This is a genomic window from Psychrobacter sp. LV10R520-6 (assembly GCF_900182925.1).
Classification (GTDB): domain Bacteria; phylum Pseudomonadota; class Gammaproteobacteria; order Pseudomonadales; family Moraxellaceae; genus Psychrobacter.
Genome location: NZ_LT900024.1, coordinates 2,478,705 through 2,709,390 on the forward strand (window position 1 = coordinate 2,478,705; position 230,686 = coordinate 2,709,390).

Here is a 230,686-nt window from a genome sequence, read left to right on the forward strand (position 1 = left end):
TTCCATATCGACGTACTGCGATAATAGGCGCTCATCAATACCTTCGTAACGACCACATAACAAAATCATGCCGTCATACTCAGCCATGCTGACCACGCTACTTTCACTCAGCGTCTGCCCTTGGGGTGACATATAAATCACCGGACAGTGCGCTTTGTCTATACGGCAACCGTGTTGGCTTGCACGCAGGCGGGCGTCCTCAATAGCTTGTGACAATGGCTCGGCCATCATCACCATGCCAGGGCCCCCACCATACGGACGTTCATCAATACGGCGATAGTTGTCGGTAGTGTAATCACGCGGGTTAATACATTCAATCGTGACTTGCTCCTGAGTGACTGCGCGCCCCGTGATACCAAACTCACGAATCGACGCAAACATCTCAGGGAAAATACTAATCACGGCAAAATACATCTGAATCCCACATAAACACGTCTACATAACAACTATTACGTTAATTTAATGCTGTTAACAGTAAATTAATAAGCGCTAAATCAATAGTCGCTCGGCCAAGCTACAAGTACTGTTTTACTGGTCATATCGACCTGCATCACAGTTTGCTTGTGCCACGGTATCAAGCGTTCTTCAGCGTCTAAACTGTCCGAGTTTGCCGCTACCCGCATAAGGTCATGGGCACCGGTCTCAAACATCTCAGTAATATCGCCAAGATATTCGTCTTGCTCATTCATCACCCGAAGACCAACCAAATCCGACCAGTAATATTCGTCTTCAGCGGTTTCTGGCAGTATGTCTTGAGCAACCCAAAGGGTCACACCATTCATAGTCTCAGCGACGTTTCGGTCAGGAACTTGCTCAAACTGAGCCACAAGCCCTGTACCTTGCTGACGCCAAGACTTTACGGTCAATGGCTTCATACCAGTAGCCGTTTTCATCCACCACGATTTAATATCAAATATCGCCGCGTGGTCATCGGTATCGCTAAACACCCACAGCCAGCCTTTAATGCCATAAGGCTTTTTGAGTTGACCAATTTTCATAAGGGTATTGGCGTCTGGTACTGATGACATAACGGCTAACCTAACAGGATATAAATAGCAGTAGATAAATAGCGATTATCAAGACTTTAATTAACAAAGCGTCAATTAAAACCGTAACAATCAATTGAAACAGCGATAAACAGTTAATCGCGTACACTGGTTAAACCAGCTACGCTATGTTTTCTAAAGCCGAGCAATCAATGCTCAACGACTAGACTTAACAACTAGCAATTAAGCAGTTGCTTCAGTGCTGGCCGCAGCTTTATTGTAAGCTTTTGCTAATGAAGCAACGCGGTCTGAAGGTTGTGCGCCTTTTGCGATCCACGCGTTATACGTGTCCATATTTAAGCGTACAGCTTCTTCTGACTCTTTAGCGAGCGGGTTAAAAAAGCCAATGTTTTCAATGTAGCGACCGTCACGCGCGCGGCGTTGATCAGCAACAACTACTTGATAAAATGGGCGTTTCTTGGCACCGCCCCGTGCTAAACGAATAACAACCATGTGAATTCTCTCTTTCGCAGGTATACCAAAAAGGGCATAATTATAGCACAGTCTTATTTTATTGAAAACATAAACTGTGCATATTTAATTATTTTATAACAATAACTTAAATGTTGGTGAGTGTACAATAATATCGATAGTAACCGCTAATTATCAGCGGTTATTATAGCTAAACCAACCCTCATCTAGGCCGTTATCCTTTATTGAGTTATCCGTGACAACCCTAGCAGAGCTATTATTTAGTTATGCTATGCTATAGCAAATTGCGGCTGTGTCATAAAAGCTTGATGCTACTGATTTTAAGTTTATAAGAAGTAAAATGGCTTTCAACTATAAGCAGTACAACCTGTTATTAACTGCTCAATTCGCTGACTGCCTAATTGTTGCTAATCATCTGTTTTACCTTATTCAATAACTACAAAAACATTGGATCCTTATGACCACCCCCACTCCACAATCACACCGTAAAGGCTGGCTTGCACGTTACTATCCCAATAGCTGGTCTAACAGCTGGTTGACCACCTTGATGGTGATTTTTATTGTGATTATCAGTGTTAGTTTATCAATTTGGTTTTTTTGGCGCAGTCTGTATTTACCAGAACTGAAAAACCATGCTCGTTACTTAACCAGTGAGCTGCGTCTGATGAATAGTGCCAAAAAAGACTGGCAGGACAATCCAGAGGTGCGCCAATGGATTTATCGGCATTCGCATGTGGTAGTGGTTGACAACCCCAGTGATTTTCCACAGATTTCAGACAAAGCCTTTGTAGGGGTTTTTACCGATGTACTACAACAGGAAATTAGCGCTCAGCTAGGTCGACCTGTGGAGGTTTATTTTAAGTTTAAGCCTACCCCACAACTATGGGTACAAGACAGTCGTGATGACAGTTTTTGGATTCGCGAACCGGTGGTTTATTACTCGCAATATAGTCCGACATTGTTAATATTGTTCTTAATCGGGCTACCGTTATTAACGCTGCTGACTATTATCTTATTGGCGCGGCAATTAAACCGTCCGTTGCGCTATCTACAGCGCGCTGCCACCAATTACATTCGCCTCGGTCACGCCACAACTTTGCCCACGCGTGCAGGTCCTACTGAAATCCGTCAAGTGAATATGGCCTTTAATCGTCTGTTTACGACACTTAATCAAGCACAAAAAGAGCGGACAATTATGCTCGCAGGTATCTCTCATGACTTGCGCACGCCCCTTACCCGCATGCGCTTAACCGCTGAGATGCTACCGGATGATTTTTTCCGTGAAGGTCTCATCTATGATATCGAGGATATGGACGCTATTTTAGAGCAGTTCATCTCATATATGAAAGATGGCTCCGATGAGCCGGTACGCCTAACCAATCTAGATGTTATCTTTAATGAGATTATGGTGCAATTTGCACCCATGAAGTTTGTTTATCAGTCAGAATGTGATAAAGCCGTGCCGGTACGCCCGCTATCGATTAAGCGCTTGGTTATTAACTTAGTCAATAACGCCAATCGTTATGGCAAACCACCGATTTATTTGTCCGCGACTGTGGTACCCACGTTTATAGAAACAGCCGTGGTAGAAGATCCTGACGTGGTTACTGAAAGTGAGGTCAATAAAGAAGCACAAGAGCAATTAATGATTTGCGTACGTGACTGTGGTAGCGGGGTGGCAGAAGATCAGTTAGAGCGTATCATGCAGCCATTTGAGCGCGGCGAGACTGCTCGTACCACCCAAGGTAGCGGGCTGGGTCTGGCTATCGTTAGCCGTATTGCAGGGTTGCACCATGGCACAGTTGAGGCCATTAATCATCCGGATGGCGGATTACAAGTTTGTGTAAGAATCCCTTTAATTTCTAAAGTCGCTGGAGATGACACATTAGCAGCTCAGGCGAAAGACTTACCTGTCCCTAATAATAGGGTAAATGGTGAAGACTATTAGAAAGAAGCTATTATAAAAATCCATTGAAAAAAAGCCGTAAAGACGTTGCTATCAAAAGGCTTATGATATCAAAAAGAGGACTCTATTAAAAAGATGCGGGCTAACACACGACTATAGATAAGTCAGTATCAGTCTTTACTGCCGATAGGTGGCGGAAGAAGCTTTGCGCTATTGGTAAAAGGTAGCGGGCGGGTTATTTCAGCTTGCGCGATCTGTAAGCTCTGAGTGATGGTCGGCTGCTGAGCAAATAGATAGTAACCAAGCGTTATAGCATTCAATAGTACCAAACCGCCAAATAAATACGGCATCCTCTGTTCTCCTATACTTTTTAAATTACAATAAAAGTTAATCGCTCTAGTTTGTTATTGTTTAATCAGTTGCTTTTGGCCAATTAATATCTAATCCGTTGTTATTTATAGCCATTATTATAGAAAGAGCTCAACCTGAGTAATTAGTGTGTTTTGAACCTATGACCATAGCTCTGACAAAGACTACTTGTGAATACTTAACAAGCCCTAGTAATGATTATGGATAATGTTACCCACACAAGTATTTAAGTCTGTCTTATTGAGCATCAAAATCACGGTCACTTTTTTCTTGTGTTAGCTCATCGGCAACGATAGTTTGAGTCAAAGGTTTAATGGGCCAAGTCATCACAAATCGCGCGCCGCCAAGTTCTTGGCTTTCATCTACTTTCATACTACCATTAAACCAGAATGCAATACGTGACACGATAGACAAGCCCAGCCCATAGCCACCTGATGCGCGCGTACGGCTGTCATCTAGACGTGAAAATGGAATAAAGACCTTTTCACGATCAGCCTCTGCAATACCCTGTCCATCGTCCTCAACACTAACGAAGGCATTGCCTTTTTTGACCCCAGCGCTAATAATAATAGTGGTCTCTGCATAACGCAAAGCATTACCGGCAAGGTTTTGAATAACGCGATGTAAGTAACGTCTATCCGCTACCGCCGTTACTTTAGCATTTGGCGGATTACCGACAATTTTAATAGGCTTGCCTAAGGCATTGGTCTCACGCTCAATCTGCTCAACCAGCTCTTTAAGATTTACTGGCTCTAAGTCTAATTTCGGCGAGCCCTCTTCAAGCTTAGCATAAGTTAACATCTCATCAATTAGCCCGTTAAGCGACTCAATATCCTCATCAATATAATCGCGCTGCGTGAAGCGTGAGTCTTCATCGTCCGTGTCTGCTAACATATCTACCGCAAAGCGAATACGCGCAACGGGCGTACGCAGCTCATGTGAAACCGCGCGAGTCAGTTCGCGCTGTGACTCCATTAACCGTTTAATATGAGCTGTCATCGCATTGAAAGTGGCCGACAGACGGGAAATCTCATCTTGACCGATAACCTGTACTTGACTGTCTAGATTGCCTTTACTGACTTCATCAACCCCTACTTGGATCAGCTGTAATTTACGCTCCAGCGGAAAAATCAGTGCATAGACACCCAGACTGATCAAAAACATGCTGATAAGTACCATGCTGATAATCAAATTAAGTGGAAACCAGTTAAATAATGGCACAGGACCCATTAAGATCGCCATATCATTAATCTCGGATGGCACAATAATTTTGATAGATGAGCTACCCTGACTGGTGTTGGTATTCTCTAATAAGATAACCACCTCGTCACGGCGCAAGCGTGCCATTTGATCATTATCTAAATTTAGTGTGTTCACTCCTTTAAAGCTTAAAGGAAAAGAAAACTTTTTTTCTAGCTCTGCTAAACGATCGCGCTTGGCGGATAGCGTCGTATAATAAGACAAGTCGTCTAACAAAAACACGGCCATCGCACGCACTTGTTGTTCTGAGACTTGCGATATTCTCGCTGTTAAGACATTGTTGCCATCTGGTAGGCGATGATAAACATCGGCATATGTAGGCTGGGTGACATAACGTACTACCGTGCCATCGTTATCAAACCGGCGTAACTCACTGGCGTTAAAGTCGACCTCATTGATAGGCACGATACGAAAATTCGAACCAAATAAACTACTGGCATCAGACAACCAGTATTCACGCTGGGTTTTGTCATCTTGGTTAGAAATTCCTTCACTGACCAAATAAAAAGCGCCAGTTGCCATATTTTCGCGATAGGACTGCACACGCTCTTTATTGATAGTATCCATTAATAGCTGCGCAAATAATGCCACACATAAGCAGACGATTAATAATCCAGCATAAATACGAACAAAAATACTGTGTTTTAAAGAAGAGACTAATGACATACGTGCTGTGACCAACCTATTGAATAATTTGTTGACTAATTATGACTACCTGAGCATAAAATTAGAGCGTGGATTCTAACGCTTAATTAAACCACATAATGTGCTATTTAAGTTTAAAAGATTAACTTTCATCCGTAAAAAAAACCAGCACAATGCTGGTTCTTTATCTTACTATAACTGGTTATAAATTTATCAAGGCTGGCTTAATAAAACTAGTTGCCTTCTTTTACGAATAAGTAGCCTTTGCTACGTACGGTTTTAATACGTTTTGGATTCTCTGGATCATCGCCAATCTTAGGGCGAATACGTGAGATACGCACGTCAATAGAACGATCTTGACCATCATATTCGATGCCGCGTAGACGCTCAAAGATGTCTTCACGTGATAAGATACGACCCGCATTAGAGGCAAGTAACCACAATAAATCATACTCAGCACTGGTGAAGTCGATTAATTCATCATTTAAGGTCACTGAACGCCCGCCATTATCAATGACTAAGTCACCAAACTCTAAGCGCTGTGGTACATCTTCTGATGGGGCATTTTCCGAGCGGCGTAGTAAGGCACGAATACGCGCTAACAGTACACGTGGCTGAGCAGGCTTAGCGACATAATCATCTGCCCCCATCTCAAGGCCGAGTACCTGATCCATATCTTCGGTACGTGCGGTGAGCATCAAAATAGGGTTTTGATAATGCGGGCGAACTTCACGGCACACCGTCAAACCATCGCTACCAGGAAGCATAACATCGAGCACTACTAAATCCGGCTGTTCATTAACGATACGGCGAATAGCACGATTACCGTCAGTTTCAATCGCTACTTCCAAGCCATTTTTGACCAAATAGTCTTGGGTCAACATAGCCAGACGCTCATCATCCTCAACAATCAAAATTCGGGGAGTGTTGTCTTCTTCAGTCATTGACATTGTTATATCCTCTAATGTAGAAAAATTAATAGCAGGGAAGTTAATAGCACAATAAAGTGGAACAATTCATGTCCGTATAGATGGTACAAACTTGGTAGCACAGTATACTATCAAACGCACAGCTTCCTATACTATAGCCTATTGTCGTTAACAAAACCTATAAACAACTTATAATAAAACTTTAGTTGTCATCCAAAATCCATCTGTTTTACACCGTTCAAACGACAAATGATAGTACTGTTTAGTTATTGACTATAAAGCTAGCAAAAAAACATTCAGACATTTACTAAAACATTACTGTTGCCCTAATATAACTAAATATTATAACTACCGCTAGTGACTTCAATAATGACTGATATATTGACCGGCCATTATCACTTTAATATTAGAAACACCTAGATATTTTACTAACCATTGTTTTGCTAGCCACGGTTTTTTAGCGGCTAGTTTGCTACTCTCTATTTTGCGAGACTTAGTAAAAAACAACAATAAAAAAACAGCCCATAATGGACTGTTTTTTTATTGTGCTAATACATATCGTTCAAAAAATCTGAAGCAGATATTGTTAGGCACGGTTTTGGTACTTACGAATGGTCTGTAGCTGAGCCACCGATTCTGCCAATGAAGCTAAGGCAGCGTTAGTTTGTACGGTATCAGACTGGTTGACCAGCATTTGCTCGGCTTTTCTGCGGGCTTCAACGATTTTACTTTCGTCGAGGTTATGCGCGCGCATTGCGGTATCTGCTAGTACAGTCACCATCTTCGGTTGTACTTCTAGCACTCCGCCTGAGACATAGATAACGACTTCTTCGCCATCCGGTTTCTGCAACCGCATTGCGCCAGGTTTTAGCAAAGTAATAAGCGGAGTGTGGCCTAGTAGCACACCAACTTCGCCCTCGCTACCCGTAGCGATCAACATGCTGATTTCGCCTGAGTATAACTCTTCACGGGCACTTACGACACGACATTGAAACGTTGCCATCCCTCTCTCCTTACTATGATAACTGCTATAAAAACTGCTGGGCGCTACGCTGCTGTTAGCAAATAGACTGTTTCTAGCCTATTTGCCAATCAACTTGGAGGTATGAATACCTTACTTTGAAGCAGATTTCATTTTTTCAGCTTTAGCGACCACTTCGTCAATTCCGCCAGCCATATAGAATGCTTGTTCTGGTAGATCATCGTACTCACCGGCGATGATTGCTTTAAAGCCAGCAATAGTGTCGCGTAGTGCCACGTATTTACCAGGGGCGCCAGTAAAGACTTCGGCCACATGGAAAGGCTGTGATAAGAAGCGCTGGATTTTACGCGCACGATAAACGGTTAGTTTGTCTTCTTCTGATAGCTCATCCATGCCCAAAATAGCAATGATATCTTTTAGTTCTTTATAGCTCTGCAATACTTCTTGCACGCCGCGAGCCACATTATAATGCTCTTCGCTAATAATTTGTGGATCTAGCTGACGTGATGTTGAATCGAGTGGATCAACCGCAGGATAGATACCTTGTGAGGCAATATCACGGTTCAGTACGACCGTAGCATCCAAGTGAGCAAAGGTAGTCGCAGGTGATGGATCCGTCAAGTCATCCGCTGGTACATATACGGCTTGTATTGAAGTAATTGAACCTGATTGCGTTGAAGTAATACGCTCTTGTAGCATGCCCATCTCTTCAGCAAGTGTTGGCTGATAACCAACCGCTGATGGCATACGGCCTAGCAGAGCGGATACTTCAGTACCGGCAAGCGTATAACGATAGATGTTATCAACAAAGAATAAGACGTCACGACCTTTACCCGTTTCAGGATCTTTGGTGTCACGGAAATACTCGGCCATGGTGAGACCAGACAGCGCAACACGTAGACGGTTACCCGGTGGCTCATTCATCTGACCATAAATCATCGCCACTTTAGACTTAGTGAAGTCTTCGGTATTTACAACGCCCGCTTCTTGCATTTCGTGATAGAAGTCATTCCCTTCACGCGTACGTTCACCAACACCCGCAAACACTGACAAGCCTTCGTGTTTAAGAGCGATGTTGTTGATCAATTCCATTATGTTGACGGTTTTACCAACACCAGCACCACCAAACAGACCCACTTTACCACCTTTCGCAAACGGGCAAAGTAGATCGATTACTTTAATGCCGGTCTCTAATAGCTCAGTACTGTTTGATTGGTCCGCATAGCTTGGCGCTTCACGGTGGATCGACCATTTAGTGTCAGCGATTACGGGACCTTCTTCATCGATAGGACGACCAAGAACATCCATGATACGACCAAGCGTACCCACGCCTACCGGTACAGAAATAGGGGCACCAGTATTCGTGACGGTTAGGTTACGCTTTAGGCCTTCAGTTGAGCCCATCGCAATAGTACGTACAATACCATCCCCTATTTGTTGCTGTACTTCTAAGGTAGTTTCGGTACCATCTACTTGCAAAGCATGATAAATTTGAGGTACTTCGTCATGGCTGAACTCAACGTCAAGAACCGCGCCAATAATCTGTACAATACGACCGCTACTCATTGCGTTCTCCTTGAACTTCTATATATAGGTGGTGTCAATTATGAAACAGCAGCAGCGCCGCCAACGATTTCCGAGATTTCTCGGGTAATCGCTGCTTGACGCAGCTTGTTGTAAATCAACTGTAAATCGTTAATTAGGTCGCCAGCATTATCTGTTGCCGCTTTCATAGCGACCATACGTGACGACTGCTCAGAGGCAATGTTTTCCATTACTGCTTGATAGACAATCGACTCAATATAGCGCCCTAGCAGACTATCTATCAAAGTCTCGATATCAGGCTCATAGATATAATCCCAGCTTAGTTCAGTCTGCATGCCACTGTCTTCATCAGCAAACGATTCCTCTGGTAAAGGTACCAGCTGAGTGACGGTTGGCTTTTGGGTCATCGCATTAACGAACTGGTTATACACCACATAGATACGGTCTATTTTACCGTTCTCATAATCGTCAAGCATGGCTTGAACCGGTGCGTTTAGCTGCTCAAACGTCGGTTTATCACCATAGTTAGTCACGGCTGAGGTGACTTTACCACCAAAACTCTTGAAGAAACTAACACCTTTTGCGCCAATAACAGCAAACTCAGCTTGTACAGACTGGTCTTGATAGTTTTTAATACTTTTGCTTAGAGCTTTGAATAAATTAATATTCAAACCACCCGCCAAACCACGGTCGGACGTGATGACAATATAGCCTACTTTATTGACCGGACGCGATACCATATACGGATGTTTATAGTCTGATGAAGCATGCACCAAATGTGAAATAACCCGGCGCATACTATCAGCATACGGGCGACCCACAACCATGCGCTCTTGGGCACGGCGCATCTTACTCGCGGCCACCATTTGCATGGCACGGGTAATTTTCTGGGTGCTTTTAATACTGGTGACTTTGGCACGTATTTCTTTTAAGCTTGCCATAATGATTCCAATATAAGAGGGTTAAAAAAGCATTGGCGAATGCAACAATATTTAATATAAAGTACTGTACTAATTTCTTGTAGCACTACGCGGTCACATGCCGTTGGTTGCGTGCAAAGCGGCACGACTGTCATTCTGCTTGAAGACACCGCGCCGCTTTACAAGCTTTAAATTACAAAGCCTCTGAACTAAACAAACTTTAAATTAACAGCTCTTTAGTTATAACACTACAGCTACAACCAACCAAACCGGCTTAACCCGTTAAATTAATAACTGTGGTTTTGTTTAAAAGTCTCAACCGCTGACTTTAAACGACCTGCAATATCATCATTATAATTTGCAGTGTCATCAATCTCTTTCATCAAGTCGGCTTGCTCATCATGCATATAACGTAAGTAGCTTTCTTCAAAAGAACCGATTTTATTAATAGGAACGTCTGATAAGAAACCTTCGTTTGACGCGTAAATCACTGCCGCTTGCTCAGAGATAGACATCGGCTGATACTGTTTCTGCTTCATCAGTTCAGTCACGCGCTCACCATGATCAAGCTGTGCACGAGTGGCATCATCAAGGTCAGATGCAAACTGAGCAAATGCGGCCAATTCACGATATTGTGCTAAAGCGGTACGGATACCACCCGCCAGTTTCTTAATAATCTTAGTCTGCGCCGCACCACCTACACGAGATACCGAAATACCCGCGTTCACAGCCGGACGGATACCTGAGTTAAATAGGCTTGATTCTAAGAAAATCTGACCATCAGTGATTGAAATCACGTTGGTTGGTACGAATGCTGATACGTCACCCGCTTGGGTTTCGATAATCGGTAGCCCAGTTAAAGAACCGGTTTTACCAACCACTTCACCATTGGTGAATTTTTCTACATATTCAGCGTTGACGCGTGATGCACGCTCAAGCAGACGTGAATGGAGATAGAATACATCACCAGGATAAGCTTCACGACCTGGCGGACGACGTAATAGTAGTGAGATTTGACGATAAGCAACCGCTTGTTTTGATAAGTCATCAAATACAATCAATGCATCTTCGCCGCGGTCACGAAAGTATTCGCCCATCGTACAACCTGAGTACGGTGCAATATACTGAAGTGCTGCTGGCTCTGAAGCTGAAGCAACCACTACTGTGGTGTATTCAAGCGCGCCGGTTTGTTCGAGCTTACGCACAACGTTAGCAATAGTAGAGCGTTTTTGACCGATGGCCACATACACACACTTAATGCCAGACGTTTTTTGCGCGATGATGGTATCGATAGCCATTGCTGTTTTACCAGTCTGACGGTCACCAATGATAAGCTCACGCTGACCACGGCCAATCGGAATCATGGTATCAACGGCTTTATAACCGGTCATTACTGGCTGATCTACTGACTGACGTTCAATAACGCCTGGGGCGATTTTTTCGACTTTGTCAGTCATTTTAGCATTGATAGGACCTTTGCCATCAATAGGATTACCTAAGGCATCAACAACACGGCCTAGCAGCTCAGGGCCTACGGGTACTTCAAGAATACGACCAGTACAATAGGCTTTTTGGCCTTCTTGTAGTTTTAGATAATCGCCTAGTACGACCGCACCGACAGAATCACGCTCTAAGTTAAGCGCCATTCCATAGATTTCGCCTTCAAACTCAATCATTTCGCCATACATGGCATCTTCAAGACCATGAATCTGCACGATACCGTCAGATACTTTGACAATCGTGCCTTCATTCTTTGCAGTTGCACCCGCATCAAGGTCTTGAATACGCTGCTTAATCAGGTTACTGATTTCCGCTGGATTCAATTGTTGCATTGCCTGGTTTCCTTTAATTTATGATAACCCGCCCACTGACTTAAATGCTCTACTTATTACTCAAACTATTGTCACGCCGACCTGACTTAACTGGTAAACGTTGATGAGTAGATAAATAACATTAGGCCGTTAGCTGTGTTTTTAACTGTTGTAACTTGCCGCGCATAGAATCATCGATAATTTTGTCACCGATTTTGATAGTAGCGCCTGCCAAAAGACTAGGATCAACCGTTTCGTGAATTACCACACTAGCATTTAGTGAGGCGGCAAGACGCGTTTCGAATAGCTCACGCTGCGCGTCGGTCAATGGATAGGCAGAAGTCACATAAGCGTTAAGCTGTTTTAAGCTTAGAGCCTTGTGACGACGATAATGCTCATAAACTTCAGGAAGCAGTGCCAGACGCTCTTGCGCTGACAGCTGATGAACGAAGTTGCTAAGCGCTGTTGATACTTTCGGGTAGCTGGCAGTGCTGTCGTGACGATGCCCTTGGGTATTATTCAATAACACCCTAAAGGCAGACTCATTAGCGCCGGCTACTTGTGTATCATACAGATCGACCAAAGCGGCTGACTTATGCTCAGCAGAAACGGCTGGATTGTCTAGCCATGTGTGGAACGACTTATCATTGACAATCGTACTGGCAATAAACAAGAAGTTTTCCCACTCATTTACTACCCCGTTCTCATTGGCATAGTCAAACGCGGCTTTAGCGTAGGGTCGTGCTAAGGTTGATAAGTCAGCCATTATATCCTCACTATTACAGCTTCGCCGCCAGTTGGTCTAACATGCTGGCATGTTTTTGCATATCGACTTTCTCTTGCAAAATCTTCTCAGCACCAAGTACCGCAAGCTCTGCGACTTGGGCACGTAATGACTCACGTGCCTGATTGATCTCTTGATCGATAGACGCTTGTGCTTGTTGACGGATACGTTCGCCTTCCACTTGGGCTTGCGATTTGGCATCTTCAACGAGCTGGTTGGCACTCTTGTTCGCTTGCTCAATTAAAGCAGCAGCTTTGGTCTTAGCGATGTCAAGCTCCTGCTGTACATCTTGCTCCGCGGTGGCCAAATCTGCTTTTGCTTTTTCCGCCGCATCTAGACCGTCAGCAATTTTACGCTGACGCTCATTAATTGCGCCGATAAGTGGTGGCCACACGAATTTCATGCAAAAAACCACAAATATTGCAAAAGCAATGGCTTGACCGATGAGGGTAGAATTGATATTCACGTGATCACCTCTTTGTTAATGAAAAGTCAGTTTCATTGACCATGTTTGACAGTCAAACATTTACAACTGAGATTTCAGACTAAGCGCCTAGAGGGTTTGCAAATAACAATAGCATAGCAATACCAACACCAATCATCGGTACGGCATCAAGTAGGCCGGCCACGATGAACATACGAGTTTGCAACTGTGAGCCAAGCTCTGGCTGACGGGCAACACCTTCTAAGAATTTGCCACCTAAAATAGCGAAACCAATACCGGTACCAAGTGCGCCTAAACCGATAAGCAACGCTACTGCGATAACTGTGTAACCATCTAAGGTTGCTTGCGCTAATATTACTGGATCCATTGATGTATCCTCATTTACCTATTGAATGTCTAATTAATGTTCAGTTGATGATGCAAGCGACATATAAACTATCGTCAACATCATAAATACGAACGCTTGAAGTGTAATAATCAAAATGTGGAAAATAGCCCACGGTACTGATAACGCCCACTGAATCCAAAACGGCATTAGGGCAATCAATACAAAAATCAGCTCCCCAGCATACATGTTACCGAATAGACGCAAACCTAATGAGATAGGCTTAGCAATCAAGGTAACAAATTCTAAGATAAAGTTGATGGGGATTAAAACCGCTTGTACGATAGGATTTTTGGCGCTAAACGGATGTAGCGTTAATTCGCCAACAAAACCACCAAGGCCCTTTTCTTTAATGCTATAAAAGATAATCAGCGCAAAGACAGAGAATGACATGCCCAGCGTGACGTTAGGATCAGTGGTTGGAACGATCTTGAAGAACACATTATGTGGGTCATATCCCATCGCCGCACCGATTTGTCCAGCAATGCTTGGGATGAAGTCAACGGGTATCAAATCCATCAAGTTCATTAAGAAGATCCACACAAAGATGGTCAGCGCTAAAGGCGCAATCAACTTTGAGGTACCACTATACGAATCACGAACGTTGTTATCAACAAACTCAACGATCATCTCAACGGCGGTTTGTAGCTTACCCGGCACGCCTGTAGTGACTTTTTTGGCAACCCTCCAAAAGACGGCACAAAATAAAATGCCCAGACCAATTGACCACAGCATAGAGTCAAGGTGAATGGCATTAAAGCCCATCTGCCCCGCTTCTTCAGCAGTATGCGCGACCTTCCAGCCTTCGCCCGGCAGATAGCCATACGTCCAATTCGTTAAGTGGTGAGAGATATATTCTGATGATGTTTGTTGCTCGGCTGCCATAATTTAAGCTTCTTATTAATCAACGATTTAATCAACTACCAAAAAAAACGGTTGTCATCTGATGAGTAGGTTAGCGTTTCTATCCACACGGTGTTAAATAACCACTTCTTTGAGCACTCATCGCCTAAGTTGTGCTTTATCTATCGTGTGCAAATTGTATGACGCTAAAACTATCATGTAACCAACAACATCCAACCCATAAATCTAATGTAAGTGCCTGTTTTGCTAGTAGTTATTCACTAGCGATTGATAAATTTTGGCTATCAAAAAAGGGCTTGTGATTATTCATTACCAGCCCTTGGCACTTGCACCTAAAATTATCATGTTTGTGTCTGCTTATATCCTTCTATTGCGATAGGCGCTCAAGACAGCGCACATAAGCAGAATAATTAGCCGTCTATCTTAATGCAGCGTTGTATTCGTGTAAAGTCAATTATGTGTTTTTTACCCGCTGTACAAGTCGGGCATCGCTATTAGCGTTTATTAATATAGGTTTGCGTCATTAATTAAATTGTAAGACTTTGTTTATAAGCGACTATTAATATCCAAACTATGTCTTACCTGTCATGATACTTTTATGTTTTATGCCGATTTTGATGACTCATACTACTGTTTTTACAGTCATTATACGGCTAGCGTATGTACGATAACATTAAACTGTGGCTAAGCTGCATTACTATGAAACCGACGAACAGCGCAGGTGCTGACAAAGGTTGTACCATAATAAAAATCAGTGCGAAGCCAAGCACCGTCAGTAGCCATTTGACCATTTGACCCCGATATAACTGGCTGACAATATGTCGGCGCGCGCGATATCCGGTACGCCAAAAAATAAATCCAGCAAAAACGGCTTGAGTGGCAAAGCTCAATAGTGCACCTATAGCGCTACTCTTTGCTACGACTAGCTCACTGTGCAGCCAAAAAATATCTAACATCGAAGCAATGACAATCAGGATGAATAGTACCCATACTTGGCGCTTGAGATAGAGGCTAATTTTATCTTTTTGCGTGCGTTTGGCAGGCTTGGTCATTAGCTATCCTATAGCATTGGTATAATAACCACCGCGTTGGGATAAGGTAGCATATTTACGACAAGTTTATCGGTAAGCGACTCACTATGCTCATGTCATTTCAGCAATGTCACTTTAGAGATGCCACTTTAAAGATGTCGCTTTTTTGCCAACATAAAACGCCACTTATTATAGTGAGCGCTCGACCTTTAAGCAAGTAAAATGTAACGTTTGTCAACCATTTAGTTCAAAAGACGCCAGTGATTTATTTGTCAGTAAAACCATGACACGCTCAACGCTAATGATGAGTCCCTTAGATAGAAGAGTGTAAGCGAGCCACTTTATAATTTTTTCATTAGATGCGAAGTATTTACGAAATACAACGACGAATCTGCTGCGCCATAATGCTCCAGCCGGCCACAAAGTCTTTACTCATACTCATATCTTCTACTTGTACAGTTGTATTGACAGGTTGCAACTTTGCAATCAAACCTTTAGCAGGCTCACTTTGAGCGACCAAACACATCTGTTTAGCTGGACGCTGCTCATTAAGCCAACGTAACTGACTGGCCTTAGGGGATAGATGTTCATCAGCAGTCAAACTACCAGCGTATTGCAACTGCATGGGTTTTTCCATATATTGATAAGAATCATGATAAGCCCAATAAGGTCGTTTTTTTTGTGAGATGTTCTGTGCCGCTACTGCCTTGTCCATGCGCTGGGCAAATTTTTGTACATTTTCCTGATAAAGCTTTTTGTATTCCGGATTGGCATGGCTATGAATGACTGCCAGTGCGCGGGTAATGGCTTTAGCATTGTCAGGATCTAGCCAAATATGCGGATCTAACGTGCCAGCAATAGGAACTCCTTTTACATCACGTAGCGGATGACGATCAAAGGCATTAAAATTAAATAACGCAATGCCATTGGGCGCGGTATTCAAACTTGACGCTAGACTATTCTCTAGAGACTCGCCAAACCACACGACAAACTTACTGTCTTGAATGGCCTTAATATCACCCGGACTAATGCTGCCATGATGTCCAATATCCCCTGCTTGTAATAGTCGATTTGCTGATGGCGCGCCTTCAGTCACAGCCTCACTTAATAAAAATAGCGGGTAATTACTGACGCTCACTGTAGCGGCTTGTGCACTCATCGCTAATGAACTTAATATCATAAGTGCCGCGGTCAGCAGACGTTGCGGCTGTATCATTGAGTGCCAAAATTTATTGAAAGATGAAGTGGTAAAAAAGGACTTAGGGTCTAGAAAATTATTTATAACATTATCGTTATTTTGACGATGAAAAGTCATGCGTAAGTAGTCCTGTTAAATAGATAGGAATAATAAGAGTTATGTTTTTCTAATCTCCATTATGTTATACTATAACAATTAAAATTGCTAACTTATTTTTCGGAGCCTGAATAGTGTCCATTACTTCATCTGCCTGTGAGTCATCTGCCAATGACCACGTAGACGATAGTCACGCACATGACAGTCATGTGCACGATGTGCAAGACTTTACGCAACATGATGTGGCCGAGCGGCTGGTAGCAGCCAAAGAACAGTGTCGTACACGTGGCGTGCGCTTTACGCCCTTACGTCAGCAGATATATGCGCTGGTGTTACAAGCCAATAAGCCTGTTGGCGCTTATGATCTCATCACTCAATTACAGCAAGCACGTTTATTAGACAGTGATAATGAGACTGATACCGCAAAAAATGTAGCGCCACCGACGGTTTATCGCAGTTTAGAGTTCTTGTTAAGCGAGGGTCTGATTCATCAGCTGACCTCAATTAATGCTTATGTTCCTTGCTGTCACCCGCGTGCCCAGCATACGGCTGCGTTCTTAATATGTGATCAGTGCCAACGCGTGCAAGAATGTAGTAGCTTGCCAGTACAAGAAATGATGAGCTTCACTGAGCAAGATATTGGCTTTACTGTTGCCCGTAGTGTCATTGAGCTGAGTGGTCGCTGCCAAGGGTGTCAATAAGGCCATGCAAAATATTCTTCTATTCATTTTTAAACTATTAGCTGCCAACTCATGAAGCATTCTGTATCGCCATCTAAACAACCGTTATCTAAGCAGACGCCTGTGTTTACCGCAGAGCATGGAAAGCCATTACTTACTTTGAGTGATGTCAGTTACCATATTGGGCCACAACGTTTGGTATCGCATATTAGTATTGACATGGCGATTAATGAAACTATGAGTCTCGTTGGCCCTAATGGTGCTGGCAAGTCAACGTTGGTGAAGCTTATATTAGGTCTAATTACACCTACTAAGGGTCAAATTATTGCGCATGAGCCGCTGCAACTGGGCTATGTGCCACAACGCTTTGCGGTACCGCCTATCTTACCCCTACGGGTACAAGATTTATTGGCACAAGCGGATAAGCGACGTTTAAATGACGAGCAGCGGCAGTTTATTTTTGATAACTTGTCTTTAAATCATTTATTACCGCGGCAAATGTTGCACTTGTCCGGCGGCGAGACCCAGCGCGTATTACTAGCACGCGCCTTATTGGATAAACCCAATTTATTAATTTTGGATGAACCCATGCAAGGGCTTGACCCTGATACGGAGGTTTGGCTCTATCAGTTTATTGATGAGTTGCCAGAGTTTTTACGCTGTGCCATGTTAGTAGTGTCCCATGATTTGCATTGGGTGATGAAAGGAAGCCGACGGGTAATTTGTCTTAACAAGCATATTTGTTGCGAAGGTCAGCCCAGTGAACTTGCTATCAGCACTGAGTTTCAAAAGCTGTTTGGTCATCATTATGAGCAACCCTACGTACATCAGCCGCACGCCTGTGAGCACCAAGCACCAAGTGAGTTGTCGTAATCAAACCCATATAAATTTACCAGCTGGTAAACTATTTCCCATTGCCTTACTTATTTTTTATTAGGTTCTCTATTAAAATTTTTATTAAGCTCTTTATTAACGAAGTCTAACGGACCTTTTTATGACCGCTTGGTTAGCTATCATTGCCCCTGCTTGGATTGCCGGCAGTATTTTGGCCCTGCTATCCGCGCCCCTTGGTTGTCTCGTACTGTGGCGGCGCATGGCATTTTTTGCAGATGCTTTAGCACATGGAACGCTACTTGGCGTCGCGTTAGCGGTCTGGTGGCAACTGCCGATGGGCATTGGTATCGCTATGGTTAGCGTCATGGTGGTATTGGGACTGGTGCTAATTGATGATGAGCGGCTTCCCGCTGATGCGGTATTGGCTGTAGTCGCGGTATCCTTACTGTGTTTGGGACTATTGGCATTGACTCAGCTTACCAATCAGCAAGCCAATGTATTAGGCTTCTTATTTGGTAACTTACTTGAGCTTGATTGGGCGGATTTACCGTTACTGGCCGGCAGTGTACTGGTTGGTTTAGGGTTACTCACTTATATTTGGCCGGCGCAAATCAAACTGGCGACTCATGAAGCTTTAGCCCGTATTCAAGGGATTAACCCGACACGGCAACGACTGTTCTTTATGGGCGTATTGGCAGGATTCTGTGCCATTGCCTTGCAAGCGGTTGGTAGCTTATTGATTAGTGGCTTGCTGGTATTACCAGCATTAACAGCGCGCCTATATTCAACGTCGCCAAAACAAATGGTGATTGTAGCGCTGATTGTTGCTCAACTCGGTGTTACTCTAGGGGTTTGGGGCAGTATCTGGCTGGATATACAGACCGGATTGACTATTGTATTGGTATTAGCGATTTTGTTTTTCGCCGCGCTAATGATTTCTAAATTAGCAACCTCAAAATTAATGCCTTCAAAATTTTGGTCGGCACGTCGTTAAATAAACCGCTATCCTTCCTAGCTGAACGCTTATCACTTTGTTTTATCGAACTTTTTTTATAAATATCGCTAGAGATTTCATTAGTTTTATGTTATAAATTTGCCTGAATTTTATCAGCAAAACCTTATAACAACTGCTGTATAAAACAGTTAAATATGTTGGTGGTATGAGTTACTAGGTTATATAAGTTATTAAATAGAGACCTCAATGGGTTAGGATTGGATGGAATGGATAACATCAAAAATGAGAAGTAAAAATCAAAGTCTTGCTTATCTATACCCGCTCTTTGACAGCATCCGCTGTTTTAGTTTGATAAAGGACTGACCATGCTAGGCTATCCTGCCCGTAAGATCAGCACGCCAGATGAGCACGTAAACATCTTGCAGATTACTGATTTACATTTAGCTTCCTACTATCCTATCAGTGGCAATCCTATTGCTGACAGTATTATTGCTGACAACGATGGCCCAACTGACTCTATTTGTCAGAATAATTTTGAAGCGGCCCTCAAGCAAGCGTTAAGCGAAGATATTCGCTGTGATTTAATCTTGGTCACCGGCGACTTAGTGAATCAAGTACAATCGGCTATCTATGATCATATTTTTGAGATATTAGAGGCAACCAATATTCCTTTTGCCTGTATTGCTGGCAACCATGACGTGACCGATGAAATGGTTACTGAACAGCCATTTTTTCAACGAGAACTGATCGCTCAATCTGCTGATAGTCGTCTACTCAGTCGCCATGTAATTGATACTGACTACTGGCAATTGCTATTACTGGACTCTGCTATTCCCGGCAAAGTCACTGGCGAGGTTACCAATACTGATATTGACTGGTTATGTGATCAGCTGAAAGCTTGCGATAAGCCAGCCTTGATTGCGATACATCATCACGTGATACCGATGAGATCCGATTGGATAGATGCCCACATTGCGGAGAATACAGAGAATTTTTGGCAACGTATGATGCCCTTTGAGCATCTACGGGTCATTATCAGCGGTCATACTCATCAAGAACAAGTCCGCTATCGCCAAGGTGTTACCGTCTACAGCACACCATCCACATGCTACCAATTTAAACCTTATGAAGATGATTTTACGGTTGATAAAAATGCGCGGCCCGGTTACCGCTGGTTGCAATTGGCCAACAAGGGACAGGTTGCAAGCTGGGTCAAAAGATTGGATACTTGACGGCCAGTTTTATTGGCCTAAATAAGATATTAAACTGAATAACCTGTTAGCCTAAATAATAGTGACATTATATATGGCTGATAATGCTTGACTCATATAAGATTAGAAGTACCATGCATTACTATACTAGTAACTATTAAGTAGCTGCCAAAGTTAAGAATCGCTTCATTATTAATAAGAAAGACGATGACGTTACTAAAATAGAATAAAAACCTTATCGTCTAACCCTTCAGTATCGCCCAAGGCTGGATGCTAGGCAAGATTATAATAGCAATTATAACCACTAAGAGGGCTACATTGACCACCCGCTAAGTATTCGCAATCAGTAATTTGTAGCATTATTTTAGCAGTACTATTTAAATAAAAATGTGCATAACAATATACATGACAACTTTAGTAGTGATATAGGCATACCGATATAAACGTATCATTATAAATGTACTATAAAATTAGCCGTGTTACTTGCGTTACCAAGTGGTGAAACGTTCTATAAAAGGACAGTTTATAACGTTTGGAAAATTTACAACGTCTTGTCTTTTAAAATGTCGTTTTGTTGAATTAATTTGTAAAATTAGGATACCCATATGAGCACCCTGACCACGAATCCGAGTGATGTTAAATTTACCCCTTATGTGCCTGCCAAAGACGAAGAGTATATGTCTGATGCGCAGTTAGAGCATTTTAAGGCTATTTTATTGGATTGGAAGCATCAGCTGATTGGCGAAGCTGACCGCACGAAGACTTATATCCAAGATGAGTCAAGCGCTATGCCAGACATTAATGACCGCGCTACTCAAGAAGAAGAATTTGCGTTAACGCTACGTACACGTGACCGCGAACGTAAGCTCATTCGCAAAATTGACAAGTCCATGGCAGAAATTGAAAATGACGACTATGGATTTTGTGAAACTTGCGGGGTAGAAATTGGCCTACGTCGTTTAGAAGCCCGTCCGACCGCGACCCAATGTATTGATTGTAAGACTTTATCTGAAATTAAAGAGCGCCAGAACCAAGGTGCTTAAATTAGGTGTAGTCAGTTCACAATAAAAGAGAGTCGTGTATAGCAGCGTGCTACTGGTATAAATTTTTCTGGCGTGCTGTTCGCAAGCGGGACAGAGGCTGCAAAACGTTTGTTACAGTAGCATCCCAGTAGCACTGTATCGTTTTTAAATTGAATCGACTATATAACTAAAGTACGTATAACAACGAGCGACCCTATCATTGGTCGCTCGTTGCGTTTTATGAAATAGTTCTATGCTTGTTAAGTAGCTACTATCATTAAGTGCCCCCTAACAAATTAACTGCTTGCTAACAAAATAAGAGCACTTAATAAATATCTTTTTATAGCCACCTTCTTTATCCTATCCAAATCCTTCTACTTTCGACAGTTGCTTACTTTGACACTCATAAATAATCATATTCATACTCATGTCCAAACCCCAACGCCAGCAGCACAAGTGCAGCCTATTGGACGCTTTGCGCCTTCTCCGACTGGTGAGCTACACCTTGGCTCATTAACCACGGCACTTGCCAGTTATTGCCACATTAAATCAATAGGTGGAAAATGGCTGCTGCGTATGGAAGATACTGACACCGCACGCTGTGACAACCAGTTTACCGAACAAATACTGATAGACTTAGAAGTGTTAGGGCTGCATTGGGATGGCGATGTTATCTATCAATCTGAGCGTATTGATATCTACAATAATTACTTATCGACAGTGCTACATCCGCTAACCTATGGCTGTCAATGCTCACGTAAAAGTCTGGCACAGTTTTGGGAACAACAGTGTTGGGAGCAACAAGAGTTAGAACAACAGAATGGCCAACAAGATAACACGGTAAATAGCACAGACCCCAAAAGCGTGAAGGATGCATTGATTCGTAAACAATGTTATCCGCGTTGCTGTATAGACACCAATCTTGATCGCCAGCAGCATAAGCTACGTATACAACTGCCTGATTATACCATTGGTTTTATGGATGGCATTCAAGGGATGCAATGGAGCAATCCACAGCAAACTTTAGGGGATATGGTAGTACGACGTCAAAATGGCATGATTAATTATATTTTGGCAGCCAGTATTGATGACGGCCTACAACAGGTCACCCATATCATGCGCGGCTTAGATATTTTACCGCTAACCACTGCGCAAATTAGCATCATGCAGTCGGCAAATCTGCCCAGCATCGACCATTGGTATCATCTGCCTTTAATATGCAACGCTGAAGGACAAAAGCTCTCCAAGCAAAATCTTGCCCAGCCTATCGATACTGGTAATCCAAGTGAGCTGATCGCAACTGCCTTACAAATGTTACAACAACCCCCTGTTGATATGGACACGCCAGCACACATGCTCGAGCAAGCGGTTACTCAATGGGATAACACCCCTCTGCAAAGCCAAACTCATTTAAATATACCCACGCTCTAAAAAGCAAAAAGCGCCGCTGCTTGCGACGCTTTATCCATACTCTTACCTATTATATTCAGTGTCTTTTTCGGCGATAACACAGCAGCTCATAAGCCATATTCGGTTCAAAATTGATCGTACTAACCGTGAATGAGAAGCACCTGACCATGAACTATAAACCATGTTTTAATAATAACGGCCCTGACTTTTTTCTATCTCAGGGCTCTCTTTATAAATTTTTAGCAATAGCGCTACCATTACTAAGCTTATTAGCATTGATGAGCCACCATAACTAAAGAATGGCATGGTGAGACCTTTGGTTGGTATCGCGCCCATATTCATCGCTGCATTAATGATAGTCTGCGCAATAAAGACAATGCCAATACCGAAAGCCGTATAACTCATACGCATCTGCCGACGTTTTAGCGCATTGTAGCTGATACGCATAGCGCTACCGATGATTAGTGCTTCAAGCAGTAACACCATAGTTACTCCCACAAAGCCCAGCTCTTCACCCGTAATCGCTAATAAAAAATCTGTATGAGCCTCTGGCAGGTGCGATAGCTTTTGGACACTTTCGCCATAACCAACACCCGTAAACTCCCCGCGACCAAAAGCAATTAAGCTGCGAGCCAGCTGATAATCCGTATCCTGAACGTCATCAAAGGGATCTAAAAATGACAACACACGTATCAATCGATACTGTACCAGCGTCACTGCTAGCACCGCTAGACCAACAACCAGCACGCCCAATGCTAAAAACTGCTTATAAGGCGCGCCAGCTATATAGAACATAGCAAATACTGTCCCTACAATTACCACCAACGAGCCAAAGTCGGGCTGTAACAACAAGAACATCGTTATCATACCAACGACTAAAAAGATCCGTAAAAAACCGTCCCAACCATTACGTACCTCAAAAGAGCGACGTACGACAAAGTCAGCAACGAATACAATCATGACCAATTTGGCCAGCTCCGCCACCTGAAAATTAAGAAACCCTAACTCTAGCCAGCGTTTAGAGCCGTTAATGGGGGTACCAAGTAGGGTCAAAAACAGCAACCCGCCGGTAATTGCTAACAGTATAAACTGCGTTTCGGTTTTATATAAGGTTCGTAGGGGTAGCAAATAATAAGGAATGGCCGCCATACAGATGCCAAAAACCATATACATCAGCTGATGTTCAAAAAAGTACAGCTCTGTCATCCCGCGACTGAGCGCAAAAGGAATAGAAGCCGAAGCAACCATCAATAAACTAAGCACCAGCATACAGCCAACACTAGATAATAAGATGGCGCGTGCTGATGGCATGGAGAGAACACCATCTGAGCCAGTAGCTGGCTGCGACTTCTGAGAAGAACGAGAAAGAAAGGAGAGCGCCATAATTTTATATACACTGACAAACAAAAAACACGGCGTCTATTAAACGCCACCGTTTAAAAAAATATAAAGTAGATCGTACAAGATAGATAATAACAGACAGTAAGTTCGAGACAAATAGTGCGCGATAAATAAATCTACATGCCATAACCCAACCCAACATTAAACTAAGCGGCTTAATAAACTATTAACAATCAGCAACTTAATAAAAGGTTCATGAGCACCGCAAATAACATCTTGTTAAGCACATGCCATTGCTTAGCAGCCCTGTCAACACGTAAGCACATCAGCAAGCTGGTTATGTGGCCGACTGGTTGCTTGTCTATTTATTGACAGTAGCAGTAATTTATAAGCAAAACAATCATTTATCAAGCAAACCTAATTTATCGAGCAAAAACTGCCATTTATTAAATGCTGTCACCTACTCGTTAACTCATGCCAATATTTAGCCGACCGGAGCCGTATCTAATTGTGCTACTAACTGACTAAAATGTTCGCCGCGGGCCGCATAACCGTCAAACTGATCGAAGCTGGCACACGCTGGCGATAACAATACCGCTTGTACTTGTGACAAGCTACTTGCTGTCACTTGGTGGATGGTCGCAAAAGCGCCTTCCAGTGTCTTACATTGATGTAATGTCACATCATCACTTAATGAAGCGGCGCGTAGATGCTGCTCAATTTGCTGACTGTCCTCGCCAATACAAAGTACCTGACTGACATACTGATTAATAAAAGGAATTAGTTCACCAAATTTCTGGCCTTTGCCTTGTCCCCCTAAAATCAATAACAGCTTGCCATCTTTGGGAGCATATACCGCGCCTAGCCCTTCGATAGCTGCCATAGTTGAGCCGATATTAGTGCCCTTGGAATCATTAAAATAGTCAATACCAGCTGCCGTTGCCATATACTGGCAACGATGCTCAAGTCCGGTGAATTGCTGTAGCGTAGTAAGCATGCTATCGAGCGGTAGACCAGCGAGCTCACCAAGCGCAAGAGCAGCTTGGGCATTGAGCAAATTATGCCGACCTTTGATTAGTAGTTTATCCGCTGATAATAGCCGATCAGTCCCGCGAGCCAGATGTATCTGCCCGTTAGGATCTGTAATTAAACCATAGTGACCTTTATCAGGAGCATGAATACCCACACTCAGCCTTGGCAAATTGTCCGCCACTAATGGTCGGGTCAGTGCATCTTCACGGTTAATGACCATGGACTTTGCACCTTGAAAGATACGATGCTTGGCTTGGTGGTAACCAAGCATATCGCCATGACGATCTAAATGATCAGGCGACATATTAAGCACAGTGGCGACCTGCGCCCCTAAATTAGTGACTGTCTCCAACTGGAAGCTGGACAGCTCAAGTACTGCCAACTGCATGTTGGTATTAGCAAGGAGGTTGAGCGCTGGCACGCCAATATTACCACCAACACCGACATCTACCCCTGCATCAGCAGCCATTTGTCCAACCAAGGTGGTCACGGTACTTTTCGCATTAGAGCCAGTGATAGCAACTATTGGCACCTCACAGGCGTCACAAAACAGCTGAATATCGCTGACCACAAGGATGTTTGCTTCCCGTGCGGCCGCGACTGCTTCAATATCAAGAGAGATACCTGGGCTGATAATAATACGGGCTGCCTGTTGTAATAAATCAGCATCAATGGCGCCGAACTGCCTGATATCAACCGCTTTAGGTAATTTATCGGCTAGTGCCGGAGCTGACTGTGTGTCCGTGACTGCTACACGGTAGCCTTGTGCGGCTAGATAGCGCGCTACTGATAGCCCTGATTGTCCTAAGCCGACCACCACTTGTAGGCCACTGCCTTTATGGAGTAAGGTTTCTGTTGCGGCGAGGTTGGTCATATCTCTTCCTTATGTTGAACGAACAAAGCTACATCAAGCAAACGCGCGTTACGAGCAGAGTTAATTACTATGATGGAGAGCATCATAACGGTATCGTGCATGTTTCGATACTGCTTGTTTATCACTTTGTGCTATTATGCGCATGTTTTTGTGTTACATCGCTAATGCTACAACTTGTGCTTTGACAAGTATTTTTATTGGGTCTTCTCACTTGAGATTTTAGTTTAGCATGTTGTGACCTTTATCACGCTATTGTCACGCCTCTTCAGCGACTATTTCCGTCATTACAGTATGGCAAGCATGGGCTTAATCGTGTTTTCGCTCCTATTATTTGACACTTATACCCTATCTTAGATTTTTTCATCAAATTTTACTATTGGCGATACTGCAAGCAGTGCCTTTACTACCCAGTTTTTGAGTAGCTTTGACACTAAAGAAGCGCTGGACGGCGTTCCTATTGACGTCAGCCAAGCCCACTTTTGGGATATCAGTGCGGTTGATACTCTAGACAAGTTAGTCATGCGCTTGCAACGTGAAGGGATTGATGTCAAAGTAGATGGACTAGATAATGCCAGTCGTACGTTGATTGACCGCTTTTCTATCCATGATCGACGCGATATTGGCTTGTTGGATTAAATGGAACGGGCCGTTTACGTTATTGAATGAGCGTAGGCGTGCCTGCTGCCTTTCTCTTGCCCAAGCTTATCTTTTGCCCAAGTTTAACTATATTTTCATTATTGACATGATGTGGTTGCCTTATGAGTAACTTAAAACCAGATAGTGTGATTGCTTGTCTAGACTGCCCTGACCATGTGCAGGCGGTATTGAATGCCAGTATGTGGGCATCGGTGCGTCTACAAGTCCCTATCGGCCTGCTGCATTCGGTACCGAGCGTACAGCAAAAAGCAGCAGTCAACTATTCAGGTTGCCTAAACATCGATGATGAAAGCGCCTTACTAGATCAATTTACCAGTAAAGAGCATTTGAGTAACTGTGAGCTAAAAGCCCAAGGTAAGCTTCTACTTCATCAAGCCGCCACTTACTGTGAGCAACATCGGCATAAGCGCAAAACATACACCTTACATCGACACGAAAATCTTAGCGAAAGTATTGATTATGTCGATGATAAGGCGCAACTCATCGTCATTGGTCATCATGTCACTTGTAAAGCCAGTTTAGGCCAACTGATACGCTTAAGTCACTGCCCCATCTTGGTGACTCATGCACCATTTTTGCCCCCAACTACGGCTTTATTTGCTTTTGATAACGGTCCTACCTCACATAAATTACTCAATTGGCTCTGTAAAACGCCGCTCATTCGGACGTTAACTATCCATATCGTCATGATCGGTAAAGACAACTCTGAAAATTGCGATGCACTCCGCGAAGCTTATGCTCGCCTTAAGCAAGCCGGTATTAAGGCTAAAAAGGCGTTACTAGACTGTCGCGATGTCAGTGTGGCCTTAAACTACTATCAAAGTGAGCATGATATCGGTCTGTTAATGACCGGTGCGTTTGGGCAATCACGTCTTCGTGAGCTGCTCCAAGGTAGCGACACTAAAAAGCTACTCGGTAGTACCAAGACCCCCTACCTACTCTTTCCTAAAGCTTAAGCTCAAAGCAAGCTTACACTAAGTGCTAAGTAGCAATCGCTACCTACCTACACCTCCTACCCTCTATCTCCATAATATTTTATCCAATCATCACCGTATAGCCTCCCCAAGAACTCTAAAAGTTGGTTATAATAAAGTTCTCTTTGCTCTAACGCCAAAGGTTGATGCATCTAACTTATATTGATAATATCTCATATTTATTATGACAATATAAGTACTCTATTTCGTCGTTACGGTGGTTATTTACGAGCGCATAAGTCCAATCTTACTTGCCCCCTTGAGTAATTTTGGCACAGTTCTTGAATGACTTACTGTAAGCATAGTAGCGATACGATGCAGCAAGATGCACGTATCAACCTGCGGCATCACTCATATAAGGAAATTTTTTATGAAGCTAATCACTGCGATTTTAAAACCGTTCAAGCTCGATGATGTGCGCGAAGCGCTTTCTGACATTGGTGTCAAAGGTGTCACCGTCACGGAAGTAAAAGGTTTCGGTCGCCAAAAAGGCCATACCGAGCTGTATCGCGGCGCAGAATATGTGGTGGATTTTCTACCTAAAGTAAAAGTCGAGGTAGCCGTTATTGATGAGATGGTTGAGCCTGCTATCGAGGCTATCACCCGCATTGCCAGCACTGGCAAAATTGGTGACGGTAAAATATTTGTTACCGCTCTTGAGCAAGTCATTCGTATTCGTACGGGTGAAACGGGTCCTGACGCCATCTAATGGTGCAGACAGCCTTGATCACTTGTTGATCATTTAAAGTACGCCTAACGATCGGTCATACCGATATCTGCATTGTCAATTCAAGGGGGAATTAAAATGCAAAGCCAAATTTTTGAGCTCCAGTACGCACTCGATACGTTTTATTTTTTGATATGTGGGGCGCTGGTCATGTGGATGGCAGCCGGCTTCACTATGCTAGAGGCCGGATTGGTTCGATCAAAAAATACGGTCGAAATCTTGACTAAAAATATCTCACTGTTTGCAACCGCTAGTATCATGTACATGGTATGCGGCTATGCCATTATGTATGGTGGCGATCTGTTTTTGAGCGGGATTGCAGGCGGTGAGACACTAGTAGATGATGCCTTAGCAGCCTCGGCTGAAAATGGCTTCGGTGGTGATTCCGTTTACTCTGCAGCGTCCGACTTTTTCTTCCAAGTAGTCTTTGTGGCAACCTGTATGTCAATCGTCTCAGGTGCCGTAGCTGAACGTATGAAACTGTGGTCTTTTTTACTATTTACAGTGGTTATGACCGGCGTCATCTATCCACTAGAGGGTAGTTGGACTTGGGGCGGCAACGATGTTTTTGGGTTATTTAACTTAGGTGACATGGGCTTCTCTGATTTTGCTGGCTCTGGTATCGTGCATATGGCAGGTGCCGCTGCTGCATTAGCAGGCGTATTGCTGCTAGGAGCGCGTAAAGGTAAGTATGGTCCTAATGGTGAGATATGGGCGATTCCTGGTGCTAATCTGCCACTGGCAGCGCTTGGTACGCTAATCTTATGGATGGGTTGGTTCGGCTTTAATGGGGGATCAGTTCTTAAACTGGGTGACATTGCCAGTGCCAACGCCGTTGCCATAGTGTTTTTGAATACCAATGCAGCAGCAGCAGGCGGTGCCATTGGGGCCTTATTACTCGCGCGTCTCATCTTCGGAAAAGCTGACTTAACGATGCTCTTAAATGGTGCATTAGCAGGTCTAGTTGCGATTACCGCAGAACCCTCAACCCCCTCTGCTCTACAAGCTACTATTTTCGGTATGATAGCGGGCGTGATTGTAGTGTTATCAATCCTCGCCTTAGATAAGATGAAAATTGATGATCCAGTTGGTGCGATTTCGGTTCATGGCGTGGTTGGTCTGTTTGGTCTACTGATTGTCCCGATTACCAATCCGGCATCTACCTTTATCGGTCAGATTGCTGGTGCTGCCACAATTTTTGCTTGGGTATTTATTGCCAGTTTAATGGTGTGGTCAATTATTAAAGTAGTCATTGGTCTGCGCATTTCTGAAGAAGATGAATACGAAGGCGGAGATATAGCAGAATGTGGTATGGAAGCTTACCCTGAGTTTACAAGATAGCTTATTTGAGCCATTTAATGAATCTACAATGTAAAAAGTCCCGCAAAACCTTTCGGTAATGCGGGATTTTTTTGCCATTTTCTATCCAGAAAATTTCTCGATAAAAAATGTCTGTTATAACAATAACGTTAGCTTATCTTTTTTTCCAGGTCTGACTGCGCGAGAATGGACCGATATAACCTTTTAGGTCTAAAGTATTGCCGCTCAAGTTCGCAGTCATACGATAGGTCTTATCTTTTGCAGGATCAGTAATGGTGCCACCACTATATTTGCCACCACCGTCAGACTTTAGATTAGCAATAATAGTTCTACCAACATGTTTCTGACCTTTCGGTGAAACAGTGCTGATAAGCTTACCAGTTAATACACCATTGTACTCTGTGATTTTGACCACGCCTTTTGGCTGGCCATCATCAAAAGTCTGCCAAGTAGTATTGGCTAATGGATCAGCAGCAAATGCTAGACTTGCTAAGCTGATACCGGCAACTGCTAACGTAGTTTTTGCGAATAATTTCATAAATCGATTCCCTTCGTACAATGATTATTAAAAACGCTATGTCCCTAAACTTATCCTTTGCTATAGGTTATGCAGTACTAAATTGATAACTTAAGCAACATAAGTAATGTCTTAACCCATTATAAGCAAATTTAGGGGTTTGACTAGTAATTTTTTTATAGTTTATTATTTCTATAAAAACAGAACTATATCAAATAGTTATAAGAACGGATTGTCTATGTTTTTGTCTGATCGGTCACTATTATCTTTTGACTCAAGCACTTTTTTACTATACTGACCATCGCTTTCAAAAGCTTGCAAAATTTTTCCTGTAAGTTCATGCAATTGCTGCGCTTGCTTATATCCTAAAGCATCAAAATGTAAATCAATATCACCATAGATGATGATCTTGTCTTTTTGATTTTCAACCACTAACTCACCAATTTGCATACTTTGATGATTATTAGCAAAGGGTTCAATCATTGAGCTCTCCTGTTTATTAACAGTGTGGTGCTTTATTTTCTGATGCCCTATCAATTTTTAGTTGATAATGGATCAATATGAGGGTAGTTATGGGTTTAGCTAATAGCTATTAAGCTTGTAACTGTACCCTTAACCAATCAATAATAGCCCATAAAAACAGCATCCAAGTCGGCTCTTCATTAGGCGTTGCTGGTTGTTCTATATCATCGCCTGCTTGTAACGGTAATGCCATTGCCTGCGCTTTGGTCTGACGGTCAAGTATCGGCAGCACATCAATCCCCGTCTGTTCCGCTAGCTCATCCACACTGATGACGTCTATGCGCTCCGACTCGTCGTTGGGGGCATAATACACGCCAGCTTGATTAATGGCAGGAATATAGACTGCCTTAAAAAAATGGCTAGGAACCAATACTTGACCGGCAAGCTGTGTGGTTTTTTTATTGGTAAACGCCACCCCAGTGACGGTATAGACCTCGCCATATTGCTGGGTTAAATAGCGAGTAGCGGACTCAATATTACGCCAAATATAACGGTTATTACGCGGTGACTGTGGCGCTATATTAGCCAGACTAAAGCTGTCGTATTGTTGGCTGCGATTGGCCATATCAGCATTGGGTGCTAGATGCCCACGGTCATAACCAGAGCCTGAATAATCAGATAATTTAGCTCGATCTGAATCTGGCAGTCGACTTTCTTCATGAAAACTGTCTTCGCGGTCGATTTCTCTGGCCTGTTGCAAGCGCTGGCGCGTCAAATACTCTGCTGACCATAGTGGTGTACGCGAAACAGCAGAATACATGACTGCAAAGCCGTCAAAGCACAACGACTGGGTATCTTTACTAAGCTTAATATTAGTAAATTCAGGATACACGCCACCATAAAATGACTCGCTACACTGAGTCAAATCATCAGCTTGTGCGGGTACTATACCTAGCATAATCATGATAGCTATGACTAACGTTATCATACTACTTTTAAGACTATCACAACCCATCACTCTACGTTTAATAATCATCTAATCATTTATGCCTGCTCATAACAATACGCTATCCTAGCAGGCGTCCGCAAATAAAGGAAGATAAGCCATCACGCTACTGAAAAATTTGAGCAAGACAAAGGGTTTTTACCAGTGACATTTTAAATCTTATCCGCTATACTAGGCCGTCTAAAATAATCAGGCAGCCGATTAGCATCTTCTGATGATATCGTATACAACTGTCTGCTGAACGTCAAAAACGGTGAAGTGGGTGAGTGGCTGAAACCGCACGCCTGGAAAGTGTGTATACGTTCATAGCGTATCGAGGGTTCGAATCCCTCCTTCATCGCCAATTTTATCAGTTCTAGTTGAACTCTGGTTTTCTCATTCCGTTTTATCCTTTCCCCAAAACCCCTTATATATTACGCTTACCGCTTATTTTATTTGTCCTGAATCATCCTATCTAAACCAAACAGCCCTTTTCCCATCATAATCAAAGCCAGTTTACTCTATTAAAATAGAGACTCTTATAGTTTTTATCTTTTTGACCTTTATTTTTGATAGTTAATAAATATTCTTAAAAAACCTATCTATGCGATCCTACCTTCCATTGAGAACCTAAGAAAAAATAAAGAGTCTGCTTCTCAATGGAACAACAAAGCTTTTCATCAAGTCGCTTAGTCACGCTTGGGCGGTACGGAATAGGTGCCAACAACATGTGCGACCAAGTCGCTAGAGCCTTCTGAGTACAAAGAAACCTCACCTACGATTAGCTTGCGCCCTACTTTCATCAAGGTGCAGTCAGCAATAATACGTGCTTCTGCTGATGGTTTACGCAAGAAGTTGATGGTAAGGCTCGTCGTCACTGTCAACGGTACAATGCCAATTGTACCAAGTATTGCTACATAGATTGCTACATCAGCAATGCTCATCAATACAGGGCCAGAGACCGTTCCACCAGGACGCAGCTCGTCTATACCAATATCATGCGACAAGGTCGAACTCTTATCACTTACTGCCTCAACCCTACATTTGGTTTGTGGAAACTCTAATGCCATAAAGGCAACAATCTCTTCTTTACTTGCAGACATATATACTCCTGGGGTCTAATTATACTTATTGTTAACTACTCACTATTCTCATTGAGGCACATTGAGTTGTTTGAGCGTTGCGGACGCAGTAACAGAGAGAGCCCTATCGCTATTATGGCTCCAATGCTAGAAGCCATATAACTGGTACTAAAATCTCCAGTAATCTCTGCAATATAACCTGCGGCGATTGGTCCTAAAGCCTGTCCACTTGAAAACGCGAAAGTCAACGCGGCAAGCGCACTCGCTGCAGCAGCTGGCCCAAAATAATCTCCTGCAGCAGCAGACATGATGACGGGAACACTCCAAACAACGGCACCAAATAAAGCGATTGAAAGATAGAGCCCTAACACCCAATCGCTCAGACTAACCAAAAAATAAGCAATGGCAAGAACAAAAAAGGCCAGTGCTAATCCAAGACGCCTGCCAATTCGATCTGAAATCCATCCAAATAGCACACCCGAAAAAGCACTAAGTAGCCCTATCCACGCCCAAAGTCTGCCCGCAATAGTCTCGCTTAATTGATATGGTCCTACCATGCTAGTCACAATAAAAGTGACATACGTCATGTACGTTGCACCATAGATTGCAAAAATGACACCTAAATGTACCAGCAACTTGATGTTGTCACGTTCTAGCTTTGTCTTGCGCTTTATAGGTGAATTTGGGGCATATCCAAAAGGTGTTGAGCTAATATCGTCTGGATGATTACGAATCAACGCAAAGCTTATGCCCGCAATAATGAAACTCAAAAATGCAAAAATCAGCCAGCCTGTTTGCCAAGATAGTAAATCAAAAACCGGCAATAGCTTGGGTACGATGAAGCCTGAGAAAATAATGCCAATACCAGGACCGGCCATCACTAAACCTAGCGCCAAACCGCGATGAGAGGGAAAAAACCAATGCGACATAACGCTCATCATAGGCAATACCACACCGCCACTACCGATACCCGTCAATGTATAGAACAAACATAGTAATGGAAAGCTTGTGGTAAACGCCATACCAAGCATAGAGGTCGTAATAAGGAGCAGACTTACCGTTGTGGTAACCCGTGTACCAAGCCTAGGCAAGATGATAGGGCTCAAAACCACAGCGATTAAATAGCCTATCAAATTAGCAAACCCTAATAAACCACTTTGGCTGTAATTTAGCTCAAGAGATGCCGATATTGACGGTAATAACATGCCAAAAGCGAAACGTCCCAAACCCAGTCCACAGAACATGGCAGCCGCACCAGTGATCGCAACAATCCAAGCATAATGTATCTTGCTAGCCTTTTGGACGCGTCGATTAGGCATCACAAGTCACTGTTAATTTGGTTGTCAGATGGTTCAAGAAGATTAACAAAGGCCGGCACGCTAAGTTTCGATAGAAATGTATGATAAAAAGCAGCTTCCATGTGATTATTCCTTCTTATGCTAATCTTTTTAGCATTTCCTTTGACCGTTATGGCAATAGCCTTACAATAGCTTTTGTTCTCGATTGAGTCAATTTATATGTGCTGCCACTTCTTAATAGATGCTTGCATACTGCTGATCATAACCTGTCCCCTTAGTCTCACTCATTCAAATAAAACTCTGCCATACCATCCAGCTTGGCTTTTACTGCTTTCCAATTCGGCATGACTTGAGTTAATAACCGCCAAAAGCGCTCACTGTGATTGTGTTCCACAATATGACATAGCTCGTGTAGGATGACGTAATCGATGCATTCTTTTGGTGCTTTGATTAGATGCGGATTCAGTATAAGGCTGCCTTTGGTTGAGCAACTGCCCCACTGCTTTTTCATGGCCAGTATCTTAAATGTAGGCACATCATGTGCCCAGGTGGCTTTTGGCAAAACCGCCACCAGTCGTTCTGCAAAGATACCTTTTGCTTTATCCTGATACCATTGATCGATAAGCGCTTTTACTTTGCTAGCTTGTTTATCAGTATCGACAGCATCGGTATCTAAAGCGTCACTAGCTAAAGTCACATTGAGCTTACCGCGACTGAGCTTTATGCTAGATTGAGAATCGCTAAGCACCTTTAAAACATAACGCCGACCGAGATAAAACTGAGTTTCACCGCTGACATAACGCTTAGGTAAAACGTGGTCTTTTTGTCTGGCGAATGCTTGCAGGTTTTGCCAAATCCAGCGCGCGCGTTTAAGCATCGCGTCATGAATTATCTCAGCGGTAGCATCGTCAGGTGCGGTTGCTACCACACGCTGATCAGGATGAACTTTAATGAGTACTTTACGAGGCTGAGTCTTATTAACTTGGGCTTTGCTGCTTACGGGTTTGCGGATTATTTCGTAGTGGATCACATCCGTACCGTAAGAAAACATCCCGCGCTCAGCTATTGAGGTGCAAGGCTTATTGTTCACAGATAGATTACTCATTACCGATTACCCTTTTGTGCTGCTTGTGTCTCTTGAAAGACCAAGACGGGTGATCTTCAGCACTTCTTCTATGAGCTTTTGCGCATTATCGAGACCCAAATCAGTGAACAGCATCGGCAGTAATTGTACACTGATATCATTTTCTATTTCCGCTGGGTTGATTGAGTATTCAGCTACTGCGTTGTTCACTGCCTTATCAATAGCAAAGGCGTACTGCACGAGCTGCTCATCATCTAACGAGTTATCTAATGACTTATCCGCTAAGTCGTCCTGACCGAATAGATGCTTAAACAAACCAAAATAAGCTTGAGCATGTTTATTTAACTTGCCAGCAGTATTGATAAACTCGTTCGGCACACCAGCAACCTTACGATCTTTTACCTCTTGCTCGAAATCAGCAAACATAATGTATTGCTTTACAGGGGCATCAAACATGGCTTTGGCATCTTCAATCGCTTGTTTTAGCAGCTTTGAGAAGTACTCTTGCGCATAGGGGTCATCCGCCAAATCTTGCTCAATCATTTTGGTCACACGCCCTGTGATTTTGTCGGTTTGGTTACGAGCCTCATCATCGCTTATGTCTTGCGATTGGACATTCTTGCCCTCTTTACCTAAGTTACCGACTAGGTAAACGCCTTTCGGTTCTCTAACTTCAATACCTGCAATATGCTTATCCAGTAAGCTGCGAATATCTTCTTCGTACTCACCATAATCAATAGTCTCATTGGCATCTTCACGCACCAGTTTGCGTAAGTTAACGAAGGCTTTTAGATCTCGTTTATACAGCTCACGCTTGTTGTCGAATGACTTGTCCTCAAAAAATGAGGCAGATTGTAAAGCGACCTTCATGGTATTAACAAACGTAGTCAACGCCTCGTAAAAGTCATCACGGTTTTTGAGTTTGGTATCCACCAGCTTACCATCGACTTCCTGCACTTTAGGCGCAAGCGTTTGTCTTAGTGCCGCGACATCTTGTTTATTGTTAACCCCTTTGAAGATTGCCCACAGCTCACTATGCAGCATCGGTAGCTTTTTATACTCGGTATCCATACGGTTATATAAGCCTTTGAGATCGTCAACATCAAAGCCACCTTGCGTACGTTCAGCCAAGTCTTGGTATTTCTCAATAGTGATATCCAGCTCTTTTAAGATGCCACGATAATCAATCAGGTAACCAAATTGCTTGTTTTTATGCAAGCGGTTAACCCGGGCAATAGCTTGGATAAGGCTATGCTCTTTTAAAGGCTTGTCGATATACAGGACGGTATTCTTCGGCTCATCAAAGCCAGTTAACAGCTTATCGACCACGATCATGATGTCAGGGGCGTTGTCATTAACATCGTCATTAACATTGTCCTGACTGAAGGCTTCTATAATGGCTTTGGTATAGGCTTTTTCATCGCCGCCGTAGGTTGGTGCTACATTGGCTTGCCACCAGTTCTGCACGATGTCTTTGCTGTCTTGATCGACAGCATCATGGCCTTCACGGGTGTCGGGTGGTGACATGGCTACCACGGATGACACTTTGCCTATCTTATCTAAAGCGATTTTATAACGGATTGCTGAGGCTTTTGAATCACAGGCCAATTGACCTTTTAGATGTTGCTGCTTAAAGTTTTGGAAGTGGTCCGAGATATCATGAGCAATGAGTTCAATACGGCCTTCGGTCTGATAGATCTGACCTTTTTGCGAAAACTTACGCTTTAAGTCGTTCTTTTGCTCGTCCGTCAGCTTTTGGGTAATACGGTCAAACCAGCTATCAATCGCGGCATCATTGGTATTCAGCTCAGGGACGCGCTCTTCGTATAGCAAGGGGGTGACGGTCTTATCTGCAACTGCTTGCTGCATGGTGTAGGAGTGGATGATGCTACCAAATTTACCTTCGGTCTTATCGTCTTTTAATAGTGGCGTTCCGGTAAAGGCAATGAATGCCGCTTTTGGCAATGCTTGTGCCATTCTAATATTGTTCTCACCGTTTTGACTGCGGTGACCTTCATCGACCATGACAATGATGTTTGGGCTGTCGTTATAACATTCATCGTACTTAACCGCTGAACCAAACTTATTAATGATGGAAAAGATAACCCGCTCATTGCCGTGACCGATTTGTTCTGCTAGACGTCTGCCAGAGGTTGCCATGGCGTCCGACTTGTCTCTATCGCTGAGTACGCCACCAGAAGCAAAAGTTTGGCTGAGCTGAGTCTCTAGATCAACCCGGTCAGTGACGATAATAACCCGGCATTGCGCCAGCTCTTCTAACCAAATAAGGGCCTTGGAGAAGAACACCATCGTAAAAGATTTACCACTACCAGTAGTGTGCCAAATCACGCCACCTTCGCGAGCGCCTTTATCGTCAAAGCTACTGATACGTTCAACCAGTGCTTTAATACCAAAGACTTGCTGATAACGGGCAACAATTTTACCCGCCTTTTTATCAAACAAGGTAAACAGGCGGGTCATCTCAAGCAAACGCTCAGGCTGTAAAAGACTTACGATTAAGCGGTCTTGATCGGTGACCACTAAATCACCAGCATTAATCAGCGATAAGTATTCTTTTTTAGCAGAGGCAGGGCGATGATCAAATAGACTATTAAGCTGCTCATCACTGAGCTTTTGGTTTTTTAGACGCTTAAATTCAGGCTCTTGAATCTCTTCTTCGACCCATTTTGCCCAAAACTTTTCAGGCGTTTTGCAAGTTCCGTATAAGCCATTATGGCCATTCACAGCTAGCAATAACTGACTATAGGCAAATAGATGCGGAATTTGTTTTTGACCTTGGTTACGGATGTGCTGAGAGACGGCTTGCGCATTGGTCGACTGTCCTTCTCTACTCGAGTCAGGGCGTTTGGCTTCGATGACGGCTAACGGCAGACCATTCACAAAGCAGACGATATCAGGAATGACGTTACCTGTACCTTCCGCATTCTGTACCACTAACTCTTCGGTAAAGTGAAAGCTATTATTATCGATATTATCCCAGTCTATCAAATGAATAGTCGGTGAGGCTTTCTTACCATCGATAAACTCGGTGACACTCACGCCATAGATCATAGCGTCATAAAGCTTTTCATTGGCGATCTTTAAGCCTAGATTCATCGCAGGGTTTAACTCGTGCATGACATTATCTATCGCAGAGTCGGATAAATGATGCTCTGCGCCTGCAAACGGAAAGGTTTGTTTGGCTAAAAATTCACGCATGACCGGCAATAAGACCACTTGGGCAGTGGTTTTTTTATCAGTGCTATTTTTATCGCCTATCAATTGATTGCTACGCATGGCGCTGCACTGATTGGGCGGAATAAACTGATAGCCGAGTGTTGTGAGCAAGGTTAAGGCGGGGATTTTTGAGCTGAACTCTTCTTGGAAGTTGGGCGTTTTTATTATTTCAGACATTAAGCTATCCATTGGCTCAGGACGTTTATAGCAATTGGAGCAAAGGCTTCGAGTTTACCGTTTTTCGGTTTAGATAGATCATCAATAACCATTTTTATTAGGTCGCTGTCATCTACTACATCGTCGGGGTCGATGCCATCACCCAACAGTAATGCTTGGACGAATTGTCTTCTTTGCTCTACTAAGGATTTATTATCATTACCTAAATTCAACACCCGAATAGTTTCTTGAGCTTCGCTAGTCATACCTTTAACTCTACCACTTAACTTAAATTCTAAGTCTGTTTCACATTCAGTATCGAAAGGCGTGAGCGGTAATGGCTGTGAACCATGTGCACTATCACATTGATTAGGCGTTATACAGCTTGCTACTATATTATCGAAATCGAGGCTTTTATTAGGAGCTATATCTCTAGCAACAACATGCTCATTCATACAATCTTTAATTGTTCCAGAGATTGGCTTACAACAATAAGCACATAAATAAAACTGTTCTATTGCACAAGCAGAGCGGATATCATCTTTTTCAGTGCTAGTTAAACCAAGATAATCCTTGCCTTTATTATTTATTCTCTTTTTCCAACTCGTCAAACTTTGTGGCTCAAAGCCTATTTTTTTAGTTATTTTTCGCAATTTGCAGCTCCTTCTTACGAAGTAGCAATCTTGCTTTGGCAAGCTCCATATTACCTGATGGTAGCTCTACTTCTAACGTTTCTAAAAGCGTTTTAGCAGCACTTATGTCAGCGTCATGAATTGCATCTAACAAGTCACTTAGTTGATCATTAATATCATGATCACGAATGTCGGTATCCATCACTTCTAGCAATACCGTGTTCACGTCTTCACCGTATAAAGGTGGTAATGCGTCAATCTCACCATTACTTAACAGATAGACTAAAATATCTTTTTGATCGCTAATAACTAAAGGAGAATGGGTGCTTAGAATAATTTGGCAATTGGGGAAAGTATCGGTGAACCGCTGTACCAGATTGCGTTGCCAGCTTGGGTGCAAGTGCATATCGACTTCATCTATTAAGATGATACCATCGCCATGTAAAGGGTTATCTAACGCAGGGTTCATCATAGCTAAGCGACGAGCGATATCGCCCACTAACGCCATCATTGACTTCTCACCTTGCGACAATTGCATGACATTTAGCGATTTGCCACCTTTATCGACTGCCATATGTAATCGGGGTTTGCGCTGTACTCGAATATTACTTAAATCTGGCATAAAGGTGCTGATGGCAGTTCTTACAGCGTTTAACTGCTTATCTTTATATTCATTTTCTAAATTTTTTCTAATAAAAGATATTGATTTTTGTATATCTCCTAGCTCTTTTTTTGCAGTATCTGAATCTCTCAAATCTAAGTTTTTAAGTCTTTTCTCATAATCACTCATTAAAGCATCTATATCTGAAAACTCATTCTCAACAAACGATTCGTACCTTCTACTCTCTTCTTCATTCTCAATATCTTCACGTTCTCTGAACCATTCAAAAAAGCGTCGAAAGTCAACGCCTTGATTCAAGGAACTCTCGTAGCCTTCTATTTGAGTAAAGCTATGTTTGCCCATAATTTTTAAAGGAATATCTAATACTGAGCGTTCAACGGGGTAGTAAGCAATCAGGGGCAGACTAGCATTTGCATCATCTGTTAGTAATTGACGATAGTTGTCAGCAAGCTTAGTCAATTCACTAAGAGTACTAGGCTTGTCGCTTTTACGCCCCTTACGTGCTTTGACTAGCGTCCATTGGTAATAAGACAACTCTATATCTCGATTACCATCAATACGGACATCATCATATAATTGCAACGTGATACTTGCCGCAGGTGCATCATTAATAATTACCAATTCGTTTATGGCAGTACCGCTGCCCTTCTCACTGCGCATACGAGCAACAAACCAACTTAGTGAAGTGGCTAACGCTTCTAATATTGAAGTTTTACCTGCGCCATTATTGCCAATAAACACGGTGACGTTTGAGCGGTTATCTTCAGTCGGGGCAAAGTCCACTTCAAGGTTCTCAAATCGCCCTAGGTTATTTAGCGTTAGTTTTTTTATTTCCATTTTTATGTCCAAGATTTACGCTTTGCATCTGTAGGATTTATCGATAAAGGGTTAAGCATTATTGAGTCAGTATAGCAGTCAGTTGTCAACAATCGCTATAGGTAGCTGTATTTTGCCTAGCACTGTCATATAAAAGGCAAAGAAAAACCGCCAAGGTTACGCGTTACCCAAAGGGCACTAAGCGTGGCGGTTATGTTGAATCCAGTGTACGAGGTGTTGGCTCTTGTGTCAATATCTACGATTTTTGTCAAATAAATCTCGTCCATGATGATATCTTTTAATAAAGTGGAAAATTAGCTCAAAGGTGGCTTAAAGATAGTTTCTTAAGTGGTTAAAGTTGATAGCTTCTATTCCATGACCTGCTGCAAAGCCATACAAATCAAGATCAGCGGTTAATAATACACATTTATCCAAATGGCATATATCAAATAAGGCGGCATCGGACAAGCCCAGTTTAATAAAGGCAGGACTTATTATAATTTGCTTGGCGGGAAGATATTTTTCACCTGTTTGAACGATAAAACGACTTAAATAGCCAAACAGTAGCTGTCGCTTTGCACCGCTAACCCAGTCGAGCAAGTTAGCGGTTTCGGTCAATACTTGCGGGGTGGTAATAATAGATTTAAACCCCAGCAGGGTCTTATCCAATATCTTAGCATCAGCTGTTGTATATTCCTGTGTACGCTTATAACTCTCAACTTCACCATCACCCAGTTGGGCAACCAGATACATAGTCAATAGATTGGCATCAAGCAAGACGTGTTTGGATTTATCAATAGAATGATGAGTCACTGTTAGCCCACATCACGTATTAACATACCTTTAAAAATGGCATCTTCAGCACCAATGCGAAACGTTTTATATTCGCGTAAGGTTTCTTTTTCTATGTTGCTAGGCGCGAATGCACTGATTGCTGAATAAGGATTTGGCGCTGTTTCTGTGGTTTTTACTCGATAGGAGTCATAGCCTAAAGTGATTCGCCACTCTTTACTATCATCGTCAAACACAACCTCTTCCAAGCCTAAGTTTTTAATATCTTCGTCTTGATAGAAATCATTAGCCAGTTTACGTGCAAGTTTTACCGCTTCGGTCACTTCAATCATGTCATTTAATCCTTTTAGCCATTTGATTTATTCTAAACCATTTGAATAAATAATTTGTATCAATCAATCTTCAACCAAGACCCTTCGCTTACCCGTCAATAACTGCTGCATCAGCGCCTTTTTCACTTATTAAAAATCTTTTTGTTTTAGGCTTAAAAAAATACAGCACTCTTACAATCAGGTTAAATACTGTATCGCTATTCACAAACGATCAAAAATAGACCCTTTATTAGGCGTGAAGAATTTCTCATAAAATTTAGTAGCATAATCATCTGTCATACCAGCGATAAAATCACAAATAACTCTCATTTGTGCAGATTCTTGAGCTTTTTCTACAACGTTCTTTCCTTCTTGCTCAAATTTCTCTCTAGTAGACTGTGCTAAATATTTCTCTGGATATTTTAAAGCATCATCTTTAGCCTCTGCCCAAATTTTCTTAGTAGGTTTTGGTAAAAACCGCTTCGGGTCTTCTGATAATACTTGAAATAGCTCTATTATTAACTTTTGACCTTTGAACTCAAGCTGCTGAACATTCTCATCTTTTATAACAATATTAAATACAATGTTAAAAATATGCTCTCTTAGCTGTTCAACTCTATTTTTTAATTTAACTTCATAACGTAATAATGGATTTCTACATCCTGAACCATTATCTTCAATAATCACATTAGTAATCATCAAGTGAACTAAACAGCCAATTGCGTTTTTTCTTTCATGACTAGCATTACTAAAAAGTCTCTTAGTAATGTTGTCAAATTTTAACTCATTATTACCTAGCTCATTTGCTAGGTTATTAAACAAGTTAGTTTTAGACTTAAAATGTTTTTCCCACTGCGCCTGATTAATCATACCCAATGATAGTGCGTCTTCCAAATCGTGTAAGCTATAAGAGATATTATCTGCTAGGTTCATGATTGAACAGTCAAGCGACTTAAAACAAGTTTTATTATGCTTCTTTTCTTCTGGTTTAGACTTAATGAATCTTTTCACGTCCTTAGAACTAAACCCTTCAAAAATAAAGTCCACAATATTTTTATCAGAATCATAATAACATTTAGGTGGCTTCTGTGAATTTGCTTCGAACAACCAATAGGGTGTATTAGTATCCTGCTTAGATTCGTAAAAACGATTATTTACTAAGCAGCCATATGAAGCTGGATACTTCAAAACGCCTAACAACATTCGTCTTGTAGGATTTAAGCCATGTTCAGCAGTATATTTATCCAACTTACCAAGAATTCTTAATGTTTGCCCATTACCTTCAAATCCACCATAGTCTCTCATACAGTAATTGAGAGCTACTTCTCCGCCATGACCAAAAGGAGGATGCCCAATATCATGCGCTAAACAAATTGCTGTAATTAAAGATATATCAGGCAAGTAATCCTTGTACTCTTTGAATTTTTTCTTCTTATTAAGATATTGAACAATACCTCGACCAATTTGTGCTACTTCCATAGAGTGTGTCAATCGAGTACGGTAAAAGTCGCTTTCACCCAAACCTAAGACTTGAGTTTTGGACTGTAGCCGCCGAAAGGCAGCTGAATGTATTAGCCTTGCTTCATCTCTATCATACTCACTGCGAACATCACCACGACGGTGGTCTGTAGGCTCTCTTCGCTCTTTCATTTTTTTCTTGTCAATACCATCAATCATCTATATTTCTCCCTTTAATTAAATTCAGCTTAAGTATATTCATATCAGCTACATAAAGGAACTTTTGTTTATATTAAACAACTACCCGCCTCTTACCCGTCAACAACTGCTGCATCAGTGCCTTTTTCTCTTGCTGAAAATCAGCCAATTGCTGCTCAAGCAACTCAATTTCTTTATCAGCATTGGTTAACACGGTGGCGATTTTTTGTTGTTCAGCAATAATTGGCACTCTAAATTTCATACTTTCAAATGAAGTTTTTGAAAGCTCTAAAAAGGTTGAGCCACTAGCTTGGCTAAATAATTTATGTTTGTAATACGTCAAAAGATAATATACGAATTCAATATTAGTTTTTTTGTTAGGAATAATGTTCTTGAAACCTTGGTTCGTACACATTTCATGAGAAGTAATTGTCATCTCTCCAATGGTCGCACGTGTACATACTAATAAAGAGCCTTTTGGTACTAACTTAGCCGAACTATTTTTAAGCCCTTCTTGTGTTATTTTTCTTAAACTAGAATTTATATAAAGACTACTCTGCTTAGTAATATCAGTAGGCGTAACCCAATCTATATCTCCATCCCAATACTTTTTATTTGATGTACTGGGTGTACCACCCGAATATATTTTACCTAGGCTTCCAATGGTTACTTCTTCCCACTCACCCTCAAACCTTTTCCCTGACTCATCAATTAAACGTTTTTTACCAGTAAGCAACTGCTGCATCAAGGCTTTTTTCTGCTGCGTACTATTGTCAATTAAACGTTCAGTAGTGCTAATCGCTTTATCCCAAGTGGATAGGATTTCGGCAATTTTTTGTTGCTCTTGGAAAGGAGGCACAGGTACTTTCAATGCCCTTAATACAGTTAGATTAAGAGCTGATTGAGAACTTCCAGAGGAAGAAGTACCAAACCTATTTTTAGCTATATCTGAATCTAGGTAATGAACAAGGAACTCGAAACTCTTTGTACGTATACGACCTAAATTTCTATGTATATTAGCGTTATTTAATTGTTCTGGAACAATTCCAATCCGACCCACAGTACCGACTAACGATATTAAAATATCGTTAGTTTTTATTTTTGAACGCTTATATTGTTCATCTAGTTCAGGTGAAATACGATGAAGGTATTGCGGTTCACTCAAATCCGATAACAAATCTTTTATTTGAAGAAGAGGTACGCCATCGGCGAAGTAATCTCCAGGTTTCAAAACTCCATACGTTATAGGAGCATTAGGCTCACACAACGATTCTAAAGTTGAATACTCCCAACCATTAGGCACCATAACCTAACTCCTTTAAAAACCCTGCCATCTCAGCTTCTAGCGCATCTAATTCAGCTTTTAACTCAAGACGCTCAGAGCGCACAGCAACCAAATCAATCTCAGCCTCTTCCTCAAAGGTATCGACATAACGGGGAATATTAAGGTTAAAGTCGTTTTCTTTTATTTCATCAAAGCTGGCTAGATAAGCATATTTATCAACATTTACGCGAGCTTTATAAGTCTCGATGATTTTTTGGATATTCTCAGGCGTTAACTGGTTTTGGTTTTTACCAGATTTAAACTCACGACTGGCATCGATAAATAAAACGGTGCTATCAGTCCTATTCTTTTTAAATAGTAAAATTGCGGCTGGAATACCCGTGCCAAAGAATAAGCTGGCTGGTAAACCTATCACCGTATCAAGTAAGTTTTCTTCGATGAGTTGCTGACGGATTTTACCCTCACTAGAGGCACGGAACAGCACGCCATGCGGCACGACCACACCCATGCGTCCAGTGCTCGGCTTTAAGGTTTCAATCATATGACTGATAAAGGCATAGTCGCCTTTAGTCTTCGGCGGTACACCGCGATGGAAGCGACCATACGGATCGCTACTGGCATCCTCATGACCCCATTTATCCAGCGAGAACGGAGGGTTGGCAGTCACCACATCAAACTGTAATAAATGCTCACCGTCTTTATCTAATAGCAGCGGATTACGAATGGTATCGCCCCACTCAATACGGTGGTTGTCTTCACCGTGTAGGAACATATTCATCTTTGCCAATGCCCACGTCGAGCCAATAGCTTCCTGACCAAATAGCGCATACTTTTTAGAGCCAGAGTTTTTGCGTACCATCGCCCCGCATTTAATGAGCAGAGAACCTGAACCACAAGCAGGATCACAGATTTGATCGCCTTCAACAGGCTCTAAAATAGTGGCTAGTAAATCGGACACTTCTGGTGGCGTATAGAATTCACCAGCGGTAGCACCACTACCCGCAGCGAAGTGTTTGATTAAAAACTCATAAGCATTGCCAATCACATCTAAGCTGCCGACGCGCTCAGTGCTTAGGTTTAGAATGTCTTTGCCAAAGTCTTCTAATAAGTGACGAAGCAGATCGTTCTTTTGTTTTTCTTGCCCCAGCTTATCGGTGTTAAAGCTAATATCTTGGAAGACGTTTTTAAGCTTGGTACCATTGGCTTCTTCTAACGCGTGTAAGGCTTGGTCAATACGTTGGCCGTTACCGGCTTGATGACGCTGCTCGTATAAATCCCAGAAGCTTGCGCCTTCAGGTAACACAAAGCGCTGCTTTGCCATCATGGCATGGATAAGCTCAGGGTTCTCGTTGCCAGAGCCGCCATATTGCTCAACCAGCTTGTTATATTCGTCTTTATAGACATCAGAGATATACTTTAAAAACAGCATGGTCAAGATAAAGTCTTTATAGGTATCGGCACTGATTACCCCGCGGAAGGTGTCACAGGCATTCCATACGGCTTTATTAATATCGTCTTGATTGATTTGGCTGGTGGGCATTCTTTATCCTTCAAAGCTCTGGAAATCGTTAATTGTTATATTGACGTAATGATAGCAGGGTCTAGGATACTTGGCAGATGTCATTGCTTAAAAATTCGATTATAGTAGACGTTTATATAAGCTATTTAATTAAACTATTTAAACCAGATATCTAATTAAACTTATTAATTAAAACAGAGGGACAAATAATGAAAAAACTAGGATTATATATCGCAGTAGGACTGAGCTTAAGCGCTTGCGCTAGTATGAATAATGGTACAGCGACAGGTAATACTGGCAACGTAGTAACCGAGTATCCCGTTGAGGCTGCGATGCTCAACATCTATACCAAAGAGCGCAGCCAAAAGTTAATGGCGGTGGTCGACAACCAAAATGTATCAGCAGAAATCAAAGTCACGCCCAAAGGCAGTATGGTGTTCAACAATAAACCCGTACAAGGTGCCGAAATAAACACGATCAATAAGCTGAACAATCAAATCACCAATCAATCAGTCGCTATCAACTACTTTACTCTGAATCCATTAGTGTTCCACGGCTTTACTGACAGCTCAGGTGAGTATTCGCTATCGACTCAAACGACCACTATTCCCAAGATGGCTACAGTTGGCGACTCTAGTAAACTGATCACTGAAAACGTGTATGCCGATAACAGTATGCGCAAAAGAATAGGCACGTATAGCCAAGACTGGTCTTTGACGCAAGATAGTAATAACACGGCATGGTTCTGTATAGAGACTTCAGAGAATCTACTACTCAGTTATGACCCTGATGGCGCCTCGTCAGAATGCTATAAAATCAATGCCCGAGGCGATATTTTAGATAGCAAGGTGACTATTCGCCAGCCTACTAAGTATGGTAATAAAACGATAGTTTTTACCAGTAAGTAATAAGTCTAAGGTTATTAGAAGCTTAATTGGTTTGCAATTGTCACTTAAGCTTTTGATGACCCCTAGCCTTTCCCCATAGTCATCGCACCTTGCAAGGATACCGTTTTTAATTAAATGTGAGGACGTCACAGCTCAGTGGCTCAATAAAAAGCATGGAAAGAATAACTACTAGCAAGCAGCGGTGTTTATTGCCAGTGAAGTCATAAAAGCCAATCAATCGTGGCAGATGAGCTTTGACATGCTATACCACCAATATTAATCAACTCCCAAAAGTGGACTAAATAACCGTCAAAATAATCGGTAAGCTTACAGACGAAGGCGAGACGGTATTGCTGTCTTTATATAGTAATAAAGTAAAAGCTGGCTTTCCAAGTCCAGCGACTGACTATGTGCAAAACCGTATTGATCTAAACACTCTGCTCATACGCCATCCAGCATCGACTTATCTGGTCGAAGTGGAAGGTGACAGCATGATCGATCTTGGTATCTATCCCAATGATATTTTAATCGTTGATCGCTCTTTGACAGCCTGTAATAAAGACATTGTGATTGCGCTAATAGATGACGGCTTTACTGCCAAACAATTGATATTAGGTGAGAACATTATATTGCGTGCGCATAACGAGAATTATGCGGATATCACGGTCCAAGGCTCGTTAGAGTTATTTGGGGTGGTGGCGAGTAGTATTAGACGGTTTAAGCGGTGAGGTAGAAAAAGAAAACCATCAGTCATGCGCCGCTTGCCATGCCCCCATTGAACCTAAATATATATCAAGATTTTCAAACCCCTGACTTGCGAGCCATCCTGCTGCTACTGTAGCTCGGGCACCGCTGGCACACATTAACGTATAGTGTCGACTCTGATCGAGTTCACGCCAACGTTCATTAAGATGCCCAACATAGATGTGCTGTGATCCCTCAATCGCAGTGGCATTTCGTTCATCAATATCGCGAACGTCAAGCAATGTCCAGCATTCAGCGTTATTAAGACGATCTTCAACCTCAGACGTGCCGATCATAGGGGTTTGTTGCATCTCCTCACCCTTGGCAGCAGCAGGCACAACGCCAACATAGCCACCCACTACATTGTCGAGGGCGATTCGCACCAGATGTTCCATGGCAGTGGCAAGCTGTTCTTCATTGGATGCAATCAGTGCGATGCTTTGTTCTTCTTGAACAAACCATCCGGCAAAAGCAGGAAGCATGTTCACAGGTAGGCTCATTGATCTGGGCAGGTGACCTGAGGCATAAGCCATCGGCTCGCGAATATCGATGAGATGATCAGCGCCACAGCTATTAAGTTGCTGGAGCGAAAGACTACGCGGCCGAATAACGGATGGAGGCGCATCGGCACCTTCCATATTAAGTCGTGCCATTAGTCGAAAATATGGGGGTTGGTAATGATTTTCGTTAACCTTAAAGTCAATGAAAGCATCACGGTCAGTAATCTGTAAACGCGGGTTATTCAATCTTTCATGGCCGACGGTGGAAAACTCGCGCTCTGCCATGCTTGATCCGCAGACTGACCCAGCACCGTGGGCAGGGTAAATAATGGCTTGATCACCTAGCGCTAGAATAGCTTGTAATGAGTCATAAAGCAGGCCTGAAACTTCTTTACGGCGATCAGGGTAGAAGTCAGTACGACCGACATCACCAACAAACAGAGCATCACCAGTAAAAACGCCCACAGCCTTTTCTGGATAGGCCTTGTCAAACAGCGCATAAGCAAGGTGGTCATCAGTATGGCCGGGTGTTTCTAGTACGTGAATTTCAAGTTGACCGACAGTGAAGTAGTCACCGTCATGTGCTGTCTGAGCATAGGCAATCGGTCTTTCTGGATTGGGGCCATGCAATACAGTTGCACCCGTAATTTCTGCTAAGATCGGCGCGCCAGAAACCAAGTCTTCATTACGATGCGTCTCGAAGATATGAGTGATTTCAAGTCCTGCTGCTCGGGCCTTCTCTACATATATCGCACAATCACGACGTGGGTCGATCACCGCGGCCTGACCGCCTGATCCCACTAGATAAGATAGGTGCGAAAGACCGGGTGTCTTGATCTTTTCTAATAGCATAGCTTTATCCTTATTATAATAATTTCAACCAAACGACTACTCTTGACAGATAAATACTATCAGCTAACTAGACCGTCGCTGGGCCATGAGAATTTATTAAATCTAGCATAAATCATCAACAGGCATCAATATACAATAACATATATTAACCTAATTTTTTTATATTGCTTTATAGCTACAAACCCACGTTTATAGTAATCGCATTTGTAACTATTGTTGTGCAAAAGCTAATAATGCTACTGTCATTTGTTTCATATCTATCAAGCTAAGCGGTATAATCTATTCCAGTTATCGTCGAATGAGACAATTTTGCAGAATGTGTCATATAAAAGTAGTTTTTTAGCTATACTATATATTTAGATAAAATTTCAATTATTCGTAATTTACATTTAGTTACATTAAAATTATCTTATAGTGATTTACAATCAATACTTAACCACTGCTGGTCTAATTGCTGGTCTGAACCGTATTAAAAATAAAATAATTCATTAAAAATCAATATCTTACACCAATAGTTTGACTTCCTCCTTCACCGCCAATATTCTTAATTCTAATTAAGTTTCCTGTTTTCCTATCTTGTCCCACCCTCTCCCAAACACGCTTCAAACCCAAAACCTATGGCTTATGTTGTCCTGTCTTCGCTTTTCAAAACTGTCCTATAGCATCCTATTTAAACCAATTATTACGTTGGTATAAAATTGAAAAGTAGCATTTATATCAATAGTTTTCTAGTTTTATATTCAGTTATACCTATGCTTACTTCAAATATCTGTTCAGTAAAGGCTTACGTTAATTTCTATAAGAAATACGAGCCACGCTTACTAATGTCAAAATTTTCAATTTTAGCCGTAGTGATTGATTATAAATCGGCCACTCGACATGGCTTATTTTTTAATAGGCATAGCTATAGACAGCTGAACTGGCACGACAAAAAGAGTGAGCGACAACCTGGCAATGAAAGAGAGGTACAACGCTAATATAGAGGTATGGTATTAACGGATGTTTACTCGATATTCTTAGCTATTATTAATAGGACTTAAAATTACTTTATAAACGACGACAATACAGCCAAATAAATATCCACTTTTTTATTACCTAATAAGCTGATATATTACCTATTCCGAATATATATAAAGTTAAGAGCTGCTTGTTAGGAATAGGTTTTACCCTGAATCTAGAAACTGAAGTAGCGCTATGATATTTCAAACCTTTTGATAGCTATTCATCAAAAAAGTGAAGGAGGAAAATATGATGAGGACTGGTGATAAACTGATATGTACGGGTGGTAACGTTTGTTATATACAAGGAGAAACCTACACGGTAGGCAAACTTGTGAACGAAAAATATTTTGAATTGATGACAGGCTCTACTGATGAGCACTGGTATGTAACCAAAGATGATGAAGGTATATACGTCCGCTTTAGTTCTATGAAAGATGAATATAGCGATGCTTGGTTTATTCAGGTAGGCAGCAGAAGTTATTGTGCTTGAACTAAGATTTTTAATGCTGGTATTACTATAAATCTGCTAACCTAAAGCCTTGCCATGGTCTTTATTTCACACAACTCTAAACCCATTTTAGTAATATCGACCCTACTAACTTCCGGGTTTCTAATATCGTTTACCCTTAAGAGCTGCCAACCCAAGCCGTTGTCGTTTTACTACTCCTGTGTAGCCTCATTCAGAAAGAATACGAGCATTTAAATAGCCTGAATCATGTCTATTAATCGTTATCATCTAATGTTTAGCATAAGTGTTGTCCACTACGCCACAAAATAGATTAACGGAGTAAATTGATAAATAAGTAGAGGATCAAATCTATGGTCATCAATGCACAACTGGCGTTCCTTCAGTACTAAACGCAAAGGCTTTGTTGCTAAAGTTACCGACCATGACCGCTTCAATGACTGGCGTAACCGTATCATCTATGCCTTCCACTTCAATAATGAAGTTTGCGCCTGAGCCGCCCTTATCTTCTTCCTTCTCCACAATATAATTTAGGGTACCCATTGCGGGTAGCTCAATAGTATTTTTTAAATATGATTTTACAAAATTGCCAGCAGTATCATAATAGTCGATTTTATTGATATAGAGTGATTTTTTTAGCGTGGTATTACGTACGCTTAAGGTCGCTGATAATAGGACTTTGCGATTGTCTCTATCAGTATAGATATCTGAATAGATCGGTACATAGAAAGTTTGTTTATAGCGAAATTGGCTACGATCAACCACTGATTTCATCTCAAGCTCTTTGATCGGGTCTTGATGCTTCTCTGAAAACATGGTGTTTGGATCTTGTATCGATTGATCACAGCCTGACAATAGTGCCAAAACTGCTATACATAGGACGGATAGGCGGCGCTTATTCATAATATTCCCCTTCATCATTTCATGTATATACTATTTCAAATAGCGGTCAGTTAATTTTTCAACCCGCTAATGTACTTTAACCCCAACACTACGTAAGAACTGATTGATATGTTTGTTAGCGCCATAGACTACCAGCACATCTTTATCTTGTAGCACTTGTTCAAGGGAGGCTAAGCCTTGAATGTTGGGCTTACTTTGAGCGCGTCCAAAGCTGTCTTCATAATGCTCATAACGCATAGTGCTCAGTAGTTTGATACTAAATTTTTCTTCCAGCTGTAAGGCAGCCACTGTTTTGCCAATCAAAGCGTCTGGAATACTAATCTCAACAATACTAAAGCTATCAGTCAAGGAAAAGGAGTCGACGAAATAACGTAGCGATAGCCGTTTTGCCCAGCGCTTTGCCGATTCTTTTTCGGGATGAAAAATGTCATCGACCCCAATCGCTTGTAGCACTTTTTCGTGCAGCGGGTTGATACTGCGGCTGATTAAACGCTTTGCTTTTAAGGTCTTAAATAATGCCGTCGCCATGACATTAGCGCCTTGGTCTTCACCAATTGCCACCACCACAATATCCGTATCGATAATCGGTAGCCCATTGACCGTATACTCATCGGTTGCATCCATACAAATAGTGTGCGAGATAACTTCTTTATAAGTTTCAACTTTTCGCATACTACTGTCAATAGCAATCACTTCATGGCCTTGGCTGGTGAGCGCTATCCCTAGTGATGAGCCAAAACTTCCTAAACCTGCAATGATGTATTTCATAACCTTCCTTCGACAATCGAATAATAAATTCAGCAGGCTTTAGTTAATAGTAATCTCTTCAGTCGGATAACGATAGTTACGTTGACGCATATTTTTGAGTAACGCAATAAAGAGGGTCAACATACCTACCCGCCCAACGAACATAATGACTGAGACCACAAGCTTGCTAAAATCTGACAGCTCAGTCGTTAGATTCAAGCTTAATCCCACTGTGCTATAGGCAGAAAAACACTCAAAAACCACTTTAATCAAATCAAGCTCAGGTTGATCGTAGCTAATTAGTGTCACCCCCAATCCAATGACCAATAACGATAACCACATGATCGAAAATGCTCGGCGAATGGAAATGTCCGCAATTTCACGTTTGAATACTTCAACCTTAGTCTGGCCTCGTGCGAGGCTTAAAGTATTTAATACCGCAATGGCAAAAGTGCTGGTCTTGATACCGCCACCCGTTGAATTAGGAGACGCACCAATCCACATCAAAAATATCGTCAGCATAATAGTCGGAAATGCCAGCGCATCCATATCAACAATATTAAACCCTGCAGTTCGAGGGGTAGCTGCCGTGAATAATCCCGCTATTAATTTGCCATACCAGCTACTATGCTCAGCAAGGATACCGTGGTATTCAAACATCATAACCCCAATTAGCCCGATTAATAATAAAGCGCCAGAGGTAATTAGAGTGATACGACTGTTAATATTGAGCAGCCACGGCTGATAGGTATAGCGCGGATCATTATGGTAAAGCACCCTTTGGGTACGGTGACGCAAATAGCGCAGCAGATTGACCACAATCACAAAGCCCATGCCGCCAAATAAGAAGGTGGCACCAATAATCAGTTGTAATGGATAATTAAAACGTAGCGCCTCATCGTATAAACCGACACTAAAGGTAGAAAACCCCGCATTACAAAATGCAGATACGGCATGAAAGGCCGAAAAGAATAGCCGCTCAGAGAGATTCATCCCCGGTAAATCATAAATGCTGATATAAATCAAAATAGCAGCTAGCGCCTCGACACCAAAAGTCACGTATAAGATAGATTTAAGGGTAGTAACCATATCGCCCATACGCGGCGAGTAAGTCATCTCACTGATACTCAATTGGGTTTCATAGCTGACGCCGCCTTTAAAGAAGTAGCTAAAATAAGTCACAAAGGTCAGGATACCTAAGCCACCAATTTGGATAAGACCTATAATAATCATTTGCCCAAAGGTGGTAAAACGGGTCGCAGTATCCACCACAATAAGTCCAGTCACACAAACAGCACTGGTAGCAGTAAATAGCGCATCAATAAAAGAGATGGGCTGAGTGGTCGCATTGGGCATCATCAATAGCAACGCCCCAACCAACACCACTGATAAGAAACTCAAGATAAAAAACTGTGCTGGATTTAAAAAGGCGTGGTTAAGGCTGAAATTATTATCAGATATTTCACGAATAAAGGTGACAAATACGGCAACCTTAATCGCAATAAAACCATCTACCGGCATCGATAGCCCTGATTGCCATAAGGCCGTGAAATGGACCACCAGCAGCATGACAATCGCCATACCAGTCAGCAAATCAAAAATTGCTACCTTATTCACGACCAGTGGTAATTTTCGACGAATATAACGCCCTACCGTGGCAACAAACCCCAATAAAATGATCGCCAAATAGAAAATATGAAAAAGGTGCTTTAGCCACGTTGATAGTGTAAAACCACTATCGACTAAAGCGACTCCCACCCCAATAATGCTGACGACAATAGTAAATTTATTCAACAACCGATACGGTAGAGCTGGGTGCATAGCCTGAATCCATTAAAGGGATAATTAATTCCAACCATATTTTTGCGATAGTATGAGTTTTCGAATAGAACGATTAGAGTCGTTCTGCCTACGTCAATTACACTGCCACTTATACTCCTTTTTTTAACCATCTACTAAGACTGATTTTAGAGAATCGTAACCAATTATGAGGCGATTCATGACGAGATTTTGCGAGCGAATGTGAGTGTTATTTTTGAGCTATATGCTCAAATGAAGCGTACCGCGACGGCTCAAGCACACAATATGGCAGAGTACGTTATAATCAATAAGTAAGTCTAGTAATGACCTCATATAATCTTACCGTCGTAAGTGACTTTGTATAAAAACAATAACAATAGGCTGCCCTTATGGCGATGAATATCCTGCTAACCATTCATTTTATATTCCTGCTACTCATCTCTTTACGAGTGTTAGCGCGCCACGATTTGACCTCATCGGCACGGCTAGCATGGCTGGTGGTGCTATTTGTGCTGCCTTATATGGGCGTGCTGGTCTATTGGATGTTCGGTGAGATACATTTGGGCCGTCATTTTGCACGTAAGCATCACGAGATTATTAATAAATTGCATACGCACAATCCTGAAGTGCTCGGCAGTGACGCGGCGTTGACGGATAATATTCAACCAGAATACCAAGCGGCTTTTGCCTATTCGGCTGCGGTTACTGGCTTTCAGACCACAGTAGGCAATCAAGCTGAGCTGATGGCGGATGCTGCTGAAACTCAGGCGCGGATGATTGCAGATTTTGATGCGGCGACCGACCATATTCATGTGCTGTATTATATTTGGCTGATCGATGGAATGGGTATTGATACCGCGCAGGCGCTAATACGTGCCGCCAAACGTGGTGTCATTTGCCGAGCGATGGTTGATGGTATGGGCTCGCGTAAAATGGTGGGTTCTAAAATATGGCAGGAGATGAAAGATGCTGGTGTGCAAGTCAGTGTGACATTGCCGATTCGCAACCTTATAAAGGTGTTATTGTTTAGTCGTATTGATCTGCGCAATCACCGCAAAATTACGGTTATCGATGGTAAGATTGGCTATTGCGGCAGTCGCAATTGCGCCGATCCTGAGTTTCGCGTCAAGCCGAAGTACGCGCCGTGGGTAGATATTATGCTGCGAGTTGAAGGACCAGTAGTCGCACAAAACCAAATGCTATTTGCTAGCGACTGGCTGACTGAGAACCCTGACACGCCTAAAGAAAGCTTTTATTACGATACCGAAGAAAAGCCTGATGGCTTTGCTGCGCAAGTATTTTCTGACGGCCCAACCCAACGCAGCGGTGCAACCCCGCAGTTCTTAAGCACGCTTATCAGTCAGGCTCAGCATACTCTAATTATCTCAACTCCGTATTTTGTCCCTGACTATACTTTGGTAAATACATTATGTGCGACTGCTTATCGCGGCGTTAAGGTCACGATGATTTTCCCTAAAAATAACGACTCTTTGATAGTGGCGGCCACCAGTCACAGTTATTATTGGCAACTGCTTGAATCTGGAGTCAAAATTTATGAGTATAAGCCAGGCTTGCTACATGCTAAGACTTTGACCATTGATGGTGAAATCAGTTTAATCGGCTCGACCAACTTAGACTTGCGTAGCTTTGATTTGAACTATGAAAATAATGTAGTGATGAGCGATAAAGCCTTAACCGCTGATATTATTGAGCGGCAATATCAATATATCGCAGACTCCGATGAAGTGCAGCGTGAGCAGGTCGAAAACTGGTCGCTACCCTATAAAATCTGGAACAATATCATCGCCACTATGGGGCCCGTCCTATAGTCAGAACCATACGCTATTTATCAGCCGTTTTTTGCAAAACATAAACTACGAATTTTGCCTCAGTCACAAACGGCTCAGTCTCAGCACTTGCTAGCAGTGCTTGCCGACTCTCAGCACGAGCGCGATAAGCATAAGGCGTCATAGTTAATAAATCAGCTAACGCCTCGGCTGACAAGCTCAACTGGGAGCTAATATGATACGTGTCTATTAGCGTAAAATACGGCGCTAAAGTAGGTAAAAATTTCTCAGAATCATGCTCACGCACGCTATCAAATAACGCCTCGCGTACAGTTGTTAAATGTCCCATGTCCGGCTTAGCAATGACTAAATAGCCACCCTCTTGTAAGACATTAGCAAATGCTTCCGGCAAAATTGGACTAAAAATACTGCTGATACCGATCATGCTATGCGCGCGTAGTGGTAAATGCGCTGCACTGGTCACCAGCGGGTAAATGGCAGCCGTCTTAATTGAGTCTTTTACTTCCTCAACGTCTTGCTGATACCACAAACGATTTACAGCCTTGCTAGCTTTAGCCAGCTCAATCAGCGCCGGCTTACTAATATCAGCAGCTATTAATTCATCAATGCCCACGCTTACTTCTGTGCCAATTTGCGCCATTGCTTGGGTGTAATACCCTTCTCCGCAACCAATATCTAGCCAGCGTATTTCGGGCCTATCGTTTTTATCATGTTCATCATCATTAGTTGCTGTTTTATCTTGCGCCAATAATTGCTCCATTTGCTGACAAATAAGCGTTTGCAACGGTTGATAATATCCCCCCGCCAAAAACCGTTGCCGCGCTGCGATAGAGTCCTGACTGTCGCCGGGGTTTTTAGATTTCTTTTGTTGTACGGGCAATAGATTGACATAGCCTTGCCGCGCCACATCAAACGGATGGCAGGTTTGCTTAGGGTGCAAGCTACCATCACAGTGCCAAGTATCCGCTGCTGGCTGTAGTGGCGACTGACAAATAGGACAAATAAATAAGGACACAAGCATCTCAAAGTCATACAAATATGGATAACATTTTAGCAAAATTTGCGTTCAGCAAGTGACAAAAGAAACGCTAAAAAGAGCGACAAAAAAGCCACCTCAGTACTGACCGAGATGGCTTTTTTAATAATAAATATTTTAATAACAAATATAATGAACGGAGTTTGGTCTTAACGCAGTTTTAGCGTCATCAGCCCCAGTATCACCAGTATGATGGCAATAATCCAAAATCTCACGACCACTTGGGTTTCTTTCCAACCAATCTCTTCAAAATGATGATGTAGCGGTGCCATACGAAAGACGCGTTTTTTACGTAGCTTATACGAGCCTACTTGTAGCATGACCGATACCGCTTCAGCGACAAACAGCCCACCCATAATGGCAAAAGCAATCTCTTGGCGGGTCATTACCGCAATAGTACCGAGCATCGCGCCTAGTGCCAATGCCCCGACATCGCCCATAAATACTTGGGCGGGATGAGCATTAAACCATAAGAACCCGAGACCGGCGCCAACCATAGCGCCGCAAACAATAATCACCTCAGAATTATAAGCAATATAAGGCACATGCAAATATTCAGCAAATCTTACGTCACCCGACACATAAGCCATTGCGCCCAAACCTGCCGCTACCAAGACCACAGGTAAAATAGCCAAGCCATCTAAACCATCGGTTAAGTTGACCGCATTGGAGGCGCCATTAATCACAAAATAGGTAAAGATAATAAAACCGATACCAAAAGGGACTGCCGAGAATGGAATCATCCAGTCTTTAAAGATGGGCAGTAATAAATCCTGCATCTCGCGGGTAGTATTGATATCAGGCTGTAGGGTGGCGATATAATATAAAGATATCCCTACGAATAATGCACCCATTGATAGCCAAAAGTACTTTTTTCGGGCGATTAATCCTTTAGGATCTTTGTATTTAATCTTTAGCCAATCATCTGCCCAACCTACTGCACCAAAGATAATCATCACAATGAGCAGAATCCAAACGTAGGGATTACCAAGCCGTGCCCACAGTAAGGTCGATACCCCGATAGCGCTTAGAATTAACACCCCGCCCATAGTAGGCGTGCCCGTTTTGACAAGATGCGATTGTGGGCCATCACTGCGAATAGCCTGTCCGTATCTAAGCGCGCGCAAATGTCGAATGACCCGCCCGCCTAAAAACATACTAAAAACAAGCGCAGTAATGACCGCCAGTAACGCCCGTAACGTCAACGAAGAAACCGCAGAAAACGGCGTATAGTACTGACCCAACCATTCAAACAACCAAACTAACACCGCCTACTCCTTTACTAACGCATCAATAAGTGTTTCCATTTCCATGGAACGAGAGCCTTTGAACAACACGGTACAAGGCTGTGCTTGCTGCGCCTGCAAATACGACTGTAAATACTGTAATAAACTGTCTTTATCCTCAAAAGCATGGGCCGTGATACCACCAATCTCATTCGCGCCCGCCACACTATAGGTGGCATGCTCGCCAACACAAAGCAGTGCATCAATGCCAGTACCAGCAATAGTGCGGCCTAAACTTTGGTGTTCGCTCACAGCGGCATCGCCTAACTCCGCAATGTCACCCAATACCATCACTTGAATACCCGTTTGCGCCGCCAATACTTTGGCTGCTGCCCGTACCGAGTGTGGATTGGCATTATAAGTGTCATCGATAAGACGATGTAACCCCAGCATTTGGCTGTTTAAACGGCCTTTCGCCGGACGCGCATTTTCAAGTCCAATGACAATATCTTCAATATTAATATCCAATGCATAAGCACAAGCAGCAGCAGCAAGGGCGTTATTCACATTGTGCTCGCCTGCCAGCGGTAAATTAATATTATGGACATCGGTGCCAATATGTAGTTTAAACTCACTGCGCTCAGGCTCAACGTCAAGGTGGCTGGCACTCACCTCGGTGTTACCAAACCCAATCACGTGCGGCGTGTGGGTTTCAGCAATCCGGCGCAACTGATTGGTAAAATCATCTTTATCAGGAACAATCGCAAATTGGGTATCATTTAAGGTATGGTAAATTTCCGCCTTAGTCTGACAAATACCCTCGCGGCTACCAAACTCTCCTAAATGTGCCGTACCGATATTTAGAATACAGGCCACATCAGGGCGGACAATCTCAGTGGTATAGGCAATCTCGCCGATATGGTTGGCCCCCAGCTCTAATATGGCATAACGATGATGGTCGGACAGCTCAAGGAGCATCATCGGCACGCCTAAATCATTATTTAGGTTGCCCCGAGTGATGAGCGTTGGTGCTAAACGCCCAAAGATACTGCCAAGCATTTCTTTACAAGTGGTCTTACCACTAGAACCAGTGATAGCAATAACGGTCAAATCTTTATGCTGCTTACGACGATAAGCGGCCAGTTGTCCTAATGCCAAGCGGGTATCACTAACGACTAATTGCGGGATTTGGTTGCCAATAGCCGTCGAAATCGGACGTGATACGATAGCCGCTATTGCGCCTTGGGCAGCAGCGATATTGATATAATCGTGTCCATCGAAGTTATCTCCACTCAATGCCAAAAAGATATCGCCCGTTTTGACAGTGCGGGTATCGGTAGCGATACGATTGCTAGTAACGCCGTTATCTTTATCTGTCTGTCCTTCGGGTAGCTGCCAATGTCCATCTAGTGCCGCAGTCGCCGCCAGCAAATTATCAGCTTGCCAGACGTAAAGTCCTTGCGACTGAATGGTGTTATTGTTGTCAGCTGTCATAATAATTACCTTTTATGGTGGCTATTTTATATTTTCTTATTTAACTAAATGCTGACTGTTAAATTGAGCCGCTAGCGATTAGACAAGTAAATTATTTATAGGGCTACAGCTCGTTATAGAGCCTGCTGCAAGGCTTGTTGTAGCGCCTGTTTCAAGATAACGCTGTCATCAAAGTCATGACGCACGCCATTAATTTCTTGGTAGGTTTCGTGCCCCTTGCCAGCGATAACCACAATATCATCAGGATTGGCATGAGCAACCGCATATTCAATCGCCTTTTGGCGAGCCGGCTCAATATGGGTACGCTGATATTGCTCAGCGCTCATGCCCGCTTGCATGTCTTTTAAAATGATACTCGGATCTTCGGTGCGCGGATTGTCCGCCGTTAATATGACTTGATCCGCACCTGATAATCCTGCCTGCGCCATTAATGGCCGCTTTCCTGCATCGCGATCTCCGCCGCAACCAAACACTGCCCATAGCTTGCCGTGACAATGCGTTCTAAGACTGTCAAGTACTTGCACCAAAGCATCAGGAGTATGAGCATAATCAACGATAAAACAACCCTCTGTTGACGGTACTCGCTGCATACGCCCGTTGGCACCTTGTAGCTGCGGCACCACTGCTGCAATGCGCTCAAGACTTATCCCTAACGCCACCGTTGCCGCAATCGCTGCCAATAGATTTGCCACATTAAAACGACCAAGTAGCGGGCTGACAATATTAATATCGCTACGCTTCTTATCATCAAGCTCAGTATCAAAGGTACTACGTAGATCAATCTCCACGCCTTGTAAGCTGGGCTCAATAGTGGACGCTATAAAAGTCGCGTCTGACATCGCATCTAAACTATACGTCCATACGATTAAGCCGCTGGCGTGCGCGGTATCGAGCATTATTTGCGCATGCTCATCATCACTGTTAATAATAGCGTGAGTCAAAGTTGGAAAGTATTTTTTGTCAAATAGCTTGGCTTTGGCGGCAACATATTCTGCCATATCGGCATGATAATCCAGGTGATCACGGCTCAGATTGGTATAAACAGCGACGGTGACTGGCATGCCTTGCAAGCGCTGCTGATCCAGTCCGTGCGAGCTGGCTTCAAGCGCCAGTAAATCTGCGCCTTCTTCACCCATTTGATATAAAAACTGCTGTACCGCTAACGCATCACCAGTAGTATGGCTGGCCTGAATCAGCGCACCCAATTTACCATTGCCCGCCGTCCCCATAATCGCGCTGCTCATCCCTACTAATTGCACTAATTGTGCTACCAGTTGGCTGATGGTCGTTTTTCCGTTAGTGCCCGTAACTGCCACCACTGTTGGTAAAGTAGCCGGCTGCTTATATTGCAAATACGCTTGGATTAAGTCACCTAAAAAGTCCCGGATATTGGCCACGTATAATACCGGACAAGGCAGAGATGCGAGTTGCTGCTGCGCTGAAGACTGGTTGTTAGTGGCAAGCCGATCATCGTTAATTTGAGTATCGCTAAGCTGAATGTTAGCATTTGGCGGAACGTTAGCTGGGGTAAGCAGCGCTATAGGATCGATTTCTGACAAGATAAAAGCGGCTTTTTCAGTGGCCTGTAATAAATAATCGCGACTTTTTTGACAGTTTGGTGTCTGACTTTTTAACAATATAAATACATCATTAGCAGCGACTTGGCGACTGTCTAAATGAAATTGCTGAAAGGGGATACTTTCGACCGAATTTGGATTGCCTACTGCCTGTATCATCGCTACCAATGGCTGCTGTAGCCTAGGGTTACTGGCGTTGGCTTCAATAAGCTGCTGCAAGGTAACAGTAACGCTGCTTGGCGATGAGGCGGGCGTGGTCATGGGCAAGTCCTAGACATATAAAAATGAACGATGGTTTGAAAGTTAAACAGTAGGAAGCTAAAGTGAATCCAATAGAGTGAACTAACGCCATACTGTTTAACGTCTACTCTTCTTCGGTCTGTAATGGCTTATCTAAAGGCACGTTATATAAACGTAACGCCTCTTTCATAACATTATGAAATACGGGTGCTGCGGTCAGCCCCGCATAAATCTGTCCGCGTGGATCTTCAATTAAGATGACACCCACTAATTTTGGGTTGGACGCTGGCGCCATACCAACAAAGATGTTGCGATACTGATCGGTATGATAGCCACCGTCGGGGTTAATCCGGCGTGACGTCCCAGTTTTACCAGCCACGCGATAACCATCAATAGCCGCCGCTTTAGCCGTTCCACCTTGCTCGGTGACTGCCTCTAACATTTGTACGATCGACATCGCTTGTTCCTGTGCCATAATCCGCTTACTTGGCAATACTTTGTCGTTCTTGATCAAGCTTAATGGGTGCATTATCCCGCCGGCTGCCAGTGCCGAATAAGCCTGTGCCACCTGTGCAAGCGTCACTTGTATACCATAACCATAACTGACAGTCGCCCGCCGTGCGGTCTCTTTTTCTTTAGGAGTAACCACTAAGCCACTGCCCTCACCCGGGAACTGTAGTGGGGTTTTTGTCCCAAAGCCAAATTGCTTTTGCATATTGGTAATCGCATCAGGCGGTAAGGATAGTGCAATTTTAGTAGCGGCGACGTTACTTGATTTTTGCAGTAGCGTTGCAAGATTAATTATCCCTAGATTATCATGGTCGCGGATAGTGTAGCCTCTGACGCGAATAGAGCCAGGATTGGTATCAATCAAAGATGTCGAGGTGTATTTACCTGATTCTAAGGCAGCGGCAACGGTAAAGGGCTTCATTACCGAACCGGGCTCAAAGACATCAAGTACTGCGCGATTACGCTGGTTTTCACCCGTCATCTCATTGAGATTATTAGAGTTAAAAGACGGCCATGTGGATAACGCCAGCACCTCGCCCGTTTGCACATCCACTACCATCCCCGTGGCCCAGCGTGCTTGTTGCAGACGCCCTGCTTTTTCCAACTCTTTATAGAGTAAATACTGTAAGCGTGAGTCAATAGTTAGCGCCACGTCTTGTCCGGCTATTTCCGGCTCAAGCTGTTTGATTTCTTTTAAGCTGTTTTGCTTGGCATCTTTTAATACCAAAACTTTACCATCGTCACCGGCCAGCGCTTTTTCATATTGGCGCTCAATACCGGCACGCCCTTCGTAGCCGCCCTCAGGATCATTAGCATTTTGTCCCATAAAACCCAACAACTGCGAGTTAGGCTGCGGCTGCGGATAGTAGCGTTGAAAGAAGTTCTTTTCATATACGCCTGGGAAGTCCAGCGAGCTGACACTTTGAGCAATCTCAGGGGTAACTTTATTAAGTAGCGGTAGATAATGGGAACCTGCACCCGATGGCAACGCCGCTTTTACCGCTTCTTCATCGGTGACATCGATACTGTCATCGAGAGCGGTGGCTTTTTGTAATTCAGTCACCGCTATATTGGCTGCTGCCGCGAGCGTGATCAAATCCATATTATTAAGGCGCTTTTGCATGCGCGCTTGCAGCTGCGGGCTTTCAGGATTGGTGAGCTTGACCCGTTTAAGTTCATAATATTCACGCGCATAATCATGCGGGCTAAAAGACACGGTTGCTAACGGTGCACTGACCGCTAGTGGCAGCTTATTGCGATCGGTAATCATACCGCGATAAGACTTTTGCGTACGCACGCTGGTGATCAGCTCGTCACCCTTATCCTGATAGAACTGAGCATTGGCCACTTGTACATAATAAGCGCGCGATATCAGGAGCGCCAACATAATGATGGCAACGCCCCAAACGGTACGGAAACGGTTTTTATCATTTTCAAAGCCGCCGCGCGATGAGGCACCAGAAGCTCTATTAAAAGCGATTTTTTTACGGTTTTTGACACTGGTATACGCGCCTTGTTTCTCGCTCTTTTTTAGGCGACCAAACAGCGTAGTAGAGCGTTTTTTTGGACTGTTTTTTGAAGAATCAGCTTTTGAGGAATTAGATTTTGTATTTTTAGCAGTAGCAGACTGACTATCTGCTTGAGCAGACTTAGCAGTGCTAGCGCGGCGTAAAGGTTTAATTACCTTACCACTGGCTGGTTTTTTGTTAGTGTTTTTTGCTGAGCTTTTGTCGTTAGTTGAGCTGGGCTTTTTATCACTCATCGTCCGGCCTCCATTACTGCGGAGTCAGTTGCAGAAGTCTCAGTTGCCGAGCTATTAGTTGAAAAGGCCTCAGGTTCAGCTATGGCCACACCCGGCTGAATAATTAGCTTATCTTTAAGAGTGGGCGTATACATACTTAGCTCAGCGACCGCGCGGCTGGCTATCTGCGGGGTGGCACTAAAGGTTTGCTGCTCAATCAAAAGACGTTGGTGCTCAACTTGCAGCTTGCGTTCTTGTTTTTTCATATCTTGTAAGGTTTTATAGTCCTGATGATATTGTTGAACGCCTTCGGCAGTTTTGACTCCGCTCCACACAATGGCGGCTGCTAGTAGTAATAACACCACCACATAAATACTCACCACCCCAAAACGCCGGGCGAATAATTCTCCGACATCGGTAGTATTGGTCGATCCACTGTTGCGACGGTTTGCAGCTTGGTCAGATATTGCCATGACGATCTCAGAAAAATAAACTTAAATATAAAAGAGGGATTAGGGTTACAGTTTTTAAACGACCTACTTCCCACCAAAACCATCAATAAAAAACACTCACTATAGTCAGAACTAAATAAAACGGATACACATATGGTTTTGGATAACTGGCAAAAATTTTTCTAGCTTGCTGTGTGACTGCGTCACTCCAGAGGCTTCGAAAATTTCTTCCAGCTATCCTGTATCTGTTTTAAAGCAGCTTAGCTATAGTGCATAACAGCCGCAAAGGCTTGCTATTAATGCAAGCACCAAAAATTCAAACAAAAATGCAACTGCTGAGCCTAGCAGACAATATTTACAGCTTTTTAACAGTTGCGTAGTCATTACTACATTAACATCAATTCAGTATGCAAAATGCCTGCTAATAACGGTTGATATTTGCGCCGTACTGACTGTTCACGATGAAGCAGACGTTTTCAGCTATCTATCATTTTCAACTAGGTGATTTTTTCAACTAGCTGCTGTTGTTAATGAGAGGCTGGTTGATACTCTGTATCCGTACGAGTTGCGGTCCGTAACCACGCACTACGCGAGCGCGGGTTGCCCGCTACTTCCGCTTTACTGGGGCCAATGCGTTTGGGCTTACTAAAGTAACGCGGACGGTTCGGTGGCATCGGTGATTGCTCATCTTCAGGATATTGACCTTTACTATGGCGTTGCAGAAATTGCTTAATACGCCGATCCTCTAACGAATGAAAGCTAATCACGGCCAGCTGCCCGCCAGCTTTAATAATAGGAAGGCTTTGCTCTAAAAAGCTATCAACATCACCAAGCTCATTATTAATAAAAATACGCATGGCTTGGAAACTTTGAGTGGCAGGGTGCTTGCCTCTTTGCCAATTAGGATGCGCAACCTTAATAACTTCTGCCAGCTCTAAGGTAGAAGTATAACGGCTCATCTCTTTAATCGCCCGCGCAATCCGGCGACTGTGACGCTCCTCACCAAATTCGTATAATACATTGGCTAAGGTTTCATCATCGACCTGCTCAAGCCATTCAGCAACGGATTGACCGCGAGTGGTATCCATGCGCATGTCTATCGCGCCATCACGCATAAAGCTAAAACCGCGACTGCCATCGTCAATCTGCGGCGAGGAAACGCCCAAATCCGCCATTAGCCCATCCACTTGCGTGATACCCATCGCCGCTAAGCTGTCGGTTAAATTGGCAAAGCTATCATGAATAACATGCACGCGGCTGTCTTTGCTTGCCAACTCGTGGGCAACGGTAATGGCCGTTGGGTCTTTATCGATAACGATAAGCTGTGCATCATCAGCCAACTGTGATAATAACAATCGGCTATGACCGCCGCGCCCAAAGGTTGCATCGACATAGACACCGCTAGCTTGCAGGCTATTTTGACCATCTGGGTCATTTTCTGGTAACGATTTGACGCCTAGCACTGCGGCAATCGCTTCTGGTAATAATACCGCATCATGCACGAAGCTTAATTCGTCGGGCGTGGTAGGGTCTTGAATAGATGAATTATCCATAGTAGAAGATTCATCCGGCATAGCGGAAGGATCTGCGACAGATGAAGAACTGGCTTTCGAATTTGGCTTAGTCTTCGACTTAGAATTTGGTTTAAACTTTGATAGCGACACAAACAACTCAATAAATGACGACCAATGAGGCCATTAATAGTAAAAAATTAGATAAAAATAAACAAGTTAGGACTTACCTAACATTATTATCGCAAGGATACATCTGTAGTCAAGCACCATCTGGCCTTTTCAGCAAAAATATTACTTATCCCTGTTATAATAGCGCTATATTTTACGCTATATGGCACTATAACGGCTCCTTTTCCTTATATTTTTTATCTGACGCTTTTTAATTAACAATAATTATTTTGAGACCATTATGACTCCAACCACAGCTTCTGCTAATAATAGTACCCACAATACCCGTCCTGTACGTACTCGAATTGCCCCCTCGCCTACTGGTTTCCCTCATGTGGGCACTGCTTATATCGCGCTATTTAATTTAGCTTTTGCCAAAGCGCATGGCGGCGAATTTATTTTACGCATCGAAGACACCGACCAAGTCCGATCTACTGAGCAATCTGAACAAATGATTTTGGATGCACTACGCTGGGTAGGCCTTGATTGGGCGGAAGGTCCTGACGTCGGTGGCCCACATGCCCCGTATCGTCAAAGTGAACGCGCTGATATTTATAAAAATCATGCACAGCAGCTATTAGATAGCGATCATGCGTTTCGCTGTTTTTGTACCAGCGAGGAGCTAGACGCCATGCGCGCTGAGCAAATGGCCAATGGCGAAAGCCCTCGTTATGATGGCCGCTATGCTAATTTGTCACGTGAAGAATCCGATAAAATGGTCGCCGATGGCATGCCGTATGTGATTCGTATGCGCGTACCCTCTGAAGGCGTTTGCCGTGTTGAAGACATGCTACGCGGAACAGTTGAGATTCCTTGGGCGCAAGTTGATATGCAAGTATTGCTCAAAACTGATGGCTTGCCGACTTATCACCTTGCCAACGTCGTCGATGACCATTTAATGAAAATCAGCCACGTATTGCGCGGTGAAGAATGGCTCAACTCTGCACCCAAACATCAATTGCTCTATGAATATTTTGGCTGGGAAATGCCAGTGCTGTGCCACATGCCCCTACTACGTAACCCTGATAAATCCAAACTGTCTAAACGTAAAAATCCTACCTCTATCACTTACTACCGTGATGCTGGCGTGTTACCTGAAGCCTTACTCAACTATTTAGGTCGTATGGGTTATTCTATGCCTGATGAGGCCGAACAGTTTACTTTAGAAGAAATGATCGCCAGTTTTGATATTCAGCGGGTCTCCCTAGGCGGCCCTATCTTTGATATTGAAAAGCTGAACTGGCTGAATGCGGAATGGTTACGTGCTTTGACGCCAGAAGAGCTGAAAAATAAAATTCTTGCATGGGCAAATGATAGCGATAAATTGACCGCTATGGCTGCAGCCATTCAACCACGTATTGAGCTACTCTCCGATGCAGTTAATTGGGGAGCCTTTTATTTCCAAAACCTACCCAATGTCACGGCTGAAAGCTTTACTCATAAATCGCTGACTCCTGAACAAATTATGGAAATGTTGCAACTGACTATTTGGCAGCTTGAAGCGCTACCCACTTGGTCTGAAGAAAACATCTATGCGACTATAAAAGGTCTCTCTGCTGAACTCGATATCAAAATGCGCGACTTTATTGCGCCCTTCTTTATCGCTATTGCAGGTAGCACGTCATCGACGCCAGTGATGAACTCTATGGCTATTATTGGTGCGGATATGACGCTTATACGTCTGCGTCATGGTGTTAACGTGCTTGGCGGCTTGGGTAAAAAGAAGCTTAAAAAATTAGAGAAACAAGCGGCTGACTTGCCAGACTTTTTAGCTGCTGATGATGATGAGAACCGTTAAAAATTTTGTTCTTGAAAAAGCCACTTTAATTTTAGGTTCGCAAGAGAAATTCTTTAAGTAGGATTTCCCACAGAATTTATTAAAAAAAATCAGGTCAGGCTATCCTTGACCTGTCTTACGTTAAAAATGATATTTTACTGAACTTATCGATTGGAAATGAATATGGCAGCTAAGACCGTCACTATAGAAAATAAAGACTATATTTTTTCAACTCAAAAGGAGGCGCAGCAATATTATAATAGGATAGTAAAAGAACTTTATGATACTGAGCTCACTCTTGCAAATGGACAGGATTTTGAAGATTTAAAGTGGATATATACCGCTTACTGTGGTTATATCCACTACCAGTTAGATCGATTAGAAAATACTGACATTATTGGTTTTAAAGGGGTAAAAACTGTACGGCAAAATAGTGGCCAATACATTCCCACTGAGTGTTGTGCCGTCGTTTTTTCTGATGGGACTGAAGAAGAGTTTTTTATAGATAAAGCCATTAAAGAAATTGCCATTAAGCAAAACCCACGATAGTTCGTACTAGTGATTCAAGTGAAACCGCTTTAAACGCCTCTTTTAGAAAATTTATTGCGTATTTACTAAAATAGCGGTTGACAACCCTTCTCTACTTACCTAAAATACGCACACTCTTAGCGAGGGGCTATAGCTCAGTTGGTAGAGCACTTGCATGGCATGCAAGGGGTCAACGGTTCGACTCCGTTTAGCTCCACCACGCTATTTATGGTAAAGTGCAGCACTACTAAGCTTTATTATAAGTACCTTGCTAATAGTACAGCATCACCTAGGCACCGCTTATTTTTAAGCAATCTGATGTTGTTGATTACCGTTATAGCACTATGAACTATAGTATCTATAACAACTCTATGCGTCCCCATCGTCTAGAGGCCTAGGACACCGCCCTTTCACGGCGGTAACGGGGGTTCGAACCCCCCTGGGGACGCCACTATTCGGCGTCACTTATTAGCACTTTTGCGAAGTTGCATAAGATTAGACTGATAAGCGTAGCATCAAAAAGCCCAATCATCGCGATTGGGCTTTTTTCCGTCTGTCTTTTATGATAGCTGGCTTGTAATGGCTTTTTACAATAGATGTCTAAGACGTTTCGTTGACTATAAAAATTTTCTCTAGTAAGAATATCTCCTATTAGACTAACGAAAAAATTACGTGAACTTACATTAACCCGTTTCATTGACATAGTGTAACGCCTTTATACACAATGTTAGCGTTTTCCTACTTAAAAGTATTATTAATTCATCGCTTTATTTCTTATCATGTTGTTGTATTTATTGAACTTATAAGTAGTCTTACAGAAATTATTTATAAGATCTGAATTAAACAGCTTATATCATACTGAGAAAAAGCTATCAAAATAATTTACTATTAAGGAATGTCTATGTCACCTACCTATTCGCTTCAACGTCGTCCATCGTGGCGCGGTGTGCTAGCAGGTCTCGTCATGGGACTGATAGTTGTCATGGCGATGATTGCCCTTGCTCTGGTTCTCAGCTCATTTTTACCTTTCGATCTAAAAGGTACTAGTATTGCCGCTGGTATTTATGCAGCAATTACTGCAATAGTCAGTGCTTTTGTGGCAGGCTATTTTGCGATTAAGTTTTCAGCGCCTGAAGCATTATTCGGCGATGGTACAGATATTGATCCAAAAGATGCCAGCTTAACTGGTATGTTAACTGCTGCATTGATCGTGTTACTGACTACATTTTTTGCTATGAGCAGTGCCACTAGTATTTTAGCAACCGCAGGTAATGCTGTTGGTGGTACGGTTAGTACTGTAGCTAAAACCACAGCAGCTACAGCGTCAGCAGTAGGCACAGCAGCGGCATCTGTGCCAGAAGGCACTGTACAACAAGTGCAACAACAAGCGCAGGAAGTTTACCAAAAAGTATCTGGTGAAATTAGCCAAGAAGACGTACGCGAAATGATTGCTAAGAACACGCAGAATTTAAATGAACAACAGCTTGAAGCCAGTGGTAATGTGCTTTATGAGATGGTAAATAGCACGCAAAACGAAGTTGCCGATATGGACTTTACCAGCATCGATACATGGCGCAACATTGATGACTATGCTAAACAGCGCATGGCATCTATCGAACAAACCTTACAAGGTCCTGAGCTTATTACTCGCTTAGAATCAGAAGGCCTAACTGAAGCACAAGCTATCGAAGTTCGTAGTGAAGTTACTCAGTCATTTAATGAATACAAAATGCAAACTGAGCAATATATCGCTCAAGCTCAACAAACCGTTGATCAAAGTCTAGACCAAGCTGAAGATGTTGCTCGTAAAGCAGCTTTATATACTGGTTTATTCTGGTTAATCAGTGCATTGCTAACCTTTATCGCTAGTACCTTTGGTGCTAAAAGTGCAGCAGCGAACTATCGTTTAGATAAGCCTATCGTAACTCTAGGCGACAACGTTAAATAAGCAGCAATATTGAATAAAAAATGATGTTAAACATATCTCTAAAACAGAAAGCCCAATCGTAAAGATTGGGCTTTTTTGTGCTTGTTTCTATTGGCACAAGCTGTTTATTTAACGAGGCAAATCGATACCACTTGGGAATGGTGTCACCACTTAGCAAAAGGATCAACGGTGTTAAATTTTTTATGGGCAAGTCATTTGATAAACGAGCTTAATTAATGGACCAGTTTTTTTAAAGATAAATTTAAAGATAAGTACGTGCCAACCAATATCACCACTGAGCCAATGATTGCCCCTATATCCAATGCTTCACCAAGTAACACATAACCGAAGAATATCGCAAAAATAGGAATGACTAAGGTAATGCTGGTCGCCCGCATAGCGCCAATATTTTTAATAAGTCGGTTCATAAAAATTAATGCGATAGCCGTCGAAAACACCCCAATACAAATCACAGATAACCAAGCTTTAAGACTAATACTTTTGCCATACGGAAATTCATACACGGCAATGGGTAGCATGACCAAGCTGGCAATGATTAGCGAGCCCGCTGTGATCGCAATCGGCGAAAGGTCTTCTAAATAGTTTCTGGTGATATTGGCCCCTGTCGCATAACCAACACAGGCCAATAAGGCGTAACCCATTGGCAGCAACCCTGTACCTAGATCTAAAATTTGTCCTTGCTCGTCAAATAAGCGCTCACTCATTAAAATACCGACCCCAACCACGCCAATGATCAACCCTAAGGTTTGTTTCTTAGCCAGTTTATCGTTGAAAAACTTACTGGCGATAAACCCACTCATCATGGGGACGGAGGCATTAATCACCGCCAATACACCCGCATTCACTGACTGTGCTGAGAAAGAAAATAGCACAAATGGAATGGCAGCGGAGAATAAACCGACTACTGCCAGCACTTTGAAATTTTCACGAATACCTTCTCGACTTTTTGGATATAGCACCACAAAAATAAGCATGGTTAGCCCAGCAAATACCACACGCAAGCTTGCAAAGGCCAACGAGCCAAACTCAGGCACACCCACTCGGTAAAATATAAAAGATAGCGACCACATAAAGGACAGCGTAAAAAAGATGATAAGGTCGCGTCTGGTCATTTGTTAACTCGATTTTGATGTTTAGACTGCTTTAGCTAAGTCGTTAAAAATATCGTGATGATAACTTTTTAATGGCTTTAGGGGTGGGGTTTTTATGTGTTTATAGGCAACCACACTATAAACATTCAATCACCCAATAAAAAACCCCAACATGACGTTGAGGTTTTATTTAATTAAAGATTTTAGAAATTAAGCAGCGTCTTTACTTTCACTGGCAAGCTGGCGCAGTACATAGTGCAATACACCGCCATGACGGACGTATTCGCGCTCTTTTGGCGTCTGTAGCACTACATTGACCTCAAAAGTCTCTGTTGAGCCATCAGCGCGTGTGGCAGTAACGGTAGCCATCTCACTCTCGCCATTGTTAAGCCCTGTGATACTCAACACTTCTGAGCCATCAAGGTTATGAGATTGCGCACTCTCGCCATCTTTAAAGGTTAAGGGCAGTACACCCATTCCCACAAGATTAGAGCGGTGAATACGCTCAAACGAACCGGTAAGTACCGCTTTTACACCCAGTAGAATCGTACCTTTGGCAGCCCAGTCACGGCTAGAGCCAGAACCATATTCTTCACCGCCGAGAACGACCAGCGTACGACCTTCTTCTTTATACTTCATCGCCGCATCATAAATAGGCAACTGCTCGCCATCTTTGAGGGTCGCTTTGTCCCCTTTGAGGTAATAAGTATAACCACCCTCTTTACCATCCATCATCAAGTTTTTGATACGGATGTTGGCAAAGGTACCTCGGGTCATGACCGCATCATTACCACGGCGTGAGCCATAGCTGTTAAAGTCAGCTTCCATCACTCCGCGACCTTTTAAGTACTTACCAGCCGGTGAATCTGCATCAATGTTGCCCGCAGGTGAGATATGATCGGTAGTGATAGAATCACCGAACAAGCCCAATATGCGTGCATTCTCAATGTCAGGGATACCTTGTGGTTCCATGGTCATATCATCAAAGAACGGTGGGTTCTTAATGTAAGTTGATTCCTCACTCCATGGATATAGCTGGCTGTCTGAAGACGAAATAGAATTCCACTCATCACTACCGTCGAACACTTCACCGTAGTTTTTATGGAACATCTCAGCGTTAATATTATTAGCGATGAGCTCTTCAATTTCTTGCGACGTCGGCCAGATGTCTTTTAAGAAGACATCATTGCCCTCTTGGTCTTGTCCAAGCGGATGGGATGTCATATCAATATCAACGGTACCTGCCAGCGCATATGCCACTACTAATGGCGGCGAGGCCAAATAGTTGGCTTTTACATGCGAGTGAATACGACCTTCGAAGTTACGATTACCTGATAGTACAGCGGCGGCGACCAAATCATTGTCTTCAATGCCTTTTTCTATGCTCTCAAGCAGGGGTCCTGAGTTGCCGATACAAGTAGTACAGCCATAACCGACCAGATAGAAGCCAATCTTTTCCAGCTCGGTCATCAGCTTGGTTTTTTCAAGATAATCGGTCACTACCTTCGAGCCGGGCGCCAGTGAAGTCTTGACCCATGGCTTAGCTTTGAGTCCTTTAGCCGCTGCATTTCTAGCAACCAGTCCTGCCCCGATCATTACTGCTGGATTGGAGGTATTGGTACAAGAGGTAATCGCCGCAATCACTACAGCCCCGTCACGCAACTTGTACTGTTCATCGTTGATATCGACGATAGTACAGAAATTACCCTCATCAGCACAGAAAGCATCAGGCTTAGCCGCTAATGTTTTGGCCTGCACCTGCTCACCGCCTTCTTCATCAAAGCGATCTTTAGCTTTGACTTCAGCTTTACGATCTTTAGTCATGGTCTCTAAAGTTTTGCCAAAGCTCTTGTGCATATCAGACAAAGCAATACGTTGATGCGGTAGCTTAGGTCCAGCAAGTGATGGTTCAACGGTGGTTAAGTCAAGATGCAATTTGCTCGAATAAGTCGCATGCGGCGTATCCGCATCGTGCCATAAACCTTGCGCTTTGGCGTATTTTTCGACCAGCTCAATTTGGACTTCATCGCGACCTGATAAGCGCAAATAATCAATCGATATTTGGTCAATAGGGAAAATACCACAAGTAGCGCCATATTCTGGCGACATATTGGCAATAGTCGCCCGATCAGCAAGCGGCATGTTGTGCAGACCTTCACCGTAGAATTCAACGAACTTACCGACTACGCCGTGAGCACGCAGCATCTCAACCACACGCAACACCAAGTCAGTTGCAGTAACGCCTTCAGTGAGCTTGCCGGTCATCTCAAAACCAACCACTTGTGGAATGAGCATTGATGACGGTTGCCCTAGCATCGCCGCTTCCGCTTCAATACCGCCAACACCCCAACCGAGTACACCGATACCATTAATCATGGTGGTGTGACTGTCGGTACCAAAAACCGTATCAGGATAAGCGGTCAGCTCAGTGCCATTTTCGCCCTCAACTTCAGCGGCCATCACCACCCGTGCTAAATATTCTAAGTTGACTTGATGGACGATACCAGTGGCAGGTGGTACCACCACAAAATTTTCAAAAGCCTGTCTACCCCAATGCAGGAATTCATAACGCTCGTTATTACGCTCAAATTCAATCTTTTTATTCAAATCAAGCGCATCTTCGCGACCATAAACATCAACTTGTACCGAGTGATCAACGACCAATTCACTAGGGATAAACGGGTTAATTTGCTCCGCTTTACCGCCGAGCTTGACCACCGCATCCCGCATAGCGGCCAAATCTACTACTGAGGGTACCCCGGTAAAATCTTGTAGCACCACACGAGCCGGCATAAAGGCAATCTCTTGTGATGGCGCAGCAGCAGCGTCCCAGTTAGCAACGGCTTCAATATGGTTTTTGCCTACCGATTGGCCACCATCTTCTTTGCGCAGCAAGTTTTCAAGCACAATTTTCATGCAAAACGGCAGAGTATTAATATTGTCATAGGTTTTGGTCAGTTCAGGCAAACTATAGTAGGCATAATCCTTGCCATCGACCGAGAGGGTGTCTTTTACGTTGAAAATATCACTCATGGTAGCTTCCTTATCTATATTCTAGGGGGTTGTGGATTTATTGTTATTACAGGTGGCTAAGAAGGTTAAAAAAAATTAAATGACTTATTCATAGCTTTATTAACAAATAATTATAAGTATAAGTATAAACATACTAATTAACAGTAACGCCCCTTTACCATAACAAATAACCCTACACTTTAATTAACAGTAACGCCCCTTTACCATAACAAATAACCCTACACTTGTTAATGCTAAGTAGTTAAAGAATCGTGGCATAATCGTAACCGCAACAATAGCCTAGCAGTATAGTAAAAAAGCGTTTGCTCATACTTGCTGGCGACGGCCATTACGAAACACATAACTGTCCTCATAAAATTCAGGATTGGCATTGTCAGCCCAAAAATGAGGTACACCTAGTATCGGCAATGGTGAAAGGTTGCGCGGGGTAATATCATCCTGCGATAATAGCTGATGCATATGTTCAGCCAGCTTGTTATCGATAGACGCCAAACGGTCTGGTAATGACAAGGTAAAAAAATCAGGCGCAACCTTGATTACCACGCTATGCGCACATAATGGTTTACGCGGTTGTATCAGCTGCTCAAGTAATGCATGGCCAAAAATATAAACCGCCGCCTGTGTATCCTCATTTGGCTGGCGCGGGTTTTCCCAGTTGTCGCGCGGTGACACTAAGCTTGCTTGCCAATCAAACTTAATTAACGCCTTACCAATGTGAGGCTCAGAGGTTACCAATATCGCTCCATTTTCATCAAACACCGTAACCGTATCGCGTACACGCCCGCGACTCTCACTAATTCCTTGCTCAGCAATTTGGCACATATGATGATAGTTCAACAGTGCCTTAGTCTTAGGAAAAGTCAGCCAAATACTGCCATTAAATAAATCATGCAAGTTATCACGGGTAGGAATATTGCCCGTTGACGCGATAAAGCTTTCATAAGCCTCGCCATCTGGCAATGCGTCTTGGGAGACAAATATTAGAGCGTGAGCTTGATTATTTTGGGTCGGTTTGGTTTGAGATGGCGATTTTTTATTCTGCTGAGTTATAGCTGTATTTAACAGCTCAGCGATGATAGCGGTGCTATGATTAAAATTATCTTTAAAATTAGCGTCTTCCCCATCTGAACGTTGCGCCTGACTACTTAAATTCTCTACCGTTTGACTGAGATAATCTAATTGGCTGAGATGACACAGCCACGGTGCTTGCCAGTTAATAGCGGCAAAGCTTGAATCCAATGAATCGGTAGCAGAGGGTGATATTTTAGGCAATAGAGCGTGAGCAGTCATGATGAGAATCTCTATGGTACGTGTGGCTTATATTATGCGAAACGCGATGAGTTTGGCGTGGTAGCTCATGGTATCATAGGGCGCTTTTTTACCGCTAGGGCGACCCTTCTATGGCGAATTTTAATACCCACTTAAATGGCGCATTTTCGGTAAGTGGCATGATGGGCTTAACCGTTTATAAAGCCGGTCTGTTGAATGACTCAGGGTTTTTAATATGCGTGGCGCTCGGTACGATAGGCGGACTGCTGCCTGATCTAGACTCTGATAACTCGACCCCGATTAAATTGGGCTTTAATATTGCGTCCTTTATTTTTGCCTTTGGACTGGTGATGCATTGGCGCAGTGAGCTAAGCTTACTGGCCTTAATAGCGCTCTGGCTGGCGGGCTATGGTTTTATGCGTTATGTGGTCTTTCAGATATTTACCAGCATGACTGTGCATCGCGGCGTTATTCACTCGGTCCCCTACATGGCGATATTGGGGCTTGGACTGACGTATTTAAGCTATTATGTAGTGCACAATCCGCTAACGGCCAGCTGGTTTTACGGTCTATTTTTATTTGGTGGCGCGATGGTACATTTGCTATTAGATGAGATGTACAGCGTGAATCTATCAGGGATGACCATGAAGCGCTCGTCCGGTACGGCGATGAAGTTTTATCAACATAAAGACCGCTGGTGGTATCTAATATTGTATGCGCTGCTGGCTTTACTGGTATTCTCCGCCCCACCTTTTGCACCGTTTTGGGAACAGCTGCGCGATCCTGCCCCTTGGGCAAAGCTCAAAGTCGGCATGCTGCCTACCTTTATAAAAAATTTGTTATCTTGAAAGTATTATTGATTAATCATTAGAGTACCCTATGCCACTTTCTATAAAAAATTGCCCTTGCCAAATTAATCCATCATTAGCCACAATAAGCACACCATTAGCTTATAAAGACTGCTGTCAGCCTTATCATAACGATATTGATAAAGTTGAAGGCGTTCAAGCTGAGAGCGCTGAACGTTTGATGCGCACTCGTTATAGCGCGTTTGTATTGGTAAAGGCGGATTATATCGTCAAGACCACTGTGCCCGCGCAGCAGGCTTTGCTTGATATCAATGCTATTGAAACATGGGCAAAGGAAACGGATTGGGCAGGGTTAGAGATCGTGCAACACACGCCAAAACTTGGTAAGCGTCATGCTCAAGTTGAGTTTAAGGCTTATTACGTGACATCAGAGGGAACGCAGTCACACCATGAGCTGTCTACCTTTGTAAAGATAACGGACAAGTCTGCTTCTGAAAACAAAGAACGCTGGTACTTCCTTGACCCAACGGTATCGATGTCGGTGAGCCAAAAACAGCCATGTATCTGTGGGTCTGGGGAGAAGTTTAAACGCTGTTGTGGGGTTTTTTTGGCTTAGTTTCTCTCATATATTAGCGTTTCTCTCTCAAATTATGAGCTTGCTTATAATCTTATATTAAAAAAATATATTTTAATATCATATAGTTATAAAAAATAAGATTATCTTTCTCTCTCAAACTATTCATTTTTCTCTCTCTTTTCTCTCACTTCTTTCTCATTTTTTAACCCACTTAGAGTTTCGCCCTGCCCCGATATTTTCTATTCTATCTACTTTCCGGAGCTTAGTTAATAAATGTCCTACTTTAGTGACTTTCTGCTTGTCATTGAGTATTTCACTAAGTTTAGGAAGCAGCAAATTATCAATCTCTGGTCTAGTAGCGTGGCTGTATCTATCTATGTAGTCCAGAATAAGTTGCATATAAAAAGTATCATCTTGAGTGCGGTTGCGTATATATTTCGCTTTTTTATTAGTTGCTTCCGCAACTGAAGAGGAGACATAATAATTAGGTCGTCGTCCTTCTATCAAGCTCTTACGTTTTAGCTCTTCCGCCATATTCTTAGAAATACTTTGTCTTTTTTGAACTCTATCTAAAGCTATAATTTCTATTAATGACAAGTCTGTTTTTTTTATTAAAAGCTTACTATAGGCAGGGTCAACGATATCACCATAGATTGTCAAATTTACGGCTGATGCAGTTAGATCATAATCAGGAAGTGGCAAATAGCGCTTTGCCTGTTTTTCATACATTTCATGAATGCCATAACCCATCGTGTCAATCATATTTAGCTCTACCATCGCTTGTGCTAATTTTAGATTACGATACTTTTTTGGACGTTTATCATAAGTTATATAATCTGTAGGCTTACCCTCGAAAAAACTGCCTTCACTTTCAAAAATCAATCTATCTATTTTTTTGGATACAATAATTCTAGAATGCTTAGTGTAGTCTTGATGAGCAATACAGTTATGCAACGCTTCTAACACAACGCGCTGATTATATTTATCGATTTCAATAGGGATTAGTTGGTCATCAGGTAAAATCCGTATTTGAAAATTACGTATTTTTTGATAAAGTTGCGTCGATGTCAGTAGAAAAGGTGGATGAAAATGTTCATAAGCTCGCGCTCTCGCCTCTAAGCTCCATACCATAGATGCCGGATGAGGTGAAAGGAGATAAGCCGACTCTGCTTTGCCAAGTAATAAAAGTATGGCTCTAGTAACTTTACCATTTTCAGTTAATCTGGCTTTATTTAAAAAGTCTATATCATTTAATTTAAGTATGGTTTCACTATCAAAGCTTTGTACTCTTTTTTCCATTTTTCTAGCAAAATTCTGCTTTGCTTTTTCTACTGCTTCTGAGTCCAAGTCACTAATAGTGGCTTCCGGTATAATTTTAGTGGCTTCCGGTATAATTTGTGCTGACCAATCTACCTATTTCTCTTGCTGATTTATTTCATTCAGCTTATCTAAACCTAATGCGACTAAACTTTCACCTGCTCTAGCATAATAATGCCCATTATAAGATACTGGCGAACCTTTAGGAGCTGCCGGTATTTGGAACATAACAACCTTACCCGTAGGGTGAGACGCTTCAAATATATTCCGAAATGTAATTTTAGGCTGTGTCATTTGAATAACTTAATAACTTACTCCTTGTATTTTTTCAGATACTCCAGACTTATAGTCTGTACCAATGACTTTGCGACTTTTATCATCAATGCCAAATACTAGCCAGCCGAATTCATGCGCGCGTAGATTAGCCTCATTGGCTATCGCAGAAAAATACTTACCAATGTCCGATAATGAGAACTCTTTTTTGCCGCGTTTAAATTCAACAACTTCGTTTTCCCAATCATCAATAAGGCTGTCTAGTAACTCCAAAAGCTCGTCATGACTCATATCCACTCCTAAATACTCGCCCCAACTGCCCGCGCAATCGCAACCCCTTCATCAATAGTCAAAAACTTCCGCTGGCTTGGACTGTCTTTATACAGCACCTCACCATCTTGGAATATTAGACACTCATTGACGGCCAGCTGTTGCCACTTTTCATTGTCAGTCAACGGAACCGTTACCAATATCGTGACTTTGTCTGTATCTGTGGTCACATCGCCAAAGTTAATCGCTAGGTCATTATCTGCTAATTTTGCTTCACCAAACGGCGCTTGGCGAGTGAGATAAAACAGTAAACTACCCGCATAGGCCAATTGCCATCTGCCATTCGATATCAGACAATTAAAGAGACCATTCGCGGACAGATAACGACATTGAGTGGTCAAAAAGTTAAACAACGTTTGGTCATCAGGGCGAGACTTAAAGCTACTTTTGAGTCGATTAACTAAGTAACAAAACGCCATCTCAGAGTCCGTTGAGCCAACTGGCTGGCAGTGCGAGGCATTACCGTTGTCTTGCAAGCGCTGACAGCGTTTAATAAACTCGCTATTCATCTGGCCGTTATGGGCAAACACCCACTGCTCGCCCCACACTTCACGGACAAAGGGATGGGTATTTGCTAAGCAGTTCTGACCTTGAGTCGCTTTACGAATATGGGCGATGACATTTATCGCTTTGATAGGATAATTATTTACTAAGTCGGCAACTGGGGACAGATGACTGGGGCGATTGTCATGAAACAAGCGCAGACCGGTTGCAGCATTGTTGTCCGTATTGTTTTTACCAGTGCAGTCACTACGCTCAAAAAATGCAATGCCAAAACCATCTTCGTGACTGTCCGTCATACCGCCGCGCCGACGAAATCCGGCAAAGCTAAAACCGATATCCGTTGGGGTATTACAGTTCATTCCTAAGAGTTGACACATCTATGTTTTACCGCCTTTATTAATAGTACCGCCGTTATTGTTGCTTTTGGCTTGGTTTGTCTGAGCATCAGAAATGCTATCGAAGTCTGCATCGGTCATCTCATCTAGCAATGCTGCGCCATCGGTAGTAAGACTATCGGTGTCAATGCTATTCAAAATAAGCTTTGCTTGTGCTAAATCTGTGTCTTGTACCCATAGGACTGCCCCTGAGTTCATTCCAGGGAGACCGCTCAGAGCTTGTATCGACACGGTAATGTTGTTGTTTCTAAGTAGATTGGCATGCAGCTCACCTTGCATGTTGGTATCGTAGCGTACTAATTTGTGCCAGTTATCGACTTGGTTGGTCATGAGGTCCCCTTTAGGAATTAAAGAATAAATAGTTTAGCAATAGAAAGAATGCTTATGACAGTTGATCTAGGGTGTATTTTTTGATTTCAAATTTACTGTCATCATTTAAATGCTCTTGAGCTTGCGTCGCACTGCTAAAAACACCTTTTATTTGGCTGTCTGCCTTATCAGTATCTAGCAATACGAAGACCACATTTTGCGCTTTTTCGACATGCGACCAATGGTAAGCGGCCAATCGTTTCATCAGGTCAGGATTTTTGACCATGATATTATCGCCAGTACGTCCTTCAGTACGGTTATAGTGAATAACGTTGAGACGTAGTAGCCAGAATATCACAGCAGCTTTTGCCAGCATCACTGGCAATGCTTTCTTTTCATCTTCTCTAAGCGCTCTTTTTGACTCATAACCTTGCAAAAATACTGCCATTTTACTGCGGTCAAAATCGACCGATTCGCCTTGTTCAGCGTCGCCCCACGTGGTACAAAAATCATTAATAGTAATCGCTATGTCCATCAAATAATGATCGACACTGACTTCAGTAAAGTCTAACAGACCCGTAAGACGCTCGTTGCCTTTTTGGCTGTTATTTAATGGTAAGTCCCACAAAGTATTGTCCGCAAACATATCTAAATGACACAGTCCTTTTGGCAGTGTTGCCAGTGGCAAGTCAGTATAAGACTGCCAAATATCGCTCATCAGCTTGGCTTCATCGCTTGGCATAAACTGCATTTCGCGATCACGTACTTCCGCCCACGGATACAGTGGTACGCCATACTTTTCGGCAGGTTGCAGTTCTTGTAATGTTGCATGCAATACCGCCAGCGACGCGCCTATCTCATGACACATGCTTTGGGTGGTTTGCTCAGGATGTGTGCCTGCCAGACACGGCACTACCGTAATCGCTTTGTCTTCATAGTGAATGACATAGCGTTTATCATCACTCAAATTATTGTCGTTATCAGCACGTGACTCAATACCTGAATCAAGCAGTGCCAGCGGTGCCGCAACCGGTAATTTGCCATTTAACTTATTTAAAATGACCGCCATTTTTCCAATATCAGCAGGGGGACGCTCTTCAAATAAAGTAAATACATAAGAGTGCTCGCCATCGCTATCATCAGTCGTTTGAATAAACCAGTTAGAGTTTTTGATCCCTTGGGTAATAGGAATGGCACGGGAAAATTGGACACCAAAACTTTGACAAAATGCGGCAAACTGATCATCGGTTAACTGGGTATAGACGGACATGACAACTCACTTATGACGATTAAATAAAAAATTAAATAAAGTTAGATTGGGACAAATTTAAACGGTGATAGCAACAATCACATCACTAATGAAAGAACTTTGATAAAAAGCGTATTAATCTTGCGAAAATATGCCTGATATGGCGGTGATTTTGCTAGACTAGCGCTTACGAAAGAATTGATTATAAGGTGAAAGTCCCTATGTTAGCAAAGCGTATCATTCCTTGCTTGGACGTTGATAATGGTCGCGTGGTTAAAGGCGTGCAATTTGTCGATATTAAAGATGCTGGCGATCCAGTTGAAGTGGCAAGACGCTACAACGAACAAGGTGCCGATGAGATTACCTTTTTGGACATTACGGCCACCAATGATGATCGCGATACCACTTATCATACCGTTGAACGTATGGCAGAGACGGTATTCGTGCCGCTAACGGTCGGCGGCGGCGTGCGTAAAATAGCTGATATTCGTAACCTGCTCAATGCGGGTGCGGACAAAGTCGCTATTAATTCAGCAGCCGTATTTACGCCTGAATTTGTTGGCGAAGCGGCACAGAAATTTGGCAATCAATGTATTGTCGTGGCCATTGATGCCAAGCGCGTGGTTGATATTAACGTTGATGGCATCATAGTGCCACGTTGGGAGATTTTCACCCACGGTGGACGCAAACCAACCGGCATTGATGCGGTCGCTTGGGCGATCAAAATGGCCGAGCTGGGTGCTGGTGAGCTATTGGTCACCTCGATGGATGGTGATGGCACCAAAAAAGGCTACGATTTAGCCTTGATGCGACAGATTACCAGTCAAGTGAATGTGCCCGTCATTGCCTCTGGTGGCGTGGGCAACCTACAACATTTAGTCGATGGCGTACTTGAAGGTGGCGTGGATGCGGTGCTTGCAGCTAGTATTTTTCACTTTGGTGAGCATACCGTTCTTGAGGCAAAGCAATACATGGCAGCGCAAGGAATACAAATGCGTCTGTAAAAAAATGCTATTATAGTACTAACTATTTATATTCATTTGTCTGATTTTAGTATATCAATAAAACCTATTATTCAACTCAATTAAAAATCTAATTATTCACAGGATACTCCAATGTCAAATTTACAACAGCAGCGCAATGACGTCACCCATATCGATGGCAATCTACATCAAAATGAAGACGCCCGCATCGGTATCGTGGTCGGTCGTTTTAATGGTTTTGTAGTCGAGTCCTTAGTTGATGGTGCTATTGATGCCCTACTTCGTCACGGCGTACTAGGTAGTAATATTACCGTTATCCGCGTCCCTGGTGCGTTTGAGTTGCCACTCGTTGCCCAACGTGCTGCTGAGGCCGATCGTTTTGACGCCATTATTGCCTTAGGTGCCATTATCCGTGGTAGCACGCCGCACTTTGATTTTGTCGCAAGCGAATCAGCAAAAGGCTTAAGCAGTGTCGCCATTGATTATAATATTCCCGTTGCTAATGGCGTCTTGACGACTGACAGCATTGAGCAAGCTATTGAACGCGCAGGTACCAAGGCGGGTAATAAAGGCTCTGAAGCCGCGATGGTCGTGCTCGAGATGATTGCGGTTTTATCGCAATTAGATATTGACGATAGTAGTGACAGTGTTTAAATGGGCTTAATTTAACTTTGCTTAATTTATATAAGCTATTTAGTTTAAGATTTTATCCAGCGCTGTAGCTCATGCTTGCAGCGCTTAAGCATTACTAAGCGGCTGTCAAAATTCATCAGCCGTTTATAGTTTAACTTTTTCGTCGCATTTTTTACGAACTCTTTTTAAAACACTATTTTAAAATTCAGGTATTGACCCTCTATGACTGACCAACTCAAGCGCGCCATTAGCGCTGCGAAAACCGCAGAAAGCAATTCTGAACAAGCTGAATCTATCGGTACAGCAAGCAGCAGTGCGGGTGACCAACACTTCGATATGAGTGAGTCTTCTTATAAGACCAGTCACACCGCTATCCGTAAGGCGCGACGATTTGCCATGCAAGGCTTGTATGAATGGCTCGTCACTGACCACCGCTTCGATACCAGTGGTAAGCTCGGTTGGAAAGCCAATGCTCCGCATGATATCACAGCACGTACGCGCGCAACTAACGCTATGCATACGGTACATATTGGCTACTACCATGAAATGATGCATGACATTCCAGAGCAGATTGAAACGCTGAATGCGCTTATCAGCCAGCATCTGGACCGTGAAATCGATAAACTGGATACGGTTGAGCACGCCATCTTGCTTATCGGTACTTATGAGCTGCAAAACCGCTTAGAAATTCCTTATAAAGTGGTGCTTGATGAAGCGATGAAACTGAATAATCACTTTGGCGCAACGGATGCTCATAAATTGATTAATGCGGTATTAGACAGAATAGCAGTTGAGCTACGCGACGTTGAAGTACAAGCCGATACCAAAGCCAACCTACGTACCTCGCAAAAAACGGCTACCAAGCAGGCAAATGTAAAAAATGATGTGACTCAAGTGGACACTAGTGAAAATGTAGCTGAAACTGACGACACGGCAACCGCTTCAACAAAACCCCGTATCAGTGCTAATAATGCTAGCGTCAAACGTAACCGTCCTAATAAAGCCAATGCTGGAATGAGCATTAAAGCAGCCGTTGAAAACAGCAAAGCTAAAGAAGAAAGCGCTAAATCAATTGCTTCTGATAAGGCAGATGGTGTTGTTGATGCCACTGTGGATGATATAAGTACTGATGACGTTGCCGTTGATAATGAAGCTGTTAATAACGACTCTGTTAACGAGAATGCGGTTGTCGATAACGACACTACGGCTACTGATGCTACGGTCAGTACTTATGTAAATACTGATACTGACAACGTTGAAGCTTCGCCAGAATCAGAAAGCAGTATTGTTGAAAATGAGGTGTCAAATACCAGCGCTACAGCTAGTGTTGAAACAAGTGATTCAGATTCAGCCAGTGTCGAAACTAATAGCTCTGAAATAACTGATATTGAAGTAGCTGACCCTGAAACAGACAGCTCTCAAATAGAAGATAGCGCTACAGACAGCACGGTTTCAGATACTACTGATGCAAAAAGCAAAGACTAGCCATGACTGAGTTCGAGCTGATTGAGAAAATATTCTGCCAGTTGCAAGCGGATAATTCGTTAGCCGCTAGTAGCAAAAAAGGTAGCAAAAAAGGTATCGAAAAAGGTATCGGTGATGATGCGGCAGTGATGGCCCTGCCAGCTGGGTCACGCTTGGTTAGCTGTATTGATACCTTAGTGCAAGGTCGGCACTTTAGCGCTGATTGGGTGCAAGTACAGCATCTGGCGTTTACGATTGGTTATAAAGCAGTGGCGGTCAACGTCTCAGACCTTGCTGCTATGGGCGCCACGCCACACAGTATCTTGCTAGCATTAGCATTACCTGAGCGTCTGGCGAACAAATCATGGTTGACTGAATTTGCTAAAGGTTTATTCCACGCCTGCCAGTTATTTGGTGTGACCCTTATCGGTGGCGATACTACCCGTAATGACAGCCTGATACTAAGTGTCAGCGCCCAAGGATTCCTTGCCGTAGACACGCCAGCGGTATACCGCTCCGGGGCACAGGTTGGTGATAAAATCTATGTGTCAGGGTCGCTTGGTGATGCCGCTTACGCTTTGCAGCATCCTGATAATGATGTTGGTGTGGAGCTGGCGCATCGATTGCATATGCCGACGCCACGTGTCCAGCTAGGTATCGCATTAGCACAAATTGGTGCGACCGCAATGATTGATATCTCTGATGGTCTTTATCAAGATTTGGGTCATATTTGTCAGCAAAGTAATGTCAGTATGCGTCTTAACCTTGAGCTGTTGCCAAGTAGTGTACCCTTATCAAGGGTCGATTTGTCTGAACGGTTACTGTGCCAATTAACGGGTGGTGACGATTATGAACTGGCATTTACGTTACCTGCCAATATCACCGCGCCCACCAGTAATACTTCGATAAGTTGTATTGGTGAAGTTATTGCAGTAGCAAATGTGATTCATTCTACTGAAGCTGTTTCTACAGATACTGACTTTAATAAGACTATAGCATCGCCGCGTCCTGAACTGTTTTATCAAGATCAAGCAGTAACACCAAGCCAACCCTCGCCTTTTACCACGTGGCCGACTCTGACGGGTTACCAACATTTTGCAGGTTAACCCATGACTGAAGACTTATCTAAGCCTGATATTAGCAAAGCTAATGACTGCCCGCCCTTGCCTGCGCATGCCAGTGCGCTTGACCGTATTATTTATTGGTTGGGTATTGGATTGGGTAGCGGATTACCGCGCCGAGCGCCGGGAACTTGGGGTACGGTTGGCGGTTTAATAGTCGCCATACCACTGATGAGCTTAGGCTTCGTGCCGTTTTTAATCATTACTCTCCTGTCTTGTGTGATTGGTATTTGGATATGCGGTCGTACCTCTGATCTAATGCAAGGTCACGATGATCCGCATATCGTTTGGGATGAATGGGCTGGCATATGGATCACTCTACTGCCCTTTTCTTATATGGGCGTTTCTTCAGCAAACTACTGGCAAGATGTATCGCAGACTCTATCACTCATTGCGATCGTTATCGCCTTTATGTTGTTCCGCTTTTTTGACATTATCAAGCCACCACCCATTAGCTGGGCAGATAAAAAAGTCGCTGGCGGTCTAGGTATTATGCTTGATGATATCATCGCCGGTATTATGGCAGCAGCAGTTTGGATTGTAGTTATATTAGGCATGCTGTTGTAAGCGACAACGAAGTGTATGGCTAATAGTTAGTAATAAGCTAGAGTTACAAAGCTCACACTGCTTACCATTTTTATTCAACAAACATTTGCGCTATAATTAAAGATTGTATTTTGTTACATTTATAGAATTATCTTTTAGGAATGCTATGACCTCTTCTCTTTCTGTGATTATTCTGGCGGCCGGTAAAGGCACGCGTATGCAATCGGCTAAGCCAAAAGTGCTACAGACACTAGCTGGCAAGTCTTTACTTGGTCACGTATTAGACACCTGTCATCAGCTTACTGTAGATGAAACTATTGTAGTGCACGGTTTTGGCGGAGAGCAAGTCCAGACGGTGATTACTAATCAGTATGCGCATCTCTCAATTACTTGGGTGGCTCAAACTGAGCAATTAGGTACGGGGCATGCGGTAAAAGTTGCCCTCGCCCAATTGCCAAAGGACGGTCAAAGTCTAATTTTATACGGTGATGTGCCGCTAGTTAGCTCTTGTACTTTGACTAAATTGCAGACTGCCAATAATGAGGGTATGTCGATGTTAACCTTAACGGTAGATAATCCTTTTGGACTGGGACGCATTAAACGTGATCGAGCCGGCAATATCGAAGCCATCGTTGAGCAAAAAGATGCCAGCAGTGATGAGCAAAAAATCCAAGAGATTAATAGTGGTATTTACTGCGTTGATAACGCACTACTCCATAAATATTTGCCAAAACTGTCTAATGACAATGCTCAGCAAGAATATTATCTAACCGATATTGTCAAAATGGCAGTGGCTGACGGTATTAATATTGCGGCTATTGAGCCTGAGCATACGTTTGAGATTGAAGGTGTGAATAACCGCCAACAGCTTGCGAGCTTAGAGCGGTCATGGCAAGGTAAATTGGTACAGGATTTACAAGTAGCCGGCGTACAGTTTGCTGATCCTACCCGCGTTGACATTCGCGGTACTTTGACTGCTGGGCAGGACGTATTTGTCGATGTCGGTGTGGTGTTCGAAGGCGACTGTACATTGGGCGATAACGTCTATATCGAAGCAGGCTGTATTATTAAAAACGCTCAAATCGGTAATGCTTGTCATCTAAAACCTTATTGCGTTGTCGATCAAGCCCAAATCGGTGCTGGTGTTGATATTGGTCCTTTTGCCCATTTGCGTCCTGGCACAGTTTTGGCGGACAGCAGTCGTGTTGGTAACTTTGTCGAGATTAAGAAATCAACGATTGGTCACGGCAGCAAGGTCAACCATTTGAGTTATATAGGTGATGCCACCATTGGCACGAACGTAAATGTTGGTGCAGGCGTGATCACTTGTAATTATGACGGCGTGAATAAATCGCAAACTGTCATTAACGATAACGCCTTTGTGGGCTCAAATGTCAGTCTAGTGGCACCAGTGACGATTGGTAGTACAGCAACAGTCGCTGCCGGCTCGGTAATTACCGATGATGTTGATGCTGATGCCTTAGCTCTTGGGCGCGCACGGCAAGTACAAAAGACCAACTTTCAACGTCCGACTAAAAAGTCTAAATAATAAAGTAAAGTTAAAAACAAAGTCAAAAGCTTTTAAATAACCTTAAGCAGCGCGGCAATAACTTTGTGGTGCTGCTTAATAGTATCTTGGGTAGCCGTTACTTTACTCACTCATTTCATAAAAACATTATTTGATAACAGTTTTTACGCGACTCTCAACTTAATATGGGCTATCGTAGGCTGGCGCTTTTAGCCCAGTCAATCGTAACAATTTGCCAAAAACGCTGGGCTAAAGCCACAGCCTACGCCAAAAATTATGATAGTTGAGAGTGGGGTAGTTTTTATAACAATATAGTTAATTTAAGGAATCACTATGTGCGGAATTGTAGGCGCAGTTGCTGAGCGTAATATCGCTAATATCTTACTTGAAGGCTTAAAGCGCTTGGAATATCGAGGCTATGATTCCGCTGGTCTGACCATCATCCGTGATGGTGAGTTGCATCGTGAACGCCAAGTAGGCAAAGTAAAAGAATTGGTTGATGCGGTAGCCGTAAACCCAGAATTTTTTGACGGTCATATTGGTATTGCCCATACGCGCTGGGCGACTCATGGCGAGCCAGCACAGCGTAATGCCCACCCACACGTTTCAGGCAAGATTGCCGTGGTACACAACGGTATTGTCGAAAACTACGCTGAACTTAAAGAAGAATTAATGGCAAAGGGTTATGAATTTACCTCAGAGACCGACACTGAGGTAGTTGCGCATCTGATTAATGACCTTTATCAACAAACGCCAGACTTATTAGAAGCCGTTCGCGCTGTTATTCCACTTTTACATGGCGCGTTTGCACTAGGCATTGTCCATGTGGATAGTCCAGAAGAGCTGATCACGTTACGTCTAGGCTCGCCATTAGTAATCGGCGTGGGCATCGGCGAGAACTTTATTGCTTCAGATCAATTGGCGCTATTACCAGTGACCAACCGTTTCATGTATCTAGAAGAAGGCGATATTGCTAAGATCACTCGCAATAGCATCACGGTCTACGCTGATGGTATAGAAGTTAGCCGACAAATCCACGAGATTGATGCCAAACAGCACAACGCTGACAAGGGCGAGTATAAGCATTATATGCTCAAAGAAATCTACGAGCAGCCCGACGCAGTCGCACGAACGCTTGAGATGGCCATTGATAGTGCTGATACTTCTACGCTTCGTAAAGACTTTTTAGAGCGTCATGAAGCGCAGTTAGCAGGTATTCGCCATGTACAAATAATTGCTTGTGGTACCAGTTATCATGCCGGCATGGTCGCTAAATACTGGTTTGAGAATCTTACACGCATGCCTTGCTCTGTTGAGGTGGCCAGTGAGTTCCGCTATCGCAACCCTGTGGTGGTCGATAACTCATTAGTGATTTGCATTTCTCAATCTGGTGAAACGGCCGATACTTTATCGGCGCTACGTGACACCCAAAAACATACCCCAGCAGGCCTAGTAAGCTTGGCACTATGTAATGTACCAACCTCATCATTGGTACGCGAAACCGATATTTTCTTACCTACGCTTGCGGGTCCTGAGATTGGTGTGGCTTCAACCAAAGCCTTTACCACTCAGCTTGCGGCTCTCATGCTATTGATACTAAAAGTTGGCGTTGTTCAGCAGCGTATGACTGGTGAACGCTTAACCACATTGCTTGGCGAGCTACAACAGCTGCCCGGCCAGCTCTACGCCAGCTTAAACCTTGATACACGTATTAAAGAGATGAGCGAGCATTTTGAAGATAAAAAAAGCTGCCTGTTCTTAGGTCGTGGTCTACAATTCCCGATTGCCTTAGAAGGCGCGTTAAAGCTTAAAGAAATCTCTTATATTCATGCTGAAGGTTACGCTGCTGGCGAGCTTAAGCATGGCCCATTAGCTTTGGTTGATAAGGACATGCCTATCGTGGTGCTGGCACCTAAAGACAGTATGTTTGACAAGCTAAAAGCCAATATGCAAGAGGTACACGCGCGCCATGGTGAGCTATTTATCTTTGCTAGTGAGTCCAGCAAGATGCTCGCTGAGGAGCGTATGCATGTGGTTTATGTGCCTGATGTTTGTGAGACCCTAGCGCCTATCGTTTATAGTGTGCCGGTACAACTATTGTCTTATCATGTTGCCGTCATGCGCGGTACTGATGTTGATCAGCCTCGTAACTTGGCCAAGAGTGTCACCGTCGAATAATTTATTATTTAAATAAGCTGACACGTGTAGGCGAGTAATTACCCATCATACTAAGTCATTACTTATCATACTCACTGCTGGATACCTTGCTAATAAAGGATATGAGAAACCCCAGTCTGATATAAGCTTGCTTTAGTATGATAGGTAATTTTAATTAGGTGGAATACCACCTAATTAAATCAATCACTTACGAAGCAGTGAGTATGACTGCTAATTACTCTCGTACAATAGCCGTAGGGCCTATGATCATGGGACTTAAAACCACTTTCATCAAGATAGATAATAGGACGGTTTTGCTTCTCAAACTGAGCTAATGAGTCGTTGAACTGTTGCCGTTTGTCCTCATCAGCTTTCGGGTGTTTGAGTGATGTTGATACGCTTGAGCGCTTTACCTATACCTCTTGCTGTGCAGTTAAAACGCTGTGCTCTCTCATACTGATAAGCATCTGGATAGGTAGCCACGTCTTGCTTCAATGCCTCATCATCAATCTTGGTGGGCTTACGGTAGTAAGGCTTCTTTGGGACATCCTTTTTCCAGTCTTGGGCAACACGACGTACCGTTTGCCCTGCTGCAATCTTGCTTAATACGAGTTGTCGAAAATCAGTTGAGTATGTCATCTAGGTATTGTAATTCTTTTTTGGTTTATTGACTATAATATTCGAGATTTTAAAAAGCCACCTGATCAGATGGCTTTTTTTGTTCAAAAATCCACACTAACAATCACTTAAATCCGACTCAAATTTCACTTAACATAAAATATCTTATAGGAACAATTAGCGATTTTTGGGATCTAACCACAATTTGTGATTGTATGATTCTCACCTACGGGTAAAAAGACTTGCGTTAAAACACCCCAATGCTACTCAACAATTACTTGCTGGTAATTGATGCGCAAATTTGGCACCAATTTTTGCCGTAATAAAACTAGCAATCGAAATACACAAAAAACCAGTAAAATGTACAAAGCCTATTGCCCCGTAAGGTAAGTTTTCTACATTTTTTCCAAACCATGCAAAACCTAGAGCGCCAGCCAGTGCAATCGGTAGACCACATACCGCTGCTGTACCTACTGACTGTTTCATTGGTAGCCCCGCCCAATTCAAAAATGGTACGGTCAAACTACCACCGCCAATACCAAAAATAGATGAGGCCAAACCTATGCTGGTACCAGCACCAAATTGAGTACTGGCAGACGGTGGTGGTTTACTGACTTGTTCTTTATTAGAAATAAATAACATTTTAGCTGCAACTAACAATGCACCAACGCCGATAATGGCTTGCAATACCTTGCCATCAATCGATTCAGCAACGCCCGCCCCAATTAGACTACCGATTATCAGACCAGGAGCCATACTACGCCAAACGCCCCAACGTACGCCGCCACGCTTATTATGTGCAGTAAGTGAACTGATTGAGGTTACGATAATTGTCGCTAAAGAAGTGCCAATAGCTAAATGTGTTATTACGTCAGGAGAGAAATCATAGGCGGTAAAGACCCACACTAAGATTGGTACAATAATCAGGCCTCCACCGACACCAAATAAGCCTGCAAATACTCCCGCGAATGCACCCGCAATAACAAACCACACATATAACATCGTTGGATTCACCTTTTATTATGCTTTCAACTAAAATTTTAGCTATTTTTTAGTATCCACTCTAGTAAACCATCTGAATTTCGGAAGTCATCCCAACTCCGACAAGGCAGATGAGGCATTAAATTATTTATCATCTTAGATAAGGCATTGCCTGGACCTATTTCAATAATCATACTTGGTTGATATTCTTTAATATTTTCCATACACGCATACCAGTCTAGTGAATGATCAATTTGACTTGAGAGAATATGCAAACCTTGATTGGTATTATTATATTTTATGCCGTCAGTCGCACTGATAATAGGAATTTGCATCGCCGGTAACGTTATTGAATCGGTGTATTCACGAAATTTTTCTGCCGCTTTTTGCATCATTTTAGTATGTGAGGGGACGGACACTTTGAGCAGTTGAGTATTTCGCGCCCCTAGTGATTGTGCTAATTTATCAGCCTGACTCAAGTTATCTGTATGTCCCCCTATAATAAATTGGTCTTCATTGATTTTAATGGATAAATAAGTATCAGTTTCTAGGAGTAGATTTTTCAGTTCCCTATTATGCAGTCCTTGTATGGCTAATAACCCACTAGATTCTGAGACTTCCTCTTCCATGAATTTAGCTCTATGATTAATTAGCGTTAATCCCGCTTCAAAATCTAATTGACTGCTATAGCAAAAAGCATTTATCTCTCCTAAAGAATATCCAGCAAAAGCGATTGGTTTTTCAATCAATTTACGAAGTTGTTGCCACCGATAATACTGCAAGGTATAAATAAAGGGTTGCGCGACTTTATTGTTGAATAACGTCTCGTTGTCAAAAGCATTGTCAAAATCGTTCGCGAATAGCTCCGGCAGCACAGTTTTTAGCAGTGACTGTTCATGTTCGCTGGTAACCTTCAATACTTCATCTATATGCCGTTGACTTTGTAAACCTTGTCCACTAAACAGGATTATTAAATTCATTTTCAACCTTATAAAAGAAAATCGTAACCGCCAGCAAATCCGCACTACCACCAGGGCTGAGATTACGGTGAATGAAATATTGATTAACCATACTTACTGCTTGACGCCAATTTGGTTGATGGACGCCCCCTGCCTGTAAAAACTGTTTTGCCACCATTTGGGCATCCGTTAAATCTGTCATACCGCCGCGCCAAACAAGGTTAGTGTCTGATAATGCAGATATCAAAGTCATTAAAGTTTGCATGGCTGCTTTTTCAAAATCTTGGGTACGATAAAAAGTATCATAAAAACAAGGCAAGGCTATGTTCTGAATGATTTGGAAACCATTAGAAACCATTTCAATTGCCCCAGTTACGCCATATTTTTTATACATTTGCTGCCCATGACTGTCTGCTTTGCGTTCAAGACTATGCGTTAAGTCATACTGCCAGCTATGGACGATTTGTGCACAAATATTTTGAGTAGTTAATGGCTCATTATTTTGTAAACATTTACCGATCGCCGCACTTGCAAAACCTAAGTTAAATATAGCCCCTTTATGAGTATTAATATTATTAGTGGCTTTACGCATTTTTACTTCTTGGTAAATGCCCTTATTTTTTAAATCATCGAACGGTCTATTTTCGTAGCCGAATTCGCTTAGCGTGGCAAAATACTCTCTCAAAGAAGTGATACTCGCCATAAAAGTATCGTAATTCATATCTGAGTGGCTACCGTTGCCTGAAGGACAAACCAGTCCCGGTTTATTCTCAAGATTTAATTCATCATATAAAGCATCAAGTGCGAAATCATCGATTTGCTGCCAAATAGCTTGTTTAGAAGATAAGGTTTCATTGGTAGGTTCTAAGAAAGTATTCACACTCATAGGTATTCCATCCTAGTAATACATCTATTGTTTGCAGCTCAACCTCATAAATCGTTTTGACTACCACGGTCGGTATATCAGATATCAAGGCGTGGATTAGCTCATTAAACGACACATCGTTATGGCTATTTAATCTGACTTCCCCATCAATTCTTAAATCGACTTTAGACTTGGCAAACTGCTTAAAAGCCTCAATCTCTACCAATATCTTTGCTAGCATATTCATATTATTGACTACTATTAGAATATCTAAGTCTGAAGTAGGATTTACAAAAGGCAAATTGGTAAAATACTGATTAGCAAAGGAGCCATAGGCATAGACGTCAGCACTTAAATCATGGCATTGATTGACAAAGTATTGAGTCTGTTGTTGAATATCCTTCGGTAGTCTGGGGACTAAACGCTCAAGTGCTAAAGGCAAAGTGATAACCTTCGGAGGAGTAGATAACTGTAGTGCCAGCCTATATTTACAGTTATTTTCGATATGACTCGTCGCTACTTTTGATAAGTGCTGAGTACTTTGTCGGCAGACTGTGAAGGGCTGTTGAGCCACAATCATGTTATCAACAGCTTGAATAACAAATAAGGGTAGAGAAGCATTTAACATCGTAAATGCTTCTTCTGGTTGTAAGTAGACTAAATCATGACGATGCATGCAAATCACCTATCTGTCTATATTAGTAACAGATCTATCAATAAAAGATCTATCAATATTAATAAAAAACCTCTCAATAAAAAGCTAGATTTAAGTGCTTAGAACCGCCTCTACAATCTCATTGCATAGCAAACGACCGTCTCTTTTTTTAGCAACATCGCGACGATTATCTGTCAAAAAATCATCAAGATGGCTTTGTTGTGACTCAATCGCATTTGCTACCAGATGTTCGTCAAGCTCTACCCATATGTCATCAACCGCACCCATTTTATAAAAATTCTTGACACCGGGGGCAAAAATTGATGACGTCTGTGATAAAGATTGCAGCTTCTCTAGCGGTATCTTAGTGACCCTTGACATGGCATTTAAATCCATGACTTTGACTTGGCTGGATTGGAGCGCAAATATCTGATTGGCCATAAGGCCGTAAGATAAGAATCCACCACTCACCGCTTCACCCAAAATAATAGCCAAATTAGGGTGCTCGCTACGTCTCAGTAAATCGACACAAGCGGCCAAATGAGCAAAGGTTCTATTCAAACATAACAGCTCATCGGCTCGAGACGAATCCTGTCCTTGGGTATCCACTATAAAAACAATCGGAGTTTTTTTACCTTGGGCGATGACCTTTAAGACTTCATTGGCGAGGGTCATTGCAATAGCATGATTAATGGCAGCGGAATCGACCGTGCCTATAATTTCGACCCTACCCATTTTCGTTTCTGCACTGCCTCGTATGACCCAGTTATCAATATGATACTCAAGTTGATTGGGAAATAATTCTGCTAAAATAGTTTGTGTTTGCATGATATTATCCTTTTTTAATCGCTTTAACCTGTTCAGCGCTAAGCATAGAAATAGAATCAGGATCTTTTATGTTCATGGCTTGCCAAATTGATAAGCTGTCTTTTTCGCCAAACCATTGATCATACTGTTGTTGCAAGCCGTCTTGCTGTTGCTGTAAATAATTCAAATCTAAATTATCGACTGGTAGCTGCAATGCAGCAACGATTTCTTGAGTAATGTCATCAACATCATCTTCGACTAACACTTGAACATGACCGAGCAAATAGCGAGTTTTACCACCTGTCACTCGCCAGACTAACGCTCTATCTTTAGAATCAAACTCTTCAACGCCTTTGAGTGTTTCAATAACTTCGGGGCCTGAAAGCGCCAAACGACCTTCTTCTGTCATAATAATATGTGTGCTCAAACAAGCACTGATACCCATGCCACCAAATGCCCCATTTGTACCACCAATAACGGTAATAATCGGTATGCCGGCATTACGTACTTTTAGCATCGCCCGCATAATTTCAGAAATGGTAATTAAACCGGCATTGGCTTCATGCAAACGTACGCCACCTGAATCCACAAAAAACACAATGGCTTTCGGTTTTTCTTCTATGGCTTTGAGTAAAATACCAACGATTTTTGCGCCATGCATTTCACCCACAGCGCCACCCATAAACCGACCTTCTTGAGCGATAATGTAGACAAAATCATCCTTAATGGTTGCCTTACCAATAATCACTCCATCATCAAAACTGCCTGTAATGTCTAACGAGGCCAGGTTCGGGCTAGTGGGAATACTGCCCGGTTTAAGAATTTCCACAAAGCTATTCTTGTCCACAATACTGGCTATTCGATTGCGAGCAGTCTTTTCATAAAAACTCTTTTGAATGTATGAATTATTCATGTGCTTCACCTTCTAAGATGTCGATCGCTTGGCTTAGGCGCAAACTCACTACGGCAGGTGTGGCACCCATATCGTTAATATCAAACTGTAGGCCACCTACTGCATAACGATCAACAAATTCTTGTATAACCGCTTCCCAAATGTGATCAAAGCCAGTCACTGACGTATTGATAACAAATTTGCTATGTTCGCTATCGGTTAGAGAAGAGACCAATATCTCTAGATTGCCCGAACCGACCACGCCACAAATGACTTCTTTCATCGTCACATCGACTGGTTGTGAAGTAAATTTAAAATTAAGTATGTTCATGGTTATATCCTTAGCAGTATTTTTACCAGTTTCTAAAACGACTTGGGGGAGCATAAGTGCCGTTCGACCATCTGACTAAATCTTTAACAGATTTTGCCGCCAATAAGTCTCTGTTGGCTTTTGAGATGTCTATGCCAAGATCCTCTGGCCGCTGGATAATCTTGCGTTGACGCAACTCTTTGACCTTTTCATGATCGCGCTGCATACCAATAGATGTGTAGCCTGCTACGCCGCGAATGGCTTGCTCTCTTTCTTCTGGAGTGCGGCATAACAATAAATTAGCGATACCCTCTTCGGTGACAATGTGCGTCACATCTTCGCCATATATCATAATAGGGGGAAAATCACTACCCATTTTTTCTTGTAGTTGCCACGCATCAAGCTCTTCAACGAAGACAGAGTTCATATTTTCGCGAAAGGTTTCTACCAACTGCACTACTAACTTACGACCTTTAATGACTCGCCCATCTGTCGCTTCTTTACCTGCTTTTAGATAGCCGTAGCTCGAATGTCGACGTCCATGGGGGTCTGAACCCATATTTGGCGCACCACCAAATCCAGCAATGCGATCTACAGTCGCGGTTGAGCTATTACCTTGCAAGTCAATTTGCAAGGTTGAACCAATGAATAAATCACAGGCGTACAATCCTGCCGTTTGACTAAACGCCCGATTAGAGCGCATATTGCCATCACTGCCCGTAAAGAATACATCAGGGCGCTCTTTAATATAGTCATCCATCCCCACTTCTGAACCAAAGCTATGGATACTTTCAACGAAGCCACTTTCGATAGCCGGTATCATAGTAGGATGAGGATTAAGTGCCCAGTTCGTACATATCTTACCTTTCAGGTTTAATTCTTCTCCATAGGTTGGTAATAACAGTTCAATTGCGGCGGTATTAAAGCCAATACCATGATTCAGACGCTTAATTTGATAGGGCGCATAAATACCTTTAATAACCATCATAGCCATCAATATTTGTACGTCAGTAATCTGAGCGGGGTCACGAGTGAACAGAGGCTCAATATAATTGGGCTTAGGCGCAACAATAAAAAAGTCTACCCAATCTGCAGGAATATCTACTCGAGGAACGTTATCTACTAACTCATTCACTTGCGCGATGACAATACCGCTTTTAAATGCCGTCGCTTCTACAATAGCTGGCGTATCTTCTGTGTTTGGTCCTGTATATAGATTGCCATTAGCATCTGCAGAATGTGCGGTAATTAAACAGACATTTGGCGTTAAATCAATAAAATATCTACCATATAACTCTAGGTAAGTATGAATTGAGCCAATATGAATTTTTTGTTGTTGAACCAGATTAGCTAATCTTAAAGCTTGAGGGCCAGAAAAGGAAAAGTCCACTTTACTGGCAATACCTTTTTCAAATATATCAATATGGCTGGGCAGCGCTAATACTGATTGCAGAATATGCAGATCATTCAGTACTTCAGGATTGCACTGAGATAGACATTCAGATAAAAAATCAGCTTGTTTTTGATTGTTACCTTCTATGCAGACTTTATCCTCACAGACAATTACTGTTTCAAGTAACTCAATCGCTCTATCATTTGGGACTAATTTATCTAACCCTTTAGCTTTTGCGGCATTCAGTTTTGTAAGCCGTCTAGTTTTCTGTGTATTCCATACTTTTTTGCCAGTATTCGCTTTCATAAGATTTCCTTTATCTGCTTATCAAAAAAAGACATTTAGAGTCAAGAAAAATATAGATGGCGCTAATAAAGCTCCTAACCCTGTATAGAAAGTGGCTACCAATGCTCCATATGGAACCAGTCTTACATCGGTACCTGCCAATCCAGCTGCTACGCCACTAGTCGTACCCACTAGACCACCAAAAATCATGGCTGAACGTGGACTTCTAAGATGCATAAATTTGGCAAGTAGAGGTGTGGAAACCATGAAAAACACTGATTTAATCAAACCTATTGCAATTGATAAAGCAATTACCTCAGAGCTTGCCCCAACGGCAGTACCTGTAATAGGCCCCACAATATAGGTCATTGCCCCTGCACCAATGGTGGTCATAGAGACAGCATCTTTATAGCCTAATGTCCATGCAACACCCGCCCCTACCACAAATGGTATGAAGCAACCCAGTAACAAGGCAATAATACCAATTTTCCCAGCACGTTTTATTTCTTTAACGTCTACCTCAAAGGCAGTCGATGAAATTGCAAGATCCCGAAGCATTGATCCGCCTAAAAGAGTAAATCCCGAAAATAGTTCTATATCAGAAATACCCTCGCTGCCATTTGTATATAGACCTGCAAAATAGGCAGCAATCAAACCAAGTGTGATAGCAATTGCGGATGATTGTAGTTTGTTATTAGTTAGATACTTGGATAGTATTTGAGAGAAAAGCATCACAAGACCTGTTACTGCAATGGCAGTCACAAAGGCATTTTTAGTGAGCGTCTGTATAATTAAGTCCATTTAATTACTCCATTTCGCGATTGAATTAGTGGTGTCGGTTCTCATATATCATTAATAATATTGATGAAACACTCATAATTGGTCACGAGGCTCTTCAGTATCATCCCAGGTAAAAGTATCGTAATCATTATCCATACTGTTGAGCCAACGTACGACAAAGACAGTTGCAGTAAGCGCAATAACAGAGACAACAGCTGCTACCATTCCACCAGATAGTGCAGCGACTACGTTTTGTCCTGCAGCCATAGCAACAACGATAGGGATATACATACCTGCCCAGTATAGAACACCAAACTGGGTAGACTTAGGGAGATAGCCTTTTTTAGCAAGCAGTTCTTTACCAACAATTAGTAGAATCATTGCGATAGCTACACCACCGATATTGGCTTCAACACCTAATATTTTTCCTAACAGTCCACCGAGGAAAACCCCGAGCAAATAACTAACTGCTAATAAAGCAGTACCATATATGATCATAATAACCTTCCTTGATTATAGTTAAATTCCCTTTAATGACGCCTGATTTAGCAAGGAAACTCAGTGTTATTTATCTTTTTTAATACCTCAGTACTACATCGCCTATAATAGAAATCCTGTCTTTTAGAGCGATGCTATTACCTAGTTATTTGATATAATATAAATCAATTGTTTGTAAAGCGCAATACAATTGTATTTATTAAACATGTATTTTGTATACAAAAGGCCTATTTATGAGTTTAATCGATGATCTACCCTTATCTTTGCAGATTAGCAAAAAAATAGAAGATGATATTATTTATGGTCGACTACGGCCTGGTACAAAACTTGATGAAGTAACACTTTGTGAAAAATATGGAGTATCAAGGACACCGATCCGAGAAGCGCTAAAGCTTTTATCGTCTGAAGGTTTGGTAGAAATTCGACCTCGTAGGGGCGCAATAATACCTACTTTAAATATTGTAAAGCTGTGTGAGATGTTTGAGGTGATGGCAGAACTTGAGGGAATGTGCGGTAGATTAGCTGCTAGAAGAATCAATAAGGAGGAAAAAGTTGAGTTGTTATTTTTACATAATGAATGTAAAAAACACCTCTCTGAAGATAATCCAGAAAATTATTATGAAGCTAATAGGAAATTTCATTTTTTCCTCTATCAACTCAGCCACAATAGTTTTTTGATAGAGCAATCAATCAATTTACATAATCGATTACATCCGTATAGACGCCTTCAGCTACGAGTAAGTAGTAGGATGCAACATTCTTTTGAAGAACATCAAGCCATCGTTGATGCAATTACGAATGCTGATGAATGTTTGGCTGAGAGTTTATTGAAAGGACATGTATCAGTACAAGGACAAAAGTTCACAGACTTGATTGCAACAATGAATCCTGATGATAATATACAAGACTAGTAGAATAGATTGCCCTAAAACAAGTATTTTTGGTTACTCTCATAATCTATTAGAAACCTTAGAGTAAATATTTAAAAAGTCATGCGTTTAGTGCTGTTCAGAAAGCACTTTTCATTTAATCAGCTTATATTAAGTCAGTAACTGAGTTATCAAAATGTGTTCGGTGCGCTATACAGTGATGTATGCTTAAAAAACCGTTGACTTCAATTTGGTAAACTAAGGATACAAACAAACGTTTGCCATAACCAAAAAAGGAAAGCCTATAGTGCAGACCTCAAAGCGGAAGCAATCAAAAATATTGCAGAGAATAATGACAGTATCAGCACCACAGGATTAATAACGTAGGTCACGTTTTCTAAAGTAAAAATATAACTATTACACAGGTGAAAGATGAATTCCATGAAATCAAACGTTTCAACCGACCGACTATCTATTGCAGACCTGAATCTAGGTGACCGTACCGAGCTGGGCAAATACACGATTAGCACGGACGATATAGTGACCTTCGCCCGTCAATGGGACCCTCAGTTCTTCCACATCGACGAGGAGCGCGCAGTCACCGACGGATACTTCGGCGGTATTATCGCCAGCGGTATCCAGACACTGGCTATCTTTCAGCGCCTATCAGTTAAAAGTTTCATCCAAAACTTGAACGTGATCGGCGGGGCGGGGATCGATGGATTGCAGTTTCGCAGACCAGTACGTCCCGGTGACACGCTCACCGGATCCATTGTTATCAAAGACATCCAAATCCAGTCCGACCGAGGTCGTGCGCTAGTCGCCTATACTGGAGAGTTAATCAACCAGAACGCTGAACCCGTACTTGTCCTGACCATATCTGCCTATGTGCAGATGCGCACCACATAAGCGTTTTAATATGAATAATGGTTACTAGCCGCTCTCCTCGCCCTATTGCTTCAGTAGATTCAATACTCCATCCGTAAACCTCTCTCTATGGCATTTTGGGCTCTCAGCTTCGTCCAATAGCGCCACTGCGGTAACTGCCATAAGTAGTTCCGAGTTGCCGTCAGAATCGACCAATATCTTTTCGCCTACCAGTTGCGAAACTAGAGCGATGACGACCAGCTCGTATGATTCGGAATTACCGCAGGAAATGAATATTCGAAAGTGGATGGCTCTTTGAGGGGATAATGATTGTTAAGCTTGAATGTGGGTATTTTAGGATTGCTCTTTGGGTGTTGCCATTTTTATTCCACCCCATGTGACTAAGGCAACACCAAGCGCGATTAGGGACGCACCCAAAACAAGCCCGTCAGGTGGGGTCTCACCTTGTAAAAAAACGGCTACAGGTACGCCGACCACCGCACCGACTGAGCCTAGTAGGCTCAACAGAACTGGACCACCGGTCTTCTGAAGCAGGAACAACAGTAGGAACTGGCCCGCAAAGATAAAAGCCTGCACGGTGATCAAACCAAGCGGCATAACCTCTCCCAGCGGAACAGTAAGCGAGAGGTTCGGCAGAAGGCCGAGCACACCCAGCATAATTACAGCCGCAATTAGCATGCCTGGTGCGAGTGCATCGGGAGACGCATTAGCCGGCCAGCGTAATGTACGATAAAGGTTACCGATTGCCAGCAAAACGGGGCCACAGAGCACTAGCATGATCCAAAACACACTGGCATCTGGCGCGGAAAACTTACGCGCTGCCAAAACACCCGCACCGACAAGTGCTGCCGCCACACCAAAAGCGCGGAAAGGCTGAAACCGCTCCATCCGCAGTGCCAGCGCACCAAGATACGTGAGCAGCGGTGGCAAAGCAATGATCAGAGCGACAAAACCTGCGCCAACATGAGGGATAGCGGAAAAAAAGATTAGGTTGGAGCCCGCGACGCTAACCAGCGCGGCGACAAAGTAATATTCGAAGCTGCGCGCACTAAGAGGCGGAGGTTTGTGACGTAGCAACGCGACAGCCAACAGGATGATTGCGGCCCCAGTGATTGACCAGAAGAGAAAGGCTAGCGGGCCCAAACCGATCTTGCCCGCATATTTCGCTAGATTGGTAGATATGCCGATCAGGGCGCCTCCGGCCAGCAGACAAATAAAGGGGATCAACCATGTATTCTTGCGGCGAGATTCATACGGCTTTGTAAATTCATCCATAAGATATCCTGAGGATTAAAAACGTATCTTGATATCAGATTCTAGCTACTTAAAAAGCCTCTAGGTAAAGACAGCTCATAAAACGATTGAATTATAATTTTAATAATGTTTTTCAGTTATTGGTAGAGTAATCATAGGCTTTCGGCTAGCAACTCTTGAGATGATACGGTATTACTCGCTATCCTCTATAACAAACCAAAAAGACCAAAACTCATCATGATCAGTCTTGGTCTTTGTTATTGTCACTTATAACTACTTTTAACTAACCCTAGCTACTGCTTCGCCGCTTCAATCTGAATATTTAAAGTCACTTTTTCAGTAATACCAAGTAGAGTGTATTTGCTCATATCCCACTTAGTCCGATCAATCGTGGCTGTAAAATCGCCACCGCATACCGGCTTTTTGGCTATAAAGCTAAAGTAACAATTAAACTTGGTAGCCGTTAAGGTAATGGGATTGGTTATACCATACATAGTCAAATTTCCATCAACCTTTGCAACATCTGATCCTGCCGTACCACTAGCACTGTCATCGGCAAAATACCACTTCGTCGACTCAAAAGAAGCCAATGGAAACTTCTCAACATCAAAAAAGTCAGGCCCAGTGAGTGTTAAGTCAAAAGCTTTATTACCCGTATTTAAAGAATTTATCGGAATGACTAGGGAAATACGGCCGGTTTTTGCATGCGGATCATAGTCTAGCTGTCCGGTCAGATTGTAAAATCCACCGGTATTGGTAGAGGTGTTAAAATGATCAATGGCGAAGCGCACATTGGAATTGTTGGGCTCAAGCAGATAAGTGGCAGCGTGGCTACTACTAGCACCGCTGCCAATAACAGCACCCGCCAAAAGTAATAGCACTCCTAGAGGCTGACGATAACGTAATTTTATTTGGCTAAATAGAACTTGACTCATAATGGCATTCCTTTGTAGCGTTATTTGACATCTAGATCACTTCCTTTGTGATCACCCTGTTTGGCTATATCATATCAGCCTATTAATTCTATAACTCGTCAGTAGTTAAATGCTCTTTAGCTTGGCCTTTATCATGGTCTTTACCGTGTGGCATGAGCCATTTAGCGAACCATGTCGAGACATCATCCATTAGCGTATATACCACTGGAATGACTACCAAACTTAATAAAGTAGAAGTTACTAGCCCGCCTAACACCGCTGCTGCCATCGGACGGCGGAAGGTAGGATCTGCGTCTCCCCAACCGAACACTAGTGGTAACATGCCAGCACCCATCGCAATGGTAGTCATGATGATAGGTCGAGCGCGCTTATGACACGAATCAACAATAGCCTCAAAACGCGGTAGGCCGCGACGCTGAGCAATTAGCGCATAATCGACTAGCAAAATTGAGTTCTTAGTGGCGATACCCATTAGCATAATAAAACCGATCATCGAGGGCATGGATAAGCTGCTATCAGTAATGACCAATCCAACAAAAGCACCGCCTATCGATAAGGGCAATGCCATCAGAATGGTAAAGGGCTGCAATAGACGCCCAAACAGCAAGATAAGAACGCCAAGAATACAGACAATACCGACTGACATAGCGATGATAAAGCCACTAAATAGCTCTGCCATATTCTCTGCTTGGCCTTGTTCAATTAGGGTAATCGATGCTGGTAGATTCTGCATAGTCGGGGTGTTCTTAACCGCTTGGACTAATTCTCCAAGCTCACCATTCGCCGGTTGCACAGTAATACTGATAGCCCTTTCGCGATCTAATCGGCTAATCTGTGCAGGTCCCGTTCCAAAGTCTAATGTTGCCACCTCGCCTACACGTACGCCTTGTCCTGCTGGACGCGCACTGGGAACATATAAGCCCTCTAACTGACTAACGCTTTGTTTGGCCATATCGGGCAGACGCACCACAATCGGTATCTGCCGAGTGTCAAGGTTGAGCTTAGACAAGCGCTGCTCATAGTCGCCTACTGTGGCAATACGTAAAGTAGTTGCGATATCTTGAGTGGTGACTCCTTTATCCGCCATCGCCAATCTATTAGGGGTAACCGTTAGTTCTTGGCGCGGTAGACTACGATCACTGGTAACCGCACCGGCGCTAGGTAGCGCGCGGATGTCGGCCATAATTTGTTGAACGGTCTGCTCCAGTACTTCTGGGCTGGTACTGGTCAAAGAAAAGTTGTATCCGGTCTCGCCGCCACTCGATAAGCCCACCGTAAAGCGCGCACTGGGTACTTCTGCCAATATAACGCTTATTTTTTGTTCAATTTCTTTTTTGATAGCCCGATCCGCTCTTGGCGCAAGTACTATATCGAGACTGGCGATATTCTTTGCTGTACCACCTCCGGAGCTGGCATTAGGGCCCATGGACGTTTGCGCTTGCCCAACGGCCGTAAAAATATGGGTGACCTCAGGCAAGGCTAAAATACGCTCACTTGCCAGCGCCGCTACCCGCTCAGTATCTGCTAACTCAACATCAGGTGTTAGCTCAATCGCTACTCGTGTTTGGTCAATATCATTATCGGGAATAAAAGCGGTCGGTAGCAGTTTGACCAGTGCCAGTGAAGCGACAAACAGCACCAAAGTGGCACCCATAGTCAGCCAGCGATGGTGCAGCGTCCAAGTGACTACTTTCAAATACCAAGTCATCAGTGCGCTTTGCTTTTCAACGTGCTTTTTTTCTGGACGAAGAATATAGGCTGCCATCATGGGGGTAATTAAACGCGCTACCATTAGAGAGGCAAAAATGGCTAACGCCGCGGTCCAGCCAAATTGTCGAAAGAACTGCCCAACGATACCGCCCATAAAAGCAGTAGGTAAAAATACCGCGATTAAGGTAAAAGTGGTCGCAACAACGGCAAGCCCAATCTCATCTGCCGCTTCCATCGCTGCTTGATAAGGCGTTTTACCCATACGCAAATGGCGCATGATGTTTTCCACCTCGACAATCGCATCATCGACCAGTACCCCAATCACCAAGGATAAGGCCAATAGTGAAATAATATTAAGGCTGAAATCGAACAGATACATCCCTAAAAAGGTAGGGATAATCGATAAGGGCAAGGCCACAGCGGTAACAATAGTCGCGCGAATATTGCGTAGGAATAGAAACACCACAATCACGGCCAAAATACCGCCTTCAATCAGCATCCGCAGTGACGCTTCATAATCCTCTGCTACTGGTGTTGCGCGATCATAAACTTTATCAACGGTGATATTGCTCATGTCCGCGCTCAATTGTGCCAGTGTTTCATCAACGCGTGCCATCACCTCAACCTCGCTGGCTCCGCGCGAACGAATGACGTTAAATGCCACCACTGTTTTTCCATCCAGTTTGGCGATAGAATTGGGGTCAGCAGCACCATCAGTTACCTGTGCCATACGTCCAAGCGCTTGCGTGCCGCCAGTCGGAACGGTAACTTGCAAATCATTCAGCTCACGGGCACGCTCAACCGCCCCTAACACCCTAATAGTCTGGGTCGATTTGCCAACTTCAGCCTCACCACCTGAGCTGTCTTGTTGGATACCGGCAATCTGTTGCGATAGCTGTGCAATAGAAAACTGTAAGCCGCTCAGCGCGATAGGATCAGCAGCGATGGTAATCTGACGCTCAAGCCCGCCAATACGGCTGATCGTCCCTACCCCTTGGATATCTGATAAGCGCTTGGTAATCGTATCATCGACGAACCATGATAGATCCTCAACGCTCATATTGTCCGCAGTGACCGAGTAAGTAACGACTGGAAAGCCTGAGGTTGAGACTTGAGTAATGATAGGGTCATTAGCAGCAGCAGGCAGGTCTCCACGCACCTCTCCAACCGCTGAGCGCACATCATCGACTGCTTCTTGAATGTCTTTATCCAATACAAACTCGGTGACGATGGTCGCAGCGCCGGTTTGTAGTGAGCTACGAATATGCTTGATACCAGTGATACTGGTTAGCCTGTTTTCAATCTTTTTGGCCACATCATTTTCGAGCTGAGAAGGCGCAGCTCCAGGTAAAGTGACGGTTACCACTACTGCCGGTAAATCGATATCAGGAAATTGCTGGACTTTCATTTGTTGAAAGCCAAACAGTCCACCCATTGTTAACAGTACAAATAGTAAAATGGCGACCAGTGGATTTTTAATCGAGTAGGAAGATACGTTTAAACTCATGAACGTGCCTGCGTGACAGTATCAGCTGTTGCGCTGTCTTTATTGACCGTATCAACAACGCGTACCAAATCGCCATCATTTAAGAAACTGCCGCCTTGCTTGACCAGTCTACTGTCAGCCGGTATCGGTTCTGTGACCGCCACGTTGTCGCCGAAGCGATCGCCAAGGGTGACGCGTTGCCGCTGAATGCGACCAACGGTTTTACCCTTCTCTGTTTTGATATCTGCCACCAGCATCACATAATCATAGCCGTCATTACTGACAATGGCACTACTTGGCACAGTTTGCATGCTGGCACTGCCCAATAGGAATTCGCCCGTTTGATACATGCCTGCACGCGCTGCTGAATTGGCTGCTAAGCTGGCATAAATAGTAATTTGGCGATTATTATCCGCCGTGGGGGCAATTCGTCTTACCTCTCCCATGACCGACTGACTTTTCGGTAAGTTGACTTTGACAGGCGTACCAACTTGTACTTCGCCGACCAGCTTAGGATCAATATCTGCTCGCCACTCTAAAATACCACCTTTAATGATGGTAAATAATGGCTCACCACCTGCGACCATGCCAACCTCAGCCATTTTTTCACTGATAACCCCGCTTACTGGTGCGACCACTTTGGCGTTATCAACGCTCAAGCGCTGAGTACTAAGGCGGGCTCTTGATGCTTGTAAGGCAGCCTCAGCACGTAATGCTGAAGTACGATAGCGGTCGGCTTCTTGCTTACTAATCGCATCAATATCGATTAGCGGCAGCACGCGTGCCGCATCAGCTTTGGCATTCGCAAGGGTCGCCTCAGCTTCTGCCACATCTGCTTGCGCTTGCAAGACTTGCTGCTGCATAGCATCAGTATCAAATATCACTAATATTTGTCCGGCTTCAACGCGCTGACCTTCCTCGACTAATATACGCTCAATCGCGACACCACTAACCTTAGCGCTGACATTAGCAATATCTTTAGCATTAATCGTACCGTCAGCGGTCAAAGTGTTACCGATATTATCTTGGCTAGGTTGTACCGTTTCGACTGACAATACCGCCTGTTCAGCAGTCGCCCCTGCGCTAGCATTGCTAACATTGTTACCTTGCGCACTATTGGCACTATTTGTCGCTGACGACTCATCAATTACGGCCTCCTGATTACCACCCCAATATTTACCCAATAGTACGCCTACCACCAGCACTACTACCATGACAGGGATAAGCCACAGAGGGTATTTTGGCGACGACTTATTTACTGATGCGTCAGGCTTACGATATGGTGGCAGCTCAGACTCAGGCGACAAGTTAACATTGGGCTCTTGCTTAATATCAGGCTCTGGCTTGGCATTAGGCTCTTGCTGAGTATTAGGGTCTTGAAAGTCACTCATAGTCGGTCTCTATAGATAAGCGCAATAATAAAAACTGAAGCAGTAAAAGATCAAACAATTACGATTTAGATAGGTTGAAACGGACAGTGTAAGGAGAGATATTTTTTGACCATGGTTACTAATGGCTGTTAGCATTGTAGAGCATAACGCCAGCGCGTCAATTATCAACACGTGTCTATAGCGTCTATTTTCCAAGCATTATTACCTATTACAATTTAGAACTTAGAATTGAGAATAATAATAAGGTTAATAAACAGAGTTAAGCATTGCTATAACGACTGGCCTCAGGCATCCAGCGGTGGATGAGTTGACTCACATCCGCCTTGCGCGCAGGGTCTTGAATCAAGTGTTTGGCAAGCCGCTGAGCAATCGCAAATAACTGCTCATCACGTATTAGATCTGCTAAATAATAGCCGACATTACCGGTTTGCCGTTTGCCCAGCAACTCACCAGGACCACGCAGTTGCAAGTCTTTTTGGGCAATCACAAAGCCATCAGTACTTTCTCGCAGTACGCCTAAACGCTCAGTACCGGTTTCAGACAACGGTGTTTGGTACAGCAGCACACAATAGCTCTTGGTTGAACCGCGCCCTACCCGCCCGCGTAATTGATGCAATTGCGATAGGCCCAAACGTTCTGCATTCTCGATAACCATTAGTGAGGCATTAGGCACATCAACACCGACTTCGATTACCGTAGTAGCAATCAATAAATCTAAATTGCCCGCCTTAAAATCTTGCATCACCGCTTGCTTATCAGCAGATTTCATTTTGCCATGTACCAGTCCAATACGAATATCTAAGCGCTCATTTAAATCCTCATAAGTGGCTTCAGCAGCTTGGGCATCAAGTACGCTAGATTCTTCAACTAGCGAGCAAACCCAATACGCTTGCCGTCCTGCTTCGCAATTAAACGCGATACGTTCAATTACCTCATCGCGACGATTGCGGTCAATAGTTACCGTCGTAATCGGCGTGCGACCTGGTGGCAGCTCATCAATGATGGAGTTGTCCATATCGCCATAGACACTCATCGCCAGCGTGCGCGGAATCGGAGTTGCGGTCATCACCAGTTGATGCGGCGTGCTACCCGCCACGCCTTTATTGGTCAACGCCATACGCTGCTCAACCCCAAAGCGATGTTGCTCGTCGATAATGACCAATCCCAATTTGGCGAACTGTACTTGCTCCTGAAACAGCGCATGCGTACCAACCACCACTTGCACCGTATTTTCTGCGACCGCCTCTAACGCTTCACGGCGCTGCTTGGCAGTTTGCTTACCTGCCAGCCAGCCAACGCCAATTCCTAGGGGCTCGAACCATTGTTTAAAATTTAGTAAATGTTGTTCCGCTAAAATCTCAGTCGGTGCCATGATCGCTACCTGCCAGCCACTATCGAGCGCACAACCGGCAGCGCCAGCGGCAACCAAAGTCTTGCCCGCGCCCACATCCCCTTGCACGAGTCTGAGCATGGGAATCGAGGTGGCCATATCAGCGGTGATATCTTTGATGACTCTTATCTGAGCCTTGGTCAAATTAAACGGCAAAGCGGCAAACAGCCTATCAGCCAGCGGACTTTGCATGCCGCATTTTGGCGCTTTATGCTGATGCAACTGCTGCCGCCGATATAATAAACTAAGCTGATGCGCAGTCAGCTCTTCAATAATCAAACGCTGACAGGCAGCATGGGTGCGCTCGCTCAATTGGGTCAATAATTTATATTGTTGACCAGCATCGGTATAAGTGGGCGGCGTATGCAATAACACCAACGCCTCAAATATCGTTAAATTATAGACATTATTAGCAACGCTAGTTGCTACTGTATTAACCGCTGTCTCATCGTCTATATAGTCAGAATTTGGATACTCATAAGTAGAGGGGTTGGCTTTATGAACTCCGCTCTTTGACGTACTGTTATCTGGCACACTACGAGCGAGCATCGAAAAAATATCTTCAGACTCAGCTGTATCTACTACTGACAATTTTGATGGCACAAAGGGCGTTAATGGCAAATCAACAACGGTGGCAAAATCGTCTGTGGTGAACAGAGTCATCGGTAGTCCCTGACTGCGAACGGTCTGTAACGCCAGTTTAATCAAGGTACGTAGCTTATTTTGATGCAAGCCTTTTACAGAGGGATAAATCGGTTGCAGACCCATATTGGTAACCGCTGCGCTATCAGTGACAATTTGATATTCAGGATGATGTATCTGTTTGCCGTAACGACTAACTTTGGTCTCGCCAAACAGTTGTAGCTGTGTACCCAAGCTCATAGTTTGCGCTAAACCGGGATACACTTTAAAAAACCGTAATGAAACCGTACCGCTATTGTCATCGATGATAACCGTCATACCACTACGCTTATTATCGACATGGACGACGCGACCGGTAATCAAAGCCGCTTGTCCATGAGCAAGCTCTCCTATTGAGACCAAACGGCTACGATCCTCATAATCACGCGGCAAATGTAACAGCAAATCAAAAATACGCACAATGCCCAATTGCGTCAGTTGTTCTGCTACTTTTGGCCCCACACCCGCCAGCGCCGTCACCGGCATATCAAGCGCCGAGAGTGGAGGTTCAGCTGGCGGATGGGCAGATAAATTCCTGTTAGATATTGGCATTAATAATTCCCGATCACATTACTCTTAAATTGCCTGTTTTTATTATAATAAGACTACAGGAAAATGCGTAACCACATAATAATCAATGGCTTATAAAATAAATCTAATCCTCTCATTATAACTGACAAAAGACTTGATTATGCTAAGCGATTTGGTAATGATGCGTCTACGTATTTAACGCTTAAATTTAAAGGCTAAACTTAAAAGTCAAAAGGTCTCGTTATATCCGCTCACCCGATTAAAAGCCCTCTCCACACACTGACAACTTTGTCCTTGCTACGTCGTGCGAGTTTGCTTGGCGCATTAGCTCTGCTGGGAAGTGCTTGCAGTAGCATGACGCCAAACGCCACTACCGCGCAAGTACAATCTATTCTGAATGCACCCAGTGTTGCTCTAGTTCTAGGTGGCGGCGGAGCCAAAGGCTTTGCTCATGTTGGGGTAATTAAAGCTTTAGAGGAGAGCGGCATTACCCCAACGCTGGTGGTTGGCACTAGTGTCGGTAGTTTAGTAGGTAGTCTATATGCCAGCGGCTATACACCGGCGCAGTTAGAACAGTTGGCGCTAACCACGCCTGATAGCGCATTGACCGACTTTACCTTATCCAATCAAGGCTTTATTGAAGGTATTAAACTTAAAAACTTTATTAACACTCATGTTGGCGGTCGACCGATAGAAGCTTTTCCCATCGCCTTTGCGGCTATCGCTACTGAAAAGCACAGTTTAAAAAAGTAGTCTTTACGCAAGGTAATGCAGGGCTGGCAGTGCAAGCATCCTGTAGCGTGCCTAATATTTTTATTGCCCCGCGTATTCCTGAAATGATAGGTAAAAAATATGTTGATGGCGGCGTGATCAGCTTAGTACCCGTCGATAGCGCTCGTGATTTGGGCGCTGACATTGTTATCGCCGTTGACGTGACTGAGCCTAATGCCTCTTCCGCAGCTCGTAATAAACTACCAACGATCACTTCATTCAGTAGTTTTTGGGGTTTACTTGAAACTAATTGGACTGCCAATACCAACAGTAATGCGACTAGCAGCAACTCATCAATACGCAACGAACGACTGCGAGCTGATATTCTCATTACCCCGAACGTCAGTCACATCAGCTCATTGGATACCAGCAAGCGCCGTGCCCTTATCAAGGGCTGGGGCGCAGGCCACTACTCTACAGATTAGCGCCATTAAGCAACTCATTAGAGATAAGACGAAGAGCAAATACACTGTTCTTTAGCCTATATATAATTGAGCCGCTTTAAAACATATACGGGATAGCTGGGAGAAATTTTCGAAGCCTCTGGAGTGACGCAGTCACACAGCAAGCTAGAAAAATTTCTGCCAGTTATACAAAACCATATGTGTATCTACTTTATTTGGTACTGACTATACTATTCTTTTAGCATATATCGTCAGTCTGATTTAAAACACCTACAGTCTGGTTAGTAAGGTTTTTGCAGCCTTTAAAATGGTAAGGTCGCACAGCAGATAAGGAAATTTTTGTTAATAATAGATGACTATAAAAAAAGCACCACAATCATGAATTGCGATGCTTTTTTATATGCTAAAAATTTTTGCAATTGGCTCTATTTGACCCGTGCACGATATTTAACCATTACCGTATCATTAAGGCCAACACCTTCGATATCCCAACGCACCGCTTGATAATACTTTAAAGGAATCTCTTGCAGTTGATTGTCGATCTTGCCACGCAACGGCATACGAGCAAAGGTATTACCATCAGCGCTACCATATGGAAATTCCGGAGCGACGCCACCAAGCAATTCAACTTGCTCAGGGATACTCATAGTAACCGTCATTTTACGAACCCGATCGGTATTGGTATTGGTAAAATACCCTTGATATTCTAAGACATTACCGGCCTGCAAGCGTGTATTGCCATCGACCGGTACTAACAGCTCTTGACCGCTCGTATCAACACTAATAAGCGAAGCTGTAATTTTACTATTAACGGCTTGCGCACTAGCGCGACTATTATTACCTGCCACTTGCAAAGCAACTGGGCTATCAAGCGCAGGCTCTGGAATGGGCAACATGGCGGAAGCTTGCGTGACTGCCATCGCACCAACCAAGGTGCCGGCAACGACGTGAAACAAGCGATGACCGGTCCAAGCAGCAAACGGATTGGCAAAATGGTTGCTTTTTTTCATGATTTTTATTATTCCTAGTTAATATATCGATAAAACGGTGCTGACGGAGGGTTGTGGTGTCTAAAACATATAAAAAACAATAGCACTTAGCATAGCAAAAAGCGTTTAAGGGTACACTAACCCCGTGTTGAGGTTGTGTACATCAAACATGCCCTATTCAATCTACTATAAATCCGCATTAATTTGGCTAAAATAAAAAGATAGCTCATAACAGTGTTTTTTGCTATGGTAAATCTTTAGCGTTCGATAATATTTTGTCACGCCCCTTTCCTTATTCCGACTACTATTGTTCCTATTATGACTACTAGCGCTATGCCACAGATTAATCCTGAATACGTTCATTGGTTCCGTAACTCTGCCCCCTATATTAATACCCATCGCGGCAAGACGTTCGTGATTATGTTTGGTGGCGAGGCGGTCAAGCATCCTAACTTCAGTACGCTTATCCATGATTTTGCTTTATTGCACAGCTTGGGTATCAAACTGGTACTGGTACACGGTGCGCGTCCGCAAATTGAGAAAAACCTCAAAGAAGCAGGGATAACCTCGCCACTACACCAAGACATTAGAGTAACCCCGCGCGAAGCCATGCCCTCTATCTTACAGGCGGTCGGCGCCATTCGTTTACAGCTCGAAGCCCAGCTATCAATGGGCTTGGCCAACTCGCCAATGTATGGTTCACGTATTGATGCGGTCTCAGGTAATTTTGTCACTGCCCGCCCTTATGGTATCCGTGATGGCGTTGATTATCAGATGACCGGTGAAGTACGCTCAATAGATGTCGATGCTATTAAAAATAACTTACTGCATAATCATATCGTTATCCTAGGCTCAATGGGCTATTCAGCGACTGGTGAAGTCTTTAATTTATTGGCTGAAGACGTGGCGCTTAGCGCGGCAGTTGCCCTTGGTGCTGATAAGCTGATATTTTTAGGCGAGGAAGCTGGCATTAATGAGGATGATCGTTTGTTACGTGAAATGATCCCTAATGAAGTCGATCGTTTCTTACGGGGACGTGATTTAAATTGTGAAATTAATTACTTCTTGCACTGTGCCAGTAATGCTTGCCGTCAAGGTGTGCATCGTACACATATTATCTCTTATGCTAAAGACGGCGCGCTATTAGAAGAGCTATTCACTCGTGACGGTTCCGGGACACTGATCAGCCATGACCCATACGAAGAGATTCGCCGCGCTAATATCGATGATGTGGTTGGTCTTATTGAACTGTTATCGCCATTGGAGGAACAAGGCATCTTAGTTAGTCGTTCGCAAGAACGACTAGAGCAAGAGATTGATAACTATAGTGTGATTGAGCGTGACGGTATGATTTTAGGCTGTGCGGCATTATATCCATTAAATGCTGATTCAGCAGAAGTGGCTTGTGTGGCGGTACATCCTGAATATCGTAGCGGTAGCCGCGGCACAGATTTACTGGCATTTTTAGAGCAGCAAGCCCGTAGTCATGGTCTGCATAAGTTGTTTGTATTAACCACCCGTACTGCGCATTGGTTTGTTGAGCAAGGCTTTGCTGAGGTTGATGCCAGCGTGCTACCTGAAGATCGGCAGCAAAGATACCATAATGGTCGCAACTCTAAAGTCTTCCAAAAAACGCTTTAATTATTACTCCTAGCTTTATATCCATACCTAACACTTAATACTAAAAAAGCCCTCATAATAAATATATGAGGGCTTTTTTTATTGCGTATCATTAAGCGTTTGTCATCTCTTAATACCGTATTATTTTGCTTTTACTTTTAACAGCTCAACCGTAAAGATTAAAGTACTGTTAGGCTCGATACCTGAGTTACCCGCCTCGCCATAAGCAATATCTGATGGGATATAGAATTCGTATTTTCCGCCTTCTTTCATCAACTGTAGACCTTCAGTCCAGCCAGCGATAACTTGATTCAATGGGAACTCAATAGGCTCACCGCGCTCATAAGAGCTATCAAATACCGTACCGTCGATCAGTTTGCCTTCATAGTTAACTTCAACCACATCAGTCGGTTTTGGTGATTTGCCTGTACCTGCTGTCAGCATTTTATACTGTAGGCCAGTAGCCGTTGTTTTTACGCCGTCTTTCTCCGCATTTTCTGCTAAGAAGGCTGCACCTTTGGTTTTATTCTCTTCTGCTTTGCTTTGCATGTCTTTCACGAATTTCTCTTCTTGCTCTTTTTGATAGGTCGTCAACACTTCTTGCATTTGCTCTTGAGTTAAGGCTGAATCATTACCTTCGTAACCATCGCGGAAGCCTTGCTCAAAAGTATCCAAATCTAAGTCTTTAACCGCATCTTTATTGCCTTCTGCCATCATAAAGCCCAAGCTATAACCGACTTTTTCAGTCGCTGGACTTTGCTCAGTGATTGAAACGCTTGGAGTGGCTGTTTCTTGATTGCCATTGTTAGTGCTACAACCTGTCGCTAATAACATAGCGCCAGCTAGTGCACTGACAGTCAAGGTAGTGATTTTTTTCATAGAATACTCTCGGGTGGTAAGAATAGTGGTGAAATGTCACCTGCTTGCCATCATAGCAAATCTTGGTTTTATGGGCTACATTTACGATGAAATTATCGGGCTAATGTACAATCTTTGTTAATATCTGCTATAAAAATAACAACTTATCACACAACTATGGTGAGAAGTTAATGTTTCTATCTTTATCCGCATCATCTTATCAGCTAAGCTAAGTTAGCTCAGGTGATAAGCAACCAAGCGTAATTTTTTATATAAATTTCTATCATGGTTTCTGTCACTTAAGTTTCGGTTATGGAAGGCCAGATAAACGGCAATAGAGTAAATGGTTCGTAAGTTTTCAATTTTCATTCAACTTATTGGCAAACTACCCTGTTCTGCTGTTACATATATGAATAATTCTAATTAAAAAACTATTTATAACTATCACTCTGTCAGATAAATGAGCAAGCAGTCTTAAAATAGACAACCAGTCTTAAGTCTGGCAGATGATAATTACAGGAGGACAGGATGAATCCAATGTTTAACTCGTTTAATGGCTATCTTGGTGGGCCCATTGGCTCTATCATCGGTGCTATCTTGATTTTTATTATCGGTTGGCTAATTGCCCTTGGTATTGCTGCTCTTGTGCGCAATGTATTGGCTAAAGTTAATCTTAACCAACGTATGAATTCATCAACCGGCAAAACCTACGATTTAGAAGGTATTATCTCGAAGATTGTTTTCTGGTTTATCTTTATCATTGCTATTTCAGGCGCACTTAGCCAATTGAATTTAAACTCAATATCTGCACCTTTTGCAAATATGGTCAACCAAGTATTGGCATTCATCCCTAATCTTATTGGCGCTATCGCCGTTGGTGTGATTGGTTGGGTTGTTGCTACTGTTGCTCGTACCGCAATCAATACTGGCCTATCTAAAACCACAATGGATGAGCGTTTAAGCGCCCAAGCTGGCGTCAAGCCTATGAGCAGCACTATTGCTGATATGGTCTATTGGTTCATTTTATTGGTTGTTTTGACCATGGTACTAGGTCAATTAGAGCTTGATGGTTTATTTGCACCATTAACTAACATGGTCGATAAAATCTTCAGCTTTATTCCTAATATTCTTATTGCTGGTGTGGTCTTTGTGGTGGGTTATGTCATTGCCAAAGTCGTACGCGGCATTGTCACCAATCTTGTTTCTACTTTTAATGTACAAGAGCTTGCTTCTAAAGCTGGCTTAAGTGAACAGAATAGCTTACCTAACATTGCGGGTTCTTTAGCATTCCTAGTAGTCATTATCCCAACGATTATTGCTGCTTTAAATGCATTGAAAATCGATGTTATCGCACGTCCTGCGACTAATATGCTTAACAAAATCATGGAAGCTTTGCCTAACATCTTCATGGCAGTAGCTATCTTGGTTGTGACTTACTATGTTGTACGTATGGTAGCTAACATTATCAAAGGCTTGCTTGAAAATACTCAAGTCAACCAGTTACCTGCTAAAGTCGGTCTTCAAGAGACTATGGGTGATAAGAAAATCTCTGACTTAGTTGGTTATGCGATTATCTTCTTTGCAATGTTGTTTGCATCGATTGCAGCCGCTGACTTACTTGGCTTTGAACCTATCTCAGCCATCATAACCATGTTTATCGCCTTTGGTGCCAACATTATCCTTGGTGCGATCATTCTATTCATCGGTTTTTGGCTTGCAAATATCATTGCTGGTGTCGTTGAGCGCTCTGAAAAAGGATCACAGTTCTTAGCTAATATCGTACGTGTATTGATCATGGGCTTAGTACTTGCCATGGGTCTAAAAGCGATGGGGATTGCTGATTCTATTGTTAACCTAGCATTTGGTCTAACATTAGGTGCGGTTGCGGTTGCTTTCGCCCTATCTTTCGGTCTTGGTGGCCAAGAAGCAGCGTCACGTTTCTTACGCAAGATGCAGGATAAGATGGACGAAGAAAAGACAGGCTTAAAAGTGAACACTACCCATCATACCAAAACAAATTCTGATACTACCGATAAAGTTGCTGATGCCGTTCATGATGCGACGCCTAGCGCTGCAACAACTACAACCGGCAGCACAGTAACAGGTACGACTACTAGTACACCTAGTACAAGCGCCTCTACTCACTTGGGTTCAGATACGGTTGATATTAATCATTTTGATACCGATGATAACAATACGGATAGCACTACCGATTTATCTTCTGGTCCTAATTTTACCGATAGCTCTAATACCGGTAACACTGACAATGATGACTTAAAATAAATCATCATTACTACTTTATTCTAAATATAAAAAAGACAGCTTAGGCTGTCTTTTTTTATGGCAAATATTTAGAGTTTTATTTAAATGCTCTAAGATAAACCGTTTAAGTTTTACACAGGATTTTTATAAACTTTTAAGTTATGGCTTATCATTGCGAGCTGGAACAGAAAGATTTAAATGAATGCGTGGTAGTTCATTAGACCGCTTATCTTGCTTAAGCTTTTGCTTTGAACCAGTTATTTGAGTTGATGAGGTTCCTTGTGAGACTGATTGAAAGTCTTGCTGGTTACTTTGCCGCTCGCCAGTTTTTTGGTGCTTTAAGCGCTGTAATTGCTTGTAAGCTGGCGTTCTTTTTGAGTCATTGCGCTGATAGGCTGAATCCATAAATCGATATCCATAAAGGTATCTGTCGTATCAGCTATGAATTCTATTCCCAGTACAATGACATGATGCAATTCTGCTATCGGTAAGCGTGTAGCAACATCTTGCGCGATCTGTTGTAAATTTGGTTGGATAGCGGCTTTACTCTGCTTCCCATTCGCTGCTTGTCCATAAAATATCAGCACATAATGCCGACCTAAACTCTCATAAGAGTGTTGATGTACCACATAGCCACTTTGTTGCAATTCCGCTGCTTGTTTGGGATGCTTATATAAGGTTCTTACTAATTCAATTCATGCCGTGAAAATAGCGACTCATCTCTTAATTGCTGCTGCCAGTGAGAATATTGCGATGCTGTTGATTGTTCTTCGTCACTAGTTGTGAATTTTTCACCAACCAAATCGATCATTTGGGTGCTGAGCTGCGACCATAGTGTCGATGCTTGCTGCATATGCTGATGATATATTTGAACGGCAGTGCTGTTATTTTTTTGCGCCAGTTTCATAGTCACTAGCGCTGAGTTGGGCTTATCTTGCATGCCATATTTTATCAAGGCATTATCAACCATAATCGCTTGGGTAAATAAAAAATCACTATCCATAAACTGAGTTAGTAGCGCTTGCTCAGAGTTAAAATCTGATGGATGACTGATTATTGAATGTTCTAGCTGCTGTGGTTTTAGATGCTTTAACTGATAACCTAAAAATCGCCATAGCTCACAGGGCGTTTGTACCGTTGTCAGTATCGAGTGCCAATCCTGCCAGCTAAATATTTGTAGTTGCTGCACACTGTCACTGGCATCTAGTAGTACTAAGTTTTCTTTAAAGTAACGTGCACTAAAATGATGGGATAAGCGCTGCGATACAACACCTTGATGACTGCTATTATCAACGTTATTGGCATTAACATCAATATCGTCACTATTGAGCTGGATATCAAGTATTAGAGCGTAATAACAGTCTGTTTGATCATCCTCATTTTGAGACAAACAGCTTTTTTGCCACACTAGCGCCGATGTAATAGCAGCTGTACGCACTGCTTCAATATCAGCTGGGCTGATAGACGACGGCAAATGTAGTATGACCTCTAACAGTCGTAGCTGACCTAATGGCAGCAGGCAGTTATACTGCTGAGCGCAGTATTGCGCGGCAGGGTTAGCCTCGATAGTATCCATTGCAGGCAAGAGCAAGACAATCTCTAGCGCCTCTTTTTGTAGGTAACAAGCTAGCTCGTTGGTAAGATCCGTCCAACCAGATGTCATGGTAGTCGATTTAGGCACAGCTTAGATTCTAGTTGCAAGTGCAACACTGTTAATATGGTTCGCGGGTTTATGAGTGGTTTTTTATAAAGCTACCCGAGGCCTGGCATAGTTTTTACTCTGACCCCGAACTTACGGACTGGACCGCCGCTTGCACTTCATCGATGCGTGCATCATTGGGCTCGCCTTCGACGCGAGCAACGATATTGCCTTGCGAATCCAGAACGATCAAGAATGCCTTGTGGCTGTCGACGGGAATGCCCAGCGCCTTCTCCAGGTCCGCCTCTGCGAACAACCAAGTTTGGTCGTAGTAGCGAGCCGGGATCTTTGCCTTAGCACGGCCAATTGCATCACTCTCACTGATGAAAAACGGAAGGTCTATAGCAAGCACGTCGCGAATACGAACCTTATTCTGGTCGATGTTCTTACGCAACGCCTTAGCCCACATGCGTGTATCTTCGGCGGCGTCTTTACTTGGGGTGACGATGAGAATCGTCGGTTGTCCGATCAGCTTGGCGGACGCTACTTTTTCGCCGTTTAGGGCCGTAGCGGTGAAGCTCGGAATAGGACTGCCCGTGGTCTGTGCAAGGACGTTGGCGGCGCCAAGCAATGCAATCAGACTTACCGCCATTCGTTTCATCATCAGTCTCTTGAAGCAACCAGTAGCTGCTATAGCATAATTTTTTTTCATATATTTCTCCATCAAAGCGAGTTCGGGGTCAGAGCAAAAACTCTGTTAAACCTACCAGTCCTCGCGGATCATATTAACAGTGTTGCACTTGTAACTTGAATCTAAGCTTCTCCCTCTTTAAACTTATTCATCAAATTTTGATATTGTGTCTTCAATAAATTTTAGGCCTGTGATGGCTTATCTGTCACCTTGTTTAACAAAAACTATGCGAACAGTTTGAGTACGGTTGCGAGGCCGGTATAGAGTATCAGCAGGGTGGTTGTTTGTAGATTGATTGCCCGTCAGATTCCAGCCGATTATCGTTAGTATAAAGACGCGCTTAACCTTATTCTACCCCCCGTGCTTTAGTGTGAGATAGTCCACGACCTGCCAAAGACCTGACAATCTGTGTTAGAGTAGGTCTCCTGGTATACGAGTGACTAAATATTTTTATTCTGTTTGATCAGTTCGAGAGCCCCTCAGTGGCGTTTCTCGAGATCTCTCGTTTCATCGGTGGCTTGTCCACCTAGGCCTTCTGTTTCTCCCAACAAATGCTGCCTTTATCATTATTGTGCCATCGGTTAACCCCGAATTTGGTGAATATCACTGCGGGACTTTATCGCTGGACCGTTTTTGGTTCAAACTGAGCTTTTCCCGCTTTTAGTCTTCGCTTGGGCCGCTCTCGCCTGGCGAACGATACAATCCCTGTAAACAGGAGTTTTTATGAGTTTTAGAGTTGCCATTTTAGGCGCTGGCCCGAGCGGCTTGGCCCAATTACGTGCTTTTGAAGCAGCCCGCGACGCCGGTGCTGATATTCCCGAGATCGTGTGCTACGAAAAGCAGAGCGACTTGGGCGGCATGTGGAACTACACGTGGCGCACAGGCCTAGATGCCTACGGCGAACCTGTCCACGGCAGTATGTATCGTTATTTATGGTCAAACGGCCCCAAGGAATGCTTGGAGTTTGCGGATTATAGCTTCGAAGAACACTTCGGTCGTCCTATCCCGTCCTACCCTCCGCGCGCCGTGTTACGCGATTACATTATGGGACGCGTCGCCAAGAGTAATATGCGCGAGCACATCCGTTTTAATACCGCGGTGCATTGGGTTGATCATGACGAAGCCACCAATAAGTTCTCTGTCACGGTTCGAGATCTCAAAAAAGACGAGATGAGCACCGAAGAATTCGATCATGTTATCGTCGCCACTGGGCACTTTTCGACCCCCAATACGCCTTATTTTGAAGGTCTTGAACAGTTTCCCGGTCGCGTATTGCACGCCCATGATTTCCGCGACGCTTGTGAGTTCACGGGCAAGGATTTGCTGCTGATTGGCAGTAGCTATTCGGCGGAAGATATTGGCACCCAGTGCCACAAATACGGCGCCAAATCGGTCACCTTCAGTTATCGATCCGGCCCTATGGGTTTTGATTGGCCGGAGTCCTTCAGCGAAGTACCCTTACTCACAGAAGTTATCGGCAAGACGGCCCACTTCAAAGACGGCACCAGCAAAGACGTCGACGCGATCATCCTGTGCACTGGATATCAGCATTATTTCCCGTTCTTACCCAACGAACTGACGCTGACGACACACAACCGCATGTACCCAGAAAATCTGTACAAGGGTATCGTTTCCTTGGCTAATCCGAAGCTGATATTCCTTGGCATGCAGGATCAGTACTACACCTTTAATATGTTCGACGCACAGGCCTGGTATGCCCGTGATGTCATGCTTGGCCGCATTACATTACCCGCAAACGAAGTGATGGCGGCTGATAGCCGTGAATGGGTCGCTCGCGAACTGAAGCTCTTAGACGCCACTGATGAGATCGACTTTCAGGCGGCTTACATACTCGATTTGATTGAGCCTACCGACTACCCTGATTTTGATGTGACCCGCGTCGCCGAAATTTTCAAAGAGTGGGAGCACGACAAGGAAGCAGACATCTTGGGCTATCGTAACAAGAGCTATCGCTCAACACTGACCGGCACCCTGGCGCCTGTGCACCATACGCGCTGGATGGATGCGATGGATGATTCTCTGGAAACCTTCCTCGAGCAAGAACAACCCGAGCCAGCAAAGGAGTCTGTATGAGTCAGTCTAGTACGAATCCAACTCTGATCGAGGCGCGGTCGCGTTTCACCGCCAGTAGTATACGTTGGGGCTTTATGTGGGCCTTGTGGGCCGCCGTGCTCTGGGGCGCCTGGTATGTGCCAGGATCCGCAGTCTGGTTTGAAGCACCCTATGTTAACTTGAGTTTCGATACCAATGCCCAGTTCTTGTTGGCAGCAGCCGTGCTAACCACCTTCAACGCTATTGCTGTGTTGTTCTTTTTGTTTGTCTGGAATGGGGTTTTGGGTAAATTAGGCGAATACGTCCGCACTATTAAACAGATGCGTCATATATCCAAGTGGTTCTTTATCGGTGCAATATTTGGCGGCCCAATGGCCATCTTTGGCTCGTATCTGGCGATAGGCTATATCGGTGGGGCCTTCGCGGCCATTTCAGCGCTGATGTATCCCATTATCGGCGCTACCTTGGCCAGATACTGGTATCAGGAAAAGATTACTCAGCGCGCAGCGGTGGGTATTTTCATTATTCTGGCCGGTGGTGTGACGGTATATGCACCCGGTATTATCGCTGAAATCAACGGCACCGGCGACGCAGGCTGGCTTGGCTATCTTGGCGGCGCAATGGCGGCGATTGGCTGGGGTGTAGAGGGCGCAATCGCGGGCCGCGGGCTAGATGTGGCTGATCCGGATGTGGGTATTACGGTGAGATTCTCAGCCGAAGTCCTTTATTGGGTTCTGCTAATTTTGCCAGCGATCTACTTTTTTACCGATCAACCGGTCGTGGAATTGGTTATGGCTACCTTCAACTGGGCGGCCATCGGCTGGCTGACGCTGGCGGGGGTAACCTTTGCCTTCTGCTATGTCTCTTGGTACAAGTCATTCCCCTTGATAGGCGTTGGGCGAGGACAAGCGATTGCTGCATTATACGGGCTTTTTGCGGTTATTTTCCTCGCCGCGTTCACTCTCAAATTTCCTGAGTGGAACTTCCTCGCAGGTTTGGCTCTTTTTGTCTTCGGTGGGTTTGTCATGTTCACGGAAAGTAACGAAGTGCTCGAGGTCGTCCGTGCTGTATCGACCGACACTAAAACGGCGACTGACACTACGGACAAATCGTAATCATTGGAGCAACCCATGAATAAACTACATATGAAAGGCCGCATTCTACAGCTAATCGATGATCGCCAGCATGTCGGCATCTGGGATTGGCAAATTAGCGATGCGGTGATGCTTGAATACGGCCTTAGCGGTGCCTATTGGCGCGGTAATACCCGGGTCACACTGACGGATTTGTTTTCCAGCGGCATCATCGAGAGTGTTGAAGAGCAGCTCGATGACCAAGCGTATTTTGGCGCAGGCCGGGTGTCGTTTAAGTTCAGACTTACCGATTTCGGCCGCCAACGTATGCGCGATACCGCAATGGCCTGATAGCCGGTGCCATTTTCTACTTTAACTAAGGATTTATTATGTCTGATTTCTGGGGTTTTCCGGGGGCTGATCTGCTCGCCGTCGCCGTCATTATTGTGCTCTGTAGCTTTGTCTTGTACCAGGCTCGCACCTTTGTAACCAAGCTTTAAACGCCAACCACTGCCCTGATCTAGCCTCGTATAACTTCGAGGTCAGGTCAGGTCTGTGTCTGTGGGTGGTTTTCAATATCCTTTCAAATTATTGCAGTACAACTCTGGTAAAAACCACTTTAAATTAACGCTTTTAAGGCGCTAGTCGTTTAATTTGCCATTCGTTTTCAGGCGACATTATTTTATATTGAATTCGGTCATGTAACCGATTATCGCCGCCTTGCCAGAATTCTATTTTACTGGGCACCACACGATAGCCACCCCAGAAATCTGGGAAGGGGACTTCTTAGAATCAACTTGCAAGTGCAACACATTCAAGCAGAATGTATACATGAGCAACTATTATCATTTAAGTCCTGAGGAACGAGCGGTCATTATGATTCAGCTCAGTAAAGGACATTCAATTAGATCAATCGGTCGATTTTTAAGCCGTTCTGCTTCAACGATTAGTCGGGAGCTTAATAGGAATAAAGAAAAAAGTGGTGATAAGTACTGCGCAAGCAATGCAGGTTATCAATACTCTCGTCGTCGCAAGGCTTCTGTAAAATAGATTAAACTAATTCCACACACCATTTTGTATGAGAAAGTTAAGTCATGGCTTATAAAGAAACAGTGGTCTCCAGTACAAATTTCTGCCACACTCAAGCGATACTATCCAAAGCAAAGTGATATGCACGTGAGCCACGAAACCATCTATTCTTGCATCTATGCACACCCAAAAGGTGAGCTTAAAAAAATGATGGTTAAGTCACTACGTAGATCAAAGTCTAAACGTGGCCCCAGAGGCTCTGCAACCAGTAATTACTGTAGCATTAAGCTTACTGAAGATCAGAAAATAGAAAACCGTCCAATTGAAATTAATGACCGTCTTCTAGAGGGCCATTGGGAAGGTGATTTAATTGTAGGATCAAAAAACCAGTCTTGTGTTGGCACTTTAGTTGAACGTAAAACGGGCTTCTTAGTTTTATGCAAGATGGAAAGTAAAAGTGCTTTGAACGTACGCATGGGCTTTGAACTACAGATGAAAAAGCTACCTGATTTTTTGCGGTTATCCATGACCTATGATCGTGGCTCAGAAATGGCACAACATCCCATTATGTCAAAGAATCTAGATATGAAGGTCTATTTTGCAGATCCACATTCTCCTTGGCAGAGGGGGTCAAATGAAAATATTAATGGACTAATACGGCAGTATTTACCAAAAGGTACCGATTTAAAACAACATAGCCAAGAGTACTTAGATAAAATTGCTTGGTTATTAAATACACGCCCAAGAAAACGATATAACTTTAGAACTCCGCAAGAGCTTATGGAACCAGTCCTCGCGGATCATATTAACAGTGTTGCACTTGCAAGTTGATTCTAAGCAGTACCCGTCTCTTGTTATCAGATGAATATAAAATGTTGCACTCTTAGGTTAAGAGAATAATGCTAAGTCAGTTTACATAAGGGCAATGATACACAGTCGCCATCATATCAATGACTTGCTATTATGGCCAAAAGCCATGTTTCCCAGTATTTTTCTTAGGGTTTGTTAACGGTTCTACAAATAATTTGTTATTTATAGAGTTTGCTTATTAAGCTAGACTCATACCATTACTTTATTGGTAGAATCCCTTTACTCATAAAGCCATTTTATTTACACATTTACCCTCTTATGATAACAAGGACTGAAGATCATGAAACGATTTAGAGAAAAAACCGTTATTGTTACTGGTGCCGGCTCCGGTATCGGTCGTGCCACCGCTATTCGCTTCGCTAATGAAGGTGCCAGTGTCGTTTTAGTAGGGCGTACGGCTGAAACTTTAAAGGAGACTGCAAAAGAGTTTCCAGAAGACCGTACATGGATTCACAATGATAATTACTTAACGGTGATCTGCGATATTAGCGACCAAAGTCAAGTACAAGAAATGGTAAGAAGGGTGGTAGAAAAGTTTGATCAGATTGATGTACTCGTAAACAATGCCGGTAAGGCAACACAAGGTAAGATCACGGAGCTGTCTGCTGAAGATTGGAAGTCTTCGATTGATGTGAATCTAAACGGTACCTTCTATGTTTGCCAAGCTGCCATGCCGCATCTAATTGCGACTAAGGGTAATATTGTCAATGTCTCATCGCTCTCAGGGGTTGGTGGTGATTGGAATATGGCAGCTTATAATGCGGCTAAAGCAGGCGTAAGCAATCTAACCCGTACCTTAGCATTAGATCATGGTCCCGATGGCGTACGCGTCAACGCCGTTAACCCTAGCATCACCGAAACCAACATGACTAGCGCTATTCAAGACAGCGAAACCAAGACCAATAATTTTTTAGACCGTTGTCCATTAGGGCGCCTTGCGACTCCCGATGATATTGCAGCGGCCATTACTTTTTTGGCCAGCGATGATGCGTCAATGATTACCGGTGTTAACTTACCAGTAGACGGCGGCGTTAGTGCTTCTAACGGTCAGCCGCAATTTTAGTTGACCAATCGAATTTAGATAGAAACAGGTACTTAAGCATCTAATTCATTAATACCTAGCTCTCACTGCCACCTAAGTCATTAACATCCTGTAGCGGTTGCGATAAGCGCTCAGGATGACGTGGTACTACACCGCGATATTGAGCATAAACCTTTGGCAGGTCTGTTTCAATGTCTCCGGTAGGATATACCGGTGATAAGAAACGCACTTCTTTAGCTTTATAATCTAATGCAACAGGCAAAATCGGCACGTTTGCGCTCAGTGCTAAATAATAGAAGCCTGTTTTCCAAGTCTCCGTATATTTACGGGTACCTTCTGGCGACAATCCTAAAAATAATGGCTCACCTGACTTAAATCTATCTATGCTGGTTTGTAATACCGAGCCTTTATTACCGCGATCAATAGGAATAATGCCTATCCAACGCAGCAACTGTGCCAATACCGGCACTTTAAAAAGCGTGTGTTTGCCCATAATATTAATTTTTACATCTAGCGAAAATAGTGCAGGAATAGCATAAACACCATCGATATTCGAGGTATGTGGTAGTGCCAATACCACCGCTTGAGATATATTGGGAATGTCCCCAACCGTATGCCAGCCCGCAGTTTTTAGCAACCAAGAGCCTACTACTGGTGCAAATCGACTACCACGTTTGGGGACTAAGTTGCCCAAATCTTTTTTGCTAAGTGTAGGCAGCACTGTAGAGCGCGCTTTAGAGTGTTCATCATTAGAAAAAACAGATTTAGAACGACTAAAAAATTTGGATGTCATGACGGCACCACGTAATAAAAGATAACGACATAATAACATTAACCTAGGGCCGCTAAATTGACTTTTATAAGCTTTTACCAAGGCATAACGTACTAGGTTATAAGTATAAATAGTAATAAAAGATTATAAATCGCTGATTAAAACGCTACTTTATAACGGCATATCAGCTAAGTTACCTTTATTCTCAAGCCAAGTTTTGCGATCAGACGAGCGTTTTTTTGCCAGTAGCATATCCATTACGCTATTGGTCAATATCATATCGTCCATATCTAACTGAACTAAGCGGCGAGTATCGCGATTCATCGTGGTTTCGCGCAACTGCTCAGCACTCATCTCACCCAATCCTTTAAAGCGAGTAATTTGCGCTTTTTTATTGCCAGGGACATTGGCTAGAATATGCTCAAGTTCAGACTCATCTAAAGCATAATGTACTTCTTTACCCACATCCACCCGATATAAAGGCGGCATCGCCACAAATAGATGGCCAGCATCAACTAGCGCAGGGAAATGCTTTACGAACAAGGCGCAGATCAGCGTTGCGATATGCAGACCATCGGAGTCAGCATCCGCTAAGATGCATACTTTGTCGTAACGCAGCTCAGATAAATCATCCGAAGCCGGATCGACACCGATCGCAATAGCAATATCATGAATCTCTTGGCTCGATAGCACGGTATCAGAGGACACTTCCCAAGTGTTCAGAATCTTACCACGCAGCGGCAGTATCGCTTGATAATGCCGGTCACGAGCTTGTTTGGCACTACCTCCTGCCGAATCCCCTTCTACCAAAAACAATTCAGCACCATCGCGCAAATCGCCACGACAATCAGCAAGTTTACCGGGTAAAGCCGGGCCTTGAGTGATTTTTTTCCGGGCTACTTTTTTGGCAGATTTAAGCCGCCGACCCGCTTTGTTAATCGCTAGCTCTGCGATTTGAGTACCCAAATCTGCATGTTGATTGAGCCATAAACTAAAAGCATCTTTTGCTAAAACTTGTACCGCTCCAGCAGCTTCACGGCTAGATAAACGCTCTTTAGTTTGCCCTGAAAACTGCGGCTCAGAAAATTTAAGCGATAAAATATAATTTATCCCATCCCAAACATCTTCTGCTGTTAGCTTGACACTGCGGGGCAATAAGTTATGAATATCACAAAACTCACGTAATGCTTCCAAAATACCCGTTCGCAAACCATTAACATGCGTACCGCCTTGCGCAGTAGGAATAAGGTTGACATAACTTTCTTGAATGGGCGTGCCACCTTCAGGCAACCAAGACAGTGCCAAAGTAATACCCGCGCGAGCACCGTTTTTAGCCTCTTGATGATAATAAAACGGAGCTTCAGGTAGCGTCTCAAGTCCATCTAGCTGCTCAGTTAAATACTCAATCACGCCATCAGTAAATTGCCAAACAACTTTCTCATTATTAATGTCGTCAATAAACTCAATAGTCAGACCCGCAGCCAATACTGCTTTAGCTTTTAAATTATGCTTAAGCTGCTTAATATTAAATTTAGGGCTATCAAAAAAACTACCATCTGCCCAAAAACGCACTCTAGTTCCACGTTTACGTTTGTTAGAGCTAACCGACTCGGTCAACAATGTGACTGGTGCCCCATTTTCGAGTGCCATATCAAACTGTGTCGCTTCACGCCATACAGTTACTTCAATTCGTGTTGATAAGGCATTTACAACCGAAATACCAACGCCGTGCAACCCGCCTGATACTTGATAATTCGAGGTAGAAAATTTACCACCTGCATGCAAACGCGTCAAAATCAGCTCAATACCCGATTGGCCATACTCAGGATGAATGTCGGTTGGCATACCACGGCCATCGTCTTCTACCGATAGCGAGCCATCCTCATGCAGCTGAACTTTAATTGTTTTGGCATAGCCGGCCAGTGCCTCATCGACCGCATTGTCAATTACCTCTTGCGCCAGATGATTGGGGCGAGTGGTATCGGTATACATGCCAGGACGACGACGTACGGGCTCCAGTCCTTCTAAAACTTCTAACGATTGCGCATTATATTCACTCACAAATGCTTCCTTAAATATTCACAAACAATTGATTCTATCAAACCATTATAACGAAAAACAGCATCATTAGCGTTAATAGTCAGCAGCGCACGTCATATAATGTCGTCTATTTTGACCAAACCAATTTCCCTAATTTCTTAGCCAGTAGACTGTGTTCTAGTTTATTTTAGCTGCTGTAAGGTTCTTATTACCACAGGCAACCGCCTAGCGAAATTGCTAAACCTATGATCACCACCTGTTTGTAGCGTGACCGCTGCGCCTTGCTGCTGATAGAACTCTGCCGACACCTGAGGGTTCAGTAGTTCATCACCTTTTTTAATCCAAACTGCTGTTTTCTGAGGGTAATTTACCGATAATAACGGATGGTCAGCAAACCACTGTAAATCTGCTCCCGTAATTGCCCAGCCCCCTGCTGTCATATGCATAACTTGACTGCTTAACCTTTTATTTTCAGCAATATCATCTAATATAGGTTGCTCGGAAAAACGTTGTAAAGTTATATGTGGCTGCGTACTAGGGTTTAATAGCAATACTGGACAACCAGTATGATTACTTACCAGCGCCGAGAAGTATCCTCCTAAAGAGCTGCCTACTGATACTGTTTTTGATATATCACCTAAATTCGTTATCAAGTCTAATAATTAATCGAATACTTGCGCAGGACTTTTATTCAAATCTGGTCGCAATACGGTAATATCAGGACAATGCTCTTTACAGTAACGCTCTAGTAGCAGGCCTTTCGTGGAATTAGCATCACTGTCTAAGCCATGAGTATAAACAATGTTCACGTGTGATCTCGCTTATTGATTTTTTTATGATTACTTTATATAGACTATAAAAGCTAAGCATAGCAGTAGGTCACCAAAAATAGTAACAATAAAGCGGCACATTATTATTCATTATTTGCGACATAATAGTGTTGTCACAATAATTTTGCACAAGTCAAAGGAATGACGATAATAGCTATGGAGCAGCCATGAATCAGCAGTTTGAACTGTTCGAAATTGCCAATCCATGCATTGGTGTTTGCCAAAGCAATAAAAAAGGCTATTGTTTTGGCTGCCTACGCAGTCGCCCTGAACGTCAATTATGGCACAGTATGACGACTGAGCAGCGCCGCGATGTGCTCAGATTGATAGTTGGCCGTAAGCTACGTATAGAACAACTGAGGCAACGTAAAAATAAGCAGTTAGGGTTTGATTTTGATAAGTCTCCTGAATTAGGAGATTTATTTTAAAATTTTAACTTTTCCTACTCTTACTTATCCAACTTTCCATCAGGCATAAAAAAGCCCCCTCATACTAATGTATAAGGGGGCTTTTAGGAATAGAGAGCTGACGATGACCTACTCTCACATGGGCGAACCCACACTACCATTGGCGCGATGATGTTTCACTTCTGAGTTCGGGAAGGGATCAGGTGGTGCCATCATGCTATTGTCGTCAGCAAAGGGGGTTAGATATGAGTCTGTTTTTAGTTTTACTTAAAGATTTTAAGTATCACTTAACCTAACTGAATCAAGGTTTAAGGTGATATCGAAATATATTTCTATGTTATAGCATGAAGCTATACAAGATAGATTAATTAGACTTGTCTCTTATTGAGAGCTACAAACCACTTGGGTGTTGTATGGTCAAGCCAAACGAGCAATTAGTACAGGTTAGCTACACACATCGCTGTGCTTCCACACCCTGCCTATCAACGTCCTAGTCTTGAACGGCTCTTTAGGGAAATCTTATCTTGAGGTGGGCTTCCCGCTTAGATGCTTTCAGCGGTTATCCCATCCGAACGTAGCTACCGGGCAATGCCACTGGCGTGACAACCCGAACACCAGAGGTTCGTCCACTCTGGTCCTCTCGTACTAGGAGCAGATCCTCTCAAATTTCCAACGCCCACGGTAGATAGGGACCGAACTGTCTCACGACGTTCTAAACCCAGCTCGCGTACCTCTTTAAATGGCGAACAGCCATACCCTTAGGACCTGCTTCAGCCCTAGGATGAGATGAGCCGACATCGAGGTGCCAAACACCGCCGTCGATATGAACTCTTGGGCGGTATCAGCCTGTTATCCCCAGAGTACCTTTTATCCGTTGAGCGATGGCCCTTCCATACAGAACCACCGGATCACTAAGACCTACTTTCGTACCTGCTCGACTTGTGGGTCTCGCAGTTAAGCGCGCTTTTGCCTTTATACTCTATGAACGATTTCCGACCGTTCTGAGCGCACCTTCGTACTCCTCCGTTACTCTTTAGGAGGAGACCGCCCCAGTCAAACTACCCACCATACATTGTCCTCGGTATTGTTATACCTGAGTTAGAACCCCGACATGACCAGGGTGGTATTTCAAGATTGGCTCCACAAACACTAGCGTGTTTGCTTCAAAGCCTCCCACCTATCCTGCACAAGTCAGGTCAAAGTTCAATGTAAAGCTGTAGTAAAGGTTCACGGGGTCTTTCCGTCTAGCCGCGGGTACACAGCATCTTCACTGCGATTTCGATTTCACTGAGCCTCTGCTGGAGACAGCGCTGCCGTCATTATGCCATTCGTGCAGGTCGGAACTTACCCGACAAGGAATTTCGCTACCTTAGGACCGTTATAGTTACGGCCGCCGTTTACTGGGGCTTCGATCAAGAGCTTCGCTTACGCTAACCCCATCAATTAACCTTCCAGCACCGGGCAGGCATCACACCCTATACGTCCACTTTCGTGTTTGCAGAGTGCTGTGTTTTTAATAAACAGTTGCAGCAGCCTGGTATCTGCGACTGCCGATAGCTTACGGAGCAAGTCCTTCACCATCAGCAGCGTACCTTCTCCCGAAGTTACGGTACCATTTTGCCTAGTTCCTTCAGCAGAGTTCTCTCAAGCGCCTTGGTATTCTCTACCTGATCACCTGTGTCGGTTTAGGGTACGATTCGTTTATAACTATTGCTTAGAAGCTTTTCCTGGAAGCATGGTATTTGCCACTTCGCTGTACAAGTACAGCTTGCTATCAGATCTCGGTATGAAACAGTCCGGATTTGCCTAAACTGTAAACCTACATCCTTTCACCTGGACAACCATCGCCAGGCTGGCATAACCTTCTCCGTCCCTCCATCGCATTATAAACAAGTATCAGAATATTAACTGATTTCCCATCGACTACGCCTTTCGGCCTCGCCTTAGGGGTCGACTCACCCAGCCCCGATTAACGTTGGACTGGAACCCTTGATCTTCCGGCGTGCGAGCTTTTCACTCGCATTATCGTTACTCACGTCAGCATTCGCTCTTGTGATACCTCCAGCATGCCTTACGACACACCTTCACAGGCTTACACAACGCTCCCCTACCACTTGAAAACAAATTCAAATCCGCAGCTTCGGCTCCTAGTTTGAGCCCCGTTACATCTTCCGCGCGGGCCGACTCGACTAGTGAGCTATTACGCTTTCTTTAAAGGATGGCTGCTTCTAAGCCAACCTCCTAGCTGTCTATGCCTTCCCACCTCGTTTCCCACTTAACTAGGAATTTGGGGCCTTAGCTGGCGGTCTGGGTTGTTTCCCTCTCCACAATGGACGTTAGCACCCACTGTGTGTCTCCCGGATATCACTCATCGGTATTCGGAGTTTGCATCGGTTTGGTAAGTCGGTATGACCCCCTAGCCGAAACAGTGCTCTACCCCCAATGGTGTTCGTCCGAGGCGCTACCTAAATAGCTTTCGGGGAGAACCAGCTATCACCGAGTTTGATTAGCCTTTCACCCCTATCCACAAGTCATCCCCTAGCTTTTCAACGATAGTGGGTTCGGTCCTCCGGTGCCTGTTACGGCACTTTCAACCTGCTCATGGATAGATCACTCGGTTTCGGGTCTATGCCCTGCAACTAGTCGCCCTATTAAGACTCGGTTTCCCTACGGCTCCCCTAAATGGTTAACCTCGCTACAGAACATAAGTCGCTGACCCATTATACAAAAGGTACGCGGTCACCCTAATAAATTAAGGCTCCCACTGCTTGTACGCACACGGTTTCAGGTTCTATTTCACTCCCCTCACAGGGGTTCTTTTCGCCTTTCCCTCACGGTACTGGTTCACTATCGGTCAGTCAGGAGTATTTAGCCTTGGAGGATGGTCCCCCCATCTTCAAACAGGATTTCTCGTGTCCCGCTCTACTTAATATGTTAACTCTAGAATTTAAAATACAGGACTATCACCTACTACGGTCAGCTTTCCCACGCTGTTCTTCTATTCTAGAATTAATCGGCTTCTCCCCGTTCGCTCGCCGCTACTTGGGGAATCTCATTTGATGTCTATTCCTAAGGGTACTGAGATGTTTCACTTCCCCTCGTTCGCTTCTTGTACAAGTACAAGATACCTACCTTATGATAGGTGGGTTTCCCCATTCAGAAATCTCCGGATCACAGGATATTGCCGCCTCCCCGAAGCTTATCGCAGGCTGTCACGTCTTTCATCGCCTCTGACTGCCAAGGCATCCACCATGTGCGCTTCATTACTTGACCATACAACCCCAAGTAGTCTTTTAACTATCTAGTGTTGTATCAGTCTAATTATGATAACGATATCACCTATGTTTATACGCTTGATTCAGTTCTCTTTACTTTTTAATAACCAACCCCTGGGATAACAACTGATGTCGTTAAGAGGTCGGTTATTAAGGTTAGGAGCTACACGTGAACATGTAACTCCTAACCCAGACTCATATCTATGTTTTTAAATAGTTTCTATCTTCTCGTCGAAGAATAGATTCTGTATAAAACAGAAAGAAGTAATCTTGTGATATAGTTCATATATCTGAATCACTTTTTTCTATGTTATTCGCACACTAAGCTATTTATCATTTATTATGGTGGAGCCAAACGGAGTCGAACCGTTGACCTCCTGCGTGCAAGGCAGGCGCTCTACCAGCTGAGCTATGGCCCCTGAGCGAGGATACAATCGAAGCGCTACTTCGATCCGAGCGCAAGAGTAAATCCCTTAAAGGGGATTTGCTAAGGGCTACTTCACCTATGTGGATAAATGGTGGGTCTGATAAGACTTGAACTTATGACCCCCGCGTTATCAACACGGTGCTCTAACCAGCTGAGCTACAGACCCTGAGAAGCGTGTAAAAAAAGCACCGCTTTTTTAGCTTCGCAAGGAAAATCCTTTAAATAGGATTTTCTATAGCTTGACTACTAGCGCAGTTTTTATCTGCTAAAGCTAATAAATAATAGCTTAAACTAAAGAACAACTTGTTGTGAATTCTTGCTGACCGAATGCGTCTATAAGGAGGTGATCCAGCCGCAGGTTCCCCTACGGCTACCTTGTTACGACTTCACCCCAGTCGCCAACCACACCGTGGTGAACGCCATCCCTAAGGTTAGGCTATCCACTTCTGGTGCAATCAACTCCCGTGGTGTGACGGGCGGTGTGTACAAGGCCCGGGAACGTATTCACCGCGGCATTCTGATCCGCGATTACTAGCGATTCCTACTTCATGGAGTCGAGTTGCAGACTCCAATCTGGACTACGATAGGCTTTTTGAGATTCGCATCACATCGCTGTGTAGCTGCCCTCTGTACCTACCATTGTAGCACGTGTGTAGCCCTGGTCGTAAGGGCCATGATGACTTGACGTCGTCCCCGCCTTCCTCCAGTTTGTCACTGGCAGTATCCTTAGAGTTCCCGGCTTAACCCGCTGGTAACTAAGGACAAGGGTTGCGCTCGTTGCGGGACTTAACCCAACATCTCACGACACGAGCTGACGACAGCCATGCAGCACCTGTATTCTAATTCCCGAAGGCACTCCCGCATCTCTGCAGGATTCTAGATATGTCAAGACCAGGTAAGGTTCTTCGCGTTGCATCGAATTAAACCACATGCTCCACCGCTTGTGCGGGCCCCCGTCAATTCATTTGAGTTTTAGCCTTGCGGCCGTACTCCCCAGGCGGTCTACTTATTGCGTTAGCTGCGTCACTAAGTCCTCAAGGGACCCAACGACTAGTAGACATCGTTTACGGCGTGGACTACCAGGGTATCTAATCCTGTTTGCTACCCACGCTTTCGAGCCTCAGTGTCAGTATGATGCCAGAAGGCTGCCTTCGCCATCGGTATTCCTCCAGATCTCTACGCATTTCACCGCTACACCTGGAATTCTACCTTCCTCTCACCTACTCTAGCCTAACAGTTTCAGATGCAGTTCCCAGGTTAAGCCCGGGGATTTCACATCTGACTTATCAAGCCACCTACGCTCGCTTTACGCCCAGTAATTCCGATTAACGCTTGCACCCTCTGTATTACCGCGGCTGCTGGCACAGAGTTAGCCGGTGCTTATTCTGCAGCTAATGTCATCGTCCATGGGTATTAACCATGGAGTCTTCTTCACTGCTTAAAGTGCTTTACAACCAAAAGGCCTTCTTCACACACGCGGCATGGCTGGATCAGGCTTTCGCCCATTGTCCAATATTCCCCACTGCTGCCTCCCATAGGAGTCCGGGCCGTGTCTCAGTCCCGGTGTGGCTGATCATCCTCTCAGACCAGCTACAGATCGTCGCCATGGTAGGCCTTTACCCCACCATCTAGCTAATCCGACTTAGGCTCATCTAATAGCGAGAGCAGTAAACTGCCCCCTTTCTCCCGTAGGTCGTATGCGGTATTAATTCGAGTTTCCCCGAGCTATCCCCCACTACTAGGTAGATTCCTAAGTGTTACTCACCCGTCCGCCGCTCGACGCCTGGTAGCAAGCTACCATCGTTTCCGCTCGACTTGCATGTGTTAAGCCTGCCGCCAGCGTTCAATCTGAGCCATGATCAAACTCTTCAGTTTAATCTTGCTATGTAACCCTTTAAAGAGGTTACTAAACTTGGCTCATTTAATCTGGCAATTATACGCTCGTAATTATGTTCGTAATGAATTAACTTTGAGTTTTCTTGCTGTCTTAAATGATAATTTTTATAGTTAGCATTCCCTCGAAAAGAGGGTCAACCAACTTTATTTTTTAGCATTCTGAATCAGCAAAAATCCACACAAGTTGTTCTTTAGTTATGCTTTTAAATAGTGTTTATTCACTGTCGTCCAGTAAATAATTATTCAGCTAATTGATCCAAGCAATTTGCTTATCTCGTTTAGCGAGCTGACTAGTATATCATCGTTTGATACCCTGTCAACCCTTTGTTCTAATTCGTTTCAGTAAGTGAGTCAGGTTATAAGTAGGTTACTTATGTCGCTGGCTTCCTTTGCTGAGGGGCGTATTATAGACGCTTTTAATGCGGTGTCAAGAACTTATTTTTAATTGGTTTTAAAGTTTAGTTTCAAACTCTACTTCCAATCTAGCTGGCTTCTTAATTACATAGAGGTTATCTATATTATTCAAAGCAGCTTCGTTCCGATAGGGGCGTATTATACGCAGTTCTGATTGAGCGTCAAGGGGGTTTTAGAATTAATCTGATAATTAACTCGGCTGCTTGTTGAATACTGCTCAAAAGTAGGGCTCCTAGCTCAAAATTACGTACTTAACTAATTAGTCCTACCTCAGTAGCGATAAAACGGTACTTCGACCTTGTATGCCATAAATACTTTGTGCCTGCTTGTAAGTCATGTCGCCTTTTTCTACGCTACTCACTACTACTAATTTAAAGCCTAAGGGGTAATCCTTTTGACTGCGCTTTCCTCTTTTACTCTCTGTGTTTGACATAATGTCGTCCTAAATGTGTCAAATCATTTTATGACACTTATAAATTACATCGTATCTCAATACTAAATTAAGCACGACACTAAAAAACTTTCCATCAGGCATAAAAAAGCCCCCTCATACTAATGTATGAGGGGGCTTTCAGGAATAGAGAGCTGACGATGACCTACTCTCACATGGGCGAACCCACACTACCATTGGCGCGATGATGTTTCACTTCTGAGTTCGGGAAGGGATCAGGTGGTTCCATCATGCTATTGTCGTCAGCAAAGGGGGTTAGATATGAGTCTGTTTTTAGTTTTACTTAAAGATTTTAAGTATCACTTAACCTAACTGAATCAAGGTTTAAGGTGATATCGAAATATATTTCTATGTTATAGCGTGAAGCTATACAAGATAGATTAATTAGACTTGTCTCTTATTCAGAGCTACAAACCACTTGGGTGTTGTATGGTCAAGCCAAACGAGCAATTAGTACAGGTTAGCTACACACATCGCTGTGCTTCCACACCCTGCCTATCAACGTCCTAGTCTTGAACGGCTCTTTAGGGAAATCTTATCTTGAGGTGGGCTTCCCGCTTAGATGCTTTCAGCGGTTATCCCATCCGAACGTAGCTACCGGGCAATGCCACTGGCGTGACAACCCGAACACCAGAGGTTCGTCCACTCTGGTCCTCTCGTACTAGGAGCAGATCCTCTCAAATTTCCAACGCCCACGGTAGATAGGGACCGAACTGTCTCACGACGTTCTAAACCCAGCTCGCGTACCTCTTTAAATGGCGAACAGCCATACCCTTAGGACCTGCTTCAGCCCTAGGATGAGATGAGCCGACATCGAGGTGCCAAACACCGCCGTCGATATGAACTCTTGGGCGGTATCAGCCTGTTATCCCCAGAGTACCTTTTATCCGTTGAGCGATGGCCCTTCCATACAGAACCACCGGATCACTAAGACCTACTTTCGTACCTGCTCGACTTGTGGGTCTCGCAGTTAAGCGCGCTTTTGCCTTTATACTCTATGAACGATTTCCGACCGTTCTGAGCGCACCTTCGTACTCCTCCGTTACTCTTTAGGAGGAGACCGCCCCAGTCAAACTACCCACCATACATTGTCCTCGGTATTGTTATACCTGAGTTAGAACCCCGACATGACCAGGGTGGTATTTCAAGATTGGCTCCACAAACACTAGCGTGTTTGCTTCAAAGCCTCCCACCTATCCTGCACAAGTCAGGTCAAAGTTCAATGTAAAGCTGTAGTAAAGGTTCACGGGGTCTTTCCGTCTAGCCGCGGGTACACAGCATCTTCACTGCGATTTCGATTTCACTGAGCCTCTGCTGGAGACAGCGCTGCCGTCATTATGCCATTCGTGCAGGTCGGAACTTACCCGACAAGGAATTTCGCTACCTTAGGACCGTTATAGTTACGGCCGCCGTTTACTGGGGCTTCGATCAAGAGCTTCGCTTACGCTAACCCCATCAATTAACCTTCCAGCACCGGGCAGGCATCACACCCTATACGTCCACTTTCGTGTTTGCAGAGTGCTGTGTTTTTAATAAACAGTTGCAGCAGCCTGGTATCTGCGACTGCCGATAGCTTACGGAGCAAGTCCTTCACCATCAGCAGCGTACCTTCTCCCGAAGTTACGGTACCATTTTGCCTAGTTCCTTCAGCAGAGTTCTCTCAAGCGCCTTGGTATTCTCTACCTGATCACCTGTGTCGGTTTAGGGTACGATTCGTTTATAACTATTGCTTAGAAGCTTTTCCTGGAAGCATGGTATTTGCCACTTCGCTGTACAAGTACAGCTTGCTATCAGATCTCGGTATGAAACAGTCCGGATTTGCCTAAACTGTAAACCTACATCCTTTCACCTGGACAACCATCGCCAGGCTGGCATAACCTTCTCCGTCCCTCCATCGCATTATAAACAAGTATCAGAATATTAACTGATTTCCCATCGACTACGCCTTTCGGCCTCGCCTTAGGGGTCGACTCACCCAGCCCCGATTAACGTTGGACTGGAACCCTTGATCTTCCGGCGTGCGAGCTTTTCACTCGCATTATCGTTACTCACGTCAGCATTCGCTCTTGTGATACCTCCAGCATGCCTTACGACACACCTTCACAGGCTTACACAACGCTCCCCTACCACTTGAAAACAAATTCAAATCCGCAGCTTCGGCTCCTAGTTTGAGCCCCGTTACATCTTCCGCGCGGGCCGACTCGACTAGTGAGCTATTACGCTTTCTTTAAAGGATGGCTGCTTCTAAGCCAACCTCCTAGCTGTCTATGCCTTCCCACCTCGTTTCCCACTTAACTAGGAATTTGGGGCCTTAGCTGGCGGTCTGGGTTGTTTCCCTCTCCACAATGGACGTTAGCACCCACTGTGTGTCTCCCGGATATCACTCATCGGTATTCGGAGTTTGCATCGGTTTGGTAAGTCGGTATGACCCCCTAGCCGAAACAGTGCTCTACCCCCAATGGTGTTCGTCCGAGGCGCTACCTAAATAGCTTTCGGGGAGAACCAGCTATCACCGAGTTTGATTAGCCTTTCACCCCTATCCACAAGTCATCCCCTAGCTTTTCAACGATAGTGGGTTCGGTCCTCCGGTGCCTGTTACGGCACTTTCAACCTGCTCATGGATAGATCACTCGGTTTCGGGTCTATGCCCTGCAACTAGTCGCCCTATTAAGACTCGGTTTCCCTACGGCTCCCCTAAATGGTTAACCTCGCTACAGAACATAAGTCGCTGACCCATTATACAAAAGGTACGCGGTCACCCTAATAAATTAAGGCTCCCACTGCTTGTACGCACACGGTTTCAGGTTCTATTTCACTCCCCTCACAGGGGTTCTTTTCGCCTTTCCCTCACGGTACTGGTTCACTATCGGTCAGTCAGGAGTATTTAGCCTTGGAGGATGGTCCCCCCATCTTCAAACAGGATTTCTCGTGTCCCGCTCTACTTAATATGTTAACTCTAGAATTTAAAATACAGGACTATCACCTACTACGGTCAGCTTTCCCACGCTGTTCTTCTATTCTAGAATTAATCGGCTTCTCCCCGTTCGCTCGCCGCTACTTGGGGAATCTCATTTGATGTCTATTCCTAAGGGTACTGAGATGTTTCACTTCCCCTCGTTCGCTTCTTGTACAAGTACAAGATACCTACCTTATGATAGGTGGGTTTCCCCATTCAGAAATCTCCGGATCACAGGATATTGCCGCCTCCCCGAAGCTTATCGCAGGCTGTCACGTCTTTCATCGCCTCTGACTGCCAAGGCATCCACCATGTGCGCTTCATTACTTGACCATACAACCCCAAGTAGTCTTTTAACTATCTAGTGTTGTATCAGTCTAATTATGATAACGATATCACCTATGTTTATACGCTTGATTCAGTTCTCTTTACTTTTTAATAACCAACCCCTGGGATAACAACTGATGTCGTTAAGAGGTCGGTTATTAAGGTTAGGAGCTACACGTGAACATGTAACTCCTAACCCAGACTCATATCTATGTTTTTAAATAGTTTCTATCTTCTCGTCGAAGAATAGATTCTGTATAAAACAGAAAGAAGTAATCTTGTGATATAGTTCATATATCTGAATCACTTTTTTCTATGTTATTCGCACACTAAGCTATTTATCATTTATTATGGTGGAGCCAAACGGAGTCGAACCGTTGACCTCCTGCGTGCAAGGCAGGCGCTCTACCAGCTGAGCTATGGCCCCTGAGCGAGGATACAATCGAAGCGCTACTTCGATCCGAGCGCAAGAGTAAATCCCTTAAAGGGGATTTGCTAAGGGCTACTTCACCTATGTGGATAAATGGTGGGTCTGATAAGACTTGAACTTATGACCCCCGCGTTATCAACACGGTGCTCTAACCAGCTGAGCTACAGACCCTGAGAAGCGTGTAAAAAAAGCACCGCTTTTTTAGCTTCGCAAGGAAAATCCTTTAAATAGGATTTTCTATAGCTTGACTACTAGCGCAGTTTTTATCTGCTAAAGCTAATAAATAATAGCTTAAACTAAAGAACAACTTGTTGTGAATTCTTGCTGACCGAATGCGTCTATAAGGAGGTGATCCAGCCGCAGGTTCCCCTACGGCTACCTTGTTACGACTTCACCCCAGTCGCCAACCACACCGTGGTGAACGCCATCCCTAAGGTTAGGCTATCCACTTCTGGTGCAATCAACTCCCGTGGTGTGACGGGCGGTGTGTACAAGGCCCGGGAACGTATTCACCGCGGCATTCTGATCCGCGATTACTAGCGATTCCTACTTCATGGAGTCGAGTTGCAGACTCCAATCTGGACTACGATAGGCTTTTTGAGATTCGCATCACATCGCTGTGTAGCTGCCCTCTGTACCTACCATTGTAGCACGTGTGTAGCCCTGGTCGTAAGGGCCATGATGACTTGACGTCGTCCCCGCCTTCCTCCAGTTTGTCACTGGCAGTATCCTTAGAGTTCCCGGCTTAACCCGCTGGTAACTAAGGACAAGGGTTGCGCTCGTTGCGGGACTTAACCCAACATCTCACGACACGAGCTGACGACAGCCATGCAGCACCTGTATTCTAATTCCCGAAGGCACTCCCGCATCTCTGCAGGATTCTAGATATGTCAAGACCAGGTAAGGTTCTTCGCGTTGCATCGAATTAAACCACATGCTCCACCGCTTGTGCGGGCCCCCGTCAATTCATTTGAGTTTTAGCCTTGCGGCCGTACTCCCCAGGCGGTCTACTTATTGCGTTAGCTGCGTCACTAAGTCCTCAAGGGACCCAACGACTAGTAGACATCGTTTACGGCGTGGACTACCAGGGTATCTAATCCTGTTTGCTACCCACGCTTTCGAGCCTCAGTGTCAGTATGATGCCAGAAGGCTGCCTTCGCCATCGGTATTCCTCCAGATCTCTACGCATTTCACCGCTACACCTGGAATTCTACCTTCCTCTCACCTACTCTAGCCTAACAGTTTCAGATGCAGTTCCCAGGTTAAGCCCGGGGATTTCACATCTGACTTATCAAGCCACCTACGCTCGCTTTACGCCCAGTAATTCCGATTAACGCTTGCACCCTCTGTATTACCGCGGCTGCTGGCACAGAGTTAGCCGGTGCTTATTCTGCAGCTAATGTCATCGTCCATGGGTATTAACCATGGAGTCTTCTTCACTGCTTAAAGTGCTTTACAACCAAAAGGCCTTCTTCACACACGCGGCATGGCTGGATCAGGCTGTCGCCCATTGTCCAATATTCCCCACTGCTGCCTCCCATAGGAGTCCGGGCCGTGTCTCAGTCCCGGTGTGGCTGATCATCCTCTCAGACCAGCTACAGATCGTCGCCATGGTAGGCCTTTACCCCACCATCTAGCTAATCCGACTTAGGCTCATCTAATAGCGAGAGCAGTAAACTGCCCCCTTTCTCCCGTAGGTCGTATGCGGTATTAATTCGAGTTTCCCCGAGCTATCCCCCACTACTAGGTAGATTCCTAAGTGTTACTCACCCGTCCGCCGCTCGACGCCTGGTAGCAAGCTACCATCGTTTCCGCTCGACTTGCATGTGTTAAGCCTGCCGCCAGCGTTCAATCTGAGCCATGATCAAACTCTTCAGTTTAATCTTGCTATGTAACCCTTTAAAGAGGTTACTAAACTTGGCTCATTTAATCTGGCAATTATACGCTCGTAATTATGTTCGTAATGAATTAACTTTGAGTTTTCTTGCTGTCTTAAATGATAATTTTTATAGTTAGCATTCCCTCGAAAAGAGGGTCAACCAACTTTATTTTTTAGCATTCTGAATCAGCAAAAATCCACACAAGTTGTTCTTTAGTTATGCTTTTAAATAGTGTTTATCCACTGTCGTCCAGTAAATAATTATTCAGCTAATTGATCCAAGCAATTTGCTTGTCTCGTTTAGCGAGCTGACTAGTATATCATCGTTTGATAGTCTGTCAACCCTTTGTTCTAATTCGTTTCAGTAAGTGAGTCAGGTTATAAGTAGGTTACTTATGTCGCTGGCTTCCTTTGCTGAGGGGCGTATTATATAGAATCTGTTGCTGGTGTCAAGAGTTTTTTTAAGATATTTGCATTTAGTTGCTAATGACCTTATATAAGGTAACTTAGACGCCTTTATGATCCCTTTATTATAGAGGTAGCCATCGAAGCCTGTTTGTCAGCTTCAGCTAATCTGTTGTTTATCTCACATGCTCTACTTTATTTAATGATGTAGCTCTCTATAGATATATAGTGTACATGACATAACCATAATATACATTACCTGGTCACCTATATAGTCGGTATCTATTACAGACCTTCTTATATGTGATTTATATGATGGCACGGTTGACTCACCTATCATATGATTATTACCTTATTAATAGTACGTTTTGACTTTTACTATTTAGATTCTACAGTTTGGGGAATGCTTATCCCTTACTGTCTAGTGTTTATAGACAGTTTTTGCTATAATAGCCGCTTTTATAGCATGACTCAACGCCACTGTCAGTTAACTGTATTTAAAGGGTGGGTCGCTGTGTTTGATACTTTGGTAATTGTTCATAATTAAGACGAGTAACTATCTATAGTATCCCTTAAGCACATTTAAGTCATGCTATTGGCTCACAACATACCGCGATGAGTGGTTATAATTTATGCGGTCTTACGGTCATATGATTGATGGTTGCAATCATCACTGCCAACAGACTCAAAATAGGTGAATAGATTATGGTAGCGATTACTTTACCCGATGGCAGCGTAAAAGAATTCGAAGGCAACACTACGGTCATAGAAGTGGCGCAAAGTATTGGAGCAGGACTTGCTAAAGCAACAGTCGCTGGTCGCGTAGATGGACATTTAGTGGATGCTTGCGATCCTATCATTGCCGATGCTAAGGTTGAAATCGTTACTGCAAAAGACGATGATGGGGTTGATATTATTCGTCACTCCTGTGCGCACCTACTCGGTCATGCGGTTAAGCAGTTGTATCCTGAAGTAAAAATGGTCATCGGTCCGGTAATTGATGATGGTTTTTACTATGACATTTATAGTGAAACCCCATTTACGCCTGAACACATGGAAAAAATTGAAAAGCGCATGATGGAGCTGATCAAACAAGACTATGATGTCGTTAAGAAAATAACCCCACGTGATGAGGTTATTGAGATATTCAAAGCACGCGGCGAAGATTATAAGCTCAAGCTGATTAATGATATGCCAGGCGAAGATGCTTTTGGGTTATATCATCATCAAGAATATGTCGATATGTGCCGTGGCCCACACGTACCGAATACTCGGTTTTTGAAAGTCTTTAAACTGACCAAAATGTCAGGTGCTTATTGGCGCGGTGATGCTAAAAATGAACAATTACAGCGCATTTATGGCACAGCTTGGGCAGATAAGAAACAACTGAAAGCTTACATCCAGCGTATCGAAGAAGCAGAAAAACGTGATCACCGTAAAATTGGTAAAGCGTTAAATCTATTTCATATGCAAGAGCAAGCGCCAGGTATGGTGTTTTGGCATCCAAACGGTTGGACGATTTATCAAGTACTTGAGCAATATATGCGCAAAGTACAAAATGATAACGGCTATGAAGAAATTAAAACGCCACAAATCGTTGATCGTAGCTTGTGGGAGCGTTCTGGTCATTGGGGCAACTATGCGACCAATATGTTTACCACTTCTAGTGAAAGCCGTGATTATGCGGTGAAGCCAATGAACTGCCCTTGTCACGTGCAAGTATTTAATCAAGGTTTAAAATCTTATCGTGATCTACCACTACGGATGGCTGAATTTGGCTCGTGTCACCGTAACGAACCGTCAGGCTCATTGCATGGTTTAATGCGTGTACGTGGTTTTACTCAAGACGATGCCCATATCTTTTGTACTCAAGCGCAAATTCAACAAGAAGTGGCCGACTTTATTAAGCTAACGCTTGATGTCTATGACGATTTTGGTTTTAAAGACATTATTATGAAATTGTCTACCCGTCCTGAAAAACGTGTGGGTAGTGAAGAAGCTTGGGACTTTGCCGAAAAAGCCCTTGCTGATGCTTTAGACAATTCAGGACTAGATTGGGAATATCTGCCAGGCGAAGGCGCCTTTTATGGTCCTAAGATTGAATTTAGTCTTAAAGACTGCTTAGGTCGAGTATGGCAGTGCGGTACGATTCAGGTCGATCCTAATATGCCTGAGCGCCTTGATGCCGAGTTCGTTAATGAGCATGGCGAGCGTGAAGTACCTATTATGTTGCACCGTGCTATTTTAGGATCGTTTGAGCGCTTTATTGGTATGCTCATCGAACACTATGCCGGCTGGATGCCAGTATGGCTGGCACCGCAACAAGTAGTGGTGATGAATATCACTGATAAACAAGCCGAAAGCTGTGAAAATGTTGTTAGTGAGTTAAAAAAAGCAGGTTTACGGGCCATTAGTGACTTGCGTAACGAAAAGATTGGATTTAAGATACGAGAGAAAACATTAGAACGTATTCCCTATATGCTAGTATTAGGGGATAAAGAAGTCGAATCAGGCAGCGTCAACGTCCGAACCCGCGAAGGTGAAAACCTGGGCGTAATGAGCGTTGCTGAATTTATCACATTAGTAGAGACAGCCGTCACCGAAAAAGGCCGACACAATCAAAAAACAGCTCAGGAGTAATACCTATTAAACAGTCAAACCGTTTGAACATCAACGAAGATATTAGCGTCAAAGAAGTCCGTCTGGTTAAAGAAGATGGCGAACAAATGGGCGTGGTCGATATCGATACCGCGATGAAAGCGGCCCGTGAAGACAATCTAGATTTGGTCGAGTTAGTCCCTGATGCCAAGCCACCAGTATGCAAAATCATGGATTATAAACATTTCCTCTATGATCAAAAGCAAAAGGCTAAAGAAGCTAAAAAGAACCAAAAGCAAACTCAGCTCAAAGAGATGAAACTGCGTCCTAGTACTGAAGAAGCCGATTATCAGGTCAAACTGAAAAAGATCGTCAGTTTCTTAGTAGACCAGGACAAAGTTAAAATTAGCATCCGCTTCCGTGGTCGTGAGATGGCACATCAAGATATCGGTCGTAAGCAGCTCGATCGCATCATTGAAGACACCGCTGATATCTCAAACGTCGAACAATACCCAAAAATGGAAGGTCGACAAATGGGTATGCTACTAGGACCTACGAAGAAAAAATAGGCAGACGGTAAATTTTAGTCACAACAACAACCTATTTGTATTTTTTGACCATCAATATGCCGCGGGATATTGATGGTTTTTTGCCATATGGCTTGTACTAAGCGTTTTTAATTCTTGTATAACCTTTATCTGGTATTACTTTTATCCAGCATTGCTTTACAAAACCAACCTTCATTAGCATCTAAGAACACGATAATCTTAATCATTGCTTAGTATTCATCTACTACTATTAAACTGACGGTCACTGTATTCCGTTTTAGTCGTTCAGTTTAAATCAATAGTTTGCTTAGATTAATACCACATACTAAATCAATAATCCTTTGCTCTCAGTATAAGAGTACCTTCAATAAAAACAAACACAATAAGCATTCGTAAAATCAAAAAAAACAGCCAAAATTTCAATAACTATAGGAAAGTTTATGCAAGAGCTGACCCCACCAGAAAACGCTAATGTCCCAAGCATTTCGCTAACACCACCCGCAGCAGTAAAAGAAGTACAAAAAAGTGAGGCGGATCAGATGGTCACGCTAGACGAAAGCCAAATTCCAGAGCTCGATGCCAAAGTTGATGCTTTTGTAGATCATGTCCTTACTAGCTCTGTTCACAGTCCTGAATTTAAAGAAAACGTGCAATCTATCCATAATTTAGGTAGTAAAGAGATACGTGAATCCGCGCAAATCTCCAATCGGATGTTAGAGCTACCGGCTAAAAGCCTTAATGATAGCTTGTTTGATAACTCGCCAATTGCAAAGTCGCTGACTGAGCTGCGTGGTATCGTCGAGGACTTAGACCCCAGCAAAAAAGAGTTGACCAGCTCACGCAAATTGTTTGGTTTGATTCCTTATGGCAATAAAGTACAGGATTACTTTCGCCAGTATGAATCAGCACAATCACACATCAATGCGGTAGTGACCAGCTTATATAACGGTAAAGATGAGCTACTTAAAGACAATGCGATGATTGAGCAAGAAAAAGTCAATATGTGGGACTTGATGCAGTCTATTCGTCAATATGTCTACGTTGGCAAAAAAATTGATGAGCAGCTTGAACAAAAAATTTATGCGATTGAAGACACTGATCCTGAAAAAGCGCGTATCATTAAAGAAGAAATGCTGTTTTATGTCCGCCAAAAAAACACAGATTTTTTGACCCAATTAGCAGTCAATGTGCAGGGCTATCTAGCCCTTGATACTATTCGTAGAAATAACTTAGAGCTAATTAAAGGGGTGGACCGAGCCACCACTACCACCGTCTCAGCTTTACGTACAGCGGTGATCGTGGCTCAAGCAATGACCAACCAAAAGCTGGTGCTTGATCAAATTACAGCGTTAAATAAAACCACCAGCAGCTTGATTGAGTCTACTTCTGCGATGCTCAAGCGTCAGTCGGGTGAGATTCATGAGCAAGCAACTAGCAGTACGATTGAGCTTGATAAATTACAAAATGCCTTCAATAACGTCTATGACACTATGGATATGATTAGTAACTATAAGATTGAAGCGCTAGAAAATATGAAGCAAACCGTCAATACTTTGACCACAGAAGTGGATAAAGCGCAAAAATATTTAGATAAATCGAACCAGACTACGGTGCTTGAAGTCTCGAAAGAATTGGACAGTAAAAAGGTAACGGATAAGTCCAATTCTGGTAATATTGATATTTAAAGTGCTTTTATAGTAGTTATTGAGCGAACGACATAATATATATCAACGGATGCCTATAAGTCCTTTGACGCAAGATATTGCTGCGGCATTCGTGTCAAATTACGTTGTTCGTGTTAAGATAGTCCCTATTAATAATTTTAAAAAACAGATACGGTATTTTATGAGTTGGAATGATCCAAACGCCTCGGCTGAAGCACAAAAATATGACAACCCTGTTCCCAGTCGCGAGCTGATATTAAGTACGATTAACGAACAGGGTGAACTCACACATCAACAGCTGGCAAAAGCTTTTAACATCGATGATCCTGATCAGTTCGATGCTCTAGGCAATCGTCTAAAAGCAATGGCTCGTGATGGCCAAGTTAATCACGACGGCCGTCCTTATCGCTATCGCACAGTGACGCAACAGGATGTCGTCAGCGGCACAGTGTCTGCCCATGCCAAAGGCTTTGGCTTTGTACTGTTAAGTGATATGCCTGACTTATTCTTGCATGAAAAGCAAATGCGCTGGGTATTCAATGGTGATAAGGTCAATGCTATTGGCACGTCGACCGATAACCGCGGACGTACCGAAGGGCGTATCGTTGAGGTTACTGAGCGTCACCAAAACCAGTTTATCGGTACGCTTGCTCAAGACGAAGACGGTTATTGCGTCGAGCTGGGTAGCCCCAACAATCATCAGCCGATTACGGTTACTAATGACAGTGTGCAAGCATTGGGAGCCAAGCTTGGTAATCCAGTTAAAGTCGATGTGATCGATTGGCCCAATCAGCACGAGTTTGCCACCGGCAAAATCACTGAACTGCTTAATGATGACAATGACCGTGAATTAATTATTGAGACTACTCTACTCAACTACGATATTCCTTCTGAGTTTAGCGAAGCGGTACTTAAGCAAGCCAATGACTATCAAGAGCCAACCGAAAAAGACTTAAAAGGTCGTACTGATTTACGTGAATTACCGCTAGTTACTATTGATGGTGCAGATGCACGTGACTTTGATGATGCGGTATTCGCTGAAAAACGCAGTGGTGGTAACTATCGCGTATTAGTTGCTATTGCTGATGTTAGTTATTATGTGACGCCAAAATCTGCGCTCGATCAAGAAGCTTATGAGCGTGGTACGTCAGTATACTTCCCGCATCGCGTAATCCCGATGCTACCTGAAGTATTGTCAAATGGTCTGTGTTCATTGAACCCTGACGTTGATCGTTTGTGCATGGTTGCGGATATTAAAGTATCACGCGCTGGTAAAGTCACTGGTTATGAGTTTTATCCAGCGGTTATGAATTCACAAGCGCGTCTAACTTATGACCAAGTGAACGATTATTTTACCAATCCAAAAGATGACAGCATTCCTAAGTCGTTGACTGATAATAAAGCGGTCAAGAAATCTGTCGATACTTTGCATCAACTATATGACCTTCTCCTCAAAAAACGCGAAGAACGTCATGCGATGGAATTTGAGACCGTTGAAACTTATATCAAATTCGATGAAAAAGGGGGTATCGCGGCTATCTTACCGCGTACTCGTGGTGATGCACATAAGCTTATTGAAGAGTGCATGCTGCTTGCCAATACTTGTGCGGCAAACTTTGCGCTCAAACATGAGCTACCCGTCCTATATCGTAACCATGATAAACCTGACGGCGAAAAGTCAATGCGTATTCATGAATTCGCGAAGAACTTTGGCCTAAGCTTTCCTGAAGAGAACCCAACGCAAGCGGATTATCAGCACATTATTGAAGCCACCAAAGACCGTCCTGATGCCATCAGCGTCCATAGCATGCTACTGCGTTCTATGATGCAGGCAAAGTATGCACCTGATAATATCGGTCATTTTGGCTTAGCATATGATGAGTACAGTCACTTTACCTCACCGATTCGCCGCTATCCTGACTTAATGTTACACCGTGCTCTTAAAGCCAAAGTGACTAATAGTAAGCAGCCGGACATGGAGTTCTCTCTTGAAGGTGCTGGCACGCAAACGTCAGATACCGAGCGACGCGCTGAAAAAGCTTCACGCTATGTAGAATCATGGCTCAAATGTCATTACATGAAAGACCATGTTGGCGAGGAGTTCGATGGTGTGGTCACAACTGTGACTAACTTTGGTCTATTTGTAACATTAAAAGACCTCTATATTGATGGTCTAGTGCATATCTCTAACGTTGGCGATGACTTCTTTGTTTATGACGAAAGGCAACAACAGCTGGTCGGTAAAGACAAAGGCACATTATTTGGGCTTGGTGACTCTGTACGAGTTAAAGTCGCTGGTGTTAATATGGACCTGCTACAGATTGACTTTGATTTGAAGGCTAAGCTGCAATCTAGTGAGATGAACCAAACCGAAGCTAGCCCAGCTAAGAAAAAACGTCGCCGTAGTGGTAGTAACAGCAACGGTAATAGCAAAAAAGACTAACGCAATTTGAATACTAAAATGTAATAAGAAAGGCTAACGATATCGTTAGCCTTTCTTTTTGCGTCTGATTATATGTGTTTGGTTTTGTGCGTCTAACTTTATATAAACTGGAGTTACTACTGCGCGCTGTCCATTTGCTCAAGGCGTTCTTTATCAACTTGCTGGGCTCGATCTATCTGAGTAGTTGCATTGTCAATTATGGCTTTAGGTTGCTCACCTAAAGGCTTGCTGGCCACATCTACCGACTGATTTGAGCTGATATCAGGCTCATTTACAGCAGCATCGGTAGACTGTACTGGCAGGTCATTATTAACCGCAACCGCTCTATTTTGCTCATGACGGCTGCCATTAATCATATTAAAACCTAGTAACAAGACTATGCCCGCCAACGCGAAGACAATCAGATGTTTTGCTTGCATAGTGACTCTCTCTAATGTTTGAGACATCATTTCCAAGATTATTCTTGAATATTGAATGCTATGCTAAGTTCGTTGCATTTTTCATGCCTACTCTTGCGGACTATTTTTATCCAATAAATCAGTCTCATCAGAATTTTCGGCAATCTCTTGTTCAACTTTCTCCATCAGCTTTTCATCGGGACGCGCATCAAGTACGTCATCGGCATCACGCCCTTGTAAGATATGTTTCGCGCGCGCTTTGGCCTGCTTTTTATCGTTATCATCCACTGTGTTCTCATTATGTGCCTCATCCACCTGTGCAGGTGTAGCCGATGTAACAGTGATTTCAGGACTGGCCTTACCCGTACTATTAATATTTTGCATATGCTCAAAGGCTTTTTCTAACTTGTGATTAAAACGTAGTCGGTAAATAGGTTCAGGTAAGCTGAAGCCTTCATTCTCTAAAGCGTGCTTAGTTTCACGAATGGCAATACTGCGTGCTTTCAAAAAGTCGGTCTCTGATTGGTCGACCCACACTTGAAACTCAAGAACAATGTTGGAGTCGCCAACCTCAGTGATAATTGCAATGGCCTTGGGCTTCGCTAAGACAAAATCTAACGTGCATATTGCATCAAGGCCAACTTTGATAGCTGCAAGTGGATCATCATTAGCATCCACGCCCAACTCGAAAGTAAAGCGGCGTTCAGGGTTTTTGGTATAATTTAATATCGTACTTTTAAAAACTTCAGCGTTAGGTATACGCAGCTGATTACCATCTAAGGTCATTAAAATCGTTGCCCTTGAAGTCAAGCGTACCACAATACCTTCTTGCCCATTAATCACAATTTGATCACGCGCGCGAAATGGCTGACGGATACTGAGCATCAAGGAGGCAATGTAGTTTTCAATAGTATCTTTTACCGCAAAACCGACGGCGATACCAATGACACCAGCACCACCAAGTAGTGTTCCCAAAATGGTTTCTGCGCCAATCAAACTTAAAGCTAAAATTAAACCGACAATAATAAATATTACTTTGACCGTTTGTGACAACAGTTCAGCCACGAATGGATTGGGTGTCAGGTGCTGCCACATTTTCTTTCGGTTGGACAACCAACTGCCGAACCAGGTAACCATACCGAAAATGATGATGCCGACAAAAAGCAACGGCAAGGCTTTGATTAGCGTTTTGCCCTGATTTTTTAAACCTTGATATACAGTGGTAACGTTGTCTTGTACATCTAGAGTACGATCGATTTTGTCATCTACGGTAACGACGTCAGTCAAACGATTCGTAAGATTGATAGCCTGTTGAGCTTTTTCCTCGTTTGGTGTCTCGCCGGTTAAAGTCACCACGCCTTGAGTGACGCTGACATTAACAGTTTTTAAACCTTCAATTTCAGAAAAAATACCACTGATACGTTGACGAATGTCATCGTCTTTTTGCAGCGTGGGTGTGGTTTCAATCTGGGCGTTATTGGTGCTCTCACCACTTATGCTAGGCGGCGGCGTAGTTGGCGCAGGCGATGTAGGTAATGCGCTGCTATTTGAAACATTATTAGTAGGGTCTCCACTAGAAGAGCTGTTAGCCGAATCGTTAGAAACACTAGGTGGCGTGGTTGGCTCAGCAGTTAATTGGGTACTTTCTATCTCCAATACGTTTACTACGCCTGCCAGTTCCTCACCCGCTGCGTAAACTGGCAGTCCATAAAAGAAGCTTATAAGCAATAAACATTGACCCCACGCAAGCAATTGCCTGCGTATAGAGTGGTGGTCAAAATAAGCGGTCATAAGCATCCTTTATTAAGCGCTATTGAAATGATAAGCTGGGTCAACTTACCTGTCTATTTGTTACTGTCCAAATAGCTTTGTGCCTCACCGAGATCTAACGTGCCCTCATAAATGGCACGACCAGTGATAATACCTTCGATACAGTCGCCATAAGGCTTAAGTAATTTGATATCTTGCATATCAGTGACGCCACCTGAAGCAATGACGGGTAGACCACCTTCACGCGCTAGAGTAACCGTTTGCTCAACATTGACGCCTTGCATCATGCCATCACGAGCAATATCAGTATAGACGATTGAAGATACACCAACATCAGCAAAGCGCTTGGCAAGTTCTGTTGCCTTAGTATCGGTGACATTTGCCCAACCATGAGTGGCCACCATGCCATCTTTAGCATCGATACCAACGATAATATGTCCGGCAAATTCGCGGCAAGCCTCAGCAACGAACGCAGGATCTTCGACCGCCTTAGTACCGATGATAATATAGGTCAAACCAGCGGTGATATACTGCTCAATGGTATGCATATTACGGACACCGCCTCCAAGCTGGATAGGCAGCTTAGGAAAAGCTTTGGCAATATCATGAACCACGCTTTTATGAACCGGTACACCATCAAATGCACCATTTAAATCAACCAAATGTAGCCGCCGTGCGCCTTCTTTTACCCAGCGCGCTGCTATCGCTACTGGGTCATCAGAAAAAACCGTATCATCTTCCATACGGCCTTGTTTTAATCGCACACACTTACCATCTTTTAGATCAATAGCTGGAATAATGACAGGCACAGCACACATATAGCACTCCTTATAAAACGAAACATTAAAAACAGTTGTAACAATAAGTTTGACAATAAAACAATGATTGAAAATACCACTTAAAAAGTAATTTAACCTATAAAAGCGGTCAAAAATTAGAGAGAAACTTTGGCTAGTACATTTGATCGATACATAACGCCAATAGTCTTAAAATCAGACACTCATAACTATAAGTTTTAACGTCTAGGATTGTCACTAATATTAGGTAAATTCAGTTACTAACTGGCAATTTTAGGTTAATTTAGCGTATAATCCTAGGTAAATTTGTATTTGTTTCTATGTAATAACACCCGACCGTTTTGTATCTACAGATGGTTTGACGATGTTTTGCGGTTAGAATATGGTAAATAATGGGGCTGCATTGATCGTCATGTTACCTATATGTTTGATAAATGGATGACCTCACATGTGAGGTGTTTATAGATGCTATCATAGGTCACTAAACTACGCTTAGATACCTTTTCATAAGGCATCAACAAGCCATTCACCACTCACTTAATTAGTTTGTCGTTTTACTAATTTATTACCTATTTAGACGGGTAATTACTTGGTTATATCAACATTTAACCCCATATCAATTTTACTGAATAGCTCTAATTAAATCACACTGGTATTACAATTCTTGTATTTGTTATAGAAGGTATGATGGGACTGACTTCTACTATAGTTAATAGCTTTTGATTTTGACTACAGTTAGAGAGTTTTATCATGCATCCTGGTAGCCAGTCGCCACTTTGGTAATTCGAATAAGACATTAACGTGTTGTTAAGGAGTCTAAGGTCAGCGTTAATACTCTTATTAGCAGTCATAATCAAGCGGTGTTTTTAAAAACCTTTACCTTTGTCCTGCTATAGGGAATAGAGGGTTAAGTGCTTTTAATGACGCTGAGGTTCATGCTGCCGATATACCAAACAGGACGTCTGGTATCGTTTTAGACTATGGACTAAGTTTTCGCTTATGATTACCATCAAAAAAGGTTTGGATTTGCCTATCACTGGCGAGCCCTCCCGCGAGATAACTGAGCACAGACCCGCACATGTGGCACTCGTTGGCTGCGATTACGTGGGAATGAAGCCCACGATGAACGTCAAAGAAGGTGACATCGTAGCCAAAGGTCAGCCCGTTTTTGAAGACAAAAAACGAGTGGGTGTTATCTCTACTGCTCCTGCTGCTGGCAAAATCGTTGCTATCAAACGTGGCGAACGTCGTGTGTTCGAAAGTCTGGTGATTCAGGTTGATCCAAACGGTGAAGAAATAGATTTTCAGCGCTATGACTCACAGCAACTTGCTGACTTAGACTCTGAAATCGTTGAAACCCAACTGCTTGCCTCTGGTGAGTGGACCGCATTTCGCACGCGTCCCTTTAGCCGCTCCCCTGATATCGGTGCCCGTCCGCACGCTATCTTTGTCACTGCTATGGATACCAATCCATTAGCGTTTGACCCTATACTGCTAATCAATGAGCAGATAGAAGCGTTCAATGACGGCTTAGCCGTACTATCAACCTTAAGTCCAAAGACCTTTGTTTGCCACCATGGTGATGCCCAGCTGACGCCAGTACCGAAGACGGCTACTAATAATGTCACTGAATATCATAGCTTTTCTGGTAAGCATCCGGCAGGTCTTGCGGGCACGCATATTCACTTTTTGCATCCCCTTAATCGCGGCGTGACCGTATGGACAATTGGTTATCAGGATATAATTGCTATTGGTAAATTGTTTACCACGGGTCATTTATATACGCGCCGCCTACTAAGTTTGGCAGGCCCTGCGGTCAAGAACCCACATCTGATTGCCACTGAGCGCGGTGCTGACATTACAGCTTTGACCAAAGGTCAGTTACTCGAAGGCGAGAACCGTATCATTTCAGGTTCGGTACTGTCGGGCCGTCAAGTATTTGACAACAGCTCCTATCTTGGCCGTTTTCATGATCAAATCAGTGTGTTGTCTGAAGGACATGAACGTCCCTCATTTCATTTCTTAAGAGCCGGTAAAAACCGTTTCTCTAAACTGCCTATTTATATCTCCCATTTCTTTAGTAATAAAAAGTATGACTTTACTACGACTACTAATGGCTCACCGCGCGCTATGGTACCGATTGGGGTTTATGAAAAGATTATGCCGCAAGATTATCTACCAACGCAGCTTTTGCGTGCACTAATTATCGAAGACATTATCACCGCGGTTGACTTAGGTGTCCTTGAACTGGACGAAGAAGATTTAGCCTTGTGTACCTTCGTTTCTCCTGGCAAATATGAATACAGTGATATTTTGCGTGATAACTTAACGCGTATCGAACTGGAGGGCTAACCACGATGAAATTTTTACACAACATGTTCGATCGTATGGAGCCGTCCTTTACTAAGGGTGGCAAACACGAAAAATACTATGCTCTCTTTGAGATGTTTGATACCTTTTTACGTCAACCAGACTCAACGACTTTTACTTCATCACACGTGCGTGACGGTATCGACCTTAAGCGTATTATGATCACCGTATGGATGTGTACCTTCCCAGCCATGTTTTGGGGTATGTACAACGTCGGTCATCAAGCATTGACTGCCATAGCAGAACTGGGTCTACAAGCTGATGGTTGGCGTACTGTCGTCACCAGTATGGCAGGCTATAATCCAGATAGTATCTGGGCTTGCTTTGTCTATGGGGCCATGCAGTTTTTACCGATTTATATCGTCACTTTTGCAGTAGGTATTTCCTGTGAAATTATCTTTGCCGTAGTTCGCGGTCATGAAGTGAACGAAGGCTTCTTTGTGACCTCAGTACTATATGCGTTGATTATGCCGCCAGATATTCCATTGTGGCAAGTCGCCTTGGGGATTATCTTTGGGGTAGTCGTGGCCAAAGAGGTATTTGGCGGTACCGGTAAAAACTTCCTGAACCCTGCCCTATCGGGTCGTGCGTTTCTATATTTTGCCTATCCTGCCTATATGTCAGGTGACTCAGTATGGACCGCCGTTGATGGCTTCTCAGGAGCCACACCACTTGGCTTAGCGGCTCTTGGGGTGACACCAGACAAATTCGTTGATATTTATGGTCAGGCGATTACTTGGAGCGATGCCTTTTTTGGCAATATCCAAGGGAGTATTGGTGAAGTATCGACCTTTGCTATTTTATTTGGTGCCGCTGTTCTACTGTGGACGCGCATTGCCTCATGGCGCATCATGTCAGGTTGTGTCATTGGTCTGATTGCTACTTCACTTATCTTTAATATGATTGGTTCTGAAGACAACCTTATGATGAATTTGCCGTTCTATTGGCACTTAGTCATTGGAGGTTTTGCGTTTGGTGCGGTGTTTATGGCAACCGACCCTGTGTCAGCTGCCCATACCAATAAAGGCCGCTGGGCTTATGGTATCTTAATCGGCTTTATGACCGTATTAATTCGGGTAGTCAACCCAGCATTCCCAGAAGGCATCATGCTCGCTATTCTTTTTGCCAACTTATTTGCCCCATTGTTTGACTATTTTGTCACCCAAGCAAATATCAAACGCCAAACAGCACGGAGGGTTCGCTATGTCCAAGCCCAAAAGTAATAATATGAAAACCATCAGGGTGGCATTGACGCTATGCTTGGTGTGTTCCGTATTGGTTTCAGCAGCAGCCGTCGGTCTCAAGCCGGCGCAAATCGAAAACGCTCGTTTGGACCGTAATAAAAACATCTTGGTAGCGGCAGGTATGTTTGACCCAGATTCTGATACCAATGAAGATGTCGCTGAGCGTTTTAAAAACTTCGATGTTGAAATCGTGAACTTAAATAAAGGCAATTACTTAGATGATGACGCGCTAAAGGCAGTCGGTATTGCAGATCGTAATACTTATGATGTCAATCAGGCGACTAAAAATCAGGCACTGAGCGTAGATTTAGGGGATAACGATCCGGCGAGTATTGGTCGTAAGCCTAAATACGCTAAAGTCTACGTAAAAAATGACGATGCTGGTCAACCTGAAATGGTGGTACTGCCAATTCAAGGCTATGGCCTATGGGGCACTATCTATGGTTTCTTGACCCTTGAAGGCGATATGAATACTATCAAAGGTATTAGCTTTTATGAGCATAAAGAAACCCCGGGCTTAGGGGCTCGTATTGAAGAGCCAAAATGGCGCGCGATGTGGCAAGGTATCCACTCTTATGATGAGAGCGGTGCTGTTGCAACGGGTGTTGCTACTTCAGGTTCAAAAGAAAATTGGGTCGATGGTATCAGTGGTGCAACTCTGACCAGTCGTGGCGTCAGTAACATGATTCAGTTTTGGTTGGGTGAGCAAGGGTACAAGCCTTATTTAGATCATGTGCGTGAAGAAACCGGTCAGACGATTGACAATACTGACGTACAAGCAAAGCAAGTCTCATATAAAAATCTAGGTCAAAGCTCATATCAAAACTCACATCAAAACTCACGTCAAAACCTAGCTCAACAACAGACGCATCCCGTAACCGAGCTGGCATCTATAGCACCAGCAGCAAACGGAAAGGAGGCTTAACGTGGCTGATACAAAAAGTATTTTAGTTTCACCTATTTTTGATAACAACCCTATTGGCTTGCAAATATTAGGTATTTGTTCGGCATTGGCGGTGACCACTACCGTAGTTAATGCGTTGGTCATGAGTGTGGCGTTGACCTTGGTAACCGCATTTTCGAGCTTCTTTATCTCGATTATTCGTAAACAAATTCCATCAAGCATCCGTATTATTGTGCAGATGACTATTATTGCCTCTTTGGTTATCTTAGTCGACCAGGTATTAAAAGCGGTGGCTTATGATGTGAGTAAAGGACTGTCAGTATTCATAGGTCTGATCATCACTAACTGTATCGTGATGGGCCGTGCAGAAGCCTTTGCTATGAGCAATCCACCAGTACCCAGCTTTTTAGATGGTATTGGTAACGGTCTTGGCTACTCTGCAGTCCTATTATTTGTGGCCACTATTCGCGAAATATTAGGCTCAGGCAGCTGGTTTGGTATCACCCTATTACAACCAGCTACTGATGGTGGCTGGTATGTACCAAATGGTCTATTACTGTTGCCACCTTCAGCGTTCTTTATTATTGCGATGTTTATTGTCATCGTGCGCATTTGGAAACCAGAACAGGTTGAAGAGGCTGAATTTGTAATGAAGCCGCAGTCTAAAGGCATGGCACATGGAGGGGGTCACTAATGGGACATTATGTTAGTTTATTTATAACCTCAGTCTTTATCGAAAATATGGCACTGGCCTATTTCTTAGGCATGTGTACCTTTTTAGCGGTATCGAAAAAAGTTTCAACGGCTATTGGTCTTGGGGTCGCAGTGATCTTTGTTATGGCACTCACTGTACCATTGAACAATTTGTTATTTCAGTTCATTCTAAAAGATGGCGCGCTAGCATGGGCAGGTTTTCCTGATATCGATCTCAGCTTTTTAGGCTTGCTCAGTTATATCGGTCTTATTGCTGCTGTGGTGCAGATTTTAGAGATGTTCCTAGATAAGTTTGTCCCAAGTTTGTATAACGCGCTTGGCGTATTCTTACCACTAATAACCGTTAACTGTGCCATCTTAGGTGGTGTACTATTTATGGTTGAGCGTGACTATAACTTTGGTGAGTCTGTGGTATATGGCTTTGGCGCAGGCTTTGGTTGGGCACTTGCCATCACGGTATTGGCCGGTATCCGTGAAAAGCTCAAATACTCAGACATCCCAGCCCCGCTACGTGGTTTGGGTATTACCTTTATTACGGTTGGTCTCATGTCACTTGGCTTTATGTCGTTCGGTGGTATGTCAATTTAGGCCGCTTTGCTCAAAACCATACTCAGTTATTTGACCTAATTAATTCATTTATTCGGTAGAGGTTCGGAACCATTTATATTGACCCGCACCCCTACCCCATAGATTAAGGATACATATCATGGATTATGCTACAGCGATTGGTGGCGTTGCTATGTTTACCTTGATCATCATGGGCCTCGTCGCTATTATTTTGGCGGCGCGCTCAAGACTGGTCAGTTCAGGCGATGTTACCATTCATATCAATGATAACCCCGACAATGACGTGGTGACGCCAGCAGGCGGTAAACTACTACAAACCCTTGCTAGTGAAGGTATATTTTTATCTTCAGCCTGTGGTGGTGGTGGTACGTGTGCCCAGTGTCGCTGCCGTGTTATTGAAGGTGGGGGTTCTATTTTACCCACCGAAGAAGGCTATTTTACCCAAGGTGAAATTCGCAATCATATGCGCCTTGCGTGTCAGGTCTCTGTCAAGCAGGACATGGAAATTGAGATTGAACCTGAATTCTTTGATGTACAAAAATGGGAATGTGAGGTTATCTCTAATGATAACGTCGCCACCTTTATTAAAGAATTGGTACTCAAAATTCCAGATGGTGAAGAAGTCAACTTCCGCGCGGGTGGTTACGTACAGCTGGAAGCGCCACCACATGAAGTGCATTATAAAGACTTTGATATTGATGAAGAATACCGAGAAGATTGGGAAAAGTTTGGCATTTTTGATTATGTCTCAAAAGTTGATGAGGAGGTCATACGTGCCTACTCAATGGCCAACTATCCAGAAGAAAAAGGCTTAATTAAGTTTAATATTCGTATTGCTTCTCCGCCGCCACGTGGCCCTGACGGTATTCCACCGGGTAAAATGTCTTCGTGGACCTTTAGCTTAAAGCCAGGCGATAAAGTCACCGTATCTGGCCCTTATGGTGAGTTCTTCGCCAAAGAAACCGAAGCTGAAATGATCTTTGTCGGTGGTGGTGCTGGTATGGCACCGATGCGCTCACATATCTTTGATCAGCTTAAACGCTTAAACACGGATCGTAAAATCAGCTTTTGGTATGGTGCCCGTTCTATTCGCGAGATGTTCTATGTTGAGGACTATGACCAACTGCAAGAAAACTTTTCTAACTTCCAGTGGCATGTGGCCTTGTCAGATCCATTACCAGAAGACAATTGGGATGGCTATACGGGCTTTATCCATAATGTCTTGTTAGAAGAGTATCTTAAAGACCATCCAAACCCAGAAGACTGTGAATATTACATGTGCGGACCCCCAATGATGAACGCGGCGGTAATCGGTATGTTACACAGCTTAGGCGTGGAAGACGAAAATATCGCGCTTGATGACTTTGGTGGTTAAGCTAGTTTTTTAATACATTTTTATTATTTTATTTAAATTGGCATCGATAAGATGTCCATTTTTTTTGGAACTTTACATCACCTTGAACTTATTGTTAACATCCCATATTGCTTAAAATGATTAATTTTTAAAATTTTTCCATATAATCATTTTGGCTATTTTGGATGTTTGCTTTCAATTGCGGATTATAGTATGAAACTTAGTATGTTTACAGGAGCTATGGCTTCTATATTGGCCGTTTCTGGGTGCACAACTGATCCTATGTATCAGCGTACATTGCAAGTACAACAGCCTACATGGCAAAAAGCAGGTATTTCTAAGGGTGATACAAACAACGCCATACAAAAATGCCGCTATGACATTGGTATGGCAAACATAAGCGCTGAGAGAGAAAATACTTTGCTAACTGCCTGTTTGGAGTCAAAAGGCTACCGCTACACAGATAGAAGAGTTGCTGGAAGCCAGTACCTATAATATATATTTCTATAAAGTTATCCTTATAAAAAATTGAGGTATCAAATAAGATGCCTCAATTTTTTATTGCCTTTAGGTTGACTACAGTATGCTGTTTAGACCATAGTTTGAAATAGTATAAATATTTTGAACTTGCAATAAACCAGCTAAAATATATACCAACTTCTAATTAGATAGGAAAGGACTCTTATGAAAGCAAAATTTAAAGACCTAACCATTTGGATAACCGGTGCCTCCAGCGGTATTGGTGAAGCTCTGTCCGTTGAGTTTGCCAAACGAGGTGCCAGAATTATTTTGAGTGGCCGTAATAGTGAAAAACTAGAAGCGGTTAAAAATCAGTGCAAACAATCAAACAAACATATAGTTGTGCCTTTTGATATTAGTGATGCCGACCAAGCAAAAGAGGCTTATCGCTCTGTGAAAACGCAAACAGGAAAAATCGATTGGCTCATTAATAATGCTGGCGTCAGTCAACGCTCGTTAATCATGGAAACCACCGAGGAAGTTGAGCGCCAATTAATGGAGATCGATTACTTTGCGCAAACTCGTCTGACAAGGTTGGTATTGCCAGATATGATTGCTCAAGGACAGGGCAAAGTGGTGATGGTATCCAGTATAGCCGGCATGATCGGTACCCAATACCGTGGAGGATATGGGGCAGCCAAAGCCGCTATCCACATGTGGGTAGACAGTTTACGTGCTGAATTACACGATCAAGGGATAGAGGTGGCAAATATATTCCCAGGGTTTATCCAAACCAATGTATCCATCAATGCCTTAACGGGAGATGGTACGGCACAAGGCACTATGGATGACGCTACCAATAAAGGCTTAACCGCTAAGACCTTTGCTAAGCAAGTCAGCAAAGCATTAATTAAAGGTGAAGAATATATTATTGTCGCGGGTAGAAAAGAAAAGCTAGCTATGAGAATTAATCGAGTTTCGCCGCCAAAGCTTTATAAACTGATTCGCCGCTCTCAAGTCAAATAATTAAGTTGAATAGCCAAGTTAAATAATTGAAATAATCAATCTGCGACGAGCTTATTGTGATTAGGGCGTGTAAAATAAGCAGAATACATTTGCAATAACACTCCTTATTTTATACCTCCTACTTTGTATCAATAGTACTTATGACAAATTTAACGAAGTTCTCGCACGATAATACGCTTAGTAGCACAACCAATCACACAAGCAGTAATAAAACCATTTTTGCTGCTATTGGTGCTGCTTGTCTTTTGAGCCTTAGCGCTTGCCAGCAGCCTCCTGATTACAATTACCTGAGTGGCGAGACTATGGGCACCAGCTACCATATTAGTTATCAGTTGCCAGAAGACGCTGACGAGGCCGCTATCCAAGTAGCGATAGATGAGCGCTTACAACAAATTAATGACAGTATGTCGACTTATCAGGCTGATTCGACCATCTCGAAATTTAATCAGTTAGGAAAAGATACGCCGATCACTATTGATGCTGACTTTAGTCACGTACTGAGTGTCTCTCGGCAAGTTTATGAGCAATCAGATGGTGCATTTGATCCAACTGTTATGCCCTTGGTTGATACTTGGGGCTTTGGTAGCACCATGACGGTTGAACGTTTACAAAGTCCGCCAAGCACTGCTGAAATAGCTCAAGCGCTTGCCTTAGTAGATTTTGAAGGCGTGGTACAAAACGATAAACTCATCCATAAAACCAAAGACGGCATCGGGCTTGATTTTTCGGCAGTCGCCAAAGGTTATGGCGTAGATGTCATTGCAAATGTGCTCAAAGATCGCTACCAGATTCGTAATTATATGGTGGAGATTGGTGGTGAGGTAGCAACATCAGGGGTTAGCGGTCAGCAACAGCCTTGGCAAATAGCCATTGATGCTCCCATTGAGGGCAGTACCGTTAGCGCGCGCCAAACGATCGCCGCTATTCGTCAACCTATGAATAATGGCAATCAGATGCATCTGGCAACCTCTGGCAACTATCGCAACTCTGTTGTGTTCGCAGGTAAGCATTATAGCCATACTATTGATCCTACTACTGGCAAGCCCATCATCGGCGGTGCTCCCTCGGTAACGGTTGCGGCAGATTCAGTGGCAGTCGCTGATGCTTGGGCAACGGCATTGACCGCCATGCCTTATGCCAAAGCTTTAGCGACCGCTAAACAGCAAAAACTGGCGGCGCTGTTTGTCATATTGGCTGATGATGTCAAGCTAGATGCACCTGCTGACGATTTAGAGGACTGGATAATCATCCAGACCCCTGCGATGCAAGACCTACGGGCGGATAAGAAGCCTTCAGTGTAGATAATAGGCTACTGATAACAAACCGTTTGAACAAACGGGCAGGTCAAAATTTTGTTATACTATGAGAGAGTCATTGTTATTAGTGACTGTCTCATTTTTTTTAAACGAGGTCGCTCCATGTTTAGCCAATTACTTCCCATGCTTGCCATTACCTTTACCGTATTCGTGCTATTTTTTATCTTTATGGGTATTGGTTATATGTTCAAAAAACAACCGCTTAGAGGCTCTTGCGGTGGTGTTGCCAAACTAATGGGCAACGAAAAATGCTCTTATTGTGGCGATGACCCCAACAAGTGTGAGTCTACAGTTGCTGATCAGCAGATAGATGCTATTAAAGCAGCTCAATTGGGCAAACCTGCACTATAGTTTTTTGTTGTTCAGTAGTTGCTAACTTATAAGTCCAATCAAATTACTTTCAAAGGTGCTTTTTTATACTTACTAGCGTCTTTGAAGGTTCTATAGCTTGTCATAATGGCCGTTGGTTACCATACGCTGGTAGTACTCGTCTGCTGTTTGCTTTTATAATAGTGTTAGTTGTTATTCAATCCCTATTTAGACTAGATAAACCTTAGTTGCTTTCTGCGCCAGTTATCTTTCTAAAATTCTTTTATAAATATAAATATCGAATAAATTTATTCAAAAATTTTATTCAGTCTTTTATTATCCGCTTTCTACAAGCTCCACACGTTTTTTCTAATTCTGACTAAACTGTCAGTCACATTATGGGTGAAATTTTATTGGTGTTATTTTATGAGTGGCGGTTCTCCGGCGCTCTCTAATGATGTGTCCTTTTTCTTATTTTAATAGTCGTGCTGCTATGTCCACCCCTTCTGATTTGCATTCCAAGCAACGCTCGGATGCGCCGCAACCGTTTAATCTTCCTTCCTCTAAGTTCATTTTTTGGCTGGTACTAAGTGCCATGATTTTGCTGGCCACCAATATGCGCGCGCCCATTGTCGCGCTCGGCTCTATTGCGCCAGTAGTTCAAGAGGCGCTCAACATCTCTGAGACCCAAATCGGTTGGCTGGGTGCAGTGCCAATGCTGACCTTTGCGGTTGGTGCGCTCATTGCCCCAACGATTGGTAAGCGTTTTGGTCTTGAGAATACTTTAATTGCGATGATTGCACTCCTAACCTTTGGTATGGTTATCCGTACGGTCATTCCGACTTGGATTGGGTTTTTGAGTGGTACGGTGCTGTTGACCTTAGCCATCGGTTTTGCCAATACCTTAGCTGCGCCAGTGATTAAGCAGCGTACGCCTAATCAAATTCCGCTAATTACAGGTCTGTTCAGTCTGACCATGACGGTGAGCGCAGGTATAGTAGCCGGTGTGGTATTACCGCTATCTAAATATGTCGGCTGGCAATGGGCACTTGGCGGTTGGTCATTCTTAGGTATTTTTGCGATCATTATTTGGGTGTTTTTACGCCTGCGTTTGGGTTCGTCCAATCATCAGGCCGTCATCCCTATTCCGTCAGGATCTTCAAATATTTCAATGTGGCGGACGCCATTTGCTTGGCAGATTGCTATTTTCATGGGCTTGCAGTCGTTGTTATTCTATACCGTAGCCAGTTTTTTACCGTCTATTTGGCTGAGTAAAGGCCTATCTGCGGTTACCGCTGGGCAAATGGCTTCGGTGTTTCAATTTATGGCGCCAGTAGCCATTTTAAGCTTAACTTGGTTGGTCAATCGTGGTCGTCCTATTCAAGCATTGGCCGTATTTGCGGCTGTTTTAAACGTTGTTGGCGTATTGGGCATTACCTATCTGTCTGCTGATTTGGCATGGTTATGGTCAGGAATCATGGGCATTGGTTGTTCTGCGATTTTTACTTTGAGTATGATGCTATTTTCACTACGCACTTATACGGCCAATCAGGCCAGCGAGTTATCGGGTATGGCGCAAGCAGTCGGTTACATTATTGCGTTTTTTGGCCCACTCGGCACCGGTTGGCTACATGAAGCAACGGGCACTTGGGATTTACCGCTATTAATCATGTTAGTTTTGATGATTGGTAACGTTGCTATTGCATGGATGGTTAGTCGTCCGGTTATGGTCGATGGTAAGCGGATATAGGATATGTAGGGTTGTGACACATACGCTTATGTTAGTTGCAACAGACTAACTATTTACCTGTACTATCGGTCATCAATATTCGCTAAGATTGGGCTTTGATTGAACAGCGCATTATTTATTACCCTAAAGCTTGTTGAATAAGGCACGTTAAACATTCACAAACAGACTTCGTTGAATGCTTAACGTGCCTTAATATTTGCTACACTGGACTGCTTGTATATAGGACAAAATACCCATGATGAACCTCTTCCCTAGTTCAGCTAAGCGCTCGGCTATACAACGCTCTTATCATTATGCAGCGGTTGCGTTTCTGATGATAACGATGACACTGAGTGGTTGCCAAAAACAATCTGAATCAACTAACGCGACTGACAACCAAACTACCAATACTCAAGTTACGGTCAATCAACCGACGACTGAGACCTCGACTCAAACTGGCCAGCAAGAAAGCAGTGAGTCGCTGACCATATTGGCATTAGGAGATTCACTTACCGAAGGTCTTGGGGTGGCGAAAGAGGGTAACTATCCTGCTCAGCTACAAGCGCGTTTGCAAGAGTTGGGCTATAAGAATATTGAGGTTATCAATTCAGGCCTAAGTGGTGAGACCAGTACTGGTTTGGTTAATCGTTTGGACTGGGTATTACAGACTAAGCCTGATATTACCATCTTAACAATCGGCGCTAATGATGGCATTCGTGGTATTGATGTGGCAACTGTCGAAGCTAATATTCGCACCGCCGTTAAGCGTTTACAAAACAATGGCAGTCAGGTGATTTTAGGTGGTATGCAGATTTATGACAATTTAGGTAATGATTACGTCAAATCATTCGCGGCAATGTATCCGAGAATAGCAGAGGATATGAACGTAACGCTCATTCCATTTGTACTAGAAGGCGTGGCCGCTGATCCAAATCTCAATCAAGCCGATGCTATTCATCCGACTGCCGAGGGCTACACCATTATCGTTAATGATAATATATTGCCGATATTAAAACCCGAGCTTGAGAAAATAAAAGCGAATCAACAAGATTTATCAGTGCCAGAAAATACGTCAGCAAATACAAGAACAGCCACGCCAACTGAGACTCCGCAATGACCTCATTAGACTCAACCACTGCATCAGAAGCAGAATTAAACTCAGCATCAACTGGCAATGAAGCTCTACTTACCGCCTCACAATTAAATAAAACCGTGCATGTTGGTGAGCAAACGCTGTCCATTATCAAAGATGTAGATATTCATGTGAATGCTGGCGAGTTCGTGGTCATTATGGGTAAGTCGGGCTCGGGGAAATCTACTTTGCTAGGATTGCTAGCAGCTTTAGATTATCCCGATAGCGGGACAGTGATGTTAGCCGATCAAGCATTGAACACCTTAGACGAAGATGCCTTGGCCGTTATCCGCCAGCGTGATATGGGTTTTGTCTTTCAGTCGTTTCATTTATTGCCCACATTAACGGTAGCTGAAAACATTGCTTTCCCGCTTGATATTGCCCGCCGTCCTGATAAATTACGAGTGACTGAATTGATTGAAGCGGTTGGACTGGGTGATAGGCGTAACAGCTTGCCCAGCCAATTATCAGGTGGTGAACAGCAACGTACCGCAGTAGCGCGAGCACTAGTATCACGTCCAAAGATTGTATTTGCTGATGAGCCTACCGGTAATTTAGATGAACAAAATGCCAATCAGGTCATGAAATTATTATTAGATTTGAGGGAACAAGTTGGCTCCGCACTGGTAGTAGTGACTCATGATGCGACACTGGCTAAAATGGCCGATCGCGTGATTACCATGCACGATGGACGGATTCTAACCTAATGAATAATGAATCAATGGACAGTCGTTCACAAAAGCAGTTATCAAGACCGTCATCAGAGCCGTCAGAAAATAATAGTAGCGTTATTAACCGAGTATTTGGTCGCACCTTAGGATCGCAGGCGCTAAGCCGCAGTTGGTGGCGACGTTGGGTCTATCCAGTACTGTTCTTAATCACCCTAACGCTATCGCTGGCCACTTATCTAACCCTCGACTCCATCCAACAGTCGGTGAATACTTATATCAACGACAATCAGCGCGCGCTAGTTGGCGGTGATTTGATATTGTCTAGTAATCAAGACTGGCCAGCAGAAGTATTAACGCAAGTACAAACGGTCGCTGATACCCAAGCGGTCTACGACTATCAGTTTAATGCGATGATAGTGACTGATGAGCAGACCTTACTTGCGCGCGTTAAGGCCGTATCAGTTGCTTATCCATTATATGGAGAGGTAGAGCTGGCTTCCGGTCAACCGTTATGGCAAAAGCTGACTAAAGACAGCGTGGTGGTAGCCCCTGAAGTTCTTAGCAGTTTAAACGTAAGCGTCGGAGATCGTATCACCATCGGTGAAGCGCAATTTACTATTAGCGACGTGCTCACCAAAGAGCCGGACCGTCCGTTGACCGCCTTTGGATTTGGCGGGCGCGTGCTGATGCAACAAGATGCGCTTGCCGCCACCAAGCTATTAGGTCAGCGTAGCCGTATTAGCTATCGTATTGAACTGGCAGGTGACCCTGAGCTGATGGCGACCCAGCGTGATCAGTTGACACAGATAATCACTAACTATCCCGATATTGAGCTTTCCGATGCCGAGTCAGCGGATACCTCGGTCTCACGCATCTCCGACAATGTATTGATGTTTTTAAAGCTGTTGGTCATTGCTGTATTGCTGTTATCTGCTGTCGCTATGTATGGTGTGATTACTGCCTTTGTCACCAAGCAACAGTCTAATAACGCGATTCGCTTAGCTTTAGGTGAGCCTATTGGGTCACTCAAACGTAGCTATTATCGCCTGTTAATGGCAACGTCAGTCATTGCCTGCATCGTAGCAGTCATACTTAGTCTCGTTCTGCTTAAGGTCGGTCAGCCCTATCTGGCTGCTATTTTACCGGCAGATATTGGCTTGGCAATTAAACCTATCAGCGCGATTAAAACCATTGTAATCGCCTTAGTACTCACTTTATTAATTACTCAGCGCGGCCTTAGCGCGCTTAATGATACCAAACCTGCGACCTTGCTCAATCAAGGAGTCAGTCAACAATCACGCGAGCGGGCATGGTATCGACGCCTACCCTTATTGTGGTATGGGCTGATGTTAACAGGACTGTATGCATTTTTTGCCTACGAAGTTGGCTCGTGGACATTGGGCGCACAGCTGCTTATCGGCTTAGTCGGCTTCATTGCCATATTTTGGGCATTGGCACGCGGTTGGTTATGGCTACTTTCGCGCGTTGCAACGGCCTCAAAAATAAGCTGGATGCAGCGTATTGCTATCCATAATCTTGCCCGCAAAGGCAATCAATCTGCCTTATTCTTCGTTACTTTATCGCTATCGGTAGCGGTATTAACCCTAATCACTACCCTTAATCATAGTATTAATGCGCAGTTTGTGAACGCCTATCCTGAGGATTCGCCCAATTTATTCTTATTAGATATCCAGCGCGATCAACATAACGATATTGATACCTTAATTGGCGCACCGGTCAGCTATTATCCCGTTATTCGCGCGCGCGTGGTGACTGCTAATAACGTTCCTGCACAGGATATTGAGCCTGCTGAAGGCTTTGATGATCCTACGCGAGTATTTAACTTAAGCTATGCAGATACGGTAATGGATACTGAGTTTATTACTTCTGCGGTACAGGACAACTCGCTTTATGCGCCTGTTAAGAATCAACCTCTAAAAAATCAGCAACAAGACCAGCAAAAAAATCAACAACAAAGTCAGCAACAAGTACAGCCTCTATCCATCTTAGATACGGCAGCCAGTATGCTCAACGTGGAGATGGGCGATCAAGTGCGCTTTAATATTCAAGGTATTGAGATTGTCGGGCAAATTACCAGTATCCGCTCGCGCTATGAGCGTGGCCCAAATCCTTATTTTTATTTCTTATTTGAACCGTCAGTGTTGTCTAGTGCTCCGCAAATTCAATTTGCTACTACTCACGTGCCAGCAGATAGTATTCCAGAGCTGCAAGGCAAGCTGGTACGTCAATTCCCTGCAATCACCACTATTGATGGCACTGCCATTGCGGAACAAATCCAAGGGTTGGTCACACAAATGAGTCGTTTGGTTTATGTCTTTACCTTGTTGGCATTATTAACTGGCATTATGGTATTGATCAGCTCATTGTTATCTACTTCGCAAGATCGGATGCAAGAGAGCGCGTCGTTCCGGCTGTTAGGCATGCAAAAGCGAGACTTATATATGCTCAATATTCTAGAAATTGGACTATTAGGGGTTAGTGCTGCAGTGTTCGCCATCACAATCGCCAGCCTTGGCGCGTGGGCAGTGATTACCTACTGGTTTAATCTACAGTTTAGTATGCCGTGGGCGAGTATAGGTATTGGTTCGCTAGTGTTACTTGCCTTATTATTTAGCATCTCGATTGTTTACGTACGCTTAGTCATTGGGCGCGGGATTATGGCACGGGTGCGGGCGATGATTTAGGGTATGTAGCTAATCCTGCTATCCGTTATTGTCTGCTAGGCGAGGCGGTGGCTACGGTTTGGTGCGTCTCTTTCCCACGTAGCCACACCAAAACCTAGCCACCGCAACTCGCCTAGCCCGTCAGGATAACCGCTGCTATCAGGGCTAAACCGCGCCTCCAGTCGGCGTTGGGTTTGGAAAGAAGTAGATTTTAGGTTCGAGAATGTTGAGTTATTTCTTTCAGATTAAAAAGAAAGCATAGTCTACCTCTAACTACTGAAAATCACTTAAAGCAATCATCAAACTTTCTAAGTAGTTCGAATGTATTTATATACTTCACGCCTAATTCGCGACATAGATTTGGAATGATTATTTTCTTAGCTTGATCCGCATACTTTTCTTCAGTAACAATAGTAGAGCCATCTGTCATGGCTCTAGCGATTAGCCAAGGGTCTGCTGAATCTAGAAATTTCATATTTTTTTGATGATTTAGATCATACTGTGATTGGCATAAATTTACGATATGATCAAAGTTTTTTTGACATTCTTCATCACTTTCAGAATAGAAATAATCACTATGTTGTCTAACCCAAGTTGCTAGTTCGTCGCCATAATCTTTGAGTTCGTCATACACTGAGCGGATACTATATAGACTTCCTTTCCTCTCATGCTCGCGTAGCCAATTCCAAAACATTGGGCAGAAATCTAAACCATAATAGCGTTTGTTTGCTTCAAGAAATACATTCGTATCTAAAACGTATTTCATAATTGCATTCCCACTTTCTTAGCAAATAATTCAAGATTACTAGGCTTAATGCCCAATATATAGCCAGCATCTCTGTACAGCATCTTCCCTGAAAGAGACTGCGAAACAACCGCCTGTGATAGCTGTGAGCTTAGTTTGGAGTTTTTAACGACATAGTAACTAGGCCCACTATCACTCTTCTTTTTACTAGCTAAATAATCTTCACGAATTCTATAAATATAACTTTCATACTGTTGTTTATCTATATAACTTAAGGTGAGTGCTCTTCTAGCAATAACATGACGACTTACGTGAAAAGACTTTGCTAGAGTAGCAAATGCAACATCAAGACTAGTCTTACTAATACTAGTCCACTGTTTTACAAACTCCTTCTTAGACACTAAAAACTCTCCAGCAACCGCATTACAAAATTGCTCAGTAGGGTCTACTGAGGAAACGCTATTGTCAGAAACGCCTGACTCTCCTTTCAGAATATGAGCTAATTCATGAATCAAAGTAAATAGTTGAGCATTTAAGCTATCCGCAGTATTTATAAATATCAATGGCGCGACATCATCAGCTATAGCAAACCCGCGGAATTCTTCTATATTCAACGGTTTAGTATGATGACCTAAGTTACTGTCCTGTATTACCATTACTCCTAAGTTTTCAATGGACTTAACCAATTGCCGATAGTAGTCCTTAGCATCCTTAGGTTTATTAATCTTTAATTTTTCACTTAAGAAAGCAATCATTTCATTAAGACTTGCTTTGGATAAAGAACCTACATAAGCATTCTTTTCGACACTCTGCTCACTCAGATAGCTTCTATACCATTCTACTCTCTCTTGATTTAAGCGAACTATCTCTTTTAAGGCGTGGCTAGGCTCGCTTAATTCTTTACTATCTATGGTTCGTAAATCTGGAAGTGCAAGGTTATCTTCTCTTGGCACTTCATTTAAGAATAAGAAACCGAAAGGAATATTAGTAATTTTAGCAAACTGTTTAGCTTTACCAAAAGCTATATTAGCCTTACCTTGCTCAACTTCAGCCAGCTTTTCTTCTTTTATAGAAAGTTTTTTAGATATATCAGACATACTTAAGCCTGAGCGTTTGATAGCCCAGCTGACAATATCAGGATTTATTAGAGCATACGCCATGATAAACTCAATATAACTTAATATAACTTAGTGTAGTTACATTCTATCACCTTTTTAATTAAACTCGTTCTAAAAATATACCTGACAGTTATGATTTACTTATCTCAACCTTAAGTAAGCATAGGTTGAGTTATCAATAGTCGCCTTGAGAAGCGGTTTAGCCTCTAAAGTAACGGATATACTTATGTGACTGCTATCGCGATTAGCTGCATAAAATTTTAAGCCACAAAGAAACACCCTCTATTCATTTAGCAGACGTTCCTTTGTCATTCACCCTCAGATATAAAATTGAGCAATACTTCAATACGTTTAAACCAAGCTTGTAAGTGCGGATAATGTCCTAAGTTTAAACTGCCCTTACTCGACGTATGCTTATAGGCATATAAACGGATATCAGCCATGCGGTTTGCTTATTTTACAGTAACCATTTGCTATACTAGCGCCACTTTATCAATTAAATAACAACTTAAAACTTCACGGTAACTCTATGAAATTCTCAAAATTTGGCCAAAAATTTACTCAGCCGACTGGCATTTCTCAGCTTATGGATGATTTAGGCGATGCGCTAAAAAGCGATCAGTCGGTCAATATGCTGGGCGGTGGCAATCCTGCCCGTATTGATGCGGTCAATAAATTATTTCTACAGACCTATCAAGCGCTTGGTAATGACGGCATCGTAGATGAATCAAGCTCTGATAGCGCAAACAGTACCGCTATCAATAGCATGAGTAACTACTCTAATCCGCAAGGCGATGCTGATTTTATCGATGCGTTAGTTGGCTTCTTCAATCGTCATTATGATTGGAATCTGACGGCAGAAAATATCGCTCTGACCAATGGCTCACAGAATGCTTTTTTCTATCTGTTTAATCTATTTGGCGGCGCTTTTATAGATGAGCAAAACCAATCAGTAGATAAATCAATCCTACTGCCGTTAGCGCCTGAATATATTGGCTATAGTGATGTGCATGTCGATGGTCAACATTTTGCTGCGGTATTACCGCATATTGATGAAGTTTCTCATGATGGCGAGGAAGGATTCTTTAAATATCGAGTCGACTTTGAAGCGCTTGAGCAATTGCCCGCGCTCGTTGAAGGTCGTATCGGAGCGATTTGCTGCTCACGTCCGACCAATCCAACCGGCAACGTGCTGACCGATGAGGAAATGGCGCATTTAGCCGAGATTGCCAAACGTTACGACATACCCCTTATCATCGATAATGCCTACGGTATGCCCTTCCCTAACATCATCTATTCTGATGCGCACCTTAATTGGGATAACAATACGATTCTTTGCTTTAGCCTGTCTAAAATTGGCCTGCCCGGTATGCGTACGGGTATTGTCGTTGCAGACGCTAAAGTTATCGAAGCGGTCAGCGCGATGAATGCGGTGGTTAATCTAGCACCGACGCGCTTTGGCGCTGCGATTGCCACGCCATTAGTAGAAAACGATCGCATCAAGCAGTTGTCTGACGATGTCATCAAACCGTTTTATCAGCAACAAGCCACGCTAGCTGTGAAACTTTTGAAAGAGGCCTTGGGTGATTATCCATTGATGATTCACAAGCCTGAAGGGGCGATATTCTTATGGCTATGGTTTAAAGACTTGCCTATCACTACCACTAAGCTGTATGAGATTCTAAAGGAAAAAGGCACGTTGATTGTCCCTAGCGAATACTTCTTCCCCGGTGTCGATGTTGATAACTATAAACATGCGCATGAGTGTATTCGGATGAGCATCGCTGCTGATGAACAAACACTGATTGATGGTATTAAGGTCATTGGAGAAGTAGTTCGGGAGTTGTATCATGAGAGATAGGTTTTACTGTTTTTAGAATATACGTAAGGTAGAATAAGATCAAAGAGAAGAAGCTTTAGCTTTCTTGCTCACTGAATAGTACGCTTTACCAAAACCAGGAAATCTATGATGAATTATGACATACATATTGAAAACTTAGGTGCTATCGAAGAAGCTGATATTACTATTACGCCTTTGACTATTCTTGCTGGTGAGAATGGTACAGGTAAAAGCTTTGTGACTAAGTTTTTTTATTCAGTGTTCAATTCACTCGTCAGAAATGTTTATATTATGGGAGTTAGTAGTATTGGTGTCAAAATTCACAATACTATTAATAGTTTGCTTCAAAAGGAAAGATTCCTTGATGATGAAGAGTTATTTCTTGAAGTCTTTAAAGAATCTATTACTGAAACTTTTCCTCTTAGTAGCCAAGCGAGTTTTGGAATTAGCTCTTATGCCCCAGACGAGCTTATCAAACAAATATCTGATCACTTAGACTACTTCAAAAAAAATATTCTAACAAAGCTAAAAGAAAATGACGAGTCCAATACAGATCATGATGGACAACACTTTCTTTTCAATTTTTATAGTTTCTATGAAAGTATTATTACAGAAACAGAACTTCTCCTTTATTACTTAGAGAATCCTAAAGAAAGCTATACTAAACTTCTCAAAGATGAAGTAATAAACCAACTAAAAGAGAACTTTCAAATTTCTGAGCTAAAAAACCTCATTAAATTTAACTCTAATTTTTGTTTATTTAGTATTAAAAATACTTTGTCTGTAAAGATATTAAAAGACAACAAAATTGAAATAAACTTATTGTCTTTTCCATCATTCGCTAATCTCATATTCTTTGAGTCTCCAGTATATTGGAAGCTATTATCTGTCATTCCTGATGAAAAATTTGGATTAGACTTCAAAATGTATAGAGGAGTATCTAGTGAAACTCTTACAGGTGTGCCTAGGCATTTCCTAGATTTAAAGGATTTGTTGTTTACTAACTTTAAAGATGGTGAACGCCCTGACTTTATAATCAAATGTGCTGATGATCTAGAAAAACAGTTGCAAGGTAAATTTAAAGCAGCTAATAGCGACTTAATATTTGAGAACAATAAAGGTCAAAGTATTTCAAAAAGCTTGGTTTCTTTTGGTATGACTAACCTTGGCATTTTCCAAGCGGTATTAAGTAAGAATATTATCAATAAAGGTTCTTTTGTATTCATTGATGAGCCAGAGTCTAATTTACACCCCGAATGGCAAGCTATTTTAGCTAATGTGTTAGTAGAACTCGCTAAAAATGGTGTTTACATTATCGTTACTACTCATAGTAGTGACATGCTAAAAGCTTTCGAGATTAGTACCCAAGAGCAAAAAGTTAGTGAGGAATTATCTACTTATTATTTTCAACCCGATGGTAAATTGCTAGAGATGGACGATAAAATTCTATCCCCTATTGAGCAAGCGCGAAAGAAGCTTTTAGAAACTTATGAAAACTTAATGATTCGAGGCTATCTACTGTGAGTGAGGGCATAGATTTAGAGCCATTTAAACAGCTCATGCAACATAGTGATGGCGAATGTTGTAAGTTTTTCGGTTATAAGATAGATGAAGGTAACGGTTTAAGAGCACACCTTAGTTTCAATGAAGGTCAGATGAGCCAAGCAGACTACTTCTTGATTGATAAAGACTCTAATAAAGTACAGATTATAGAGTTGACTGATTTAACTGAAGATATTAGAGATTGTATTATCGCTGAATCAATACTCTCAGAAGACAATGCAAGCTTTGCAAAAATATTAGAAACAAGTCCAAAAAAAGCTAGAAAAATTATACAGCGTAGGATATGGGCAGAAGTGATTGCCGAGTTTAAAAACAAATGGATGGGTTCAATTGCTATTTTAGAACGATATTGTCGGAAAGATAATTATACTAACGACTTAAATTATCAAATGCTAATTATTCTAAAGTCCAATACTGACCCTAAAGAAATAGAGGTATTACGAAATAAATTAATAGGCATGATTGGTAGAGTGCCTATTTGTAATACTGATAACGTCGAGCTTTTGCTTCTTACTAAGTTATCTAAAAAATAGTGAAAAAATCAGGTCCAGTATTTATTGACTCCCTCTGATGCTTAAACTCATCTCAAAACAGACTAAACCAGTCTAGGGTCGTTGTTTCAGTAATCTGGTTGGTTTAATAACTGATTGAAAAATCTTTGTCCACATTGTGAGCGCATAGAGCACGTAAGAGAGCAGACAAGTATTGATAAGATCATGGATGCTGGCCTTTAGCTCTACGCTTCGTATCCCAGAGATACCTAACTCTGCAATAGTATGGCGGTTATCCAAATACTCGCCTAATAAGGCGATACAGGTCACCATGATTAAAGCGATAAATGACCTGATACTATACTTTCTGAAAATTGGACGAAGTAGGATTAAACTCAATAGATAAACGCTGATGCCCACATACATATGTAGGGCATCTTTTTCTAGTCCTGTGGCATTCATGATGCCTATCTTAAAGATATAAAAATCCACTGTGTTTTCCACATATAAGGGAATAGGGAATAGGGAATAGGGAATAACTAAGAATAAAAAAGAGTTTGCGACAATGCAAACTCTCTTGCGCGAGGGCAAAGCAGTGCTTTACTCCTTCCTCGCTCAGGTTACGCATTTGCTAACCCACCCTAATCCTGAAACCAAATGTTTATTCCCCGTTTATCTAAAGATCCCAATCTACGAAGTTCTTTAATAATTGCAGCCCTGCGGTATGGCTTTTTTCGGGATGGAACTGGGTGGCAAATAAGTTATCTTGCAAAATACTAGCACAAAACGGCTGCCCATAATCACAAATAGCGGCTACTTGTGAGCTGTCTGCTGGCTCGCAATAATAGCTGTGCACAAAGTAAAAATGCGAGTTGTCTTCAATGCCATGCCACAGTGGATGATCAAAATCCATACCATTAATGGTATTCCAGCCCATATGCGGTATTTTAATATGTGCACCTTGTTCATCTTTCCATGCTGGATTGAAAGCAGGCACGTCTCCGTCCAGAATACCAAGACAAGGGGTACCTCCATTTTCGGCAGACTGCTCAAATAACGCCTGCATACCCACACAGATGGCCATCACTGGCTTGTTAAACACCGCATGACGTATTACCTCATCAATACCAGCGTCATGCATGCCAGCGATACAATCACGCATGGCACCGACACCGGGAAACACTATTTTATCTGCGGCAGCAACGACTTTGGGGTCATTGGTAATGGAAACTTCCGCACCAACTGCTGATAGTGCTTTACTAGCAGAGTGCAAATTTCCCATACCATAATCTAGTAACGCAATTTTGGTTACTTTGCTCATCTAGAATGCCTCTTTAGTCGATGGCAAGGTATTTAACGCCCGCTCATCATACTCGCATGCCATACGTAGCGCCCGTGCAAAGGCTTTAAAGGTACTCTCGATTTGGTGATGGCTATTTTTACCTTTTAGGTTGTCCAAATGCACCGTCATCCAGCTATGGTTCACAAAACCATAGAAAAATTCGCTGAATAAATCCACATCAAACCTGCCCACATGCGAGCGGGTAAATGGAACGTCCATATGTAGGCCAGGACGACCGGAAAGATCGACGACCGCACGGCTTAAGGCTTCGTCTAATGGCGCATAAAAGTGTCCATAACGACGAATACCTTTTTTGTCGCCTAGCGCTTTAGCAAAGGCTTGGCCAAGAGTAATACCCGTATCTTCAACACTATGGTGATCGTCAAGGAAAGTATCGCCGGTGCACTTAATCTCCAAATCAAAAAGACCATGGCGCTTAATTTGATCGATCATATGGTCTAAGAACGGCACACCGGTATCTACAGTACCTTGACCCGTACCATCAAGATTGACCGTGCAGGTTACTTGGGTCTCGGCAGTGATGCGCTCAACGGTTGCAGTACGTGCGGCACGACCATGTAGGTTGTGGCCTGATGACGAAGCGGTACTTTGATCTTGATCTTGAGCTTGTGAAGTAGAATTGGCTGTCATGGCTATCCTCTGTTAAGTATAAAAACATTCAATAGAGATGGGGCTAAGAGTAAGCCCTTAATATAAAAATAATAAATAGTAATTAGTGAAAACGGGTTAAAATCGTTCTATCCTATCTAAGAATATCGGAATTGAGATTAAGATAGGCTGGTCATTATCTATCTTCATCATAGCAAACCCTAGGATTTACTGCCACGACCAAGCAGTAAACTGCACGCAAATTTGCACCATTCTGCTAAAATAATGTATTGAGTATTATTAATCATTACCTCACACTTATTATCTTTCGTTATGCCGTACCAAATGACCAGAGAATAGGAACCGACTATGCCTTTAGAAGCGATCGCGATCAACGACTTAGATGCGCCACTCATCAAAAAACCTGCCCGCGAACATGAATTATCAGAGCGCTTGCACGCACTATATGATGCCGATGATAGCCAACCTGATGGCGCAGAAGTGTTGAGCATCATTGAACAAGGTTTTAAACGGGGACAATACTTGTATGTCGGTATGTTCAATGACAAACCTATCGCAGCCGTATGCTGTTTTGATGATGGGCAAACGGATGCCAAGCGCTTGCAATACTTAACAGTACATCCAGAAAACCGCAATCGCGCGATTGATGCGAAGTTTATCAAGCTGGTTTATGATGCTGAAATCAAAAAAGGGGTACGTGAGTTCGTGCCTGTTGATCCTGATATTCATCATATTATGACTGAATACGAGCTATTGCGGGTTAAAGACTAATAGCGCTTGTTTTAAATAACAGATAAGACTGTTTTAAACTATAATTCTATGACAGGCTATTTCTTGTCTTTTATACAAATAAAGCAAAAATAACTTGACAGTAGCGCCTATATTTAGTTTAATAGCGTCCTCAACGAAGACGGCTCGATAGCTCAGTCGGTAGAGCAACGGATTGAAAATCCGTGTGTCGGCAGTTCGAACCTGCCTCGAGCCACCATTTCGTTATTAGAATTCTAAAAACCCCGAACAGTAATGTTTGGGGTTTTTTTATGTCTGTGGATTATGACTTTAACAACTATTAATAGCGCCCTACTCTCACCAATCGATAACACTCTTATGCTGTTTTTTACGTCGATGTATTGATTATACTCAAAGTAGAGACAATCAGAAGATATAGAATTCATTAGGTAAAAACTATGAGAGAATTTGATTATGATTTAGATTATAAAAATTTGGATCTGCGGGCACAGCCCGAATTATATCGTGTTGGTCGCGGTGAGCAGGGTGTATTATTGGTTGAACCGTATAAATCTGAGATATTGCCGCATTGGCGCTTTGTCACACCTGATATCGCAACCGAAAGCAGCGAGACGATTTATCAAATGTTTTTAGATTATCTGGCTGCTGATGACTTTGTCGGTGCTGATATGGCGCGAAAATTTATCCAAATGGGCTATACCCGCGCACGACGCTATGCCAATCATAAAGGTGGTAAGAAATATAAAGGCCCTGTCCCTGACGATAAAAAAGGCCAAAGCGGTGCTCATGGTCGTGAAGAGCTACCGCGCCAAATTGAGGACCCAATAAAAGCAGAATCGGCGCGAATCTTTAAGGAGACTTGGGATAAATGTCGTGAAAACGAAAATTATTTAAAGATGAAAGCTGAGCATCGTAAGCGCTATAAAGAGGTTGAATAGTGGCGTCAAAATTAAAATTGATAGCTGGCTGTGTTAAGGTATGAACAACAAAAATTCTAACGATTGGGCAAAAAATAATGAGCGAACGACTTAATAACAAGCACCTTTTAATTTTTGATTTTGATGGTACTTTGATCGATAGCGTACCAGATTTGGCTGATGCAACTAACGCGATGCTAACCACGCTTGGCAAAGACACTTACTCTCTCGACATCATACGTAATTGGGTCGGCAACGGCTCAAGAATGCTGGTCGAGCGGGCATTGGTGGGTAAGGTAGACGTGTTAGAAGGTGAATTAACCCAAGAAGAAGCTGATCATGCCGAACAAGTGTTTTTTGATGCTTATAAGAATCTTAGTGGTAGCAAAACCGTCGCCTACCCAGATGTGGATAGCGGACTAAAAAAGCTACAAGCGGCCGGCTACACATTGGCCTTAGTCACAAATAAACCCATTCGTTTTGTACCGAAAATATTGCAATCTTTTGGCTGGCAAGATTTATTTAGTGAAGTGCTAGGTGGTGACAGCCTGCCCCTTAAAAAACCAGATCCCGCACCGCTATTGCATGTCTGTGAGGCGTTGAATATTATGCCAAAACAAGCGGTTATGATTGGTGACTCACGAAATGACATCTTAGCCGGACAAAACGCCAATATGGATACGCTTGGGCTGTCTTATGGTTATAATTATGGGCAAGATATCCGTGAGCTCAACCCTACTGAAGCGTTTGATAATTTTGCGGCATTGGTTGAATACCTTTTAAAAGATTAAAGCGTATTTGGAATAGTTAAAAAAATAAGAAGACAACCTTTTACCTTACACACTTGCAGACTGTGACTAGCCTTTACTTAAGATTAAACAAGCCAATAAACAGTTACGCTATTGGAGCAAGAAAATGATTAAAAAAGACAATACCAACAGAAAGTACTCCGCTATTTTGGTCGATGGCATTCAAAAAGCACCAGCGCGTTCTATGCTGCGTGCGGTCGGTTTTACCGATGAAGATTTTAAGCGCCCGCAAGTGGGGATTGCCTCTACTTGGAGCCAAGTAACGCCCTGTAATATCCACATTAACGGCTTAGCTGAGGAAGTGGCTAAAGGCGTTTATTTTGCCTATGGCAAACCCATTATTTTTAACACCATTACCATCTCTGACGGTATCGCTAATGGCTACCAAGGCATGAAGTATTCATTGGTATCGCGTGAAGTGATTGCAGATTCTATTGAAACTGTATCAGGCTGCCAAGGTCACGACGCGCTCATTGCTATTGGTGGCTGCGATAAAAACATGCCGGGTTGCCTTATGGCCATGGCTCGCTTAAACCGTCCTTCGCTGTTTATTTATGGCGGTACTATTCAACCAGGTAAAAACCATACTGACATCGTTTCTGTATTCGAAGCCGTCGGTGCCAATGCCCGTGGCGATATGACCGAAGAAGAAGTATTAGAAATTGAAAGAACGGCCATTCCTGGTCCAGGTTCTTGTGGTGGCATGTATACCGCTAACACCATGGCATCAGCCATTGAAGCGTTGGGCATGAGCTTACCGGGTAGCTCTGCTCAAGAAGCTATTTCTCCTGAAAAACGTGAAGACTGCCGACAAGCAGGTCAAGCGATCCAGTGGTTAATCGACAACGACATTAAGCCTAGCGACATTATGACGCGCAAGGCCTTTGAAAACGCTATTACCATCGTTATTGCTTTAGGTGGCTCTACCAACGCTGTATTGCACTTACTGGCCATGGCCGATGCGATCGACGTAGAACTAAACATTGATGACTTCACCGAAATAGGTAAACGCGTGCCTGTGGTGGCTGACTTACGCCCATCAGGTAAATACTTAATGTCTGAACTTATCAAAATTGGTGGTATTGCGCCATTAATGAAGCGTTTACTGGCACAAGGCTTACTGCACGGCGATTGCTTAACCGTTAACGGAAAAACCATTGCTGAAAATTTAGCAGGTGTAGAAGACTACCCAGCAGGCCAAGACATTATCATGCCTTTTGATAAACCCCTTAAAGCCGACAGCCACTTGCGTATATTACGTGGCAACATTGCACCAACTGGTTCGGTGGCAAAAATCAGTGGCCAAGAAGGTACTCTGTTTACGGGTAAAGCGCGCGTATTTAACTCCGAAGAAGACTCCATGACCGCTATTTTAGATGGCACTGTTGTGGCTGGTGACGTGATTGTTATTCGTTACGAAGGCCCTAAAGGTGGCCCAGGCATGCGTGAAATGCTGTCACCCACATCTGCTATTATGGGTCGTGGTTTGGGTAATGACGTTGCCTTAATTACCGATGGTCGCTTCTCTGGTGGTAGTCATGGCTTTGTCGTAGGGCACATCACGCCTGAAGCCATGGTTGGCGGCCCAATTGCCATTGTTGAAGACGGCGACACTATTACCATTGATGCCGACAACAATGAAATAAACTTAAGCATCAGCGGAGAAGAAATTCAGCAGCGTTTAAGTGAATGGAAAGCACCAGAGCCAAACGTAAAGCGTGGTGTACTGGCTAAATACGCTAAAACCGTTGGCAGTGCATCGGAAGGTGCCATTACCGATAAGTTTTAATCGCTATCGAAAACACCTTAGGCAAAGGAATGCCTGAGGTGATTTTCTTCTATTGAATTCCCCACCTAAAATCTCTCTCATAGTATTAATAATTGACATCCATTTATAAAATCGAACATAATCAATCAAAGTAGTCCTTAAAGCAGTCCTTTTAATGTACTTTGCTATTGATACATATTAGCTGTAAAGGCATGTGGATGCTGACAATGATCTAAACTTTACACTTAGCAAAGAAGAATTCGATTTTAGCAACTTTGAGTTTCTTTGTCTTATTACGAATTAGAGCGCCATACTACCTACTTATACCAATCAATCTGGCAGAGTAAACCTAATATCCTTTACAACACTGGCTTTTTATAAATCAGTTATAGATCACTTACTTCGATAGCTAAGGGCCTCAGACACATGAGCACTGGTGATATCAAGACTTTCTGCCAAATCAGCAATGGTACGCGCTACTCGCAAGACGCGATGATATCCTCGCGCCGATAGATTAAGACGCTGTTGTGCTAATTGTAGTAGCTGCTGTTCGCCCTCGCCTAACTGAACGTATTCATCAATTTCACTGGGGCTAAGCTCGTTATTCACTTTTTGTTGCCGCTTTAGTTGCCGTTTATGAGCAGCTGAAACCCTACTCCTTACTTTCTCCGAGGTTTCACCGGCCACGCTATTTTGTAGATCTGCAATCGGTAATGCTGGCACGGTAATATGCAGGTCAATGCGATCGAGCAGCGGGCCTGATAGCTTATCCTGATAGCGCTTAATCTGCTCAGGACGGCAACGACAACGTCCTGATGCGTCACCATCATAGCCACACGGGCAAGGGTTCATAGCGGCGACCAATTGAAAGTTTGCAGGAAAGGTCATTTGGGAATTAGCACGGCTGATCGTAATCTGCTTCGCCTCTAATGGCTGACGCAGCACCTCTAACACGCTTCGATCAAACTCCGGAAGCTCATCTAAGAACAGCACGCCTTTATTAGCCAAAGTAATCTCGCCAGGTTTTGGACGTGAGCCACCGCCAACTAAGGCAACTGCCGATATCGTGTGATGAACTTGTCTAAACGGCCTTGTGCCATAATCATAATCGCTATCGGCTACTGAATAAGTGCTGGCGACTTCTAACGCATCCTCAGCGCTCAGATCTGGCAAGATAGTTGGCAGCCGTGATGCCATTAATGTCTTACCCGAACCTGGAGGCCCTGTGAATAATAACGAATGCCCGCCTGCTGCCGCAATCTCTAACGCACGCCTAGCATGATGTTGACCCTTAACATCGGCTAAGTCTACTTGATAGCTGGCATTTTGCGGTGCTGGGCTTGGCGGTACGATATCCAAGCGTCCATCCGTCGCATTAGGCTCTGCTAGCGATTGTAGATGGTCGCAAACTGCTTTTAGGCTTTGAGCGGCTAATATGGTCACGCCTTCAACGCGGCTGGCCTCTGCGCCATTATCAGCCGGTACTATTAATTGCCGCGACTCTGGTCCAGATTTTAATGCTAGCGCCTCAGCCTTTATCGCTCGTGCTACCGCTAAGCTACCTGTTACTTGCCTAAGCTCCCCATTTAGCGCCAACTCCCCAATAAACTCAAATGCCGATAGCACCTCTGGTTCCAGCTGATCACTGGCTGCCAAAATACCAATCGCGATAGGCAAATCAAGGCGTGCGCCATCTTTAGGTAAATCAGCTGGGGCTAAATTGATGGTCAGGCGCCGATTGGGAAACTGAAAACCGGAATTAAGAATGGCGGAGCGTACCCGATCTTTACTCTCTCGTACTGCCGCTTCGGGTAAGCCTACGATAGTCAGTGCGGGCAAGCCTTGGGACAGATGTACCTCGATAATAACCTGCGGCGCGTGCAAGCCAACGACTGAGCGGGTGTAGACTTGAGCAAACGACATAAGGACTTCCTAGTAGAGGGGCTTATTGATAGTAGAGCATTAGTTAGCTGCACGCAAATGTTGTCTACTCTACGTTAAGACTTAAGTATTGTTTTTAATTGTGTAGTCTACTCTTTTAAGAATAGTTACGATAATACTGAGAGTACCTTGAATCACATTAATGACTTTAGAATTACTGGGTAAACTATTATTTATTCTATTAATGCTAGATTAACACACCAAGTGCAACGCTAGACTCTATTATAGAACACCTGGTTAGGCGTTTTGAACGCCAATCGTTTTCTTGGTCTGTCGTTCAACGAGACTTTCCTAAAAACTGTGTAACTGCTTATAATCCACTAACCGGAGAATAAGCAATGACTAACCAAACCGACATTAAAACACTGGCCGAGCAAATGGCTAGCAGCATGAACAGCTTTGATGACATCAAAGACTTTCAGAAGCAACTCATGCAGTCCTTTATCGACACTGCTTTAGAGGCTGAGATGGAAGACCATCTAGGCTACCCAAAGCATGAAAAAGCGGGTAAGCCAAACAAGCGCAACGGTCATACTAAAAAGAGAGTTCGCAGTGATAGCGGCGCGCTTGAGATATCCACCCCAAGAGACCGCGGTGGCAGCTTTGAGCCCGTACTCGTCAGTAAGCATCAAACCCGTATCTCAGGTCTTGACGATAAAATCATATTCTTTTACGCCAAAGGCCAAACGACCACTGAGATCGTTGATACCATCAAAGAGCTTTACGATGTCGATATATCCAGCAGCTTAGTTTCAAGAGTCACTGACAATATCTTAGAGGACATCACCGCTTGGCAGAACAGGCCGCTGAGCAGTGTTTATCCTATTGTCTACCTAGACTGCATTGTCGTCAAAGTACGCCAAGATAAGCAGATTATCAACAAGGCTATCTACCTGGCACTAGGCGTGGGACTTGATGGTAAAAAAGAGCTACTTGGTATGTGGCTATCAGAAAACGAGGGCGCTAAGTTCTGGCTAGGCGTTCTCACTGAATTGCAAAACTGCGGGGTACAAGACATCTTAATCGCTTGTGTGGATGGTCTAAAAGGCTTCCCCGATGCCATCAACACCGTCTACCCTAAAGCACAGGTTCAGCTGTGTATCGTACACATGGTGCGATACTCAATGAAGTTCGTGCCTTGGACAGATAAAAAGGCAGTAGCGGCTGATTTAAAGGCTATCTACGGCGCTGATACCCTCGAGATAGCAAAGGCCAATCTTGAGCATTTCGATGAGACTTGGGGCCGTGAGTACCCGCATGTCGTCAAGTCTTGGCGTAGCAACTGGGAGGGCTTAACAGTGTTCTTCGAGTATCCTAAAGACATCAGAAAAGCCATTTATACCACCAATGCTATAGAATCATTAAATAGTGTGATTCGTACTGCGGTGAATAAGCGTAAGGTGTTCCCGTCTGATCAGGCAGCATTCAAAGTAGTGTACTTAGCAATCCAGCAGGCGTCAAAGAAGTGGTCGATGCCGAGTCAACACTGGACGTCTGCTCTTAATCGCTTTATGATTATGTTTGATGACCGTGTAAACAAGCATTTAATCTAAACGGCAGTTACACAGAATATGGAATGGTCTCGGATTTGATTCAAACCTTTCATAATCTTGTTAATACTGCTGCCGCTAACCGTCTTTATCTGAAGCAGAATACTTAGTATTCTTAGTTAGCTATATCTACCATAGTCAAATCTTCATTTGAATTTATGTAGAGTAAGGCCCTAGAAACCTCACTCCGTTAAAGTGAATAAGGTGAGAAGGTGCGTCCGCTACCCATACCTCTGTTTCCCATGCAATTTCACCAAGGTAGCGTCCCATGAGAGTTCTATTTGGAAAAGCAGTCACATAGACCAATCCAGCAGTTGACTCTGAGAATAGCTTAGAAAGCTCTTCATATCTTTTTCCGTCAACAGGTCCATGGCTAGTGACAGACTCAACTAATAACAGCCAGTTTTTGTCAGTGTAGTGCAATACTACGTCAGGCATTTTGCCATGTGAACCTACATCGATATTTAGCCCCTTGAGCCGTTCTTCATCGAAATATCCCCACTTCTTTTCCGTATCACCTGCATAGATTAATATGCTGTTTGGTGCAAAACGTGACGCAAAATCTTCAATAATATTTTTGATAAGCTCACTATGGACGCCAGGACTCAAAGTAATCTCTTTAACCTCTGTAACCCTTACAGGAATACGGTTCTGCTCTCGCTCTTTAGCATAACGTTCAACGAGCGATGTACGAGTCGCCAAATAACGCTCTAGATTATTTGGCCATGATGTAGTTCCAAAAGTACGTAATAGAGTTAATGCGTGAGACTCAATTTGGTAAGCAGCCTTAGGGCTATTTACTGCGCGAGCTGGATCATCTGGATTGTAGAGAGCTACTCCTGCATCGCAGAACTGGTGCATTGTTTGGCGGCGAAAAGTTTCCCTAGAATTAGGTGCATAATGCTTTTCATACTGATCGTATACCCAACTCATCATTGGCGTAATGCCTATGAGGGGATTCTCTGCTTGTGCCCATGCTTTTTCTGGCGTCAGGTTCAAAAGAGCTAATAAACATAAAGCGGAGCGCTCATTCTGCTGCTGCGAAGGGAAACCTAAGGCAGCTATTATTTCCTGAGCATCTTCAAGGTGAGTATTTTTATTATTCATTAAATTAAGTCTCCAAATTGAGCGTCAATATTCTCTTGCGTAATATTTTTTTGTTTCAAAGCCCATTCGCCAAGCTGTATTAAAGCTTTACGACTTGGATATTTCATTTGCTTGAGATCTGTTGCATTGACCTGAGTATGGCCACTAAACCGTCTAAAATGCTCATCTACTGCTGTTGTGTTCAGATACACCGTAAGTCCACTTGCTAATGCCTCAGGCAAGCCGTTTTTATTATCGTGAAATACGTTTAAATGGTTCTCGAACCCTAGCATTGGATAGTCCTCAAAGTGATTAGGATCAACCAAGCTTGCAACAACACGGCGTTTTTCTTCCTTTGATGAAAATCGCTTAACTACACAATAAAAACCCTTTGGGTAAAGCCATTTTTCCGTATCAGAATTTTGCATTATCGCGTTAGATTTTTTAGAATTAGTTATAGGCCAATTGGTTTTACCAGTCTTTAAATGGCTAGGATAAATTAATGGTGCCGACCCTTCTTCAGGCATATCACGCAAATGCTCTTTCAATCGGAAATCAACTACTGGACCAGTTGATAGCTTCACGTCAATATCAGTCATTGAGTGACGTACTGCAGATGACAATTCGATAGCACTTTTATCAGTTGTCGTCTGTACATGAATAAATCGTTCTGAATCATCTGGGAATACTATGCGCTCAAAAGGAATAGCACAATTGGCTAGGTCAGAAAAACTATCATCGGTAGAGGTTGAGATAGTAACAGGGCCCTGCTCTCCATCACGCTCTAGACAAATAATTATATTTTCTTGTAAAACTTGGTCATCCTTAAAGGCTTTGTTGCGTGATTCAAACAAGTGTATTTGACGGATCGATGCCCGTTTGAGAATAAAGTCACGAAAAGGGCGGTAATAAGGACCATTACAGAAACTGCGTGGAATAATGGCCACAATTTGCCCACCTGACGCCATTTGTGCCAATGCTAGTGCTATAAAAGCGGAGTATAGATTTACTGTCTCAATGCCAACTTTACTTAAAGCTAATCGGTGCTCTGATTTACTATTAATTTTTTTATAAGGTGGATTGAGAATTGCGTGAGTGTAGCCTTGATCCTGCAGACCTTTGTCTGTTGCAAGTTTTATGTAATCACCAGAGATAATATTAGTTTTCACATTATCGTATACGTTTAGATGCTGACTGAGATAGGTTTGCAGCTCCTTATCAACTTCGTAAGCAGTTACTTCAACAGAATTAAAACCAAATCCGTTTGCTGCCCAATGATCAAGAAAAGCACAGGTTAGAGCGCCTACGCCTGCGCCTGCATCCAATAGATGACAGGTTTTAAGATTACTAGGTGGAAATAAGGATGCCATAAAGCGAGCCACATTAGAAGGCGTCATGAATTGCCCGAACTCAGCTTTATATTTTGAAGTAGTACGAAGTGCTAATTTATGGCGCACATTGTCTGCAGTGTCTAACTGTTGAAGCATATTAGATCCATTTACTGATTATCAGTTGATACGCGGGGACAACATTGCGTTACTCTTATTCTTTGCCAGGGGGTGTTGGTCTAGGTCTAATAGTGGGTTCACTCCCTGCACTAGTAGGAGTATAACTAGCGCCAGGTTTAGACACAGGTGTAGGCTGGTAGCTCTTTTCTGTACTTTTAGGAGTATAACTATCACCGACTGAAACTTTGATTGTTGATTTTTTCTTATCACTCATATTCATACACCCTTAATTCTATATGTGAAATTTCATCAGATAAAATGATAACTCCTGCAGTTCCTTTCTTCTTCCTCAAGAATTCGCCATTTGCGCCGATAAACCAGGTTTCTTGAAGATATATTTGTTCTGCCTCTGGGCTACTGGAAGCATTTGACTGTTCTGCATATAACCCTCCTATAATAGTACCATTTTTTAAGATAACCTTTGCCCAATAACATTTCCGTTGAGAGAAAAGATAATCCCACGATCTTTTAGTTGGGTGAGGAGCATTACTTAAAAACAAATTCCTAGTTCTTAAAAACCTCCAAATTATCACCCAGCCTATAGGAGCGACAAGTAGAACTACTAAGTAAAACAGGTAGTAAAGAGTAAAATTGCTCTCTTTTAGTCCGATTGTTTCGATTAACCATATTGGAAGAATAAAAAAAGCGTAATTGATACAGCTATACGCTATTGCATCAATTAATTGTTCCGAAGTCGGGTGTTCTATCCCTGGAAAAATCAATTGATAAGTTTTAATACTTATGAAACCAGGTATCACAAATGCGATAAATAATACTAGCTTATCAACTTCCAATATATCCATAGTTAACCCTATAATAAATTATCTGTATACAGCAGGGAGATATCCCGATTAATGCACCTTTAAAACCATTTACCATAAGGTCCGAATCATAAATAGATTTGATAGCTATCTCTTTATATATCTTCCATTCTATTATCAATTTCAGCATCTAGCACTTGTTGCTGATGCAAATTCAATTGAATCATTGTTCTAAGAAAGTTAGCTCCGCCATTAGTTAGGGACTTAAATTCTTTTGCAGTTATAGCTCTAAAGCCGGTCTTGAAATCACTTAGCTTCTTAGAATATTTGGCTTCAGGAGTTCCTTCATACTCACTTGTTATCAGTTTTCCAGTTACAACGCCTGAAGCGACAAATCCAACTCCACTTTGATATAGATATACCGTATCACCCTCTTTCAGATGAGAGATATTTTCTTTCCACCCCGTGTAAAAAGCAGCTGCTTCATGGTTTTCTAGCATACTCATATGGGCTGATTTGTTGTTGTTATAGTTAGTGTTGAGCATAAAGTATCTTTGACCAAAAAGTGATTTTGCACCTTTAGGCTCGTCAGCCTCTAAGTTTTTTGCAGCCTCCTCTAGAATAGAAGTAGTTTCTTTAATGCCAGCTTTAACAAATTCAAGTAGTAAGAAGCTTGAAACTCCCAGTAGTGTACTTTACAGTGTACTTATTGAGTTGATTTCATCGTGAATATCGCTATTTTCGAGCAACCGAGCTGATTTGGGAAATGGAATGTTTAGTTGATCTAAATTTTTTCATCAATGTTTCCTATACATGTCACACCCCTTTTGATTACCATTATCACAAGCTTGTCCAAATAACTCTTTAGCCTGTGGTTTATTCTGACGAACTCCTTCTCCATAGTAATAACCCTGCGCAGTATTAAATAATCCTAATCCGTTAACTTGATCAGCAGCTTTTTTGTACTACTTAAACGCTTGAAAAAGATCTTTATCTACACCAACCCCTTGTTCGTACATAGCACCAAGACTAAACTGTGAGTTTACATAACCTTGATTAGCTAAATCCTCAGTTTTTGCGAAATCTGTTGCTGCAGCTGATAGGGTCAGTCCAAATAATAATCCTAAGGCTATCAACGCATTAGTAAATATACTTTTCAGTGATTGCATGGTCTATATTTTCCAAAAATTTGAGTGTGGGCGGCACTGTAGGAATTAAACAGACCTCTGCAAGCCTTTATGGTAATGATTTGCATTTTTATAATTTGGTCAATACCGAGAACAATACCAACAATCGGTTTTCAAAATTACTAAATCAGTGGCCTTGCTCATTTAAGATTCGATAATTATCACAACCTTCTTGATCACCATTATCGCAAGACTTACCAAACCATTCTTTTGCAGTGCTTATGTTTTTACGCACTCCTTGACCATTACCGTACATCGCTCCAAGGTTGTTTTGAGCCTTAGCCTCACCTTGATTGGCGGCTTTTGTATACCACTCTACAGCCTTAGTATAATCCTGACGTACGCCTCTACCGTTGTCATACATAATTCCTAGATTGTATTGAGCCTTAGCCTCACCTTGATTGGCGGCTTTTGTATACCACTCTACAGCCTTAGTATAATCCTGACGTACGCCTTCGCCCTTGTCATACATCAATCCAAGATTATATTGAGCACTAGCCTCACCTTGATTGGCGGCTTTTGTATACCACTCTACAGCCTTAGTATAATCCTGACGTACGCCTTCGCCCTTGTCATACATCAATCCAAGATTGTATTGAGCACTAGCATCTCCTTGGTTGGCTAATCGTTGGGTTTGGTTAAAATTTGGCGCAGCCATCGCTGATATAGATATTATCGCTGCGACTAAAAAAACGATTGCTTTGTGTATGAATGAGGCTTTGAACAGTGGCATGGCATGTCTCAACTAATTGGCTTGAAGGATTACATTTGTGTGTTAAACTCATGGTAGCAGATATATTTTCGAGCAACCGACCCGATGACTTTTTTTAGTCTATTTTCATTTGTCATAATCTAATTTGTGCGAACAGCGGGCGTTTTTAGGGTTATGTGCTACGAATAGATTAGCAACACAGTTAAGGTGCTTTGCTAGTTTATAGTTGGTTATCTTCACAAAAGTAGGCTAGCATACTGCTTATCTGCTACACCCCCTTTTTTAAGGTAAGTATTTATATGAAAGTTTTCTTTTCTGCAATTTTCGTTTTTTTAACTTCAATCATATTTATAAATTCATCACAAGCAAATGACCAATCTGTTTCGTGCTATCAAACAGCATGGGAGCATCCGGAAAAAGGTGGGTTAGGGCTAACTAGAGGAATGGCGCTTGATCTCTGCAAAGGAGCACCTGTTGCAAAGGAAGTTTTACAATGCTATCGAAAAGCATGGGAGCATCCGGAAAAAGATGGATTAGGACTATCTAGAGGAATGGCCGTTGATCTTTGCAAAGGGGTCTCACAATCGAAAAAAGTAATTAGTTGCTATCAAACAGCATGGGAACATCCGGAGAAAGGTGGGTTAGGGCTAACTAGAGGAATGGCGGTTGATTTCTGTAAGTAATAGCATACCTATGGCGAACCAATCAGGTACTTTTAACGGTTCGGTTCCCTAGTAAGGACTTGAAAGTTTATCTATAGCTAAGTGATTTGAATATGTATAGGTTCTTAGGTTTAATCAGCATAGCTTAAGTTAGTTTAAGCCTGTGATTTTTCAAAGCTAAGTAATATCAGTGCGGCATTTATGAAAGAGTTAGTTGAAAGTGTTAGTAGTTTAATATCTAATGAACAATATTAGACATCCCACCAAATATTTGTTCCTGATAAAGACAGAGATAATATGAAAAAAGCAATCCTCTTGGTTTTGTTGTTTGCGTTTAGTAGCTTTAGTTATGCAGTTTCCATTGATAAAAATTTATTAAATAAAGCTAAATCAGGCGATCGAGTTTCTCAAGAAGAAGTCGCTAAATTTTACGAGTTTTCTGGAGAAGAAGGTGAGTCTTTGTCTTGGTTATATACAGCTTTCGAGAACGGATCTGGTTATGCTGCTGGTAAGATTGCAAAAGCTTACTATGAGGGGTCAATGGGTTTAAAAAGAGACCGTTATGAAGCCTGGTCTTGGTATAGAAAAGGAGCTAACTTGAGTGATAGAGACTCTTTACTTTTTATGTCCAACGACTATTGGGAAAGAGGTAGTAGTACTAATCAAAAAATTGCATTTCAACATTTAGTCCAATGCATAAGTGAACTAAAAGATTCGGAATGTAATGTTCGATACGCAAAACTGCGCAGGTCTGTAAGTGGTAACCTTGACACAAGTGCGCTCGAAGCAGTACAAAGAGCTGAAAAAATGGGGTATCCAGAAGCATATACTGAATTAGCGTTCTATTACGAAAATGGTTATATCGTAGAGAAAGACATTAGTAAGGCTTATAGTTATCTTCAAAAAGCGGCTTCAAAAAATGAAAAGAATGCCTTAGAAAAGATAGGTGAGGCATACCTCCATGCGCATAAGTATGGACTTAATAAAGATGAGAAGAAAGGTGTAGATGCTCTAGAGAAAGCAGGTGTCTTAGGAAACGGGGCAGCTTATAGAACGTTGGGTGATTATTACTTCGCGGATAAAAAAAATACAATCAATCTAAATAAAGCCATTAATTATTATCAAAAAGGGGTCGCATTGGATAATCCCTATGCAGCTTGGAATTTAGCCTCTCTTTATAGCGAGTATTCCGATAATTTAGGAAGAAGGCAAAGCTCCTATTGGAAGGAAATGGCAAAACTTATGACTTTAGCAGCAGACGCTGGATTGCTTACAGCTCAATTAGAGCTAGCCTCATCTTATAATAAAGGAGAGATGGGCTTGTCTTCTAGATCAAAAGCTAAATACTATTATGAGCTTGCTGCAAAGCAGGGATCGGGTGAAGCTAAACTCAAACTTAAAGGTTTTAACTAATCTCTATGAAGAAGCTAACCTCTCTTATTTTGCTGACATTCTCTTGTCAAGTCTCATATGCCAGCTGGTATACAAACTATGACTCTGCTGGGAGAATGGTTTCTATTTCCAGTGAAAAAGCACTTGCTTATGATGTGTCCTTATTAAAGGATCAATATATATTTTTGAATAAAAACCCAAAAGCAGCAAACAATAAAAATATGTACTCTAAAGAAGAGGTTATGAAAGTTGGAGATACTTACATTTTTAATGAAAGTGCAAGTAAAGGCCTCAAAACTTCAAATAAAGATTTCAGATTTGATAGAGTCATCACTGTAGAAGAACAAATGAAAGACGATCGACGAGTCGTAAAATCTGTTTTAAATGAGAGTGGTGTCAGCCGCAATGTTGGAAAGACTGATATTGACGAGACTAGACCCATGTTAATCTATAAGCCATATGCTGCGATTATGCGATACTCAATTTTGAATAAATCTAATCAAGTTGTAGAAAGCTGGTCAGAAAAAAGCCCTATGCAGTACCTAACTATTGAAGACTGCAACAAAGAAATACCTAAATATAGAAGGATAGCTCAGAACAACTTAAATAATTCTTTTTTCGTTAAATCCCAACTACTCAAGGGCAAGACAAGTGTTTCTTGTTCCAAAGTTAATAAATAAATTTAGGTTTAAAAGGTAAAATATGAATAGTGAAAGTAAACATATCGTTGAATTCTCATTGAGAACTTTAGTTAGATTTTTAGAGTTAGAGGGAATAAAGGCAAGCGAGCTTGTTGATAGACATTCAGGTAAAGTTCTCGGTAATGAACTAGGATATGATGATGGTTTGCCACCTCAAGATAAGGGTAAGGCCTTAGAGCTTATCAAATCTTGTAAACCTTCTAATTAAAAAATTAGACTCTTAGTAGGTGTCCAAATTTGAGAGTATCCTGAATTTTGTGTAAGTATTGCTACAAGATAAAGGGCAGTTACACAGAATTCGGGATGGTCTCTTATATGAGCAATATCTTCTAAAAGATTTAAGACCTAAGAAATAGTATCCTTATTCTTACTTGTTCTCTGGCAAATCAAACATACCAAGTAGATAAGGAGCAGAGTCTCCTCCTGCGAATGTTTCATACCCAGCACCATCTCCAGTTACTACGCCACAGAAATTCACTTCTGAGCTAGGCAAAATATCACCAGAAGACCCTACTGCTATCACGCTTACATAGCCACGAAATGCAGCATACACAAATGCTTGAGTTAATGGGGGGTTGATAGAACGATCAACTTCAATTTTGTGTACCGTTCCCGTAAAACAAAAGCGTTTACCAGTCTCAGTAAAAATATCTTTTTTTATCATTTCATAGCTAGTTTCAGGAATGCTATTCAGATCTTCCCAAGTCATACCAACTATCCCATCCCAAAGTATCAAATTTCTAAGTAACTCTGAAATATCACTGTTGTTTGAACCTGAGTCTATAGAGTCTTTATTGTTATAGAGAGCAATAGCAGAAGCTAAAGTAGGAGCTTCTTGTTTTAGCTTCTTTATTTGATTTTCACTTAGAACTTCTTCAGCTGTTGTTTTTGGCTTAGCTGCCATTACTGGCTTAGATAACATTATGGGTTTAGCTACTATTGCTTCACTGGGCTTAGTAGAAGTAGTGTTTAAATCAGTTTCTACTGTACTGTCGCTTGAACATGCAAACAGGAAAAGTGTAGTGACAATCAAAAATAGACGTTTATACAAGATAATATTTCTCTCAATTAAAAAAACTATTCAACCATTCTATATCATTTCCAAAAATTAGAAAGACTGCCGAATATACCTCAAAGAGACCAGTGACAAATGGCTTCTTCTATCCAAAGTCATTTGTCATAACGTCTGTTTTATAGGAACAATAGGTGTTTTTAGGGGATTCATGTGAGTTGCAGACTGGATTATATTCACAAGAAAACAAGAAAGGTTACTGGTATAGTCACGCTTAAATTAAAAATAGACGATAAAACTAGCTCATAACAGACTTTTGATTAAAAACTAATTGGGTTCAATTCAACTTGCTAGCTTATCCAGTATCTTGATTGATACCTTCTCTTACTCTTATAAAGCTCGTAAGGCTTATAATTAGCCTATATAAGGCGTTATAATACTATTCCTATGCAATGGTAGCTTAAATAAATTATAAGCTCTTATAAAGGCTATTAGAGCCATGTAGAATACTAATGATTAATTCATGTAAATTATTGATTATTGAATATAGATTAGCTTATCGTTATCAAAAGTTAAATAGTTAACATAGTCTCCATAAATCCATTGTTCAAGTTTACCTAGCTCATCAGTTGTCACGTTGGTGTATTCTGGTTTCCCCCAGTGAGTTTTAGTTAGCACTTGGTTTGGAGTCATTCCCATTTTAGCCCCAACATCAATATTATTGCCGTTTCTGAATACAGTCTCACTTTTATCAGGAACTAGACCCTTCATTCTTCTATTGGTTTGATAAACTTGAAGATATGCTGTCGCGCCCCTAGCACTACTCCTTTGAATCTGAGCAGCAAGCATTGCTCTCTTATCATTACCATAAAATTCTTCGATAGTATCTGTAATATGAATTGTGCTCATAGAACCATTTTCATGTACAAAAGTAACTTCACCTGCAAGAGCCTTAACAGCACTCAAGGCGAACAAAGAACAAAATAGTATTTTTAGTATCATTTTCCTATAACCTTTAATTTATTTTCTTAATTCGGCTGTTTGGTAGTAGTGATAAATAACCATAGCGATCTCACAGACGTTATAAGAGGTTTTGGTATTATTAAGCTACAAACACCATGGAATGGTATAACAAACGATTATAGGGCTATATGTGTGCTATATATAGATATCACCAATGCCTAGCATTACCGACTGTAAGTATTTTAATTAGCTTATCGTTATCAAAAAGCAAAAATCCATGATAGTCATAAGACCACAAATCAAGTTTGCCATACTCATCAGTAATTGCTCTCGTTATGTCAGGCTTTCCCCAATACGTCTTATCTAAGACTTGATTTTGAGTCATTCCAATTTTAGCACCGACATCCCTTTTGCTAGCGTCACCAACCTTAAACACCACTTCACTTTTATCATGTGTAAGGGGCTTCTTTTTTCTAGATTCTTGCAGGTTTTTTAGATTTAATCTTGCTGTTTCATTTTTTAGTGTTGCTAATTCTTCTTTATTGGATTTTTCTTCATCATTATCGTTAATATAAATATAATGGTTATCATTAATTTCAGCATAGCCATTGCTTGCAATAAGTAAAGATATTGCTAGTAAGATAAATTTCATTTTATATTCTCATAAGTCTGTATTTCAGTAGAAAATAACGCCTATATATGCGTACTATGCTTAACATTTCGTAATAAAATATCGCTATAAGCCTTGATGATACTAGGCTTTCGATTTATCGAATAGGCAAAACCTGATTGTCTGATTGAACACTAAGGTTACATGAACTTACGTAATTTAACCCATCATAAAAGCTGATCGCTATCTCTACCACTGTTGAGCATAGCCGTGTAAGATCATATAAAAGGATAGGGTCATATTTAAAATATCTAGGACAATCTACAAGTTTTCCCTTGCTGCCTACAACATCCTAATCACCACCAAAAGAAGAAAAAGAAACCACCCTTATTTTCTTTTTTAGCCTTTTTGTCTTTAAGTTTCTGAAACTTCTTCTTTCTTTTTAAATACTCTCTGCTTCCTACTTTAGGTAACGGCTTAGTGCTCATGTTGATTCCTTATAATATTCTTTAATAAAAACTTCATTGCTCGGAGTGATAGCATCATATTTTCCAACAGTCATTACTAGTACCAATTATGCAAGTCTATCTATTAGCCTTCTCTTATCACTCGATAAACCGTTGATACATTAACCCCAACTGCATTCGCTATCTCATCTTTAGTCATATTGTTTTTACTATTTAATTCTAAGATACGTTTATTTTTTGCCGTATTAGCTGTCTTACCATTAGGCTTATAACCGCTGTTAGCTAAACCTTGTTTAATACGTTCTCTTCTTTTGTCATTATCTAACTTTGCCATAGTAGCTAACAAATCGATCAACATATTATTTACTACAGCTAGTATCTCTCCAGTCATACCATCACTGATTGTATGAGTAGTAGGTAGGTCTGCAACAACTAGCCTTAATCCCTTATCTTTGATTCTTTGCTTTAAGATAGCGAAGTTTTCTTGTGATAGTCGGCTGAGTCTGTCTACGCTTTCTACTAATAGAATATCGCCTTGATTAGCGTTATCAAGTAACTTGTTTAGTGCTGGTCTATCTAGCTTAGTTCCACTATAGTTCTCAATATACTCAACATAGCTATCATCATAACTTTTGCTAAAGCTAATCAAATCAGTCAATGCTCTTTTAGCGTCTTGATCTTTGGTACTAGCCCTCACATAGATTCTGACTGTCATAACATTACCTTATCTTTTAGACTTATATTTTAATGTTCAGCGATAATACTATCATTTAATAACTAAAAAAAGTCTAATGATAGGGTTATTATCATTTAATTATTTTATATTTTATGTATAGTCTAATGGTAGGGTACTTGAAGTGGTTCCATTATAGCGGTCTATTTTAAGTAGTCTGTTAATAGGTTTAAAGGGTGAAATAACTGGTTCCACTGGGGTATACGCTAAAATAATAATTACGTGTATTTTATATTTATCATAAAATAAATAAGAGAGAGTAAAATTGTGGATAAGAGCGGACATAACATAGCTGTAGAAGCTTCTGTAATATTTTCAGATGGGTATACGGGCTTACATGGTCGAGAAGAGTATAACGACGCTGTTGCTCACATTTACGATTTGATATTCGCATCATATACTTTGTTGAAGAATGATAGTTTTGCCCCCTCTCTTTTTTTATCAATCACAATATTTGAAGAAATTGCCAAAATAAAAGCTGGATATATGCGTGCAGCACAGCAAAAAGATTTACTAAAAGTAAAACGAGGAAAAGATCATCTCTTTAACCATGGTATGAAACATAAAATTGCAATATCACATGTTTATCTAATTGGTGACCGCATAGCTAATAGTATTGGTGCTGATAGAGCTGAGGAGATTTTCGAAGGCTATAGTTCTGGCGCATATTCATCACTAAGGGAGAAATCACTGTATTTTGCGCGGGATAATGAAAGTTTACATATTCCATCAAAATATATTGATTCTAATCTAGCTGCAGAGCATTTGTTAATAGCCGTTGAAATTTTTGTTGATGAGTTTTGGGGTATGACTACAAGTGCATCGACTATATGCGATAAGGCTAATGAATTCTATATAAAAGTGGAAACTATCCTTAAGAATATGCAATAAACCAATTAGGAGAGATTATGAACTTTATCGGCGATGAACCAAATAGTATAGAACCATTATGGCGATACTTTAAAACAGAAAGGCTAATAGATTTTTTGATCACTGGTGAGTTGTACTTTGCTTCAGCTCGTGAGTTTGATGATAAGTTTGAAGGAGCTGTAGCTATAGTATCTCCAGAATACAAAATAGATCCACGTTATGCGAAAACTGAAGGTACTGAAAAAGCTTTTGAAGAATTAAAACGTTTAATCAAAGTAAGTTGTTGGCATAGATCCTTGTACGAAAGTGATGCCATGTGGCAGTTATACGCCGATAAGTGGAAGGGTGTAGCTATACAAACCAACTTGGATAAGATAAAAAAATCCATACAACCGTTTAGATTAAACCCTAAGTACGCTGAAGAAAATCTATGTGTTGGCAATGTCAAATATATTGATCTTACCAAAGGAAAACTGAAAGTTAGTATGATAGAGCGGTTTTGGCATAAGCATACTGCTTTCGACTGGGAAAAAGAATTTCGGATAGGTATTTCTCTTCGATTGGCAGAAGAGTTTGGAGTAAATATACCTGAGCACGGTATAAAAGTTAAATTTGAAATAACCGATCTGATTGAGCGAATTCATCTTGGACCATTTCTATCGAACGCAGATATTGAGAAGGTTCGAAAAATAGCTATTGAAAAGGGTATCGGTGATCGAGTAGATATATCAAGCTTGAAAGGCACACCACGATATACATGAGTTAGATAGAACAATTCTTACGCTTAGCTAAAAGGACACTTTAAACTTTATGATTGATAATCCATATCCTGATAAATGGCAAGACCTTCAATTAGGTGTGAAGAGAATATTTCGCAATGTTGGCTTGTCGTCAGATATTGAGGTAAATATACCTACCCCACGTGGCTCTGTTAATGTTGATGTTTTCGCGATCGATGGACTGAGCTTGGACAATATCAAATATATTGTAGAATGCAAAAACTGGGGTTCATCTATACCTCAATCCGTCGTACATTCCTTTACGACTGTTATGCATGAAACTGGCGCTAATATTGGGTTTATTATTTCTAAACGCGGCCTACAATCTGGCGCAAAAGAATATACGAGAAGTACAAACATTGTTGGTTTAACTTATTTAGAGTTTCAGCAACGATATTTCGAAGCTTGGTGGACAAGATATTTCTGTCCTCGTGTAGGGGATGCTGCGGATCGTGTTTTACAGTACACTGAAGAATTTAATCGTCACCGTGATAAAGAGTACAACAAGCTTTCTCAAGAAAGTAAGGATTTATTTGATCGGTTACGTTCAGAGTATCGTGTATCTTCATTTATGTTGGCAATGTTTAATATGCCAAGTATAAGTCCTATGCTAGATACTGGTACTTTACTTAATGTACCTTCCGACCTTAAAAGTTTTAAAATAGAGGTCTTATCCAATATTACACCAGGAGTCACATGGTATGCCTCGACTTTTCGAGAGTTGTTAGATGGTGTCTTACAATATTTCCTAGATGCGGAAGAGGATTTCAACTCGATATTTGGAAGGTATATTTTTGATACAAAGCCAATTAGTGGAGTTGGAGAAGATGGACCATCTATTTAAATGTCTGTTTAAGATAAGAAGCTTTGCTTTAGGTGAACTAGCAGGCTCAAAAAAGCATCAGTACTTATTACAAAGGCTACGTTTCGATGCCTGTATAGCGCACCAATCACGAATAGAATATGTATGGTAAGTACACCATGAAGTACACTATGAATATTTCAGCTATTTAAAACGTTGATATCATTAGCCTACAGCCAAATATTCAAGTCCTCACTAGGGAACCGTATTATTAGGCTGTTTTGAACATATCTTTTTGGGCATAGTTCAGGCTCACTAAAATGATTGCATAAGACTGGTATGACAAAGAAAACAACAGATTGCTTGATGCAAAGAATTATTTTGTTTCGATTGCGGCATATTCAGAAAAGTATTTCTCGATAGGAATTAATGCTAACTTTAACCCTCGGAGGGATGAGAACGACATAACTGGATATATTACACTTCCTTTACTCATCGTACTAAAGAAGACATCCGCATCTTGGCGATCGGCGTACAGCTCAGGGTCCTTTAATCTCTTTTCTTTTCTGTTCTTTACTCTCATATTCCACTCTTTCTGATTACTTGTTATAAAAAAAACTGTATCAGTATCAACATGCTTTTTAGGCATCCCATGAGCAATAAGATGTCTAATTTCTATATTTTCATTGGAGATAAAGAGTTTCTAACATCATTAAGTAAGACTTTGAAATCCTCGTCAGACATAGATTTTAAGGCTTTAAGACCGTCAAAAGCAGTCGAAGTATTAATATCCAAAGCATTACCAGCCTCTGAAACAAGAGATCTACCATCTATAAGAGATAAACCACGTCTAAAACGCTTATTAATTTTACGTCTAAACATAAAACCCCATTATCAAATAGTACGGTATAACACTAATCGAATTATTAAAGCGATAAGAAAGCCAGTTGATAGAAAAAGCTTAGTTCATAAGAACTAATGCTAAACCTTCCCACCCACGCCTTTAAACTTCTCAACGAAAGTAGCTATTTTCTCTAGAACACTTTGCTTCTTGGTTAAGTATTGCGGATTGAGTGGACTCAGCTTAGGCAAGATAGCATTCAGCTCTGTGCCGTTTTCACTAGCATACTCACGTTTTAGCGAGGCAGTAATATAACGCTTAGCGGCATCTTCATTCAGGTTTTCAGCGGTAATCATATCTTTGACTTCACGTTGCTGCTCTAACTGAGCATAGCTAAAGAAGGCATCAATGATGCTGGATTTATCAGGGATGTTATCCAAATTGGTTTGATTAATGAAATCAACCACTAGGCTCTCTTTGGCACGGTTACCAATACTTGCGCGAATCAAACGACGTACTTCTTCCACCAAGGCCGACTTGTCTTTGGTGTTTTTATTATGCTCAAAAATCAACTCAAGGATATAATCAAGGTTGATCTCTTGTGATTTGAGCAAATCTATTTCAAAAACCACATCATCCCAATCAATCGAAGACTCTCCCTGTTGGTCAGCTGCTTTTTCACGACGAAGCCAATCACGTATGTCGTTATAGGCAGAACGGTAATCTTGTACGGTACGTTCAGCAGGCACTTTAATGGCTTGCATCGCGGCTAAGTCATCGTCGTTTAAGTAATGCTCATCCTTAAACGTCTCAATCGCCTCAGCATCGTTCACATCCAAGTCTTGCAGTGCTTTTAGCCCTGCAAATTCATCATAGTTTTGTAAGATATTCTCGACGCGCAAATACTCACCGAATAACTTAGCAAAGTCTTTTTTGTCGGACTCTTTAACAATCTCATCGGGATTAGGGAAGCGCTGTTGCAGCTCTTTGACCACTTCCAAATAACCACGGCGCGCTTTGCCTGTGGCGATATCGGTAAAGCCTTCTAAATATTCTTTATAGCTCTTCTCTAGCACCACGTTTTTAGTGTTTTTATCACCAAACAAGGTAATAGCATCAATGGTTGCCTTTTCTAAGTCTCGAAAGGTCACGATGTTGCCAAAGGTCTTAGTGGCATCATAGATACGGTTGGTACGTGAGAACGCTTGCATTAAGCCATGATAACGCAGGTTCTTATCCACGAATAGAGTGTTCAAGGTAGGCGCATCAAAACCTGTCAGGAACATACCAACGACAACCAGTAAATCCACCTCCTGATTGATAACACGCTCTGCAAGGTCACGGTAGTAGTTTTGGAAAGACTTACTATCTACGCCATAATTGGTCTTAAACATGCCGTTATAATCACTAATAGCGCTGCTTAAAAACTCTTTAGCGCTGCTGTTCATTGCCGTCGGCTCAAAGCCTTCATCGGGAATGTCCCCCAATGCGTCTTGTTCTTCGTTAGCGGCATAAGAGAAGATGGTAGCGATCTTTAATGGTTTATCGCTGTCCTTTTGCAAGTGGTTCAAGGCTTCATAATAGGCTTTAGCCGCATCAACGCTACTGACGGCAAACATGGCATTAAAGCCTTTGCCCCCTGATTTTAAGCGGTGGGTTTTTTGTCTAAAGTGCGTTAACACATACTTTGATATCTCATTGATACGATCAGGATGCAGTAACAGCTGCTTGTTCTCTGCTGCGGTAAGTTTCGTCTCGTTCTGTTCAGTTTCAATGGCGCTAAACTGTGGGCGTACATCGTTATAGTCCACTTTAAACTTCAAAACCTTTTCATCACGAATGGCATCAGTGATGACATATGAATGCAGTTCATGACCAAACACACTGGCGGTAGTCTCTGCCCCTAAAGCGTTCTCCGGAAAGATAGGCGTGCCCGTAAAACCGAACTGATAGAACTTTTTAAACTTCTTTTTCAAGTTTTTTTGTGCTTCACCGAATTGGCTACGGTGTGCTTCATCAAAGATAAACACTACTTGCTTACCATAGATGGGCAAATCGCCTTCACCTTTGATTAAGTTATTCAGCTTTTGAATGGTGGTCACGACGATTTTATTATCGTCTTTATCAAGGTTAAGTTTTAGACCTGCGGTACTGTCTGAGCCATTGACACTCTCAGGGGAGAAGCGCTGGTACTCTTTCATGGTTTGGTAATCCAGATCCTTACGATCTACCACAAAAAATACTTTATCAATAAATTCGAGCTCAGTCGCCAAACGTGCAGCTTTAAAGCTGGTTAGTGTCTTTCCTGAGCCTGTGGTATGCCATATATAGCCCCCACTCTCAAGGCTGCTCCACTTTTTGGCTTGGTAGGCGCTGTTTATCTTCCACAAAATACGCTCAGTGGCGGCAATCTGATACGGACGCATCACCAATGAGGTGTCGCTTATATCAAAGACGGTGTAATGCATCAGCACGTTCAATAAGGTGTTTTTTTGGAAGAAAGTAGCGGTAAAGTCTTTTAGGTCTTTGATTAAGGTGTTGTCTGATCTCGCCCAATTCATGGTGAAATCAAAGCTGTTTCTATTGCGCTTAGTGGTGTTGGCAAAGTAGCGTGTGTCTGTACCGTTTGATATCACAAACAGCTGTATATACTTATATAGGGAGTTATCAGAGTTAAAGCTTTCTTTGCTATAACGATGCACTTGGTTGAAGGCTTCACGAATGGCAACGCCACGTTTTTTAAGCTCGACTTGCACCAATGGCAAGCCATTCACCAAAATAGTGACGTCATAACGATTTGCCTGTGTGCCTGTTTGGGCAAACTGTTTGATCACCTGTACTTTATTGCGTGGGATGTTTTTCTTATCCAATAGCGCGATATTCTGAAGACGTCCGTCGTCAAACACAAAATCATGGATATGGTCATCATGAATCTTACGGGCTTTATCGGTACTGTTGTCGCTAGGGTTATCGAGGTAGTCCATCACAAAGCGTTGCCACTCAACGTCTGTGAACTTCATATTATTTAAGGTTTGCAGCTGCACACGTACGTTGGCCAACATGGTTTTGGGTGAGTTTAAATCAGCGACAAACTCATAGCCTTGATTGTCTAAATCCTTGAGCAACTCGCGCTCTAAATCGTCTTCGGTTTGATAGCCACCATCGGGCTGATCACACTTGGTATATTTATTGAGGACGATAAAATTGTTCGATTCCGCAATCGTGTTGGTGTGTTCAGTCATCTTATTCTTCTTCCTTCTTCCAGAATCCATACTCATTAATCAAATAATCTACCATTTGTTTTAGCTTCTCTTTATCATTTTCTTCAATTTCAGCAGTTTCTTCACCGGCATGTGCGGAATGACTAGAAATATTAACAATTCTATTTGCAAATGGATCCGGGTTCCCATCAACAGTTTTAAGAAGGAGATCAGGCCATTTCTTGTACCCAAGAAATGTTGCTGTTTTTTCTAAAATATTTCTTAAGAAATTAAAATGATATTTTCTTATTTGATCGCTTGCGATGGCATTTTTTATTTCAGAAAGTAAGTACAAATGATATGAAAAAGGAATAATATTAGACAGTTCTTCTAATTCAGCCGATCCATCACTATTTTTACTCAGGCGATAGTTCTGAAATTGGTTTTGTTTATAAATCAACTCTCTATCTTCAGCATCCGGTCTTTTATATAGCTTATTATTAAATTCATTTAGTAGAACGTTGTAGAAAAGCGGGTTGTGGGTCGTAACGATGAATTTCAGAGGCTGCGGTGCAGACTTAATCAAAAGTGCAAGATCAACTGCCAGCTCAATCAAGTGATTTTCATCTAACGAACTTACAGGATCGTCTATAAAAATGTATTCCAAAGTATTAAAAGCATCTGTGGAGCGATTCATTACATCTTCAATATCTAATTCAGAAAATACCTGCTCTAACAAGGAGTAAAATACACTCCAAATGAAGTTACTTTCCTCACCTTTTGAAATTTTAAGGTTTTTTAAGCTTTGGTTATTACCACTTTCAAGCGAAAAATCTACTTCGGAAAAATCTGGACTGAAATTTGGTGTTAATTTACTATTACTATAACGCTGAAAATTAGTTGTGATATTTCTATCTTGTCCTTGTTCCTTAAGCAACCAAAGTAACCAGTCAGTAAAAGTATTAGACTGAATTTTGAGTTTTGGTTTTACATCGAAATCTAAATCATTATCCCAATAGAACAAATCTTCCGTAAAAGCACTGTAATAGAGAATCTTAGTACGAGCAGGCTCTACTTGCTCATCATCATCTTCACTAATGGATTTGGGTACAACAAGCTCTTTAAACCTCCTTGAAAGTCGAGTTTTACCTGTACCATTAAAAGCATAAATGAGTTGAACTTTTTTATTAGATTTTTTAAGTTCTTTGGCGATTTCTTCTAATGATTTACTCATTTTATGCATCACCTTCTACTTTAGGAAAACTCAAAAGTAGCTCTCGATAATACTCATATTGCTGCTGACGCAAAACAATCTCGCCTGGTAAGCCTTCAGTGAGTGAAGTTGTTAATGCATCAAACTTATCTAGAATAGTGACAATACGTTGTTGTTCAAATAAGGAAGGAAAAGGTAAAGGCAGACGTTCAAAAGTTTCAAGATTTATATTTCTCTGGGCACTACCAGTACTTTGCGATTGTAATTCCGATTTGAATGAAGTTAAAAGATACTCGACATAGCTAGCAGTTGTTTGTTCTGGATCTGCAACAAAACCTATAATACTATCTGGAAAACATGAGTCAAAACCAAGAATAGTCGTTTCCGCAATATTTGCTGCTATGGTTATACAAAGCGTACCTTCAGGCCATAACTTGCTTTGTTCCAATCCAAACTTACTATAAGTTTGTGTGTACTCATTAATAACATGAGAAGCATTCCTAATATCTCCTGTTTGAATGAAGGGTACGTCTCCTCCATACAGTCTTGAATCGTTTCTTGGACGATGTTTTGACTTTCCGCGACCAAGCTCAAGAGCAACTTCTTTTAATGTTTTCCATTCAACTTCCTTATCATTAAATGTTAATAATTGATCACGATAGTAGAGGTATTGATGCTTACGTGCTGTAAGTTCTGCTGTAAGTTCTGCGGTAAGTTCTGTAAATACATCTAAAATCCGTACGATTTCGGCTTGGATATTGAGGGGTGGAATAGGTATAAGAAATTTTTCAAGCATTGGCTTTCTAATTGATATCGAGGTAGCTCCAACACTCTTTCCTAGAATGTATTTTTTAAAACTATCAGCCATTAGATAGTATAAAAACTTTGCATTTAGCTCATCTTGAGTTACATGAATTCTATATGCTCTCTGATGCAATGCATATTTACCTTCAACATAATGAAAAATATCACCAATTGCACCTTCGCCAGGGACAACTATTGCTATCTCATCAAACTGAAATATATCTGATTTCAAAATGTTTTTTGAACGAACATAAAAAGGATATTTTCCATTTTCGTTTTCATCCTGACGGTTTGAACGTCCTGTTCCAACCTCTGCCACTTCGCCCAACGATTTCCATTCGACTTCAATACCATCGAGTAGTTTTCCCATGTAACTCAACTTACTCATACCTCAATCTCCGCAATGATGGTATCAACATCAGCACGCAGCTGATCAATCTTGTCAACGGTATTTTTTAGCTCAGCATTGAGGGTAGTGATATCGATAACTTTACGCGTGTCTTCCGCTTCCACGTAGGCGCTGACTGACAGATTATAATCATTAGTCGCAATCACACTATTGTCGATACTAGCGGCTAAGTAATCGCTGTCTGACCTACTATCGAATAGCTGCATAATCTGTTCAATATTTGCCTCAGTAAGGACGTTGGTATTGGCCTCCGTCTTGAACAACTTACTTGCATTAATAAACTGAGTCTTACTATCCGTTTTGTGTTTGGATAGTACTAAAATATTGACCGAGATAGTTGTACCAAAGAATAGATTGGCTGGAAGAGAAATCACTGTTTCTACGTAGTTGTTGTCTATTAAATATTGGCGGATTTTTTGTTCAGCGCCACCACGATAGAAGATACCAGGGAAGCAGACAATCGCTGCACGCCCTTTACTGGACAAGTAATTCAATGCATGGAGCACAAACGCAAAATCGGCTTTAGACTTGGGTGCTAATACGCCAGCAGGCGCAAAACGTTCATCATTAATCAGGGTTGGGTCGTCGCTGCCTATCCATTTCACTGAATAAGGAGGGTTTGAGACAATGGCATCAAAAGGTTTATCGTCACCAAAATGTGGATTTAACAACGTATTGCCCAGCACGATATTAAACTTGTCGTAGTTGATGTTATGTAAAAACATATTCATACGCGCAAGGTTATAGGTGGTGTGGTTGATCTCCTGACCAAAAAAGCCTTCTTCGATGATATGGTTATCAAAATGCTTCTTAGCTTGCAGTAACAGTGAGCCTGACCCTGCCGCTGGATCATAAATCTTATTGACGGTTTCCTGCTTATGCATAGCAATTTGTGCAATCAGCCTAGAGACGCTTTGTGGGGTAAAGAACTCGCCCCCTGACTTACCAGCATTAGCGGCATAGTTAGAGATCAGATACTCATAGGCATCACCAAATAGATCGATTTGGTTATCAGCGAACTGATCTAGTTTAAGACCAGCCACACCTTTAAGCACCGCTGATAAGCGCGTGTTCTTATCGGCAACTGTATTACCTAAACGGTTACTGGTCGTATCAAAGTCAGCAAACAAGCCTTTTATATCCGGTTCGGATGGATAGCCATTGGCTGAGCCTTCAATCGCTTTAAATATAGCCGCTAGATCAGTATTGAGATTCTCGTTTCTATGCGCACCTGCGGCAATACTAGCAAACAGTTGGCTTGGATAAATGAAGTAGCCTTTAGTCTTAATGGCGTCATCTTTAATATCATCAGTAATCACATTGTCAGGAAGCGCGGCATAATTGACGCTATCATCACCGCCTTCAATATAAGTGGCAAAGTTCTCACTGATAAAACGATAAAACAAAGTACCTAATACATATTGCTTAAAGTCCCAGCCATCTACTGAACCACGAACCTCATTTGCAATTTGCCAAATTTGGCGGTGTAGTTCGGCACGTTGTTGGGTACTTGTCATAATAAAATCCTATAAAAATAAAAGAGAGGCAGGTTAAAAGGTTTATTGGAATAATATTTTATTTATCGTTCAATCATTTTTTCATCGATCATCTCAGTCAGTAACTGAGTCACTGTCTTACGACTATCAAGCGCATATTTTTTAGTGCAATGTACTTTTATTCGTCAATATTGAAGTTCACACGTACCGTTTTTTTTGGTGTATTAGTAACATCTGACAGAGCTAGATTAACACACCAAGTGCAACGCTAGATTCTATTATAGAACACCTGATTAGGCGTTTTGAACGCCAATCGTTTTCTTGGTCTGTCGTTCAACTGATTTTCAATAGCCTGTACTTGCTCATCAGAGACTTGTCTAAAGTCACAGCCTTTAGGCAGGTACTCCCTAATCAAGCCATTAGTATTCTCGTTTGTTCCTCTTTGCCATGAAGCAAAGGTGTCAGCGAAGTAGAACATGCTGCAAAGCCTCTCTTTGATCTTTATATGCTCAGCAAACTCTTTGCCATTGTCAGAGGTAATAGTCATAACGTTACGCCTGATGGGTGTCAATAACGTTATTATCGCATCAGCTACTAAATCCGCACTCTTTTTAGTCACTCGTTGCATTCTAAGCAACCCTGTTCTGCGTTCTACTATAGTCACAATGGCTTGCTTATGGTGTTGCCCAATAATAGTGTCTGCTTCTGAGTCGCCAATACGTGACCTGTCCTCTACTACAGAGGGACGCTTATGGATTGAGACTCTGTCATTGATGCGCCCGCGAGTCTCGCTTGTGAGCCTTTGTCGATAAGGCTTGGCTTTGCGCCTAAGATACTGCCATAAGGTGCCACCTTGTTTCTTATCGCTCCATAGATAGCGGTAGATACTGGTATGGCTGATACCACCGTGAACGCCTGCAATCTGTTCAGGACTCCAACGCTCTTTGAGTTTGGCTTTGACCCAGTCCCAAACGTCTATAGCAATTGTGAGGGCATTGTTTGCCCGACGTGCTGAGGCTTGTTTGTCTGCAAACTGTGGACGGTAACCACGCTGACTTTCATTGCGACTAAGCTCTCTTGATATAGTGCTTGGGCTTCTGTTTAGTTGGTCTGCTATAAATTTAATACTCTGTTTTGCCCCTTTAAGGGCAGAAATCTGATATCGTTCACTAAGGCTTAGTTGTGTATAGTTCATGGTTGCAATCTCACTTTGGCAGTGGATAAAGACTGTGATGCTATCGCATCTAGGTCTTTTTTTCACTTACTGATTGAAATTGCACTTCATTTGTTAATCTAAGAATTTATATATCTATATTAGGACTTACGCAACCATCAACCCAGGCGAGCGCAACTGCTCGCAGAGGTAGTTATCAAGTAAGCCATGTTTTAACTGATATACCGTTTTCTTTGTTTGCTTAGCAATACGGGTCAAGCATATCCAAACCAATATAGAACAACAAATATGATTGCGTTGAATACGTGCTTTGCGACACTGATTAGACTCTATGCCTGTTAACTGTTTAATCTCTCTATGAAACTGCTCAATCTTCCAGCGTATGGCGCACACCTGTTGTACATCATCACGATTCGTTTGAGTGGTATCGTTGGTCACGACCCAATCCGTGCGGTGAGTACTCACCACGACCCGAAACAGTTGCACTTTATAATCTTTAGGAAATTTGTTAATTTTAATCAGCTTGCCATTTGCTTGTTCTTGTTCTGCCCATTCAAGATGGCTTACTGCGGTATAAGCTCGCTGTCCTTGTGAATCATCAACCAAACGGTTGCTCTTAAGTGGACAGTAAAAGATTTTATCTAGACTATCGATGGTCAGCATGATGTCTTTGGTGGCATACCAGCTGTCCATAAGCACGGTTTTAAATAAAAGCTGCTTGTACTCAATACTGTGCTGTAGCATGTCCTTTAAATGGTCAAGCTTACTTTTACCATCAATCGCTTTGTCATAAATACGGTAATCAATAACCCAATACTGCTGGGTGTGCGGATTAACGTAGATGCAGTTCACAAGGCCAATACCTTTAATCAAGCGCTTGGCGTTACCACTATACTGGCGATTGACCAGTTCTATCTTGTGACTGTGGTCTTTGTCCAATACAGTATCATCAAAGATGAGGTAACCGTCAGGATGAGCGATAAGGTCTTGTTTGACTTGCTCCCAGACTAGACGGGGTTTGAGCTTATCGCCTTTCAAATAGCGATTGATACGGTCATGACTGATATTCTCAGGATGATGATCAGCATAATTAGTAATGGTGTAGTTTATTTGACTCACCATGAGATATTGGCAATAATCTAGTCGGGTTACTTTGGGCTTTTTCATGACTTTATGCTACTACGTTATTCTTGAGGTTAGCAATACCTATCGGGTTTTGCGTAAGTCCTATATATCTATATCTATATCAAAGTATAACGGTATACGCGAAATAACTTGAGTTGACTAAATAATTAGCTGGTAAAGTCATTTAAAATAGTTATATTATGAGTGTGTACTTGTACACTACTAGCAATAAAAAAGGAATTTATTGACCTTCTAAAGCTTGATGGATGAGTTTTTTTGTCATAGCTTTAAGTAACTACAATCAACCATGGATGGTGAAAGTTATGACTATAAAAGTTCTAAATCGATGTACGCCAACATTGACCTTACTGACGATGGCAATGTTGCTGTGACTATCCGGTTGTTCGGATAGTAATAATAATGTCTTCGACAGTGACGATAACATCACACCTGATACTGAATATGCAGCAGATATTCAGTGCACTAAATTTGGCATACCACATATTACAGCTAGGAATTATAAAGGCTTGGGCTACGGTGTGGGCTATGTTTTTGCTGAAGACAACATCTGCTCACTAGCGCGTGAGCCGGTACTAAAAGTGGTATATTGTACGGCAATCCGCATGAGCCATGGAATGGGGTACAGCGTTTTTACGAGTTCCACTTAACCCTGCCAGGCGAGCTCGATGTGATGGGTGCCGCCCAACAAGGTCAACCCTTCCCCAATATTGGCTTTAACAAAGACGTTGCTTGGAGCCATACCGTATCGACTGCCAAGCGCTTTACGCTTTATCAGCTCAGTCTAGTACCTGGCGATCCAATGAAATACAACTATATAAACAGTGCTGGCGTAGAAGAGAAGCGTAAAATCGAAACTGTTCCTGTCACTATTCAGCTACCGAACAATGAAACGATGGTTCGAAATATTTATGTCTCACAATATGGACCGATGATAAACGTAAACGCCATTAATGGTCGCTTACCAGCTTGGGGCACTAGTAATCTAGCCTTTACTATCCGTGATGCTGCCTCTGAGAATCCACGCGCACTCAATCAATGGCGTAGTATGAATAAAGCCACGAGCGTTGAGGATTTGGTAGATAGAATGCAAGATATAGTTGGTCTGGGCTTTGTCAATACTATCGCTACCGATCGTTATGGTAAGGCACTCTATGCCGATATCTCAACCGTGCCTCATGTCACCAAACAGCAGCTAGAAGCTTGTAGTAGTGCTGCATCTGGACCTGTTCTTGGTGCTTTGATTGCGTCAGACTTACCAGCACTAAACGGTAGTATCGCTGCCTGTGAATGGGGCAACGACGCCGACTCGCCACAAGCAGGTATCTTTGGACGCTCAAACTTACCGTTCTTAATTCGTGATGATTATGTTGCCAACTCTAATGACAGTTATTGGCTGAGCAACCTAGAGGAGCCATTGACTGATTTCTCACCGCTACTACGTCGCCGTTTGACACCGTTTCTTGGTGCCAATCCTGTCGACGGTGTCCCATTACTGATGCGTTCACGTATGGGACTGACCCAAATAGCGGATCGATTGAGCAATAAGGACAACCTTGGCGGTAATATATTTAACTTAGACAACATGCAAGAGGTGGTCTATGGTAACCGCAGTTATGTTGCTGAGTTAATACTTGACGATGTATTGACAGATTGTAGAGCCAATTCTACGCTGCCATTAACCAGTGGTGCTACTATAGATGCTACTCAAGCCTGTAATATCTTAAGCAACTGGGATCGTCGTAACAATCTTGATAGCAAAGGCGCTCATGTTTTTAGGGAGTTTTGGCGTAACGTTGATTTTACTGAAACTACAGATAATGCCTTTAGCGTTAAGTTCGATATCAATGATCCAGTAAATACACCTCGCGGTCTCATCATTAATGATAGTACGCGCAAAGCTCTAGGCGATTCGATTGCTTATTTTAATAGTAAAAAAATTGCACTTGATGCACCGTTGAGTAGTCTTCAATACGTCATCGATGCGGGTATGAATAATGACAAAATACCTATGCATGGTGGACTTGGCCGCGAAGGTATCTTTAACGTCGCACAAGGTCCAGATCTCAATGAAGATGGCACTTATAGACCTATCAATGGTGGTCCCACTTATATGCAGTCAGTCACTTTTGATAACAAAGGACCTGTAGTTGAAGCTCTGTTAGCCTACTCGCAGTCCGCGGATACTACTCGACCTTATCACCGTGACCAAACGCGCCGATACTCGGATAAAGAATGGATTCGCCTGCCCTTTAGCGCTGGCGAAATTTCTAAGCAAGCCGTTGGTAATAAGATTCAACTAAGAGAAAAATTTCGCCCTGACTAAAGATTTGGAGTAACTGCACAAGCGATCTTAAGTTTATCTTAGGGTCGCTTTTTTATACACAATAGCTTTTACAAGCTTGCATGTCCACTCTAAGAGAACTTATTGACCACCCCACTATAGATAAGGATTTGTTATACTAAAGATTATCTATTGAGCCACAAATATTGCTAAAAGTATCGTTAGCAAACCAGCTAAAAGTTGTTATTAAATAGTTATCAACTTGATGGGTAGCCATAGCGCTCATATAAGGAAAACCGTATGTCAGAATCTAACCCTATCCCACAGCAACCTTATAATAATTCAAACGAGCAACCGACCACTGCCCGTCCTGTTGCTACAGTAAACAACCCTTATGCCAGTCTGCGTGGTACTAGCGGCAGTAAGCAACTGCCAACGTTCGATGGTGCGATTGTTAATAAGTACAATCGTTCAGGGCCGCGCTATACCTCCTACCCGACCGCTTTAGAATTTTTGCCGATAGCTGACGGTCTGGAGACCAAAATTTTGCAGAATCGGGAAGCGTACGCGCCACTATCTTTATATTTTCACATTCCGTTTTGCCGGCATCTTTGCTATTACTGCGCCTGTAATAAAATTATCACTAAAAAAAATAGCGACTCAGGCGATTATCTACAATATCTTATCGCTGAGATTAAGCACAAACGCGGCCTATTATCCATACCAAAAGACAGCACCAAACCCCTAGTCAAGCAGCTACATTTAGGCGGTGGTACGCCAACATTCTTGCGGGATGAAGAGCTGGTGCAGCTTTGGGAGTTTTTACAGACGCAATTTGAATTTTTGCCAGAAGACGAAGGCGATTATTCTATTGAAATCGACCCACGCGAGCTTGGCGACGAGACCCTACAGACTCTGCGCAATCTGGGTTTCAACCGTATTAGTTTGGGCGTACAAGATTTAGATGAAGCGGTACAGATTGCCGTCAACCGAGTACATTCAGCAGAAATGATTGCCAATATCTTAAATGAGGCCCGCGATTTAGGCTTTCATTCTATTAACATTGACCTAATTTATGGCTTACCACATCAGACCCCAGCTACTTTAGATAAAACCGTACGCCGTATCATTGAGATGTCACCGGATCGCTTATCGGTATTTAACTACGCGCATCTACCCGAGCGCTTTAAAGCCCAACGCCAAATTAAAGATGAAGATTTACCAGATCCAGCAGTGAAGCTTGCTATGTTAGGCAATACCATCAATACTTTAACCGAAGCTGGCTATCAATATATCGGTATTGATCACTTCGCCAAACCTGATGATGAGCTGGCAGTGGCACAGCGTGAAGGTAAATTACATCGTAACTTTCAAGGTTATACCATCATGGGTGACTGCGATTTATTAGGGTTTGGGGTCTCAGCAATCAGCCAAATTACCAACACTAATAGCAGCTATATTTTGCAGAATGACACTGATTTGCAAGTCTATCAGGACAATATTAATGCTTTGCATAATAATCCTACTGTCATGCCAGCGGTAAAAGTTATAAAAACTTCTATTAAAGACCGCTTACGTGAATATGTAATCATGAATTTATTGTGTCATGATTATATTGATTTTAAAGACGTCAATCAAAAATTCGGTATCGATGCCGTTACTTACTTTATTAATGAAATTCAACAGCTGGGTGAGATGCAAAAAGATAAGCTGGTTGATATGGATATAGCTGGTATTCGCATTTTACCCAAAGGTCGCCTACTAGGGCGTAACGTGGCAATGGTATTCGATGAGTATCTTGAGAAGAAACACAAAAATCGATTTTCTAAAGTTATTTAGTCCAAATCCACTAGCAATAAAATAGGCGGTTAGTAATATACTAACCGCCTATTTTTATAGACTTACTTTGATGTATTGAGCTCATATAACCAGCTTAAAGCAGCGGCTACTACGCTTTTAATTTATCGCCTACCATCCCTTTAACCGTACTTAAGATATCAGCGGGGATGACCACCATTTTCGAGTTATCAGACTCAGCCAAATCTTTAATCGCTTTGATATATTGCTCACCGAGTAAGTAGATGATCGGCATGTCCTCTTCTCCTACCGCACTGGTAATGAGGCGTATTGACTCCTCTGATCCTTTAGCCAGTACTACTTGCGCTTCAGCATCGCGGCGTGAGGCTTCTAGGCGACCATCAGCCTCTAAGATAGCTGCCTGCTTTTGACCATCGGCACGAGTAACCGTAGCACGGCGCTGACGTTCAGCGGCAGCCTGCTCTTCCATCGCCATTTGCATGGTCGATGACGGATTAATATCTTGAATCTCAACGGTCTTTAGGGTGATACCCCAGTCAGAGATATCTTCTGAGATAGCGTGTTTGAGCTTGGTTTTAATTTCATCACGGCTAGACAAAGCACTATCGAGATCCATCTCACCAATGATTGAGCGTAAAGAGGTTTGTACTAGATTGAGAATGCCGTATTCATAGTCTTCGATACCATAAACCGCTTTATCAGGACGAACAATATTAATATAGGCAACTGCGTTAGCAATAATGACTACGTTATCGCGAGTAATGACTTCTTGCGATGGAATGTCCAACACAATATCTTTAGTAGTAACTTTATAAGCAACTTTATCAAGAAAAGGAATAATAAGACTAAACCCTGGCTCTAAAGTTTGCTCATATTTACCAAGACGCTGAACAATCCATTTATAGCCTTGCGGGACAATACACACGCCTTTAAAAACGGTGAAGACCACTAAGGCGGCTAATACCAACATAACGATACTAACGCTATTCATGCTGTTAATAATGCTGTTCATGACGCTCTCCCTAATCCATTACTATATACGCTGCAGTAGTGTGGTGTTTGTTGTATATCTATTATTCTAGAATGCGGTAATTCTTTGTTATGTTGAACAAGAGCCTTTATAGCTTAGTTGTCAGTAAATTTTTTCTTGAGACGAGCCCTATCAAGACCCGTTTTATTCAGACTCAGTTTACTATGCTTAATTTCATGATAATCAACGTCGTTGATTTTAAGTCTATCAATCGAAGGACGGTTAGCAATGATAGGCGCTGCAATTGGTTTAGTAAGCGCTACAATAAGCTCATTACCGCTGATATCAGTCACTACGACCCGATCACCCACTTCGACCGCCTCATCACGCGTACGGCAAGACCATTCATCTGCTCCCACTATCGGTACATTAAAGCGTACGAGTCCAAGCTTATCCGGTTGCGGTTTAACTACAATCATACCAGTTTCGCCGATTATCACACTGCCACCCAATCCAGCTTTTGTACGGTCTATTGATAATGGCTTAATATATTTAACCCAAGCAAACATAAATAGCACGGATAAAGCCAACCAAATAATTACTTGTATTACTAAAGAAATAGGCAACAACCAGGATAAAGCAGCAACAATGATGGCAGCAGCACCAAACCAAAGGCTTGCAAAGGTAGGGATAAATATCTCAACAATCATTAGTAAAAAGCCTAATACTAGCCAGTGCCAGGGTTCAATCATCCAAATAGTCTCAATCATCACCATACCCTCCTTTGCAGTTCTATCTGTTAATATAGCACATTTTGGACCTTAATAATGTCTTAAAAATCAATACGGTATTATCATTTATAGCTAAAGACTACTTAGTTTATAAAGACAGATTTTTTAAGCACAATTAGGCACAAAAAAAACGACCACATTGAGTGATCGTTTTTTTGTTTCTACTGAGTATTTAATATCATTAGGAAGCTAATATTATTAAACTATATAGCAATTATAGGAAATATATTATTATATTTATTAAGCTATATTTTTATAGTGCCATTTACCCATTTTACTTAGCTGACATGTAGTCAAATAAGTAATTTTAGAATTTTAGATGAGCACCAACTGTCATAAGATCTGCATCACTACCTAACATGTCATACTCAGCTTCAACACTGAAGTCAGGATTGACTGAATAACCTACACCTATACCACCGGCAAGGCTGGTATCATCTTCTGAAAAGGGAACTCGATTACCACCAACTGTATAATCACCTTCTACTTCAGTTTTGGCAATACCCAGTTTACCTTTGGCATATAGTGCGGTATTTGGGAAGGCGTAGCGGTAGGTACCATAGGCACCATAAGTCTTCGCATCGATATCGCCGTTATAGTAGTCAGCGTCATCGGAACCGACATACTCGACTTCCATACCGAAATTAGGATCGAAGTTATAACCACCGTAAACACCATAAGCCGTTGGATCATCAGCATTATTAACATCTAGGTCAAACTGACCAACTTTTACACCAACGTATGGCTGACCAGTGTAGCCGTTACCATAAGAGACGGCCGCTTGCGCACTGACACTTAACAAAGAACCAGCTGCTAGTGCGAGTAAAGTTTTTTGTAGAATTTTCATCGTCATCTCCTTAAAATCAATTTTGACAAACAAGTTATTTATTTATTTACACAGGCTGTTATAGCCATATCGCCTTGTCTGCTAACGATGTATACATAGTAACAAACTATTTCGTAAGCTCTGTCAGTGTTTAATAGTATAAGAGTTAACTTTTGCAAGTATTTCTCATTACTAAGGTTACAAAGGCTTAGATATGAAACTTTTTGTTACAAATGCTAGATTCGTGTAATACTCTCTATCTATTTAGAGATATTTTAACGGCTATCAAGTTTGAATATAGAAAAAACATCAAAGGACAACCGCAAATGGCCAACCCTATCACCACTCGTTTACAAGAATCGCTTGATTCTCTCAAAGTCTCTCAGCAATACCGCCAGTTGCCTAACCTTGACCATCAAGGCCTTTATGTTACTTATAAAGAAAAAAAACTACTGAACGTTGCCAGTAACGATTATCTGGGACTAGGAGGCGATAGTGAATTGCAACTGGCATTTTTAACTCAGATACAACAGCAGTCAATACCTAAAATGAGTGCCACTTCCTCGCGGCTATTGACGGGCAACGACAAACAGTTGCAAGCACTTGAGAGCGAGTTGCAACTGTGGTATCAGGCAGCAGTAGGCAAACTCAGAGTTAACTTACCTCCAAAATCTGCTTTAGTAGTAAACAGTGGCTATCATGCCAATATTGGTATCTTGCCTGCATTAACTGCTTTGCCCGTCAAAACGCTTATCTTAGCGGATAAGTTAGTGCATGCCAGTATCATCGATGGGATACGTCTCAGCCAAAGCAAGCTGTGCACTTATCAGCGCTATCGACACAATAATTATCAGCACTTGGCGCTTATGATTGAGCAAGCTGAGGCTACCGTTGAACGGATTATTATCGTTACCGAAAGCATCTTTAGCATGGATGGTGACCGCGCCGACTTACATAAATTGGTACAACTAAAAGCTGCAGACAGTCGCATTGAGCTGTATGTGGACGAGGCGCATGCCGTTGGGGTGTTAGGCAATCAAGGTTTGGGATTGGCAGAAGAAACCCAAACGCTAGCGGATATCGATTACTTGGTCGGCACTTTTGGTAAGGCTTTTGCCTCAGTCGGTGCTTATATTCTTTGTGATGACGTGGTCAAACAGTGGCTGATTAATCACATGCGCCCGCTTATCTTTAGTACCGCGTTACCACCGATCAATCACGCATGGACGCGCTTTATTCTAGCGAAAATGCCACAGTTAAATAATCAACGCGAGCATTTATCTACGCTGACCTTACAGCTTAGACAAGCGATTGATCCACAATACAGGGTATCGTCAACGATACCCGAAACAACATCACAAATGACATATAATTCGCCAATTGTGCCCTATATATTAGGTGATAACGCCAGTGCTATTGCTAAAGCACAACAGCTGCAAGATGCTGGGTTTTATGCCTTGCCCATTAGACCGCCCACTGTTCCTGCGAACACCGCTCGTATTCGATTGGTGATGAATGCCGCGCTGACCACCCAAGACTGCGAGCGGCTAATACAACAGTTATAACTCAACCGCTATAATAGCTACTTCCGTCATATTATTAAGCAACAATAGGCTTACTGGGATTCAATAAACCTATGGAAAATCATTCTGCACCGTACGATCTCAGTATTAGAAAGCAGACCATCGCTCATCATTTTGCCCGTGCTAACAATTATGAAAGGCACGCCGATGTTCAGCAGCAAGTCTGTCAGCTTTTATTAGCCAGTATTGCCCAAGATAGCCAAGAAAGCGTGCTAGAGATTGGCGCGGGTACGGGGCAGATGACCCGCTTACTAGCGGCCCACCTAAAGAGCAAACGCTGGCTCATTAATGAGCTAGCCGCTCAGCAAACAGCGACTTTACAGTTACTATTACCAGTAGCAGAAATAACCATTGGCGATGCTGAGACCATGGATTTAGGGGATACACACAGCTTGATTATTAGTGCCAATGCGGTGCAGTGGTTTGATGAGCCATTGAGCTTCATTCAGCAATCGTATGCGCGCCTCCAATCTGGCGGGCAGCTACTATTTAATACTTTTACTGCCAATAACTTTTTACAAATTAAAGCGCTAACAGAACAAGGGTTAGCGTATCCCTCTATCGAAGCATGGCAACTGGCATTAAAGCACGCTGGCTTTGAGAAAGTTCAGTTATCGACCCATCGTTTCGATTTGCCATTTGCACGTCCCTACGATGTGCTTAAACACATGAAGCTGACTGGGGTCTCTACCAACCAAACTCAGACAGCTATTGAAACGCAGGACCAATCTACACACAAATCAGTGAGTAAACCTTTTTTTTGGACGAAAACTCGTTTACAACAGTTTGAGACTGCCTATTGGCAGCAATTTGCAGCGCAAGATGCCAATGGTCAGCCCTGTGTCAATCTGACTTATGAAGTGCTTATGGTCAGTGCTTTTAAGTCATAAAACTATCGCTTTCCGATCTAACGTTTTTAGTTACCGTAAGCGCCTTTATCTTAGCCATAAAAAAACGCACCTCGAAAGGTGCGCTTTTTATTCTTAACTATTACCAGCTTTTAGAAACTAAGTTTTTAGAGACTAAGTTTTTAAGAAATTGCTTTTAAGAAATTGTTAAAAAAAAACTACTTCTTCTTCTCTTCTTCGTCTACTTCAGTGAACTCAGCATCAACCACGTCATCATCAGCTTGGCTGCTATCAGCGGCTGCATCCTCGCCGTCTTGGAACTGGCTTGGATCCATACCTTCAGCACCAGCGCTCGCATCACCATAAATCTTTTGGCTAACGGGCAAGAAGGCGTTGTCTAATGCTTCAAGTTTGGCTTTGATATCGTCATGATCGTCTTCTTTCGCCGCCATTTCAAGCTCAGAGATAGCGGTTTCTACTGATGATTTTTCGTCATCAGACACTTTATCCTCCGCATCTTTTAGCGCTTTTTGTACGGCATGAATACGACCATCCGCTTCGTTACGTACTTGCGCAAGCTCTGCGAATTTTTCATCTTCAGCAGCGTTGGCTTCAGCGTCTTGTACCATTTGTTCGACTTCTTCATCCGACAAGCCAGAATCCGCTTTAATCTGGATACTTTGTGCTTTACCAGTACCTTTATCAGTCGCTGAGATGTTCATGATACCGTCAGCGTTAATGTCAAAGGTTACTTCGATTTGCGGTAGGCCACGTGGTGCTGGTGGAATGTCAGTTAAGTCAAAACGGCCAAGCTGTTTATTTTGGTTCGCGATTTTACGCTCACCTTGATAGACCTGAATGGTCACTGCTGGCTGGTTGTCTTCAGCGGTTGAGAAAACCTGTGATTTCTTAGTAGGAATCATCGTGTTTTTCTCAATAACTGGCGTCATCACACCACCCATGGTTTCGATACCAAGGGTCAACGGCGTCACATCAAGAAGCAATACGTCCGTTTTGTCGCCAGACAATACCGCGCCTTGAATCGCTGCACCAGCTGCCACGGCTTCGTCAGGGTTCACGTCTTTACGTGGCTCTTGACCGAAGAACTCTTGTACTTTTTGTTGTACTAGTGGCATACGAGTCTGGCCACCGACTAAGATAACATCATCAATTTCACTGGTTTTTAAACCCGCGTCATCAATAGCAATCTTACAAGGGCCCATGGTACGCTCAACTAGCGCTTCAGTTAGGCTTTCTAATTTTGAGCGGCTAATCGTTACTACCAAATGCTTAGGACCATTGCTGTCAGCGGTAATGTATGGCAAGTTAACTTCAGTGCTTTGGGCACTTGATAACTCAATTTTAGCTTTTTCTGCGGCTTCTTTGAGACGCTGCATCGCTAGAGAGTCCCCTTTCAGATTGACGTCTTGGTCTTTTTTGAATTCACTAACCAAGTAATCAATTAAGGCTGAGTCAAAATCTTCGCCGCCAAGGAAAGTATCACCGTTGGTTGCCAATACTTCAAACTGCTGCTCGCCATCAACATCAGCGATTTCGATGATTGATACGTCAAAAGTACCACCACCCAAGTCATAGACAGCAATCGTACGATCGCCTTCTCTTTTATCCATACCGTAGGCAAGAGCAGCGGCAGTTGGTTCGTTGATAATACGCTTTACATCCAGACCGGCAATTTTACCCGCATCTTTAGTCGCTTGACGCTGTGAGTCATTAAAGTAAGCAGGAACGGTAACCACTGCTTCAGTAACGGCTTCGCCAAGATAGTCTTCAGCGGTTTTTTTCATTTTTTTCAAGATTTCAGCAGAAACCTGAGGTGGTGCTAATTTTTTATCGTTAATCTCGACCCAGGCATCACCATTGTCAGCTTTGACAATTTTATAAGGCACCATGCCGATATCTTTTTGCACGACTTTGTCATCAAAACGACGACCAATCAGACGCTTAATCGCAAACAAGGTTTTGTTCGGGTTAGTCACGGCTTGACGCTTGGCTGATTGACCAACAAGGATCTCATCATCTTTATAAGCGACAATTGATGGTGTGGTACGTGTGCCTTCAGCGTTTTCAATGATTTTGACTTTATCGCCTTCCATCACTGCCACACATGAGTTGGTTGTACCCAAATCGATACCTATTACTTTACCCATAATTAATTACTCCAATATGTTCTAAGTTGCTGTTTATATAAATTACTTTAAAAATACTTTACTTAAGTTACTGCTTATGTTGTTTGCTAGCGTTACTTATTCAACCCAATTAGACATAAAACTAGATTATCGCTATTGGATTAACCGTAATAAGCTAGGCTTATCAGACCATAACTGGTCACTTGTTGCTTTATATCGGTTTGCGTCGGTGTTTTTTCAAGTCATTGGCAGCGCAAATATTTTCTTTTGTGTGAATTTTTGTGAATATCCTTACTTTTAGTAGGGGCTAAACGTAATAAGCAGTCTGCTGCTTATAATACTACTGACCGACACGTACCATAGCAGGACGCAATAGGCGACCATTTAAGCTATAGCCTTTTTGCAAGACTGTACCAACGGTATCCGCTTCAGCGTCTGGGTCGATGCCCACCGCCTCATGAAAGTCTGCGTCGAACTTCTCGCCTTGTGGATCAACCGCTTCTACGCCGTTTTTATTGAGTACGCTCAGCAGTGCCTTATGAGTGAGTGTCACGCCTTCGGCAACGGGATCATTCGCATCTGCATTCTCAACTGCACGCTCTAGGTTATCCACCACTTCTAGCAGCTCTCTGGCGAATTTTTGCAAGGCGAATTTTTTGCTTTTATCCGCTTCTTGTTCCATGCGTTTTTGCGCATTATAAGCTTCGGCATTGGCGCGTGCCGTTCCTTCTTTGGCTTGCTTGACTTCGCCTTCTAGTTCAGCGATACGGGCTGCAAAGGCATCGAGGTCAATTTCGTTTTCGATGGTTTTATTCGCACCTGAGTTGGCTTGTGGATCAAATTCTTCCAAGGTTTCTTCTAAAATGCTCTCTTCACGGTCGATGTTGCTTTGCGCTGCGTTTGGGTCTTGGGTGTCAAACTGATGGTTGGGGCCTTGCTCGCTCATGATAACTCCTTATGTTTTTTAATGATTTTAATGATTTTAATGATAATAATTCTTTAATTTAAAGTCGGACGTAGTATATATTTATTGGCCGTTAAAGCATTTTTGCAAATGGGTTGCTGCTAGTCCACTCATGTTTTATGGTGATATCTTATGCTTATGTCTTATAAAGAGGACTCGATAGCTGCTTGATAAAGGTGATGAGGGTAAATTTCAAGCCTAATACGATGAATTTTTTACTTTGGATAAAATAGTTATTCTATTTAAAGTATAAGTAGCACTGTATCGTTTTTAAATTGAATCGACTATAGCTTGGTATTTTGGTTATGGTTTTGCCGTCAAGCCGCGCTTAACTTTGTAGTAAATGATTTATAATGAATAAACAATGACTAAATGGTGGTTAACTTTTACTCTAGTACTCATTACCGATTTGCTAAATCAAATAAGGACTGCTTTATCAAAACCTGTGCTAAAACAGATTAGGTTTTGATAAAACATTAACTAACAAGGAATGTTATGCCTATTTTACCACTACCATCGCTCAATATCTTAGTGACAAAAACAGTTAAGACTGTCAAAACTAAGACACCTGCAACTACCTATCAGCAGCATGCCATGCACTATATATTGAAGGGATTGGGTAAGCTACCGACACCAGCGCTTGAACGTCTTAACTACCATCTAAAAGCATCAACTGCTGAACAATATCCTCATGCCGATGCCCATTTACGCCTGATACTGGCTATTAGCAACAAGCTCAAGCAGCCATTAACATTCGAAAAGTTGCCTAAGTTAAGAAGGAGATTTGGTGCTGATGCGGTCTCATTGCAAGCGCCTAGCGTCTGGCAATCATCTGATACTGAACTAGACGTTCAAAAAAATAGAGTCAGCTGGCAAGATAAAACCATTGCTGATGCCGATGGCGGTGACATGACCGTTCGCTGTTATCAGGCTAGATCTGACGCTGCCCAGAGCCATGGACAGAACCGTCAACACAATCCTGATCAAACCGTTATGCTATTTTTTCATGGTGGCGGGTTTTGTATTGGCGATCTTGATACCCATCATGAGTTCTGTCATACCGTCTGTAAGCAAACAAACTGGGTGGTAGTCAGCGTTGATTATCGATTAGCACCTGAACACACAGCACCGACAGCGCTCAAAGACTGCATCGCAGCTTATGCCTGGCTCACTGAGCATTGTCATACGCTTGGTGCGTTACCATCGCGTATTGTTTTATCAGGCGATAGCGCAGGTGGCTGTTTGGCCGCGTTAGTCGCACAGCAAGTTACTGTCCCGAACAAAACCCAGTGGCAAGGTTTTGGTGAGGATGACCTAGCCGATGATAACTTTATAGGGATGTTGCAAGAGTTGCCAAGACCATTAGCACAGTTGCCACTCTATCCTGTTACGGACTATGAAGCCGAATATCCGAGCTGGACGCTATATGGTCAAGGGTTACTGCTTGATCACGAAGATACTGAAGTATTCAATACTGCCTATATTAAACGCAGTGACTTACCCCAATCGCATCCTCTGGTCTCAGCTATTCATGGTAACCATACACAAATGTGTCCAAGCTACATCGTTGCCGCTGAATTAGATATTTTGCGAGATGAAGGGTTGGCTTATGCAAAGGTGTTGAAGGACGACGGTATCAAGGTGCAAACTTATACTGTGCTAGGTGCACCGCATGGCTTCATTCATTTAATGAGCGTTCATAAAGGTATCGGGCGCGAGACTGATTATATTATCGATGAGTTCGCCACGTTTGTCCGGCAGCTGGTTAGCACAGAAGCGCGTGTGTTGCCGACCGAATAAAAATAAGAGTGAGTATTAAGACAGTTGTTAATGGTATTGAGATTTAGCGTTTTTAATGCATCTTAATATTCACGGATGCTTGCAGGCGTAACTTCTATACCTGTTAGCGTAATGAACCAAATCTCAGACCTTGATCCTAAGCGAAACGGTATGCCCCAAAATCCGTAGCCAGATGACACCACAAAATGTCCACGGCCAATGGCTTCATAACCGTAGCCCAAACGATTAAGGGCTTTGACAATGAAATTGGCTGGAAATATTTGCCCATTGTGCGTGTGTCCTGAGACCTGCAAATCAATCGGTAGCTCACTATGCTCAGCAATATCACTAGGTCTGTGATCTAACAGTATTACTGGCTCAGCGGTATTGACCTGCGATAACAGCTCGGTAGTCGCCACCCGCTGACGTTTGTGGTTATCAAAGCGACCAACCAACCAAATCGCTTGGCCTTGATGCTCTAAGCGCATTACCTCATCATTTAATAACTGCACGCCAGCGGCGCGTAAGGAATCACTGATTGACTGCTCATGACCGTATAAGTCGTGATTGCCAAGGGTGGCATAGCTACCGTATGGCAGACTATTGCATAATTCAGTTAAGTTTGCTGCCATATCATAAGCAGTAAACGCCTGCGTATTATCATCCATAATATCACCTGGCATCAGCAGCATATCAGCCTGATGTTGGGTAACGAGATGACGTAGCCTATCAATAGCGCCGTTACCAAATAACCGTCCTAGATGTAAATCACTGGCCACAGCGATACGTAGTTGGCCCTGCATGGGCTTATCAATATTAATTGATAATTTTCGCACTACGGGGACATAAGCGCTATATAACGTATAAATAAATAGCCCTAAAAATACTATTACAGCAAATACACGAAGCCAAAACATGACCATTTCTGAATCATTAATTGTACTATCAAGAAGTGAACTATCAAGAACCAAGGTTACTAGCCAATAACCACCATACAACAACCAAGTTGCCGCAGCAGTGAGTATTATAAAATGCATCACCAACATCCAGCCACTTACCCAGCGATAGCTATTCGCAAGTAGCTTACTAACGCTTAGCAATAATAGGCCGTTGGTGATTACGAATACAGCAACAAATACCACTGTTAATAATATTGACGTTGCCCAAGGCTGTAGCCACCATTGCAAGCTCAGTGCGGCTCCCAAACTAAACAGCTGTAACGATAAAATAATGACTGTAAAAAATATGTAGCGCATGGTCTGTCCTACTTTATAGTCATTTTATAGTCATTATTATAACAGTCTCTTTAGACTAACAATCATAACGCTACCGTTGTCACGGGACGACTTAACCTTAGCGTTTTTTTATGGAGACTCTACTGCCGTATTCTTGCATTTATAAGATTTAAAAGACTATTAGATCCTGATTTTTAATCTGCCGACTGTAAAGTAGCAGGCTGTAGTGTGATTACCCAAATTTCAGCCCGAGTGCCTAGCCTAAAAGGTACAGCACCAAACCCATAACCTGAAGTCACTAGAAACTGTGTATCGTCAATCTGATTAGCACCCTGCACTAATATTTTTCTAACCCACTGCATATAAGTATTCATAGGAAATATCTGCCCGCCATGTGTGTGCCCTGATAAATGTAAATCTATCGGTAAAGCACTTATTTCATTCGTTGATGGGAGGCTATGTTCCAAAAATACTATCGGCTTGTCTGTGTCTACCTGCGCTAATAAATCTACTGCTGGTTGACGACGCCTAGGGTCAGTAATATCCGAGCGCCCCACTAACCATACAGAGTCATCCAATAACACACTCTTGTTATCAATCACCTTTATCCCAGCACGCGTAACTGCTTGGGCAATCTCTACTTGATTGCCTGAATAATCATGATTGCCCAGTACCGCATAAACGCCTAGCGGCGCATTTAATTTTGCCAAACGCTTATGCATATTGGTCTTGTCATAATAGGCCGTACTGTCATTCATAATATCGCCTGCCAGCACCACTACGTCAGCATTTTGTGCCTCAATGAGACTGGCTAATTTATCCAACTGCCGATTGCCAAACCATCTACCCAAATGCGTATCAGATGCCAACGCTATAGTCATCGGTTTATCCAGTGGCTTATCCGTAGTTACAGTCAAACGATGAACTATTGGAGAATACGCATTAAACACTGCCAAACCAACGATACCAATAAAACTCACAGCAGCAATCGCCCGTATGAGCTTGGGACGTGCTTGCTGTTTGAGTACCTGACAATAAAACAGCGCAATAGCAGCAGTTATTAAGGCAGCATAAACCATAACGCCTTGCAAAATACTGACGACTAAATAAACATAAAAGCGGTCACGCCAAAAGTCACTCAGCCCATAAATGAGTGCAATGTTATTGAGGATAAAAACGCTTAGGACCATGCATATTTTGTTAACAGGGCGCTTTGGCTGAATCAGCCACCAGAGAATGACGCTGGTCGTTAACGCCAATAACTGGGTTAGGATGATAAAGAGCCACATAATAAAATCTAATCATATGAAGATAGCGACATCCTAAGCCAAAACCTTGTAGCTCACTATATCAATTAGGTATTTTCATCAATTTTCCACAAGTCTCAATAATTAATACTGAGTATTATTAATCTTAATGGTAACTACTCTGGCATTTATAATTGATAAACAAGCTACTTAGTTATGTTTCACATGAAACAATATCTATTTTACTGATTTACCCAATTATTATTTCTGCTCCGCTAACGCTTGCTCAAGCGTTGGCTGCTTAAACTCATAACCAGCATCAAGTAAAGCTTGTGGCAGTACCTTCTGGCCATCAATTAACAGCGTCGACATCTCACCAAACATCAGCTTGAGTAAGAAATCTGGTAAAGTAAAAAACGTCGGGCGATGCAGCCATGACCCAAGCGCTTTGGTGAAAGTACGATTAGTCACAGGATTGGGCGCAGTCAGGTTATACACCACCGCTGGCGTATCATTTTCTGTTATTAAGGTATTGTTATTAGTACTTGAGCTGCTGATCTTCTGCTCGTTGGTTTCTTCAGCAAGATGCTGCTCAATAATAAAGATAGCCGCCCCTACCCAGTCATCACGGCTGACCCAGCTCATGATTTGCTTACCGTCACCCAATTGACCACCCAGTCCCAGTTTAAAGGGTAGTAGTAGCTTACCGAGCATACCGCCTTCAGGATGAATAACCACGCCTGTGCGCACAATAGCGACGGGTACCCCATATTCAGTCGCTTTTAGCGCGAGCTGCTCCCACTCATCACATAGACGATGCGAAAAATCCGTCTTAGATTGACTACTCTCAGTCAACGGTTTATCACTTTGCGTGCCATACCAGCCAATCGCTGAACCGCTAACCAACATTTTAGGCTTCACACTACTACGCGCAATAAATTCTAGTAGCGATTCGGTAGGCTTGACCCGACTGGCAAGCAATTGCTCTTTACGCTCATCGCTCCAGCGCGAGTCAGCAATACCAGCGCCTGCGAGATTTAAAATAACATCAAAGCTTTTATCGGTCTGTGCTAGCTCATCATAAGTCATCATACTAACTGTACTGGGATGCGTCTGACTGCTATCGCGTGTTAGCCAGGTGATGTGTAAATCCTTATCCTGCGCACGATAACGTTTGATAAGCTCATCACTGAACGCGCTACCCAAAAACCCTGATCCACCACTGATTAAAATATTCATCATCTCTTATCCTTATATTTTCTAGCGTTATTATATTGAGTGTGACAAAAAACGTGCTACAAAAACAAGAGTACAATTGTAGGGATTAAGATATAGAAGAGTGTTGGATATTGAAATTAAATGCTATCTAATAACTTGTCCCGTAAGCGCATCATGTATTTGGCTAGGTAACTCGTAACCTAACGTATCGCCTTGCAAGTAAGCAACTTGCTGAGCAAACTCACTATTTATAAAGTACCCTTGCGCCTGTGCTAACGATAATGCTGGCGGTTGTCCCGAAGGGTTACAACTGGTCGAAACAATAAAACCATAAGGGTTACTTACTGAAACCACTTGCGCACACAGCTGTTGAATCAACGGATGGGCGATAACACGTACCGCTACGCTATCATGAGCACCGGTAATCCAAGACGGAATCGGCACGCTAAGCGACTGAGATGATTGGGATTGAGATAAAGGTAATAACCAGGTATGCGCTTGCTGGGCTACAGCATTAGGCGAGATATGCCAACTGTCGAGGACGGTTTGACGCTGCTCAGCACTTAAGCTCTCTAACAATGGCGCAATACGTGCCGCACTATCGGTCACCACAATCATGCCTTTATCCATTGGGCGCTGTTTAATAGCAAGTAGCTGTTGTACTGCTAGCTGACTAAACGGATCACAACCGATGCCCCACACGCTTTCGGTTGGATAAGTAAGTAACTGCCCTGCCCTTAAGTATTGAGCAGCTTGAGTGACAGAATTAGTTGTTAAAGGCGTGTCTGGGAGCATGGATGATTTCATAGTGTACGGTTGAATTTTCAAAGAGAAAAGCAAGAAGAATAAGTAATGTGTGGCAATAAGACTAAATAAACAAATATAGAAATTTATTTAAATAGATAACTAAACGCGTAAATAGCGTCCCCCTTGTTCGCTGATAGTACCTAATAGTTCAAGCTCCATCAGCTGGCCGATTAATTGCGGTGCCGTTAATTCTGTAGATACCAGTAAGGCATCTAAATCTTGTCCGTGCCAATCAAGTTGTTTATAAACGACTTCTAAATGTTCAGGGATAGCAACCTTAGAGGCGACACTGGCTTTTTGCTTATTAGTAAGCTGCTCAGTATTAGATTTGGATGAGGTATCTGCTGATTGGTTGAGTTCGATGCTTTTAAGATCACTAGGATAAATATTAAGTTGTACGTTGACATCATCCAGCACCTGCTGCGGATGATATATCAAGGTTGCGCCTTCACGTATCAGATGATGACAGCCTTCAGCATTACTATTATCGATATGGCTTGGGATAGCAAAGACTTGTTTGCCTTGGTCAGAGGTGAGCCGAGCAGTAATTAACGAGCCGCTTTTGATAGTCGCTTCAGTGACAATCGTTGCCAAACTGAGACCGGCAACCAAGCGGTTACGCCGCGGAAAAGTATGCTTATGTGGCTGAGTGTGTGGCAATAGCTCACTGACTAGACAGCCACCTTGCTCGATAATTTGAGTAAATAAATGATCGTGATGGTTGGGGTAGCAAACATTAATACCGGTACCCATCACCCCAATCGTGCGACCTTGGTAGTCAGGATCGGCTTGAGCTAAAGCGCCGAAATGTGCGCGTTTATCCACGCCCATAGCCAAGCCGCTAGTGATAATGTAGCCAGCTTGCGCCAAATATTGCGCTATATCAAAGGTAATTTTTTGCGCATGCGTGCTTGGTTTTCGGCTGCCAACGATAGCGATTTGCGCTTGATGTAGCAACGCACTATTACCACGATAAAATAGTAACGGCGGTGGATCGTAGATTTGTAGCAACTGCGCAGGATAGTCAGGCTGATCAGCAAAAAGCAGCTGGTATTTATCAGCTCTTAATGCCTGCTCGATAGTATCGATGCTGGTTAGGGTCTGCTCTTGCTGCTCGTGACGCTTAATATGACTAGGATGAATACCCAGTTGTCGCCACGCTTCAACCTTGGCCGTCCATGCTTGCTGCGCGCTACCAAAGGTAGTAACCAGCTTATGGTAAGCGGATAATGACGCATTCACCTCATGCCACAGCGCCAATACGGCGCGCTGGTCATCGGATATAAGAGTTGAGATTGCTATCATGGTTGCTTAGCTCGTATTGATTGGCTCTTATTAGTTAGTAGCTTATAAGCGCTTACAAATAAGGGGGCGGTAGCAGTTGGTCACCGACATTAAGTGGCAGCTCAGAGTTGAGTACATAAGCATAGCTGATATTATCAAAAGTATTAAATACCATCACCATGCCGCTAGGCTCACTTGGTAAGCGTACTGGCGTGTCATTATCCAAGATATCGCGTACTAACGGCCCTTTTTGATATACCGTCAACACATCCCCTGGTTTGGCACCATGACTGCTACCTAAGTTAATAGCGACCACACCACCACGCGCCGCTGAGCTGATTGAATCCATTACCCGCACAATCATGCCGCCACGATTGACAGTCGCAGGCGTAGGATAAAATACTGGTGGGATAGAGTTGCCCAGCTCAACAAACACCCGATCACCTTCACGGACTTCTTTGCCATAAGATTCGATGAGCTGTATGCTGGTCACGCCGTTACTTTCCGTAGCAGTGACCAAGCCAGTCGCCACTTGCGTCACTTCTAAACCGATGACTTCTTGGGTCTTAGGCTCAACGTACATCTCGCCTTCATGGTAGACGCCATAACGCTGACCAATGATCAGCGGTACGCCCTTAGCATAGACTTTGTCACCGCTCGCCGTAATCAGATTACGATTTTTGGAGGCTAAGATATAAGGCGTGGTATTAAAGTCTTTTGGATTAACAATGATTGTTTTGTCTAACCAATGCCGAATGGCTGACATCGGAATGGCAGGAATACTATTGGCAGTGGATGTGACCGTTACGGTGCTAGCGACCACATTACCAATCAGTTGTTTTTCTACCCCTGCGCAGCCTTCGCCCGTATCGACACCGATCAAAGTCTTACCTTGGATCACGCATAAGATAAGAATGTCATTAGGATAAATGAGGTTGGGATTTTTGATTTGTTTATTGGTCGCCCAAATCTCTTTCCAACGCCATGCACTGTCTAAATAGCGCCCTGATATATCCCATAAGGTATCGCCTTTTTTGACAATATAGCGATTGGGAGCATCCGCTTTGATAGTTGGTGACGGATTATTAGCGTGGGCAGTGGTCAACAGCAGCGCACTACTAAAGGCAGTCATCAGCAGCGCTTTTGCCATGGCGTTTAGACTTATTTTCATTATCATGTCCGTAATGGGTAAGGGTTAGCACTAGCGCTGTTGGAGTTGATTGTAATCAATCATCATTAACTATTTATAGAACGCTTTTTTTATCTGGACCTGTTCTTACAGCGATATCTGAACCAAAGTGCCAGCTACTGATTTTTGAATTTACGATGATATGAACAATAGCACAATATTAAACACTTTTTTACAAAAGCGTAACCTTTATTACGGCAAGTTTTTGACCTTAAACTAGGGCGTGTTGAACATTGGGAATAAATTGATGACAAAAAAATAGCAAACGAGTAATCTTTAAGTTCTCACACAAAAAAGACTTCGTTTGCTATGCCTCGTACTATGCTCAAAGATGAACACTGGACAAGACTAAGACCTATCTTACTAGAACTTAATATCTATGACAAAGGAAATCTTAGAAATACGGTTGAAGGCGTGTTGTATCGTATGCGTGTTGGCTGTCCTTGGCGCGACTTACCCGCTTACTTTGGCAAGCCCAATACTGTCTACAAGGCTTACCAGCGTTGGTTTCGAAGTGATAAGCTGATTGCGTTGTTTGCTTTATTAATCAAAGAGTCTGACCTTGAATGGGTGTTTATAGATGGCACTCATATTAAAGCGCATCAGCACAGTAGTGGTGGCAATGAAGTCGCCCAAGCCATTAGTAAAAGTGTCGCAGGTCGCGCCACACCAAGATTCACTTAGCAGTCGATGCTCATGGTAACCCTATCACCTTTATTCTATCAGATGGCACGACTCATGACGTTAAGGTAGCACCAGACTTAATTGATAAGATAGATTTAAGCGATACAGACATTCTATGCGCCGATAAAGGCTATGACTCTGAGACGCTACGAGAATACATCAAGCAAGCAGGGAGCTGGGATAATATCCCTCGAAAACGAAACACTAAGTCCTCTAACGACCATATGGACTGGGATTTGTATAAAGCACGGCATCTAGTAGAAAACGCCTTTGCTAAGCTAAAACAGTATAGGGCGGTTGCCACCAGATTTGATAAGCTCAAGCAGAGTTATGAGAATACAGTAGCTCTCGCTTGCGCTTATATCTGGCTGAAATTATGAATGTTCAACACGCCCTACTTAGTAAGTAAAGTTTTATTACTTATCAAGTATTCCTATGATATCTATTATCAGACTATATTTTAGTAATACGACCTCTAATTAATAAATTTAACAAAATGGAGTGCATTGTGATCACACGGACTGTGAGCAATCTTACCAAAGATTCTGTTTCGGCTATAGACATAGCAGCCCGCCTAAAAGAAGGTAGTCTTTGTCCGGTAGCGCTTGTTGAAGAGACATTTGCAAACATAAGAGCTTCTGATCCCGCTATTTTTACAGAGTTGCTCGAAGA

General features: G+C 42.6%; 195 protein-coding genes, 8 tRNA genes, 6 rRNA genes and 4 pseudogenes (2 of these 213 only partly in view). 85 read left to right on the forward strand and 128 right to left on the reverse strand.

Annotated elements, in window-relative coordinates; genetic code table 11:
- The 3 genes from trmD to rpsP all read right to left on the reverse strand — a co-directional run.
- A protein-coding gene (gene trmD, locus U1P77_RS10290) for a tRNA (guanosine(37)-N1)-methyltransferase TrmD (RefSeq protein ID WP_321154910.1) crosses the window boundary here: on the reverse strand, window positions 1-414 show its 5' portion. The gene continues 351 nt to the left of window position 1, outside the view; the window shows 414 of its 765 coding nt (coding positions 1-414); it begins with the start codon at window positions 412-414; its stop codon lies off the left edge, out of view.
- An 80-nt stretch (window positions 415-494) separates the two neighbouring features.
- Complete coding sequence (rimM, locus tag U1P77_RS10295; protein WP_321154911.1) at window positions 495-1,028, reverse strand: ribosome maturation factor RimM; 534 nt, start codon at window positions 1,026-1,028, stop codon at window positions 495-497.
- Window positions 1,029-1,229: 201 nt separating this feature from the next.
- On the reverse strand, window positions 1,230-1,499 hold the full coding sequence (gene rpsP / locus U1P77_RS10300; RefSeq protein ID WP_201555692.1) for a 30S ribosomal protein S16: 270 nt from the start codon (window positions 1,497-1,499) through the stop codon (window positions 1,230-1,232).
- 436 nt (window positions 1,500-1,935) lie between these two features.
- On the opposite strand from rpsP, the gene U1P77_RS10305 reads away from it, so the two are divergent.
- Complete coding sequence (locus U1P77_RS10305) at window positions 1,936-3,426, forward strand: ATP-binding protein (RefSeq protein ID WP_321154912.1); 1,491 nt, start codon at window positions 1,936-1,938, stop codon at window positions 3,424-3,426.
- Between the two features lie 128 nt (window positions 3,427-3,554).
- On the opposite strand, the gene U1P77_RS10310 is transcribed toward U1P77_RS10305, so the two are convergent.
- The 13 genes from U1P77_RS10310 to U1P77_RS10370 all read right to left on the reverse strand — a co-directional run bounded on the left by U1P77_RS10310 (window position 3,555) and on the right by U1P77_RS10370 (window position 16,570).
- Window positions 3,555-3,734 carry a hypothetical protein gene (locus U1P77_RS10310; protein WP_321154913.1) on the reverse strand — a complete coding sequence of 60 codons (180 nt, stop codon included), beginning with the start codon at window positions 3,732-3,734 and terminating at the stop codon, window positions 3,555-3,557.
- 256 nt (window positions 3,735-3,990) lie between these two features.
- The gene (locus U1P77_RS10315) at window positions 3,991-5,679 is read right to left on the reverse strand and encodes an ATP-binding protein (protein ID WP_321154914.1); all 1,689 of its coding nucleotides are present in this window, start codon (window positions 5,677-5,679) and stop codon (window positions 3,991-3,993) included.
- A 212-nt stretch (window positions 5,680-5,891) separates the two neighbouring features.
- Window positions 5,892-6,602, reverse strand: a complete 711-nt coding sequence (locus U1P77_RS10320; RefSeq protein ID WP_321156676.1) for a response regulator — start codon at window positions 6,600-6,602, stop codon at window positions 5,892-5,894.
- Window positions 6,603-7,173: 571 nt separating this feature from the next.
- The gene (locus U1P77_RS10325; RefSeq protein WP_321154915.1) at window positions 7,174-7,590 is read right to left on the reverse strand and encodes a F0F1 ATP synthase subunit epsilon; all 417 of its coding nucleotides are present in this window, start codon (window positions 7,588-7,590) and stop codon (window positions 7,174-7,176) included.
- A 111-nt stretch (window positions 7,591-7,701) separates the two neighbouring features.
- Complete coding sequence (atpD, locus tag U1P77_RS10330) at window positions 7,702-9,135, reverse strand: F0F1 ATP synthase subunit beta (protein ID WP_321154916.1); 1,434 nt, start codon at window positions 9,133-9,135, stop codon at window positions 7,702-7,704.
- Between the two features lie 38 nt (window positions 9,136-9,173).
- Window positions 9,174-10,055, reverse strand: coding sequence for a F0F1 ATP synthase subunit gamma (gene atpG, locus U1P77_RS10335; RefSeq protein ID WP_321154917.1), 882 nt, complete (start codon window positions 10,053-10,055; stop codon window positions 9,174-9,176).
- 266 nt (window positions 10,056-10,321) lie between these two features.
- Complete coding sequence (gene atpA, locus U1P77_RS10340; RefSeq protein ID WP_321154918.1) at window positions 10,322-11,866, reverse strand: F0F1 ATP synthase subunit alpha; 1,545 nt, start codon at window positions 11,864-11,866, stop codon at window positions 10,322-10,324.
- 121 nt (window positions 11,867-11,987) lie between these two features.
- Entirely contained in the window at window positions 11,988-12,611 is a 624-nt protein-coding gene (locus tag U1P77_RS10345) for a F0F1 ATP synthase subunit delta (protein ID WP_321154919.1), read from the reverse strand.
- A gap of 13 nt (window positions 12,612-12,624) precedes the next feature.
- Window positions 12,625-13,095: a F0F1 ATP synthase subunit B gene (locus U1P77_RS10350; RefSeq protein WP_321154920.1), complete on the reverse strand. Its 471-nt coding sequence runs from the start codon at window positions 13,093-13,095 to the stop codon at window positions 12,625-12,627.
- A 79-nt stretch (window positions 13,096-13,174) separates the two neighbouring features.
- On the reverse strand, window positions 13,175-13,441 hold the full coding sequence (atpE, locus tag U1P77_RS10355) for a F0F1 ATP synthase subunit C (protein ID WP_321154921.1): 267 nt from the start codon (window positions 13,439-13,441) through the stop codon (window positions 13,175-13,177).
- Between the two features lie 33 nt (window positions 13,442-13,474).
- Entirely contained in the window at window positions 13,475-14,344 is an 870-nt protein-coding gene (gene atpB, locus U1P77_RS10360; protein ID WP_321154922.1) for a F0F1 ATP synthase subunit A, read from the reverse strand.
- A gap of 632 nt (window positions 14,345-14,976) precedes the next feature.
- Complete coding sequence (locus tag U1P77_RS10365) at window positions 14,977-15,375, reverse strand: ATP synthase subunit I (RefSeq protein ID WP_321154923.1); 399 nt, start codon at window positions 15,373-15,375, stop codon at window positions 14,977-14,979.
- A 349-nt stretch (window positions 15,376-15,724) separates the two neighbouring features.
- Window positions 15,725-16,570, reverse strand: a complete 846-nt coding sequence (locus tag U1P77_RS10370) for a metal ABC transporter solute-binding protein, Zn/Mn family (RefSeq protein ID WP_321154924.1) — start codon at window positions 16,568-16,570, stop codon at window positions 15,725-15,727.
- A gap of 212 nt (window positions 16,571-16,782) precedes the next feature.
- Between U1P77_RS10370 and U1P77_RS10375 the strand changes: the two genes are divergently transcribed.
- The 6 genes from U1P77_RS10375 to gluQRS all read left to right on the forward strand — a co-directional run bounded on the left by U1P77_RS10375 (window position 16,783) and on the right by gluQRS (window position 22,781).
- A complete protein-coding gene (locus tag U1P77_RS10375) occupies window positions 16,783-17,349 on the forward strand; it encodes a transcriptional repressor (protein WP_414479009.1) in 567 nt (188 codons plus the stop codon).
- 51 nt (window positions 17,350-17,400) lie between these two features.
- Entirely contained in the window at window positions 17,401-18,201 is an 801-nt protein-coding gene (locus tag U1P77_RS10380) for a metal ABC transporter ATP-binding protein (protein ID WP_321154925.1), read from the forward strand.
- A 121-nt stretch (window positions 18,202-18,322) separates the two neighbouring features.
- A complete protein-coding gene (locus tag U1P77_RS10385) occupies window positions 18,323-19,156 on the forward strand; it encodes a metal ABC transporter permease (RefSeq protein WP_321154926.1) in 834 nt (277 codons plus the stop codon).
- A gap of 326 nt (window positions 19,157-19,482) precedes the next feature.
- Window positions 19,483-20,349 (forward strand): metallophosphoesterase, encoded by an 867-nt coding sequence (locus U1P77_RS10390; protein WP_321154927.1) that lies wholly within the window; start codon window positions 19,483-19,485, stop codon window positions 20,347-20,349.
- A gap of 584 nt (window positions 20,350-20,933) precedes the next feature.
- The gene (dksA, locus tag U1P77_RS10395; RefSeq protein WP_201555709.1) at window positions 20,934-21,371 is read left to right on the forward strand and encodes an RNA polymerase-binding protein DksA; all 438 of its coding nucleotides are present in this window, start codon (window positions 20,934-20,936) and stop codon (window positions 21,369-21,371) included.
- 384 nt (window positions 21,372-21,755) lie between these two features.
- Window positions 21,756-22,781: a tRNA glutamyl-Q(34) synthetase GluQRS gene (gluQRS, locus tag U1P77_RS10400; protein ID WP_321156678.1), complete on the forward strand. Its 1,026-nt coding sequence runs from the start codon at window positions 21,756-21,758 to the stop codon at window positions 22,779-22,781.
- A gap of 165 nt (window positions 22,782-22,946) precedes the next feature.
- Here the strand turns inward: gluQRS and ftsW are convergent, their stop codons facing one another.
- On the reverse strand, window positions 22,947-24,143 hold the full coding sequence (ftsW, locus tag U1P77_RS10405; protein ID WP_414479010.1) for a putative lipid II flippase FtsW: 1,197 nt from the start codon (window positions 24,141-24,143) through the stop codon (window positions 22,947-22,949).
- Window positions 24,144-24,585: 442 nt separating this feature from the next.
- The gene (gene murD, locus U1P77_RS10410) at window positions 24,586-26,007 is read right to left on the reverse strand and encodes a UDP-N-acetylmuramoyl-L-alanine--D-glutamate ligase (protein WP_321154928.1); all 1,422 of its coding nucleotides are present in this window, start codon (window positions 26,005-26,007) and stop codon (window positions 24,586-24,588) included.
- Between the two features lie 375 nt (window positions 26,008-26,382).
- Here murD and U1P77_RS10415 point away from each other — a divergent pair, with 375 nt between their 5' ends.
- The 4 genes from U1P77_RS10415 to U1P77_RS10430 all read left to right on the forward strand — a co-directional run bounded on the left by U1P77_RS10415 (window position 26,383) and on the right by U1P77_RS10430 (window position 29,706).
- Window positions 26,383-26,643 carry an STAS domain-containing protein gene (locus U1P77_RS10415; RefSeq protein ID WP_414479089.1) on the forward strand — a complete coding sequence of 87 codons (261 nt, stop codon included), beginning with the start codon at window positions 26,383-26,385 and terminating at the stop codon, window positions 26,641-26,643.
- 122 nt (window positions 26,644-26,765) lie between these two features.
- Window positions 26,766-27,620, forward strand: a complete 855-nt coding sequence (locus U1P77_RS10420) for a putative universal stress family protein (protein ID WP_321154930.1) — start codon at window positions 26,766-26,768, stop codon at window positions 27,618-27,620.
- Between the two features lie 388 nt (window positions 27,621-28,008).
- A complete protein-coding gene (locus U1P77_RS10425) occupies window positions 28,009-28,347 on the forward strand; it encodes a P-II family nitrogen regulator (protein WP_010197981.1) in 339 nt (112 codons plus the stop codon).
- Window positions 28,348-28,443: 96 nt separating this feature from the next.
- Window positions 28,444-29,706: an ammonium transporter AmtB gene (locus U1P77_RS10430; RefSeq protein ID WP_321154931.1), complete on the forward strand. Its 1,263-nt coding sequence runs from the start codon at window positions 28,444-28,446 to the stop codon at window positions 29,704-29,706.
- A gap of 133 nt (window positions 29,707-29,839) precedes the next feature.
- Here U1P77_RS10430 and U1P77_RS10435 read toward each other — a convergent pair whose 3' ends face one another.
- The 3 genes from U1P77_RS10435 to U1P77_RS10445 all read right to left on the reverse strand — a co-directional run bounded on the left by U1P77_RS10435 (window position 29,840) and on the right by U1P77_RS10445 (window position 31,700).
- Complete coding sequence (locus U1P77_RS10435) at window positions 29,840-30,223, reverse strand: DUF2147 domain-containing protein (protein WP_321154932.1); 384 nt, start codon at window positions 30,221-30,223, stop codon at window positions 29,840-29,842.
- A 198-nt stretch (window positions 30,224-30,421) separates the two neighbouring features.
- The gene (locus U1P77_RS10440) at window positions 30,422-30,685 is read right to left on the reverse strand and encodes a hypothetical protein (RefSeq protein ID WP_321154933.1); all 264 of its coding nucleotides are present in this window, start codon (window positions 30,683-30,685) and stop codon (window positions 30,422-30,424) included.
- Window positions 30,686-30,794: 109 nt separating this feature from the next.
- Window positions 30,795-31,700, reverse strand: a complete 906-nt coding sequence (locus U1P77_RS10445; protein ID WP_321154934.1) for a DNA/RNA non-specific endonuclease — start codon at window positions 31,698-31,700, stop codon at window positions 30,795-30,797.
- Window positions 31,701-31,922: 222 nt separating this feature from the next.
- Here U1P77_RS10445 and U1P77_RS10450 point away from each other — a divergent pair.
- A tRNA-Ser gene (locus U1P77_RS10450) sits at window positions 31,923-32,013 on the forward strand.
- Between the two features lie 325 nt (window positions 32,014-32,338).
- Here the strand turns inward: U1P77_RS10450 and U1P77_RS10455 are convergent.
- From U1P77_RS10455 to U1P77_RS10505, 11 genes are all read right to left on the reverse strand, one after another.
- A complete protein-coding gene (locus tag U1P77_RS10455; protein WP_321154935.1) occupies window positions 32,339-32,752 on the reverse strand; it encodes a PaaI family thioesterase in 414 nt (137 codons plus the stop codon).
- A gap of 35 nt (window positions 32,753-32,787) precedes the next feature.
- Window positions 32,788-34,050, reverse strand: coding sequence for a YbfB/YjiJ family MFS transporter (locus U1P77_RS10460; protein ID WP_321154936.1), 1,263 nt, complete (start codon window positions 34,048-34,050; stop codon window positions 32,788-32,790).
- Window positions 34,051-34,309: 259 nt separating this feature from the next.
- Complete coding sequence (locus U1P77_RS10465) at window positions 34,310-35,134, reverse strand: M48 family metallopeptidase (RefSeq protein WP_321154937.1); 825 nt, start codon at window positions 35,132-35,134, stop codon at window positions 34,310-34,312.
- A 6-nt stretch (window positions 35,135-35,140) separates the two neighbouring features.
- On the reverse strand, window positions 35,141-38,527 hold the full coding sequence (locus tag U1P77_RS10470; protein WP_321154938.1) for a type I restriction endonuclease subunit R: 3,387 nt from the start codon (window positions 38,525-38,527) through the stop codon (window positions 35,141-35,143).
- The gene (locus U1P77_RS10475; RefSeq protein ID WP_321154939.1) at window positions 38,527-39,159 is read right to left on the reverse strand and encodes an HNH endonuclease family protein; all 633 of its coding nucleotides are present in this window, start codon (window positions 39,157-39,159) and stop codon (window positions 38,527-38,529) included. The genes U1P77_RS10470 and U1P77_RS10475 overlap by 1 nt, the downstream gene beginning before the upstream one ends.
- Window positions 39,143-40,597, reverse strand: coding sequence for an AAA family ATPase (locus U1P77_RS10480; protein ID WP_321154940.1), 1,455 nt, complete (start codon window positions 40,595-40,597; stop codon window positions 39,143-39,145). The genes U1P77_RS10475 and U1P77_RS10480 overlap by 17 nt, the downstream gene beginning before the upstream one ends.
- 309 nt (window positions 40,598-40,906) lie before the next feature.
- Complete coding sequence (locus U1P77_RS10485) at window positions 40,907-41,389, reverse strand: PIN domain-containing protein (protein WP_321154941.1); 483 nt, start codon at window positions 41,387-41,389, stop codon at window positions 40,907-40,909.
- 2 nt (window positions 41,390-41,391) lie between these two features.
- Window positions 41,392-41,700: a hypothetical protein gene (locus U1P77_RS10490; protein WP_321154942.1), complete on the reverse strand. Its 309-nt coding sequence runs from the start codon at window positions 41,698-41,700 to the stop codon at window positions 41,392-41,394.
- 201 nt (window positions 41,701-41,901) lie between these two features.
- Window positions 41,902-43,356 carry an anti-phage deoxyguanosine triphosphatase gene (locus U1P77_RS10495; protein ID WP_321154943.1) on the reverse strand — a complete coding sequence of 485 codons (1,455 nt, stop codon included), beginning with the start codon at window positions 43,354-43,356 and terminating at the stop codon, window positions 41,902-41,904.
- 73 nt (window positions 43,357-43,429) lie between these two features.
- On the reverse strand, window positions 43,430-44,641 hold the full coding sequence (locus tag U1P77_RS10500; protein WP_321154944.1) for a restriction endonuclease subunit S: 1,212 nt from the start codon (window positions 44,639-44,641) through the stop codon (window positions 43,430-43,432).
- Window positions 44,631-46,160: a type I restriction-modification system subunit M gene (locus U1P77_RS10505; RefSeq protein WP_321154945.1), complete on the reverse strand. Its 1,530-nt coding sequence runs from the start codon at window positions 46,158-46,160 to the stop codon at window positions 44,631-44,633. The genes U1P77_RS10500 and U1P77_RS10505 overlap by 11 nt, the downstream gene beginning before the upstream one ends.
- 188 nt (window positions 46,161-46,348) lie before the next feature.
- Here U1P77_RS10505 and U1P77_RS10510 point away from each other — a divergent pair, with 188 nt between their 5' ends.
- Both U1P77_RS10510 and U1P77_RS10515 read left to right on the forward strand, forming a co-directional pair.
- Window positions 46,349-47,047 carry a hypothetical protein gene (locus U1P77_RS10510; protein WP_321154946.1) on the forward strand — a complete coding sequence of 233 codons (699 nt, stop codon included), beginning with the start codon at window positions 46,349-46,351 and terminating at the stop codon, window positions 47,045-47,047.
- A gap of 329 nt (window positions 47,048-47,376) precedes the next feature.
- On the forward strand, window positions 47,377-47,754 hold the full coding sequence (locus tag U1P77_RS10515) for a LexA family protein (protein ID WP_321154947.1): 378 nt from the start codon (window positions 47,377-47,379) through the stop codon (window positions 47,752-47,754).
- 18 nt (window positions 47,755-47,772) lie between these two features.
- Here U1P77_RS10515 and U1P77_RS10520 read toward each other — a convergent pair whose 3' ends face one another.
- Window positions 47,773-49,122, reverse strand: a complete 1,350-nt coding sequence (locus U1P77_RS10520; RefSeq protein WP_321154948.1) for an MBL fold metallo-hydrolase — start codon at window positions 49,120-49,122, stop codon at window positions 47,773-47,775.
- A gap of 1,248 nt (window positions 49,123-50,370) precedes the next feature.
- Here U1P77_RS10520 and U1P77_RS10525 point away from each other — a divergent pair.
- Window positions 50,371-50,613 (forward strand): hypothetical protein, encoded by a 243-nt coding sequence (locus U1P77_RS10525; protein ID WP_321154949.1) that lies wholly within the window; start codon window positions 50,371-50,373, stop codon window positions 50,611-50,613.
- A gap of 336 nt (window positions 50,614-50,949) precedes the next feature.
- Here the strand turns inward: U1P77_RS10525 and U1P77_RS10530 are convergent, their stop codons facing one another.
- The 3 genes from U1P77_RS10530 to U1P77_RS10540 all read right to left on the reverse strand — a co-directional run bounded on the left by U1P77_RS10530 (window position 50,950) and on the right by U1P77_RS10540 (window position 54,060).
- Window positions 50,950-51,492 (reverse strand): DUF3124 domain-containing protein, encoded by a 543-nt coding sequence (locus U1P77_RS10530; protein WP_321154950.1) that lies wholly within the window; start codon window positions 51,490-51,492, stop codon window positions 50,950-50,952.
- Between the two features lie 66 nt (window positions 51,493-51,558).
- On the reverse strand, window positions 51,559-52,260 hold the full coding sequence (locus U1P77_RS10535) for a potassium channel family protein (protein ID WP_321154951.1): 702 nt from the start codon (window positions 52,258-52,260) through the stop codon (window positions 51,559-51,561).
- Between the two features lie 39 nt (window positions 52,261-52,299).
- Complete coding sequence (locus U1P77_RS10540) at window positions 52,300-54,060, reverse strand: TrkH family potassium uptake protein (protein ID WP_321154952.1); 1,761 nt, start codon at window positions 54,058-54,060, stop codon at window positions 52,300-52,302.
- 368 nt (window positions 54,061-54,428) lie between these two features.
- On the opposite strand from U1P77_RS10540, the gene cls reads away from it, so the two are divergent.
- Entirely contained in the window at window positions 54,429-55,868 is a 1,440-nt protein-coding gene (gene cls / locus U1P77_RS10545) for a cardiolipin synthase (RefSeq protein WP_321154953.1), read from the forward strand.
- A gap of 13 nt (window positions 55,869-55,881) precedes the next feature.
- Here cls and U1P77_RS10550 read toward each other — a convergent pair whose 3' ends face one another.
- From U1P77_RS10550 to rsmH, 7 genes are all read right to left on the reverse strand, one after another.
- Window positions 55,882-56,868 (reverse strand): putative RNA methyltransferase, encoded by a 987-nt coding sequence (locus U1P77_RS10550; protein WP_321154954.1) that lies wholly within the window; start codon window positions 56,866-56,868, stop codon window positions 55,882-55,884.
- Window positions 56,869-57,032: 164 nt separating this feature from the next.
- Window positions 57,033-58,151 (reverse strand): phospho-N-acetylmuramoyl-pentapeptide-transferase, encoded by a 1,119-nt coding sequence (gene mraY, locus U1P77_RS10555; protein ID WP_201558173.1) that lies wholly within the window; start codon window positions 58,149-58,151, stop codon window positions 57,033-57,035.
- A 3-nt stretch (window positions 58,152-58,154) separates the two neighbouring features.
- Window positions 58,155-59,603 carry a UDP-N-acetylmuramoyl-tripeptide--D-alanyl-D-alanine ligase gene (locus U1P77_RS10560; protein ID WP_321154955.1) on the reverse strand — a complete coding sequence of 483 codons (1,449 nt, stop codon included), beginning with the start codon at window positions 59,601-59,603 and terminating at the stop codon, window positions 58,155-58,157.
- Between the two features lie 113 nt (window positions 59,604-59,716).
- The gene (locus U1P77_RS10565; RefSeq protein ID WP_321154956.1) at window positions 59,717-61,441 is read right to left on the reverse strand and encodes a UDP-N-acetylmuramoyl-L-alanyl-D-glutamate--2,6-diaminopimelate ligase; all 1,725 of its coding nucleotides are present in this window, start codon (window positions 61,439-61,441) and stop codon (window positions 59,717-59,719) included.
- 103 nt (window positions 61,442-61,544) lie between these two features.
- Entirely contained in the window at window positions 61,545-63,692 is a 2,148-nt protein-coding gene (locus U1P77_RS10570) for a peptidoglycan D,D-transpeptidase FtsI family protein (protein WP_321154957.1), read from the reverse strand.
- Complete coding sequence (locus U1P77_RS10575; protein WP_321154958.1) at window positions 63,689-64,144, reverse strand: cell division protein FtsL; 456 nt, start codon at window positions 64,142-64,144, stop codon at window positions 63,689-63,691. Before U1P77_RS10575 ends, U1P77_RS10570 begins: the two co-directional genes overlap by 4 nt.
- Window positions 64,145-64,650: 506 nt before the next feature.
- A complete protein-coding gene (rsmH, locus tag U1P77_RS10580; protein ID WP_321156679.1) occupies window positions 64,651-65,676 on the reverse strand; it encodes a 16S rRNA (cytosine(1402)-N(4))-methyltransferase RsmH in 1,026 nt (341 codons plus the stop codon).
- A 370-nt stretch (window positions 65,677-66,046) separates the two neighbouring features.
- Between rsmH and gltX the strand changes: the two genes are divergently transcribed.
- From gltX to U1P77_RS10605, 5 genes are all read left to right on the forward strand, one after another.
- A complete protein-coding gene (gene gltX, locus U1P77_RS10585; RefSeq protein WP_321154959.1) occupies window positions 66,047-67,603 on the forward strand; it encodes a glutamate--tRNA ligase in 1,557 nt (518 codons plus the stop codon).
- 162 nt (window positions 67,604-67,765) lie between these two features.
- Window positions 67,766-68,131, forward strand: coding sequence for a hypothetical protein (locus U1P77_RS10590; RefSeq protein WP_321154960.1), 366 nt, complete (start codon window positions 67,766-67,768; stop codon window positions 68,129-68,131).
- 123 nt (window positions 68,132-68,254) lie between these two features.
- Window positions 68,255-68,330: transfer RNA gene (locus U1P77_RS10595), tRNA-Ala, on the forward strand.
- A 155-nt stretch (window positions 68,331-68,485) separates the two neighbouring features.
- Window positions 68,486-68,561 (forward strand) — tRNA-Glu (locus U1P77_RS10600).
- A gap of 450 nt (window positions 68,562-69,011) precedes the next feature.
- Entirely contained in the window at window positions 69,012-70,058 is a 1,047-nt protein-coding gene (locus U1P77_RS10605; RefSeq protein ID WP_321154961.1) for a hypothetical protein, read from the forward strand.
- 212 nt (window positions 70,059-70,270) lie between these two features.
- Here U1P77_RS10605 and U1P77_RS10610 read toward each other — a convergent pair whose 3' ends face one another.
- The 3 genes from U1P77_RS10610 to U1P77_RS10620 all read right to left on the reverse strand — a co-directional run bounded on the left by U1P77_RS10610 (window position 70,271) and on the right by U1P77_RS10620 (window position 75,472).
- Window positions 70,271-71,170 carry a DMT family transporter gene (locus U1P77_RS10610; RefSeq protein ID WP_321154962.1) on the reverse strand — a complete coding sequence of 300 codons (900 nt, stop codon included), beginning with the start codon at window positions 71,168-71,170 and terminating at the stop codon, window positions 70,271-70,273.
- A 189-nt stretch (window positions 71,171-71,359) separates the two neighbouring features.
- Window positions 71,360-74,182, reverse strand: a complete 2,823-nt coding sequence (acnA, locus tag U1P77_RS10615; RefSeq protein WP_321154963.1) for an aconitate hydratase AcnA — start codon at window positions 74,180-74,182, stop codon at window positions 71,360-71,362.
- A 306-nt stretch (window positions 74,183-74,488) separates the two neighbouring features.
- Entirely contained in the window at window positions 74,489-75,472 is a 984-nt protein-coding gene (locus U1P77_RS10620) for a DUF3025 domain-containing protein (RefSeq protein WP_321154964.1), read from the reverse strand.
- 110 nt (window positions 75,473-75,582) lie between these two features.
- On the opposite strand from U1P77_RS10620, the gene U1P77_RS10625 reads away from it, so the two are divergent.
- Window positions 75,583-76,299, forward strand: coding sequence for a metal-dependent hydrolase (locus tag U1P77_RS10625; protein WP_321154965.1), 717 nt, complete (start codon window positions 75,583-75,585; stop codon window positions 76,297-76,299).
- Between the two features lie 31 nt (window positions 76,300-76,330).
- Window positions 76,331-76,876, forward strand: a complete 546-nt coding sequence (locus U1P77_RS10630) for a YchJ family protein (RefSeq protein ID WP_321154966.1) — start codon at window positions 76,331-76,333, stop codon at window positions 76,874-76,876.
- 156 nt (window positions 76,877-77,032) lie between these two features.
- On the opposite strand, the gene U1P77_RS10635 is transcribed toward U1P77_RS10630, so the two are convergent.
- The 6 genes from U1P77_RS10635 to U1P77_RS10660 all read right to left on the reverse strand — a co-directional run bounded on the left by U1P77_RS10635 (window position 77,033) and on the right by U1P77_RS10660 (window position 81,235).
- Window positions 77,033-78,184 carry an ATP-binding protein gene (locus U1P77_RS10635; protein ID WP_321154967.1) on the reverse strand — a complete coding sequence of 384 codons (1,152 nt, stop codon included), beginning with the start codon at window positions 78,182-78,184 and terminating at the stop codon, window positions 77,033-77,035.
- A 66-nt stretch (window positions 78,185-78,250) separates the two neighbouring features.
- Window positions 78,251-78,448, reverse strand: coding sequence for a hypothetical protein (locus U1P77_RS10640; protein ID WP_321154968.1), 198 nt, complete (start codon window positions 78,446-78,448; stop codon window positions 78,251-78,253).
- A 9-nt stretch (window positions 78,449-78,457) separates the two neighbouring features.
- Complete coding sequence (locus U1P77_RS10645) at window positions 78,458-78,718, reverse strand: ATP-binding protein (protein WP_321154969.1); 261 nt, start codon at window positions 78,716-78,718, stop codon at window positions 78,458-78,460.
- Window positions 78,719-78,726: 8 nt separating this feature from the next.
- A complete protein-coding gene (locus tag U1P77_RS10650) occupies window positions 78,727-79,638 on the reverse strand; it encodes a class II glutamine amidotransferase (protein WP_321154970.1) in 912 nt (303 codons plus the stop codon).
- Entirely contained in the window at window positions 79,639-79,986 is a 348-nt protein-coding gene (locus tag U1P77_RS10655; RefSeq protein WP_321154971.1) for a putative signal transducing protein, read from the reverse strand.
- A gap of 52 nt (window positions 79,987-80,038) precedes the next feature.
- On the reverse strand, window positions 80,039-81,235 hold the full coding sequence (locus U1P77_RS10660; protein WP_321154972.1) for a homoserine kinase: 1,197 nt from the start codon (window positions 81,233-81,235) through the stop codon (window positions 80,039-80,041).
- A gap of 200 nt (window positions 81,236-81,435) precedes the next feature.
- On the opposite strand from U1P77_RS10660, the gene hisF reads away from it, so the two are divergent.
- From hisF to glmS, 7 genes are all read left to right on the forward strand, one after another.
- Entirely contained in the window at window positions 81,436-82,218 is a 783-nt protein-coding gene (hisF, locus tag U1P77_RS10665) for an imidazole glycerol phosphate synthase subunit HisF (RefSeq protein WP_321154973.1), read from the forward strand.
- Window positions 82,219-82,329: 111 nt separating this feature from the next.
- Window positions 82,330-82,851: a 6,7-dimethyl-8-ribityllumazine synthase gene (gene ribE, locus U1P77_RS10670; protein WP_321154974.1), complete on the forward strand. Its 522-nt coding sequence runs from the start codon at window positions 82,330-82,332 to the stop codon at window positions 82,849-82,851.
- Window positions 82,852-83,052: 201 nt separating this feature from the next.
- Window positions 83,053-84,315 carry a transcription antitermination factor NusB gene (nusB, locus tag U1P77_RS10675; RefSeq protein WP_321154975.1) on the forward strand — a complete coding sequence of 421 codons (1,263 nt, stop codon included), beginning with the start codon at window positions 83,053-83,055 and terminating at the stop codon, window positions 84,313-84,315.
- A gap of 2 nt (window positions 84,316-84,317) precedes the next feature.
- Window positions 84,318-85,400, forward strand: a complete 1,083-nt coding sequence (gene thiL / locus U1P77_RS10680) for a thiamine-phosphate kinase (protein ID WP_321154976.1) — start codon at window positions 84,318-84,320, stop codon at window positions 85,398-85,400.
- A 3-nt stretch (window positions 85,401-85,403) separates the two neighbouring features.
- Window positions 85,404-85,982, forward strand: a complete 579-nt coding sequence (locus tag U1P77_RS10685; RefSeq protein ID WP_321154977.1) for a phosphatidylglycerophosphatase A family protein — start codon at window positions 85,404-85,406, stop codon at window positions 85,980-85,982.
- 145 nt (window positions 85,983-86,127) lie between these two features.
- Window positions 86,128-87,510, forward strand: a complete 1,383-nt coding sequence (glmU, locus tag U1P77_RS10690) for a bifunctional UDP-N-acetylglucosamine diphosphorylase/glucosamine-1-phosphate N-acetyltransferase GlmU (protein ID WP_321154978.1) — start codon at window positions 86,128-86,130, stop codon at window positions 87,508-87,510.
- A 312-nt stretch (window positions 87,511-87,822) separates the two neighbouring features.
- Complete coding sequence (gene glmS, locus U1P77_RS10695; protein ID WP_321154979.1) at window positions 87,823-89,667, forward strand: glutamine--fructose-6-phosphate transaminase (isomerizing); 1,845 nt, start codon at window positions 87,823-87,825, stop codon at window positions 89,665-89,667.
- A 345-nt stretch (window positions 89,668-90,012) separates the two neighbouring features.
- On the opposite strand, the gene U1P77_RS10700 is transcribed toward glmS, so the two are convergent.
- From U1P77_RS10700 to madL, 11 genes are all read right to left on the reverse strand, one after another.
- Window positions 90,013-90,285 (reverse strand): IS630 transposase-related protein, encoded by a 273-nt coding sequence (locus U1P77_RS10700; RefSeq protein WP_321154980.1) that lies wholly within the window; start codon window positions 90,283-90,285, stop codon window positions 90,013-90,015.
- 246 nt (window positions 90,286-90,531) lie between these two features.
- The gene (locus U1P77_RS10705) at window positions 90,532-91,266 is read right to left on the reverse strand and encodes a sulfite exporter TauE/SafE family protein (protein WP_321154981.1); all 735 of its coding nucleotides are present in this window, start codon (window positions 91,264-91,266) and stop codon (window positions 90,532-90,534) included.
- A 38-nt stretch (window positions 91,267-91,304) separates the two neighbouring features.
- A complete protein-coding gene (mdcH, locus tag U1P77_RS10710) occupies window positions 91,305-92,225 on the reverse strand; it encodes a malonate decarboxylase subunit epsilon (protein WP_321154982.1) in 921 nt (306 codons plus the stop codon).
- Window positions 92,203-93,090: a triphosphoribosyl-dephospho-CoA synthase MdcB gene (mdcB, locus tag U1P77_RS10715; RefSeq protein WP_321154983.1), complete on the reverse strand. Its 888-nt coding sequence runs from the start codon at window positions 93,088-93,090 to the stop codon at window positions 92,203-92,205. Before mdcB ends, mdcH begins: the two co-directional genes overlap by 23 nt.
- Window positions 93,056-93,745 (reverse strand): malonate decarboxylase holo-[acyl-carrier-protein] synthase, encoded by a 690-nt coding sequence (gene mdcG / locus U1P77_RS10720; RefSeq protein ID WP_321154984.1) that lies wholly within the window; start codon window positions 93,743-93,745, stop codon window positions 93,056-93,058. Before mdcG ends, mdcB begins: the two co-directional genes overlap by 35 nt.
- A 90-nt stretch (window positions 93,746-93,835) precedes the next feature.
- Window positions 93,836-94,552: a biotin-independent malonate decarboxylase subunit gamma gene (gene mdcE / locus U1P77_RS10725; protein ID WP_321154985.1), complete on the reverse strand. Its 717-nt coding sequence runs from the start codon at window positions 94,550-94,552 to the stop codon at window positions 93,836-93,838.
- Between the two features lie 4 nt (window positions 94,553-94,556).
- Window positions 94,557-95,444 (reverse strand): biotin-independent malonate decarboxylase subunit beta, encoded by an 888-nt coding sequence (locus U1P77_RS10730; RefSeq protein ID WP_321154986.1) that lies wholly within the window; start codon window positions 95,442-95,444, stop codon window positions 94,557-94,559.
- Window positions 95,437-95,754: a malonate decarboxylase acyl carrier protein gene (mdcC, locus tag U1P77_RS10735; RefSeq protein ID WP_321154987.1), complete on the reverse strand. Its 318-nt coding sequence runs from the start codon at window positions 95,752-95,754 to the stop codon at window positions 95,437-95,439. Before mdcC ends, U1P77_RS10730 begins: the two co-directional genes overlap by 8 nt.
- Before the next feature lie 22 nt (window positions 95,755-95,776).
- Complete coding sequence (gene mdcA, locus U1P77_RS10740; protein WP_321154988.1) at window positions 95,777-97,432, reverse strand: malonate decarboxylase subunit alpha; 1,656 nt, start codon at window positions 97,430-97,432, stop codon at window positions 95,777-95,779.
- A 21-nt stretch (window positions 97,433-97,453) separates the two neighbouring features.
- The gene (gene madM, locus U1P77_RS10745) at window positions 97,454-98,212 is read right to left on the reverse strand and encodes a malonate transporter subunit MadM (RefSeq protein WP_321154989.1); all 759 of its coding nucleotides are present in this window, start codon (window positions 98,210-98,212) and stop codon (window positions 97,454-97,456) included.
- 72 nt (window positions 98,213-98,284) lie between these two features.
- Window positions 98,285-98,689, reverse strand: coding sequence for a malonate transporter subunit MadL (gene madL / locus U1P77_RS10750; RefSeq protein ID WP_321154990.1), 405 nt, complete (start codon window positions 98,687-98,689; stop codon window positions 98,285-98,287).
- A gap of 233 nt (window positions 98,690-98,922) precedes the next feature.
- Here madL and U1P77_RS10755 point away from each other — a divergent pair, with 233 nt between their 5' ends.
- Both U1P77_RS10755 and U1P77_RS10760 read left to right on the forward strand, forming a co-directional pair.
- Window positions 98,923-99,600 carry a GntR family transcriptional regulator gene (locus U1P77_RS10755; RefSeq protein ID WP_321154991.1) on the forward strand — a complete coding sequence of 226 codons (678 nt, stop codon included), beginning with the start codon at window positions 98,923-98,925 and terminating at the stop codon, window positions 99,598-99,600.
- A 399-nt stretch (window positions 99,601-99,999) separates the two neighbouring features.
- On the forward strand, window positions 100,000-100,467 hold the full coding sequence (locus U1P77_RS10760) for a MaoC/PaaZ C-terminal domain-containing protein (protein WP_321154992.1): 468 nt from the start codon (window positions 100,000-100,002) through the stop codon (window positions 100,465-100,467).
- Window positions 100,468-100,779: 312 nt separating this feature from the next.
- Here the strand turns inward: U1P77_RS10760 and U1P77_RS10765 are convergent, their stop codons facing one another.
- From U1P77_RS10765 to recG, 5 genes are all read right to left on the reverse strand, one after another.
- Window positions 100,780-101,721, reverse strand: a complete 942-nt coding sequence (locus U1P77_RS10765; protein ID WP_321154993.1) for a DMT family transporter — start codon at window positions 101,719-101,721, stop codon at window positions 100,780-100,782.
- Window positions 101,722-101,993: 272 nt separating this feature from the next.
- Window positions 101,994-102,635, reverse strand: coding sequence for a YceI family protein (locus U1P77_RS10770; protein WP_321154994.1), 642 nt, complete (start codon window positions 102,633-102,635; stop codon window positions 101,994-101,996).
- An 88-nt stretch (window positions 102,636-102,723) separates the two neighbouring features.
- Window positions 102,724-105,852 carry an efflux RND transporter permease subunit gene (locus tag U1P77_RS10775; protein WP_321154995.1) on the reverse strand — a complete coding sequence of 1,043 codons (3,129 nt, stop codon included), beginning with the start codon at window positions 105,850-105,852 and terminating at the stop codon, window positions 102,724-102,726.
- The gene (locus U1P77_RS10780; RefSeq protein WP_321154996.1) at window positions 105,849-107,222 is read right to left on the reverse strand and encodes an efflux RND transporter periplasmic adaptor subunit; all 1,374 of its coding nucleotides are present in this window, start codon (window positions 107,220-107,222) and stop codon (window positions 105,849-105,851) included. The genes U1P77_RS10775 and U1P77_RS10780 overlap by 4 nt, the downstream gene beginning before the upstream one ends.
- 259 nt (window positions 107,223-107,481) lie before the next feature.
- On the reverse strand, window positions 107,482-109,845 hold the full coding sequence (gene recG / locus U1P77_RS10785; RefSeq protein WP_321154997.1) for an ATP-dependent DNA helicase RecG: 2,364 nt from the start codon (window positions 109,843-109,845) through the stop codon (window positions 107,482-107,484).
- Window positions 109,846-110,118: 273 nt separating this feature from the next.
- Here recG and U1P77_RS10790 point away from each other — a divergent pair, with 273 nt between their 5' ends.
- Window positions 110,119-110,577 carry a patatin-like phospholipase family protein gene (locus U1P77_RS10790; protein ID WP_321154998.1) on the forward strand — a complete coding sequence of 153 codons (459 nt, stop codon included), beginning with the start codon at window positions 110,119-110,121 and terminating at the stop codon, window positions 110,575-110,577.
- 47 nt (window positions 110,578-110,624) lie between these two features.
- Entirely contained in the window at window positions 110,625-111,020 is a 396-nt protein-coding gene (locus tag U1P77_RS10795) for a patatin-like phospholipase family protein (RefSeq protein WP_321154999.1), read from the forward strand.
- A gap of 404 nt (window positions 111,021-111,424) precedes the next feature.
- Here the strand turns inward: U1P77_RS10795 and U1P77_RS10800 are convergent, their stop codons facing one another.
- Entirely contained in the window at window positions 111,425-112,009 is a 585-nt protein-coding gene (locus U1P77_RS10800; protein WP_321155000.1) for a hypothetical protein, read from the reverse strand.
- A gap of 297 nt (window positions 112,010-112,306) precedes the next feature.
- Here U1P77_RS10800 and argA point away from each other — a divergent pair, with 297 nt between their 5' ends.
- The gene (gene argA, locus U1P77_RS10805; RefSeq protein WP_321155001.1) at window positions 112,307-113,629 is read left to right on the forward strand and encodes an amino-acid N-acetyltransferase; all 1,323 of its coding nucleotides are present in this window, start codon (window positions 112,307-112,309) and stop codon (window positions 113,627-113,629) included.
- Window positions 113,630-113,749: 120 nt separating this feature from the next.
- Here argA and U1P77_RS10810 read toward each other — a convergent pair whose 3' ends face one another.
- Window positions 113,750-114,487, reverse strand: a complete 738-nt coding sequence (locus U1P77_RS10810; protein ID WP_321155002.1) for a BamJ family beta-barrel-assembly machinery protein — start codon at window positions 114,485-114,487, stop codon at window positions 113,750-113,752.
- Window positions 114,488-114,994: 507 nt separating this feature from the next.
- On the opposite strand from U1P77_RS10810, the gene U1P77_RS10815 reads away from it, so the two are divergent.
- Window positions 114,995-116,749: a mechanosensitive ion channel gene (locus tag U1P77_RS10815; RefSeq protein ID WP_321155003.1), complete on the forward strand. Its 1,755-nt coding sequence runs from the start codon at window positions 114,995-114,997 to the stop codon at window positions 116,747-116,749.
- Between the two features lie 317 nt (window positions 116,750-117,066).
- Here U1P77_RS10815 and U1P77_RS10820 read toward each other — a convergent pair whose 3' ends face one another.
- The 3 genes from U1P77_RS10820 to U1P77_RS10830 all read right to left on the reverse strand — a co-directional run bounded on the left by U1P77_RS10820 (window position 117,067) and on the right by U1P77_RS10830 (window position 119,079).
- The gene (locus U1P77_RS10820; RefSeq protein WP_321155004.1) at window positions 117,067-117,375 is read right to left on the reverse strand and encodes a hypothetical protein; all 309 of its coding nucleotides are present in this window, start codon (window positions 117,373-117,375) and stop codon (window positions 117,067-117,069) included.
- A gap of 38 nt (window positions 117,376-117,413) precedes the next feature.
- Window positions 117,414-118,391, reverse strand: a complete 978-nt coding sequence (locus U1P77_RS10825; RefSeq protein ID WP_321155005.1) for a hypothetical protein — start codon at window positions 118,389-118,391, stop codon at window positions 117,414-117,416.
- Window positions 118,392-118,503: 112 nt separating this feature from the next.
- The gene (locus U1P77_RS10830; RefSeq protein WP_321155006.1) at window positions 118,504-119,079 is read right to left on the reverse strand and encodes a TlpA family protein disulfide reductase; all 576 of its coding nucleotides are present in this window, start codon (window positions 119,077-119,079) and stop codon (window positions 118,504-118,506) included.
- 702 nt (window positions 119,080-119,781) lie between these two features.
- Here U1P77_RS10830 and U1P77_RS10835 point away from each other — a divergent pair.
- The 3 genes from U1P77_RS10835 to U1P77_RS10845 are packed head-to-tail and all read left to right on the forward strand — an operon-like array spanning window position 119,782 to window position 122,555.
- A complete protein-coding gene (locus U1P77_RS10835) occupies window positions 119,782-121,152 on the forward strand; it encodes a trimethylamine monooxygenase (protein ID WP_321155007.1) in 1,371 nt (456 codons plus the stop codon).
- Window positions 121,149-122,246, forward strand: coding sequence for a DMT family transporter (locus U1P77_RS10840; protein ID WP_321155008.1), 1,098 nt, complete (start codon window positions 121,149-121,151; stop codon window positions 122,244-122,246). The genes U1P77_RS10835 and U1P77_RS10840 overlap by 4 nt, the downstream gene beginning before the upstream one ends.
- A 15-nt stretch (window positions 122,247-122,261) precedes the next feature.
- Window positions 122,262-122,555, forward strand: coding sequence for a hypothetical protein (locus tag U1P77_RS10845; protein ID WP_321155009.1), 294 nt, complete (start codon window positions 122,262-122,264; stop codon window positions 122,553-122,555).
- Between the two features lie 282 nt (window positions 122,556-122,837).
- On the opposite strand, the pseudogene U1P77_RS10850 reads toward U1P77_RS10845, so the two are convergent.
- Window positions 122,838-122,957, reverse strand: a pseudogene (locus U1P77_RS10850) (pyridoxine 5'-phosphate oxidase C-terminal domain-containing protein); the annotation flags it as partial.
- Window positions 122,958-123,035: 78 nt separating this feature from the next.
- Here U1P77_RS10850 and U1P77_RS10855 point away from each other — a divergent pair.
- From U1P77_RS10855 to U1P77_RS10865, 3 genes are all read left to right on the forward strand, one after another.
- Window positions 123,036-123,254 (forward strand): helix-turn-helix domain-containing protein, encoded by a 219-nt coding sequence (locus U1P77_RS10855; protein ID WP_321155010.1) that lies wholly within the window; start codon window positions 123,036-123,038, stop codon window positions 123,252-123,254.
- A 24-nt stretch (window positions 123,255-123,278) separates the two neighbouring features.
- Window positions 123,279-124,064: an IS30 family transposase gene (locus tag U1P77_RS10860; protein WP_321155011.1), complete on the forward strand. Its 786-nt coding sequence runs from the start codon at window positions 123,279-123,281 to the stop codon at window positions 124,062-124,064.
- A 319-nt stretch (window positions 124,065-124,383) separates the two neighbouring features.
- On the forward strand, window positions 124,384-125,166 hold the full coding sequence (locus U1P77_RS10865) for a meso-2,3-butanediol dehydrogenase (RefSeq protein WP_321155012.1): 783 nt from the start codon (window positions 124,384-124,386) through the stop codon (window positions 125,164-125,166).
- Between the two features lie 55 nt (window positions 125,167-125,221).
- On the opposite strand, the gene U1P77_RS10870 is transcribed toward U1P77_RS10865, so the two are convergent.
- The 4 genes from U1P77_RS10870 to U1P77_RS10885 all read right to left on the reverse strand — a co-directional run bounded on the left by U1P77_RS10870 (window position 125,222) and on the right by U1P77_RS10885 (window position 128,766).
- Window positions 125,222-125,938, reverse strand: coding sequence for a lysophospholipid acyltransferase family protein (locus tag U1P77_RS10870; RefSeq protein ID WP_321155013.1), 717 nt, complete (start codon window positions 125,936-125,938; stop codon window positions 125,222-125,224).
- 150 nt (window positions 125,939-126,088) lie between these two features.
- Window positions 126,089-127,978 carry a DNA topoisomerase IV subunit B gene (gene parE, locus U1P77_RS10875; protein ID WP_321155014.1) on the reverse strand — a complete coding sequence of 630 codons (1,890 nt, stop codon included), beginning with the start codon at window positions 127,976-127,978 and terminating at the stop codon, window positions 126,089-126,091.
- A gap of 161 nt (window positions 127,979-128,139) precedes the next feature.
- On the reverse strand, window positions 128,140-128,610 hold the full coding sequence (locus tag U1P77_RS10880; protein WP_321155015.1) for a YqiA/YcfP family alpha/beta fold hydrolase: 471 nt from the start codon (window positions 128,608-128,610) through the stop codon (window positions 128,140-128,142).
- A gap of 9 nt (window positions 128,611-128,619) precedes the next feature.
- Complete coding sequence (locus tag U1P77_RS10885) at window positions 128,620-128,766, reverse strand: YqiA/YcfP family alpha/beta fold hydrolase (RefSeq protein ID WP_321155016.1); 147 nt, start codon at window positions 128,764-128,766, stop codon at window positions 128,620-128,622.
- A gap of 188 nt (window positions 128,767-128,954) precedes the next feature.
- Between U1P77_RS10885 and U1P77_RS10890 the strand changes: the two genes are divergently transcribed.
- Window positions 128,955-129,215, forward strand: coding sequence for a DUF1289 domain-containing protein (locus U1P77_RS10890; RefSeq protein WP_321155017.1), 261 nt, complete (start codon window positions 128,955-128,957; stop codon window positions 129,213-129,215).
- Between the two features lie 95 nt (window positions 129,216-129,310).
- Here U1P77_RS10890 and rrf (U1P77_RS10895) read toward each other — a convergent pair.
- From rrf (U1P77_RS10895) to U1P77_RS10945, 11 genes and pseudogenes are all read right to left on the reverse strand, one after another.
- Window positions 129,311-129,425: ribosomal RNA gene (gene rrf, locus U1P77_RS10895) — 5S ribosomal RNA — on the reverse strand.
- Window positions 129,426-129,607: 182 nt separating this feature from the next.
- Window positions 129,608-132,467: ribosomal RNA gene (locus tag U1P77_RS10900) — 23S ribosomal RNA — on the reverse strand.
- A gap of 345 nt (window positions 132,468-132,812) precedes the next feature.
- A tRNA-Ala gene (locus tag U1P77_RS10905) sits at window positions 132,813-132,888 on the reverse strand.
- 97 nt (window positions 132,889-132,985) lie between these two features.
- Window positions 132,986-133,062: transfer RNA gene (locus U1P77_RS10910), tRNA-Ile, on the reverse strand.
- 170 nt (window positions 133,063-133,232) lie between these two features.
- Window positions 133,233-134,771, reverse strand: a 16S ribosomal RNA gene (locus U1P77_RS10915).
- Window positions 134,772-135,474: 703 nt separating this feature from the next.
- A pseudogene (locus tag U1P77_RS10920) lies at window positions 135,475-135,639 on the reverse strand (IS3 family transposase); the annotation flags it as partial.
- 150 nt (window positions 135,640-135,789) lie between these two features.
- A 5S ribosomal RNA gene (rrf, locus tag U1P77_RS10925) occupies window positions 135,790-135,904 on the reverse strand.
- A gap of 182 nt (window positions 135,905-136,086) precedes the next feature.
- A 23S ribosomal RNA gene (locus U1P77_RS10930) occupies window positions 136,087-138,946 on the reverse strand.
- 345 nt (window positions 138,947-139,291) lie between these two features.
- A tRNA-Ala gene (locus tag U1P77_RS10935) sits at window positions 139,292-139,367 on the reverse strand.
- A gap of 97 nt (window positions 139,368-139,464) precedes the next feature.
- Window positions 139,465-139,541 (reverse strand) — tRNA-Ile (locus U1P77_RS10940).
- Window positions 139,542-139,711: 170 nt separating this feature from the next.
- Window positions 139,712-141,250: ribosomal RNA gene (locus tag U1P77_RS10945) — 16S ribosomal RNA — on the reverse strand.
- Together the 16S, 23S and 5S rRNA genes with 4 tRNA genes alongside form the textbook arrangement of a ribosomal RNA operon.
- A gap of 1,109 nt (window positions 141,251-142,359) precedes the next feature.
- On the opposite strand from U1P77_RS10945, the gene thrS reads away from it, so the two are divergent.
- From thrS to rnr, 4 genes are all read left to right on the forward strand, one after another.
- The gene (thrS, locus tag U1P77_RS10950; protein ID WP_321155018.1) at window positions 142,360-144,294 is read left to right on the forward strand and encodes a threonine--tRNA ligase; all 1,935 of its coding nucleotides are present in this window, start codon (window positions 142,360-142,362) and stop codon (window positions 144,292-144,294) included.
- A gap of 23 nt (window positions 144,295-144,317) precedes the next feature.
- Window positions 144,318-144,821, forward strand: a complete 504-nt coding sequence (infC, locus tag U1P77_RS10955; RefSeq protein ID WP_201556809.1) for a translation initiation factor IF-3 — start codon at window positions 144,318-144,320, stop codon at window positions 144,819-144,821.
- Between the two features lie 419 nt (window positions 144,822-145,240).
- On the forward strand, window positions 145,241-146,485 hold the full coding sequence (locus tag U1P77_RS10960) for a toxic anion resistance protein (RefSeq protein WP_321155019.1): 1,245 nt from the start codon (window positions 145,241-145,243) through the stop codon (window positions 146,483-146,485).
- A 160-nt stretch (window positions 146,486-146,645) separates the two neighbouring features.
- Window positions 146,646-148,907, forward strand: a complete 2,262-nt coding sequence (gene rnr, locus U1P77_RS10965) for a ribonuclease R (RefSeq protein ID WP_321155020.1) — start codon at window positions 146,646-146,648, stop codon at window positions 148,905-148,907.
- 116 nt (window positions 148,908-149,023) lie between these two features.
- Here rnr and U1P77_RS10970 read toward each other — a convergent pair whose 3' ends face one another.
- From U1P77_RS10970 to hisA, 3 genes are all read right to left on the reverse strand, one after another.
- Complete coding sequence (locus U1P77_RS10970; RefSeq protein WP_321155021.1) at window positions 149,024-149,326, reverse strand: hypothetical protein; 303 nt, start codon at window positions 149,324-149,326, stop codon at window positions 149,024-149,026.
- 87 nt (window positions 149,327-149,413) lie between these two features.
- Window positions 149,414-151,096 carry a mechanosensitive ion channel family protein gene (locus U1P77_RS10975; RefSeq protein ID WP_321155022.1) on the reverse strand — a complete coding sequence of 561 codons (1,683 nt, stop codon included), beginning with the start codon at window positions 151,094-151,096 and terminating at the stop codon, window positions 149,414-149,416.
- A gap of 53 nt (window positions 151,097-151,149) precedes the next feature.
- The gene (hisA, locus tag U1P77_RS10980) at window positions 151,150-151,893 is read right to left on the reverse strand and encodes a 1-(5-phosphoribosyl)-5-[(5-phosphoribosylamino)methylideneamino]imidazole-4-carboxamide isomerase (protein WP_321155023.1); all 744 of its coding nucleotides are present in this window, start codon (window positions 151,891-151,893) and stop codon (window positions 151,150-151,152) included.
- 978 nt (window positions 151,894-152,871) lie between these two features.
- Here hisA and U1P77_RS10985 point away from each other — a divergent pair.
- The 14 genes from U1P77_RS10985 (at window position 152,872) to U1P77_RS11050 (ending at window position 168,372) form a co-directional block, all read left to right on the forward strand.
- Window positions 152,872-154,224: a Na(+)-translocating NADH-quinone reductase subunit A gene (locus U1P77_RS10985; protein WP_321155024.1), complete on the forward strand. Its 1,353-nt coding sequence runs from the start codon at window positions 152,872-152,874 to the stop codon at window positions 154,222-154,224.
- A gap of 5 nt (window positions 154,225-154,229) precedes the next feature.
- On the forward strand, window positions 154,230-155,465 hold the full coding sequence (locus U1P77_RS10990; RefSeq protein ID WP_321155025.1) for an NADH:ubiquinone reductase (Na(+)-transporting) subunit B: 1,236 nt from the start codon (window positions 154,230-154,232) through the stop codon (window positions 155,463-155,465).
- Window positions 155,446-156,411: a Na(+)-translocating NADH-quinone reductase subunit C gene (locus U1P77_RS10995; protein WP_321155026.1), complete on the forward strand. Its 966-nt coding sequence runs from the start codon at window positions 155,446-155,448 to the stop codon at window positions 156,409-156,411. The genes U1P77_RS10990 and U1P77_RS10995 overlap by 20 nt, the downstream gene beginning before the upstream one ends.
- A gap of 1 nt (window position 156,412) precedes the next feature.
- Window positions 156,413-157,084, forward strand: a complete 672-nt coding sequence (locus U1P77_RS11000; protein WP_321155027.1) for an NADH:ubiquinone reductase (Na(+)-transporting) subunit D — start codon at window positions 156,413-156,415, stop codon at window positions 157,082-157,084.
- Window positions 157,084-157,692 carry an NADH:ubiquinone reductase (Na(+)-transporting) subunit E gene (gene nqrE, locus U1P77_RS11005; RefSeq protein ID WP_321155028.1) on the forward strand — a complete coding sequence of 203 codons (609 nt, stop codon included), beginning with the start codon at window positions 157,084-157,086 and terminating at the stop codon, window positions 157,690-157,692. Before U1P77_RS11000 ends, nqrE begins: the two co-directional genes overlap by 1 nt.
- 118 nt (window positions 157,693-157,810) lie before the next feature.
- On the forward strand, window positions 157,811-159,046 hold the full coding sequence (gene nqrF / locus U1P77_RS11010) for an NADH:ubiquinone reductase (Na(+)-transporting) subunit F (RefSeq protein ID WP_321155029.1): 1,236 nt from the start codon (window positions 157,811-157,813) through the stop codon (window positions 159,044-159,046).
- A gap of 192 nt (window positions 159,047-159,238) precedes the next feature.
- Window positions 159,239-159,520, forward strand: coding sequence for a hypothetical protein (locus U1P77_RS11015; protein WP_321155030.1), 282 nt, complete (start codon window positions 159,239-159,241; stop codon window positions 159,518-159,520).
- A gap of 189 nt (window positions 159,521-159,709) precedes the next feature.
- On the forward strand, window positions 159,710-160,510 hold the full coding sequence (locus U1P77_RS11020; RefSeq protein WP_321155031.1) for an SDR family NAD(P)-dependent oxidoreductase: 801 nt from the start codon (window positions 159,710-159,712) through the stop codon (window positions 160,508-160,510).
- Between the two features lie 140 nt (window positions 160,511-160,650).
- On the forward strand, window positions 160,651-161,811 hold the full coding sequence (locus U1P77_RS11025) for an FAD:protein FMN transferase (RefSeq protein ID WP_321155032.1): 1,161 nt from the start codon (window positions 160,651-160,653) through the stop codon (window positions 161,809-161,811).
- Window positions 161,812-161,928: 117 nt separating this feature from the next.
- Window positions 161,929-162,177 carry a (Na+)-NQR maturation NqrM gene (gene nqrM / locus U1P77_RS11030; RefSeq protein WP_321155033.1) on the forward strand — a complete coding sequence of 83 codons (249 nt, stop codon included), beginning with the start codon at window positions 161,929-161,931 and terminating at the stop codon, window positions 162,175-162,177.
- Between the two features lie 412 nt (window positions 162,178-162,589).
- Entirely contained in the window at window positions 162,590-163,885 is a 1,296-nt protein-coding gene (locus U1P77_RS11035; protein ID WP_414479011.1) for an MFS transporter, read from the forward strand.
- Between the two features lie 235 nt (window positions 163,886-164,120).
- Window positions 164,121-164,981: an arylesterase gene (locus tag U1P77_RS11040; protein WP_414479012.1), complete on the forward strand. Its 861-nt coding sequence runs from the start codon at window positions 164,121-164,123 to the stop codon at window positions 164,979-164,981.
- The gene (locus U1P77_RS11045) at window positions 164,978-165,703 is read left to right on the forward strand and encodes an ABC transporter ATP-binding protein (RefSeq protein ID WP_321155035.1); all 726 of its coding nucleotides are present in this window, start codon (window positions 164,978-164,980) and stop codon (window positions 165,701-165,703) included. The genes U1P77_RS11040 and U1P77_RS11045 overlap by 4 nt, the downstream gene beginning before the upstream one ends.
- Window positions 165,703-168,372 (forward strand): ABC transporter permease, encoded by a 2,670-nt coding sequence (locus tag U1P77_RS11050; protein ID WP_321155036.1) that lies wholly within the window; start codon window positions 165,703-165,705, stop codon window positions 168,370-168,372. The genes U1P77_RS11045 and U1P77_RS11050 overlap by 1 nt, the downstream gene beginning before the upstream one ends.
- A 262-nt stretch (window positions 168,373-168,634) precedes the next feature.
- On the opposite strand, the gene U1P77_RS11055 is transcribed toward U1P77_RS11050, so the two are convergent.
- From U1P77_RS11055 to U1P77_RS11065, 3 genes are all read right to left on the reverse strand, one after another.
- Complete coding sequence (locus tag U1P77_RS11055; protein ID WP_321155037.1) at window positions 168,635-169,117, reverse strand: DUF4411 family protein; 483 nt, start codon at window positions 169,115-169,117, stop codon at window positions 168,635-168,637.
- A complete protein-coding gene (locus U1P77_RS11060) occupies window positions 169,114-170,256 on the reverse strand; it encodes an XRE family transcriptional regulator (RefSeq protein WP_321155038.1) in 1,143 nt (380 codons plus the stop codon). Before U1P77_RS11060 ends, U1P77_RS11055 begins: the two co-directional genes overlap by 4 nt.
- A 266-nt stretch (window positions 170,257-170,522) precedes the next feature.
- Window positions 170,523-170,657, reverse strand: a complete 135-nt coding sequence (locus tag U1P77_RS11065) for a glutathione S-transferase family protein (RefSeq protein ID WP_321155039.1) — start codon at window positions 170,655-170,657, stop codon at window positions 170,523-170,525.
- A gap of 86 nt (window positions 170,658-170,743) precedes the next feature.
- Between U1P77_RS11065 and U1P77_RS11070 the strand changes: the two genes are divergently transcribed.
- The 3 genes from U1P77_RS11070 to U1P77_RS11080 all read left to right on the forward strand — a co-directional run bounded on the left by U1P77_RS11070 (window position 170,744) and on the right by U1P77_RS11080 (window position 174,150).
- Window positions 170,744-172,075: a valine--pyruvate transaminase gene (locus tag U1P77_RS11070; RefSeq protein ID WP_321155040.1), complete on the forward strand. Its 1,332-nt coding sequence runs from the start codon at window positions 170,744-170,746 to the stop codon at window positions 172,073-172,075.
- Window positions 172,076-172,180: 105 nt separating this feature from the next.
- Window positions 172,181-173,578, forward strand: a complete 1,398-nt coding sequence (locus U1P77_RS11075; RefSeq protein ID WP_321155041.1) for an AAA family ATPase — start codon at window positions 172,181-172,183, stop codon at window positions 173,576-173,578.
- Window positions 173,575-174,150 (forward strand): hypothetical protein, encoded by a 576-nt coding sequence (locus U1P77_RS11080; RefSeq protein ID WP_321155042.1) that lies wholly within the window; start codon window positions 173,575-173,577, stop codon window positions 174,148-174,150. Before U1P77_RS11075 ends, U1P77_RS11080 begins: the two co-directional genes overlap by 4 nt.
- A gap of 634 nt (window positions 174,151-174,784) precedes the next feature.
- On the opposite strand, the gene hisH is transcribed toward U1P77_RS11080, so the two are convergent.
- A complete protein-coding gene (gene hisH / locus U1P77_RS11085; RefSeq protein WP_321155043.1) occupies window positions 174,785-175,429 on the reverse strand; it encodes an imidazole glycerol phosphate synthase subunit HisH in 645 nt (214 codons plus the stop codon).
- Complete coding sequence (hisB, locus tag U1P77_RS11090; protein WP_321155044.1) at window positions 175,430-176,101, reverse strand: imidazoleglycerol-phosphate dehydratase HisB; 672 nt, start codon at window positions 176,099-176,101, stop codon at window positions 175,430-175,432. It lies immediately after the preceding gene.
- A gap of 327 nt (window positions 176,102-176,428) precedes the next feature.
- Between hisB and U1P77_RS11095 the strand changes: the two genes are divergently transcribed.
- From U1P77_RS11095 to ilvD, 5 genes are all read left to right on the forward strand, one after another.
- Window positions 176,429-176,851, forward strand: a complete 423-nt coding sequence (locus U1P77_RS11095; protein ID WP_201556895.1) for a hypothetical protein — start codon at window positions 176,429-176,431, stop codon at window positions 176,849-176,851.
- 141 nt (window positions 176,852-176,992) lie between these two features.
- Window positions 176,993-177,068: transfer RNA gene (locus tag U1P77_RS11100), tRNA-Phe, on the forward strand.
- Window positions 177,069-177,267: 199 nt separating this feature from the next.
- A complete protein-coding gene (locus U1P77_RS11105; protein ID WP_321155045.1) occupies window positions 177,268-177,768 on the forward strand; it encodes a DUF4385 domain-containing protein in 501 nt (166 codons plus the stop codon).
- A gap of 77 nt (window positions 177,769-177,845) precedes the next feature.
- Complete coding sequence (locus U1P77_RS11110; RefSeq protein ID WP_321155046.1) at window positions 177,846-178,538, forward strand: phosphoglycolate phosphatase; 693 nt, start codon at window positions 177,846-177,848, stop codon at window positions 178,536-178,538.
- Between the two features lie 127 nt (window positions 178,539-178,665).
- Window positions 178,666-180,345: a dihydroxy-acid dehydratase gene (gene ilvD / locus U1P77_RS11115; protein WP_321156681.1), complete on the forward strand. Its 1,680-nt coding sequence runs from the start codon at window positions 178,666-178,668 to the stop codon at window positions 180,343-180,345.
- Window positions 180,346-180,717: 372 nt separating this feature from the next.
- On the opposite strand, the gene U1P77_RS11120 is transcribed toward ilvD, so the two are convergent.
- Window positions 180,718-182,247, reverse strand: coding sequence for a YifB family Mg chelatase-like AAA ATPase (locus U1P77_RS11120; RefSeq protein WP_321155047.1), 1,530 nt, complete (start codon window positions 182,245-182,247; stop codon window positions 180,718-180,720).
- Window positions 182,248-182,603: 356 nt separating this feature from the next.
- On the opposite strand from U1P77_RS11120, the gene U1P77_RS11125 reads away from it, so the two are divergent.
- On the forward strand, window positions 182,604-183,818 hold the full coding sequence (locus U1P77_RS11125) for an IS256 family transposase (protein WP_321155048.1): 1,215 nt from the start codon (window positions 182,604-182,606) through the stop codon (window positions 183,816-183,818).
- Between the two features lie 153 nt (window positions 183,819-183,971).
- Here the strand turns inward: U1P77_RS11125 and U1P77_RS11130 are convergent, their stop codons facing one another.
- From U1P77_RS11130 to U1P77_RS11155, 7 genes and pseudogenes are all read right to left on the reverse strand, one after another.
- Complete coding sequence (locus U1P77_RS11130) at window positions 183,972-184,922, reverse strand: BsuBI/PstI family type II restriction endonuclease (protein WP_321155049.1); 951 nt, start codon at window positions 184,920-184,922, stop codon at window positions 183,972-183,974.
- Complete coding sequence (locus U1P77_RS11135; RefSeq protein ID WP_321155050.1) at window positions 184,922-186,388, reverse strand: Eco57I restriction-modification methylase domain-containing protein; 1,467 nt, start codon at window positions 186,386-186,388, stop codon at window positions 184,922-184,924. Before U1P77_RS11135 ends, U1P77_RS11130 begins: the two co-directional genes overlap by 1 nt.
- A 227-nt stretch (window positions 186,389-186,615) precedes the next feature.
- On the reverse strand, window positions 186,616-187,212 hold the full coding sequence (locus U1P77_RS11140; RefSeq protein WP_321155051.1) for a DUF6338 family protein: 597 nt from the start codon (window positions 187,210-187,212) through the stop codon (window positions 186,616-186,618).
- A gap of 113 nt (window positions 187,213-187,325) precedes the next feature.
- The gene (locus U1P77_RS11145; protein ID WP_321155052.1) at window positions 187,326-187,715 is read right to left on the reverse strand and encodes a hypothetical protein; all 390 of its coding nucleotides are present in this window, start codon (window positions 187,713-187,715) and stop codon (window positions 187,326-187,328) included.
- Window positions 187,716-187,967: 252 nt separating this feature from the next.
- Window positions 187,968-188,087, reverse strand: a pseudogene (locus tag U1P77_RS13595) (SEL1-like repeat protein); the annotation flags it as partial.
- Between the two features lie 48 nt (window positions 188,088-188,135).
- On the reverse strand, window positions 188,136-188,339 hold the full coding sequence (locus U1P77_RS11150; RefSeq protein ID WP_321155053.1) for a hypothetical protein: 204 nt from the start codon (window positions 188,337-188,339) through the stop codon (window positions 188,136-188,138).
- Window positions 188,340-188,484: 145 nt separating this feature from the next.
- Complete coding sequence (locus U1P77_RS11155) at window positions 188,485-189,090, reverse strand: tetratricopeptide repeat protein (protein WP_321155054.1); 606 nt, start codon at window positions 189,088-189,090, stop codon at window positions 188,485-188,487.
- A gap of 278 nt (window positions 189,091-189,368) precedes the next feature.
- On the opposite strand from U1P77_RS11155, the gene U1P77_RS11160 reads away from it, so the two are divergent.
- The 4 genes from U1P77_RS11160 (at window position 189,369) to U1P77_RS11175 (ending at window position 192,032) form a co-directional block, all read left to right on the forward strand.
- Window positions 189,369-189,752 (forward strand): hypothetical protein, encoded by a 384-nt coding sequence (locus tag U1P77_RS11160; RefSeq protein WP_321155055.1) that lies wholly within the window; start codon window positions 189,369-189,371, stop codon window positions 189,750-189,752.
- A 276-nt stretch (window positions 189,753-190,028) separates the two neighbouring features.
- On the forward strand, window positions 190,029-191,144 hold the full coding sequence (locus U1P77_RS11165) for a tetratricopeptide repeat protein (protein ID WP_321155056.1): 1,116 nt from the start codon (window positions 190,029-190,031) through the stop codon (window positions 191,142-191,144).
- A gap of 5 nt (window positions 191,145-191,149) precedes the next feature.
- Window positions 191,150-191,803, forward strand: a complete 654-nt coding sequence (locus U1P77_RS11170; RefSeq protein ID WP_321155057.1) for a hypothetical protein — start codon at window positions 191,150-191,152, stop codon at window positions 191,801-191,803.
- A 22-nt stretch (window positions 191,804-191,825) separates the two neighbouring features.
- Window positions 191,826-192,032, forward strand: a complete 207-nt coding sequence (locus tag U1P77_RS11175; RefSeq protein WP_321155058.1) for a hypothetical protein — start codon at window positions 191,826-191,828, stop codon at window positions 192,030-192,032.
- Between the two features lie 159 nt (window positions 192,033-192,191).
- Here U1P77_RS11175 and U1P77_RS11180 read toward each other — a convergent pair whose 3' ends face one another.
- The 5 genes from U1P77_RS11180 to U1P77_RS11200 form a co-directional block, all read right to left on the reverse strand.
- A complete protein-coding gene (locus U1P77_RS11180; protein ID WP_321155059.1) occupies window positions 192,192-192,857 on the reverse strand; it encodes a hypothetical protein in 666 nt (221 codons plus the stop codon).
- 516 nt (window positions 192,858-193,373) lie between these two features.
- Window positions 193,374-193,838, reverse strand: coding sequence for a hypothetical protein (locus U1P77_RS11185; protein WP_321155060.1), 465 nt, complete (start codon window positions 193,836-193,838; stop codon window positions 193,374-193,376).
- Window positions 193,839-194,007: 169 nt separating this feature from the next.
- A complete protein-coding gene (locus U1P77_RS11190; RefSeq protein WP_321155061.1) occupies window positions 194,008-194,451 on the reverse strand; it encodes a hypothetical protein in 444 nt (147 codons plus the stop codon).
- A 314-nt stretch (window positions 194,452-194,765) separates the two neighbouring features.
- Complete coding sequence (locus U1P77_RS11195; protein WP_321155062.1) at window positions 194,766-194,897, reverse strand: hypothetical protein; 132 nt, start codon at window positions 194,895-194,897, stop codon at window positions 194,766-194,768.
- A 103-nt stretch (window positions 194,898-195,000) separates the two neighbouring features.
- On the reverse strand, window positions 195,001-195,591 hold the full coding sequence (locus U1P77_RS11200; protein WP_321155063.1) for a recombinase family protein: 591 nt from the start codon (window positions 195,589-195,591) through the stop codon (window positions 195,001-195,003).
- 285 nt (window positions 195,592-195,876) lie between these two features.
- Between U1P77_RS11200 and U1P77_RS11205 the strand changes: the two genes are divergently transcribed.
- The 3 genes from U1P77_RS11205 to U1P77_RS11215 are packed head-to-tail and all read left to right on the forward strand — an operon-like array spanning window position 195,877 to window position 198,102.
- Complete coding sequence (locus U1P77_RS11205; RefSeq protein WP_321155064.1) at window positions 195,877-196,500, forward strand: AbiV family abortive infection protein; 624 nt, start codon at window positions 195,877-195,879, stop codon at window positions 196,498-196,500.
- Between the two features lie 17 nt (window positions 196,501-196,517).
- A complete protein-coding gene (locus U1P77_RS11210; protein ID WP_321155065.1) occupies window positions 196,518-197,240 on the forward strand; it encodes a DUF2971 domain-containing protein in 723 nt (240 codons plus the stop codon).
- A gap of 49 nt (window positions 197,241-197,289) precedes the next feature.
- Window positions 197,290-198,102 carry a restriction endonuclease gene (locus U1P77_RS11215; RefSeq protein ID WP_321155066.1) on the forward strand — a complete coding sequence of 271 codons (813 nt, stop codon included), beginning with the start codon at window positions 197,290-197,292 and terminating at the stop codon, window positions 198,100-198,102.
- Between the two features lie 633 nt (window positions 198,103-198,735).
- Here the strand turns inward: U1P77_RS11215 and U1P77_RS11220 are convergent.
- From U1P77_RS11220 to U1P77_RS11250, 7 genes are all read right to left on the reverse strand, one after another.
- Complete coding sequence (locus tag U1P77_RS11220) at window positions 198,736-198,942, reverse strand: hypothetical protein (protein WP_321155067.1); 207 nt, start codon at window positions 198,940-198,942, stop codon at window positions 198,736-198,738.
- A gap of 99 nt (window positions 198,943-199,041) precedes the next feature.
- A complete protein-coding gene (locus tag U1P77_RS11225; protein WP_321155068.1) occupies window positions 199,042-202,143 on the reverse strand; it encodes an HsdR family type I site-specific deoxyribonuclease in 3,102 nt (1,033 codons plus the stop codon).
- A gap of 1 nt (window position 202,144) precedes the next feature.
- Entirely contained in the window at window positions 202,145-203,335 is a 1,191-nt protein-coding gene (locus U1P77_RS11230; protein ID WP_321155069.1) for an AAA family ATPase, read from the reverse strand.
- Window position 203,336: 1 nt separating this feature from the next.
- Window positions 203,337-204,506 carry a restriction endonuclease subunit S gene (locus tag U1P77_RS11235; protein WP_321155070.1) on the reverse strand — a complete coding sequence of 390 codons (1,170 nt, stop codon included), beginning with the start codon at window positions 204,504-204,506 and terminating at the stop codon, window positions 203,337-203,339.
- Window positions 204,503-206,044 (reverse strand): type I restriction-modification system subunit M, encoded by a 1,542-nt coding sequence (locus tag U1P77_RS11240; RefSeq protein ID WP_321155071.1) that lies wholly within the window; start codon window positions 206,042-206,044, stop codon window positions 204,503-204,505. Before U1P77_RS11240 ends, U1P77_RS11235 begins: the two co-directional genes overlap by 4 nt.
- A gap of 247 nt (window positions 206,045-206,291) precedes the next feature.
- Window positions 206,292-207,218 (reverse strand): IS30 family transposase, encoded by a 927-nt coding sequence (locus U1P77_RS11245; protein ID WP_321155072.1) that lies wholly within the window; start codon window positions 207,216-207,218, stop codon window positions 206,292-206,294.
- Between the two features lie 126 nt (window positions 207,219-207,344).
- On the reverse strand, window positions 207,345-208,364 hold the full coding sequence (locus tag U1P77_RS11250; protein ID WP_321155073.1) for an IS701 family transposase: 1,020 nt from the start codon (window positions 208,362-208,364) through the stop codon (window positions 207,345-207,347).
- Between the two features lie 461 nt (window positions 208,365-208,825).
- On the opposite strand from U1P77_RS11250, the gene U1P77_RS11255 reads away from it, so the two are divergent.
- The 3 genes from U1P77_RS11255 to hemN all read left to right on the forward strand — a co-directional run bounded on the left by U1P77_RS11255 (window position 208,826) and on the right by hemN (window position 212,463).
- Window positions 208,826-208,990: a hypothetical protein gene (locus U1P77_RS11255; RefSeq protein ID WP_321156682.1), complete on the forward strand. Its 165-nt coding sequence runs from the start codon at window positions 208,826-208,828 to the stop codon at window positions 208,988-208,990.
- Window positions 208,930-210,666: a penicillin acylase family protein gene (locus tag U1P77_RS11260; protein WP_321155074.1), complete on the forward strand. Its 1,737-nt coding sequence runs from the start codon at window positions 208,930-208,932 to the stop codon at window positions 210,664-210,666. The genes U1P77_RS11255 and U1P77_RS11260 overlap by 61 nt, the downstream gene beginning before the upstream one ends.
- Before the next feature lie 258 nt (window positions 210,667-210,924).
- Window positions 210,925-212,463: an oxygen-independent coproporphyrinogen III oxidase gene (gene hemN / locus U1P77_RS11265; protein WP_321155075.1), complete on the forward strand. Its 1,539-nt coding sequence runs from the start codon at window positions 210,925-210,927 to the stop codon at window positions 212,461-212,463.
- Between the two features lie 109 nt (window positions 212,464-212,572).
- Here the strand turns inward: hemN and U1P77_RS11270 are convergent, their stop codons facing one another.
- From U1P77_RS11270 to U1P77_RS11280, 3 genes and pseudogenes are all read right to left on the reverse strand, one after another.
- The gene (locus tag U1P77_RS11270) at window positions 212,573-213,433 is read right to left on the reverse strand and encodes an SPFH domain-containing protein (protein ID WP_321156683.1); all 861 of its coding nucleotides are present in this window, start codon (window positions 213,431-213,433) and stop codon (window positions 212,573-212,575) included.
- A 296-nt stretch (window positions 213,434-213,729) separates the two neighbouring features.
- A pseudogene (locus U1P77_RS11275) lies at window positions 213,730-214,182 on the reverse strand (NfeD family protein); the annotation flags it as partial.
- 328 nt (window positions 214,183-214,510) lie between these two features.
- Window positions 214,511-215,050 (reverse strand): porin family protein, encoded by a 540-nt coding sequence (locus U1P77_RS11280; protein ID WP_321155076.1) that lies wholly within the window; start codon window positions 215,048-215,050, stop codon window positions 214,511-214,513.
- A gap of 305 nt (window positions 215,051-215,355) precedes the next feature.
- On the opposite strand from U1P77_RS11280, the gene U1P77_RS11285 reads away from it, so the two are divergent.
- Together U1P77_RS11285 and U1P77_RS11290 are read left to right on the forward strand one after the other, a co-directional pair.
- Window positions 215,356-216,594: an 8-amino-7-oxononanoate synthase gene (locus U1P77_RS11285; protein WP_321155077.1), complete on the forward strand. Its 1,239-nt coding sequence runs from the start codon at window positions 215,356-215,358 to the stop codon at window positions 216,592-216,594.
- Window positions 216,595-216,665: 71 nt separating this feature from the next.
- Window positions 216,666-217,502: a methyltransferase domain-containing protein gene (locus U1P77_RS11290; RefSeq protein ID WP_321155078.1), complete on the forward strand. Its 837-nt coding sequence runs from the start codon at window positions 216,666-216,668 to the stop codon at window positions 217,500-217,502.
- A 176-nt stretch (window positions 217,503-217,678) separates the two neighbouring features.
- Here U1P77_RS11290 and dnaK read toward each other — a convergent pair whose 3' ends face one another.
- Both dnaK and grpE read right to left on the reverse strand, forming a co-directional pair.
- Window positions 217,679-219,628: a molecular chaperone DnaK gene (gene dnaK, locus U1P77_RS11295; protein ID WP_321155079.1), complete on the reverse strand. Its 1,950-nt coding sequence runs from the start codon at window positions 219,626-219,628 to the stop codon at window positions 217,679-217,681.
- 319 nt (window positions 219,629-219,947) lie between these two features.
- A complete protein-coding gene (gene grpE, locus U1P77_RS11300; RefSeq protein ID WP_321155080.1) occupies window positions 219,948-220,553 on the reverse strand; it encodes a nucleotide exchange factor GrpE in 606 nt (201 codons plus the stop codon).
- Window positions 220,554-221,066: 513 nt separating this feature from the next.
- Here grpE and U1P77_RS11305 point away from each other — a divergent pair.
- Window positions 221,067-222,371, forward strand: a complete 1,305-nt coding sequence (locus U1P77_RS11305) for an alpha/beta hydrolase (protein ID WP_321155081.1) — start codon at window positions 221,067-221,069, stop codon at window positions 222,369-222,371.
- 62 nt (window positions 222,372-222,433) lie between these two features.
- On the opposite strand, the gene U1P77_RS11310 is transcribed toward U1P77_RS11305, so the two are convergent.
- The 6 genes from U1P77_RS11310 to U1P77_RS11335 all read right to left on the reverse strand — a co-directional run bounded on the left by U1P77_RS11310 (window position 222,434) and on the right by U1P77_RS11335 (window position 229,312).
- Window positions 222,434-223,606 carry a metallophosphoesterase gene (locus U1P77_RS11310; RefSeq protein WP_321155082.1) on the reverse strand — a complete coding sequence of 391 codons (1,173 nt, stop codon included), beginning with the start codon at window positions 223,604-223,606 and terminating at the stop codon, window positions 222,434-222,436.
- 173 nt (window positions 223,607-223,779) lie between these two features.
- Window positions 223,780-224,874: a metallophosphoesterase gene (locus U1P77_RS11315; RefSeq protein WP_321155083.1), complete on the reverse strand. Its 1,095-nt coding sequence runs from the start codon at window positions 224,872-224,874 to the stop codon at window positions 223,780-223,782.
- Window positions 224,875-225,093: 219 nt separating this feature from the next.
- Window positions 225,094-226,074: a TIGR01777 family oxidoreductase gene (locus U1P77_RS11320; protein WP_321155084.1), complete on the reverse strand. Its 981-nt coding sequence runs from the start codon at window positions 226,072-226,074 to the stop codon at window positions 225,094-225,096.
- Window positions 226,075-226,194: 120 nt separating this feature from the next.
- A complete protein-coding gene (locus U1P77_RS11325) occupies window positions 226,195-226,845 on the reverse strand; it encodes a Sua5/YciO/YrdC/YwlC family protein (RefSeq protein WP_321155085.1) in 651 nt (216 codons plus the stop codon).
- A gap of 111 nt (window positions 226,846-226,956) precedes the next feature.
- Window positions 226,957-228,162: a DNA-processing protein DprA gene (dprA, locus tag U1P77_RS11330; RefSeq protein WP_321155086.1), complete on the reverse strand. Its 1,206-nt coding sequence runs from the start codon at window positions 228,160-228,162 to the stop codon at window positions 226,957-226,959.
- 52 nt (window positions 228,163-228,214) lie between these two features.
- Window positions 228,215-229,312 carry a LysM peptidoglycan-binding domain-containing protein gene (locus tag U1P77_RS11335; protein WP_321155087.1) on the reverse strand — a complete coding sequence of 366 codons (1,098 nt, stop codon included), beginning with the start codon at window positions 229,310-229,312 and terminating at the stop codon, window positions 228,215-228,217.
- Between the two features lie 327 nt (window positions 229,313-229,639).
- On the opposite strand from U1P77_RS11335, the gene U1P77_RS11340 reads away from it, so the two are divergent.
- A protein-coding gene (locus tag U1P77_RS11340; protein ID WP_321155088.1) for an IS5 family transposase occupies window positions 229,640-230,394 on the forward strand; the annotation gives its coding sequence in 2 pieces (ribosomal slippage) (window positions 229,640-229,996 and window positions 229,999-230,394; 753 coding nt in all).
- 128 nt (window positions 230,395-230,522) lie between these two features.
- Window positions 230,523-230,686, forward strand: partial view of an amidase family protein gene (locus U1P77_RS11345; protein ID WP_321155089.1) — the 5' portion only. The gene runs 841 nt beyond the window's last position; the window shows 164 of its 1,005 coding nt (coding positions 1-164); its start codon is at window positions 230,523-230,525; the stop codon falls past the right edge of the window.

Excerpts from the sequence above, each read along its gene's own strand:
- rimM (WP_321154911.1), bottom strand. The coding sequence starts at position 1,028 with ATGTCATCAGTACCAGACGCCAATACCCTTATGAAAATTGGTCAACTC.
- rpsP (WP_201555692.1), bottom strand. The coding sequence starts at position 1,499 with ATGGTTGTTATTCGTTTAGCACGGGGCGGTGCCAAGAAACGCCCATTT.
- U1P77_RS10305 (WP_321154912.1), top strand. The coding sequence starts at position 1,936 with ATGACCACCCCCACTCCACAATCACACCGTAAAGGCTGGCTTGCACGT.
- U1P77_RS10310 (WP_321154913.1), bottom strand. The coding sequence starts at position 3,734 with ATGCCGTATTTATTTGGCGGTTTGGTACTATTGAATGCTATAACGCTT.
- U1P77_RS10315 (WP_321154914.1), bottom strand. The coding sequence starts at position 5,679 with ATGTCATTAGTCTCTTCTTTAAAACACAGTATTTTTGTTCGTATTTAT.
- U1P77_RS10320 (WP_321156676.1), bottom strand. The coding sequence starts at position 6,602 with ATGACTGAAGAAGACAACACTCCCCGAATTTTGATTGTTGAGGATGAT.
- U1P77_RS10325 (WP_321154915.1), bottom strand. The coding sequence starts at position 7,590 with ATGGCAACGTTTCAATGTCGTGTCGTAAGTGCCCGTGAAGAGTTATAC.
- atpD (WP_321154916.1), bottom strand. The coding sequence starts at position 9,135 with ATGAGTAGCGGTCGTATTGTACAGATTATTGGCGCGGTTCTTGACGTT.
- atpG (WP_321154917.1), bottom strand. The coding sequence starts at position 10,055 with ATGGCAAGCTTAAAAGAAATACGTGCCAAAGTCACCAGTATTAAAAGC.
- atpA (WP_321154918.1), bottom strand. The coding sequence starts at position 11,866 with ATGCAACAATTGAATCCAGCGGAAATCAGTAACCTGATTAAGCAGCGT.
- U1P77_RS10345 (WP_321154919.1), bottom strand. The coding sequence starts at position 12,611 with ATGGCTGACTTATCAACCTTAGCACGACCCTACGCTAAAGCCGCGTTT.
- atpE (WP_321154921.1), bottom strand. The coding sequence starts at position 13,441 with ATGGATCCAGTAATATTAGCGCAAGCAACCTTAGATGGTTACACAGTT.
- atpB (WP_321154922.1), bottom strand. The coding sequence starts at position 14,344 with ATGGCAGCCGAGCAACAAACATCATCAGAATATATCTCTCACCACTTA.
- U1P77_RS10365 (WP_321154923.1), bottom strand. The coding sequence starts at position 15,375 with ATGACCAAGCCTGCCAAACGCACGCAAAAAGATAAAATTAGCCTCTAT.
- U1P77_RS10370 (WP_321154924.1), bottom strand. The coding sequence starts at position 16,570 with ATGATACAGCCGCAACGTCTGCTGACCGCGGCACTTATGATATTAAGT.
- U1P77_RS10380 (WP_321154925.1), top strand. The coding sequence starts at position 17,401 with ATGAAGCATTCTGTATCGCCATCTAAACAACCGTTATCTAAGCAGACG.
- U1P77_RS10385 (WP_321154926.1), top strand. The coding sequence starts at position 18,323 with ATGACCGCTTGGTTAGCTATCATTGCCCCTGCTTGGATTGCCGGCAGT.
- U1P77_RS10390 (WP_321154927.1), top strand. The coding sequence starts at position 19,483 with ATGCTAGGCTATCCTGCCCGTAAGATCAGCACGCCAGATGAGCACGTA.
- dksA (WP_201555709.1), top strand. The coding sequence starts at position 20,934 with ATGAGCACCCTGACCACGAATCCGAGTGATGTTAAATTTACCCCTTAT.
- ftsW (WP_414479010.1), bottom strand. The coding sequence starts at position 24,143 with ATGGCGCTCTCCTTTCTTTCTCGTTCTTCTCAGAAGTCGCAGCCAGCT.
- murD (WP_321154928.1), bottom strand. The coding sequence starts at position 26,007 with ATGACCAACCTCGCCGCAACAGAAACCTTACTCCATAAAGGCAGTGGC.
- U1P77_RS10420 (WP_321154930.1), top strand. The coding sequence starts at position 26,766 with ATGAGTAACTTAAAACCAGATAGTGTGATTGCTTGTCTAGACTGCCCT.
- U1P77_RS10425 (WP_010197981.1), top strand. The coding sequence starts at position 28,009 with ATGAAGCTAATCACTGCGATTTTAAAACCGTTCAAGCTCGATGATGTG.
- U1P77_RS10430 (WP_321154931.1), top strand. The coding sequence starts at position 28,444 with ATGCAAAGCCAAATTTTTGAGCTCCAGTACGCACTCGATACGTTTTAT.
- U1P77_RS10435 (WP_321154932.1), bottom strand. The coding sequence starts at position 30,223 with ATGAAATTATTCGCAAAAACTACGTTAGCAGTTGCCGGTATCAGCTTA.
- U1P77_RS10440 (WP_321154933.1), bottom strand. The coding sequence starts at position 30,685 with ATGATTGAACCCTTTGCTAATAATCATCAAAGTATGCAAATTGGTGAG.
- U1P77_RS10445 (WP_321154934.1), bottom strand. The coding sequence starts at position 31,700 with ATGATTATTAAACGTAGAGTGATGGGTTGTGATAGTCTTAAAAGTAGT.
- U1P77_RS10455 (WP_321154935.1), bottom strand. The coding sequence starts at position 32,752 with ATGTCTGCAAGTAAAGAAGAGATTGTTGCCTTTATGGCATTAGAGTTT.
- U1P77_RS10460 (WP_321154936.1), bottom strand. The coding sequence starts at position 34,050 with ATGCCTAATCGACGCGTCCAAAAGGCTAGCAAGATACATTATGCTTGG.
- U1P77_RS10465 (WP_321154937.1), bottom strand. The coding sequence starts at position 35,134 with ATGAGTAATCTATCTGTGAACAATAAGCCTTGCACCTCAATAGCTGAG.
- U1P77_RS10470 (WP_321154938.1), bottom strand. The coding sequence starts at position 38,527 with ATGTCTGAAATAATAAAAACGCCCAACTTCCAAGAAGAGTTCAGCTCA.
- U1P77_RS10480 (WP_321154940.1), bottom strand. The coding sequence starts at position 40,597 with ATGGAAATAAAAAAACTAACGCTAAATAACCTAGGGCGATTTGAGAAC.
- U1P77_RS10490 (WP_321154942.1), bottom strand. The coding sequence starts at position 41,700 with ATGATTGAAGTGACCGAAGCGGTAAAACTTGCACGTAAACTGGCTAAT.
- U1P77_RS10495 (WP_321154943.1), bottom strand. The coding sequence starts at position 43,356 with ATGATTGATGGTATTGACAAGAAAAAAATGAAAGAGCGAAGAGAGCCT.
- U1P77_RS10500 (WP_321154944.1), bottom strand. The coding sequence starts at position 44,641 with ATGGTGCCTAATGGTTGGGAGTATTCAACTTTAGAATCGTTGTGTGAG.
- U1P77_RS10505 (WP_321154945.1), bottom strand. The coding sequence starts at position 46,160 with ATGCCCACCAGCCAAATCAATCAAGACGATATTAATAAAGCCGTATGG.
- U1P77_RS10510 (WP_321154946.1), top strand. The coding sequence starts at position 46,349 with ATGAAAAAACTAGGATTATATATCGCAGTAGGACTGAGCTTAAGCGCT.
- U1P77_RS10520 (WP_321154948.1), bottom strand. The coding sequence starts at position 49,122 with ATGCTATTAGAAAAGATCAAGACACCCGGTCTTTCGCACCTATCTTAT.
- U1P77_RS10525 (WP_321154949.1), top strand. The coding sequence starts at position 50,371 with ATGATGAGGACTGGTGATAAACTGATATGTACGGGTGGTAACGTTTGT.
- U1P77_RS10530 (WP_321154950.1), bottom strand. The coding sequence starts at position 51,492 with ATGAATAAGCGCCGCCTATCCGTCCTATGTATAGCAGTTTTGGCACTA.
- U1P77_RS10535 (WP_321154951.1), bottom strand. The coding sequence starts at position 52,260 with ATGAAATACATCATTGCAGGTTTAGGAAGTTTTGGCTCATCACTAGGG.
- U1P77_RS10540 (WP_321154952.1), bottom strand. The coding sequence starts at position 54,060 with ATGCACCCAGCTCTACCGTATCGGTTGTTGAATAAATTTACTATTGTC.
- cls (WP_321154953.1), top strand. The coding sequence starts at position 54,429 with ATGGCGATGAATATCCTGCTAACCATTCATTTTATATTCCTGCTACTC.
- U1P77_RS10550 (WP_321154954.1), bottom strand. The coding sequence starts at position 56,868 with ATGCTTGTGTCCTTATTTATTTGTCCTATTTGTCAGTCGCCACTACAG.
- U1P77_RS10560 (WP_321154955.1), bottom strand. The coding sequence starts at position 59,603 with ATGACAGCTGACAACAATAACACCATTCAGTCGCAAGGACTTTACGTC.
- U1P77_RS10565 (WP_321154956.1), bottom strand. The coding sequence starts at position 61,441 with ATGACCACGCCCGCCTCATCGCCAAGCAGCGTTACTGTTACCTTGCAG.
- U1P77_RS10570 (WP_321154957.1), bottom strand. The coding sequence starts at position 63,692 with ATGAGTGATAAAAAGCCCAGCTCAACTAACGACAAAAGCTCAGCAAAA.
- U1P77_RS10575 (WP_321154958.1), bottom strand. The coding sequence starts at position 64,144 with ATGGCAATATCTGACCAAGCTGCAAACCGTCGCAACAGTGGATCGACC.
- rsmH (WP_321156679.1), bottom strand. The coding sequence starts at position 65,676 with ATGGATAATTCATCTATTCAAGACCCTACCACGCCCGACGAATTAAGC.
- gltX (WP_321154959.1), top strand. The coding sequence starts at position 66,047 with ATGACTCCAACCACAGCTTCTGCTAATAATAGTACCCACAATACCCGT.
- U1P77_RS10590 (WP_321154960.1), top strand. The coding sequence starts at position 67,766 with ATGGCAGCTAAGACCGTCACTATAGAAAATAAAGACTATATTTTTTCA.
- U1P77_RS10605 (WP_321154961.1), top strand. The coding sequence starts at position 69,012 with ATGTCACCTACCTATTCGCTTCAACGTCGTCCATCGTGGCGCGGTGTG.
- U1P77_RS10610 (WP_321154962.1), bottom strand. The coding sequence starts at position 71,170 with ATGACCAGACGCGACCTTATCATCTTTTTTACGCTGTCCTTTATGTGG.
- acnA (WP_321154963.1), bottom strand. The coding sequence starts at position 74,182 with ATGAGTGATATTTTCAACGTAAAAGACACCCTCTCGGTCGATGGCAAG.
- U1P77_RS10620 (WP_321154964.1), bottom strand. The coding sequence starts at position 75,472 with ATGACTGCTCACGCTCTATTGCCTAAAATATCACCCTCTGCTACCGAT.
- U1P77_RS10625 (WP_321154965.1), top strand. The coding sequence starts at position 75,583 with ATGGCGAATTTTAATACCCACTTAAATGGCGCATTTTCGGTAAGTGGC.
- U1P77_RS10630 (WP_321154966.1), top strand. The coding sequence starts at position 76,331 with ATGCCACTTTCTATAAAAAATTGCCCTTGCCAAATTAATCCATCATTA.
- U1P77_RS10640 (WP_321154968.1), bottom strand. The coding sequence starts at position 78,448 with ATGACACAGCCTAAAATTACATTTCGGAATATATTTGAAGCGTCTCAC.
- U1P77_RS10645 (WP_321154969.1), bottom strand. The coding sequence starts at position 78,718 with ATGAGTCATGACGAGCTTTTGGAGTTACTAGACAGCCTTATTGATGAT.
- U1P77_RS10650 (WP_321154970.1), bottom strand. The coding sequence starts at position 79,638 with ATGTGTCAACTCTTAGGAATGAACTGTAATACCCCAACGGATATCGGT.
- U1P77_RS10655 (WP_321154971.1), bottom strand. The coding sequence starts at position 79,986 with ATGACCAACCAAGTCGATAACTGGCACAAATTAGTACGCTACGATACC.
- U1P77_RS10660 (WP_321154972.1), bottom strand. The coding sequence starts at position 81,235 with ATGTCCGTCTATACCCAGTTAACCGATGATCAGTTTGCCGCATTTTGT.
- hisF (WP_321154973.1), top strand. The coding sequence starts at position 81,436 with ATGTTAGCAAAGCGTATCATTCCTTGCTTGGACGTTGATAATGGTCGC.
- ribE (WP_321154974.1), top strand. The coding sequence starts at position 82,330 with ATGTCAAATTTACAACAGCAGCGCAATGACGTCACCCATATCGATGGC.
- nusB (WP_321154975.1), top strand. The coding sequence starts at position 83,053 with ATGACTGACCAACTCAAGCGCGCCATTAGCGCTGCGAAAACCGCAGAA.
- thiL (WP_321154976.1), top strand. The coding sequence starts at position 84,318 with ATGACTGAGTTCGAGCTGATTGAGAAAATATTCTGCCAGTTGCAAGCG.
- U1P77_RS10685 (WP_321154977.1), top strand. The coding sequence starts at position 85,404 with ATGACTGAAGACTTATCTAAGCCTGATATTAGCAAAGCTAATGACTGC.
- glmU (WP_321154978.1), top strand. The coding sequence starts at position 86,128 with ATGACCTCTTCTCTTTCTGTGATTATTCTGGCGGCCGGTAAAGGCACG.
- glmS (WP_321154979.1), top strand. The coding sequence starts at position 87,823 with ATGTGCGGAATTGTAGGCGCAGTTGCTGAGCGTAATATCGCTAATATC.
- U1P77_RS10700 (WP_321154980.1), bottom strand. The coding sequence starts at position 90,285 with ATGACATACTCAACTGATTTTCGACAACTCGTATTAAGCAAGATTGCA.
- U1P77_RS10705 (WP_321154981.1), bottom strand. The coding sequence starts at position 91,266 with ATGTTATATGTGTGGTTTGTTATTGCGGGTGCATTCGCGGGAGTATTT.
- mdcH (WP_321154982.1), bottom strand. The coding sequence starts at position 92,225 with ATGAATTTAATAATCCTGTTTAGTGGACAAGGTTTACAAAGTCAACGG.
- mdcB (WP_321154983.1), bottom strand. The coding sequence starts at position 93,090 with ATGAGTGTGAATACTTTCTTAGAACCTACCAATGAAACCTTATCTTCT.
- mdcG (WP_321154984.1), bottom strand. The coding sequence starts at position 93,745 with ATGCATCGTCATGATTTAGTCTACTTACAACCAGAAGAAGCATTTACG.
- mdcE (WP_321154985.1), bottom strand. The coding sequence starts at position 94,552 with ATGCAAACACAAACTATTTTAGCAGAATTATTTCCCAATCAACTTGAG.
- U1P77_RS10730 (WP_321154986.1), bottom strand. The coding sequence starts at position 95,444 with ATGAATAATTCATACATTCAAAAGAGTTTTTATGAAAAGACTGCTCGC.
- mdcC (WP_321154987.1), bottom strand. The coding sequence starts at position 95,754 with ATGAACATACTTAATTTTAAATTTACTTCACAACCAGTCGATGTGACG.
- mdcA (WP_321154988.1), bottom strand. The coding sequence starts at position 97,432 with ATGAAAGCGAATACTGGCAAAAAAGTATGGAATACACAGAAAACTAGA.
- madM (WP_321154989.1), bottom strand. The coding sequence starts at position 98,212 with ATGGACTTAATTATACAGACGCTCACTAAAAATGCCTTTGTGACTGCC.
- madL (WP_321154990.1), bottom strand. The coding sequence starts at position 98,689 with ATGATCATATATGGTACTGCTTTATTAGCAGTTAGTTATTTGCTCGGG.
- U1P77_RS10755 (WP_321154991.1), top strand. The coding sequence starts at position 98,923 with ATGAGTTTAATCGATGATCTACCCTTATCTTTGCAGATTAGCAAAAAA.
- U1P77_RS10760 (WP_321154992.1), top strand. The coding sequence starts at position 100,000 with ATGAAATCAAACGTTTCAACCGACCGACTATCTATTGCAGACCTGAAT.
- U1P77_RS10765 (WP_321154993.1), bottom strand. The coding sequence starts at position 101,721 with ATGGATGAATTTACAAAGCCGTATGAATCTCGCCGCAAGAATACATGG.
- U1P77_RS10770 (WP_321154994.1), bottom strand. The coding sequence starts at position 102,635 with ATGAGTCAAGTTCTATTTAGCCAAATAAAATTACGTTATCGTCAGCCT.
- U1P77_RS10775 (WP_321154995.1), bottom strand. The coding sequence starts at position 105,852 with ATGAGTTTAAACGTATCTTCCTACTCGATTAAAAATCCACTGGTCGCC.
- U1P77_RS10780 (WP_321154996.1), bottom strand. The coding sequence starts at position 107,222 with ATGAGTGACTTTCAAGACCCTAATACTCAGCAAGAGCCTAATGCCAAG.
- recG (WP_321154997.1), bottom strand. The coding sequence starts at position 109,845 with ATGCCAATATCTAACAGGAATTTATCTGCCCATCCGCCAGCTGAACCT.
- U1P77_RS10800 (WP_321155000.1), bottom strand. The coding sequence starts at position 112,009 with ATGAAAAAAAGCAACCATTTTGCCAATCCGTTTGCTGCTTGGACCGGT.
- argA (WP_321155001.1), top strand. The coding sequence starts at position 112,307 with ATGACTACTAGCGCTATGCCACAGATTAATCCTGAATACGTTCATTGG.
- U1P77_RS10810 (WP_321155002.1), bottom strand. The coding sequence starts at position 114,487 with ATGAAAAAAATCACTACCTTGACTGTCAGTGCACTAGCTGGCGCTATG.
- U1P77_RS10815 (WP_321155003.1), top strand. The coding sequence starts at position 114,995 with ATGAATCCAATGTTTAACTCGTTTAATGGCTATCTTGGTGGGCCCATT.
- U1P77_RS10825 (WP_321155005.1), bottom strand. The coding sequence starts at position 118,391 with ATGACATCTGGTTGGACGGATCTTACCAACGAGCTAGCTTGTTACCTA.
- U1P77_RS10830 (WP_321155006.1), bottom strand. The coding sequence starts at position 119,079 with ATGAAAAAAAATTATGCTATAGCAGCTACTGGTTGCTTCAAGAGACTG.
- U1P77_RS10835 (WP_321155007.1), top strand. The coding sequence starts at position 119,782 with ATGAGTTTTAGAGTTGCCATTTTAGGCGCTGGCCCGAGCGGCTTGGCC.
- U1P77_RS10840 (WP_321155008.1), top strand. The coding sequence starts at position 121,149 with ATGAGTCAGTCTAGTACGAATCCAACTCTGATCGAGGCGCGGTCGCGT.
- U1P77_RS10845 (WP_321155009.1), top strand. The coding sequence starts at position 122,262 with ATGAATAAACTACATATGAAAGGCCGCATTCTACAGCTAATCGATGAT.
- U1P77_RS10855 (WP_321155010.1), top strand. The coding sequence starts at position 123,036 with ATGAGCAACTATTATCATTTAAGTCCTGAGGAACGAGCGGTCATTATG.
- U1P77_RS10865 (WP_321155012.1), top strand. The coding sequence starts at position 124,384 with ATGAAACGATTTAGAGAAAAAACCGTTATTGTTACTGGTGCCGGCTCC.
- U1P77_RS10870 (WP_321155013.1), bottom strand. The coding sequence starts at position 125,938 with ATGACATCCAAATTTTTTAGTCGTTCTAAATCTGTTTTTTCTAATGAT.
- U1P77_RS10890 (WP_321155017.1), top strand. The coding sequence starts at position 128,955 with ATGAATCAGCAGTTTGAACTGTTCGAAATTGCCAATCCATGCATTGGT.
- thrS (WP_321155018.1), top strand. The coding sequence starts at position 142,360 with ATGGTAGCGATTACTTTACCCGATGGCAGCGTAAAAGAATTCGAAGGC.
- U1P77_RS10960 (WP_321155019.1), top strand. The coding sequence starts at position 145,241 with ATGCAAGAGCTGACCCCACCAGAAAACGCTAATGTCCCAAGCATTTCG.
- rnr (WP_321155020.1), top strand. The coding sequence starts at position 146,646 with ATGAGTTGGAATGATCCAAACGCCTCGGCTGAAGCACAAAAATATGAC.
- U1P77_RS10970 (WP_321155021.1), bottom strand. The coding sequence starts at position 149,326 with ATGCAAGCAAAACATCTGATTGTCTTCGCGTTGGCGGGCATAGTCTTG.
- U1P77_RS10975 (WP_321155022.1), bottom strand. The coding sequence starts at position 151,096 with ATGACCGCTTATTTTGACCACCACTCTATACGCAGGCAATTGCTTGCG.
- hisA (WP_321155023.1), bottom strand. The coding sequence starts at position 151,893 with ATGTGTGCTGTGCCTGTCATTATTCCAGCTATTGATCTAAAAGATGGT.
- U1P77_RS10985 (WP_321155024.1), top strand. The coding sequence starts at position 152,872 with ATGATTACCATCAAAAAAGGTTTGGATTTGCCTATCACTGGCGAGCCC.
- U1P77_RS10990 (WP_321155025.1), top strand. The coding sequence starts at position 154,230 with ATGAAATTTTTACACAACATGTTCGATCGTATGGAGCCGTCCTTTACT.
- U1P77_RS10995 (WP_321155026.1), top strand. The coding sequence starts at position 155,446 with ATGTCCAAGCCCAAAAGTAATAATATGAAAACCATCAGGGTGGCATTG.
- nqrE (WP_321155028.1), top strand. The coding sequence starts at position 157,084 with ATGGGACATTATGTTAGTTTATTTATAACCTCAGTCTTTATCGAAAAT.
- nqrF (WP_321155029.1), top strand. The coding sequence starts at position 157,811 with ATGGATTATGCTACAGCGATTGGTGGCGTTGCTATGTTTACCTTGATC.
- U1P77_RS11015 (WP_321155030.1), top strand. The coding sequence starts at position 159,239 with ATGAAACTTAGTATGTTTACAGGAGCTATGGCTTCTATATTGGCCGTT.
- U1P77_RS11020 (WP_321155031.1), top strand. The coding sequence starts at position 159,710 with ATGAAAGCAAAATTTAAAGACCTAACCATTTGGATAACCGGTGCCTCC.
- U1P77_RS11025 (WP_321155032.1), top strand. The coding sequence starts at position 160,651 with ATGACAAATTTAACGAAGTTCTCGCACGATAATACGCTTAGTAGCACA.
- nqrM (WP_321155033.1), top strand. The coding sequence starts at position 161,929 with ATGTTTAGCCAATTACTTCCCATGCTTGCCATTACCTTTACCGTATTC.
- U1P77_RS11035 (WP_414479011.1), top strand. The coding sequence starts at position 162,590 with ATGATGTGTCCTTTTTCTTATTTTAATAGTCGTGCTGCTATGTCCACC.
- U1P77_RS11040 (WP_414479012.1), top strand. The coding sequence starts at position 164,121 with ATGATGAACCTCTTCCCTAGTTCAGCTAAGCGCTCGGCTATACAACGC.
- U1P77_RS11045 (WP_321155035.1), top strand. The coding sequence starts at position 164,978 with ATGACCTCATTAGACTCAACCACTGCATCAGAAGCAGAATTAAACTCA.
- U1P77_RS11050 (WP_321155036.1), top strand. The coding sequence starts at position 165,703 with ATGAATAATGAATCAATGGACAGTCGTTCACAAAAGCAGTTATCAAGA.
- U1P77_RS11055 (WP_321155037.1), bottom strand. The coding sequence starts at position 169,117 with ATGAAATACGTTTTAGATACGAATGTATTTCTTGAAGCAAACAAACGC.
- U1P77_RS11060 (WP_321155038.1), bottom strand. The coding sequence starts at position 170,256 with ATGGCGTATGCTCTAATAAATCCTGATATTGTCAGCTGGGCTATCAAA.
- U1P77_RS11065 (WP_321155039.1), bottom strand. The coding sequence starts at position 170,657 with ATGGCTGATATCCGTTTATATGCCTATAAGCATACGTCGAGTAAGGGC.
- U1P77_RS11070 (WP_321155040.1), top strand. The coding sequence starts at position 170,744 with ATGAAATTCTCAAAATTTGGCCAAAAATTTACTCAGCCGACTGGCATT.
- U1P77_RS11075 (WP_321155041.1), top strand. The coding sequence starts at position 172,181 with ATGATGAATTATGACATACATATTGAAAACTTAGGTGCTATCGAAGAA.
- hisH (WP_321155043.1), bottom strand. The coding sequence starts at position 175,429 with ATGAGCAAAGTAACCAAAATTGCGTTACTAGATTATGGTATGGGAAAT.
- hisB (WP_321155044.1), bottom strand. The coding sequence starts at position 176,101 with ATGACAGCCAATTCTACTTCACAAGCTCAAGATCAAGATCAAAGTACC.
- U1P77_RS11095 (WP_201556895.1), top strand. The coding sequence starts at position 176,429 with ATGCCTTTAGAAGCGATCGCGATCAACGACTTAGATGCGCCACTCATC.
- U1P77_RS11105 (WP_321155045.1), top strand. The coding sequence starts at position 177,268 with ATGAGAGAATTTGATTATGATTTAGATTATAAAAATTTGGATCTGCGG.
- U1P77_RS11110 (WP_321155046.1), top strand. The coding sequence starts at position 177,846 with ATGAGCGAACGACTTAATAACAAGCACCTTTTAATTTTTGATTTTGAT.
- U1P77_RS11120 (WP_321155047.1), bottom strand. The coding sequence starts at position 182,247 with ATGTCGTTTGCTCAAGTCTACACCCGCTCAGTCGTTGGCTTGCACGCG.
- U1P77_RS11125 (WP_321155048.1), top strand. The coding sequence starts at position 182,604 with ATGACTAACCAAACCGACATTAAAACACTGGCCGAGCAAATGGCTAGC.
- U1P77_RS11130 (WP_321155049.1), bottom strand. The coding sequence starts at position 184,922 with ATGAATAATAAAAATACTCACCTTGAAGATGCTCAGGAAATAATAGCT.
- U1P77_RS11135 (WP_321155050.1), bottom strand. The coding sequence starts at position 186,388 with ATGCTTCAACAGTTAGACACTGCAGACAATGTGCGCCATAAATTAGCA.
- U1P77_RS11140 (WP_321155051.1), bottom strand. The coding sequence starts at position 187,212 with ATGGATATATTGGAAGTTGATAAGCTAGTATTATTTATCGCATTTGTG.
- U1P77_RS11145 (WP_321155052.1), bottom strand. The coding sequence starts at position 187,715 with ATGCTCAACACTAACTATAACAACAACAAATCAGCCCATATGAGTATG.
- U1P77_RS11150 (WP_321155053.1), bottom strand. The coding sequence starts at position 188,339 with ATGCAATCACTGAAAAGTATATTTACTAATGCGTTGATAGCCTTAGGA.
- U1P77_RS11155 (WP_321155054.1), bottom strand. The coding sequence starts at position 189,090 with ATGCCACTGTTCAAAGCCTCATTCATACACAAAGCAATCGTTTTTTTA.
- U1P77_RS11160 (WP_321155055.1), top strand. The coding sequence starts at position 189,369 with ATGAAAGTTTTCTTTTCTGCAATTTTCGTTTTTTTAACTTCAATCATA.
- U1P77_RS11165 (WP_321155056.1), top strand. The coding sequence starts at position 190,029 with ATGAAAAAAGCAATCCTCTTGGTTTTGTTGTTTGCGTTTAGTAGCTTT.
- U1P77_RS11170 (WP_321155057.1), top strand. The coding sequence starts at position 191,150 with ATGAAGAAGCTAACCTCTCTTATTTTGCTGACATTCTCTTGTCAAGTC.
- U1P77_RS11175 (WP_321155058.1), top strand. The coding sequence starts at position 191,826 with ATGAATAGTGAAAGTAAACATATCGTTGAATTCTCATTGAGAACTTTA.
- U1P77_RS11185 (WP_321155060.1), bottom strand. The coding sequence starts at position 193,838 with ATGATACTAAAAATACTATTTTGTTCTTTGTTCGCCTTGAGTGCTGTT.
- U1P77_RS11190 (WP_321155061.1), bottom strand. The coding sequence starts at position 194,451 with ATGAAATTTATCTTACTAGCAATATCTTTACTTATTGCAAGCAATGGC.
- U1P77_RS11195 (WP_321155062.1), bottom strand. The coding sequence starts at position 194,897 with ATGAGCACTAAGCCGTTACCTAAAGTAGGAAGCAGAGAGTATTTAAAA.
- U1P77_RS11200 (WP_321155063.1), bottom strand. The coding sequence starts at position 195,591 with ATGACAGTCAGAATCTATGTGAGGGCTAGTACCAAAGATCAAGACGCT.
- U1P77_RS11210 (WP_321155065.1), top strand. The coding sequence starts at position 196,518 with ATGAACTTTATCGGCGATGAACCAAATAGTATAGAACCATTATGGCGA.
- U1P77_RS11215 (WP_321155066.1), top strand. The coding sequence starts at position 197,290 with ATGATTGATAATCCATATCCTGATAAATGGCAAGACCTTCAATTAGGT.
- U1P77_RS11220 (WP_321155067.1), bottom strand. The coding sequence starts at position 198,942 with ATGTTTAGACGTAAAATTAATAAGCGTTTTAGACGTGGTTTATCTCTT.
- U1P77_RS11225 (WP_321155068.1), bottom strand. The coding sequence starts at position 202,143 with ATGACTGAACACACCAACACGATTGCGGAATCGAACAATTTTATCGTC.
- U1P77_RS11230 (WP_321155069.1), bottom strand. The coding sequence starts at position 203,335 with ATGAGTAAATCATTAGAAGAAATCGCCAAAGAACTTAAAAAATCTAAT.
- U1P77_RS11235 (WP_321155070.1), bottom strand. The coding sequence starts at position 204,506 with ATGAGTAAGTTGAGTTACATGGGAAAACTACTCGATGGTATTGAAGTC.
- U1P77_RS11240 (WP_321155071.1), bottom strand. The coding sequence starts at position 206,044 with ATGACAAGTACCCAACAACGTGCCGAACTACACCGCCAAATTTGGCAA.
- U1P77_RS11245 (WP_321155072.1), bottom strand. The coding sequence starts at position 207,218 with ATGAACTATACACAACTAAGCCTTAGTGAACGATATCAGATTTCTGCC.
- U1P77_RS11250 (WP_321155073.1), bottom strand. The coding sequence starts at position 208,364 with ATGAAAAAGCCCAAAGTAACCCGACTAGATTATTGCCAATATCTCATG.
- hemN (WP_321155075.1), top strand. The coding sequence starts at position 210,925 with ATGTCAGAATCTAACCCTATCCCACAGCAACCTTATAATAATTCAAAC.
- U1P77_RS11270 (WP_321156683.1), bottom strand. The coding sequence starts at position 213,433 with ATGAATAGCGTTAGTATCGTTATGTTGGTATTAGCCGCCTTAGTGGTC.
- U1P77_RS11280 (WP_321155076.1), bottom strand. The coding sequence starts at position 215,050 with ATGAAAATTCTACAAAAAACTTTACTCGCACTAGCAGCTGGTTCTTTG.
- U1P77_RS11285 (WP_321155077.1), top strand. The coding sequence starts at position 215,356 with ATGGCCAACCCTATCACCACTCGTTTACAAGAATCGCTTGATTCTCTC.
- U1P77_RS11290 (WP_321155078.1), top strand. The coding sequence starts at position 216,666 with ATGGAAAATCATTCTGCACCGTACGATCTCAGTATTAGAAAGCAGACC.
- dnaK (WP_321155079.1), bottom strand. The coding sequence starts at position 219,628 with ATGGGTAAAGTAATAGGTATCGATTTGGGTACAACCAACTCATGTGTG.
- grpE (WP_321155080.1), bottom strand. The coding sequence starts at position 220,553 with ATGAGCGAGCAAGGCCCCAACCATCAGTTTGACACCCAAGACCCAAAC.
- U1P77_RS11305 (WP_321155081.1), top strand. The coding sequence starts at position 221,067 with ATGCCTATTTTACCACTACCATCGCTCAATATCTTAGTGACAAAAACA.
- U1P77_RS11310 (WP_321155082.1), bottom strand. The coding sequence starts at position 223,606 with ATGCGCTACATATTTTTTACAGTCATTATTTTATCGTTACAGCTGTTT.
- U1P77_RS11315 (WP_321155083.1), bottom strand. The coding sequence starts at position 224,874 with ATGTGGCTCTTTATCATCCTAACCCAGTTATTGGCGTTAACGACCAGC.
- U1P77_RS11320 (WP_321155084.1), bottom strand. The coding sequence starts at position 226,074 with ATGATGAATATTTTAATCAGTGGTGGATCAGGGTTTTTGGGTAGCGCG.
- U1P77_RS11325 (WP_321155085.1), bottom strand. The coding sequence starts at position 226,845 with ATGCTCCCAGACACGCCTTTAACAACTAATTCTGTCACTCAAGCTGCT.
- dprA (WP_321155086.1), bottom strand. The coding sequence starts at position 228,162 with ATGATAGCAATCTCAACTCTTATATCCGATGACCAGCGCGCCGTATTG.
- U1P77_RS11335 (WP_321155087.1), bottom strand. The coding sequence starts at position 229,312 with ATGAAAATAAGTCTAAACGCCATGGCAAAAGCGCTGCTGATGACTGCC.